At 45.8% G+C, this 230,686-nt stretch carries 182 protein-coding genes, 11 tRNA genes, 3 rRNA genes, 3 pseudogenes and 1 riboswitch (2 of these 200 only partly in view); of the genes and pseudogenes, 39 read left to right on the forward strand and 160 right to left on the reverse strand.

Features of this window, described 5'->3' with window-relative positions; all coding sequences use genetic code 11:
* On the reverse strand, positions 1-2,105 hold the 5' portion of the coding sequence (locus ACYCS5_RS04200) for a carbohydrate binding domain-containing protein (protein ID WP_459760869.1). Its footprint begins 136 nt before the window's first position; only the first 2,105 of its 2,241 coding nucleotides appear in the window; its start codon is at positions 2,103-2,105; the stop codon falls past the left edge of the window.
* Positions 2,106-2,305: 200 nt separating this feature from the next.
* On the opposite strand from ACYCS5_RS04200, the pseudogene ACYCS5_RS04205 reads away from it, so the two are divergent.
* Positions 2,306-2,557, forward strand: a pseudogene (locus tag ACYCS5_RS04205) (phenolic acid decarboxylase); the annotation flags it as partial.
* 171 nt (positions 2,558-2,728) lie between these two features.
* Here ACYCS5_RS04205 and ACYCS5_RS04210 read toward each other — a convergent pair.
* The 3 genes from ACYCS5_RS04210 to ACYCS5_RS04220 all read right to left on the reverse strand — a co-directional run bounded on the left by ACYCS5_RS04210 (position 2,729) and on the right by ACYCS5_RS04220 (position 4,185).
* Positions 2,729-2,896, reverse strand: coding sequence for a hypothetical protein (locus ACYCS5_RS04210; RefSeq protein ID WP_459760870.1), 168 nt, complete (start codon positions 2,894-2,896; stop codon positions 2,729-2,731).
* A gap of 53 nt (positions 2,897-2,949) precedes the next feature.
* The gene (locus ACYCS5_RS04215; RefSeq protein ID WP_459761366.1) at positions 2,950-3,216 is read right to left on the reverse strand and encodes a hypothetical protein; all 267 of its coding nucleotides are present in this window, start codon (positions 3,214-3,216) and stop codon (positions 2,950-2,952) included.
* A gap of 546 nt (positions 3,217-3,762) precedes the next feature.
* Entirely contained in the window at positions 3,763-4,185 is a 423-nt protein-coding gene (locus tag ACYCS5_RS04220) for a GNAT family N-acetyltransferase (RefSeq protein ID WP_459760871.1), read from the reverse strand.
* 424 nt (positions 4,186-4,609) lie between these two features.
* On the opposite strand from ACYCS5_RS04220, the pseudogene ACYCS5_RS04225 reads away from it, so the two are divergent.
* The 3 genes and pseudogenes from ACYCS5_RS04225 (at position 4,610) to ACYCS5_RS04235 (ending at position 9,259) form a co-directional block, all read left to right on the forward strand.
* Positions 4,610-7,706: pseudogene (locus tag ACYCS5_RS04225) on the forward strand (EndoU domain-containing protein).
* A 13-nt stretch (positions 7,707-7,719) separates the two neighbouring features.
* On the forward strand, positions 7,720-8,145 hold the full coding sequence (locus ACYCS5_RS04230; RefSeq protein ID WP_459760872.1) for a hypothetical protein: 426 nt from the start codon (positions 7,720-7,722) through the stop codon (positions 8,143-8,145).
* Positions 8,146-8,899: 754 nt separating this feature from the next.
* Entirely contained in the window at positions 8,900-9,259 is a 360-nt protein-coding gene (locus ACYCS5_RS04235) for a putative zinc-binding protein (RefSeq protein WP_013311396.1), read from the forward strand.
* A 636-nt stretch (positions 9,260-9,895) separates the two neighbouring features.
* On the opposite strand, the gene ACYCS5_RS04240 is transcribed toward ACYCS5_RS04235, so the two are convergent.
* The 8 genes from ACYCS5_RS04240 to ACYCS5_RS04275 all read right to left on the reverse strand — a co-directional run bounded on the left by ACYCS5_RS04240 (position 9,896) and on the right by ACYCS5_RS04275 (position 17,244).
* Entirely contained in the window at positions 9,896-10,807 is a 912-nt protein-coding gene (locus ACYCS5_RS04240) for a M23 family metallopeptidase (protein WP_230585130.1), read from the reverse strand.
* A 20-nt stretch (positions 10,808-10,827) separates the two neighbouring features.
* A complete protein-coding gene (locus tag ACYCS5_RS04245; RefSeq protein WP_069012534.1) occupies positions 10,828-11,952 on the reverse strand; it encodes a serine hydrolase in 1,125 nt (374 codons plus the stop codon).
* Between the two features lie 10 nt (positions 11,953-11,962).
* Positions 11,963-12,751: a DCC1-like thiol-disulfide oxidoreductase family protein gene (locus ACYCS5_RS04250; RefSeq protein ID WP_245231612.1), complete on the reverse strand. Its 789-nt coding sequence runs from the start codon at positions 12,749-12,751 to the stop codon at positions 11,963-11,965.
* A 544-nt stretch (positions 12,752-13,295) separates the two neighbouring features.
* On the reverse strand, positions 13,296-13,979 hold the full coding sequence (locus ACYCS5_RS04255) for a DUF5819 family protein (RefSeq protein WP_039273020.1): 684 nt from the start codon (positions 13,977-13,979) through the stop codon (positions 13,296-13,298).
* Between the two features lie 75 nt (positions 13,980-14,054).
* Positions 14,055-14,372: a hypothetical protein gene (locus ACYCS5_RS04260; protein ID WP_459760873.1), complete on the reverse strand. Its 318-nt coding sequence runs from the start codon at positions 14,370-14,372 to the stop codon at positions 14,055-14,057.
* 597 nt (positions 14,373-14,969) lie between these two features.
* Positions 14,970-15,494, reverse strand: coding sequence for a VOC family protein (locus ACYCS5_RS04265; RefSeq protein ID WP_459760874.1), 525 nt, complete (start codon positions 15,492-15,494; stop codon positions 14,970-14,972).
* 51 nt (positions 15,495-15,545) lie between these two features.
* The gene (locus tag ACYCS5_RS04270) at positions 15,546-16,172 is read right to left on the reverse strand and encodes a type 1 glutamine amidotransferase family protein (RefSeq protein ID WP_318627503.1); all 627 of its coding nucleotides are present in this window, start codon (positions 16,170-16,172) and stop codon (positions 15,546-15,548) included.
* Positions 16,173-16,281: 109 nt separating this feature from the next.
* Positions 16,282-17,244 (reverse strand): helix-turn-helix transcriptional regulator, encoded by a 963-nt coding sequence (locus ACYCS5_RS04275; RefSeq protein ID WP_459760875.1) that lies wholly within the window; start codon positions 17,242-17,244, stop codon positions 16,282-16,284.
* Positions 17,245-17,620: 376 nt separating this feature from the next.
* Here ACYCS5_RS04275 and ACYCS5_RS04280 point away from each other — a divergent pair, with 376 nt between their 5' ends.
* The 3 genes from ACYCS5_RS04280 (at position 17,621) to ACYCS5_RS04290 (ending at position 22,077) form a co-directional block, all read left to right on the forward strand.
* Positions 17,621-20,896 (forward strand): CdiA family toxin C-terminal domain-containing protein, encoded by a 3,276-nt coding sequence (locus ACYCS5_RS04280; RefSeq protein WP_459760876.1) that lies wholly within the window; start codon positions 17,621-17,623, stop codon positions 20,894-20,896.
* Between the two features lie 12 nt (positions 20,897-20,908).
* The gene (gene cdiI, locus ACYCS5_RS04285) at positions 20,909-21,292 is read left to right on the forward strand and encodes a ribonuclease toxin immunity protein CdiI (RefSeq protein WP_340886143.1); all 384 of its coding nucleotides are present in this window, start codon (positions 20,909-20,911) and stop codon (positions 21,290-21,292) included.
* 482 nt (positions 21,293-21,774) lie between these two features.
* Positions 21,775-22,077: a hypothetical protein gene (locus tag ACYCS5_RS04290; RefSeq protein WP_340886145.1), complete on the forward strand. Its 303-nt coding sequence runs from the start codon at positions 21,775-21,777 to the stop codon at positions 22,075-22,077.
* A 459-nt stretch (positions 22,078-22,536) separates the two neighbouring features.
* On the opposite strand, the gene ACYCS5_RS04295 is transcribed toward ACYCS5_RS04290, so the two are convergent.
* The 10 genes from ACYCS5_RS04295 to ACYCS5_RS04340 form a co-directional block, all read right to left on the reverse strand.
* On the reverse strand, positions 22,537-23,418 hold the full coding sequence (locus tag ACYCS5_RS04295; RefSeq protein WP_013311404.1) for a carbohydrate ABC transporter permease: 882 nt from the start codon (positions 23,416-23,418) through the stop codon (positions 22,537-22,539).
* Positions 23,419-23,473: 55 nt separating this feature from the next.
* Positions 23,474-24,355, reverse strand: a complete 882-nt coding sequence (locus ACYCS5_RS04300) for a carbohydrate ABC transporter permease (protein ID WP_039273005.1) — start codon at positions 24,353-24,355, stop codon at positions 23,474-23,476.
* Between the two features lie 26 nt (positions 24,356-24,381).
* Positions 24,382-25,725, reverse strand: a complete 1,344-nt coding sequence (locus ACYCS5_RS04305; protein WP_165149579.1) for an extracellular solute-binding protein — start codon at positions 25,723-25,725, stop codon at positions 24,382-24,384.
* A 136-nt stretch (positions 25,726-25,861) separates the two neighbouring features.
* Positions 25,862-26,662: a response regulator transcription factor gene (locus ACYCS5_RS04310; RefSeq protein WP_165149581.1), complete on the reverse strand. Its 801-nt coding sequence runs from the start codon at positions 26,660-26,662 to the stop codon at positions 25,862-25,864.
* A gap of 2 nt (positions 26,663-26,664) precedes the next feature.
* Positions 26,665-28,425, reverse strand: a complete 1,761-nt coding sequence (locus ACYCS5_RS04315) for a cache domain-containing sensor histidine kinase (protein WP_165149583.1) — start codon at positions 28,423-28,425, stop codon at positions 26,665-26,667.
* A gap of 297 nt (positions 28,426-28,722) precedes the next feature.
* Entirely contained in the window at positions 28,723-29,715 is a 993-nt protein-coding gene (locus tag ACYCS5_RS04320) for a Gfo/Idh/MocA family protein (protein ID WP_165149585.1), read from the reverse strand.
* Positions 29,716-29,883: 168 nt separating this feature from the next.
* On the reverse strand, positions 29,884-30,327 hold the full coding sequence (locus tag ACYCS5_RS04325) for a HEAT repeat domain-containing protein (RefSeq protein ID WP_029515623.1): 444 nt from the start codon (positions 30,325-30,327) through the stop codon (positions 29,884-29,886).
* Between the two features lie 118 nt (positions 30,328-30,445).
* On the reverse strand, positions 30,446-30,787 hold the full coding sequence (locus tag ACYCS5_RS04330) for a cupin domain-containing protein (RefSeq protein ID WP_165149587.1): 342 nt from the start codon (positions 30,785-30,787) through the stop codon (positions 30,446-30,448).
* Positions 30,788-30,861: 74 nt separating this feature from the next.
* Positions 30,862-32,100 carry a PTS ascorbate transporter subunit IIC gene (locus tag ACYCS5_RS04335; RefSeq protein ID WP_272638717.1) on the reverse strand — a complete coding sequence of 413 codons (1,239 nt, stop codon included), beginning with the start codon at positions 32,098-32,100 and terminating at the stop codon, positions 30,862-30,864.
* 334 nt (positions 32,101-32,434) lie between these two features.
* Entirely contained in the window at positions 32,435-33,457 is a 1,023-nt protein-coding gene (locus tag ACYCS5_RS04340) for a substrate-binding domain-containing protein (protein WP_165149589.1), read from the reverse strand.
* Positions 33,458-33,832: 375 nt separating this feature from the next.
* Between ACYCS5_RS04340 and ACYCS5_RS04345 the strand changes: the two genes are divergently transcribed.
* Both ACYCS5_RS04345 and ACYCS5_RS04350 read left to right on the forward strand, forming a co-directional pair.
* The gene (locus ACYCS5_RS04345) at positions 33,833-35,026 is read left to right on the forward strand and encodes a glycoside hydrolase family 5 protein (RefSeq protein WP_165149591.1); all 1,194 of its coding nucleotides are present in this window, start codon (positions 33,833-33,835) and stop codon (positions 35,024-35,026) included.
* A gap of 214 nt (positions 35,027-35,240) precedes the next feature.
* The gene (locus ACYCS5_RS04350; protein ID WP_029515629.1) at positions 35,241-35,570 is read left to right on the forward strand and encodes a hypothetical protein; all 330 of its coding nucleotides are present in this window, start codon (positions 35,241-35,243) and stop codon (positions 35,568-35,570) included.
* 145 nt (positions 35,571-35,715) lie between these two features.
* Here ACYCS5_RS04350 and ACYCS5_RS04355 read toward each other — a convergent pair whose 3' ends face one another.
* Positions 35,716-36,297 carry an NAD(P)H-dependent oxidoreductase gene (locus tag ACYCS5_RS04355; RefSeq protein WP_165149593.1) on the reverse strand — a complete coding sequence of 194 codons (582 nt, stop codon included), beginning with the start codon at positions 36,295-36,297 and terminating at the stop codon, positions 35,716-35,718.
* 74 nt (positions 36,298-36,371) lie between these two features.
* Positions 36,372-36,956, reverse strand: a complete 585-nt coding sequence (locus ACYCS5_RS04360) for a TetR/AcrR family transcriptional regulator (protein ID WP_165149595.1) — start codon at positions 36,954-36,956, stop codon at positions 36,372-36,374.
* 282 nt (positions 36,957-37,238) lie between these two features.
* On the opposite strand from ACYCS5_RS04360, the gene ACYCS5_RS04365 reads away from it, so the two are divergent.
* Complete coding sequence (locus tag ACYCS5_RS04365) at positions 37,239-37,418, forward strand: oxidoreductase (protein WP_238437886.1); 180 nt, start codon at positions 37,239-37,241, stop codon at positions 37,416-37,418.
* On the opposite strand, the gene ACYCS5_RS04370 is transcribed toward ACYCS5_RS04365, so the two are convergent.
* Positions 37,396-37,956: a DUF4183 domain-containing protein gene (locus ACYCS5_RS04370; protein WP_459760877.1), complete on the reverse strand. Its 561-nt coding sequence runs from the start codon at positions 37,954-37,956 to the stop codon at positions 37,396-37,398. The genes ACYCS5_RS04365 and ACYCS5_RS04370 overlap by 23 nt on opposite strands.
* A gap of 446 nt (positions 37,957-38,402) precedes the next feature.
* Here ACYCS5_RS04370 and ACYCS5_RS04375 point away from each other — a divergent pair, with 446 nt between their 5' ends.
* Positions 38,403-38,816: a DUF4183 domain-containing protein gene (locus tag ACYCS5_RS04375; RefSeq protein WP_013311418.1), complete on the forward strand. Its 414-nt coding sequence runs from the start codon at positions 38,403-38,405 to the stop codon at positions 38,814-38,816.
* A gap of 161 nt (positions 38,817-38,977) precedes the next feature.
* Here the strand turns inward: ACYCS5_RS04375 and ACYCS5_RS04380 are convergent, their stop codons facing one another.
* Positions 38,978-39,715 carry a cyclase family protein gene (locus ACYCS5_RS04380; RefSeq protein ID WP_029515633.1) on the reverse strand — a complete coding sequence of 246 codons (738 nt, stop codon included), beginning with the start codon at positions 39,713-39,715 and terminating at the stop codon, positions 38,978-38,980.
* 380 nt (positions 39,716-40,095) lie between these two features.
* On the opposite strand from ACYCS5_RS04380, the gene ACYCS5_RS04385 reads away from it, so the two are divergent.
* Positions 40,096-41,379, forward strand: coding sequence for a pectate lyase family protein (locus ACYCS5_RS04385; protein WP_459760878.1), 1,284 nt, complete (start codon positions 40,096-40,098; stop codon positions 41,377-41,379).
* Between the two features lie 147 nt (positions 41,380-41,526).
* On the opposite strand, the gene ACYCS5_RS04390 is transcribed toward ACYCS5_RS04385, so the two are convergent.
* From ACYCS5_RS04390 to ACYCS5_RS04410, 5 genes are all read right to left on the reverse strand, one after another.
* Entirely contained in the window at positions 41,527-42,594 is a 1,068-nt protein-coding gene (locus ACYCS5_RS04390; protein ID WP_029515635.1) for an ABC transporter ATP-binding protein, read from the reverse strand.
* Between the two features lie 214 nt (positions 42,595-42,808).
* A complete protein-coding gene (locus tag ACYCS5_RS04395; RefSeq protein ID WP_340932890.1) occupies positions 42,809-44,188 on the reverse strand; it encodes a HAMP domain-containing sensor histidine kinase in 1,380 nt (459 codons plus the stop codon).
* A 2-nt stretch (positions 44,189-44,190) separates the two neighbouring features.
* Positions 44,191-44,901, reverse strand: a complete 711-nt coding sequence (locus ACYCS5_RS04400; protein ID WP_209949782.1) for a response regulator transcription factor — start codon at positions 44,899-44,901, stop codon at positions 44,191-44,193.
* Positions 44,902-45,069: 168 nt separating this feature from the next.
* Positions 45,070-45,567, reverse strand: a complete 498-nt coding sequence (locus ACYCS5_RS04405) for a hypothetical protein (RefSeq protein WP_340932893.1) — start codon at positions 45,565-45,567, stop codon at positions 45,070-45,072.
* A 157-nt stretch (positions 45,568-45,724) separates the two neighbouring features.
* Positions 45,725-52,477, reverse strand: a complete 6,753-nt coding sequence (locus tag ACYCS5_RS04410; protein WP_459760879.1) for a WIAG-tail domain — start codon at positions 52,475-52,477, stop codon at positions 45,725-45,727.
* A gap of 189 nt (positions 52,478-52,666) precedes the next feature.
* Between ACYCS5_RS04410 and fabV the strand changes: the two genes are divergently transcribed.
* A complete protein-coding gene (gene fabV / locus ACYCS5_RS04415; protein WP_459760880.1) occupies positions 52,667-53,854 on the forward strand; it encodes an enoyl-ACP reductase FabV in 1,188 nt (395 codons plus the stop codon).
* A 296-nt stretch (positions 53,855-54,150) separates the two neighbouring features.
* Positions 54,151-54,303 (forward strand): DUF1540 domain-containing protein, encoded by a 153-nt coding sequence (locus tag ACYCS5_RS04420; protein WP_013311427.1) that lies wholly within the window; start codon positions 54,151-54,153, stop codon positions 54,301-54,303.
* Between the two features lie 190 nt (positions 54,304-54,493).
* Here ACYCS5_RS04420 and ACYCS5_RS04425 read toward each other — a convergent pair whose 3' ends face one another.
* Complete coding sequence (locus ACYCS5_RS04425; RefSeq protein ID WP_049816899.1) at positions 54,494-54,697, reverse strand: hypothetical protein; 204 nt, start codon at positions 54,695-54,697, stop codon at positions 54,494-54,496.
* Between the two features lie 93 nt (positions 54,698-54,790).
* A complete protein-coding gene (locus ACYCS5_RS04430) occupies positions 54,791-55,162 on the reverse strand; it encodes a DUF4190 domain-containing protein (protein WP_025720792.1) in 372 nt (123 codons plus the stop codon).
* A 223-nt stretch (positions 55,163-55,385) separates the two neighbouring features.
* Between ACYCS5_RS04430 and ACYCS5_RS04435 the strand changes: the two genes are divergently transcribed.
* The gene (locus tag ACYCS5_RS04435) at positions 55,386-55,973 is read left to right on the forward strand and encodes a hypothetical protein (protein ID WP_029515643.1); all 588 of its coding nucleotides are present in this window, start codon (positions 55,386-55,388) and stop codon (positions 55,971-55,973) included.
* Between the two features lie 11 nt (positions 55,974-55,984).
* Here ACYCS5_RS04435 and lpdD read toward each other — a convergent pair whose 3' ends face one another.
* The 5 genes from lpdD to ACYCS5_RS04460 form a co-directional block, all read right to left on the reverse strand.
* Positions 55,985-56,332 carry a prenylated flavin chaperone LpdD gene (gene lpdD / locus ACYCS5_RS04440; protein WP_165149607.1) on the reverse strand — a complete coding sequence of 116 codons (348 nt, stop codon included), beginning with the start codon at positions 56,330-56,332 and terminating at the stop codon, positions 55,985-55,987.
* A gap of 180 nt (positions 56,333-56,512) precedes the next feature.
* A complete protein-coding gene (locus ACYCS5_RS04445; RefSeq protein ID WP_459760881.1) occupies positions 56,513-62,026 on the reverse strand; it encodes a S8 family serine peptidase in 5,514 nt (1,837 codons plus the stop codon).
* A gap of 526 nt (positions 62,027-62,552) precedes the next feature.
* Positions 62,553-64,178, reverse strand: a complete 1,626-nt coding sequence (locus ACYCS5_RS04450) for a S8 family serine peptidase (protein ID WP_459760882.1) — start codon at positions 64,176-64,178, stop codon at positions 62,553-62,555.
* Positions 64,179-64,697: 519 nt separating this feature from the next.
* Positions 64,698-66,479 carry a SulP family inorganic anion transporter gene (locus ACYCS5_RS04455; protein ID WP_029515646.1) on the reverse strand — a complete coding sequence of 594 codons (1,782 nt, stop codon included), beginning with the start codon at positions 66,477-66,479 and terminating at the stop codon, positions 64,698-64,700.
* Between the two features lie 29 nt (positions 66,480-66,508).
* Positions 66,509-66,838 (reverse strand): ArsR/SmtB family transcription factor, encoded by a 330-nt coding sequence (locus tag ACYCS5_RS04460; protein ID WP_013311437.1) that lies wholly within the window; start codon positions 66,836-66,838, stop codon positions 66,509-66,511.
* Between the two features lie 548 nt (positions 66,839-67,386).
* Here ACYCS5_RS04460 and ACYCS5_RS04465 point away from each other — a divergent pair.
* From ACYCS5_RS04465 to ACYCS5_RS04475, 3 genes are all read left to right on the forward strand, one after another.
* Positions 67,387-68,844: an RtcB family protein gene (locus tag ACYCS5_RS04465; protein WP_341039815.1), complete on the forward strand. Its 1,458-nt coding sequence runs from the start codon at positions 67,387-67,389 to the stop codon at positions 68,842-68,844.
* A 1-nt stretch (position 68,845) separates the two neighbouring features.
* Positions 68,846-70,126, forward strand: coding sequence for an AAA family ATPase (locus ACYCS5_RS04470; protein ID WP_029515648.1), 1,281 nt, complete (start codon positions 68,846-68,848; stop codon positions 70,124-70,126).
* A 262-nt stretch (positions 70,127-70,388) separates the two neighbouring features.
* Entirely contained in the window at positions 70,389-71,543 is a 1,155-nt protein-coding gene (locus ACYCS5_RS04475; RefSeq protein ID WP_459760883.1) for an MFS transporter, read from the forward strand.
* 120 nt (positions 71,544-71,663) lie between these two features.
* Here ACYCS5_RS04475 and ACYCS5_RS04480 read toward each other — a convergent pair whose 3' ends face one another.
* The 3 genes from ACYCS5_RS04480 to ACYCS5_RS04490 all read right to left on the reverse strand — a co-directional run bounded on the left by ACYCS5_RS04480 (position 71,664) and on the right by ACYCS5_RS04490 (position 74,024).
* Positions 71,664-72,416, reverse strand: coding sequence for an amino acid ABC transporter ATP-binding protein (locus ACYCS5_RS04480; RefSeq protein WP_459760884.1), 753 nt, complete (start codon positions 72,414-72,416; stop codon positions 71,664-71,666).
* 14 nt (positions 72,417-72,430) lie between these two features.
* Positions 72,431-73,099, reverse strand: coding sequence for an amino acid ABC transporter permease (locus tag ACYCS5_RS04485; RefSeq protein ID WP_029515651.1), 669 nt, complete (start codon positions 73,097-73,099; stop codon positions 72,431-72,433).
* A gap of 73 nt (positions 73,100-73,172) precedes the next feature.
* A complete protein-coding gene (locus ACYCS5_RS04490; RefSeq protein ID WP_459760885.1) occupies positions 73,173-74,024 on the reverse strand; it encodes an amino acid ABC transporter substrate-binding protein in 852 nt (283 codons plus the stop codon).
* Positions 74,025-74,303: 279 nt separating this feature from the next.
* Between ACYCS5_RS04490 and ACYCS5_RS04495 the strand changes: the two genes are divergently transcribed.
* On the forward strand, positions 74,304-75,605 hold the full coding sequence (locus ACYCS5_RS04495; RefSeq protein WP_069012509.1) for an MFS transporter: 1,302 nt from the start codon (positions 74,304-74,306) through the stop codon (positions 75,603-75,605).
* Between the two features lie 118 nt (positions 75,606-75,723).
* Here ACYCS5_RS04495 and ACYCS5_RS04500 read toward each other — a convergent pair whose 3' ends face one another.
* Positions 75,724-75,981 carry a GlsB/YeaQ/YmgE family stress response membrane protein gene (locus ACYCS5_RS04500; protein WP_013311445.1) on the reverse strand — a complete coding sequence of 86 codons (258 nt, stop codon included), beginning with the start codon at positions 75,979-75,981 and terminating at the stop codon, positions 75,724-75,726.
* A gap of 297 nt (positions 75,982-76,278) precedes the next feature.
* Between ACYCS5_RS04500 and ACYCS5_RS04505 the strand changes: the two genes are divergently transcribed.
* Positions 76,279-76,542, forward strand: a complete 264-nt coding sequence (locus ACYCS5_RS04505; protein ID WP_238437904.1) for a YkgJ family cysteine cluster protein — start codon at positions 76,279-76,281, stop codon at positions 76,540-76,542.
* Positions 76,543-76,578: 36 nt separating this feature from the next.
* On the forward strand, positions 76,579-77,529 hold the full coding sequence (locus ACYCS5_RS04510; RefSeq protein ID WP_069012508.1) for an acetylxylan esterase: 951 nt from the start codon (positions 76,579-76,581) through the stop codon (positions 77,527-77,529).
* Positions 77,530-77,658: 129 nt separating this feature from the next.
* On the opposite strand, the gene ACYCS5_RS04515 is transcribed toward ACYCS5_RS04510, so the two are convergent.
* Positions 77,659-77,982, reverse strand: a complete 324-nt coding sequence (locus ACYCS5_RS04515; protein WP_029515655.1) for a DUF3817 domain-containing protein — start codon at positions 77,980-77,982, stop codon at positions 77,659-77,661.
* A 151-nt stretch (positions 77,983-78,133) separates the two neighbouring features.
* On the opposite strand from ACYCS5_RS04515, the gene ACYCS5_RS04520 reads away from it, so the two are divergent.
* Positions 78,134-79,138: an LLM class flavin-dependent oxidoreductase gene (locus ACYCS5_RS04520; RefSeq protein ID WP_341039819.1), complete on the forward strand. Its 1,005-nt coding sequence runs from the start codon at positions 78,134-78,136 to the stop codon at positions 79,136-79,138.
* A 331-nt stretch (positions 79,139-79,469) separates the two neighbouring features.
* Here the strand turns inward: ACYCS5_RS04520 and ACYCS5_RS04525 are convergent, their stop codons facing one another.
* From ACYCS5_RS04525 to ACYCS5_RS04540, 4 genes are all read right to left on the reverse strand, one after another.
* Positions 79,470-81,083, reverse strand: a complete 1,614-nt coding sequence (locus ACYCS5_RS04525; RefSeq protein ID WP_340886173.1) for a cellulase family glycosylhydrolase — start codon at positions 81,081-81,083, stop codon at positions 79,470-79,472.
* Between the two features lie 404 nt (positions 81,084-81,487).
* Positions 81,488-81,739, reverse strand: a complete 252-nt coding sequence (locus ACYCS5_RS04530; protein ID WP_039273050.1) for a hypothetical protein — start codon at positions 81,737-81,739, stop codon at positions 81,488-81,490.
* Positions 81,740-81,967: 228 nt separating this feature from the next.
* On the reverse strand, positions 81,968-83,728 hold the full coding sequence (dhaK, locus tag ACYCS5_RS04535; protein WP_459760886.1) for a dihydroxyacetone kinase subunit DhaK: 1,761 nt from the start codon (positions 83,726-83,728) through the stop codon (positions 81,968-81,970).
* 1 nt (position 83,729) lies between these two features.
* On the reverse strand, positions 83,730-84,863 hold the full coding sequence (locus tag ACYCS5_RS04540; protein WP_459760887.1) for a glycerol dehydrogenase: 1,134 nt from the start codon (positions 84,861-84,863) through the stop codon (positions 83,730-83,732).
* A gap of 188 nt (positions 84,864-85,051) precedes the next feature.
* Between ACYCS5_RS04540 and ACYCS5_RS04545 the strand changes: the two genes are divergently transcribed.
* Complete coding sequence (locus ACYCS5_RS04545) at positions 85,052-86,083, forward strand: PocR ligand-binding domain-containing protein (RefSeq protein ID WP_459760888.1); 1,032 nt, start codon at positions 85,052-85,054, stop codon at positions 86,081-86,083.
* 171 nt (positions 86,084-86,254) lie between these two features.
* Here ACYCS5_RS04545 and ACYCS5_RS04550 read toward each other — a convergent pair whose 3' ends face one another.
* From ACYCS5_RS04550 to ACYCS5_RS04650, 21 genes are all read right to left on the reverse strand, one after another.
* Positions 86,255-87,187: a DUF2167 domain-containing protein gene (locus ACYCS5_RS04550; protein ID WP_459761298.1), complete on the reverse strand. Its 933-nt coding sequence runs from the start codon at positions 87,185-87,187 to the stop codon at positions 86,255-86,257.
* Between the two features lie 768 nt (positions 87,188-87,955).
* Entirely contained in the window at positions 87,956-88,444 is a 489-nt protein-coding gene (locus ACYCS5_RS04555; RefSeq protein WP_342444562.1) for a hypothetical protein, read from the reverse strand.
* The gene (locus ACYCS5_RS04560) at positions 88,441-91,269 is read right to left on the reverse strand and encodes an AHH domain-containing protein (RefSeq protein ID WP_459760889.1); all 2,829 of its coding nucleotides are present in this window, start codon (positions 91,267-91,269) and stop codon (positions 88,441-88,443) included. The genes ACYCS5_RS04555 and ACYCS5_RS04560 overlap by 4 nt, the downstream gene beginning before the upstream one ends.
* A gap of 21 nt (positions 91,270-91,290) precedes the next feature.
* Positions 91,291-91,683, reverse strand: coding sequence for a DUF4280 domain-containing protein (locus ACYCS5_RS04565; RefSeq protein WP_029515668.1), 393 nt, complete (start codon positions 91,681-91,683; stop codon positions 91,291-91,293).
* A 15-nt stretch (positions 91,684-91,698) separates the two neighbouring features.
* Positions 91,699-92,223: a hypothetical protein gene (locus ACYCS5_RS04570; RefSeq protein WP_029515669.1), complete on the reverse strand. Its 525-nt coding sequence runs from the start codon at positions 92,221-92,223 to the stop codon at positions 91,699-91,701.
* A complete protein-coding gene (locus ACYCS5_RS04575; RefSeq protein WP_029515670.1) occupies positions 92,205-92,852 on the reverse strand; it encodes a hypothetical protein in 648 nt (215 codons plus the stop codon). The genes ACYCS5_RS04570 and ACYCS5_RS04575 overlap by 19 nt, the downstream gene beginning before the upstream one ends.
* The gene (locus tag ACYCS5_RS04580) at positions 92,849-94,261 is read right to left on the reverse strand and encodes a phage tail protein (protein WP_459760890.1); all 1,413 of its coding nucleotides are present in this window, start codon (positions 94,259-94,261) and stop codon (positions 92,849-92,851) included. Before ACYCS5_RS04580 ends, ACYCS5_RS04575 begins: the two co-directional genes overlap by 4 nt.
* Positions 94,258-94,857, reverse strand: a complete 600-nt coding sequence (locus ACYCS5_RS04585; RefSeq protein WP_013311463.1) for a hypothetical protein — start codon at positions 94,855-94,857, stop codon at positions 94,258-94,260. Before ACYCS5_RS04585 ends, ACYCS5_RS04580 begins: the two co-directional genes overlap by 4 nt.
* Positions 94,858-94,882: 25 nt before the next feature.
* Positions 94,883-95,659: a hypothetical protein gene (locus ACYCS5_RS04590; protein WP_029515673.1), complete on the reverse strand. Its 777-nt coding sequence runs from the start codon at positions 95,657-95,659 to the stop codon at positions 94,883-94,885.
* Between the two features lie 107 nt (positions 95,660-95,766).
* Entirely contained in the window at positions 95,767-96,345 is a 579-nt protein-coding gene (locus ACYCS5_RS04595; protein WP_029515674.1) for an RDD family protein, read from the reverse strand.
* A gap of 68 nt (positions 96,346-96,413) precedes the next feature.
* Complete coding sequence (locus ACYCS5_RS04600; protein WP_029515675.1) at positions 96,414-96,926, reverse strand: RDD family protein; 513 nt, start codon at positions 96,924-96,926, stop codon at positions 96,414-96,416.
* Between the two features lie 62 nt (positions 96,927-96,988).
* Entirely contained in the window at positions 96,989-99,640 is a 2,652-nt protein-coding gene (locus ACYCS5_RS04605) for an Hsp70 family protein (RefSeq protein ID WP_029515676.1), read from the reverse strand.
* 31 nt (positions 99,641-99,671) lie between these two features.
* Positions 99,672-100,361, reverse strand: a complete 690-nt coding sequence (locus ACYCS5_RS04610) for an iron-dependent peroxidase (RefSeq protein ID WP_134902813.1) — start codon at positions 100,359-100,361, stop codon at positions 99,672-99,674.
* Complete coding sequence (locus ACYCS5_RS04615) at positions 100,358-101,677, reverse strand: normocyte-binding protein (RefSeq protein WP_069012495.1); 1,320 nt, start codon at positions 101,675-101,677, stop codon at positions 100,358-100,360. Before ACYCS5_RS04615 ends, ACYCS5_RS04610 begins: the two co-directional genes overlap by 4 nt.
* Positions 101,678-101,723: 46 nt before the next feature.
* On the reverse strand, positions 101,724-103,601 hold the full coding sequence (locus ACYCS5_RS04620) for a serine/threonine protein phosphatase (RefSeq protein WP_318627528.1): 1,878 nt from the start codon (positions 103,599-103,601) through the stop codon (positions 101,724-101,726).
* Between the two features lie 22 nt (positions 103,602-103,623).
* Positions 103,624-104,454 carry a PP2C family protein-serine/threonine phosphatase gene (locus tag ACYCS5_RS04625; protein WP_069012542.1) on the reverse strand — a complete coding sequence of 277 codons (831 nt, stop codon included), beginning with the start codon at positions 104,452-104,454 and terminating at the stop codon, positions 103,624-103,626.
* Positions 104,455-104,489: 35 nt separating this feature from the next.
* Positions 104,490-105,017, reverse strand: a complete 528-nt coding sequence (locus ACYCS5_RS04630) for an FHA domain-containing protein (protein WP_028542470.1) — start codon at positions 105,015-105,017, stop codon at positions 104,490-104,492.
* A gap of 67 nt (positions 105,018-105,084) precedes the next feature.
* Entirely contained in the window at positions 105,085-105,633 is a 549-nt protein-coding gene (locus ACYCS5_RS04635; protein WP_029515681.1) for an FHA domain-containing protein, read from the reverse strand.
* A 32-nt stretch (positions 105,634-105,665) separates the two neighbouring features.
* Positions 105,666-106,115, reverse strand: a complete 450-nt coding sequence (locus tag ACYCS5_RS04640; protein ID WP_029515682.1) for a J domain-containing protein — start codon at positions 106,113-106,115, stop codon at positions 105,666-105,668.
* A 130-nt stretch (positions 106,116-106,245) separates the two neighbouring features.
* Entirely contained in the window at positions 106,246-106,671 is a 426-nt protein-coding gene (locus tag ACYCS5_RS04645) for a hypothetical protein (protein WP_013311475.1), read from the reverse strand.
* A gap of 119 nt (positions 106,672-106,790) precedes the next feature.
* On the reverse strand, positions 106,791-108,959 hold the full coding sequence (locus ACYCS5_RS04650; RefSeq protein WP_023989860.1) for a hypothetical protein: 2,169 nt from the start codon (positions 108,957-108,959) through the stop codon (positions 106,791-106,793).
* 627 nt (positions 108,960-109,586) lie between these two features.
* On the opposite strand from ACYCS5_RS04650, the gene ACYCS5_RS04655 reads away from it, so the two are divergent.
* A complete protein-coding gene (locus ACYCS5_RS04655; protein ID WP_459761299.1) occupies positions 109,587-111,686 on the forward strand; it encodes a vWA domain-containing protein in 2,100 nt (699 codons plus the stop codon).
* A 43-nt stretch (positions 111,687-111,729) separates the two neighbouring features.
* Here ACYCS5_RS04655 and ACYCS5_RS04660 read toward each other — a convergent pair whose 3' ends face one another.
* The 15 genes from ACYCS5_RS04660 to gcvH form a co-directional block, all read right to left on the reverse strand.
* On the reverse strand, positions 111,730-112,641 hold the full coding sequence (locus ACYCS5_RS04660) for a serine/threonine protein kinase (protein ID WP_029515684.1): 912 nt from the start codon (positions 112,639-112,641) through the stop codon (positions 111,730-111,732).
* 177 nt (positions 112,642-112,818) lie between these two features.
* Positions 112,819-114,072, reverse strand: coding sequence for an L-lactate MFS transporter (locus ACYCS5_RS04665; protein ID WP_069012491.1), 1,254 nt, complete (start codon positions 114,070-114,072; stop codon positions 112,819-112,821).
* A gap of 190 nt (positions 114,073-114,262) precedes the next feature.
* Positions 114,263-115,027 (reverse strand): LytR/AlgR family response regulator transcription factor, encoded by a 765-nt coding sequence (locus ACYCS5_RS04670; protein WP_029515686.1) that lies wholly within the window; start codon positions 115,025-115,027, stop codon positions 114,263-114,265.
* The gene (locus ACYCS5_RS04675) at positions 115,024-116,685 is read right to left on the reverse strand and encodes a sensor histidine kinase (RefSeq protein WP_176715758.1); all 1,662 of its coding nucleotides are present in this window, start codon (positions 116,683-116,685) and stop codon (positions 115,024-115,026) included. Before ACYCS5_RS04675 ends, ACYCS5_RS04670 begins: the two co-directional genes overlap by 4 nt.
* Positions 116,686-116,721: 36 nt before the next feature.
* The gene (locus tag ACYCS5_RS04680) at positions 116,722-116,970 is read right to left on the reverse strand and encodes a hypothetical protein (protein WP_029515688.1); all 249 of its coding nucleotides are present in this window, start codon (positions 116,968-116,970) and stop codon (positions 116,722-116,724) included.
* A 189-nt stretch (positions 116,971-117,159) separates the two neighbouring features.
* Positions 117,160-118,656, reverse strand: a complete 1,497-nt coding sequence (locus ACYCS5_RS04685; protein ID WP_459760891.1) for a methyl-accepting chemotaxis protein — start codon at positions 118,654-118,656, stop codon at positions 117,160-117,162.
* A gap of 284 nt (positions 118,657-118,940) precedes the next feature.
* On the reverse strand, positions 118,941-119,582 hold the full coding sequence (locus tag ACYCS5_RS04690) for a 50S ribosomal protein L25 (RefSeq protein WP_029515690.1): 642 nt from the start codon (positions 119,580-119,582) through the stop codon (positions 118,941-118,943).
* A 232-nt stretch (positions 119,583-119,814) separates the two neighbouring features.
* Complete coding sequence (gene pulA / locus ACYCS5_RS04695) at positions 119,815-122,349, reverse strand: type I pullulanase (RefSeq protein ID WP_459760892.1); 2,535 nt, start codon at positions 122,347-122,349, stop codon at positions 119,815-119,817.
* A 267-nt stretch (positions 122,350-122,616) separates the two neighbouring features.
* On the reverse strand, positions 122,617-124,272 hold the full coding sequence (locus tag ACYCS5_RS04700) for an amino acid ABC transporter ATP-binding/permease protein (protein ID WP_459760893.1): 1,656 nt from the start codon (positions 124,270-124,272) through the stop codon (positions 122,617-122,619).
* The gene (locus ACYCS5_RS04705) at positions 124,265-126,418 is read right to left on the reverse strand and encodes a DUF454 family protein (protein ID WP_459760894.1); all 2,154 of its coding nucleotides are present in this window, start codon (positions 126,416-126,418) and stop codon (positions 124,265-124,267) included. The genes ACYCS5_RS04700 and ACYCS5_RS04705 overlap by 8 nt, the downstream gene beginning before the upstream one ends.
* A 214-nt stretch (positions 126,419-126,632) precedes the next feature.
* Positions 126,633-127,778 (reverse strand): mannitol-1-phosphate 5-dehydrogenase, encoded by a 1,146-nt coding sequence (locus tag ACYCS5_RS04710; protein ID WP_165149649.1) that lies wholly within the window; start codon positions 127,776-127,778, stop codon positions 126,633-126,635.
* Positions 127,775-128,209 carry a PTS sugar transporter subunit IIA gene (locus ACYCS5_RS04715; protein WP_165149651.1) on the reverse strand — a complete coding sequence of 145 codons (435 nt, stop codon included), beginning with the start codon at positions 128,207-128,209 and terminating at the stop codon, positions 127,775-127,777. The genes ACYCS5_RS04710 and ACYCS5_RS04715 overlap by 4 nt, the downstream gene beginning before the upstream one ends.
* Positions 128,206-130,284: a BglG family transcription antiterminator gene (locus ACYCS5_RS04720; protein WP_459760895.1), complete on the reverse strand. Its 2,079-nt coding sequence runs from the start codon at positions 130,282-130,284 to the stop codon at positions 128,206-128,208. The genes ACYCS5_RS04715 and ACYCS5_RS04720 overlap by 4 nt, the downstream gene beginning before the upstream one ends.
* Before the next feature lie 81 nt (positions 130,285-130,365).
* Entirely contained in the window at positions 130,366-131,844 is a 1,479-nt protein-coding gene (locus ACYCS5_RS04725) for a PTS mannitol transporter subunit IICB (protein ID WP_459760896.1), read from the reverse strand.
* Between the two features lie 426 nt (positions 131,845-132,270).
* Positions 132,271-132,663 (reverse strand): glycine cleavage system protein GcvH, encoded by a 393-nt coding sequence (gene gcvH, locus ACYCS5_RS04730; RefSeq protein WP_029515698.1) that lies wholly within the window; start codon positions 132,661-132,663, stop codon positions 132,271-132,273.
* Positions 132,664-133,056: 393 nt separating this feature from the next.
* Positions 133,057-133,156, forward strand: a riboswitch (glycine riboswitch).
* Between the two features lie 176 nt (positions 133,157-133,332).
* Between gcvH and gcvT the strand changes: the two genes are divergently transcribed.
* From gcvT to gcvPB, 3 genes are all read left to right on the forward strand, one after another.
* A complete protein-coding gene (gene gcvT, locus ACYCS5_RS04735) occupies positions 133,333-134,433 on the forward strand; it encodes a glycine cleavage system aminomethyltransferase GcvT (protein ID WP_459760897.1) in 1,101 nt (366 codons plus the stop codon).
* Positions 134,434-134,558: 125 nt separating this feature from the next.
* Entirely contained in the window at positions 134,559-135,914 is a 1,356-nt protein-coding gene (gcvPA, locus tag ACYCS5_RS04740; RefSeq protein WP_459760898.1) for an aminomethyl-transferring glycine dehydrogenase subunit GcvPA, read from the forward strand.
* Positions 135,911-137,407, forward strand: a complete 1,497-nt coding sequence (gene gcvPB / locus ACYCS5_RS04745; protein WP_459760899.1) for an aminomethyl-transferring glycine dehydrogenase subunit GcvPB — start codon at positions 135,911-135,913, stop codon at positions 137,405-137,407. The genes gcvPA and gcvPB overlap by 4 nt, the downstream gene beginning before the upstream one ends.
* A 119-nt stretch (positions 137,408-137,526) precedes the next feature.
* Here gcvPB and ptsP read toward each other — a convergent pair whose 3' ends face one another.
* The 10 genes from ptsP to ACYCS5_RS04795 form a co-directional block, all read right to left on the reverse strand.
* Entirely contained in the window at positions 137,527-139,239 is a 1,713-nt protein-coding gene (gene ptsP / locus ACYCS5_RS04750; RefSeq protein WP_029515702.1) for a phosphoenolpyruvate--protein phosphotransferase, read from the reverse strand.
* On the reverse strand, positions 139,232-139,507 hold the full coding sequence (locus tag ACYCS5_RS04755; protein WP_013372579.1) for an HPr family phosphocarrier protein: 276 nt from the start codon (positions 139,505-139,507) through the stop codon (positions 139,232-139,234). Before ACYCS5_RS04755 ends, ptsP begins: the two co-directional genes overlap by 8 nt.
* A 110-nt stretch (positions 139,508-139,617) precedes the next feature.
* Complete coding sequence (gene ptsG, locus ACYCS5_RS04760) at positions 139,618-141,663, reverse strand: glucose-specific PTS transporter subunit IIBC (RefSeq protein ID WP_029515703.1); 2,046 nt, start codon at positions 141,661-141,663, stop codon at positions 139,618-139,620.
* Between the two features lie 238 nt (positions 141,664-141,901).
* Positions 141,902-142,777 carry a glucose PTS transporter transcription antiterminator GlcT gene (gene glcT, locus ACYCS5_RS04765; protein ID WP_029515704.1) on the reverse strand — a complete coding sequence of 292 codons (876 nt, stop codon included), beginning with the start codon at positions 142,775-142,777 and terminating at the stop codon, positions 141,902-141,904.
* A gap of 189 nt (positions 142,778-142,966) precedes the next feature.
* Positions 142,967-144,502 (reverse strand): flotillin family protein, encoded by a 1,536-nt coding sequence (locus tag ACYCS5_RS04770; RefSeq protein ID WP_039272892.1) that lies wholly within the window; start codon positions 144,500-144,502, stop codon positions 142,967-142,969.
* A 48-nt stretch (positions 144,503-144,550) separates the two neighbouring features.
* Complete coding sequence (locus ACYCS5_RS04775; protein ID WP_029515706.1) at positions 144,551-145,069, reverse strand: membrane protease regulatory membrane protein; 519 nt, start codon at positions 145,067-145,069, stop codon at positions 144,551-144,553.
* 174 nt (positions 145,070-145,243) lie between these two features.
* Positions 145,244-146,407, reverse strand: coding sequence for an iron-containing alcohol dehydrogenase (locus tag ACYCS5_RS04780; RefSeq protein WP_069012479.1), 1,164 nt, complete (start codon positions 146,405-146,407; stop codon positions 145,244-145,246).
* 184 nt (positions 146,408-146,591) lie between these two features.
* Positions 146,592-148,235, reverse strand: a complete 1,644-nt coding sequence (locus tag ACYCS5_RS04785) for a UDP-glucose--hexose-1-phosphate uridylyltransferase (protein WP_029515708.1) — start codon at positions 148,233-148,235, stop codon at positions 146,592-146,594.
* A gap of 17 nt (positions 148,236-148,252) precedes the next feature.
* Positions 148,253-149,242 (reverse strand): UDP-glucose 4-epimerase GalE, encoded by a 990-nt coding sequence (gene galE, locus ACYCS5_RS04790; protein WP_029515709.1) that lies wholly within the window; start codon positions 149,240-149,242, stop codon positions 148,253-148,255.
* Position 149,243: 1 nt separating this feature from the next.
* A complete protein-coding gene (locus ACYCS5_RS04795) occupies positions 149,244-150,422 on the reverse strand; it encodes a galactokinase (protein ID WP_029515710.1) in 1,179 nt (392 codons plus the stop codon).
* A 219-nt stretch (positions 150,423-150,641) separates the two neighbouring features.
* On the opposite strand from ACYCS5_RS04795, the gene ACYCS5_RS04800 reads away from it, so the two are divergent.
* Positions 150,642-151,508, forward strand: a complete 867-nt coding sequence (locus tag ACYCS5_RS04800) for an AraC family transcriptional regulator (RefSeq protein ID WP_069012478.1) — start codon at positions 150,642-150,644, stop codon at positions 151,506-151,508.
* A 126-nt stretch (positions 151,509-151,634) separates the two neighbouring features.
* On the opposite strand, the gene mgrA is transcribed toward ACYCS5_RS04800, so the two are convergent.
* From mgrA to ACYCS5_RS04820, 4 genes are all read right to left on the reverse strand, one after another.
* Positions 151,635-152,633, reverse strand: coding sequence for an L-glyceraldehyde 3-phosphate reductase (mgrA, locus tag ACYCS5_RS04805; RefSeq protein WP_459760900.1), 999 nt, complete (start codon positions 152,631-152,633; stop codon positions 151,635-151,637).
* A gap of 84 nt (positions 152,634-152,717) precedes the next feature.
* On the reverse strand, positions 152,718-153,458 hold the full coding sequence (locus ACYCS5_RS04810; protein ID WP_340886205.1) for an NAD-dependent protein deacylase: 741 nt from the start codon (positions 153,456-153,458) through the stop codon (positions 152,718-152,720).
* Complete coding sequence (locus ACYCS5_RS04815; protein WP_459760901.1) at positions 153,455-154,225, reverse strand: HAD family hydrolase; 771 nt, start codon at positions 154,223-154,225, stop codon at positions 153,455-153,457. The genes ACYCS5_RS04810 and ACYCS5_RS04815 overlap by 4 nt, the downstream gene beginning before the upstream one ends.
* Before the next feature lie 14 nt (positions 154,226-154,239).
* Entirely contained in the window at positions 154,240-155,046 is an 807-nt protein-coding gene (locus ACYCS5_RS04820) for an alpha/beta fold hydrolase (protein ID WP_342425136.1), read from the reverse strand.
* Between the two features lie 313 nt (positions 155,047-155,359).
* Here ACYCS5_RS04820 and ACYCS5_RS04825 point away from each other — a divergent pair, with 313 nt between their 5' ends.
* The 3 genes and pseudogenes from ACYCS5_RS04825 (at position 155,360) to ilvD (ending at position 158,851) form a co-directional block, all read left to right on the forward strand.
* Positions 155,360-156,394, forward strand: a complete 1,035-nt coding sequence (locus ACYCS5_RS04825) for an acyltransferase family protein (protein WP_039272871.1) — start codon at positions 155,360-155,362, stop codon at positions 156,392-156,394.
* A 176-nt stretch (positions 156,395-156,570) separates the two neighbouring features.
* Positions 156,571-156,810 (forward strand): annotated as a pseudogene (locus ACYCS5_RS04830) (KGG domain-containing protein); the annotation flags it as partial.
* Positions 156,811-157,162: 352 nt separating this feature from the next.
* Positions 157,163-158,851: a dihydroxy-acid dehydratase gene (ilvD, locus tag ACYCS5_RS04835; protein ID WP_459760902.1), complete on the forward strand. Its 1,689-nt coding sequence runs from the start codon at positions 157,163-157,165 to the stop codon at positions 158,849-158,851.
* A gap of 99 nt (positions 158,852-158,950) precedes the next feature.
* Here ilvD and ACYCS5_RS04840 read toward each other — a convergent pair whose 3' ends face one another.
* Positions 158,951-160,336 (reverse strand): polysaccharide deacetylase family protein, encoded by a 1,386-nt coding sequence (locus ACYCS5_RS04840; RefSeq protein WP_459760903.1) that lies wholly within the window; start codon positions 160,334-160,336, stop codon positions 158,951-158,953.
* 179 nt (positions 160,337-160,515) lie between these two features.
* Between ACYCS5_RS04840 and ACYCS5_RS04845 the strand changes: the two genes are divergently transcribed.
* Positions 160,516-161,670, forward strand: a complete 1,155-nt coding sequence (locus ACYCS5_RS04845) for an AI-2E family transporter (RefSeq protein WP_069012474.1) — start codon at positions 160,516-160,518, stop codon at positions 161,668-161,670.
* Here ACYCS5_RS04845 and ACYCS5_RS04850 read toward each other — a convergent pair.
* The 10 genes from ACYCS5_RS04850 to alaS form a co-directional block, all read right to left on the reverse strand.
* The gene (locus ACYCS5_RS04850; protein WP_459760904.1) at positions 161,658-163,433 is read right to left on the reverse strand and encodes a peptidoglycan D,D-transpeptidase FtsI family protein; all 1,776 of its coding nucleotides are present in this window, start codon (positions 163,431-163,433) and stop codon (positions 161,658-161,660) included. The genes ACYCS5_RS04845 and ACYCS5_RS04850 overlap by 13 nt on opposite strands.
* 126 nt (positions 163,434-163,559) lie before the next feature.
* The gene (locus ACYCS5_RS04855) at positions 163,560-165,806 is read right to left on the reverse strand and encodes a methyl-accepting chemotaxis protein (RefSeq protein ID WP_459760905.1); all 2,247 of its coding nucleotides are present in this window, start codon (positions 165,804-165,806) and stop codon (positions 163,560-163,562) included.
* Between the two features lie 223 nt (positions 165,807-166,029).
* Complete coding sequence (locus ACYCS5_RS04860; protein WP_069012471.1) at positions 166,030-167,361, reverse strand: peptidase U32 family protein; 1,332 nt, start codon at positions 167,359-167,361, stop codon at positions 166,030-166,032.
* A gap of 32 nt (positions 167,362-167,393) precedes the next feature.
* A complete protein-coding gene (locus ACYCS5_RS04865) occupies positions 167,394-168,323 on the reverse strand; it encodes a peptidase U32 family protein (protein ID WP_459760906.1) in 930 nt (309 codons plus the stop codon).
* An 11-nt stretch (positions 168,324-168,334) separates the two neighbouring features.
* Positions 168,335-169,363, reverse strand: a complete 1,029-nt coding sequence (mltG, locus tag ACYCS5_RS04870) for an endolytic transglycosylase MltG (RefSeq protein ID WP_459760907.1) — start codon at positions 169,361-169,363, stop codon at positions 168,335-168,337.
* Between the two features lie 94 nt (positions 169,364-169,457).
* On the reverse strand, positions 169,458-169,763 hold the full coding sequence (locus ACYCS5_RS04875; RefSeq protein WP_013311522.1) for a DUF1292 domain-containing protein: 306 nt from the start codon (positions 169,761-169,763) through the stop codon (positions 169,458-169,460).
* Positions 169,760-170,062 (reverse strand): DUF1292 domain-containing protein, encoded by a 303-nt coding sequence (locus ACYCS5_RS04880; protein WP_013311523.1) that lies wholly within the window; start codon positions 170,060-170,062, stop codon positions 169,760-169,762. Before ACYCS5_RS04880 ends, ACYCS5_RS04875 begins: the two co-directional genes overlap by 4 nt.
* Before the next feature lie 13 nt (positions 170,063-170,075).
* Positions 170,076-170,492, reverse strand: coding sequence for a Holliday junction resolvase RuvX (ruvX, locus tag ACYCS5_RS04885; RefSeq protein WP_014282932.1), 417 nt, complete (start codon positions 170,490-170,492; stop codon positions 170,076-170,078).
* Between the two features lie 9 nt (positions 170,493-170,501).
* Positions 170,502-170,762, reverse strand: a complete 261-nt coding sequence (locus ACYCS5_RS04890) for an IreB family regulatory phosphoprotein (RefSeq protein WP_007431624.1) — start codon at positions 170,760-170,762, stop codon at positions 170,502-170,504.
* A gap of 136 nt (positions 170,763-170,898) precedes the next feature.
* The gene (alaS, locus tag ACYCS5_RS04895; RefSeq protein WP_459760908.1) at positions 170,899-173,532 is read right to left on the reverse strand and encodes an alanine--tRNA ligase; all 2,634 of its coding nucleotides are present in this window, start codon (positions 173,530-173,532) and stop codon (positions 170,899-170,901) included.
* An 87-nt stretch (positions 173,533-173,619) separates the two neighbouring features.
* Between alaS and ACYCS5_RS04900 the strand changes: the two genes are divergently transcribed.
* Positions 173,620-173,802 (forward strand): hypothetical protein, encoded by a 183-nt coding sequence (locus ACYCS5_RS04900; RefSeq protein ID WP_142657862.1) that lies wholly within the window; start codon positions 173,620-173,622, stop codon positions 173,800-173,802.
* Between the two features lie 81 nt (positions 173,803-173,883).
* Here the strand turns inward: ACYCS5_RS04900 and ACYCS5_RS04905 are convergent, their stop codons facing one another.
* Entirely contained in the window at positions 173,884-174,951 is a 1,068-nt protein-coding gene (locus ACYCS5_RS04905; RefSeq protein WP_342425141.1) for an AI-2E family transporter, read from the reverse strand.
* 211 nt (positions 174,952-175,162) lie between these two features.
* Between ACYCS5_RS04905 and ACYCS5_RS04910 the strand changes: the two genes are divergently transcribed.
* Entirely contained in the window at positions 175,163-177,136 is a 1,974-nt protein-coding gene (locus ACYCS5_RS04910) for a methyl-accepting chemotaxis protein (RefSeq protein ID WP_029515727.1), read from the forward strand.
* A gap of 165 nt (positions 177,137-177,301) precedes the next feature.
* On the opposite strand, the gene ACYCS5_RS04915 is transcribed toward ACYCS5_RS04910, so the two are convergent.
* The 4 genes from ACYCS5_RS04915 to cymR all read right to left on the reverse strand — a co-directional run bounded on the left by ACYCS5_RS04915 (position 177,302) and on the right by cymR (position 179,764).
* Entirely contained in the window at positions 177,302-177,514 is a 213-nt protein-coding gene (locus ACYCS5_RS04915) for a hypothetical protein (RefSeq protein WP_013311529.1), read from the reverse strand.
* Positions 177,515-177,524: 10 nt separating this feature from the next.
* The gene (locus ACYCS5_RS04920; protein ID WP_029515728.1) at positions 177,525-178,046 is read right to left on the reverse strand and encodes a PRC-barrel domain-containing protein; all 522 of its coding nucleotides are present in this window, start codon (positions 178,044-178,046) and stop codon (positions 177,525-177,527) included.
* A 136-nt stretch (positions 178,047-178,182) separates the two neighbouring features.
* A complete protein-coding gene (locus tag ACYCS5_RS04925; RefSeq protein ID WP_029515729.1) occupies positions 178,183-179,334 on the reverse strand; it encodes a cysteine desulfurase family protein in 1,152 nt (383 codons plus the stop codon).
* Between the two features lie 10 nt (positions 179,335-179,344).
* Positions 179,345-179,764 carry a cysteine metabolism transcriptional regulator CymR gene (gene cymR / locus ACYCS5_RS04930; RefSeq protein WP_013311532.1) on the reverse strand — a complete coding sequence of 140 codons (420 nt, stop codon included), beginning with the start codon at positions 179,762-179,764 and terminating at the stop codon, positions 179,345-179,347.
* Positions 179,765-180,068: 304 nt separating this feature from the next.
* Between cymR and mnmA the strand changes: the two genes are divergently transcribed.
* Positions 180,069-181,190, forward strand: coding sequence for a tRNA 2-thiouridine(34) synthase MnmA (mnmA, locus tag ACYCS5_RS04935; protein ID WP_029515730.1), 1,122 nt, complete (start codon positions 180,069-180,071; stop codon positions 181,188-181,190).
* Positions 181,191-181,280: 90 nt separating this feature from the next.
* Here the strand turns inward: mnmA and ACYCS5_RS04940 are convergent, their stop codons facing one another.
* Entirely contained in the window at positions 181,281-181,745 is a 465-nt protein-coding gene (locus ACYCS5_RS04940; protein ID WP_069012468.1) for a DinB family protein, read from the reverse strand.
* A gap of 99 nt (positions 181,746-181,844) precedes the next feature.
* Between ACYCS5_RS04940 and ACYCS5_RS04945 the strand changes: the two genes are divergently transcribed.
* Positions 181,845-182,675: a PPK2 family polyphosphate kinase gene (locus tag ACYCS5_RS04945; protein WP_165149671.1), complete on the forward strand. Its 831-nt coding sequence runs from the start codon at positions 181,845-181,847 to the stop codon at positions 182,673-182,675.
* Between the two features lie 114 nt (positions 182,676-182,789).
* Here ACYCS5_RS04945 and crcB (ACYCS5_RS04950) read toward each other — a convergent pair whose 3' ends face one another.
* From crcB (ACYCS5_RS04950) to ACYCS5_RS05025, 16 genes are all read right to left on the reverse strand, one after another.
* Complete coding sequence (gene crcB, locus ACYCS5_RS04950) at positions 182,790-183,146, reverse strand: fluoride efflux transporter CrcB (protein WP_029515732.1); 357 nt, start codon at positions 183,144-183,146, stop codon at positions 182,790-182,792.
* On the reverse strand, positions 183,143-183,544 hold the full coding sequence (gene crcB / locus ACYCS5_RS04955; protein WP_459760909.1) for a fluoride efflux transporter CrcB: 402 nt from the start codon (positions 183,542-183,544) through the stop codon (positions 183,143-183,145). Before crcB (ACYCS5_RS04955) ends, crcB (ACYCS5_RS04950) begins: the two co-directional genes overlap by 4 nt.
* Before the next feature lie 85 nt (positions 183,545-183,629).
* The gene (locus ACYCS5_RS04960; protein WP_029515734.1) at positions 183,630-184,940 is read right to left on the reverse strand and encodes a replication-associated recombination protein A; all 1,311 of its coding nucleotides are present in this window, start codon (positions 184,938-184,940) and stop codon (positions 183,630-183,632) included.
* A 358-nt stretch (positions 184,941-185,298) separates the two neighbouring features.
* A complete protein-coding gene (locus ACYCS5_RS04965) occupies positions 185,299-187,440 on the reverse strand; it encodes a HelD family protein (protein ID WP_318627539.1) in 2,142 nt (713 codons plus the stop codon).
* A 179-nt stretch (positions 187,441-187,619) separates the two neighbouring features.
* Complete coding sequence (locus tag ACYCS5_RS04970; protein WP_029515736.1) at positions 187,620-189,437, reverse strand: ABC transporter ATP-binding protein; 1,818 nt, start codon at positions 189,435-189,437, stop codon at positions 187,620-187,622.
* Positions 189,438-189,534: 97 nt separating this feature from the next.
* Positions 189,535-190,833, reverse strand: a complete 1,299-nt coding sequence (locus ACYCS5_RS04975; protein ID WP_029515737.1) for an NCS2 family permease — start codon at positions 190,831-190,833, stop codon at positions 189,535-189,537.
* Positions 190,834-191,007: 174 nt separating this feature from the next.
* Positions 191,008-191,757 carry a tRNA threonylcarbamoyladenosine dehydratase gene (locus ACYCS5_RS04980; RefSeq protein ID WP_029515738.1) on the reverse strand — a complete coding sequence of 250 codons (750 nt, stop codon included), beginning with the start codon at positions 191,755-191,757 and terminating at the stop codon, positions 191,008-191,010.
* 152 nt (positions 191,758-191,909) lie between these two features.
* A complete protein-coding gene (aspS, locus tag ACYCS5_RS04985; protein WP_029515739.1) occupies positions 191,910-193,688 on the reverse strand; it encodes an aspartate--tRNA ligase in 1,779 nt (592 codons plus the stop codon).
* Positions 193,689-193,773: 85 nt separating this feature from the next.
* The gene (hisS, locus tag ACYCS5_RS04990) at positions 193,774-195,018 is read right to left on the reverse strand and encodes a histidine--tRNA ligase (RefSeq protein ID WP_307347832.1); all 1,245 of its coding nucleotides are present in this window, start codon (positions 195,016-195,018) and stop codon (positions 193,774-193,776) included.
* Positions 195,019-195,800: 782 nt separating this feature from the next.
* Positions 195,801-196,400, reverse strand: coding sequence for an acyl-CoA-like ligand-binding transcription factor (locus tag ACYCS5_RS04995; protein WP_029514826.1), 600 nt, complete (start codon positions 196,398-196,400; stop codon positions 195,801-195,803).
* Between the two features lie 294 nt (positions 196,401-196,694).
* The gene (locus ACYCS5_RS05000; RefSeq protein WP_340886217.1) at positions 196,695-199,052 is read right to left on the reverse strand and encodes a PEP/pyruvate-binding domain-containing protein; all 2,358 of its coding nucleotides are present in this window, start codon (positions 199,050-199,052) and stop codon (positions 196,695-196,697) included.
* 392 nt (positions 199,053-199,444) lie between these two features.
* Positions 199,445-199,915, reverse strand: a complete 471-nt coding sequence (locus tag ACYCS5_RS05005; protein ID WP_069012463.1) for a hypothetical protein — start codon at positions 199,913-199,915, stop codon at positions 199,445-199,447.
* A gap of 59 nt (positions 199,916-199,974) precedes the next feature.
* A complete protein-coding gene (locus ACYCS5_RS05010; protein ID WP_342434397.1) occupies positions 199,975-200,481 on the reverse strand; it encodes a type 1 glutamine amidotransferase domain-containing protein in 507 nt (168 codons plus the stop codon).
* A 231-nt stretch (positions 200,482-200,712) separates the two neighbouring features.
* Entirely contained in the window at positions 200,713-200,874 is a 162-nt protein-coding gene (locus tag ACYCS5_RS05015; RefSeq protein ID WP_165150826.1) for a hypothetical protein, read from the reverse strand.
* A gap of 118 nt (positions 200,875-200,992) precedes the next feature.
* A complete protein-coding gene (gene dtd / locus ACYCS5_RS05020) occupies positions 200,993-201,439 on the reverse strand; it encodes a D-aminoacyl-tRNA deacylase (RefSeq protein ID WP_069012461.1) in 447 nt (148 codons plus the stop codon).
* 137 nt (positions 201,440-201,576) lie between these two features.
* Positions 201,577-203,754 (reverse strand): RelA/SpoT family protein, encoded by a 2,178-nt coding sequence (locus tag ACYCS5_RS05025; RefSeq protein WP_025720225.1) that lies wholly within the window; start codon positions 203,752-203,754, stop codon positions 201,577-201,579.
* A gap of 269 nt (positions 203,755-204,023) precedes the next feature.
* On the opposite strand from ACYCS5_RS05025, the gene uraA reads away from it, so the two are divergent.
* The gene (uraA, locus tag ACYCS5_RS05030; protein WP_318627548.1) at positions 204,024-205,334 is read left to right on the forward strand and encodes a uracil permease; all 1,311 of its coding nucleotides are present in this window, start codon (positions 204,024-204,026) and stop codon (positions 205,332-205,334) included.
* Positions 205,335-205,471: 137 nt separating this feature from the next.
* On the opposite strand, the gene ACYCS5_RS05035 is transcribed toward uraA, so the two are convergent.
* From ACYCS5_RS05035 to ACYCS5_RS05065, 7 genes are all read right to left on the reverse strand, one after another.
* Positions 205,472-207,520, reverse strand: coding sequence for a methyl-accepting chemotaxis protein (locus tag ACYCS5_RS05035; RefSeq protein ID WP_459760910.1), 2,049 nt, complete (start codon positions 207,518-207,520; stop codon positions 205,472-205,474).
* A gap of 231 nt (positions 207,521-207,751) precedes the next feature.
* Positions 207,752-208,264 carry an adenine phosphoribosyltransferase gene (locus ACYCS5_RS05040; protein ID WP_029514814.1) on the reverse strand — a complete coding sequence of 171 codons (513 nt, stop codon included), beginning with the start codon at positions 208,262-208,264 and terminating at the stop codon, positions 207,752-207,754.
* A 69-nt stretch (positions 208,265-208,333) separates the two neighbouring features.
* Positions 208,334-210,730, reverse strand: a complete 2,397-nt coding sequence (gene recJ / locus ACYCS5_RS05045; protein WP_459760911.1) for a single-stranded-DNA-specific exonuclease RecJ — start codon at positions 210,728-210,730, stop codon at positions 208,334-208,336.
* 33 nt (positions 210,731-210,763) lie between these two features.
* On the reverse strand, positions 210,764-211,720 hold the full coding sequence (locus ACYCS5_RS05050) for a cation diffusion facilitator family transporter (RefSeq protein ID WP_165150829.1): 957 nt from the start codon (positions 211,718-211,720) through the stop codon (positions 210,764-210,766).
* Between the two features lie 199 nt (positions 211,721-211,919).
* Positions 211,920-212,837, reverse strand: coding sequence for a protein translocase subunit SecF (secF, locus tag ACYCS5_RS05055; protein ID WP_051718082.1), 918 nt, complete (start codon positions 212,835-212,837; stop codon positions 211,920-211,922).
* Positions 212,827-214,083 carry a protein translocase subunit SecD gene (gene secD, locus ACYCS5_RS05060; protein ID WP_039275022.1) on the reverse strand — a complete coding sequence of 419 codons (1,257 nt, stop codon included), beginning with the start codon at positions 214,081-214,083 and terminating at the stop codon, positions 212,827-212,829. The genes secF and secD overlap by 11 nt, the downstream gene beginning before the upstream one ends.
* 90 nt (positions 214,084-214,173) lie before the next feature.
* A complete protein-coding gene (locus ACYCS5_RS05065) occupies positions 214,174-214,431 on the reverse strand; it encodes a post-transcriptional regulator (RefSeq protein ID WP_013311570.1) in 258 nt (85 codons plus the stop codon).
* A 307-nt stretch (positions 214,432-214,738) separates the two neighbouring features.
* Here ACYCS5_RS05065 and spoVB point away from each other — a divergent pair, with 307 nt between their 5' ends.
* The gene (spoVB, locus tag ACYCS5_RS05070; protein WP_209949769.1) at positions 214,739-216,313 is read left to right on the forward strand and encodes a stage V sporulation protein B; all 1,575 of its coding nucleotides are present in this window, start codon (positions 214,739-214,741) and stop codon (positions 216,311-216,313) included.
* Between the two features lie 5 nt (positions 216,314-216,318).
* Here the strand turns inward: spoVB and ACYCS5_RS05075 are convergent, their stop codons facing one another.
* On the reverse strand, positions 216,319-217,095 hold the full coding sequence (locus tag ACYCS5_RS05075; RefSeq protein ID WP_039275025.1) for a YetF domain-containing protein: 777 nt from the start codon (positions 217,093-217,095) through the stop codon (positions 216,319-216,321).
* A 206-nt stretch (positions 217,096-217,301) separates the two neighbouring features.
* Between ACYCS5_RS05075 and ACYCS5_RS05080 the strand changes: the two genes are divergently transcribed.
* A complete protein-coding gene (locus ACYCS5_RS05080; RefSeq protein WP_039275026.1) occupies positions 217,302-217,691 on the forward strand; it encodes a TIGR04086 family membrane protein in 390 nt (129 codons plus the stop codon).
* An 87-nt stretch (positions 217,692-217,778) separates the two neighbouring features.
* On the opposite strand, the gene yajC is transcribed toward ACYCS5_RS05080, so the two are convergent.
* From yajC to ACYCS5_RS05190, 22 genes are all read right to left on the reverse strand, one after another.
* Positions 217,779-218,114, reverse strand: a complete 336-nt coding sequence (gene yajC / locus ACYCS5_RS05085) for a preprotein translocase subunit YajC (RefSeq protein WP_029514804.1) — start codon at positions 218,112-218,114, stop codon at positions 217,779-217,781.
* A 34-nt stretch (positions 218,115-218,148) separates the two neighbouring features.
* Positions 218,149-219,288, reverse strand: a complete 1,140-nt coding sequence (tgt, locus tag ACYCS5_RS05090; RefSeq protein ID WP_039275028.1) for a tRNA guanosine(34) transglycosylase Tgt — start codon at positions 219,286-219,288, stop codon at positions 218,149-218,151.
* 20 nt (positions 219,289-219,308) lie between these two features.
* Entirely contained in the window at positions 219,309-220,337 is a 1,029-nt protein-coding gene (gene queA, locus ACYCS5_RS05095; protein WP_029514801.1) for a tRNA preQ1(34) S-adenosylmethionine ribosyltransferase-isomerase QueA, read from the reverse strand.
* 7 nt (positions 220,338-220,344) lie between these two features.
* A complete protein-coding gene (locus ACYCS5_RS05100; protein WP_459760912.1) occupies positions 220,345-222,438 on the reverse strand; it encodes a SpoIID/LytB domain-containing protein in 2,094 nt (697 codons plus the stop codon).
* 229 nt (positions 222,439-222,667) lie between these two features.
* Entirely contained in the window at positions 222,668-223,675 is a 1,008-nt protein-coding gene (gene ruvB, locus ACYCS5_RS05105; protein WP_013372650.1) for a Holliday junction branch migration DNA helicase RuvB, read from the reverse strand.
* Positions 223,676-223,725: 50 nt separating this feature from the next.
* The gene (ruvA, locus tag ACYCS5_RS05110) at positions 223,726-224,340 is read right to left on the reverse strand and encodes a Holliday junction branch migration protein RuvA (RefSeq protein WP_459760913.1); all 615 of its coding nucleotides are present in this window, start codon (positions 224,338-224,340) and stop codon (positions 223,726-223,728) included.
* Positions 224,337-224,840, reverse strand: a complete 504-nt coding sequence (gene ruvC / locus ACYCS5_RS05115; protein WP_029514797.1) for a crossover junction endodeoxyribonuclease RuvC — start codon at positions 224,838-224,840, stop codon at positions 224,337-224,339. Before ruvC ends, ruvA begins: the two co-directional genes overlap by 4 nt.
* Positions 224,841-225,068: 228 nt before the next feature.
* Positions 225,069-225,773: a BofC C-terminal domain-containing protein gene (locus ACYCS5_RS05120; RefSeq protein WP_029514796.1), complete on the reverse strand. Its 705-nt coding sequence runs from the start codon at positions 225,771-225,773 to the stop codon at positions 225,069-225,071.
* Positions 225,774-225,888: 115 nt separating this feature from the next.
* Positions 225,889-225,962 (reverse strand) — tRNA-Pro (locus ACYCS5_RS05125).
* 7 nt (positions 225,963-225,969) lie between these two features.
* Positions 225,970-226,049: transfer RNA gene (locus ACYCS5_RS05130), tRNA-Leu, on the reverse strand.
* A 12-nt stretch (positions 226,050-226,061) separates the two neighbouring features.
* Positions 226,062-226,138 (reverse strand) — tRNA-Arg (locus tag ACYCS5_RS05135).
* 5 nt (positions 226,139-226,143) lie between these two features.
* Positions 226,144-226,218 (reverse strand) — tRNA-Gly (locus ACYCS5_RS05140).
* A 35-nt stretch (positions 226,219-226,253) separates the two neighbouring features.
* Positions 226,254-226,329: transfer RNA gene (locus ACYCS5_RS05145), tRNA-Lys, on the reverse strand.
* Between the two features lie 28 nt (positions 226,330-226,357).
* Positions 226,358-226,434 (reverse strand) — tRNA-Asp (locus ACYCS5_RS05150).
* Between the two features lie 26 nt (positions 226,435-226,460).
* A tRNA-Met gene (locus ACYCS5_RS05155) sits at positions 226,461-226,537 on the reverse strand.
* A 29-nt stretch (positions 226,538-226,566) separates the two neighbouring features.
* Positions 226,567-226,642 (reverse strand) — tRNA-Val (locus ACYCS5_RS05160).
* Between the two features lie 10 nt (positions 226,643-226,652).
* Positions 226,653-226,724, reverse strand: a tRNA-Glu gene (locus ACYCS5_RS05165).
* Between the two features lie 17 nt (positions 226,725-226,741).
* Positions 226,742-226,833, reverse strand: a tRNA-Ser gene (locus ACYCS5_RS05170).
* A gap of 3 nt (positions 226,834-226,836) precedes the next feature.
* Positions 226,837-226,912, reverse strand: a tRNA-Asn gene (locus ACYCS5_RS05175).
* A gap of 19 nt (positions 226,913-226,931) precedes the next feature.
* Positions 226,932-227,048: ribosomal RNA gene (gene rrf / locus ACYCS5_RS05180) — 5S ribosomal RNA — on the reverse strand.
* Between the two features lie 151 nt (positions 227,049-227,199).
* Positions 227,200-230,127, reverse strand: a 23S ribosomal RNA gene (locus ACYCS5_RS05185).
* Between the two features lie 353 nt (positions 230,128-230,480).
* Positions 230,481-230,686: ribosomal RNA gene (locus tag ACYCS5_RS05190) — 16S ribosomal RNA — on the reverse strand; it runs 1,350 nt beyond the window's last position.
* The 16S, 23S and 5S rRNA genes sit together here with 11 tRNA genes alongside, the layout of an rRNA operon.

Consider the following 230,686-nt stretch of genomic DNA (forward strand, 5'->3'; position numbering starts at 1 on the left):
GATGTTGCGGATGCATCCGTTCCTTCAAAGCCATTAACGCCAATCTGAATCCGCTCTCCTATGTCTGCCTTAACCCAGGCGGTACACATATAGCTGGTATTAGGATTTAGCCCCGTAAGTACCTGCTCGATACCATCTTCTCCGGGTCCCAATCTAACACTCTTAGAGCCGCTTCTGGGTACCGATACACTTGCAGCAGTATCTGAATATGTTGCTGCCCATGGTGAGATTATCCCTTTCTCGAAATCAGATTGCCTTACGTTATTAACATAAAGTAAGCTGACACTCTCAAAAACCGGATCCGGAGGTGAAGAAAAATCATGCCCGGCAGTCCAGTCGGTTCCACCGAACTCATATGCTCCAATATCCGGTGCCGCACCAACATAATCATTCGTGATTCCAGATATTACAACCCCTGCATTAATAGCTGGAGAAGTAGACTGCAACCTGAAATCATATGCTGTGGGATTCACAAATAACGGATTGGTTTCTGAGGTAATATTATTTCCCTCTATATGAGTACCAGGCAGTGTAAAGGCTGTAGTAAAGATATTGTTGAAAATTCTGTCGCCGTACATATCTGACTGAAAATTACTTCCCCAATATCCTACATTTCCGTTACTGTAGGTGGTATTGTTATAAATCAGGTTAAAATTACTGGGTGTATTCAATCTTATCCCTGTATAGTTTCCCCATACAACATTATGATGCACAGTATAGCCCTTGCTACCGTTATCCAGATAGATACCAGTGCCGGAATAATTCTTTGCCAGATTATCATGGATGTAATTATGATGAATTACCGTCTCTTGCCCATCCCAGGCAAATTCATAGAGTATTCCGCAGTCTTTTGTCAGCTTTCCTGCATTGTACAGATTATTATATTGTATCTGGCTGTTTTGGGTAGGCATAAATATCAGATGACGCCCAGCGTTATATACCGTATTATGACTGATTAGATGGTTTGCCCCCAATAGATAGATTGCCGGAATATCCGCTGCCGAATAATTTGCTTCATGAATAAGATTATTAATTACCTTATTTCCTGTTCCCTCTATACTCACCAGATTACCGGAACTGTAGGTCAAAGTACTGTCTCTAAGCTCATTATTGGTACCGGACATAAATATCCCTGTACTGTATTGTCTGGTAACATCCGAATCATGACTGACATATTCCGCAATCATATTAGAAACTTTACAGTAATTAGAATTCGACATTTTAATGCTGGAGGCAAAGATATTAATTCCGGTAATATTTATGTAAGATCGGGAACTTAAATCAAATGCATAAGTCCGCTTCTTTGCTTCTACTGTCAAAGTATTCGGATCAACTCCACCAGGTGCCCATAAATAAAGTCTGCCAGTAATGCTGTCATAATACCATTCTCCCGCACTGTCAAGATCTTTAAGATTACCAGTAATATAATAGCTGTTACCGCCTGTCGCTGCAGTATCTATTTGATCAAAGGTAATGGAGCCGTCACTTGAGCTGGTAATGGTACTTTTATAAGATTTGTAGCCTGTTCCCGGAACACTCCAAACCGTTTTGCCAACCCAGTATCCAGGTGGCTGAGTTAAGTTTCCATCCTTGATGGTTGTAGTGGAACCGGAATCAACTGTTGCATATGTTAAATTTAAGGGATCAAGTGTTGGTGAATTGGGCCATCTGGCTTCAAATTGCATTTGCTTATTAACAAATATCTGATTTTTTGTTCCAAGGGAACCCTTCATTTCCGAATAATAGATGGATCCGGAGTAATTTTTCCAGCCAGTAACCGGATCGGCACCGGATACCGTTACGTTCTCTCCTGTATAAGCCTCAAAGTTTATGGGTTTTGCAGAAGTTCCGGAAGTATGAAGTGTTACTGTTTCTCGGTATGTACCACCTCGTATGATGCAGGTATCTCCGGTTTTCATGGTATCTGCTGCCTTTTGTATGGTTTTCCATGGATTTGATAGTGTACCGGTTCCAGTGATGTCATTCCCCGTTGTAGAAACATAATATACGGAATTTGCCTTTACAGTTTCCACACCCAGATTAAAAGTAAATACATAAATCATCATAATTACAACTAAAAATCTAAAGCCTGTTCTCTTATTCATAGCTTACCTCCTGGAATGAATTCTATTTTTAGATACGGCTTCTACGCTTGGGCCTAAGTTCACTGCTAGGTATGTTCTAATATAGAAATTTGTGTATATATAAGCCCTTTATTATTTAATCGACTTATACCGACTTAAAGTTTATGATTCTTTCGGCGAAGCTTCTCCGATACTGAACCCATCCAGCCATTTCATTGACCATGCATGGTATTATTTTCTTTCCGAAATGGGTGCATGAGCATCCAGAGATTAAAGTACGCTATCAAAATGATTTCATCCCTCTGATGGAAGAATCGCGTGAAAAGTATCAGACTTATCCGAAGCATGTAGTTCCTTAATTCGCATATATTACTTTCATTGAAAATGCAGGTGTGAACAACGAGAAGTTGATTGCCCAGGCACCTTACGCGGGCATGACAGATGATATTCGTGCGGGTAAGGTGCAAGCATAGTCAATCAAGACGAATTAAATTAAAAAGCCTGAGCCTGTGTCCCATAACGTAAGACAAATTAAAACACCTACCAACCTGGTCATACCCTGTCTACTTGACAGGGGTATGACCAGGTTGGTAGGTGCCCAGCATCTTTTTTAATGTTCTCTATAACCATCTAATCTCCATTGGCTATTCTTTTTTCTCTTTTTCATCATGAAGCATCATCTCTAATACAACATATACAAACTGTGCTCCGTCCTTCATGCCCTGCCAGTACAAAGCTTCATTCTCCAATGCTTGCTTGTAATGATGCTTATCCTCCCATTCCGAGAATTCAGGTCTGTTCACAATATCCATCTCAGAAAGTCTCTTCGGTTCCTCTGGGCAGGGCATCAGGATCAATATTTACGCTAATTCCCAGTCGGGTCAACAACCAGGTTCTGAATCGCACTTTTACCGCTTCCATTATTCCCCGCAAATACATACATCATTGGTATATGTTGATGCATGAGAACATCCGTATCCGCAACAGGAACAATGTCTCCATTGTTGTATTCTTTTACAATTTGGCCATCCGGCGTTTTATATACAATATAGGTATCGTTCGCTTTCGCTTCCAACTTGGCGCGATCTCCTGTAAGCTTAATCAATTTCTCCAGATCTTTAAATTTATCCAAGGGGTTCACCTTCCCTGCATCCGTATTTATTTAAAGTAATTGCACCACAGCAAGTTGATTGCACGTCACAGAAGGGAATAACCTTATTGAATGAGGAATTCTTACAGGTAGCGTACAAAGAAAAGAACGCCAAACTAGGGACGCTCTCTTGAATACTCACATTTTCAGTTAGATACATCGGATGTGTCCAACCACTTTAAATCCAAAAAAATCGAAACATTTATTTTGTTGTGCCATACCTTATTTCTATAAACTTTTCCCCAGCTCGTAAAGGACATAGGAAGCTACAATTAAGCACCTCTATATATCGACTCGACATAGCTTTACTACGGCCTCAACGTGTGTCGAGAGGATGAAACGGATTTACTTGAAATTAACTCGTTCCATTTTAAAAATAATAGTTCAATTTCCTTCTTTTTCTTTTTCAGCTAAGCTAGCATGCTCTCTTTTTAGCAAAGAATAATGATATTGATCGCATATCGAACCATCACTAAACCAATAATGCTCTCGATAAGTTCCCTCCAGCTTAAAATGGAATTTTTCTAATCATTTTATAGAAGCTTGATTACATGCTGCAACCGTTGCATAAATTTTGTTCAACTCCAAATCCTTACGTTCAAAAATGGTATCTATAAATAGCTCTAACAATACATTCGCATATCCTTGTTTTCTATGTTTTAGAGGCAAATAGTATCCGATCTCTGCACTTTTATTTCGAGAATTATAGTCAAAAAGCTGTATCTTTCCTATCCGCTTATTGCCGTTACTTTTATCAACCAAGATATATATTAATTGCCCATTTGCAAGCCTTTTCAGTACATTCTCTTTATAATTGTTATATGGAGGAAGTTCGATTATGGGTCGGCAAGTATGTTGCTCTTTTTCGCTTTCAGTAAGACTCCAATCATATAAGTCTGGTAAGTAATCTTCAATATTCCCACCAGTTAAAAGTACAAGTCCTCTTATCATTCTATCACTCCATTATTTTTAAATTTAGATCGTTTGGATAGGGTATCATTTTGGTTTTAAGTATCTATTTGGGCAGCATGGAAAAGCATCGAAATAGCAAACCATGTGGCGTATTACCATATTCCTATATTAACTCTTGTTACACTTCCCTCTCATCCTCCTACTTCCAAAAATAAACATAGTAAATCCCCCAACCAATGGTTCATTCTGTAAACTAAATCTCTCTTTTAACCGATAAATACATATGCTGGGTTGTTTATTAAATATCGCCTCTCGTCCCTTTTTAGCGTACAAACCTTGTTATACATATTTATATTGACTCACTGTTATACTCATCTGCGGCTTCTTTAATCAAAAGCAATTTCAAGAAGACGTGCTTTACTTAGAAATACCCATCGCATCTAGAAAGGAGACATGAACTCACTTGAGCGTATTATCAGATGGGATCGGATATGAAAGCCTACGCTTTTATGGTCCCTTTCAGCCATTACACATCGAACAACTTCAAATAACACGCGCCATTAATGATCATGCCTTTTTACATATCAATGGCATGCTCTCCGAAGAACAGGGAGCAGCTTGTATCGGTCAAAATATGGAGCAAGAGCCGATTGTGATTCGTCAGTTGGATGAGCAGGGACAATCGCTGAGAAGGCTGTTCCATGGGATTGTTACACGTATGTCCGTACACTGTGTGCGAGGCGTGTATACGTTTGAACTGGAGGCCGCTTCCCATTCGCACCAGATGGATATCAAACGTAAAAGACGCTCCTACCAAGATATTCATCGTACCTATGATGATTTGGTCACTGCGCTGGTTCGAAAATATCAGTACGGAGATGCCATTGATACGGTAAGCCACTATGCCAAACTAGAGACATTTGTTTTACAATATGATGAGACGGATTGGGCGTTTTTAAAACGCCTCGCTTCTCGCTTTGGTTCCGTACTTGTGCCAGAGGTAACCGCAGCTTCGCCCAAGGTTTTCTTCGGGATGCCTGAAGGCAAGCAGCAAAAAGTGGAGCGGGATGTATTTTATCGAGTACGAAAAACGTTTCATGAGCTAGATGCGAAAAAGCCAGGCGAACGTGCTGGCTCGTATATCACCTATATGATCGAAAGCCTGCAATACTATGCGCTGGGCGACCTCATCACGTTACCCATTGGACAAGGTAAAGAACTGGTCGTGGTTCGAGCCGTGACCACACTAACGGATGGCTTACTGCGTACTCGCTATGATCTTCAAGCCGAACAGGATGTCCGCTATGCCCGGTTTCACTGACAGGAACGGTGCTGAAGGTACAGGAGGATTTTGTACAGCTTCAACTGGACATTGACCCGAAGCAAGATCCTGCTAAAGCGTGCTGGTTTCCCGTAGCCACCCGTTATGTCGCGGAAGAACATAGTGGCTGGTACGATATGCCTGAGATCGGGGAACTGGTGGAATTATATCTGCCTACCCACCGCGAACAGGATGCCTATGTCACGGACTCGCTACGACAACAACGTCACGCAAATGGACAGCCAAATGTGAAGGTATGGCAACATGTGCAAGGTAGCGGCGTAGAAATGTCTGAGCATGATCTGACCCTATCCACTTCCGGTGAATTTTCCATTACACTGCATGAAAGTAGCGGCATTACGATCGGCAGTCCGGGGAATGTGCAGATTCAGGGTGGTCACGTGAAGCTCGATGCTGGCGAGGAACTTTCACTGGAAGCTGGAACGGCGCTGTATCTAAAAGGCGGAGCCAGTAGCATGGTACTGGATGGTGAGACGGATACCAAAGCTCCAGTGATTTACCAGGAAGGTACGGTGAAGGCTCCTGTTTTCGTAGCCGACCTCCCTCCTGTGCCTGAGCCCCCATTGATGAGCATCAAAGCATACGAGGCGGCGCAAGCTCCATCAGCAGATGAGACATCACCAAGCAGCACTCCTACAGCCAAAGTAACAAGTCCGGCTGCACTTCAACAAGCGAACTCTTTGTTGGGTACGGTGTCCAAGCTATTAGGCTCCATTCCAGTGATGGGCAAAGTGGCTGGCGTTGTTGCGGGAGCTTTAGGTGGACCTGCGGCGGGTGTCATTCTGAAAGCAACCACAATGATCCCCGTTCGTAGCAAAGGAACTCCTACGATTGGAGGCGGTAAGGGGAACGGCATTCATCCGTTGAAATACTTGGCTGGTTTGGCCATGCAAGGGTGTTGATTAGCCAGTATGAGCATGAACAAGCGAGACAAGCTTACTATAGCAAGTGGATCTTAGGAAAAGCATATACAAGTGCGCGTCATATAGCTAATTCAGTTGGCCCACTGGAACTGGTTCAAAACCTATTGAAAGAGTCAAATGCTATGGTACATGCGTATCAGCAAGTTCCTAAAAGTGTTCGGGATAAATGGATCAGAGATTCTGAAGAAAAACAACGCCTATGGAGAGAAAAGGAAATTAACAAGTATACTTCTTTCTGGAATCAAGATGATTATTTTGAAGGCAACTGGTGGCAGAATGAAGCTAAAATGAAGCAAGCCCAACAAGCGTTACAGACAGAAATAGCAATGCAAGGAAAAATTCATCTGGCACAATTAACAGATCCAAATAAAATAGCAGCTATACAACGAATTGCTAATACCAAACGAACAAAGAAATTCGATATCCGAACCCTTGAGACGTTAAACACCGCTTTGAGATCCATGGGTGTAAGCCCAGCTAATGTCTCAGAGTTGAACAACGAAGAGTTGAACGCCTTAATAAAACGTTATAATCAAGGGGTAACTGGGCAGCAATTGGGGGATTTCGCCGAGAGAACAGGATTAGAAGATTTACCTGAAGAAGCATTTTATGGATTTTTAGGAGCCCGAACAGGTACAGGTAGATCTGGCGGATTTTATTCCAGAACAAGCGAGCCACCTATTGTAGAAAAGCCACCTGTAAAGCCCAACCCAAAAGGTGGTCCAGGTGTAAACAGGCCGATTGATGAGTTTAATGATTCGCCGATTTATAATGAGGCAAATTCTAGTAGACCTAAGGAAACACCTAAATCAACGAATCCGAGTAAAACTCCTGAGGGGACGGGTAAAGCTAGTGAATCTTACTTATCACCAGAGATGGAGCAAAAAATATTAGGGGGAGAGAGAATACCAGGTAAAAATGGACTTAGAGGGGGTCATTCACCTAATGTGGTAAATAACACAAATCCTAGCCATGCAGTAGAAGTTCTCAGAGAGAATCCAGATGGAACTAACTTTGTTCAATTTTATCATCAGTTTCCGGATGGAACTCTAGCAAAGCTTAAAAAAAGCACAGTATTCCCTGATTCATGGAGTGATGAGAAAATTATAGGCTCCATAAAAAAAATTAGCGATACGCGAGCAGTTGGGAGTCGTACTTCAGATGGGGTAACTATAACTTTGCATAGCGGTACTATAGATGGTGTTGAAATAGATGTTATTAAAGAAGGCAAAAACATTACTGCTGGATATCCGGTGGGAGGTAAACCAACGCCAGGATTTGAGCCAATAAATTAGTGGAGGCAAATTTATGAAATATGAAGAATTTGACAAATTGATAACTGAAATGTCTGGAGAGAATGCTTCAGATGATTATTGGTATGATGTTGGAGTAAATGATGCGATGAACTTGTTGGAGAACTTCTCCGAATTAGATTGGGAACTTCTTAAAAAAAATATAATGGATAAGTCGTTAGAGTGGCAAAAAAGAGTAGTATATTGCTTTGAAGAAGAAAATGATCCAAGAGAAATTAATATAATATTAACACTTATTGAAACAACAGACAAAGAACTATTTGAAATGTGTATCGATTCTTTAAGATTTTTAATTAATGAAAATAATAAAGATTGTATAATAAATAACAATGAACTTATGGGAAATTTAAAAAAAATGGCATCAATTGATAACATGTCAGGTAGAGTATGTAGGGAGTTTCTTAATAAATTACAACTATGAATTAGTACACACTAATCATCCGGTTAAAACTGCAGATGATACTTCAATGGAATGGTTTGAACAGATTCAAGCAGAAAAAGGTTCTTAGAGTAAATTCGAATACTTACCACCCAACAAACCAAACACTAACTAATTCAAGCACACTCGATAAACTGATTTTTTTTAAGATAGCGGATATAAAAGGTAACTTTTTTCTGTTTATTATATGATAAAAGTAAAATCAGAGTATCCTAAATAACATTTTTCAATTAAGTCGAACGAGTCGATTATGGTCAGATACTACCATGATTGACTTGTTCTTTTTACTTTCCTCTTGGCCCTAATGCCGTTTGGTAATATGAACAAGCTGGTGAGCACATTAGAGGATAGAGGCTGAAAGACGAGAGATTCCCAATGACGGCAGCTATTTAACTACAGATGGTGAATATATAAATCACCAATGCTAGATTAGTATACCTTTATAAGAAAGTGAGGTTATAGTGGATGATACTTACTCTTGATATAAGTAATGAAGAATTTGATGGAATTATAGATGGTGATGGAGAATTTACACCGACTATATTTCTAAAGATCTGAGGCTGATTTATGTACACACAGTTAGCCCCATAATAGATTTCACAAAATGTTGTCGTGATCACGATCACGGTTCAGACTGTAAATTTAAGTTAAAATACAAACAATTTTTAAATTTATTTCAGTTGAAACCAAAGGTACCGTGATCGAACACAAAGAAAAAACAAGGAAGTGTACAAAGATGAAAAGAACTGATTTACCTCTTGTCTATTCATGTTCTGGATGTTCCTCCGCAGCACAAACCGCTAACATGATCGCTATACAAATGGATCGAGAAAAAGTCGCTGAAATGTCCTGCATAGCTGGTGTCGGTGGTGATGTCAAACCCCTTGTCAGAACAGCGAAATCGGGACGTGACATCATAGCAATTGACGGCTGTCCCTTGTCCTGTTGCAAGAGTTGCTTAGCAAGGCATGAGGTTCAACCCAAACACCATTTCCTGCTGTCTGACTTTGACGTACCCAAGATCATAGGAGAAGATCCTAACCCCGATCATTATAGGAATGCTTACACACAAATCTTAGAACAAATTGGACAATAATTCTTAATCAAAATAAAAGTGTGTATCGAATTTTTACTGGTGGCTCCTAACACATCTTTAAGGGTCACCAGTATTATTTTTATACAGCAACATCTTTTTAATAAGGAGAATAATTATCGAATGTTTAAATGAATTTGTCTCACAATTTAAAATTGATAAAATTCCTATGCGTCCTTGTACAAACGAAGATTTAATTAATGTGGGAAAAATGACTAGCAATCGAGCAATTAGTTTGTTAACCATTCCAAAGCAATCAAGCTTTATGTCTTAATGTCAACATGTAATGTTCCATTGATCGTAGTATTTAATGTATCCCCCAGAACTTCTGAAACAAATCTAAGAGGAACCATAATCCGATTTGGTCAAAGTGTTGTTATTTACTGCAACTTCAACTTAATATGGTCTATTACCTCTCTCCATTTATCAACTAGACCCTCATTAAGGAGCTAAAACACCGATACATCCTGTATTCATTCTGTCCTTACTGACAGTAAACAGCGCTCAACATGTGCCGAGACGATGTAAAGGATTATACCTCTCGCTTAAGTTGAAAATACTTGCTTTGAAGAACAATATACGATACTGAAAACCTGGTAAACAAATTCTAAAACCGACTTTCTAGGAAGGTATTCATTTTTAACGAAAAATAAGCGTTTGATTAAATAGCAAATCATTTCTCTTTAAGTAATTACCATTAAAAGTAATAGGAACCGAAGTTCCACTGAAGTAATCACTCTTATTGTCATGTTTTATAGCATGAACATGAAGATGCGGCTCACTGCTGTAACCTGAGTTCCCTACTTTCGCAATTTCTTGTCCAACCTTGACAAAATCATTTTTCTTAACTAGCAGACTATTTTTCTTCAAGTGTAACAACAGAATATTATATCCTTTGTGTTTGATGATAATCATATTTGTAGTACTACGACCCAGAGAGTTTGGCACATTATCTTCTACTCCATCCACAACTTCGATAATTCTACCCTCAACTGGACTATATACTGAATCATTATAAATGGGGTAGGATTTTAAAGATTCAGGATTATCAAATTTTCCTTTTCTTGAGCCTAACGGGGTGAGCTTAGTTATATCCACCGCATATTTCAGAGTACGATGCGAAAAGTGATAGTTCATAGATGAACTCATTCCACCATTCACTACCTCGTAAGCCCCTCCTTTCAAAGGGAAGGCTAAATCGACTGCATCTTCGTGTTTAGGAGTGGATGTAATGTATGAAATACTAAATAAAATACATATAAAAACTTGATATATCGCTAATAAACCATAAAGAGAAAGGGATATTCGTGTTTTTCTACTTAAGCCATTAAATTTAAAAGAGCGTAAAGTAACCATTTGACGGAATAAGGAACATCCAAACAATGCGATGCAAACCGGACGTAAATAATAGCTAATTTCTGTCCAATCATTTATGAATAAAATTATGAACGTATATGCACTTGTAAACAAAGTGTGTATATACCACGAAATACGATTTTTAAATGGAAAGTAAGCCATGATCCAGTAAAGTATAAGCGGAATCAACAGCATTTTCACAAAATAAAAAAACATCAATTTTTTCCCTTATCATATGATAATTTGCTTCTTACCTCTTCTTGAAATGCAGTATCCGTTAATAATTTGTAAAAAAACAAATCCAGCTTCTGCTTGAGCCAAATATGATCCACCCCAGAATCATCTTGAATAAACATGGCTAGTTGAATGTCATTTCCTTCCCGATCCGTACAATATAAAGCCTCTGTTAGAACAGAAATGGTAGATCCACCTTTGTTTCCAAACTCTATTAACTTGGAGTTATCTACTTGTCGCTGAATTAGCATTTTTAAATATGGATTTATAGTAGAAGGAACCAACTCCTCCTTGTGTATGAGCTTCATGAGGTAAGCATATTCTTTAGTCGTTGAACGAGGAAGCTTGCGCGATTCCAGCACTTGAAGCTTTCGTACATAATTCTGCCTGGTGTTCCATTTCTGAATACATTCTATCCCCTGATCACGATTTAAAATCTGATGAATTTCAATAGATTTTTTCATATATTCCTCGTAGCTCATCTCACTTATCTTTTGTATCGACTCTTTAAAGCCTATGTTTTCGGTCTCTTGGATATAAGGAGACATGAATCCCGCAGATGAAAAAGGAAAGATTTTATCATGGGAAGAAAGTGAAAGCTTCATAATATTCTCATTTATCTTATCCAAACCCATTTTCGCCATCAGAAATTCTGTATTGGCATTGGAACTATATGCTAACATGCCGTGGGTAATATCCAATAACGTAATTTTCCCTTGAACCTCTTTATGGTTTGCGCGAATGGATTTGATCCAGTTATGATGAGCGTTACCATCGGAAGCAGGAATATAAAATTTATTTAATTCCTCTAAAGGAACAAGTTCCTGCTCATCTAATATTTTCGCCACAACTTGGCGAGCAAATTCAATAGCAATAATCACTTTAACTGTACTGGCAAGCGGCATTTTAACTTCTGAGTTATAGCTGATTTTCTCCATACCATTTTTGATCATAAACAAAGATGCTTTACTCGGATTTTCCTTCAAAAAGCTTAGAACATCCATTTCTGTTTTCTTATTATTTTGGCGCTTCGCAATGAATAAAAACAGGATACATATGAACACAAATATTAAAATTATAGCTACTAACAATAAAATTATTTTCATACTTTGCTCCTTAATGGACACGCTTAGGCTGAAGTTCACATAAGTCGTCACAGTTCCCCACGGGAATCACCTTTCTTTTAGAAGCTATATAATCATACAAACAACCACCTATACCCATTTTTTTGAAAATAATTATAAAGGGAACCGCCCACCAAAGATACGGTATTCTTGTACAAATTTGTGCAATAGAGTCAATTCCACGTTGTATTTTACTGGAATCATTCATTGAGAAACTATGCATTCGCCTTTCTAATTCATTAACATCTAATTTGTATGCTTGAACCAATGAAGAATTCCGAAAACTAACAAGCCGTAGCAGTCTAAAATAATCTAGCTTGTACAAATTGTCTTTTATATTTGTACAGACAGGACACCAACCATCATAGAAAACCAGAATTTGTTTGTGTTGAAAGCTTACATATCCTATTTTTCTTGTTTTTCTTCGAATTATAATTGATATTTTCCGGAAACTGATCTTTATAAAATAGTATAACTTTTTATATTCTCGATCCGTAAACAACAATAATTCCATAACAATCATAATTAGTGAAAACGTCAGTAAGCCCATGCCTATACCGATTCCTGCATGAAACAATATCATAGCAATAACTACAAACGGTTTAAGGCTTTTATTAATTACAGCAAAAGGAAAAGCTATTTTAACAATTATAGATAAATAAGTGAATAAAATGGTGAGCCCAACATAATGGTTAACCATATAATCCAAAATAGGTCTGCTAAACTCTCTTACCTGAGAGATATAATAAAGTGCCGTTCCGTTTTGCCACATTTCCCCCATAAGCTGGTACATTCCTGAGAAGAAATAAACAATACACAGTTGTATAATACAAAAAAGTACTGCAAAATTGTGGATTATCACAGATAACTTATAGAGTAAAGAGTCTTTCAAGTCTTTTCCAGATGAGTTGTTCATTTTAGAATCCAAAGATAAATAGGCAGTGTTATTGGCGAACGACAGAAAAAACATATTCACTATAAGTAAGTTGTCTCCTCCATCACTAATATGAAAAGAACGAACATACAATGAATAAAAAAATAGGTAGGCCAGAATTGAAAAAAGCCGGCCTTTATATCCTATTAAATAAAAAATAGTAACTATAATTCCTAGGTGATAGATAAAGTCAAAAAATAAAGCTGATGAATTCAAATTATATAAAGACCATGTTAATGACTTGTACCCAGCAGAATAAATATTAATTCCAGATTCGTGCCAAAAAAAGTATCTCTGTTTATAATGAATAAAATAATTGAAAAGTAATATCAACCCGATACATATCCGAAGGATACTTGTGCCAATAAGAAAGCGTTCATTCATAAAAAAATTACGGTAATTCAACAACATCCTTTACAACTCCTTTCCAACCATATACGACATTCTCTTCTTTCACTTTAAAATGAAGATCATCTCGCTTTGAATATGGAATTGCATCCGATATTGAGGTCATAAACTGGACATCGGTTATTTCATGTTTCAAAAACTCTCTTTTCGCAAACGCAGAGGCATAGCGGTATATGATTTGTTCAACTTGATCCGAATCCTTTTCTAAAGAAGCATTTATTTCTTTGGCGACATTATCTTTTTTAGATATTTTCTCCATTAATTTATATGTTAGATCATCTTTTCCTCCTATATATAATTGATGTATGTATCCACTACCAATTCTGAGCATCCTATTATAAGGTGAAAATATTGTCGTCTCATTCGTCCTGATCATAGGTTCAGTAACATCATACCAATTGCTTATAACCGTTTTGGCACTGCCCTCCCCCTTATACTTTACACGTACATATAATTTTAGATTTTGAGTCATAGGCTGGGGAGCAAATAGATGCCAGTTTTGTTGAAAAAACCGTCCGACATAGTTATCAGTTACTGATTTCAATGAAACAGAGACCGGGTTAAGCGGTCCAGCGTGAAGAAAAATAAAGAAGAAATGAACCATCAAGAACAACGATAAAGAGAATAACGTAGCATTTAAAATACACGTTTCGCTTCTTTTTTTCATTTAAGCAATCACCTCTTTTTAATAACATCAGGGAGAGAGAAATATAAAAATCTGATCCTCTCCCTGATATTTAAGCTATTTATCAAAAATTACATCTGCATTCTCTACATCACTACTAGAAACACCTGTACCTAATAGACTTCCTAAGCGGGTCGCTTCTCTCAAAGCATCCTTGTTAGCATCCCAAGCTGATTTACCAACTTGCCATGCTTTACGAGCAAGGGATGTTATTGCTTGAGGCTCAACAGCAGCACCATTTGCATGCGCGCTAATTAAAGGAGAAGAATTTCCAGAGGAAACGTCATAATCAGAAGCGTAAGAAGCGCTTAAACTTACAGTAGAGAAGGCTGCGATGGCTAGAGCCAGACTAAGTATTGTTAATTTTTTCTTCATAGATAATTCCTCCTAAGATGGTTAGTAACAAAATAATTTTTAATCTCTTAGTTTTATAACTTTTTTATATGACTATTATTGAATATAATTACTTATAATTACTTATTATATCACTCCCTTCCATATTTTATATCTTATTTTCCCTTGCCAAAAATCATAAACATAAATTTTTAGTAATTAAAATTAAAAATTATTTCGGATTATATCTTATTCCAGCAGGTGCCGCGCTTCATTTTATAAACCATCGAAAGAAGAAAACAATAACTTGCCATTCCTCCCTCTATCAGAGTTACCATGCATGCACACACTCATACCACAGGAGGAGTAATGTATCCTGCCAAATTGGCTAGATTGTTTCAAGAAGAATTACGCCAGCGATTTTGTAAACAACATGATTAAAACGTAGCAGAATGTCTACAAGCTCCATCAAACTCTATGCCTTAAATATTTCATGTCTACATTTTTCAAATGATTAAAAATAAAAACCCGCTCAATGAGCGGGTTACAGTATAGAGGCGAGGGGATATATTCAAGCTTTCCTTAACATCATTTCAGCAAACTGTCACTCTTAATACTTTTTATTAAAAGTGATTACATTTATTCTCCACTAAAGCTTTTGGCCCATTCAGCAACCCTACGACTACTTTCTTCTTCTGACAAATCCTCGATTCTGGTCATAATAGACCATCTTACTCCACAAGGATCCAGTATACTTCCGAATCGATCACCTGAAACAAAGTTTGTAACGGGTTCCCTTACTTTCGCTCCTCTTGCTACCGCATTTTCAATGACCTGATCCACATTCATTACGTAAATTCCGAAAGAATAACACGCATTGTCTCCATCTGGCGGCAAGACCAATTGATATGCCGGATTCGCTGCCCCCAGCTGCAAAAAACCATTTCCAAAATCTAATTCCGCATGAACGATTATTTTATTGCCATTCTCATCAGGAAATTCAGTAATATCCTTAACCCTTGCATTGAAAACACTTTTATAAAACTCTATTGCTTCAGAAGGATTCTTCACTGTAATAAAAGGGGTAATAGATGTAAAGCCGTTGGGCATCCCCTTCTTTGTATATTTACCTGACACTCCCATATATTCTCTGCTTTCAGTCATTTTGACTCCTCCTTTAAATGATCGTAACAGTTCAGTTTTATGCTTATTCCTTTATTGGATTGAATTCATCAACTCATAGTAATATTTGGATGCACGAGTCTTATTTAGACTATACCAGGCTTCTAATGTCTTAGAAGAAAACACACCCAGAGCTTTCAAGACGTGTACGGAAAATTCCAAAGGAGCTGTTCCAGATGCAGTGATTAGTTTTCCATCAGTTACAGCAGACTCCATTTTGTAATACTTTTCGCCCGTGTAGGTGGGACAGATCATTTTGAGGTATTCCAGATCATTGCTTGTATGCCAACGTGAATTCAGTAATCCTGCCTGGGCAAGTCCCATGGTCGCACCACAAATCGCAGCAACCCATATCCCTTCCTCTAAGCACCTCTCAGCGATTTTTAAAATCGGTTGATGAATGGTTTCTGTCCATGTATTTCCACCGGGTAAAATCAATGCATCTGTGCTTTCAATACTGCACTCATCCAGATTGATGTCAGGCAGTATTGTCAATCCGCCCATGGTAGTTACAGGAGTCTTTTCCAGTCCCACGGTAACAATTTTGGATGGGGACAGCCCCTTTTTATAATATCTCCCCGAGTTCAGTTCGGCAGTTAAGTAACCAATCTCCCAGTCTGCCATAGTGTCAAATACATACAGATATACCGTACTATTCATTCACAGGTTCTCCTTATTTTATAATTTATCAAGTGATACCAACCCTCGGTAATCCGTGATTATCCTCATTATAAAAAAGCTTCACTGACATCTGCTGTCAGTGAAGCTTTTAGCGCTGATAATATTCCATTAACTCCGACGCAACAGCGACAAGCTTTTTCTTCAAACTCTGTGGTTCGATGACTTGAATAGATTTCCCGTAGGTTAGGAGCAAATAAGGGACATATGTATGAAGTGATTTTTCCTCAAGCAAAAAGATGGCTTGATTGGATGTGCGCTCTTTCAGATGATGCCCCAAAAACCAATGCAGACATAAGTCTTCCAATGCCTCTGACCTGCCTTCGATCTTTAAAGAAATTAAACCGTCTTTGCCTACTAAATCAGGCAACAGATTTTGCATAAAAAATTCACGAGCCGAAAAAGCCTCAGGACGCTTAAATAGGATTGGAGTACGCTTGATTTGTAGAATCCGATCTGCCCGAAAGCTACGGATCTCATTCCGTAGGTGACAAAAAGCAACAGTATACCATTTACTGTTCCAGTAAACCATTCCATAGGGGTCTATCACCCTATTCTTGGGTTGTTCTTCATGGCTTGTGCGATAATCCATTTCTACAGAGAATTCGTTGGCTACAGCCTGCTCCAATTCTGCCAATATCGGCTGAAGAGAAGGTTCTCCCATGCGATTTATCACTTCAAATCCGGCTAAATGACGGCTAAGTATACTTTCCTGCTCTTGATTCGAATACATTTTCAATTTTGACGTCGCACTGCTTAATGCCTCACTCAAAGGGTATCCAGCTTCTTTTGCAAAAACAGCAGCATGAAGGAGTGCCTTTTTCTCCTCCATATCAAATAGTAAAGGTGCTCTAATAAAATTATTCAGCAAGCTATACCCGCCATTATGGCCCGTGTCGGATATTATAGGCACTCCACTGGCGCATAAAGCATCAATATACCGATAAACTGTCCTTATATTTATTTCTAACTTTTCGGATATTTGTTTTGCGGTCATTTTTACACCCGAATTCAACATCCATAGAATGGCCAGCATATTATCGTTTTTTGGCATAACATGAACCCTCCTCTCTCATTAAAACTCAATCTTTATAAATAACTCTTTGTACTCTTCTTACCACCTATTATATGCTTTTTTCCATTTTATACGTCCCTCTCATATCTTCCAATTCCAGATTTACACATAGTAAATACCATAATGAATGGGTCATTCTGTAAACTAATTCTCTCTTTTAACCGATAAATACATATGCTGGGTTGTTTATTAAATATCACCTCTCTTTTCTTAATCCAAACGACCACCGTAATACATTACATATCTATCTTGACTCACAGTTGTACTCATCTGCTGCTCGATAATCAAGGTGATTTAAGTTGATGTGCTTTACTTGGAAATACCCATCGCATCTAGAAAGGAGTCATGAACTCACTTGAGCGTATTATCAGATGGGATCGGATATGAAAGCCTACGCTTTTATGGTCCCTTTCAGCCACTACACATCAATCAGCTTCAAATAACACGTACCATTAACGATCATGCCTATTTACATATCAGTGGGTTGCTCTCCGAGGAACAGGGAGCAGCTTGTATTGATCAAAATATGGAGCAAGAGCCTATTGTGATTCGTCAGTTGAATGATCAGGTACAATCGCTGAGAAGATTGTACCATGGGATTGTTACACGTATATCCGTACATTGTGTGCGAGGCGTGTATACGTTTGAACTAGAGGCCGCTTCCCATTCGTACCAGATGGATATTAAGCGTAAAAGACGCTCTTATCAAGATATTCACCGCACCTATGATGATCTAGTCACTGCGCTGGTTCGAAAATATCAGTACGGAGATGCCATTGATACGGTAAGCGACCATGCCAAACTGGAGACGTTTGTTTTACAATATGAGGAGACCGATTGGGCGTTTTTAAAACGTCTCGCTTCTCGCTTTGGCTCCGTACTTGTGCCAGAGATAACCGCAGCTTCGCCCAAGGTTTTCTTCGGCATGCCAGAAGGCAAGCAGCATAAGGTAGAGCGGGATGTATTTTATCGAGTACGTAAAACGCTCCATGAGCTGGATGCGGAAAAGCCGGGAGAACGTGCTGGCTCGTATGTCACCTATATGATTGAAAGTCTGCAATACTATGCGCTGGGCGACCTTATCACATTACCCATTGGACAAGGCAAAGAACTGGTCGTGGTTCGAGCCGTGACCACACTAACGGATGGCTTACTGCGTACCCGTTATGATCTTCAAGCCGAACAGGATATCCGGTATGCCCGGTATGAAAACGACCCGGCCACCGGGATTTCGCTGACAGGAACGGTGCTCAAGGTACAGAAGGATTTTGTACAGCTTCAACTGGACACTGACCCGAAGCAAGATCCTGCCAAAGCCTGCTGGTTTCCCGTAGCCACCCGTTATGTCGCGGAAGAACACAGTGGCTGGTACGATATGCCTGAGAGCGGGGAACAGGTGGAACTGTATTTGCCTACCCACCGCGAACAGGATGCCTATGTCACGGATTCGCTCCGACAACAACGCCACGCGAATGGACAGCCAAATGTGAAGGTATGGCAACATGTGCAAGGTAGCGGCGTCGAAATGTCTGAGCAGGAGCTGACCCTATCCACCTCCGGTGAATTTTCCATTACACTGCATGAAGGTAGCGGAATTACCATTGACAGTCCGGGAAATGTGCAGATTCAGGGTGGTCATGTGAAGCTCGATGCTGGGAAGGAGCTTTCACTTGAAGCTGGAATGGCACTGTATTTAAAAGGCGGAGCCAGTAGCATGGTACTGGATGGTGAGACGGATACCAAGGCTCCGGTGATATATCAGGAAGGTACGGTGAAAGCTCCTGTTTTCGTGGCCGACCTCCCTCCTGTGCCTGAGCCGCCACTCATGAGCATCAAAGCCTATGAAGCAGCCCAGTCAGCAGCTAAGGATTCATCTAGCAGCCAAGCCTCTACCCCTAAAGCAAAAGTCACAAGTCCAGCAGAACTTAAACAGGCGAATGCATTGATGGGTACGGTGTCCAAGCTATTAGGCTCTATTCCAGTGATGGGAAAAGTGGCTGGCGTTGTTGCAGGAGCGCTAAGTGGACCTGCAGGAGGTGTGATTCTGAAAGCAACCGCAGCGATCCCTGTTCGGAGCAAAGGAACCCCTACCGTTGGAGGCAGTAAGGGGAACGGCATTCATCCTTTGAAACACTTGGCTGGTCTAGCATTACAAGGGTTAATTACTCAGTATGAACATGAGCAAGCGAGACATGCCTACTATAGCAAATGGATTCTGGGGAAAGTGTATACAAGCGCACGTCAAATAGTACATTCCGGCAGCCGATTAGAGCTGATCCAAAACTTGCTGACAACATCGAAAACCATGGTTCATGCCTATCAACAGGTACCTAAAAGTGTTAAAGATAGAATGCTGAGGGAATATAAAGAACAAGAAAAAGCTAGGGCTGAAGCTGCTCTTAAAGCAGAAAAAGAAGCTAGAGCTAAAGCCCTTAAAGCGAAAAAAGAAGCTGCGCCACCAGAGCTTACAGAAGAAGACTACAAAAAGATCTGGCAGGATTATCGAAGGAACATATATACCGAAGACCGTAGGCCCAAACTTAAACCGGGGAGTTATCGAGGAGAAGATGGTGTTGTACGTACTCGTGACGGTAAACCCGATGTCCAATACTATAGTGAATGGAAACATAATTATCCCGAAGATGATGATTTCTTCATGCAAACTAGGAAGCAAGGTATAACCGAAGAAGAAAAAAAGTGGATGTTCTATGCTATTTCCATAGAAAACCCTCTTATGGTTGGTGGTCGAGGGGGTATGGACAATACTAAAGAATTGAAGGGGATACTCTCAAAACTGGGTAGAGGGAAAGGGTTCTTTAATATTTCTTCTGGAGTAAGTGCAAAAGTAAGAGTCCAGGAATTATTAGCGAGACAACAAATAGAAGCTACAGAAAACGTAGCTTCCCAAAAAATTAACCAAACTCTTGAAACCAAAGGCTACAAGCCACAGCCAAATGAAAGGTTAACAACGAAAAACCAATATAAACAACAGGATCAACAGGCAAGGAAAACGCTACGAGAGACTGCCTCCAAGGCAGCTAGAGAAGAAAATAGTCAAATTCAAAAGAAGGTCATATATAATGTAACTAAGAGTACAAATGCAAGAAAAGCTTCAAATATAAAAGAATATTTAAAAAAGGAAAAAGAAATTGTTAAATCATCAATAACAGCAACTCCCGAGTTGGAGACTCATATAAAACATAGAGAGTTTGTGGATAAAAACGGAAAAGAGCACCCAAACAAAAAAGGAATCGTTGGTGCACACAATAGTGAGGAGTTTTATAAAAATGATGTAAAAGTAGTAAACGAGTATAACGTTTATGACGTGAATGGTAATGAAGTAAGGGGAGTTAAACAAGTAGAGTATAGCATGCCTGAATTAGATCCTAAAACAAGACAACCGATTGGTACTTATAACAAGAAGGTGCTAAAGAAAACTATTTATGATCCTAATGTTATATCTGATAAAAAATATATTGAGAGAGGTATCGAAGCTGCGAACAATGCTTTAACAAAGGAGACGTCAGGAACTTTACCTCGTGTTTGGATGGGAGTAGATTCAAAAGGAGTATCATGGGTCGGATATTATGAAGATGGAAGAATAACATCGTTATTCCCAACCACACCTTAGGAGGAATGAAAAATGAAAAATATTTTAAATTCTGAAGATTTGATTAGTATTGAACACTTGCCATTGGAAGGGCTGATGAATTTTTGCTACTTATCAAATTCATTTAAAGATGCAATGAAGTATTTAAGTAGGGAAGTAGGTTTTGGGACAGATTTCGGCGGTTTTACCTTTTGGAGTGATCTTGATGAAAGTGATAAAAGTTTATATCATGAAGAGTTCAATGGTATTGAAATCGAATACGGAGATGATTCGATAATTATTGCTTATGAAAATCTATATTATTATTTTAAATTAGCAGCAAAGAGATACATCGAAAAAAATCCGCAAGATGAACAAGAAATCGAAAAGTATCTTAAAGAAATGAGAAGTAATCTAAATGTAGAGCAGGAAAATTAATAAATAAATTTTACAAGAATTAACTATCAGTATTTATATTGTATAATACCATATGTATAAAGATTTCTCCATTTTGATAGTACGTACACTTTATACCCCAAATAACACAATAGCATTACATTGAACAGGTCGACTATGGTCAGATACCACCATGATTGACCTGTTTTTTTATCTTCGTTTTTCTCATAGTTTTTCAAAATCCTTCACAACTGTAGAGTACATCGCCCCAATAGGGAGAGTAGAAGGATAATACTGCAACATCCAAGCGATGTAGGCCAACCACTATAGTGCAAGGATTTGAATAGCTCTGCAACAATCAGAACAGCATCCGCATTAGACTTTACTGCTAAGTGCATATTTGCTGGAGTATAATATAAAAAACTTATTCCAATAGAGTTAGGGTTGAAGTTATCTAAACGTATAGAGAGATAGAAACTTTCCCTGATAAAATGCTACAACCATAATTTTAAGGAGGATATTTAATGTTTGAAGAAAAAGTTAGAGCAATCTTGGGGGCACGGGCATTACTTGATGATAACGATCCAAGAATAGAACAAAAATGGGATGAATTAATTAATTTACTGAGTGAAGATGAAAACACAACTTTAAATTTCTTGCAGATATGCAATAAAACAGAGATTTCATATTTAAGTGAGGTTTTTGAAGAAGTGGCGTATAATTTACAGAGTAAAAAGTATATTGATGTATTATATTCTTTAGATAAGAGATATCCAGACTTAGATTTAATAAGACATATTCACACCGCTGAGAGCTACATGGATTAACCAGCTAAAGCTCACAATACCAATTACATCAATAATTAATCCTTAACAAATTTCACTATATAATACCTACTTCAACTATCACTTCGTATTTTTACGCATACGACCGCAAAATTATTGTCACTTGAACAGTAGAAAGCTGTTACATAGAATAGGTCAATTAAGAAGAAAACCATCCATAATTGCCCTTCTTTTTCTACAGCACCTTTACTTTTAAACAGATAATCCCCGTCAGAATGAATATAGTAAAGACTAACCACCTTAAAAAATTTTATTTAGTGAACTCCTTGTTCTTCAAGCAAATAGTCTGAATTCAATTTTATACAAAAAACATTGCTTTAGACCCCTCCCTATTTAAACAAAACTCACGCAAAAAAGCCCCCCTAGCATTCATCGGACAAACTAAAAAGTTTGTTCCCATGTCTACACTAGGGGGTGCTCTTCTAACCAGGGGAATTTATTTTACCCCTTAACCGACCCGGCTGCGATCCCTTCCACAATCCGGTCACTCATAATAAGGAACACGAGCAATATGGGCAAAATGCTGATCATCAGCGTTGCTCCGATAGCTCCCCAGTCGGTCGTATATTGTCCAATAAAGTTTTGAACGCCGACGGTCAGTGTTTTGTTTTCGTCCGAACTAATAAACGTATTCACGAAAATAAACTCGTTCCAGTTGTAGATCATGTTAATAATAGACGTCGTTGCCATGACGGGGGTGGTCATGGGCAGCACAATCCGGAAGAACATTCGGTTGACGGAACATCCGTCCATAACGGCCGCTTCTTCCACTTCACGGGGCAGGGCGTAATAGAATCCCAGCAAGATCATCATCGTTGTCGGCAGATTAAAAGCAACATACGACAGGATGATAGAGAGTGAAGTGTCTGTTAAATGCAGTTTGAGAAACATACTGAACAACGGAATCAAGGTGGAATGGACTGGAATCATCAGTCCGACCATAAAGAGCCCGAGAACCAGCTGGCTTCCTTTCCACCGCATACGCGTAATGGCAAACGTTACAAAGCTGGCGAGCAGCACCGTTAACGCCACGGATATGACCGTAATCCACACACTATTGAAGAAATACCGCCCGATATTGCCGCTGGTCCACACATTCATATAGTTCTCCCAATGTGGCTGGGACGGGAGTGCAAACGGCGGAAGGTTAAACACTTCCTGATTATTTTTAAGTGAGAAAAGCATCAGCCACACCAGCGGTAAAAGCTGCGTCACCGCCAAGATGATTAAAATGATATACAAAGCGGCATAACCGACCCGAGTTAACATTTTGCCGCGGGTAGCGACTCCAAGCGGATAGTTGGCGGCTGCCTGGGTTTTCATATCCGTTCCTCCCTCTTCCTGTCCTTTGTTACCCTCATCTATTTGCATGACCGTATTATGAATACTGGATGGTGTCACTAGTAGCCGTAACCTTGCGGATCAGCCACGTAGCGATCAGACAGATGAGCAACAGGGCAAAGGCTGTAGCGCTGCCGTATCCAAAATCAAAGCTGCGGAATGCCTGGTGGTACATGTACGAAGCCATCACTTCACTGGCTCCATTCGGCCCACCATCCGTCATGACGTAGATGAGGTCAAAATATTTGAGCGAGCCGACAATCGACAATATGATCGTAACGTTAATCACCTCGCGCAACAGGGGCAATTTGATACGAGTCGCAATCTGCCAGGCACTGGCCCCGTCGATCCGGGCAGCCTCCATCAGCGTTTCGGGAATGTTTTTCAGCCCGGCATAATAGATCAGGATATAAAAGCCTGCATATTGCCAAATAATCGGGATGAACAAAGCAAACAGCACCAAGGACGGATTAGCTAACCATTCAGGCGGGTTGTGAACTCCGACCGACGCCAGTATGGAATTGAACACTCCGTTCGTTGGATGATACATTTTGAGCCACAGCTGTGCGATCGCTACAGATGACAACAGCATGGGAATCAGATAAATTTTCCGCAGCAGATTCGCTCCCTTGATTTTTCCTGACAAAATCATCGCAATGACCAGATAACCGATCAGACTGATGCCTGAAAACAAGGCCAGCAGCAGCGAATGCCAGGCACTTTGCCAGAATGCACTGTCTGTGAGCAAATGTTGATAATTGTCCAGCCCCACAAAAGTCATAGAGCCGATTCCATTCCACTGATTCAGGCCGTAATAGCCGGTCAGTACGATGGGCACATAGATCACGGCGAATAACAGCAGTAGAGAAGGCAATACATAGAGAGCAATGACAAGCTTATTGGACATGACCTTTTCCACGGTTGGACCTCCTTAGGTGGTCAATTTCAATTTCCTTTCTCGATGGCAGCCTTATGCTGGTCGGCAAATTGTTGCGGTGTCACCGCTTTACCAAACAACGCCTGAATCATATTCAAATGTACCTGTGCTGCATTCGGCTTCATCTGTACATCGGCGAACAACGTAATACTGCTGGCTTGATTCAGTCCGTTCAGCAAATCGACATACAGCTTGGGCAATTTTTCTTTGGAGGTGTCCACTTTCGTCGCCGGAATAACGCCCGCCTGTGTGACCGATTGTTCTCCCCATTTGACTACAAAGTATTCAACGAACGCTTTGGCCTCTTCTTTCACCTTGGAATTCTCAGAAACAAACAAACCTACTCCCGGACCTCCTACCCAACTGTTCTCGTTGCCCTTACCGCCTGCAACCATCGGAAATTTAAAGAAGCCAATTTGATCTTTAAATGCTTGCGGGATTGCGGGATTGGTCGTAAAATTCGGCAATTCCCAAGTAGCCATTAAATACATAGCCGCTTTGTTGTTCATAAATTCGGATTTTCCCTCATCATTGGACAAGCCGTTAAATCCTTTGTTAAAGGCATTCATATCCACAAGCGTCTGAACTTCGGAGGCCGCCTGAATTAAACCAGGGTCATCGAACGATCCTGAGCCGTCAATCGCTTTTTTCAGCGTTTCGTTACCTGCTATACGGTCCGCCAAATACATATACCAGAGCGAGCCGGTCCAGCGGTCTTTATTGCCCAATGCAATCGGTGCTACTCCATGATCCGTAAGTGTTTTCACAACCTGCTTAAATTCGTCAAATGTCGCAGGTACCTTCAAATTGTATTTTTGGAATATGGCTTTGTTGTAATAAATGGGTGTAATATTTAATTCAATCGGAAGCGCATACGTTTTGCCATTCAGCGCATAAGCTTCGGTCGTTCCCGGTACGAATTTGTCCTTCAGCTTGGAACCTTGCAGCAGGTCATCCATCGGCGTAAATAATCCACCTTTAACGTAAGGCTCCATAAAGCCTGCTGCCCAGGTGATGCCGATATCCGGCAATTCATTGGAAGCTGACAGCACTTTGAGTTTGTTTTTATATTGTTCATTTTCCAGCACTTCCTGCTGAATGACGACATTCGGATGATCCTTTTGGTATTGATCTATAATCTGAGTCACAAGCTTGCTCTGCTGTGCCGAACTTCCCTCGGGCCACAGGTGCATCATTTTGAGTGTAACCTTTCCCCCGTCTCCACTGGAACCGCCTTGACCATCTTTACCAACACCGCAACCGGATAACACCAGCATGAATGACAGCAGCAGGGTCAACCCAGCAAACCATTTTTGATGTGAGCGCTTACGTAAACCATACTCGTTGGACATCGTTAGACCTCCGTTTGTTGTATTTATATTTTTTTGTAACCGTTATCATTTGTAAGTTTAGCACTCTATTCCTGCTTTCAACAGGGTACGCTCATTGGGTATAATTCCACTTTTATTGGGTTTGATCTGCCTACTGTCAGTCGATATTCTCCGGCCCTGTACGCATCTGCTGCCTGTAGCGGCTGGGACTTATCCCCTCGGTCGCTTTGAATACTTTAATAAAATATTTATCTGTTCGGTAGCCTGATCGTTCGCCGATTTGGGCAATCGTCAATTGGGTATGCAGCAGTAGCTCCTTGGCCCGTTGCATCCGCAGCCGATGCAGATATTCGCTGAAGGACAAACCACTTTGCTCCTTGAATAAAACACTAAAATAGCTCGCATTCAGGTGTGAATGCGCGGCAGTCTGCGCCATCGTAATGGATTCGTGAAGATGCTCCGCCATAAAGGTGAAGGCACGTCGTACCGGATCACTAAGGGTAGCCGCCTGGAGATCAAGCTCTAGCAGAACAGGGTCAGCCAGCTTGTCCAGCTTCTCGTATCGCTGCCGCTCCTCTTCCAGCCGAAGCGCTTCATTGACCGCATTCAGCAGCTCTTGTTTATCAATCGGTTTGAGCAAATAATTGACGGCTCCCAGACGAAGAGCCTGCTGGACATAATCAAACTCCGCATAGCCTGAGATGACAATGGTCGCTGGTCGTCGTGAATCCCGTTCCAGAGAGCGGATTAAATCCAGCCCACTGAATTCCGGCAACCGGACATCCGTAATCAACAGATGAACCGTCTCTGCACGCAGTATATTTAGTGCTTCCAAACCATTACCGAATGTCACAATCCGGTATTTCCCGGCTGCCCATTGCTCCAGTGTCTGGTGTATCCCCTGACGTGTTCGCTGTTCATCGTCTACAATGACAATGGTTTTGGATGAAACACTCATTGCTACCGCCCTCCATATTCATCAGGAATTTCAAAAGCGACCACCGTTCCTTCCTGCTCAGCACTATGTATCAGCACACCGTCCGTTGGATAAGATGCGCTGTCATAATAGAGAGCGAGCCTGCGCTGCACATTAACCAGTCCCATACCGGTTCCCTTGCTCTCGCAGGCTGCTCCCCCCATCAACGCTGTACGCACAGCTGCAAGTTCCTCCAGTGTCATTCCAGGTCCGTTATCTATGACCGCGATCTTGGTCCACCCCTGTCTGGTCGAAGGAGTGACACTGATTTCAACGCGACCGTTGCCGATGCGATTTTCCACACCATGCAAAATGGCATTCTCTAGAATAGGCTGGATCAGCAGTTTAGGAAGCGGAATTCTGGCTGCCTCTGAAGGCATATGAATTTGCCAGCTCAGACGTTCACCCAGACGCATCTCCATCAGTTCCAGATAACGACGGATTTGCGCCATTTCTTCCCCGAGGGTCACCCAAGAGTCATGGTGAGCCGGTTCGATAACATAACGAAACAGCCGCGACATAGACACCATCAGCCCGGCAAGCTCCTCCTCTCCCTTCTCCTGTAGCGACCAGTTGAAAGCATCCAGCGTATTAAAAAGGAAATGCGGATTGATCTGCGCCTGCAGAGCTTTAAGCTCAGTCTGGCTTTGTAAAACCTCCTTTTCGTAAATGACATGGATCAATTCATTGATATCGACAATCATCGTATTGTACTCTGCGTTCAATTCTCGCAGCTCGACCGCTGCTGCCGGTTCTGGATTCAGAGCCAACGCCCCTTCCCGTGAACGACGCATCGCCTGAATCAAGTGACCTATCGGTCTTGTAATCAACGTAGACAACATAAAGGACATAAACAGGAAAAGCACGGCACCAAGAGACGCGGAAATGATAAGTGTAGTCCGTAAAACCGTAATTCCGTCTGTGACGACGCTAACCGGAATCAGGATCAGCAGCGACCAGCCCGTCCGCTCCGACTGCTGAACCGCCTTCACATATTCCCGCTCCCCAATATGAACCGTCTGTGTCTTGCTGTGCAGTACACCTGACAAATCCGTCTGGTTCATTGGTTCACCCGACAGCAGCTGGCCTTGACGATCTACAAGCAGCATGGTTTCATCCGCTTCTTCATTGACTGCTGACGCACCATTCAGTCCAAAATAACTTCGCTCCATACGGGTAATCAGGTACCCTCCGCGTGAGAACCAGCGATCCACCAAGCTGACCTGCCGAATTGCTAGCAGTGACCTGGGGTCCTCGGGATCAATGCCGATCCAGACCAGTCTTCCTTTCATCTGATTCGCCTCACGGATGTCTGCCTGTCCAATACGTTCCTCCAGACTGCCCTCTCTAATCGGAAACAACATCTTCCCTTCAGCAGTATACAGTTCCAGTGAGCCGACACTCGGCATATATGCCTGATAGCTATGCATCACTTGCAGTAGGGATTGACGCTGTCCAAAATTCACCTTGCCCCCGTTGCGCTCCTCCAGCAAAATATGCTGAACAGACGGGTGATTAGCGACCTGCTCCGTCAAACTGTCCATCTGGCCGATTAATGCATCCAGCCTACCGCTTGCTTGTACCGCAGTTTGACCAATATGTCGCTCGGCACTGTCTTTTAACAGGTGAGACACATTGAGATAAATGAACGCCCCCGCTACACTCATCATAATAAGCATCACCAGTATAAATCCGATAAAAATCTGATTACGTAATGTGTTTAATGGTTGGTACCTTAAACGCATATGCCATCTCCCCCTGAGCCATCGCAGAAAAGTAGATAATGAGAACGCTTTCTATTTTCTATTCTAGCGCATCATTCTCCTTTGTTGGCATATTTTCAGCAGAGATTATATCAAAATGGACAGCAATCTCTGGAATCATTATGTTCGACAATAACACGTAATAACGATACTTATTAAAAAAAATGACTCCCGACACATGCAGGAGCCATCTACTGACCAGTTAAACCGAAGCTTCTTTAAAATCACCCAAACTAAGGTACCGTCCAGGCTCCGAAGCTTGTATATAAAATAGGTATCCTATTGGAGGGCAGCCAAAATGCGGTCGCACAGCTCCATCGTTTTCACGTTGTCTCGTCCACTTGAATCAGGCGTCCGTCCTTCTTGGCAGCAGTTCATGAAATGAGCAATTTCACCGACAAAACCGCGCAAGTACAAATCACGGTACCCGCCCGACATCGCGGAAGCTGATGGTGTCAGAACCGTATCATTTTCCGCAAGGGATTTCCAAGGAAGCTCTGTATGACTCTCCGACTTGTGAATGATCAGTGTATTCACCTCATCCGCGTTCGCAAAACCGTGATCAAAAGTTACCGTAATCCCTTCACTCTCGCGTGTCCATGCTGTCATACCTGCGAAGTATAGACTGCCCACTACACCATTTTCAAATTTCAAGGCAATCGTATGGGAAATACACTCACCGTTATCGTTCGCAAATCCGGTAACCTGTACCACTTCCCCGAACAAATAACGTACCAGGTCGACCATATGAACCGCCGCCAGCTTCATGAAGTCTTCGCCAGTTTTACAAAACTGGGTACTGTCCACGAGAAATTTTGCCTGAAATGAGCGTGCGGCTCCAAGCGAGCCACCCTCAATCCATTCTTTTAACTTTATGTATACAGGTGCGTAGCGCTTCATGAAACCGACCATCAGCACGACGCCTGCTGCTTCTGCCGCATCTGCAATTTGGGCCGCTTCCTCGGCATTCCAACCCAGTGGCTTGTCTACAAAGACATGTTTTCCAGCCTTAATGCAGTCTAGTACGAGCGAAGGATGATCTGCCGCTTGTGCTATCACGACAACTCCATCACAGTCTTCCTGCTCCAGCATAGCCTTGTAATTGTCATAAGGTGTGCCACTACTTCCAAACCGCTGAAGTGCTTTCTTCGATCTGCTTAAATCTCTAGTCGCAATCGCCTGAATTTCAGCACCTGCCCCAATAACAGCAGGATATATATTCGTTGAAGCGTGAAAGCCAGCCCCGATAAAACACAGCTTCGCCTTGCTCATGTTAGTCCCTCCCATGTACACACTAAAATAATCCGATCCCATCGTACCCTATTGCCGAAGTATATATACAAAAAAACCTTAACAAAGATAATCCCTTATCCTTGTTAAGGCTCTGTCTGTATCACCTGCAACCATCCTTAAAATACATATAATTACAGGGTTCAGAAATTACCTTGTGGATAATGAAGCCCATTTTTGCTCCAGCCACTGGTCAAATTCAGCGCCCTTGTCGCCTTCATAGATGTCATAAATATCGACTCTCATCTTGTGCAGCTTCTCGCGAAAATCGTTGTAGGTATGGTCGGCTGGCAAGCTTTTTTTAATCCGCACCAGAATCTTCGTCAGGCCCTTAACAAGCTCACCCTCTTTGCGCACAGGCGGCTGTACATTCTCGCCCCATTCCTGAAGTCTGCGGTAAGCGGCTTCCTGAACGGCATATACCGTATCATGATTCAAACGATGTGTCAGCAAGTCAATCGTCTGCTGGTTCTTCCATGCACCCAGATCATTTACCGCAGCTAGGCGTGTTTTCCAATCGGAGGTTCGGTTTGCAGCTACTTTAAGCTGCTCATATACTTCTGCAAATTCCTGCTGAGTTTCGTTGTTTTCCAAAATTGTCTCATCCTTTTCTAAAAATCACTATATTACTGTTCATCACGATTGCCGTTTGTTAAATATAACATACTTGCCGGTCTTCTTCTAAAAAAGATAAAAATGAAATGATCGGACGTTACAGGAAATCTGCACGTGCTGGTGTAAATGCATCTAGCAGAATGCCGCCATCCTCCAGTGGGATACAGCCATGAAGAGTATCGGATGGAAAATGGATGCTGTCTCCTTCTTTGACGGTCTGCACTTCCTTGGTTTCGCCATCATCAATCATGAACTTAAAACTTCCCTTCACTACATAGGTGACTTGTTCATGGACATGCTTATGCAACAGGATTTCCCCTATTTGTGCTTTAGCAAACATCACTTTGACATACATAAGCTGGTCGCTGTGGGCTAGCACTTTCCGGGTGGTATTACTGTCAACGATATCAATTTGAATATCTTGGTCATTAAAAAACATGGATCATTCCTCCTCTTTTTAAGCACAATTGATTTAGATGAGTTATTTTGAAAAAATTCATAAATCGGTTTAGTTTAAAACCAGCGAAAAATAAGCCAAAGTACTCCAGAAAGGGTGGTAAAGTCGGGATCGGCGAACGTCACCCCTTCGGCACCCAAAAAAGAAAAGAGCGGCAAAGTGAGAGCTGGCAGTAGACAGAGTAAGAATCCATTAAGACAACTGGAAATAACAGCTCCTCTGAAACCACCGCTGGAATTGCCGAATATCGCGGCTGCACCACCAGCGAGGAAACAGGCCATGATTCCTGGCACAATGACAGGCAATCCGATAAACGGGAAAAGAAAGACGCAGGCAACGCCTGTGAAGAAGCTGACCAAGAAACCTACCAACGCGGAATTGGGTGATTTATCGAACAGTACTAGAACATCCACACCAGGGATGGCTCCAGGGGCGAACACTTGGGAGAAGCCTTTGAAAGCGGGTACAATTTCAGTTGTGAACAGCTTAACACCTGCTTTTGCGATATACAAGCCGGCTGCGAAAATAGCTGACTGTTCGAGGATGAAGACGATGTATTCTTTGCCATCCGATAATTTGCTGACATAGTCAGAACCAGCAACCAGTCCAGATACCAGTAAAAGCACAAGCATCGTCAAGGTCGTTGCAACATTGGGGTCGCGCAAAAAACTGATGCGGTCATTAATTTTTACATTTTCGGTGTCATTTTCACGGTTGCCGAACACTTTCCCTAAATAGGTGCCCAGAATGTAAGAGGTCATGGAAGCATGAGCAATCGTATAATCATCCGATTTAATAATGTTTTTGCTGGCATTTCGGAGTAGGTAAGGAAACACCGCCATATAGCTCCCAATGACCAATGAACCGACGATGATCGTAGTCAGCGAACTGAGACCTAGACCTTTCATAACGGCTGTAGCGGCAAAGCTCATAAACAAAATCAAGTGAAGAGACAAATAAATGTACTTGAACTTGGTCAGACGTGCAAGCACGATGTTAAGGATCATGGAAAAGAGCAGAATGAGCGCAGCATCCGCCCCGATCTGATCAATGGTCAGTGCCATAATGGCTTCATTGCTGGGTACGACACCTTTAAGGTTGAACGCATAAGAAAAAATTTGGCTGAAGTTAGTGAGAACGCCTCCTAAAATGCCGCCGCCGACCTTGATCATGGTGAAGCCCATGAAAGAAAGGGTAGTTCCCGTAATGATTTCTGATACTTTCTTCCTCTGGAATATAAGGCCGAGTAATGTCACAATCGCGATAATGATGGATGGCTCCCTGATAATGCTCATAAACATTTCCATAGTGATCTCCGACTTTCTTTTATTTATTTTCCATTCTTACTAAATCGATTTAGTAATACTCGAAAAAAATTTCCCTTCCGGGAATGTAAAAAGAAGAAGAATCATTTTTTTGTGAATTAAATCACAAATTACTCCATGCATTATTCGTTTGAGCTCTATTCCTCCCCTCTCTTCAATCACCATCATCACTAAATTCAGGACAACCATAAATGAAAGGGTATTCATGACTCGAATCATAAGATCATTATAACTCTTTATTTTCTTTTTACAATAGAATTCATAAAAACGTTTTCAAAAAGATGAAAAGGACTTATTCAAACATTCAGTTCAGCTTTAGGACCGATTCTCTGTGGTTGATGACCGGATTCATACGGATGATTTCTGACAGCTCCTCATGATCCTGTTCTTTTTGATCAATTTTCTCCAGCAGTAGCCTGGCACTTCTTTTCCCCATTTCAAAACTCGGCTGGGAAACGGTTGTGATCGGCGGATTATAAAAAGACGCAAAGGATACATCATCTATGCCAATCAAGGAAAAGTCATTAGGTATGGTCAGATGATTATTTTTTGCATAAATCAGCACCTGCTCCAAAATCATGTCATTCGTAGCAATAATTGCAGTGGGCGGATTCTCCATGTGAAATAGTTGTCCAATCAGATTAGGCATTTCATCCAACCTGCCGCTTTTGATATAGTTTTCATTCACGGGTATGTCATGTTTACCCAGCGTATTTCGGTAACCTGACAGTCGCTCACTTCGTGTGGTGATCGCTTTTTTGCCTAAGGGGAACGTGATAATCCCAATGTTGTTATGACCATGCTCAATGAGTGCTTCAACCGCAAGCTCGCTGGCCTTTTCATTATTCAGTAGCACCGTATCTACGCTGAGTTCATCGATTTTTCGGTCCACAAACACGAAGGGATAGCCATTCTTGGCAAGGGAAACATATAATTTCTTGTTCTCTTCCGTCGGGAAAATGATAAGTCCATCCACTTGCCGAGCAATCATCGACTGGACATACTTTTTCTCTTTGAGCGAATCATCATCGGTATTGCAGACAATGACCTGGACATTTTCCAGTTGGCATTCATCTTCAATGGCACGCACGACTTCTGTTGTAAATCTCGATAAAATGGTTGAAGAAATAACCCCCACAATGAAGGTCTTCTTCTGCTTGAGACTACGTGCCACCTCATTGGGTATATAACTGAGATCCTCAATCGCTTGCTCGATCTTCTTCTTGGTGTTTTCACTCATATAGTTGTATCTCTTTTGCAGAAACTGCGAAACTGTACTCTTCGACACCCCGGCACGTTCTGCCACTTCCTTCATCGTTGCTACCATAATTACCCTCCTTTCTTTTTTGCATGTCATGCGTGCTAATTTTCAAATATATATTCTGCAACCTGTATGTAAAGTGAATTTCACTTTATTATATACCTTCTTTTACAGCAGGAAAATATAATAAATAAAGAGTTAGAGCGTGCCTCTACCTCATATACAAGCGCGGCCAAAAATACGGGGTGGAAACTCCTTCACGAATCTTTTACAAGAGGAACTTTCCTACTTAGCTTGATAATCCGTTGTTATAAATCTATTGATTTCGAACGAAATCTTAGAAATATACGAATTTTATGAACTTGTTTGATGGAAGATTTGAACATAAAATAAAAATGTAATCGGTTACAAATTCTTTTAAATAAAGGAGGAAGCAGAATTATGAAGAAAAAAGGATTAAAAAAAACATTTTTCGTCATTGCCTCCCTCGTAATGGGCTTCACACTGTATGGCTATACACCCGTTTCTGCAGATGCAGCCAGTGTGAAAGGATATTATCACACCCAAGGAAACAAGATTGTAGACGAATCCGGGAAAGAAGCGGCATTTAACGGCCTGAACTGGTTCGGTCTGGAAACTCCTAATTACACCTTGCATGGACTGTGGAGTCGCTCAATGGACGACATGCTGGATCAGGTGAAGAAAGAAGGCTACAATCTGATTCGTCTGCCTTACAGCAATCAGTTATTCGATTCCAGTTCCCGTCCAGACAGTATTGATTATCACAAAAACCCTGATCTAGTCGGGTTAACTCCGATTCAAATTATGGACAAGCTGATCGAAAAAGCTGGACAACGCGGTATTCAGATTATCCTTGACCGTCACCGTCCAGGCTCAGGTGGGCAATCCGAGCTGTGGTACACATCCCAGTACCCTGAGTCTCGCTGGATTAGTGACTGGAAAATGTTGGCTGACCGTTATAAAAACAACCCCACCGTCATTGGTGCGGATTTGCACAACGAGCCACACGGTCAAGCAAGCTGGGGTACAGGCAATGCCTCCACAGACTGGCGTCTGGCGGCACAACGTGCAGGGAATGCGATTCTGTCCGTGAATCCGAATTGGCTGATTCTCGTAGAAGGTGTAGACCACAATGTACAAGGCAACAATAGCCAATACTGGTGGGGTGGCAACCTGACAGGTGTAGCCAACTATCCTGTCGTTCTGGACGTACCGAACCGTGTCGTATATTCTCCACACGATTACGGCCCCGGTGTGTCTTCGCAGCCATGGTTCAACGACCCGGCCTTCCCGTCCAACCTGCCAGCGATCTGGGATCAAACCTGGGGCTACATCAGCAAACAAAACATAGCTCCGGTGCTGGTTGGTGAATTCGGCGGCCGTAATGTTGATTTGTCCTCCCCTGAGGGGAAATGGCAAAATGCGCTTGTTGACTATATTGGTGCCAACAACCTGTACTTTACGTACTGGTCCCTGAATCCGAATAGCGGCGACACAGGCGGTCTGCTGCTGGATGACTGGACTACCTGGAATCGTCCGAAGCAAGATATGCTGGGTCGAATTATGAAGCCTGTTGTTTCCGTAGCCCAGCAAGCGGAAGCAGCAGCCGAATAGGCACAGGCCTTCAACTTCACTTAATTAAAAAAGCCGATTTTCCTCCTTCAGGCCAGATTATGCTGGGCTATGAAGATGTGGAGAAACGGCTTTTTTGTTCTTCCAGTTTTACACATTGTAAATTCCCCATTGAATGGGTCATTTTGTAAACTAAATCTCTCTTTCAACCGATAAATACATATGTTGGATTTTAATTTAGAAAGGAAGTATTCATGTGATTATTTGGAAGGGTTTTGGTATTTTAAATATTATTATTCCAGGGATTTTATTTGTTATTGTCGGTAGTTTAGTATCCGCTCTAGGGCTTGACTCCATAGATTCCCGGCTGCCAATGGCCTTTGTGTTCATTGTGTCGGGAGTTATTATCTGGTATTTGGGGAAAGCACTCAACTCCGACTCGGACAAAGTGCTAGTTGATATGGAAACGGGACAACGCTATCGAATGGGAACCCAGCACAGTCTGTTTTTTATCCCTATGCATTATTGGGGCCCTGCCGGTCTAGCGATCGGATTTATTTTAATCGTTGCATCGATATTTATTTAACGTTGATTGCAAACATAAGCTATTCCGAACACCGCAATGCGAGCTAGTTGCTCCCATTGCGGTCTTTTTCCTTCTCGCAGGTCGATTATGCTCAGATACCGCTATGGTTTACCTGTAGGCCAATGGGTTTGGGTCAGGGGAACACCTAGCTCATGTTTCGACCTAGCTGCTCCACCTTGCTCAGCCAATCGTTGCGCTGCTGATCCGATAACTTATTCATAAGATCAATGGTCGTAGAACGCACTGGTTTGACACCACATAGATGCAGCGTGGAATCCTTCATCATCCGATGCCCAGGCTGTCCCTGGAAAAATCGGTAGTACCAGTGCGGACCGTCCATCGTTGTAATGAGGCGAGCTGTTCTTCCTTTTAGAAGCTTGTCAGGCAAGGATTTTCCTTTTTGATACTTAAACGCAAACCCCGGCATAATGGTACGGTCAATGAAGCCTTTCATTAATGCAGGCAAGCTGCCCCACCAGATTGGAAAGACAAAAACAAGATGTTCTGCCCATTTAATCGACTCCTGTGCTTGGATCAAATCAGGTTCCAGCGGCAATTTATTACGATATCCACCTAATAGATTTGGGTTAAAATCCAACGCGGATAACTGCAACAAACGAACCTCTGCTCCTGCAGCCTTCGCTCCTTTTACATAGGATTGAGCCAACGCTTCTCCATAACTGCCAGCGACTGGATTCCCTTGAATCACCAATATTTTTTTAGACATATAAGCCACTTCCTATCTTCACATTATGATTTTAGTTAGAAAACACTAACTTTATATTTAAAAAGAAAAGGCCACTACTGACCTTTACTTAATAAAGCAGTTAAACGTTGTTTGACCTCTGCTGCAAATGGAACCAGCTGCTGTGGAAGTTCACCTTCCAGGCTGGATACGGACAAGCGTGTAATAGCTCCAATGATGAGCACACCGGATAGCTGAGCATCCTGCTTCGGCAGTTCACCTTGTTGAATCCCCTGTTCGATGAATTCAGTCAACGCCTCCAGCGGCTGACGCACATTCTGGCTCTGGCTTGCTTCAACATACAGCTCATGATGCTGTGATAGTAGAAGCAAACCATACTGGTCCTCATCATGCATATTCAGCACTTCATCCACCAGTTGATGGAAACGACTAACGAAGTTCCCACTCTGCTTGCGATAGAAGTCAATTAAGGTGGTGTAGCTATTGCAATACTGCCCAAATACTTCCAAGGCCATCGCATCTTTGCTCTTAAAATGCTTATAAATCGCGGCATCCGTCACACCGGCAGCCTCTCCAATTTCTTTGACTGAAATCCCGTCAATTCCTTTGGTTGCAAATAAGCACATCGCTGCCTGCAGAATATCTTTCTTTTTGCTGTCTATATGTGTTTTCTTGTTCATAAAATTATAGTAAGTGATAACTAACTAAAATGCAAATTATATTTTTATGCAGGCTCATTCTGTCTTCATACTTTCATTTGATATATATTGTATTAAACCTAAATACCATGTTTTTATAAGTGAATGATCATAAATACAATTAATGATACGTGTATCGCCACATTTTATTCATATAAAATAGATATGTAATCGAATAAAACGGGCGCTCGGGCAGGCGGGACTCATTATGCTTAAGGTGCATGCAGTCACCCAGCAGGGAAAAGACTCAGGCAGTCTTGGCATATGAGCGACGAGCACATTTCCCCGCTGCAAAAAGTCGTGCACGCCATCCATAACCAAAGCTCCAAGGCCGGTCTTCAGCTTTGGCATGTCGGACGCAAAGGCTCGTTGCCCCAAAAACAGCTGTATCTGCCTCTGGGTTGCCTCACCGCGAACAGTATCATCCACTGGCTCGCACACTAAATTGAACAATTTCCACAATAATAGGTGTGCCGAAGGAAATTGCCTCCCCTTCGTTAAGGCGAATCGTCAGCGATTCAGGTGTCAGTCTATACAATGTGCTTTCTTGTATCATTCCATTAATGTATAGATTGGCATAACTGTTGCTTCCGACATTAAACCGCTGAAAGGGCTCCTGTACACCATCTACAGAAAATTGATCCGCCATAATCGTGATTGAAGACTCAATTGTAGCAGGTGCAAAATAAAAATATCGCTCGGCTATGGGTATAATTTCAATATTTGAAATGTCAGCTGCCGGACCGGTTGGGCCTGTTATTCCTTGGGCTCCGGTTGGGCCCGCTATGCCCTGTGCTCCAGTAGGGCCGGGTGCACCTGTTGCACCTGAACTACCTTGGACGCCAGCCGGACCTGGCGCTCCCCGTGTTCCTGCTGGACCCTGTATTCCTGGTATTCCTTGGACTCCCGGTGTTCCCGCAGTTCCCGGTAAGCCTTGTGCTCCTGCTAAACCCGGAACACCCGGCTTTCCCGTCTTGCCCATTCTCCGCCTCCGCTTGGTAGGAGTATTTCTACATCTCCGTTGCATGATTAGCTTTGGATGCTTTTTGGTATGGAACCCCGTTTTTGTTCTACCTTTGAGTGAATAACTTGTTTTACACTTTTTACGTTTGTTGATCTTGCAATGTACGGTTCTTTTTCCTTGCCTTCTTAGTGATGAATCGCGTCTCCTCATACCAGTCGTATACACCTCCTTCTCACATGCTTATTTATGTATTGTATGCATATCCCTCTTTAGGGTTTTAGGCATTTGTAGGATGCCGATTCCAAGTATTCGCTTCCATCTGTATTTGTAGCAAAATAGGCCTTCTCCATTCACCCTATTATTAATAGAAAGGTTAATATGCCGTTTCCGAATAGGTTGAGAAATCATTTATTGATTAAGAGCCACCGAATGGCTCATACCAGTAAAGAAAGGAGATGAAAACTATGCCCATCATAAAACCTGTGTACACAGCAGTAGCTACTGCTCCCGTAGCAACTGGTGGTGCCATAAGCACGACTGTAACCCCAGCCGTGACTCGTTTTTTTGCAACAATTACAGCCGGGATGATCGGAGCAACAACAACAACTATTCCTGCTGCAAGCTTCGTAGATGACGCCGACGCTCCAGTAGTTGCTTTACCAACATTAACGGCTACTGATTCTGCTAATTATTATATTAATGGAGTTATTCAGCAGAGTTCCTTATTCACCCTGACCACGGCAAGTCTGGTCATTGCCTCTGTAGATATTACACCAGGTGTCCCCGCTGTCATAGAAATATCTGATTTTAGCGGCACAACCTCCACCATATCAACTCAGCCCACCATCTCTGCCCCTACCGTAACAATTATCACTTAAGACGTTTCATCCTTTTGATTCAAGATGGACTGAACGGTCATTCACACTGTACATTACCCCGTATAAGCTAGAAAAGACCGATTCAGATGTCGATATCTGAATCGGTCTTTTAAGCTCAAGATGAATATACAATCGTTTTCAAATGACTGGGTACTGTATGATTAAGGCAAAATAGCAAAGGAGCGCACTGGAAATCCGGGGGAATCTTGAATGCTCGGAACGATATTATATATGACCGCGCCCGTCGGGGGCAACTTGTCCAAATTTGTCAGCATCTCAACTTGATACCGATCCTGCTCCAATATGTAATATTCCCCTACCAGCTTGCCAGCTTTGCGATAAGCTACAGAAGAATCCGTATCTAGCGTTTCATGTCCAATGGCAGCCACATTCCGTTCTTCTACCAAAAAGCGTAGCGCCTCTAGCGACCAGCCCGGACAGTGTGCATCTCCGGCGTCATCCTTGTTCGAGAAGGCATCTGAATCAGGCCAACGTTTGCTCCAATCACTGCGAAAAGCGACAAAGGACTGATCAGCAATGCGTCCATGCTCTTTCTCAAAGTCCAAAATATCCGCAACCGTAAGTTCATAGTCAGAATTAGCTGCAACGGCTGCTGAACGGTCAATGACAACGAGCGGCAAAACCAGCTCCTTCAATGAAAGCTCATGCAAGTAACGTTTGCCCTTCACAAAATGAACGGGTGCGTCAATGTGAGTCCCATACTGACCTGGAAAGCAGTATTGTTTTACAAAAAAGCCATCGTCGTGGGTAAACAGGGTATCCACCTGAACATTATCGAATACTGGAAAATGAGGGATTTCAGGATAAAAAGCGTGGGACAAATCTACCCACTCTTTTTGCTTCAACAACTTCAAGATATCTGCTAAATGCTCTGCCATGATGCCCATTCCTCCTCAGCTTTATTACAAGCCATTTTACCTGAGGATTCTGCAAAAATCTATAAATCGACCTTCCAGAATGTATAGATTGAAATCGTTAACATTTTGAGAAAAAACACAAAAACAATTCCATATATTCATATATACATTTCCTATTCCGTGTGATTGTTAACGTTTTCATTATTACATATACGTCTTGATTGGAAAAAGTAGGGGTCTATTGAATTATATAAAAAATTCGACAAAAATTTTAGTATGTAACTTTTATTATATTAACAAATACTGGAACACGAAGTATGATAGAAAATGTAGAAACCACAGGAGCACCCGGGACTCCCTTCGTTTGTCTACTCTATTCATCCAATATACGGAGGTATTTTATGAAAAAGAGATTTTCACTCGGAATTGCAGCAGCTCTGCTATTCACTACCCTGTCCCCTCTTGGTTCACCTGCTCATGCAGCCAGCGATATTGGTAAAGAAACGCTTGGTAACAAAAACGGTTGGGCAGCCTTTTCTACAGGCACAACAGGCGGAGCTGCAGCCTCTTCTTCTAATATTTTCACCGTAACGAATCGCAAGCAATTAGTCGATGCTTTGGGCAAAAACAGCAATAGTACGCCTAAAATCATTTATGTCAAAGGCACGATCAACGCCAACGTCGATGACAATAACAAGCCGTTGGGATTGAACGATTACAAGGACTCTAAATATGATTTTGACGCCTACCTCAAAGCTTATGACCCATCCACTTGGGGTAAAAAGGCTCCGTCCGGCACATTGGAAAAGGCACGTGAGGCTTCACAAAAAAATCAGGCCAGTCGTGTCGTCATTGAGATTCCTTCTAATACAACGATTGTCGGTCAGGGTAGCAATGCCGTCATTAACGGCGCGAACCTTCAACTAAAAAAAGGGACAGATAATGTCATTATCCGTAATATTGAGTTCCAGGATGCCTACGATTATTTTCCTCAATGGGACCCAACGGACGGCAGCACAGGCAATTGGAATTCGGAATATGACAGCATTACAATTAACGGCGCCACACATGTATGGGTAGACCACAATACCTTCAATGATGGATCTCACCCAGATAGCCAAAACGGCTCCTTTTACGGTCAAGAATACCAGCATCATGATGGGCTTCTCGATGTGATTAACCAGGGCGATCTGGTTACGGTTTCTTACAATCATTTTTACGATCATGATAAATCATCGATTATTGGCAACAGCGACAGTAAAACAGCAGATGAAGGGACTTTACGTGTAACCCTGCATCACAATTATTATGAAAACACGGTACAACGCACACCACGCGTGCGGTATGGACAAGTCCATCTGTACAACAATTACTATACAGGTGATGTAAAACGCTCCGAATATCCTTCACTGTATATATGGGGCGCAGGTAAATCCTCCAAAATCTTCGCCGAAAACAATGTCATCGACGTTGCGGGATTATCCGCTACCAAAATTGTGACTGTTTTTGGAGGAACTGCCTTGTCAGACACCGGCACACTTCTGAATGGACAAGCTGTAAATGCAGGTTCCAGCGCGGGGCTTAGCTCCTCTGTAGGCTGGAAACCATCGCTAAACGATAAAATTTCCCCATCCGCCAGTGTGAAGGCAGAAGTCACTTCCCAAGCTGGTTCCGGTAAACTGTAAACACTGCCCATTAACACAAATAACCGCAGACGCATACAACCTGCGATTTTACACCAAAAAGGCTGTTTCCTCCGTAGAATGATTCCACACGGAGAGAACAGCCCTTTTTTTATTTTTCATTTGTTTAATTACAAATTATAGCGCACATTAACTACCGTATTGTTCTACCAAAACCGGCTTTTCAAATGCGTTATCCAGCTTGCGAAGCTTAGCCTTTACCGCATCTGGTGGCTCAACCGCTGGCGCATCTGGATGCAGCAACCATGATTTCACAAAGTGCGTATCGGATAATTGAAAGAGTGGAGGCTCTTTCTCAAAGTCAATTTTCATAGCATAAGAACTGCGGGCTGCAAAAGCATCCCCTACAGGTGGGTGAAGCAGATCCGGAGGTGTTCCCGGGATAGCTGCCAGCTTCTGACCATGGCTGTCCAAACTTGGCATAGAGGCGAGAAGGCCCCATGTATATGGATGTTTCGGGTTGTAGAAAATTTCATTAACCGTACCTGTTTCCACGATTTGTCCTGCGTACATAACAGCAACGCGATCAGCCATCTTCGCCACAACACCGAGGTCATGAGTAATAAAGATGATGGAAGTATCAATCTTTTTCTGAAGATCTTTCATCAGTTCCAAAATTTGAGCTTGAATCGTTACGTCCAACGCAGTCGTCGGCTCATCGGCAATCAGAAGTTTCGGATTAGCAGCCAATGCCATCGCAATGACGACACGTTGACGCATACCGCCACTAAATTCATGCGGATATTGGTTAAAACGCTGTTCTGGATGTGGAATACCTACTAGATTCAGCAACTCAATACCCCGCTTGCGAGCAGCATCCTTGGATATTTTTTCATGCTTGAAAAGCACTTCCGTAATCTGCTTGCCCACTTTCATCGTCGGGTTAAGCGAAGTCATTGGGTCCTGAGAAATCAGGCCAATTTCCTTACCACGAATTTTTTGCATCTGCTTTTCCGTTTTATTAATCAGCTCTTGTCCGTCAAACATAATTTGACCCTTTTGATAAATGCCCGGAGGGGTCGGAATCAACTTCATAACAGCTTGTGAGGTTACGCTTTTACCTGAGCCGGATTCGCCCACAATCGCCAGCGTCTCTCCTTTATTGACATGAAAGTTTACGCCACGAATGGCCTGCACTAGTCCCTGGCGGGTCTTGAAAGATATCGTTAAGTCCTTCACTTCCAAAAGGCGGTTCATCTCATCACTCTTTCATTTATTATTCATCACTATTATTGACCACTATCTAAAAAAACGACGTCCATGAGTCAAGGTATATACGATTAATTTTACTCAGTTTAGTACCTACCAGTCAAGCTATATCTCAAATATCACCGAAAAACTTCCATTCGATGTTAGATAAATGAAATGTTTCTCCGAAAAAACGATCATTTTTAACCATTTTTGTACTCATTTATAACATGCGCTGGATATAGCTGAAGCGTGCTCCACCCAATGGCGAACGTGTGCAGAGTAGTTCTCCATTCAACCGGGTAGCAATTTGACGACAAATAGCCAATCCAAGACCTGTGACACCATTCGAGCCCGCATAGAATCTTCCGAACACCTCGGTTGCCTCTTGTTCGGTCAGCCCTTCCCCATCATCATCCACATGCATAACCCATACAACCTCCGGTGTTGTCCCTGTCTCCAAATGAATGACAACCTCCGCAGAGGTATGCCGAACTGCATTTTGCAGCAAATTCAATATCATGCGGAACAATTGCTCGGCCGGAACGGCCACATGCAGACCCTCTCCCTCCACTCGGAGCGAGATAGAACGTTCAGCAGCCACCGGCATCAATAGATGAACAGCATCCTCCGCCATGCTTCTAAGATCAACCAGAGAGACAGGCCACTCTTCATTCAGCGCCTCCAGCCTCGATAGCTGCAGCAGCTTTTCCACCATGTCAATTAACCGCTGGGACTGCACTTTGATGATACTCAGTCCCTCGTCCTGGGATACCACTTGATCCTGTATGGCATATACATAGCCTTGAATCGACATTAACGGTGTCCTTAGCTCGTGAGATACATTTTGTAGAAATTCAATTTGACCGTGATGGTGCTGCTGAATACGGGCGGACATGGAATGAAAGGTGCCGATCAGCTCGCCAATCTCACTTTTATCCGCCTGTGGAAAATCACTATCCTGCGGCTGATTCGGCTCATAGTTGCCAACCGCCTCTTTCAATCGTTTGAGCGGACGCACCAGACGCGAGACCACCATCAGACCAATGACGAGAATCACTAAAAAACCCGCGATGATAGACAGTAATGTGGTTCTCATTAACGGTACATACAGGGCTCTCAAAGAAGATAAGGGTGAGTATACAAAAATACGAAAAGGTTGTCCGGGCAATTCCTCATTCGTAAACAGTACCTTTTTACCTTGAAGCACAGCCACCCCTTCATGTGTAGCGGTCAGATCCTGGGCAGACGGATGAACCGATGCAAAAAATCCCTGGCGGATCAAAAGCAAATGTTCGATCTTTTTGCCTTCCATTCCAGAGACGCTTGAGTCGATGATGTGGTTATCCGTGCTTAAAATAAAGTAATCGGTAGATAAAAGCACGCCCTTGATAACATAGTTAAATTCAGCATTATCCAGTCGATCAAAGCCTCCATCACTCATAATATGGACGGCTTTGCGTGCCTGCTCATGAAGTTTGGATTTGGCTTGATTCACTAGAATGTCGTCGATAAGCCTAACGAATAAAACCACCGTAATACAGACGGTAATAAGCATGGCGATGGACAGGGAAAGCAGTATTTTAGCTCTCATCGTACGCATGATTACAACTCCTGAACCGTTGCTTTATATCCGAAACCCCATACGGTGTTAATGACGAGCGTAGAGTGATATTCAGCTAACTTTTTACGAATCCGTTTGACCAGATCATCCACGACTCTCACATCACCTATAAAATCATAGCTCCACACCTGCTGAATCAGATGTTCCCTGCCAAAAGGTCTTTCCAGATGATTCGCAAGAAACAGCAACAGATCGAATTCACGTGAGGTTAAATTCAGCTCTTGTCCGTCCACTGTGACTTTACGAAAGTCAGCAAAAATACACAGATTGCCCGCATGGCATAGATCTGCGTTTTCTGCCGCTTGCCTATCGTCCGATGCAGACATTCCGGCCTTGCTCAGTCTCAGCATCGCTTTGACCCTTCCTACCAATTCCCTTGGATTAAAAGGCTTGGTCAAAAAATCGCTGCAGCCCAGCTCCAGCCCGTGAATACGGTCGTTTTCTTCTCCACGGGCAGAGATCATAATGATCGGCATTTCCGTAAACTCACGAAGCTGAGTCAGTAGAGAAAGCCCATCAATGCCAGGCATCATAATATCAAGAACGAGACAATCCGGACGGTTCGTACGGATATGCTCTACCAGTGTTTTACCGCTGGAAAAGGAAGTCACCTCGTAGGATTCTTTTTTCAAATATTCAGATATTAATTGCAGAATGAACACATCGTCATCCACTACTACTATTTTTGTCATGGCCTTAACCCCTTGCCGTTGTTCTGGATGCTTCCATCCTCTCTTTAAGCTTAACAGAAGCCTAGCAGAATAGACAAAAGACGGGTATACCGTTCCCGGTCCCGTCTTTCTTATCATGAATCGCTGCTGTATATGCCAGGTGAGCTGAGTGCTAACTACGCATCAAACTTATTTCTTGGTTGTTACTACTTTGGCTGCTGTTTTTGGAGTTGTTTTTGCTGGGACTGCTTTTTTAACTGGAGTTTTGTGGGTCACTTTTTTAGCTACGACATGATGTGTACGAGTTTTATGAGATGTTGCTTTGTGTTTAACAACATTATGTTTTTTGGCATGATGTTTAACTGTACGGTGCTGCCCCTTCACTGCTTTTGTTTTGTGGCTTGCCACTTTTTTCGCAACGGATTTTTTGGCAGGGGCTTTCTTCGCTTTGGTTGTTGTTTTATGAGCTGTTACAGCTTTTTTAACCGGTGTTTTTACCACAGGTGTTTTCGTCACAGGTGCTTTTGCCGGTGTTTTGGTAGCTGGTGTCATAACCGCAGGAGCTTTGGTTACTGGTGCAGTGCTCGCTGGAGTCGTTGTTGCTGTAGCGGCGAATGCGCTGCTTGCTCCTCCCAGTACACTTACTACGGTCAATACGGCTGCTGCATTTTTAGTCCATTTTTTCATGATTGAATCACCTCTCCTTTAAAGTATCTTTAGCTTATCAGGAGAATTCGGCATAATTGTGGAGCAAATGTGTGAAAAGTATATGAAAAAGCGTGCAGCTCTGTATTTAGAAAATACATGAGTCTGCACGCTATGAGTTTTACAATAACCGTCTTCACTAGCCAATGGCGATCCAGGAAATAATACCGTAGTTATGCGCGGTTTCGTTCCACTTGGTTACGACGATCACTGCTCCATTCGGCGTCTGAGATTTCAGCGTCGCATGAAAGAGAGGGTGGTTCGTCATCGCTACTAATGTGTAGTCCGGGTTTACAAAAGGCTCCCCGAATACAATGGTCACTTCCGTCTCTCCTTCACTGCCTTTCAAAAGAAACGGCGCTCTGCCGAACTGCTGCAATGCGGGCTGATTCGCACACGTACGAACCGGAGTGATGCTCAAATGCTCCGGCTTCACTGCGTTCAGCTCCAACTCACGTGAGCCTACAGTGCCTTCCACCAGATGATGGCCTTCAATGCTCTGCTCTGCCACATGATGGCTTTGTACCGCAGCGGCCTGCAGATGCTCTGCTCCCACAGCTCCCGGGCTCAGCACCTCGCTGTCGACGGCCTGAGCTTGCAGATGGTTTCGAGATATACTGTTTGCCTGAAGTCTGTCGCCACTGATACCTTCCTCTGGCAAAAGTCCCGAGAGATGAATATCTGTGGACAGCTGAGCCCGTGTCACTGAGCCCGCTTTTAGGTGATGCGAATCAATAACTTCCTCTCCAATGTGGTGGCTCTCAATAGCCTCCTCAGCCACATGACGGGACTGTACCGTTCCATCTGCCAGCTTGCTGGATGTTACCGCTCCTTCTTGTATAGCATCCTCAACCACCGCCTGCCAGCCTACATGCTGTGGTTGAATAGCCCCTGCTTGCAGATGCTCCGACTGGACTGAATCCAGCGCGATATGCCTGGACTGCACCACGCCTTCTGCCAGTGCGGACCCTTGGATCGCCCCCTCGGCCAAATGCTGAGCGTGTACGGCATGCTCCGTTAAATGCACGGAGTTTATGCTGGCTTCTGCCAAATTCGAAGCACGCACCGCCCGAAGTGCAAGCTTCTCAGCGTTCACGCTGCCTGCCTGGAGCGCGTGAACCGATATACTCCCCGGCGCAATATGCCGAGTCATCACTGCCGAAGCCTGCAAATGATCAGAGGTGACCGATTCAGGAGCCAGGTGGCTCGACTGGACGGCCTCTTCTGCCAAATGATTGGCTTGCACCGCTTCGTCTGTAATGTGCCACGGCTGGACCGAATGAGGAGATATTTTAGCGGCAGTTACGCCATCATCCGCTAGTTTGTCGGACGTAACGGACTCATTCTGCAAAGCATCGGTCGATATTGCTTGTGAGGCGATATGCACACCTTGAATAGTTCCAAGGTGCAGATGGTGCGGTTGAATAGACTCCGGTGCGATATGCACGGACTTCACCGCCCCCTCTGCCAGCGCTCTGTCCTGTACAACACCGGGTGCCAAATGCCGAGGGTGTACGGCATGCTCAGACAGCTGTGAAGGACCAACACTTCCTTCCGCGAGATTCGTCGCTTGCACCGAGCGTGCCGCCAGTTTTTCCGAGGTGATGCTTTCTGCTTGAAGCGCACGACCTGACACACTGTCCTGGGCCAGATGTCTCGCAAATACCGAGGAAGCCTGCAAATGATCAGAGGTGACGGATTCAGGAGCCAGATGGCTCGACTGGACGGCCTCTTCTGCCAAATGATTGGCTTGCACCGCTTCGTCTGTAATGTGCCATGGCTGGACTGAGTGAGCAGACAGCTTGGCGGCAGTCACGCCCTCATCCGCCAGTTTGTCGGACGTAACGGACTCATTCTGCAAAGCATCGGTCGGTATTGCTTGTGAGGCGATATGCACACCCTGAATGGTTCCCATTTGCAGATGATGCGACTGGACGGACTCCGGTGCGATATGCACGGATTTCACTGCCCCTTCTGCCAGCGCTCTGTCCTGTACTGCACCAGGTGCCAAATGCCGGGGGTGTACGGCATGCTCAGACAATTGTGAAGGGCCGACGCTTCCTTCCGCGAGATTCGTCGCTTGCACCGAGCGTGCCGCCAGCTTTTCCGAGGTGACGCTTTCTGCTTGTAACGCACGGCTAGACACACTATCCGGGGCCAGATGGCTCGCAAGTACCGCCGAAGACTGCAAGTGGGCTGAAGTGACAGATTCCGGTGACAGATGGCTCGACTGGATGGTCTCTTCTGCCAAATGATTGGCTTGCACTGCTTCGTCCGCAATGTGCCACGGTTGTACCGAGTGAGCCGACAGTTTGGCAGCAGTCACACCCTCATTCGCTAATTTATCAGACGTAACGGACTCATCCTGTAATACATCGGTCGATATCGACAGGGATGCTAGATGCTCGCTCTGAATAGTTCCAGGGTGCAGGTGATGCGGCTGGATGGATTCCGGGGCAATGTGTACTGACTTCACTGCCCCCTCAGCTAGCGCTGTATCCTGCACAGCGCCGACTGCCAAATGCTGAGTGTGTACCGACTGTGCAGATAAATGCGAAGGACCGACGCTGTCTTCCGCAAGATTCGTCCCTTGTACCGAGCGTGCTGCCAGCTTTTCCGAAGTGACGCTTTCCGCTTGTAGCGCAAGACCGGATACACTATCCGGCGCCATATGACTCGCAAGTATCACCGAAGACTGTAAGTGGGCTGAGGTGACAGATTCCGGCGCCAGATGACTTGATTGAACGGCCTCTTCTGCCAAATGATTAGCTTGCACTGCTTCATCTGTAATGTGCCACGGCTGTACCGAGTGAGCCGACAACTTAGTGGCAGTCACACCCTCATCGGCCAATTTATCAGATGTCACAGACTCATCCTGTAAAACATCAGTCGATATCGACTGAGATACCAGATGCTCGCCCTGAATGGTTCCAGGGTGCAAATGGTGTGATTGGATTGATTCTGGAGCGATATGCACGGATTTCACTGCTCCCTCTGCCAACGCTCTATCCTGTACCGCTCCGGCTACCAGATGCCGGCTGTGTACGGAATGTGCAGACAGATGTGACGGTCCGATGCTGCCTTCCGCAAGATTCGTCCCTTGTACCGAGCGCGCTGCCAGCTTTTCCGAGGTGACGCTTTCCGCCTGTAGTGCACGACCGGATACACTATCTGGCGCCAGATGACTCGTAAGCACTGAGGAAGCCTGCAAATGGCGAGAGGTAACGGATTCGGAAGCCAGATGGCTTGACTGGATGGATTCTGCTGCCAAATGATTTCCTTGCACTGCTTCGTCTGTAATGTGCCACGGCTGTACCGAGTTGACCGCCAGCTTGGCGGAAGTCACACCCTCATCCACCAATTTATCGGAGGTAACAGACGCATCCTGCAAAGCATCGGTCGATATGGCCTGGGATGCGATATGCTCGCCCTGAATGCTTCCTGTGTGCAGGTGATGTGGCTGGATTGACCCCGCGGTAATGTGTACCGACTTCACTGCTCCCTTTGCCAGCGTTGTATCCTGTACTGCGCCAGTTGCCAAATGCCGGGCGTGTACCGACTGTGCAGACAAATGTGACGGGCCGACGCTGTCTTCCGCAAGATTCGTTCCTTGCACCGAGTGGGCTGCCAGCTTTTCCGAGGTGACGCTTTCCGCTTGTAGCGCACGGCCGGACACACTATCCGGGGCCAGATGGCTCGTGAGCACTGACGAAGACTGCAAGTGGGCTGAAGTGACACTTTCCGGTGCCAGATGGTTCGACTGGATGGATTCTGCTGCCAAATGGTTTCCTTGCACTGCTTCGTCTGTAATGTGCCACGACTGTACGGAGTGGGCCGACAGCTTGGCGGCAGTCACGCCCTCATCTGCCAGTTTGTCAGATGTCACAGACTCATCTTGTAAAGCATCGGTCGAAATGGCCTGGGATGCAATATGCTCGCCCTGAATGCTTCCTGTGTGCAGATGGTGTGGTTGGATCGATTCCGGGGCAATGTGCACGGACTTCACCGCTCCCTCTGCCAGCACTCTATCCTGTACCGCTCCAGCTGCCAAATGCCGCGTGTGTACGGACTGCACAGATAGATGTGAAGGGCCGATACTGCCTTCTGCAAGGTTCATTCCTTGTACCGAGCGGGCTGCCAGCTTTTCCGAGGTTACACTTTCCGCTTGAAGTGCACGACCGGACACACTATCCGGAGCCAAATGTCTCGTTAGCACCGAGGAGGCCTGTAGGTGCACCGAGGTGATCGCTCCAGATGCCAGATGGGTCGAGTCCACAACCGCCACGGCCAAATGGTTGCTTTGTACAGCTTCATCCATAATATGCCCGGACTGCACTGCATGGGCTGACAACTTGGTAGAGGTTACACTTTCCTCTGATAGTTTGGCAGAGGTAACCGCTTCATCCTGTATGGCTTGAGTCGCTATAGCCTGCAATGCAATATGCTCTCCCTGAATGATCCCGCTTTGCAAATGCTCGGATTGGATGGATTCTGCTGCAAGATGCTCAGACTTCACAGCATTCTGGGCTAATATCGTGTCCTCTACTGATCCTGCGGACAAATGTCTAGTTTGTACGGCCTGTGCTGCCAAATGTCCGGGTCCCACGCTGTTTTCCGCCAGGTTGGAAGCCTGCACAGCCCTAGCCGCTAACTTCTCAGAAGTGACGCTTTCCGATTGAAGGGCATGGCCGGACACACTATCCGGGGCGAGATGTTTGGTTTGGATCGAAGCAGACTGCAAATGGTTAGAGGTGACCGATTCCGGAGCGAGATGATTCGCCTCCACTGCTTCAACAGCCAGATGGTTGCTCAGCACCGCTTTATCCGTAATATGCCATGGCTGCACAGAACGAGCAGACAGCTTGGAGGAAGTGACACTACCCTCAGCTAACTTAGGCGCAGTAATCGCCAAATCATTAATTTTATCCGTAGCCACACTTTCCGGCGATAGTTTCAGCGAAGTGACGGCATGGTCTTGCAAATGGTGGGAGTACACCGCTCCGTTTGCCAAATGCGCGGTTTGAACAGCGCCTTCACCTAGTATGTCTGCGGTAACGGACTGTTCTTGCAACGCCGCAGTTCCGACACTGTCTTCCCCAAGATGTTTGCTCTGTACAGAGCTCTGGGCCAAATGGGTCGAATCAACCGATTGAGCCTGTAACGCCTTTCCGCCCACACTGTTGTCGGCAAGGTGGTTTTCACGGATTACTCCCGTTGCAATGTGTACGTGGGTAATGACTTGCGACGCAATTTTATTTCCGGTTACCGCCCCTGTGCCAATTTTAGTTTCTATAACCGCCTCGTCAGCGATTTTGTCAGACTTAATAGCGCTCGAAGCGATGTGATTTTCCTTGATAGCCTGATTCGCCACATGGTAATCCAGAACTGCACCCTTCCCTATTTTCTCGCTTGTCACAGCCCCGGAATGCAAATGTTGCTCCGTAACCGCCTCTGGTGCAATATGATCTTTCCGAATAATTTCGGATTGAAGATGCACGGAAGAAACTGCCTCTGGAGAAATCTGAGGTCCTTGTATGGCTGCTGTTGCAATATGTCTGGTAAGTACTGCCTCATCGGCAATTTTGTGTGGGAGAATGCTCTGATCCGATATTTTGGATGAAGTGACGGATTGATCAACAATCTGCAATGAGCCTACAGACTGATCTGCCAGTTTATTGGATTGAATACTCCGATCCGCGATATGCCGGGCTGTTACTTGGCCCGTTCCAAGCTGCTCTTCCCCGATGGAGCCAGGACTGAGATGCTTTCTTTCAATCGCTCCTGCCTGAATGTGCGTACTGGTGACTGCCTCAGACTCCAGATGACGCCCGCTGACAACACCTTCCTCCAATTGTTCCCTGCCCACAATTCCGTCGGATAGCTGCTTGCGATTAATCGAACCCGGAGCTAGATGCCGGGCATGAACGGCATGCTCGGTCAGGTGTGCGCTCTCAATGCTGCCTGCCTGGATTTTAGTTCCATCCACAGCCCCATCCCGCAATTTGGAGGTGGTCACAGACTGATCGCCCAGCTTGGAGCTATCAACAGCTTCATTCGCCAAATTGTTCGATTGAATCGTACCGCTGCGAATTTTATCGGAGGTGACCGACTGATCTTGAAGCATATCTGAAGACACGATCCATTGCTTGAAATGACGGCTTTCAATCGAGCCATTGGCAATATGATCGCCGCTGATAATTTTATCCGCCAGCTTTTCTGGAGTGATGCTGCCATCACGAAGTTTTTCACCACTAATAGAGCGATCCTGCAATTTACTGCCTGCCACTGATGCGTCTGACAGATGCTCGACCGTAATGGAGTCGGGAGCAATCTTCGAAGCAGTCACAGCACCGTCAGCTATTTTAATTGTATGAACAGCATAATCTGCTAGAAATTCCGTTTGGATACTCTCTTGTTTCAGCTTGCTGGAATCTATGGAAGCGGGAGCGATCTTTTCACCTGTCACAGCGAAATCACTCAAATCGTCTGTATAGATGAAAGCATTGTTTACATGCGGAGCCTTCTTATTGTTCAAAATTTCTTCCACATCAATTGGATCAGGTTCTGGTTCCGGCTCTGGTTCTGGATCTGGATCTAGCTCTGGCTCTGGCAGTGGGGGTTCTTCCATCAAAGCTGGAGTCTCCTCTACATCTGCAACCTCAATTTCTTTCTCGTGCAGAGCCTCGACTTCAGGCTCGACAACTGTCTTTAGCTCCGACTCCTCTGTAGTTGGGGGAGGCGGAGAAGCAACTTGATGAAGTCTTGCTTCTGTCTCCCTCTCCGCAGGCAGTGGTTTTGAGCGTTGTATCATACTTAACTCATTCATATCCGGGTCAATTACACGATAGAGCGGCTTTTTGTTTCTGTTGGTTTTTCGGCTCTTGTTCTTCAAGCAGCTCTCTCCCTTCTCATGTTTATCGTTACAGCATCATATGCAGACCCTTAGGCACTTGCCACCCTGTACAGAGATTCACTTTTGGGTAAAAAGGATACCTACTGAAATCCACGTTTGAAAAAAAATTGTTAAAAGTTAAAATAGTAAGGGTGAAGATTGCTACAAGAAGAGAGGAACTACAATAACATGATTATCAAACCAAGAACACGTGGCTTTATCTGCACCACTGCTCATCCGGTGGGCTGTGCCCAACATGTTCAGGAGCAAATTGACTATGTACAGGCCCGTCCTGCTATCCTGGGACCTCGTAATGTGCTTGTGATCGGGGCATCGGCCGGATATGGGTTGGCTTCTCGAATTACGGCCGCTTTCGGTGCGCGTGCCAATACAATTGGCGTGTATCGTCCTAGCAATGCTACGGCCACACGTACAGCATCAGCAGGCTGGTACAATTCTGCTGCATTTGAAAAAGCTGCTCAGGAAGCTGGGCTTAAATCCTTAAGCGTGACAGGAGATGCCTTCTCGGATGAGGTCAAAGCCAAAACGGTGGAAGCCATTCGCGAAGAACTGGGACAAGTCGATCTGGTGGTTTACAGTGTTGCTTCAGGTCGCCGTACTAATCCCCGCACAGGCGAAACGTCTAATTCCGTGCTCAAACCTATTGGTGAGCCCTACACGAATAAGACCGTTAACTTTCACACCGGTGAAGTCAGCAGCGTGACGCTCGAACCCGCAACAGAAGAAGAGGTACAAGGAACTGTAGAGGTTATGGGCGGTGAGGACTGGAAATTGTGGATTGACGCCTTGCGTGCTGGCGGCGTACTCGCCGATACTGCAACGACCTTCTCTTTTTCGTACATCGGTTCAGATATTACACAAGCCATCTACAGAGAGGGCAGTATCGGAAGTGCAAAGGATCATCTGGAGGAGACAGCACGTCAGCTGAACGATCAGCTGAAAGTTACAGGCGGACGCGCCTTCGTCGCAGTCACCAAAGGACTCGTTACCCAATCAAGCTCCGCTATCCCTGTCGTTCCTCTGTATATTTCTGCTTTATATAAGGTAATGAAGGAAAAAGGGCTGCATGAAGGGTGCGTAGAACAGAGCTACCGCCTGTTTGCTGAGCGTCTGTACGCACCAGAAACTCCTGTAGATGAAGAAGGACGTATTCGCATTGATGATTGGGAACTGCGCGAAGACGTGCAGGCAGAGGTTGAGAAGATATGGGAGGCGCTGACGACCAACAATATCTACGAATTGTCAGATCTTGAAGGATATCGTCGCGAATTTTTCCAACTGTTCGGCTTTGAGTTCGAAGGTGTGGACTATGATGCTGATATTGATCCCATCATAAATATTCCTAACGTGCGCTAAGTCTTTTAGTGCTGCCCCTATGTTAGAAAAACAAAAAAAGCTGTTCTCCAGCAGAGAAACATTTCGTTCTGCATGGAGGACAGCTTTTGTTTTTAATTAAAAGGGACACTTATGTCCGCTTTGAACTGCAAATGATGCTAACATTGCAATTTTAAATTTCATTTGATATTGTACAGGTAGGCATAGCAAAATCCCTCTTCCTAACAAGAGGGTAAACACAGTTGGACAAGTCCTACCTTGACTGACCGTGATACTATTTGCTCAGCCCATCACATCCATATAAGGAGGTGCACAACATGGCAAAAGACGTTCTGTGTGAAGTCAACTCTTGTACGTACTGGGCCCAAGAGAATAAATGCAGCGCTAGCTCCATTTACATCGTAAGCAACAGACCAGAAGACACTCACAAGTCTGAAGAAACAGACTGCAAAACCTTCGAAGCCAAGTAAATCTTTGATTTCAAGCCTAGCTTTATAATGAAGGAGCCCATGCCCGGGTTCCTTCTTTCTTATGATATTCTAACAAGAATGATAATTATTATCAAGTCCTTTTTCGGTACAGAAAGGCGCTTTTCGCTTGTATACAATCATTTCTCTGCTACTTTATAAATCCACGCTGAAAAGGACACTGCTGTTCTCTCTAAAGACAAAAAAAAGAAGCGTCGCTCTGAACGATTCGCTTCTTGTGCTTGACCTTTTGTAATTGTTCCTGCTTGGTCGGCTTCATTCGTATGTGCTGTGAAATCTCGCCATAATGGTCATTTGTTTTGCGGCTCTGTGCCGCGCAATAGATTCCAGCGCGTTTTGCCTTGCTTAGCGCTTTTTGTGTTTGAGTACGTGCCATACGGCTTCACTCTCCTTCATTGGACTCCTTTTATCATAGCATCCAATAGTCAAATCGTGAATGGTTTGTCTGACTCAAGCATTCTTCAATTCATTAAATGTCTGAAAAAATATCCGGATCGCCACTGGAGGCCGCTACAATAAAAACAATAACTATAAAAATGATGATCAGTGTATAAATCAGTGTACCGATAATACTACATACCAGTCCAGCAATGGCCATACCTCTGCCTTGCTCGCCATGACGGTTAATTTCCTTCAGGGAAAGACTGGACAAAATAATACCCACAATTCCGATAATCAACCCGATATAGGGAATGACAACAGATAAAATCCCGAGCACCATCGAGGCAACAGCTTTACTATTGGTAGGTGGAACTACTGGGGGCGGGTTAAATGGGGCGTTATAATCGTTCGTCTCCTGAAAAGGATCGGAAGATCGAGGCTCCTTGTACAAATCACTCATCTGTTAAATTCAACTCCAATACGAAAAATAGCAATTATATAAGTTCTAGGGTACCACAATCTTACAAATCAGGACAGTACTTATTTCGAATTTTTAAATTAGAACGTTAAAAAGAAGAAACATAGCGATATTAGCACTTTTTGAGGTAACTGGGCATACAGTATTTTACCTGTTACAGATCAATTGTGCTCCATGAGAGCATCCTGCCAAGGAGGTCGGAGCTATGCTATATCGTGCAACATCCCACAGAAAGCGCTCGCCTCACAAACGTTTAAATGCAAACACACTTAGGATAATATCCACTGCCATGCTGCCATTTTACAAAGCTATAGCAACTCGCCGTGCGTTTGCAGTTCAATGGTCACGAGCTGTCGTTCAGGCGAATTTGGATCGGATGAAATCCCTTCTCTGCTCAGTAGCTCCATTTGCCGCCAAACAAGGCTTAGGCACGAATGGCATCGGCTACTTTATTTCCTTTTTAGCTCAGCCACCGATGCTCTATTATACGAATGGAACAACGATTCCACCGGGGACTGTGCAGTTTACATTTGAGCCGAGAGTTCATCGCGCCATCGCAAAAGCCGTTTTTCCGCTGTATCGCGAATTAGCACGTAATCCATGTTTTGCTTCTGCCTTAGCCAAAGCGATCAACAGACAAGACCAGCGTGCAGTTCATGTCATGATCCGTAGTTTGATTCCATCCTCTGCGCTGAAATCCGTACAAATTGAGGACGATGGCTTTGCATTGCTTTTTAAGTATTCCTTTAGTAAATACCCCTATCGCAATCTGCTCTTTCGAGAGTTCACTTAAAAAGGTTGCTACTAGCGTGCTTGCTTGAGTTCTCCAATGAGCTCTTTTCCCAGTTGTATGGCCATATCTGTCAGCACTCGGATTTCGTCCTTGGATGCATGGTCCAAATGTGTCCCGCAGCAAATGGCAAAATTGCCCGCAAACTCTTTTCGTAAGCGAACTGCAATTTCTTCGGTAATATAAAACTCCTTGTGATTTTGCAATTGCACAGTTTGAATCGGCTCGAGTCTGGCCCCTGCTGTAATCGTTCCCAAATGGGGCTGATCACCGCCAGAAATGAGTACAACGATATCTTCCCCCATAAAATAGGCATTCAGTACAAGACGGATACGGCCGCTTTCTTTTTGCAAATGAATCATATGATCCTCTCCTGCTAAAAAATATTGTTGTGAAACGATTCACTTTATGAGCATTATTCATTGTATCGCTTCCTGAACGGCTCGACAATTAAAAATGGCCCACAGCAGCCTCTGTATTCCATGGCTTGCTGTGGGCCTTCATTGATATTCTAAAACAAGCATTCCATTTCCTACTGGGTGTTAACGGATCGTGATCGTATGCACAGTCTTACCGCTTGCGCCGTCATTATCCGTCACCGTTAGCTCCACGGTATACGTTCCAGCTGTGGTGAATTTATGCTTCACCTTGGAACCAACTGCCGTATCGCCATCGCCAAAATTCCAGCTGTAGCTGACGATTTCACCGTCTACATCACGGGAAGCTTTGGCGTTAAATTGTACATTTTTGTTCTTCTTAGCGGATTCATTAGCCTGAATAATGGCTACTGGCTTTTCATTGGATGTAGGTGGATTCGGATCAGGGTTCTGTCCTCCACCATTGGTTACATACAATCTTCCCGGTGCCTCCGTCTCCACTTCATTTCCCGCTGCATCCCTTACCCGGATCACGATGACTCCGCCTTCCAGGTTCAGAGAAGATGAAGTGAAATAAGTACCTTCATAGTGGCCTGACGAAGTTTCATTTAATGGAATATCGTTGCGACCCAAAGTGGACAGGTTGAAAGGTAGCTCCACATGGAAGGACGCTTCCAAACCGGATGCACTGTCAAAGGATACTCGTACCGACTGTCCTGGAGTAATACGCACATCCTCAGCAGGACTAATGTTTTCAAGCTTCGGCAGAGCTGTATCGACATACACCGAGCGCGTAACAGTTGTTTCGTTTTCGGCAAGATCCTTGGCCGTCACTGTAATTTGATTTTCACCTTCGTTGATAAGCAACCGCTTGTTAAAGCTGCCGTCACTTCCAAATTCAGCGGGCTCACCATTAATCGTCAATTCGGTGAGGAACTCGTCATACACCGTACCGGTGACGCTCACGACACCCGCATTCGTACGGGCTCCTTCATCTGGCGAAGTCAGGATCAGACCCGGTTTAGTCTGGTCAAGTGTCACGACCACCGGTTCGGAACGATCCGTTATTTTGCCGTATACCGCTGCTTGGACACTTAGCGGATTAGCACCTGGTTGAAGATCAACCGACAAACTGAACTGGCGATCCTTCACCTTCGTTGTGCCAGCCAGCTCCTTACCGTTAAAGAGCTGAATATCGGCTCCTTCTGCCGGAGAAGTTCCTGTTACGGTAATCGTCTCTTCCTGCGTATAGGTAGCCTTCGTAGGAGTCATAATCGTTGGAGCATTCACCGGATATCTGACGATAGCCCGGATCATGTAGTTACCCTCCTCCTCAGGTGATTGGCTCCATGTGCCGCTTACACCTTGCCAACTTCGAAGCGCATTGGGACTGCTTTCATCTGTAGCAAGACCCGGCGACTGTGTGCCTACAGCAGACTGTGTATATACGATGTAGAAGTCACCTTGAACCGTCACCGGCTCTGGGAGCTGTACCGTCGTCCATTGTGTCTCATCCCGTACGGCAGTCCCGTCGAATGGACCAGCCAACAATCGTCCAGGTGCTCCTGCGGCACCGGAGGCGTCATAGACAGAATATTGGAATGCCGTTCCTCCCGGATTCGGGAAGGCAGAGTTCCAGAACAAAAGCGATGCTCCTGTCACTTGAGTCACTTCCGACTCAGGTGTCATTCTGACTGCCCATGAATTGCCTGCCGCGTTAAAGGCTCTAGCATTTTCTCCTGTCCCGTCATCGTAAGCAATGCCTCCTTGGAACCCGATAAAAGGTTTCAACATGACATTCGCTTCCACACTACCGTTCGGAGGAGCAGTAACGGATACACTGTCGCTATAATAATTTTCGGCTGCAATGGACAACGTGTATGTTCCTTCCAGCACGTCCAGCGTAAATTCTCCAGCCTCATTCGTTTCTACCGGAGCAATGCGTGCATCCTCCACCACCAACACTTTCGCTTTTTGGATCGGTTCACCGGATTGCTTGTCGGTAATGACCCCGTGAATCGTACCGTGAGGTATGGCCTGAAGACTAAAGTTTGCTCTGATGACTTTGTTATTCTCAATCGTGACTGCTTTCGTTTGAGGAACGTAACCGTAGGCTTCAGCCTTCAGCGTATAGTCGCCGGCTACATGGGTGAAGCTGTATTTGCCCGTGGTCGGATCCGTTTTTACCGAACGTCCGGTTTCCAATACCGTAACCGTAGCGCTGGCTGGAAGACTGTCGAGACCGACACGTCCACGTTCCACCGTTGTTTCTGCCGGCTTCACTTTCTCCTGGAATTCACTCTTTTCAGTACTTGTAATTTTGTACAGCGGGAACTGTTCTTCCGCTTTTTCCAGCTTGATATTCGACTCAGGTACGATGTCCTTAGTCACTGTCGTAGCTGGAATGCCAAGCACACGGAAATCGTCAATATACCAGCCGTTCTTGTTCACACTGTTATCCGATTTCAAACGGAAGCGAATTTGGATTTCATTGCCGGCGTAGCTATCCAGATTGTAATAAACTGGAGCCCACTTTTTCCCGTTCGTATTGTGAGAGAATTTGCCCAGCTCGCTCCACGTGTCACCATTGTTTTTGGACACTTCCACATAACCGTAATCATAGCCAGCCTCAATTTCAAACCAGTGATTGAAGGTCAGTGTTGCGTTGCGTACAGCTTGCAAATTAATTTTTGGTGAAACCAGCGAAAATTCAGCTCCGTTCTCATAATTGCTATCCAGATCGGTTGCCCACACATTGGGTCTGGACGCTGCGCTCTCTGGTCCTACTTCCTTGGGAATGCCGCGTTCCCACTCATCCTTAGTACCAGAATGAGTCCAGCCATTATCCGAGCTGCCGTCAAAATGATCGCTATACAGCGTATCCGGCACGTCTACTCTCAGAGAAGCCTCATTCGACTTGATTCCTTCATTACCACTATAATCCTCAGCCGCCACTGCATAATGATAGGTCGCTCCACCGACCGTGATGGTATCTGTGAGTGTCAGTGCTGAGGTTGTACCGATGGAAGTATAATTTTTGCCTGATTGGGTAGAACGATACACCTTATACTGCTTCACATCTTCATCGGAGGAAGCATTCCAGGCCAGTGTGACGTTGCCTACAGTATCTGCTTCAGCAGTCAAATTGCTCGGCGCAGCAGGTGCAACGGTGTCTGGCTCCTGAATCGACAGATCGTCAATATACCAGCCATCTTTCACAACCGTATTGTCACTAGTAAAGTTGAACAGGAGGTATACCTTTTGACCCGCGAATGCCCGCAAATCAAGATATTGTGTTTTCCAGCCGTTGCTGGCGCCGGTAAATGATAATACCTGCTCAAACGCATTCTGATTGTTTGTGGTTGCTACGTACACTTTGCCGAAATCAGAATTGTTTTCAAGATCGTACCAATGCTTGAAGCTAACCAGTGCCCCTTTTGAGCTCTCGGTCAGATCAATCGGAGGGGCCATAAAATAACTGTTGGAGTTGGTCTGATATTGGCCTTCGAGATTGGTCGCGATGACCTTTGTACCCGAATGTGCGCTTTTAGGGCCGCTTGTTGGAGTTCCCCATTTCCAAACACTGCCCTGTCCACCGATATTAATACCGGCAATGTCTTTTTCAAAGTCTTGTGTGTAGCCTGGTTTTACCCCTTTAGAGATTTTCACCTTATATACTTCAGTTTCAAATCCGTTATTACCGTAATCATTTACACGAATATAGTATTCCAGACCAGCGCTATCCACCAAAAAAGTCGGGATGGATGCTTGATATGTACCATCTTTGCTGTCGCCGGAGGTCCGTTCCAACGGAATATATACATAATTTGACGTACCCGCTGTTTTGGCAAATGCCTCAACGGCTGTCACGCCGACATCATCCGTTACATGAGCAGTCAGAGGTATATCAATACCCTCGAATGCCGCAGCGGGCGGTGTATGCTCGAGAACAGGTGCTTCCAGATCGTCGCCACCCGTTACAACTTTACCAGACACGGAGCCCAGACCCTGCATGACCGAACCGACCGCATCCAGCGCATTAATGACACCATGTCCGTAGCCATTGTTTGGCGAAGTAGGATATGTGCTGTCCGTGCGTGGTGTAGCTGTGTTCATCAAAATTTCCTCAAGCTGGTCTACGGTAAGAGAATGATTCGCCTGCAGCAACAGTGCTGCAAGACCCGCAACATGCGGACCTGCCATGGAAGTACCGTTATATCCACCTTTATAGGCGCCGCCAGCGACAGATGACCGGATATTCACACCCGGTGCGGAAACTTCTGGCTTCACTTCACCATAGGGTGAGGGTCCTAACAATGAGAAGCTGGCCAGATTATCATTGCTATCCGTGGCTCCAGTAGCGAAGGATTCCGGATAGTTCGCCGGATTGGCTACTGAGGCAGGTCCGCCCGGATTGGAAAGAGAGGTGTTACCTGCAGAGAATTCGGGGAAAATTTGAGCATCCCGCCATGCCTGAACCACAGGCCGGAACCATTCATCAAGACCCGGTCCGCCTCCCCACGAGTTGTTCACTACGTCTGGAGCAAGCTCGGGATGAAGATTTCCTTGGGCATCTTTTGGCGCAAGCAGCCATTGACCGCCATCCAGTATAATTGCATCCGTCGTTTCCGGATTAAAAATCCGAACCGCAATCCACTTCGCGCCAGGGGCAACGCCCACTCGGTTCGTTCCGTTTTCCTCAGAGCCGACCATGGTACCCATTGTATGTGTACCATGGGAATCGTCTTCCTGATCGACCGGAAGCGTTGCGTGACTATGCGGATCGTACCAGCTCAGCTCGGGATTCACGACATTGCCTGCCGCGTCCAGACCCCGCCATTTGCGATGAAGGGCCGGATGTGTATAATCTACACCTGTATCCAGATTGGCAACCACGATTCCGGTTCCGTCGATTCCTTTTTCCCACACTTGTGGTGCGTTAATATGGGATATGTTCCATTCCACCGTAGATGGGTCTACAGCGTTCTTACCTGCATTGCCAGGCTTAGCCGATGTTTTGCCATCGTCCTTCTCCAGCTCTACAGCTTTCTCTACCGATGCAGACTTCGCCGTTGCTGCTGTCGCTGTTGCAGCTGTTTCAGCCGTTTTGGCATTTGCTCCCTCTGCTTGCTTGTCAACTGTCACCTTTTGCAGATAACGCGTTTCATTCGGTAAGACTTTATCGACCTCAGGTAGTTTCGAAATATGATCCAGCACCTCCTTGGTGCTTGTTACAGCCAATGCATTGACAATAAAATAGCTTTTATATTCCTTCACTCCGCCGCTCTCTGATTGCTTGTCCAAGTAATTTTCAAGCCCATATTGGGTTCTCGAAGCGGTTTCACGCAGAGAGCTGATCACATGGCTGCGTGCAGCCATTTTGGCAGCGGAGGGTGTTATTTTCTCAAGTGAGGCCTTTTGGAGAGCATTTTTGGAAACCTTGTTGGTGTCTACCTGTTCTTTTAATTTGACCAGATAGGTAACATAGTTATTCTCCTCAAACTGTTTGGTCAGTTTCGGAGATACCTTCGCGGTCGTGACCTTGTGAGAGGCTGATTTCAGCTCCAGCTTGGAGCCATCCGGTGTGTTATTCGCCAAAGCAGGTTGAACAAAGGAAAAGGCCATTAGTAAAGATAGTCCGATAGATAGTGGTTTCTTGAATCGTTTAGGTTTAATCAATTATTTCTCCACTCCTTTTACTAGGTTTAATGTTTCTGAAATAACCTGTACAGAGTAAGACCTCATGCCTTGCACATCAAACACACGGGTTGCGCGACATGATGTGGTTGGCGACCACCTCCTTCATAGAATATAGTGAAACACAAAACTATTAGGCGATTCATAGATGGAAGTACTTCATAGGTGAGTTTAAAATCCAATAGAAAAGCGATAAAACTCTAGTAGATACCTAGGAGAAAGAGCAGGAGCAATTCGAAGAAAAAACATGTTATATCATTACATTTTATATTAAAAATTGATATAAAATCATATATTATGGATAGTATAAAGTTACCAAAACAGATATACAAGTCATTTTTTTGCATTTTTCTTGAAATTCTATGACTTTTATATTCTTTTATGTACGAAAACCCCTTTTTAGCGGCTACGTAATTAGTGCATTACACGGTTAGCAGGTGTATGCAATCTCTGTACGAGCCGCTCAAAGGGATTTTCGGAAGACTTTCTTAATCCTGTCTGATTATTTTTACTTAAGTACGGAGTTCACCGCAGCAAGCGCGTCGATCAGACCATATCCGTAACCATTGTTCGGTGAAGTCCGATACTGGCTGTCTGTCAGCGGAGTTGCTGTTTTTGAAATAACATCCTCCAGTTGGTCCACGGTCAAAGATGGTTTGGCCTGAAGCAGTAATGCTGCTAATCCGGCAGTATGCGGGCCTGCCATGGAGGTACCGTTCCATCCCCCCTCATACACTCCGCCCGGTACAGAAGAACGGATGTTTACACCAGGAGCCGAAATTTCAGGCTTCACTTCGCCATAAGGAGAAGGACCGCGCAGCGAGAAGCTGGCTAGCTTGTTGTTAACGTCCGTGGCTCCTGTCGCATAAGCCTCCGGCAGATTTGCCGGATTGGCTACAGACCCAGGTCCGCCCGGATTGGACAATGTTGTGTTGCCTGCGGAGAACTCAGGGAAAATCTGAGCCGCTCTCCACGCCTTGGTGACTGGACGATACCATTCATCCAGGCCAGGTCCGCCCCCCCAAGAGTTATTCACCACATCCGGTGCAAGCTCAGGGTGTTTTTTACCGTTTTTATCTACAGGAGCAAGAATCCATTGTCCACCGTCCAGTAAGATGGAGTCGGTGGTATCTGGATTGAATACTCGAACCGCAATCCATTTGGCGCCAGGAGCAACACCGATTTCATTCGTACCGTTGCTGTCCGAGCCAACGCTTGTACCCATCGTATGTGTACCATGTCCATTTGAATCAGTTGGCAGCGATGCTCCATCAACCGCATCATACCAGCTCAGTTCTGGATTCACGACCTGACCGGAAGCATTCAGACCACGCCATTTTCTTTTCAACGCCGGGTGAGTATATTCAACGCCTGTATCCAGATTGGCGACAACAATGCCTTTGCCGTCAATGCCTTTGGCCCAAACCTGTGGTGCTTTGATTTTAGAGATATTCCACTCGACACGGCTTGGCGTTACCGCATCCTTATATACGGATTCTTCCACCGATTTTTGCGCATTCTCTTCCGTCACAGCCGTATCTACAGCGGCCTGATCTGCAACCACTTGGTCAGCTGTAGATTCCTCAACCACAGGCTGGGCATCCTTATCTATTTCTACTTTTTGCAGTTCCCGCTTTTCATCCGGTAAAATTTTGTCGATCTCAGGAAGTGTGGCCAGATTATCCATGACCTCTTTGGTGCTGGTGACCGCAAAAGCGTTCACGATAAAGTAACTCTTGTACTTTTTGACGCTTCCGTTATTAACTTCTTTCTTTAAGTATTCTTCCACGGATTGTTGCGTTTTTTCTGCTGTATCCATGAGAGAGTTCACAACTGTTGTACGTACAGAAAGCTTAGCAGCAGCGGGTGAAATCTGCTCTGCAGAGGCCTTTTGGAAAGCATGCTTGGCAACGGACTCCGTATCCACCTGATCCTTCAATTTAACCAGATAGGTGACATACTCACTGGCACTGAATTGTTGGTTCAGCTTGGCTGAAACCTTGGCGGAAATGGTTGATCCTCCTGCTGAGGTGGTTGTGCTGGAATCCCCATATACCGGGGAAATTAGAGAAAAGGCAAGAAGAGCGGTAAAACTGACCGACAGCGTCTTTTTGATATTTTTCGACTTAATCAATACTTTCCATCTCCCTTTACTTGGTTTTTTAATTCTCAAGGACAACCTTCCGGACAGCTACGTCAAAAGCTCACAAAATAGCCTCTGGTACTCACCTCCTTTAAAAAATATAGATTCCGCCGGGGTGAAATCCATAGATCATCATTCTGAGGTGAACAACCCTTGGTGCAGACCGTAAAAAACGAGCATCGGGTAGAAACAGGTGGACAAGTTTGAAAATGATAAGTGAAAAAAATGAAGAGAAAGGTAGGATAAGAAATTTAGAAGTAATCGAGGAGGTTAATGTGCAAGTATTAAAATACAATTTAAAACAAAATAATGAAACATATGGTATCTTTTGAATCTAGTATAGTGTCATAAAATCAGATATTCAAGCATTTTTTTGAATTTTATTCCTTTTTTCCTTGAAGAAAAGAAAAATCTCTTCCATTTTCGAAGCAAATGCAAGTCTTCATTGTGCACTTGGTTTCGGAGATCAGAAGAGATTTTTCGACATTCAGCAAGAAACTTAAAAGAGTGTTATCTGCCGCTATTTACAGGTATGGGAACCGAGACGGCTCCATCTGGAAAGGATGATTTGGTTGGCTGCGGTCTGCGGCACAGACTCGTACATTCTCGGAAAGCCATTTGCCTGCATCCACAGCAATGATCCTGATTCACCAGTGCAAGAGCAGCCGTAAGGGCCTCTCCTGTGTGTTCAAAAAAATGCTTTTGTCCAATCATGTCGTAGCATCCAGTTTTCTGTAGTAATGCCAGCGGTTGAGGCTGGAGTCCGGAAACAAGCACTGTCCCGCCAGACTTCCGGTATTTCTGAATTAATGCAGTAAAGTTACCTTCTCCCGTCATATCCATAAAAGGAACCTTTCCCATACGTAACAACAAAATCCCTTGTAGGTGATCCGTCCGGCCTCCCACACCTGAGTTTTCCAATACCGAGGCTGCACCGAAAAATAGAGGGCCTTCCACATTGTAAATAGCCACTTGTGGACAATCATGCTGATCTGTAACCATATGCGCGCCTACTTTTTCATGTTTTACAGAAGGATCAGGAAGTACCTTGTCTACTGAAAGTGTACTGCTCATACGTTTAACAAACAATACAACCGCTAGAATCAGGCCTACCTCCACAGCCGTTGTCAGCGTCGTAAAAACCGTCAACAAAAAGGTGACAACCAGCACAATAGAATCCGCTGTCCGCGTTTTGAGAATGTGCGCAAAATGCTTGCGCTCACTCATATTCCACGCTACTACCATCAGCACCGGAGCCATACTGGCCAACGGAATGTTAGATGCGTAAGGTGCAAAAAGCACCAGAATGAGGAGCACCACGAACCCATGTACGATGCCTGACATAGGAGAAACAGCACCATTACGGATATTTGTGGCGGTGCGGGCAATTGCACCTGTCGCAGGAATACCGCCGAACAGCGGTGTCAGCAAATTAGCAATCCCTTGTCCAACCAGTTCACGATTGCTGCTATGCCGGGCTCCCGTCATACCGTCAGCTACCACCGCTGAAAGCAGAGATTCAATAGCTCCCAGCATTGCAATAACAAGTGCTGGCGGCAAGAGTTTCACGATCAAATCCCACGTCACCGCAGGAATATGTAGCTCAGGCAAAGATGCTGGAATTGCGCCATACGCAGAGCCAATCGTAGCCACCTGCCCTGGAAAAAGTAAAGCTGCCACCAGCGTTGACAAGAGTAGACCAACCAGTGATCCGGGTATCTTGGGCCATTTTTTAGGCACCAAAATAAGCGCGGCAAGACAGATACAAGCCGTCAGGATACTATACACATTCAGTGAAGGAAGTCGATGGATGAGCTCTGCCATGGAAGGCAGAAAAGTTTCATGCCTCTCTACCCCGCGCAAGCCGAGAAAGTTAGCAATCTGACCACTGAATATCGTCACGGCAATTCCGGCCGTAAAGCCAATCGTTACTGGCTTGGGAATAAACTTGATCAATGCCCCCAGCCTGAGTACACCCATTAAAATGAGCATAATGCCCGCCATAAAACCGGCTATGAGTAAGTTCTCATAACCGTATTGCATGACAATAGCTAGCAAAATCGGAATAAACGCGCCTGTAGGTCCTCCGATCTGGAATTTGGATCCTCCCAGCAGCGAAACCAAAATTCCCGCAACAATGGTCGTATACAGCCCATATTCCGGCTTTACTCCTGATGCAATGGCAAACGCCATACCGAGTGGAATCGCCACAATCGCTACAATACTTCCGGAAATGAGATCCTTTCGCAAAGCCCCTGCGTTATAGCCTTCGAACCTTCCTATCCACTTCATTCCTGTAACCCTTCTTTTCTGTAATAGCATTACTTCTCGTTACGTATACCTTCCAGCAACGAGATAGCTTCGACCAAATGATTGTCAAAAATCCGTCGCGCCACTGCAAGCAGCTCCGTCAAAAGCGGATCACGTAGTGAATACACAACCGATGTACCTTCCTTGAAGCTGTTCACCAAATTTTTGGCTCGTAAAACGGCCAATTGCTGCGATACGGCAGAACCTTCAGAACCGAGCGCAGTCTGCAGCTCGTTCACATTCCGTTCCCCTTCACTCAGCACCTCCAAAATGCGGATGCGCAGAGGGTGAGCCAATGCTTTGAAAAAGTCGGCCTTAAATTTCTGGAGATCTCCTTCCATGCCTGCTCCGTCCCCCTCACAGAATTGTCCTATAAACGATCAACAATATCTGAATATTTGAATATTTAGTACAATAACAGCTTCGGGCCAATTGAACTATGATGTTACTCACACTTCACCATGAGTAAAGTCACATTTTTCCACACTTCTACCTTTCAGGGGTTGACAGCTTCCACAGGTTTCCATTAACATAGCAATTAACTTTTAAGAAAAGGGGGCCGACAGACATGACTGTGCTTTACATGATAACGACAGACAGGCAGCATGATACAACCACATATTTGAGTTTTCGTCTCATCGGCCCCGTTCGGGCGACATGATGGGTGATATCACGCTGTCTGACGGCGTGATTAGCCGGGCTTTTTTATTTTTTTATGCTATTGGAAGAACAGGTTATTTTACGTATTTATGATGTGTTGATCATAAAATGTAATAACACTTTCGGTGCAAGAAGCCGTAGACGACAAGTCTGCGGCTTTTTTTTGTTTTTTAAATCTTTTTATGCAAGTATTTATGAATTTACTTGAAGAAGGGAACTACCCATTTATATGAATATACAACATACAACCGACTCGTCCTTGCATGAAGGACCATACAGCCATCTGATGAAGCTTCCGGCAGGTGATCTAACCGTCTATGCTTCTCAGCAACTTTTCTCCTCACTGGATTACAAAGTGTTCGAGATGGCTAATAACAATTTACAAATTCCAGGTATCCGCTATATGGGATACACACCAGATGTACATGTAGGCGTCGGAACCTGCATCGGTACGACTGCTGTATGGGGAATGGAGGATGGTTACGTATCTCCCTCCATCGTCGGCAGTGATATTGGCTGCGGCATGCGCGTACACCTGACCAATCTGCACAAGGATGCTTTGAAGGAAACCAAGCTGCGCCGTAAGCTGGTCAAAACCATCGACAAATATTTGCCCATGGAAGCCCACCAACGCGGGCATTATTCGGATATCCGACTGGAGCATATTGTACGCAAGGGTCTACACGGCTTACCCAACAAATATATTCCGGACAGCTACACTCCTAAGAAATCCACCTCACTCACCCATGTAGAGCACAGTAAGTTCTCCTTTGACGAGGAGGTGCTGAATCTTGTCGAAGACCGTACATGGCACCGGGCTCACCGACAGCTCGGCACACTGGGTGGAGGCAATCATTTCGTCGAAATTCAGGCGATTGAAATCGCGGAGGAAAACCGTGAAACAGCTGAAGCTTGGGGGATGTTCGACGGTCAGGTGGCTGTGATGATTCATTCTGGATCGCGGGCTTGGGGTGGAGCAGTCAGCCAGGCTAGTTCATCTGCCATTGCCAAGACGATGAGCCGTCTCGGACTCGGTACCTCTGACCCGAGACTGGTATTCGCACCGCTGGACCATCCCGAAGCTGCACATTATGTCGATATGATGTATTCGGCGCTGAATTATGCCGTGGTGAACCGACATCTCATCGCATACTCCGTGCGTGAAGCCTTTCGCGATGTCTTTGGTACAAAGTGCGAGTTGCGTACTTTGTACGATCTAATGCACAATTATGCTTGGGAGGAATCCCATCCGGATCACGGTAGTGTGTTTGTGCATCGTAAAGGTGCTACGCGTGCTCTTCCAGCAGGACACCCCGACAATCCGCGGCCTTATCAGGCGACAGGGCATCCGGCCCTGATTCCCGGCTCTATGGGAACAGCCTCTTATATTATGGTAGGCTTACCGGGCGGTCAGGATAACTTCCACTCCATTTGCCATGGAGCAGGCCGTATTCGTTCGCGTTCTGCGACCAAACGACTCGTCAGTGTGGACGATTTTGCAGGGGCCCTGGGTGTAGGGACAGACGACGAAATTGTGGTCAATCAGGCATCACTGGAAAGCATTATCGACGAATCTCCGCAAGCCTACAAAAATGTAGATGATATTATCGAAAGTGTCACCGGGGCAGGACTCGCAGTAGTTGTAGCCAAATGCAAGCCGCTAGCTGCCCTGAAAGGAGCCAAATAATTTGAGTATAGACATCCCAGCTATTTATGAATTTGATGAACGTACAGATGGACGCATTACCGGTTATGCCGCTTATGCCCGTCTGATCGACGGTATCAGTGAAGCACTCTATAACCGCTATGGCGTAAAATACGTGCTGTATGCCAGCGATGATCCCAATATTGAGTATTGGGATCTGCTGGAGGAGGATATTCGTTCAGGCAGTCCCGACCTGGAGCATGTGGCACGGGTCTTCGATCGTTTGGAGGAACGCACCATCCAGTATGACGATGACGGGCCGACTCCTGAATACGGCGTGCATCTGTCGATGCGTAATAATGTATTCGCCTATCCCAAGTGGGGCATCGCGCTGGCGCGAGTTCCCTTTTTCCGTGATAATGGCGTGTACAATGAAGATTACGTATTTGCGATAGGCGACCAGGAGCTGCAAGGCTTCCTCGCGGGAGTACGCGGTCGTGAACGTAAGCAGAATATGAAGCGTGTCACCGTGTTTACCGACACAAGCCGTGGACTTTCTCGGCAGGCAGAGCCGATAACCCGCGCAATTACGCGAGATGACGTGATTTTGAAAGCGGAAATCAAACGGGATATTTTCCGATCACTCGATCAGTTTTTTGAAGCGGATCGTACCTTCTATCAGACTTATAACATTCCTTACAAGCGCGGTATTCTACTATACGGCCATCCGGGCAACGGTAAAACAACACTTGTAAAATCAATTGCCAGCAGTGTACCGGGTCCGGCAGCCTACTGGCAAATTACGGAGTATACAACCAGTGAATCGGTCAAAGAGGTGTTCGAGGCGGCTACTCGCCTGGCTCCGATGGTGCTGGTCATTGAGGACATTGATTCCATGCCTCAGGAGGTGCGTTCTTTTTTCCTGAATACCCTCGACGGTGCTACATCCAAGGAGGGCATCTTCCTGATCGGAACGACCAATTATCCCGAAAAAATCGACCCGGGTCTGATGAACCGGGCAGGGCGTTTCGACCGGGCTTATGAAATCAGTTTGCCTGACGAAGCGCTGCGACTGGCATATCTCAAGTTGCGTAACTTCCTTGTTTTTGCAGGAGAAACGGGTACACAGAAGGCGGCAGCCATGACTGACGGGTTTTCGCTGGCACAGCTCGGAGAACTTTATGTCAGCACGGCTCTGGAGTGGCATGAGCAGGGAAAAGCCGATATTGAACTGATTATCAAAGGTATGCGAGGCGAGCTCGATAAGAGCCGTAAGCAGGACTGGCTAAAAAATGTGGCCGAAGGACGAGTCGGGTTCTTCTGATTTATCCTTTCATTGCCTTATCAAGAAATTTATGTTACGTTGATAAACAATAAAGTATCGAAAGGGTGACCTTAAGCCAATGATCTACTAATCCTATTCCACCAAAGAAAAAAATCGTAATCTTACGAATTTTCTGGATAGGATTAGTGTAGGCTTTTGGGTATTAACGATAAGAGCATTGCTTCTTTGACGGGAGCAGTGTATCTTCTTGTTCGTATGTCTGCCTCCTATCCAGAAACCAATGGATAAGGAGGTTTTTTGCATGAAAAGAATACTTGGGATTCTAATGATTAATATCTTCATTGTTATGGTGGGCGTGGGTTTAATTACCCCCATCCTGCCGGAACTGATCATTGAGTTTGGAGCCAGTGGGCGGGCAATCGGTTTATTGGTAGCAGCCTATGGCATAACGCAGTTCCTGCTCTCTCCCCTGACTGGACAGCTGTCTGATCGATATGGGAGAAAAGTTTTTATCCTCGTAGGTGTCATTGTTTTTGCTGTAGCTAAATTTATCTTTGCTATCGGAGATGAATTATGGATGCTGTATACCTCAAGACTTCTGGAAGGAATGGCAGCAGCCTTGATTGTTCCTCCTATGATGGCATATGTAGCGGATATTACAACAACCGAAGAACGCGCCAAAGGGAACAGCCTGCTCGCCGCAGCCATGTCATTCGGATTTGTTATTGGACCTGGATTGGGTGGTCTTCTTGCAGGATATGGAACGAGAGTGCCGCTTTACACAGCGACAGGTGCTGCTATAGCTGCTGTTATTTTTTCAGTGTTTTGTTTGCCTGAAAGTTTATCGAAAGAGCAAATGAAAGCAGCACGGGCAAGAACGATTCAGAAGGAATCTATTTATAAACAATACGCGAGATCATTGAAGTCAAAATATACAATGCTCTTTGTACTTGTCCTGGTGATGACCTTTGGACTCGCTAATTTTGAATCTGTTCTTGGTTTATATGTAACGAACCGCTTCCAATTCTCGCCGCAAAATATTGCTGTCATTCTGACCGCAGGTGCTGTGATCGGAGTCGGTATGCAAGCATTAGTTGTTGCTAAAATAATCAATAAGTTTGGTGAACAAAGAGTGATCAAAGGATCGCTTCTTTTCACCTCTGTTGCTTATATTTTATTTCTCTTAGCCAAAGATTTCTGGAGTATCTTCCTTGTCACTTCCCTTATTTTCTTTGCCACAGCTATGCTTCGTCCAGCTCTTAATACACAATTATCGAAGATGGCCGGGAATGAGCAAGGATATGTAGCTGGTATGAATAATGCCTATATGAGTGTTGGGAATATTTTAGGCCCTACTCTAGCGGGTTTTTTATTGGATGCAAATCTGTTCGCTCCATTTATAGCAGGCTGTTGTATTCTGTTGATTACTTTTTTGCTTACATTAAAAATGAAATAAAAGAGGACAACTGATGAGCAAAAGGCAGCTACGGGTGCAAGGCTTTATTTTTGAAATGCCCGGCTGTAGCTGCCTTTTATTCAGTCTAAACGCTTATTTTAATAAATACTGTAGTTCCCTTTATTCCACTTCCCCGCTCAGACGATTCAAAAACTGAATAGCCCGTGGACTGGTGGGCTGCTCCAGAACCTCATGCGGCGTACCCTGCTCAACGATTATGCCCTGATCCATCAAAATCACATGGTCCGCGACCTCGGCTGCAAATTTCATTTCATGGGTGACAATGACCATCGTCATTCCTTCAGCAGCCAGTTTCTTCATGACCTTGAGCACCTCGCCTACCAACTCAGGATCGAGCGCGGAGGTCGGCTCGTCGAACAATAGTACCTCAGGTTCGACCGCCATTGCCCGGGCAATACCGACACGTTGCTGCTGTCCTCCTGATAACTGATGCGGATAGGATTCGGCTTTATCAGCCAACCCCACTTTTTTAAGCAACTCCAATGCACGTTTGCGCGCTTCGTCCTTGCTCTTTTTCTGAACCGTGACTTGTCCCTCCATCACATTTTGTTCTGCTGTCATATGTGGGAAAAGGTTGTAGGATTGAAACACCATCCCTGTCCGCTTGCGCAGCGCCAAAATATTTTCTTGCCGGAGCTTCGTTCCTTTCGCAAAATTCAGTGCAATATCCCCTGCTTGAATCTCTCCTTGGTCAGGAATCTCCAGCAAATTTAAGCAGCGTAAAAACGTTGTTTTACCAGAACCGGAAGGACCGATGATAACAAGCACCTTCCCCTTACCCAACGTTACGTCAACACCCTTAAGCACTTCCAGCGAGCCGAACGATTTGTGTATATTCCGAATTTGGATCACCGGTACAATCTCCTTTATCTGACGGAAAAACGGCCTAGTCGCTTCTCCAGGTAATTTTGCAGCACAGTCAAAATAGTGCTAAACAGCAGATAAATAACCCCCGCCTCGGTATACACCAATAGCGGTTCGTATGTGGTAGCTACAATCTGGTTAGCCGTTCTGAACATTTCCACATAGGTGATGGTCGCAGCCAGTGAGGTATCCTTCACCAAGCTGATGAATGAATTAGCCAACGGAGGTACGGACACACGGGATGCTTGCGGTAGCACGATACGTCGCAATACTTGCCAGCGCGTCATCCCCAGGGAGTATCCCGCCTCCCATTGGCCTTCCTGAATAGATATGATAGCCGCACGTATAATTTCAGAGCTATAAGCCCCTACGCTGAGGGTAAAACCGATTACTGAAGCAATAAACGGGTCCAATGTAATACCCACGGAAGGTAAACCATAGAAAATAATATACAACTGCACCAGCAACGGAGTTCCTCGAATCACCCATACATAGAAGCCGAAAATCAGCTTGAGTATTCTCCATTTGGACAGACGGGCTAACGCTGTAATCAGCGCCAGCACGAGTCCCAGAGCAAAGGAGATAAGCGTGAGCGGAATCGTAAAAGAAACCCCTGCTTTTAGCAGAGGCAATAATGAATCCATAATGATTTGTATTTGGCGATCATCCATTGTACAGACATCCTTTGAAAAGATAGGTTTGAGAAGATTCAGTTCGCCTTGGCGAACGTTTGGTCTTCATTTATTATTTGGATACGTCGGCTCCAAAATATTTCTCGGAAATTTTCAGATACGTACCGTCAGCCTTCATATCAGCCAGCGCTTTGTTTACTTCCTTGATCAAATCTTCGCTGCCTTTATTGAATACAGCTGCGCTGTGTGAAGCATCTGAAGATTCGTCCACCTTTTTGATGGGTGCGTCTGGCTTTTGCTTTTTCAGATCGAGATAGGATAATCCATCATTGACGGTCGCATCCACCCGTTTGGAAGTGAGGAGGTCAATGGCTTGGTTGAATCCCTCTGTTGCCACAATTTCCGCACCGTTGCTTTTCGCGATTTGAGTCAGGTTGCTGGTCAGGGATTGCCCGGACTTTTTCCCTTTTAGATCAGCAAATTTATGGATGTCTGTATTGTCTTCGCTTACGATCAGAACTGCCTTGGAGACAATGTACGGATCGGAAAAATCATATTTTTGCTTGCGCTCGTCTGTAATGGATACTTCATTGAACACTGTGTCAAACCGCTTGGAGTTCAACCCTGCGAATATGCCGTCCCATTGCGTCTCGATAAACTCCGGTTGTACACCCAGGCGTTTGCTCACTTCAGTCGCAATATCGACATCGAAGCCCGTCAGTTTACCAGCAGCATCATGGTAGGTAAACGGAGCATAGGTGCCTTCCGTGCCAATTCTTAGCTTGCCGCTTGCTTTTACAGATTCAAGAGTAGCTGTAGCAGTGGTATCTGCTTTTCCATTATTAGATCCGTTTTCTCCAGTAGATGCATTATGGGTACTGGCGCCTTTATCGTTGTTCCCGCAGGCCGAAACCAGCAATGCCATCACGATGAGTACAATCGGCAATAAACTAAATTTTTTCATGGTATCCACACTCTTTCCCTTTTCTTGATAACCTAGCACGCGGCTGGTCATTGAATAGTACATCATTCATTTTCACGCGTCAATGCTTTTATCCAATAATCCCTATGAAAAAGGTAAGTTATATATTTTTGTGGCCTAAAGTTATTCTAGGTTGACTCTTTCATTGGCAGGTTATTCATTATAACTCCCCTCACAGCAACTTTTTCTGTACCCTCACGTTTGAGATTTCGTATAATAGGTTTTAATATGCAATTTAGAAATATGTACCGGAGTGTGATCATGGATACCCAGAATTCAACCTTATCCTCTACTTCACCTGAAGGCAGTCCCTCGGCCTGGGCTACCTTCACTTCACCCTTAAAACAATCCAAAGCGTTCACCTTGTTGTGGCTTGGACATTGGATCGCAATGTTGGGGAGCTCAGTCACCACAGTCATTTTGCCACTGGTTATCTATTCCCTAACAGGCTCGACTACTATCATGGGACTGGCGATGACGGTTTATATGCTGCCTAACGTACTTATTCTGCCTTTCGCAGGCATGATTGTGGACAGAATTGACCGAATCCGTCTCCTTCTGTTTACGAATATCGCCCGGTTTGGGCTGATGTTCATTGCGGCCGTGCTGATGTTTACGGGCGGGATGAAATTGCCGTTTCTATTCGTTGGCCTAGCGTTATACGGATTGATGGACGGTATCTTTAATCCCGCTTATTCTGCCTTACGTGCACAGGTGTTCACACCGGACATACGCAATGCAGCCAACGCGCTTAGCCAGATTAGTATACAAGCCGTCCGTCTACTTGGTCCTCCGTTAGGAGGCTTCATTGTATCTTTTTCCTCACCGGGTGTGGGCTTTGGGCTGGATTCTATCGCTTATCTGATATCTTTTGCCTGTTTTTGGATGCTGAGCGCTCATTTGGCCTCCATCATCGGCAAAGGTCAGGTAGATCCAGAACAGCAAGATCAGGGGGGACAGCATTTTCTCAAGGATTTTATCGCAGGCTTTACCATTCTCAAAAGCCATCCTTGGCTATGGATTACGATTCTTGCCTTTTCATTCATTAATATTTGTTATTCAGGCATTATCGCTGTACTCATTCCATGGCTGTTCAAGGTTCATCATGGCTACAATCCAGTCGTATATGGCATTGCGATGGCAAGTAGCGGTATTGGCGCCATGTTGGGGGCCTTTGTGTATGGATCACGCAAGCATTGGAAGCATCGTGGCCTGCTCGCTTACTTAGGAGCTTTTGTCAGCGGTCTTGCTTTACTACTGTTGTCTGTAGTCACTTGGATGCCAGGACTGATTATGAGCATGATGCTCGAAGGGTTTGGCATTATGATATTTGCGATTATCTGGGAGACGAGCCTTCAGGAATTAGTCCCAGCCGAGTCTTTTGGACGTGTAGCTAGTCTGGATCTAATGTTTTCCTTTGCCCTGCTCCCTGTCGGCTATCTGGCAGTAGGTGCTGTGGCGGATAAGCTTGGTGGTATGTTCACCATGGGTATGTTTGCAACCATCGGCATGTGTATCGTGCTAGGCGTTCTGAGTGTTCCTCATATCAGGCGTTTTCAATAGGACTTTTCCTCAAAAAAAAGCTGCTCCCACAGGTTCATTTGCGAACCTTGCGGAAGCAGCTTCTTTCCATTTTAGCCTTGTGCCCCATAGGGGCTAGTCTATTCAATGATTCGTAAAGTTAGCCTCTAGTCCGTCCAACGGAACGGAAGATCAAGCTTACAATCACGACCAGCACAATCGCACCAATTAATGCAGGAACGATGTAGAATGACCCGATTTCAGGACCCCAGTTTCCCAGAATCAAGCTACCCAACCATGCGCCGATAAAACCAGCGATGATGTTACCTATCACGCCACCCGGAACATCACGACCTGCAATAATTCCTGCCAACCAACCAATAATACCACCAACAATCAATGCCCATAACCAACTCATTTTGCGTCACCTCGTTTAAGTTTTTATCGTTGTGTTCTATTATTAACCACTCGAACTCCTTTTGAACACACAAAAGACGATTGGTTAATATTACCACAGTATGGAACACTGATTTAGGGACTTGATACCATCTTACGTGCCTCTACGACTATTTATACCCCTTGTGTGAAAAGTGTGTCTCATATGCGTTTATCCTTGTATTCCTGCTTTTTTTGTGCCATCCTCACATTATGGCTTCATCAATGTCACTTCATGCATAAGTTACAAAAATAACAGATTATTAAGGAGTGACCCCAACTGGAGTGTCGAGTAGGATGTGCCGCGTGCTGCATTGCCATTACGATTTCTTCCCCTATTCCCGGCATGCCAGATGGAAAACCAGCTGGTGTTCCTTGCCCTCAGCTAACTTCCGATTACCGTTGCCGATTGTTTGGCAAACCTGAGCGCCCAGTTGTATGCAGTGGGTTCCATGCTGATGAGGATACGTGCGGAAGCACTAATGAAAGAGCATATCAGCTACTGAGAGAGCTAGAGGAGTCAACTTTACCGGGTAAAACTTAAGGAGAAGTTCATTCTATATGAAGGAGAATTTTGATTATGAATGTTATTGAAAAAAGAATTGCCGAATTGAAGCAATATCGACCCGATCTTACCGCCCCGAAGGATATAGATTTATTCTGGGCCAAAACACTGGAAGAAGTCCACGCCAAACCTGTACATGCGTTCAAAACTCTCGTAGAAACGCCATATCCTCATATTCTTGCCTACCGGGTTACTTTTGAGGGTGTCGATGATACGCCTCTGCATGCCTGGTATGTACGCCCCCGATTTGCCGGAGATCAAAAGTTGCCATGTATCGTTCTGTTTCATGGCTATACAGGCGGAAAAGGCTATCCTGAAGATTATTCCTCCTGGCTTATGCTTGGCTTTGCTGTATTGGCAGTAGATGTACGTGGTCAAGGTGGAGAAACGGGAGACCGTCTGGGTGATGCTCATGGTACGGTTAAAGGCTGGGTAACGAAAGGAATATTGGACAAAGATACCTGCTACTACAAAACGATTACAACTGATGCCCTTAGAGCCGTAGATTGGGTAGCGGAGCAGTCGGATGTCGATTCGGCTAAAATCGCAATCAGTGGCGCCAGTCAGGGCGGCGGACTTTCATTAATGGTGGCTGCGCTCAGCGATAAAGCTGCTATTACAGTAGCGGATATCCCCAATATGTGTCATATGGATTTTGGTATGATGAATTCTACCAGTTCGCTGACGGAAGCAGCTGAATTTGCTAACCGATTTCCGGAGCATTTGGAGCAGGTGCTACATACATTAAGTTATTTTGACGTGATGAATCTTGCTCATCGTATTCGTATCCCGATCATGGTATCGGTAGGGTTCAAGGATACTGTGTGTATGCCAGAGACGATTTTCGCCGCTTATAACCGTATTGAATCACCGAAAACGATTGAAATTTATCCGTTTACCGGACATTGGGTTGAAGGCTTTCAAAGACGTAAAACAGTTGAATTTTTAGTGCAGCATTTTTCATAATTCCTCCGGTGCACAAAAAAAGAACACCACGCATCAACCTGCGTAATGTTCTTTTCTGCTGCATCGGGGCCAGTCCCGCTTACGCCAGACAAACTCCTCGACAACTCACACAAAACAAAACTTCTAAGATTACGATGCAGCTCGCTGTTCTGCTGCCGAATCCCCTGTCCATTTTCGCACCCAAACAAAATCCATAATCATCAGACCAAACGGAATGAAGGAGGCAAACATAATAAAAAGAGGCCGCCGTATAGACCAATGCAGTGCTGTTTTCCCATAGATCAAAGCAACGAGGAGCAACAAAAAGCTCACCCGGTATATGTTACCAATCACCATAACCGCCTGGGCCATGCCCGCTGCTTGCAGCGGCTGGTGGGTGAATAGTATCGCCAAATAAGCTATAGCTTGAATCCAGAGCATGAGTCGGACACGCCCTAAAGGTGTTCTTAACACAATTTCAATCCCCTCTCCATTAGCAAGGATGTACTCTCATCCTTTACACATCCTTTATTATAACGAAAAGGTCCCCAAACTCCAACCTATCCATTTTGAATTTTGACCTAGTGAGTTGTGTCTGATAGAGTTGTGTAAGAGGTGATTATAAATGCTTAAACTGGGTATACTGGACCAGTCTCATATTCCTGAAGGCGGTACTGCTCAGGATGCATTATCCAATACAACAGATTTAGCCCGCGAAGCTGACCAACTGGGGTACAGCCGTTATTGGGTATCCGAACATCATGCTTCCAAAACACTAGCGCATTCCAGCCCTGAGGTGCTGATTGCGCATTTGGCTGCTCACACATCACGCATTCGTGTGGGTTCAGGCGGTATTATGCTGCCACACTATAGCGCGTATAAAGTCGCCGAAAACTTCCGTTTGCTGGAGGCACTCCATCCAGGACGTATCGACCTGGGAATAGGGCGGGCTCCCGGCGGTTTACCGCTTGCTACTCGCGCCCTGCAGGAAGGCAAGTACCAATCTGTCGAACAATATCCACAGCAGATTCTCGATTTAATCGACTACTTCCATGATTCGGTGCCTGACAATCATCAGTTTGCCGGTCTTCATGCCTCCCCAATGATATCGACCGTTCCTGAATTATGGTTGCTCGGCTCCAGCGGAGAGAGCGCCCGATTGGCCGCGATGATGGGGGCCTCCTATGCCTTTGCCCAATTTTTCGGAACTCCAGGCGGTGTAGAAGCTACTGCACGTTACCACGAGCAATTTCAGCCTTCGATCCTGGGTGATAAGCCCCATTCCATGGCGGCAGTTACGGTGGCCTGCGCTGAAACCGAAGAAGAAGCTGAGCAGCTGGCGTCCAGTGCTAGTTTGTATTTCCTTTTGCTCATGCAAGGTAAAGAAATGAGTTCTCTTCCGTCGGTGAAAACAGCAATGGCCTATCCATACACAGAGTTGGATCGTGAGCGGCTGCGTCAGTCCGCAGCATGGCGTGTTGTTGGTACCCCTGAACAGTGTAAGGAACAGCTACTAAGACTGGCTGAGCAGTATCGTACCGATGAGTTACTGGTCGTTTCATCCATTCATGACTTTGATAAACGTGTTCAGTCCTACCGTCTGCTGGCCAAAGCTTTTGATTTGGTATAGACAGCCGTTGAACGGAGGCTGAGCTTCAGAAACATAAAAAACCCCCGCCAGCCTATAATGGCAACAGCGGGGGTTTGTCGTAGAGAAGGGTTCATTGGAACCAACCCATCTACACTATGGAAGTAATTCAAGCACTACAAAAGTCTAACACCATATGGTACTTTGGTAGTATACACATCGAAACTAAAGTTCCAGTTGTTACCTCCTAAAGTTCCAGTTCGTATATACCAAAGGCGCATATTCTATACTCCAAACCTTGGAAAAATTGCACCCAAAAGTCCCATTCTTTACTCATTCCGATAAAGTTAATAACGGTTAAATTCTAAGGTTCCTAAGGTTCTATACCCCAAACCAGCTTACCCTGCTGATATACAGTGCCATGGTCCCAGTCTGCAAATGCTTTTTGGGTAGCACCATAGGAGTAATCGTTGGTCTCATCAAAATTGCTCCAATTTGCAGCATGAATACGGGGTTGAATTTCTCCGCTTTCCCCACCGGGCTGAATCGTTCCGGCTCCATCTGTGAAAGAAATCTCCACATATTTATCAGCCTTGGCCTTTGGATTCGGCAATGTTACAAAAGTTGCTTTTACCTTCTCATTGCCAATCCTGGCCCAGTCTACAAAAAACTGCTGAGCTTGTTTGCTTTCATCTGTGTAATAGTAGCGAATTTTTAGATCGCTCAACTTCACAGCTGTTTTCCCTTTATTTTTGATATTAAATTCAGGACGGATTGCGTTATCCTTGGCATTTGTGTCACCGGTGCGATACTGTAGCACAATTCCTTGATCGTTACTGCCTGGTGTACTTCCTCCGTTGTCGTTATCGCCGCCGTTGTTGCCACCACCGTTATTACCGCCAGTGTTGCCATCTCCGCCGTTATCCCCACCGTTGTTTCCGCCTCCACCAATGTTGCTGGAGCCTTCCAGAATCGCCTGTTTTACGAATTTTCCAGAAGCGGACAATTGTGAATCAGGCCATCCGCCCTTACGGTCAGCACCAGACATCAGCGCAGCAGAGGTCTCATTTTTATCTGACAGCGACCAGTTAGTCCAACTGATTCCACGGCTAGCCAGAAAATCAGTCCATACTTTGGATTCATTCAGGAACGGACCACCGTTACCCGAAGCATCGCTTGTACCCCACTCGGTAGCAAATATGCCCACGCCTTTGTTCAGTGCATAATCGACCCGATCGCGCAAGAATTGTCCATGCGTACCCGCATAGAAATGTACGGTATACATTGTATTCTTGTCTGGAAGTGGATGGTCTGCTGCATCATGTACATCCTGACTCCATGTGCCTGTTCCTACAATAATAATATTGTCCGGGTCCTTAGCGCGAATAACCTGAGATACCTCAGACGCATAAGGTCGGATTTGATTGTTCCAGTTCACATTTCCATTCGGCTCATTGGCAAGTTCATAGATTACGTTAGGTAAATGGCCGTACTGAGTTGAAAATTCATTAAAGAAAGCTTTGGCTTCATTTTTATGAATGTTCGGATCGCCATCTGAAAGAATGTGCCAGTCGATAATGACGTACAAGCCCAGTTTCTGTGCTACCTCAATCGCTTCTTTCACTTTATTTTTCAAAGAAGGATTGGCGATATAACCACCTTCTTCAGTGTACAGTGCAACCCGAAATACGGAAATGCCCCAATCGTCCCGTAGCCATTTCATAGAGTCCTGATTTACCAGATCCCCAAACCATTGGACGCCGTGAGAGCTAATACCTTTGAGTTGCACAGGTTTACCGTTTTTATCCACCAATTTACCATTCTTTACTGAAAGTTGTCCGTAACGTTCCACAGGTGTCGTCCCAGCAGCCTCTGCTGTTTGCGTATTCCAGTTGAATCCGTTCGTTAACGTTAATAGTAATACTGCTGTTAGCATCACCGCTACTCTTTTTGCGATCCTTGACAGGATCCATTGCCCATTCATCATTTACACATTCCTTCCTTTTTATAAAGTAGATGAGACTTATCAGTACGTTGTTCTCTGCTCTTTTACCCCCTCCTTTATACAACAAGAGGATCAGGTCCAAACATCGATGTCACTTACCTGTATATGGATGATACTACTATTATAGTTAGTTCCATGTTACATTTCGACTTTATGATAGAAAATGAACAGGAAGTCACGGTTTTGGGATGTGTTCTACTTGGTTGGCTACTATGGAGTACTAAAGGGACAAAAGACTCATTTACCCATTGCAAAATTCGGAGAATTTTAGTTATTTTAATAAAAAAAGACCGCTTCCCGTGCCTTGGCTCGGTAGCAGTCTTATAGATGATCTTATATGTGATCGAATAATGTTACAAATATCGTCTTAACGTATGATCTCCCTATTACCCCTGAGCAGTTGCTTGAGGTTCTTTGGTCGTCTGATCTTTCTTCATATCGCCGCCATCCGTCGCTTGCTCTGTCAGTACAGTCTCAGATGAGTTACCTATTACCTTGTCAATAAGTTGCAGCCAAGGTTCTTCACTACCTCCACAGCTCTCAATATCACCGAGCAGGGACTCTAGCGTGGTTCCTTCTTCTGGCAAATCAATAACTAAACTGTCTTCATCAACTTGGATGGTGCAGCAGGTTTTCATTGTAAATCCCTCGCTTAATTCATATTTGAGCATGCAGTAAGCTAGCTCAGATGGGATGAACTCCCATGGATTCCGGGATAAGCCCGTTGAATCCGTCTGAAATTATAAACCTAATGCACATCAATTGCAATGAACAAACCTTGAATTTTTAAGAATTAGCGAGTGGTACGGGCAGGAATGGAAATCTAAACGAAGTGTTCGTGCCAGTAATTTTGGATTTATAGAAAATCAGTTCAAACAATCAGCAAGCTCCGTAAAAATCACGCCAAGCGCATAAGCCCCCGCGTCTGGATAACCAAGGCTTCTCTCTCCTACCGTTCCGGCACGGCCCATACGCGCCACGATGTCTTCCGTCTTTTTGGCCCCTAATACAGCGGCTTGAGCACCACTTACAAAGGCTGTCTTCACGTCAAAATCTAATTTTGCGCTCTCCAACCAGCTATCTGCACATGGCACTAATGCATCAATAAGCGTTTTATCGCCAACAACGGCTCCTCTGCCGAAAGAACGTTCGCCTGTTGATTGTATGCCTTGCACCGCAGCCTGCATCATATCTGCGAATTCGGAAACGGTGAGTTCGGTTCGTTCGCCAGCAGATCGTGCCGCTGCGCGAAATGCTGAGCCCCAGATCGGACCCGAAGCGCCACCGCAGTATTCCATGATGACGAGCGAGCATGAATGAAGAAAGGCTCCCATCGTCAAAGAGTCTTGATTCAGAATGTCTCTCCATTCCCGTTTCAGCTGACGAAATCCCTTAGCAACGCTCATGCCAAAGTCGCCGTCGCCTGCATGAGCGTCAAGATCGCAGAAAGGTACCTCATTCTTGATGATAACCTCACTCATCTTATCGACTAGGTAGGTAAGATTGTTCAACGTAACTTTGTTGTTCTCAATAACTGCGAAGGCAGGGTCCGTTTCCACCTCAAAGGATACTTGCCGCTTTTCGTCTGCTACAGTTGAAATATCCGTGAATACGACATGATCAACAGGTCCAGCCACCTTGAACGCAGGCGCGTTACTTTCATGGGAGAGGAGCGTTTTCAGTTCGTTGTCCAGCTTCATGATGGAAACCGAGATACCTGACATATCGATACTCGTCATATAATTGTTGACAAAAGTGCGATCAATCTTGATCCCCTTCGCTGCTAGTTCGCGAGTAACCGAATGGTTGAAGAGGTACAGTTCTTGCAAAGGAGTACCGCCGAAACCATTGATCAATAAGGCGATTTCTCCGCTGAAGCCAGTTTCAATCTGCATGTCTCGAAGGAGATCGGTTACCATTCTGCCTGCCAACGTATCCGCATCCGTCAGCTTCTCGCGGCTGGTCCCAGGCTCGCCGTGAATGCCGACGCCGTACTCGATTTCATCATGCCCGAGCTCTAATGTTGGCGTGCCCTTCGCCGGCACGGTACACGAAGTCAATGCGAATCCGATACTGCGTACATTCGCAGCGGCTTTCTCGGCTACTGCTTTAACTTCCGCCAGACTCCGGCCCTCTTCCGCCGCTGCACCCGCGATCTTGTGGACGAGTACCGTTCCCGCCACTCCGCGCCGTCCGACTGTATATAGGCTGTCTTCTACCGCGATGTCGTCCTCAACCTTTACATAGTCCACTTCCAGACCGTCTTCAGTGGCCAGATGGGCGCCGTTTCTAAAGTTCATAATATCGCCGCTGTAATTTTTGATAATCAGCAGCGCACCTTTTTTCCCGGTCGTCGCTCGGATGGCCTGATATACTTGAATTTGTGAGGGAGAGGCGAAGACATCACCGCAGACCGCGGCATCGAGCATCCCTTGGCCAACGAAGCCGGCGTGGGCGGGTTCATGCCCGCTGCCACCGCCGCTGATGAGCGTTACTTTCTCCGCGTTCAATTCCTTTTTCTTGAGCACTTTGTATTTTGGCAGAAATTCCAACTCAGGATGCGCGAGCGCAATACCACTGCACATCTCAAGAACCAAATTTTCCGCACGGTTGATGACCTTTTTCATGCTACTTTACCTCCGCTTTGTACTGGCTCCCGATACGGTTGGCCGCAGCGATTGCCGCTGCAACCTGCTCCACTGTGACCGGAAACGGCATGGAATGAATCGATTCCTCCAGAATGCAGGCCTTTGCAGCTACTTCCATGAGTTCTTCCTGACTGATATGATCGACGCCGATATCAGCCAAGCAGACCGGTAAACCGACGGCTAAACAGAAATCAAGTACCTGATGTAATTCTTCCGTCGGTGCGTTTTCGAGCACCAGCTGTGCGATCGTGCCGAACGCAACTTTCTCTCCATGATAATAATGATGCGTGCCTTCCAAAATCGTGAGTCCATCATGAATCGCATGGGCCGCCGCAAGTCCGCCGCTCTCGAAGCCGAGGCCTGAGAGTAAAATATTAGTTTCAATGATATTCTCGAGTGCTTGCGTAACCTGGTTTTCATCACATGCCGCTTTTGCTTTGGCACCGTCTTTCAACAGCATTTCATAGCATAGCGTTGCAAGTGCAATCGCCGCATTTGTACCTACTGCTGGCACACACTGTCCTTCGCGTACTCCATTAGGCAGTCCGGCATTGACCCTGGAGTAAGAACGGGAGGTCGCACGGGCTTCAAAGTAAGTTGACAGTGCATCACCCATACCTGACACAAGGAATCGGGTTGGTGCATTGGCAATTACGGTGGTATCGACTAATACGACACTCGGACTTTGCTTAAAATAGGCGTAATCGTCGAAAGCACCTTCCGGAGTGTACAGAACGGCCGAGTGACTTGTCGGTGCATCCGTCGCAGCAATCGTCGGACAGATGATAAGCGCTTCCCCTTGAGCTACGCATTTCGCCGCGTCGATCGCTTTCCCGCCGCCAAGACCTACGATACAATCGCATCCGTTTGCAGTAGCAATTTCCTGAAGTCTGGATACTTCCTGTCTGGAACACTCACCCATAAAACCGCTTTCAATAAAAGTCACGTTATATTTACCCAAAGTGGAATCAAGTTTATCTTTTACCCGCGCCACGTCGGCAGGATGCGCAATCAGTAAAGCGGATTTGCCGAAGGTGCTCACATAGTAACCCAAATTCAACAATTCATTTTCACCTTGTACATATTTGCTTGGGCTGATAAAAGCTTTTCTCATCTATAATTCCTCCTTATGATTGTGTTGGCTTCGTTCTGATTAAAACTATAACCGAACCATGTAAACTTTACATTGGAGGAATCAAGGAATATATTATAATCTACAATCGTATTTTTTTGCACTAAGGATCACGAATTGTACTTTTTTGTTATCGCTTACAGGATAATTTACTATTAAGGGATGAGATCTTGATACGTGAACATTTGAGCATCCAGAAAATCTTTGATTTAAAAAAGTGGGAGCAGTTGCAGGATTCATTAGCATCCGTTACCCAATTAGCTATTCTTACCGTCGATTATAAAGGGAATCCCGTAACTAGCCACAGCCAATGCCAATCGTTCTGCAAGAAGGTTCGTCAGAATGAGAATCTCCTTCCCTACTGCCAAAAATGTGACTCTCGCGGTGGACTTGAAGCGGTACGTTCCAACAAACCTTATATTTATCTCTGTCATTATGACATCGTCGACATCGCGGTACCGATCATTATTGACGATAAGTACATCGGCGCCGTCATGGCAGGTCAGGTCCGCTTAGCCGATCCTTCGAGTGCCCTACAGCTGGAGCAAATCCTCACGTCAAAAAATGAAAAACTGTACAGTTCCAAATGGGAGGAACTTAAGAACGACTACGCCGATCTGCCCTCCATGACCTATCAGGAAATTCAGACGATCTCCAACATGTTATCCTTACTGTGTAATTATATTGTTGAAGAAGCGATGAACAAAAATCTCCTCGCAGTAATGTTCGAGAAGGCGTCGGCCACACAGTCCACTCCGCAGTTGTCCGAGATCCTTCCTGGCTACTCGCTGGAGCATATCGAAAACCTTAAGAAAGAAATGAATAATTTCTTAGCAGATGCCTATCTGAATTCCTCAGAAGATGTGGATATTCCGTGCGGAAATCCCGTACTCAAACCCGCCTTCGAATATATCTTTGAGCACAAGGGTGAAACTTTTTCTTTGAAAGCCATGGCTGACTTGTGCCACATTAGCCCAAGCTATTTTAGTCGGCTGTTTGCCAAGGAAACGGGTGAGAACTTTTCCAGCTATCTTTCCCGCTTGAAGATTAGATGGGCGAAGCAGTTGCTCGAAGCTACAGATATTCCTGTATCTCAGATCAGTAGCGAGCTCGGCTTTAATGAGCCGGGGTATTTTATCAAAATATTCAAAAAGTATGAAGGCACAACGCCCGCGGTGTACCGAAAGTATTACAAGGGATAAAACAAACGAAAAACAGATGATTCACGGGTCTAACGTCACCATGATCATCTGTTCATAATTTTCTGCCCAAGCTACATGTTCGTGTGTACTTATCAGGCTGCCTGAGATTGTGTTTTGCGCTCAATCATCATCCCCTATTTATCAGCAATTTTATAGAGTGTTTTTTTATCTTTACTGTAGTGTTTCTGACTGATCCTGGGCGTTCGTTTCATTGTGCATGGATTCCGATTTTTTCTTGCGAAATAATTTGGCAAAAAACTTGCCTATCACGCCAAACACACCTGCACAAGCAGCACCAATAAGTAGGATAACCTTAATTCCCGCGCCCTTAAAAAAAGCAATGAGTAATGCCAACAAGCCTACTTTTTTAGCTACTGCCAAGCCTGCTCCTCCCAAAATCAATCCGGTCAGGCCGTATTCGGAAATTTTGTCCGTTGAAGCATTAAAATCCTCGTACCGCTCACCTGATTTGACTATCAGCTTGGGTAATATGTTCTCATTCAAAAACTTCTTATCTGCGTCCAAATGCGCAGGATCGGACACTAATATTGCAGAGATATAACCCTGACGAGTGAGCAATCGAACATTATAATTGATCAGTTTTTCCTTGTTCCCATCCTCCGCCAGCATAGACCAGGTTAGATTATGGGTCCCTTCATTATAAAAAGGCTCGACATCCCAGCCCGTAACATACAAGCGATCACTTTCCGCTTTTTCCTTGTTACTCTCTTCCGTCCCCTCTTTATAACTATCTAGAATGGCATCCGCATCGATATCTTCTTTTTCATCATCCTTGATGTGTCCAAGTTCATCGTATTCAAAAACAACTTCCCAATTTTGATTTTCATCTTTCGGAAATATACTCCCAATCTCCTTACCAGATGGCTTGTCATGATTCATCTCGCTTGCCTTTGCTGTGTTAGCTGCATCCAAGAAAAGAAGAGATGAGTCCAGTTCAACCGTAGCCATTTTTCCCAAGTCTACCTTTCGGCCGCCCTCAATCCAATTTAATTGTTCATTAGATGAGGCCCACGCGTTACCCCCACTGAGTAACACCAGACTAAGCGCCAACAGCGCTCCAAAAATCGTTTGGCCCCATTTCATTTTGTTACTACATCTGTTATCTAGTCTCTTGTTCAAAACTCATAACCCCTTTTTTAAATTCCAATATCTCCCGTGTCCCCAACCATATTAGCCACTGCTTCATATTTTGTCAATTCACAGTAGCGAAGGGAGTTTCCGAGACTTAATACTCATTTTTATACATATGTATGCAAATATTCTAATCTAATCGAACTGAATTAATAAAATGTGAATGAGCGATAAGAAAAACTCATAAAGGACAAGCACAATTGCGCAATAGCACTACTTCTCCGTTCCAGTTTCCTACTTATGAATACCTAAAAGAGGCTTATTCCTTGATACGACAACCCCGTTGACTTCTAGCTTAATTTCGAACAATCTATCCAGCATAAAAAATGTCGAATTTCATCAGATTAAGGAATGCATAATTCATCTAACAAGAGACTTTAGTCTTAGTGACTTTTCACCTGTTTTTAGACATATGTCAACTTTTTTATTTAAAAGAATGTATATGCTTTCATAGGGTTGATTGATTAGAAATAAGCTAATTATTGAAAAGCTCCCATACAAGTTTACTGCTTGTTTTGGGGGCTAGGGGCTATTGACCAATATTTGAATGAGCACACAACTGGTCATTCTCTACAAGTAAAAAACTTATTCCTCTCATTTTTCGAGTGAAATAAGTTTTTTTGTTTTTTAAGTATTTGTTTAAGTTTGGTACAACGTTCTACTTGTTGATTGTATCTACAATCCCTTAGTCAAAAAAAGTAAACAAAAACATTACTTTTTTTAAGCAAAGTAAGCAATAAGTTTTCCTTCGTCTGGGTAATCACCATCCCACCCACAAGGAAAACCACCAGCCTTATAGATTCTAAAAATTTGTTCGTAAAAATTTTCAATCTCACCATTTATTGCACGATTTATTGCGCAGTTTCTCAAATCTACTACAACACTTTCAAAAAAATCACTATAAGAGTCCGTTATTTGACTTCTAAGACCATCAGCTATTAATCCAGTTAATTCATCCAAACCACTAGGTTTTTGGGAAGAATCTAATTTATACAACTTCCCTTTAACTTTTCCCATTTCAAGTTGTCTTATATCAGACCAAGTATATTCATCTTCACCGAAAACTTCAGTAATGGCTAGCCTTTTCGCCTCTTCATATTGATTAATTGTAACAATATTTTGAGGCCTCTCTGTTTTTGGAAAATCCATCATAGAATTTGAGAATTGAATAACCTCTTCAACCAAATTACTGTGTATTCCGTACTTCATAACTTATCAAACCACCTTTCCCACAAATCTATTGTTGCGCCCCCGCCTCTGTCCCAAACAGGCTTAATTTTATCTTTGTTTTTAGCTCTGTCAAGTAAATAATCATCCATACCTTTGGATTTTATTTTTTTCAATTCTTTTTGTAGATAATCATCTGTCATATATAGTGGTAGCCCTTTTTCTTGAAGCTTTCTCAACTTTTGTTGTAAATCAAAAACTTGCTTCTCAATAGTGGCTATATCTTGGTTTATATCTATTTTATTAAGTTTACTCTCTACAAAATCGCTATAAACTGAATGATAACCTTGATGCCTCGAGGTTGAACTCGTATATTTATCTGGAACGCGAAGGAAAAAACCATTGGAGGCATGGTCCATATCCATTCCTATTTTTTCAATAACAGGATGTTCGTTAAACTCTGCTGGAATAACATGCTGTGCTTGATAAGGAGTACGCTTTGTAGACCTGCGTAACCCCATCTCTTCAAACATATTCTTACCTAACTTCGTGGAGCTTCCCCCCGTTACCTTACCAGGGGTTCCCGGAATCAATCTCTTAGATTCGACAGTCCCATCAAGCTTTTTCGCCGCGCTCTCTTCCATTTCCTTCATGACCTTGTTGTAATTCTTCTGCACATCTGTCTGTGGAAGTGGTCCGCTGTCCATCTTATTAACGTGCGGAACTGGCGCTCCGTTGGCTGTGGCCAACTTCCCGGGGCTGAGGCCGTCTGCCATTTTACTCAGCTGCTCATTGAACTTCTGCCCCAGTTTACTGCCGGCCTGCTCCAGCTTGGTTACAGCTTTGCCAAAGCCTGCCCCGACTGCATCTACACCTTTGCTAATCCATTGCGGTGTAACTTTGCTGCCTACTTTTTCAGCGAATCCGCCAATGGCCTTGCCTACTTTGGAATCCAGTACGCCCACGGTGACAAAACCCAATCCCGCGTCCTTTGCTACTGAGCCCCAGTTGATCTTTTCACCACTTAGCACCTGACTCGCTAGATTTTCCGCGGCATTTGTGACACCGCCGATCGCTGCTTTCCTCAGTAAGGTTCCCCCTACACCGAGAGGGCCAAAGATTGCTCCAGATACCGCCCCGATTCCCGCTTCTTTCAAACCGGTCAGGGCATAGTCGCTGAAGTCGCTCACTTCCCCTCGGGCGATATCTGATGCGGCCAAGCTTGCTACACCCAAGCCACCCGCCAGCAGCGCTCCTCCGGCTACCGCTGCAATGACCACCGTACCCGCTCCAAGCGTCGCTACCGTAATGGCTGCTACCACGGCTACGGCTGCCACAACCGCCAAACCGCCCAAAATATTCATCCCCAGCTTGCCCCAGTTAAACGGTTCAGGGGGTGGCGGCGGTGGAGGTGGCTCGCCTTCCTTCGGTTCATCATCAAACGGCGGGTATGCAGTTCGGTCGCTACCGTCCGCCCAGACGTTTCCTCCCAACACGTGGTATTCGTTTTCTACCGAAAGCCCCGTGCTTCCTCCCGTTTGATACGCCATGACCTGGCTGGTTCCGTCAATAATGATTTTCTTCGGCGTATTCAGAATGATTTCTTGCTCTGCTTCTAACGATAACTTCCTGGGACTAGTTAATTCAATTCCAGTAGCATCGTCCAGACTCATCTGCAATGTCCCACCCGGATCACCCATGATATGGATGCGACCCGGTGCCATTTTCAGCTCACTTCCATGCTCCGTTCCAAAATATCGATCATTAGGATTACTCGTTTTCGCGCAACCGTCTCCATTTGTACGAACCGCACCCAAAATCATTGCTCTGGAACCCGACGCATCTGGAAAGTACAGGCTTGCCTGTGTTCCCACCTTCGGCATGCTGTACATCGCACTTCCCGTTGGGGGAGCGAACGGATACCAATGCGGCTCGGATACCCCATCATCCTTATCAATCGCCAGCCGCAGCTTCACTTCCTCTCCCCGTACCGCAATGACCTCTCCTTCCAGAGAAATTCCGATTGTTTTGGGATTGGGGATGAAATCACTGCGAATGCCCTCTGCGCGGGCCAACACATAACTGAATAGCAAATGCCCCTTTTCCATGCGGCTTCGCAATTCAGTTACAATCATTATTTTCTGGCGAAATTGCACCTCGTCTCCAAGAGCATACCGTTCTCCGCTTTCAATCTCGTATTTGAAAAAGTCGGTATCATGTAGCCCGGCTGACTTTCCGCCTGCCCGCTGATAGCCCTTTAAATCCTTACTTGCCGTATATGGCGTATCCTTCCGAATTGTTCGCTGGGTGCCAGCAGGCATGCCGAAATACAGCTTCGGCGATGCGGACTCCCATATGTCGCTGACCACCACTGTATGTAAACGGCTCGCCATCCGTTTCATAAACTCCCAGTCGGTTTCATCATACTGTAAAATGGCTTCGCCTACCGACTGCTCTCCGGTCTGGTACAAGACATCACTTCGCTCATAGCCTTGAGCAAGCTTATTCACTAACTGTTTATATGTTTGTTTTTCCTCAGGAAAAGACCGCTTTCTTTTGACAATATCCAGCTCAAATGAGCCACTGATTCCTTCCAGTGTAAGTGTATACACTCCATTATGGTTCTCAACTTCTACCGTATGGACGACACCCTTAAACAAGCTGACTTCCTCTTGTCCATTCTGCGCATACACATGTAGCTGATCCTCTGAGGTCGCATTCAGCGCAGCCGTGGCATGACTCGACTCCTTACAAATGCCTGTGAGTGTAATACGCCCATGCTCACCCGGCTTCCACTCGATCTGAACATCCTTTAAGACCTGAATGGGGTAAGGGGAATCTATTCGAATCTGATCATATCCTATCATGTTTTCAAACCTCCCTTCCAGCTACTCCTCCTGCTGGCCATTCGTATGAAATTCGATAAATCCATGATATAAACAAGTCTGAAATGAAGAGGTCGTCAAGGCTGGCTGGCCTTCCACCTTTGTCGGTTCTTTTGTGTTTTTCCACTTATCCGTCAGCATTGGTAGGCATGGCTTCCCTGAGATTGTGGAGCCATCTTCGGCGATCAGATATATAGTCTCGGCACTCGGCTGTTCTGGACTGGTACAAATTCCAAAATGAGGGACATTCTCAGGAGAATAATCTCCTTCATTCATCATGGGTTTACCGTTAACATAAGCCCCGTGGCTGTTCGGCAAATTGATCTTTCGAGGATGCGTCCCGCAAGTGCAACGCATACAAGCCCCCCGTACGACATAATACTCATTGTCTGACATGTGCCCTTTCCCTCCCTATTTCACCTGAATTTGCTCCAAAGCGATCCCGGTATAATCACGCCGCAATATACTTTCCGCAATGTCCAAACGGACGATGATCATCGGGATAGCACTCTCCTGGATTCTAAATATCTTGTGGCCCCGAATAGCATCTGCACGTAATACCAGCTTTCTAAGCACACTTTGATCTAAATTCCATTCGCTTTCTGGATGTACTGCTGCAAGCCGCTCCACAAAAGGAATATAGTAATTCTTCTGTATCCTCTGTTCGATCTGAGTAAGTATCGTTAATTTCATAGGCATCTCCGGCACATAGGCCTGGACAAGGCGTTTTAAAGCATCTGAAATGAGTGGGATGGGACCTTCTAGATAATCAATAAAAATACTTTCTGCATCTGCCTTCACGTGAAACATCAATGGCTTGACAATATCCTCCGGCTGCAAATCATACAGCTTCCACGGATCAATCGTTTCCATCACCTTTTGTAGCGCAGGAACATGGGTATACCGCACATCCTGTTTTAAGAGGAAATAATCCATGAAGATTCCTCCTTTCGTGTCTCAGCTCCCTCACTACGCGTAAAACGGCACAATATTTCGCTATCATCTCGATACTCTCCAGCAAATATCGTGCATACATTTGCTTTTGGCATCCTTTCTAACGAAGGGGAAGCTATAAAAACTGGCATCTGGCTTTTCAAGAACTCTACAGTGAGCAGATGGTATTTGACCGCCTCAATTTGTTGAATTTGTTCAATATCCATCGTCGAGATCTTACGGGCATAATCTGATTTAAGCTTTTCCAGCTTAGTCATACGATTGAACAGAGGCTCGAAAACAAAGTCTGCCGACCATTCCACAGCGCATTCAGTCTCATCCAGAAACCAATTTTCATCATAGGCATCTAGACGATAAACCGCTTTATTTTTCGCAACACGAGTTCTGAGCAAGGAGATATAAATATATCGAATATCCCCCTTACGACCTTGCTCGTGCTGAAGGGTAGCGAGCTGGCATAGCGACTCTAGAGCTGCTATAAGCTCGTCTTCAATGGCTTGCTGGCGCGTCAGAAAGTTGTTTTCAATAAGAGCCAAATCATGTATCCATTCCGTAAATACGTGCTTTTCCAGCAAATCCTGCAACGCAGCATCCCGATCCATGAGCTTCATTCAATGTTCACCTTACCCCCGGTTAATCTCACATCGTCCATGATGTCGAGTTTGGCTCCGGATTGAATAAAACTTACGCCTTCTTTCCCCTCCATAATAATTTTCGCTCCCCCTGTAATTTGGATATCTTCCTGAGCAGACAGGGTTATTTTTTTGTTACTATTAATTTCGATCCCGCCTTCATCCGTGAGACGCATGAGCATTTGCCCACTGTTGATAATTTCTACTGCACCAGGCTTGAAAACGACTTGTTTGCCGTATTTGGTGCTGATACTTTTAACCGCAGGATCACTTCTTTTAACAGGATCAGAGGAGGCAAGATCGACAGAACTGGCGGCAAAAGCATGCTGCTCCCGTTCATCCGGAAAGTACAGACGAATTTGATCACCTGCTTCCGGCATAACATACCAACCGCTGCCATCAGGAGAAGAATAAACCGTAGAATAGGGAAACCACATAGCCCCGGATGCAGTCGAGCCTTGATCAATTTCCAGCTTGATTTTTACTTTTTCTTTGGAAATATCAATTACCTTGCCAAACAGAGAGGCTCCTGAAAGATCATAGGCATAGACGGTTGGGCATTTTAACCCATGTGCATCCCGTAAAATGTAACGATTAACGATCAGATTTCCTTCCGTGGTCGTCTCCGCCCTAGCTATGTAAAGCGTTCTTCTATGAAAAATGACGGAACTGCCCAGCTCTAGCACTTTGTTGCTGGTCACTTCATAACTCAAGCTGTTAGACTCACCGTATTCCGGCAGTCCGTTACGGGACATGAGCTTGTGCTCCTTCAAGTCTTTTTTTATGGAATAGTTATGTTCGTTCAGCGGTTGAGGGGCACTAGAATGGGGGATACCAATCACATATTTCAATCCTTGTTGCATCGTAATTGGAATTAAAGCAGCATGCAGCCGAGAAGCAATTCTTTTGACAAAAGCCCAGTCCGTTTCATTGTATTGCACTAACAATTCACCGATAGCTGCGCCATGAGAAGCCTCGTCAATCACTTCTGCATCAGTATATGAACTTGTAACATGCGAAAATAGATTGTTATATGATTCCGCTGTTTTTTGGAATGAACGACGTTTGGGGCGAATGTCCATTATTAAGGTTTCACTGCTAGCCTCAATCGTAAGCTCGCATACTCCGTTTACAGCTTTTACAGCAATATTCGTGACGATTCCCTGAAAAAGCCGGATCTCCTTGCCTTCACTTTTTAAGAAGACTTCGATGTGCTCATCTTCATCTGCTTTTTCTACGTATTGATCCAGCTTGTCCTCCGAAACAATTCCACGTATGCAGAAGCTCACATGTTCGTTTAACTGTTTAATGAGATGGATACTTAATACACGTTGAAACTGATAAGGGGCCACCTGAACATCTGCTGTGGTGTAAATGGGGTTACTCATTCATATCCCTCCTTTTCTGCCTCGTCAACCGTTTGAATGGTGCGTATCATCTGTAGGGCGACATCCCGCCATTCAGCATACTGCTTATACGGACAACAAAATGTTCCCATGACCGTCTTTCCTTCCAGCTCAAAGTAGAACATATTGTGGTAGATGGGCTGGTCCAGCGCAGGACTTTTAAAGTCAAAATAGCCAATCTGCTTACCATGTACCTCTTCTATTTTTTCTTCATAAAATACATGGGCAGGATTCATATTTTTCATCATTGCCTTCATGCCAGAAGTGAGCTGTTCCACCCATTCATCTTGTAGCGTCTGGTCCACCCGATTCAGGGTAACATCCACACTGCCCAAATCATTCGTCAAAATCATTTCTGGACGTTGCTCATGAGGATATTTAATCTTTTGCAAATGCTTGGGCATTGGAGTAAAGATAGAGGGGACATGCATTTTCAGCCGATCCTTAAAGAAAGACCGCTCTTCAAACACATAGGATTGACCGTCAATGATTATGGGTCCTGCTAAAATATTGTTAGGCCTCTTCAGCTTCTCCATCTCACGGAGCTGATCCAAAATCTTTTCATCCTCATATTTCATAATGCACACTCCTCTACCTGATTTTCTAATCCACAATCATCCGTCCGGCTCCGCCGCCCTGCCAACGGCCTGCTGTTCGTTTTCCACGTCCGGCGCCTTCTAGAATAAGAACTAGCTGTCTATGCAACTGAGCATGAGAATAATCTCTGTATTCCGCACCATTTCGGTTTGCGATGTAATGCTGAATGGACTCCCTGTCTACGGCTTCTGAGTTCAGGCATATGAGGGCAAACATACAATCCATCGGATCGGATGCACCACTTTTAAGCAGCTCGGATGCGAAGTAGCGCATCGTCTCCGGGCGCAATGTACTCTGCTTCAAACCCGCAAAAGGAGCATGGATATCACTCCATGTATTGAATTCCGTTGCCATGTCGGCAAAATCCTGATAATCCGAGCGAAGCACGGCTCCCTCTTTGAGCTTGAATCGGCCCAGCTCCATCTCATCCAGACCGATTTCTGCCTCATCCTCCAGCACGATATCTGCATGATGGGCTGTGAAATCCGGGCGATCTGTTTGCTCCAAAAAGAGCAGCTTCAACACCGACAGCCGCCCTGTGGCCGCATACGGCACTTCCTGCTCCTGCTCCAGCAGATACAATCTACCCTTGTGCTTCACGATGCCTCTACCAATGGTTAGCGTGTACTCCCCGACAGTTACGTTCATTCCTGTAATGATGCCATCCGAATAATCCTGATACCGGATATCGAGAAAGCTGCGGGGGTAGTCCCGCAGGTTCTCTAGCATCTCGGTTTTGAGAATACGGCCTTTCTCGAACTTCGGCACGATATGGGTTAACATGTGGTTTCCTCCTCTCCGTGCCGATTTCGGCACAAGTGTCGCCCGGCACCTCAGTAATGACATTGCGTAGCAACGTTATGCGCCAGCCGGGTCGCTCTGCGACGTCATTACTGCTCTTCTTTATTCAAGGGAACGGACAACCGATTCACACCGGGTGCAGGAGCCGGGACAGGCATCTCTGTCAGCGATGGATTTTGCTTAATATACTCAGAGTAGTCCAGCCAATTTTTGTTCACCACATAGGTACGAGCGATTTTGTCATGCAGCGCCTGCTTTTTTTCAGTGAAAGCTGCCATGATATAGCCTACAAATATAGTGACTAAGCTAATGATTTTACCCCAGTAGCGGGCGTTGGCCCGTCCGAAAGATATTTTTTCATTATTTTCATCCGCAACGACAATCCCCGCAGCCAGCTTGCCGACCGTTCCTCTGCATTTTGATGATTCCATGATGGTGTGGTAAAGCCAATCCAATAAAAGAGGGCCAAAAATAATAATAGCTCCCAAAATTCTCACCGACACATCGTCTAAGTGTGAAACAAACTCCGAAAAATTCGGCATTTTTACGAACGCAGAGACAAACCCTATCGTCACAAACGGCAACGTATCAATCAAACGAATAGTCACAAATAAAATAGTATAATCTAGCAAATGGGCTAAAAATCTTTTCCAAAAACCAGCGTACATCCTACTGCTCCTCCTGTTTAAAGCCTGCTGTTCATCAGAATCTTTGAATCTGTGTGCCAACCTAAATGTTACATTCCAGCTCCGCGCCCAGCCTGCTCACGAAGGATATAATTCAGCTCGCGTTTGTCCACAACGTAGGTACGGGCAATCAGATCGTGGAGAGCCTGTTTTCTCGCCGTAAAGGCTGCCATAATAAAGCCGGCGAACAAAATGATGACTGATAGAAGCTTACTCCAGTAGCGGGCACTAGCACGTCCAAAGCTGAGCTTGTGATTAAACTCATCTACTACAACGATGCCGAGAGCCAGCTTGCCCACCGTGGCTTTGCATTTCGATGATTCCATAAGCGCATAATATAGCCATATAGCTCCCCAATTCAGCAAGGTCTGTCCTATTACTTTCATGGTAACAATAGAAGACGATCCGTCTGAGAGCAAAGAGCTTTCTGCCGGAGACGGTACCCAATCCCCTAAGGTCCGAATTACCATCCAGATCAATCCAAATATTAAAAATACAAACCATAGAATAAGGCCATCGATGATATAAGCCAAAGTTCGTTTCCAAAAACCTGCATACAGCACGTTATCCCCTCCAAGTGTTGTGTACTTTTCTAATTTCAGCATTTTGCAAAACCCTTAATTTACTATTTCGTGCCGTCAAAGAAATCCAGCTCGGAGAGATCATTCTCGAAGGCAAAAAAGCGTTTGGGTCCCAGATGCAGCAATTCATCTCGGCGAGTAATCGGCACTACATAAAAGCCCCAGCGGCTATCTCCGACAAAAACAAAATATTTCGTTTCCCCATTACGGATGGAGTCCGTATCATCCTGCGGGATATCCCGCCCGTACAGCACTGCAATTTCCTCATACGGCATGGGTTCAAAAGCTTCTGGCCGACTACGATACACATGGCGCTGACGCAGCTTGCCGCCGTCGGCCGTCAGGAAGAACTCCACCTCAGCCGCATGAGACGGCCGGGAAATAGAACCGCGTACCCGATTGCTTTCCAAACTTGCAATCAGCTCCTTCTCGCGTCCCGTATGCGTCCATGCGCTGACCGTGTACGGAATAGCCGGAATATGATTGGTAATGACAGGCTCAATCGTGCCCATTTTTTTAGCGTTCAGGTAACGGATAGCCCCGCGCAGACAGGCCATTTTCAACTCAGGTACCCGGCTGAGGTCCTCTGCCTTTTGACGAAACTCAATACTGCGCCCCGGTACAAATTCCTTGAGTGCTTCGCGAAATACGTCAATCCGGCAGGATTGCCCGGTTAGCTTGATAATCGAATAATCCTGCAAGCGTCCCTCCAGATAAAACTCATCCAGAAACTTGCGCACAATATTGTAGATGTCCGCCTTAAGAAGTTGCTGTATTTCCCGAATGTTAAACACCACATCAGGCAAACCATATTCATCACGAAACCGTCCGTTCTCGATGACTGAAACCAGCCAACGGTCCATCACTGCAATGTTCAGGTCGCTTTCAGCAGATAATACCTGCTCGGATTCGAAGCGGCTGCGCAAGATCCCCGTACGTAGAAAAAATTCCTTTTTCATATTTTCTGCCGCGCTCCACAATAGATGAAAATTACTCAGTACCCGCTGATATTCATCCCGTGTAGCATGCTCATACTGTTTGAACGCGGTAGGCAAGATGGCCTCTGCCTCTCGGTAGCGCTCCTCCAGTCCCGCATATACAGCATCTACACCAAACTCATCCACATGACGGTACAAATCTCCCGAAGGAATGCCGATCAGGGCATCAATATCGGTGTCAGGCAAACGCGTCTCGGCAGCATAATAACCTGCAAATACAATTTTCATAAACTGCATAATCCGATACGTCAGATTATTGCCGCCAAAGTTGGTATCCCCGTTTTCATATGTTGTGTGAATATCCAGCTTGTAAGCAATACGTCCGTCCTCAATTCGGAATCGGCAGGAAGACAAATCTGTCGTGCCTCCACCACAATCAATGACAAGTGCCTGATATTCTTCACCATCCGCAAAAGTCCCTCGTTCCATCTGGTCTGCCAGCGTGTTGTACAGCACAGCCAGCCCTTCGTCCAGCGCATCCTCCGCTTCAATCTGGTAATCAGGCAAAATATCACTAAACATCTCTATAAACTGGGGCTGTAGCTTGACTGGAGCAGAAAAGTGCAGGTTGCGGAACCGACACTTAAATTGCTGCTCGGCTGTAGCAATCACATAACGGATAAAAGCAGCTAAAATATCACTGCGGGAAGCGGTTGCTGTATTCCCCTCGGAATCCATTAATTCCTCAATTCGCTTATAATCGTTGACCCACCGCTTGATCCCCCGCAATACTGTTGCACGGCTTCCTGCCACGTCAGATCCACGTAGTGCATCCTCCCCAAATACATAAAGGATATGTTCTGGATTGGAGCAATCTGCGACGCGAATAGCAGTCGGCAATACTTCGATCCAGTCGCCTTCTGCCCCTTCTGGGCCGGGGAATGACACATAATTGATGGCGTTCAGCCTTACTGTGCTGCTCATACCTGTATCAGGAGCCGTAACGTAGGAGCTATCCAAATAAGCACCTGCTGTGGTGTTCGAGGTGCCAAAATCAATCGCAAGTACCGCATCTGTAGTTTCCGTGCCCCGAATGATCAGCTCTGCCACCGGAATCCGGTGACCTTGAAGCTTCAGCGGCAGCATTGGCTTATCTCCATAGTAGAGGTTATAAAAATATTCTGATTCCTGTCTTCGCAGAAACAGCAGGCTATAACTATGATTGGACGTCTCTCGCAGTTCAGCATCACGATGACGAGAAAGATAATATACGCCTGTTCGTGTCTCATCCTTCACCAAATTCAAAACACCGCACAGTTCTCCTGTTGCATTCACCAGCAGCACATTAGATGAGCTCAGCCAAGGCAAATCGGATTCAATCCGGTAGTTGTCCATGCGACCTGTGCGTACACCCTGATACAGCGTGATTTTGGCGGGAACCCGGATGCCGCTGCTCTCCTGCCGACGGTCGTTCCAGTTTCGCTGTAGTGCCGATTCCATGCGTTCAAAGCCGCCAGGATTTGGCCTTGTGATGAGTAAATGCTCTTCCGCGCTCCGAAAACGTAAAATCACGCGAATCAACTCTTCACGTGCCAGGCGATTGGCAAAGCCCTCGACCAGTCGTTCCTTATCGCATATTCCACGTAACTGAAAGGTCGTCATTTGCTCCAATTCCGCCCGCGTGTATTTCGCCGTGAAGCGTATGCTTTTTCGATCGGTGAGCGGGTCTAGCAACCTGTATGTATAGGGTCCGTTCATCGTTCACATGTCCTTTCTTAGCCATTTAGCCTTAATAGAGGGCGATAGCGTCTATTTTCATCGTAGGATCTTCCTCCAAAATGCCGAAATGACTTGTCCAATACAATTCCGTCGTAAAACGTGCCGGAAGAAACAAATCCAGAATCAAATCCACTTTAATCCGTGACAATGGTGTCTCCTCTTGGCCGATATAGATGAGCAGTTCGTCTTTTTCCTCACAATTGGTGTAAATGATTGAGCGATGAAAGACGCGCCGCATCGTTTCTTTTAGCAAATGTACGGCTTCTCCCGTCTCATACAGGCGCAGCAATCCTTCAGCAATCGCGTCCTGATCCTCACGGTTTAATTGTCCAAAGCCTTCCTTTACCTTCGGGCCAAAAATGCCCTCTGCAATATCACGCTGAACAAACCGGATATGGTACTCCCGCCGATTCATCCCTTGATACAAGTCCATTTCCGCCAGGAAATGCATCATAATATCAAATAGCGATTCTCTCAGCTCTAGATACTCTTCAGCATCCGGTGGAAACAGATCCCGAAAAATAGAATAAAAGCGGTAGTACGGATTGATTTCCACTACCTGCTCCAAATGGGAAGTATTCAACTCTGCCAGACTAAGCTCCATATACGGAGAGTAGCTGACAGCGGGTACGAAGCGGAATTTATCTACATCCAGCCCCTGTTCCCTCGCGCGCATGAGCAAATCCCAGACGTAATTCACACCCATTCTCCTTCACACTTGTACTCCGGAAAATACATCTGCACTTCTGATACTAGAAAGCTCATTAAATCGGATAAAATATAAGCAGGCGCAGTGGGCAAAACATCGTCAGAACCACGTCTGAACCCCAAACGCATGATCTGCTTGCCTTCCTCTGTCCGTACGTTATCGCTGACAAACGGATTTAACGGATACGTCTGGGTTTTGGTTAAAAGGTTGCTTACATCATTTCTCCCTGCACCTCCCCAGATGTCTACACGTTCCAGCTCAAGCCCCTGCGCTGCTTCAAACGAGTTTACGATGCGCATGATTTCCGCTTTGGCACGGACAATCACGGCCTGTTTTCCTGCATAGCGGCCCAAAAAGCTGTCCTGTCGCCGATTGGACAATAACGGATAAGTCTGACGACTAAGTCTCGTTGTAACAGGCTTCGTAACCTTCAACACATTCCATTCGCCAGACTTATCACGTGGTGTGACAATCGTCAGTTCCTCTTCTGTACGCTTGATATACCGGATATCGCCTTCAGTCCCGTCAATCAAGTAACCATGCTCAGGACCTGTTTTTCGCAAAGGTAGCACATGCTCATAATTCACACGATCCATAGCGGGTATAGGAAAGCCGCTGTTCTTTAGAGATAGCCTTTCAATGTTCCAAAGCGGAAAAACGTCACCCTTCTTAAAACCGTCGAATTCCTCCAATGAAATTGTAATTTCATGAATTTCTTCATGGGCGGCCGGCTCGCCGTCTCCACCAATCAATACACAGTCCACAAACTTATAAGCGTACGGGTGATTAATTGTTTTCCACGGCATGCCATTTTGCATAAACGTGTGATATAACTGCTCAATCTCTAAAATATAAGAACGGTTATGCTCCAGACGAAAACGAATCGGATAATTGCCGGTTTCCGTGACCAACATTCCTGAGAAAATTCGCTTGCTGCGCACCAGTGCTGAGATTCGTTCGGTCTCCATCTCAAGGAAAAGCGTAAACAGCGGCATCGATCCGCCTTCGCGTACCACCTCTGCCACATGGCTGATGTCAATCTGCTTTTCCTCCGTATCCGACGGTAACACAGGATATAAAAATTCATGAATCGGGTCATAGTCCTCACGCGATGTCAATGACACGTACACATCAATCTTTTCTTCCGTATTCTCAATTTCCTCAAATACCCGCCGTTCTAGCTGGCGGGTCATTTCTTCCTGATATTCGACGAGGTTCATAAATACCCCCGCCATCATATTTTTCAGTAAACGTCTCTGCTCCAAATCGTCCATCTTGCTCAAACGGTCCTGTACCAGCTCTTTCACGACGTCTCACTCCTTTCCGGCTCCAGCTTCATTGAACATGAAAAACTTAACTTCCGTTCGCAGCAGCCCGATCTTGGTTCTCTGAATCAGACGCTCCTTCTGCTTTAGAAGCGGAATCAGCAGTTCCTTGTTCTTTGCTGGTGCCCGCCTTGGCCGAAGAGGCATTTCCATCGCCCGTACCGCTATTTTTTGCCGCTGAAGAGACTTCCTTCTTCGCGGGTGTAGTTCCCGCTGAAGCCGTTGGCGTAGCCTTCGTTTGCGATTCTGCAGCAGGGGTTGCAGCAACGGAAGCTGAAGCATTACTCGCTGCGTCCCCTGCGTCCGTGTCGTTCAACGCTCCGTCAGACAATCCCAATCCAACAGGAAGCTGACCGTTTTTCTGCTGCTCAGCGCCCTGCTTTTCCTCCGCCTTGGCTATGCTCCGCTCCAATGCCAGAACACTTTCGAGCTTATCGATCTCCTGATAAATTTCCTGTGCCCCGCTATAGGCATCAATGGCTCCTTCATAATCGAGATCCTTCATCATCCGATCTCCTTTAGCCTGAAGCTTGCCAGCTTGAATCTCCTTGAGCTGCTGCTGAATAGCTGTCAATTTATCGTTGGCCTCGGTAATTTTCTTCTCCAGTTCTTTTTGCGCAGACGTATAACCGGATTCCATCGCAGCCTTATTTGCTTTTTTGTACAGCTTGAGTGCATTCGTGTAATCGCCGCCCTGAAATTTCATATCTCCGTCCTTCATCCAGCTCGCCGTCTCAGCATAGCTGTCCAGTTGGTCGATTTTATGCTCAATATCCTTCACATTGAAAGGCGGGTACAGACCAGCGCTTTTCCGTGCTTTCTCGTAGCTGGCTTCAGCTTTGGTAAAGTCCGCCTTTTCCACATAGCCGTCTCCGTCCACCAGTAATTGAGATAGTTTCTGCTCGGCTGTATATAGTCGCTTATGAATCTTATCGTTAATTTTAACCGCCGCGTTTTTCGCTTCACTGTAGGACTTGAGTGCCTTCGCATAATCTCCTGCCCTGGCGTAATCATCCGCGGCCTGTGCCGATTCGACCATCGTTTCCAGCGCAGCCGCCTTGTTCGCTGCCATACGTGCCAGTGTAATCCATGCTCCCCCGCCCACGATTACAAAGGCGAGCAACGCAATCAAAATCCGTTTGATCAGCTTACGGCGGTTTTTAGGCTTTTCCTGAAAAACTTTATTTACATAAATGGCCGCAGCCGTGTAATTGTTCACCGTCCGGTGCTGTTTGCTTAGCAGAACCTCTTCCAATGTGTCCGTCAGCATGACCGGATCCTTCGCTTCCTCTAGCGCCCCCAGCATTTCCGCCAGCTCAACGTCCTCCCACATCCCGGATGTGGCGAGCAGGATTACATCTCCATCTGCAAGCTGGGTCTTTTTGGCGTAATGGGCATGAACTCCATTCGGATTTCCCAAGTATTCCAGCAGATTACCTCGTTCCTCATGTGTGCTGGTCGCTTCGTCTGGAATGCGTCCATCATCTGCCAATGACTGAGCCAGACTATGATCCTTGCTGCGAAAATTAAGCCTTCCATTGCGAAAATGATATAGCCGCACATTACCGCACGAAACGTACACCATTTTGTTGTAGTTGGTCACTACCATCAGCAGACTGGCTTTGAGCCGAACACGACGGCTTTCAAATTGCAGCCATTCCTGCGCTTCACGCAGATCTCTCATCAAGCGCCGCTTGGACATGGAAGGCTTCTCCATGAAGTTTTCAAGCACCGTTTTGACAACCATTTCTGCGCTGCGCAGCTCCTGATCCGAATCCAGACCGTCTGCGAGGACATAACAGGCCATGTCGTCCGTCTCCATGAATGCAAAATAGTCCCGGTTGTCTATGTAAGAGCCCGCTTCCGACACAAAGGCGGTACTAAAATCGCTGTTGTCCTTGCGCATCGCTACCCCCGTCTTTCTTGTTTCATCCTATCGCCAAAATAAGTACTGTTGCATTATCCTGACTTTTAAAGCCTTTATCATTAATGGCGTCGATCATGGCATCCGCTGTTTCCTGCGGTGTTCCACCCTTGCGCATAATCTCTTCCAATTCAATCTCCGTCAGCGCCTCCTGAATGCCATCGCTGCACAACAGCACATGATCGCCCGAATACAGACGAATCGGTGCACTCCCCAGTTCCATGCTCTCAAAGCCCTCATAGCCCAAGTAGTTGACCAGTTGATTGCGCACTGGACTCGTTTTGGCTTCCTCCGAGGTCATTTGTCCAGCAAGCACTCGTTCCTCCAGCAGTGTTTCTGCTGTATGCTTGGAATTGACTGTTTGGAAATGACCATTACGGTAAATCGTAATCAGGCTGTCACCCACCGCTCCGTAATGCAGCTGATATCCGCACACAATGACCGCAGCCAGCGTCGTTCCTCCACCCTGTCCATTCAAATTTTGCAAAATGCCGCGATTGCTTTGAGTTGCCGCTTCTGCAAAATAGCCGTTCAAATTCGTTGCATCTTCCAGCTTGGCAAATGCCTTTGTAAAAGTCGTCACAGCCAAGGTACTGGACATACGTCCATTGGCCAGTCCACTAATACCGTCTGCGACAACAGCCAGCGTACCGACAGGTGTCGTCATACTGGAGAAATAATCATCCTGCTCGCTCCGGCTCCCGATCGTTTGACCATTTCCGATTTCAATTCCACTTACGGTACGGCTGCCGGAACTTCGCGTCAGTCGTATACGGATCATGAGAAGAACAGCGAATAGTACCGCAGCTCCACTTACAACAAAATAAGGCTGCATATCGTTACCTCCCTGCACCATTGCCCAATTCCATCCTAGTTTTCGTTATCCCACTCAAAATGGGCGCCACACAGCGGGATAAAGATAAATTTGCTGTGTCCCAGCTGAATCACGTCATAGGCAGCCAGCTCTGCTGGTGAATATACCGCCTCGTTATTGTGGTACGCCAAACCCGATGAATCGCCTGGCAGCAAGTAAAAGTTGCGTTTCTTCGGATCATACACAATAACCGCATGATTTCTGCGAGAAATCGTGTTGTCCCCGATAATGCGGACATGCATTTCCTCTGCGCGCCCGATAAAGTTCTTCTCCGCCATAATGCGATAGTCCTGACCCACCTGTGCTCCTTCGATGCATACCAGCCATCCAGTTACCGGATGAATCCCCACCGTCTCACCCAAATACGGCATTGTTTTGTCATTATCTCCCGCGACGTTTGTTTTCGCTGCTGGCTCCGCGCTCTTGGGTGCAGCTATATTTACTACCGTGTTGCAATAAGGACACGTATTTCCGTGCTTTCGTGTACTGAACATGTGTCCGTTCGGGCATCTTGTCAAACTCATAGTCGGTTCCTTCCCCCATTGTCATGATTGTCTTTTCAGCGATCTGAGGATTTTGCAGCATCCTCATCTATTTAACGAGCACCCTTGTATTGGCAATATATAACAAGTCACCTGAGTAAATCCGGTATGGCTCACCGCTTTCCAATTTCTTGGTTACACTTTCGTTGGCAGACCGCAAACCTGTACCATTACCGGAATCCACATCTTCCACAAACCAGTCGCTGTTCACCCGGTTGAGTACCGCATGTTCCACACTTACCAGGGAGGCATAATCTGTACCTGCCAAATCAATATCCGCCTCCGAACGTGACGTCGTTTTGCCGATTAAGAGCGACGTTTCGCCTTCGATATACCATTCTTTAATGGACTCGCCCTCTTCATCAATCAACACCAGCTTGGCAATCCGCTGACGTTGTGCCCTTGACTTGGCCACAGGTACAACGGACACCAGATTGCGCAGTATGTATACAAGCACGCCGATTCCAATACCTGTCGCGACCACGGTTTTCAAACCGCTGTAGCCTGTACGATTAAACACATAAAAGGCGATCGCCAGCATCAGCCCGAACATGGCAACATCTATGATGAAAACCCATCTGTTCTGCGCCGTTTTCACTGCTTGCTTCCCCCATTTCTATCCTGAAATCATCATTTTTTACGAATACCAAAAAATTGGTTAAACATCGCTGAGGTATCCGTCGGATCACCGGATTTTTTCGTTTTTTTCCCTGGTGAGCCTTCCTTCGTTTTCGGATGAAAACCAAAAAATTGCTCAAAATCAGTTCCTATATCAGCCGGATTGAATCCTTTGGCTGCCGTACGCGCACCGCCGGAAGATGAAGCCCCTCTCCCTCTCTCTTGCTGTTTCCCGCCAGCTCCCTCGGTTTTTCGGATGAGCTCGGCATCGTATGCCTGCCGCAATGCTTCGTCACGCAATGTATTGTAAGCCTCGTGAATCAGCTTGAACTTGCGCGTTGCTTCCTCGCTTCCCTGGTTGGTATCAGGATGATACTTTTTGGCCAGTTTACGGTAAGCCTGCTTAATCTCTGCCTCCGAAGCATCCCGGCTGACACCGAGCAGCTCATAGTAGTTAGTCATTGTGTGATGTTCCCCTCTCCGAAAAAAATAAATATTAAGAGACCCGTAGGCCTCTTAATATTTATCCACCCTGCACTTGTGTGCCGGGTGAGTGTGTGTTTAAGCTGCACTTAACGTGAAGACGTTAAGCTTAAACCGGATATCCGCCGTCGATTGTAGCCAGCTCGGTTTTGTCTTTCTTTTGTTTGATGTAGAGTGTAAATGCACCTACACCTTCTGTGTCGCCGAAATGCTCGTTGTAGTCTACAACGAAAGCATTCGGGAAGTGGATTTTACGCACAACTTGATCAGCTGCGATAACTTCCAATGTTACTTTACGGTAGCTGTCTGCTTTTTCAGCAGGAACCAGAGACCACAAAGCCAGTTTCAGCGTGTCATCCGCGCTGTCACCGTCTACGGCTGTGATGATTTTGCCGCTGATGCGCAGCGTGGAGCCTACGTCAGTGGAGCGTGCATTGGAATCGTCCGGTGTATCGGTGTCATAAATAACCGTTTGGATGTTATCCAAGCCCAGCTCAATTGTTTCTTGTCCTTCTACTTTCAATCTGAATCCCATGTGTGTTGCCTCCTTGAAATTAGGTAATATGATGGCGGAAGAAGCAGAGCTTCTTCGCGATTTATGTATAAAGGCGGTTCTAGAAAGAAACGCCTCTAACATCTTTCGTAGGACTCGGATCATGATTTGACCGAGCTGGTTCCTTTAGTGATCATGACTTCCAGGTTCTTCACATTACCATTGAAGACCAGGTCGATATGGCACATATTGCTTTTCTCATCAATAATGAAGCTCATATCGTCTCCGTCCTGAATGATCGAGTTAACAGATCCTCTGCTGCTCAGCCACTTGCTCTTCTGACTGCTCGGATTGTTACTGAAGAAACGGACGATATTCTCGTGTTTGAAGTCCCCTGTCTGGTAGCGCAAAATACGTTCAATATACGTGCTGACCAGCGTCTTGTAGATGGAGTCAAAACCGTCCTCGGACATCGCCATGCTTCTCGCCTTGTAGACGGTAATCCGGCGGATATCCTTATCCTGGATCTGTGCATTCTCGGACGAGAATACAAAGCCGAAGTTTTTACGGTTGATGGCATCCTTGATCGTGTTGGTGAAACCGGTGATTTCCTTGGCCATCGTCGTCACCGTGCGCAGACTGTTGTCTCCTGCCTCGATATCGAAGCGTACGCCAGGGAAGTTCTTATTGACCGTTTTGAACGTCTCACGCAGGTATTCAGGACACTGATAGGAAGCGACCAAGCCGGCGGCAACGTAGGCTGCACCTACATAAACGCCCTCGATCCACAGCTTGAGAATATCCTCTTTCTCCTTAGAGAGCTGTACACCATCTTCGGTCTGTAGCATTTTGCTGTCGATAATGACACCCGATTTGTCCTTCGGAATAATCGTAAAGTTCGGTACACAAGGAATTGCAAATTCGCTATATTCTCTGCGAACGAGACTAGCGCATTTATCGACATATTTATCAATGCCTGCTGTTGCCATACTGTTGAAAGTCGTTTCTTCACCGGATTCAAAATTAAAGAACATTTGAATTTTGTAATCCTTCACGACTTGCAGCAGCATCGAGAGCGATTCCATAGAATTTCCGCCCTGCTTAACGACCTTCTCGTTGCCCTTGAAGCGCTCACGTGAAACCTTTACCTTACCGGCTGCTTCCAGCTCGACGGATGGAACGATACCGAACCAGATCGTGTCGCTGAATTCATTCTTAGCATTCACAGTGTTCAGGTACGTTTCTAGGCGCGGAATATTGCTACTTTTTACCAGCATGTCCAGCTTGTTGTTCGCCACCAGCATTGTCGGCAGCATGCCTTTGCTCTTCGTTGCATATTGATCGAAGAACATTTTGACACCGAGAATTTTTTCCACAAGCGGCTTAACCGCCTTTACGAAATCGTCCTTGGCATTTTTATAGAACTCCAGATACGTGTTGTAGTTCTGAACCTCAACTGCTGTATCCACCTTGGTCTGAACAGCTGGCAGTGGCACAAACGTGCGAACTACCAAATCCTTCACATAATCAGAAGGCGTATCTGTGATAGAGTTATAATCTTCTTCGAATACTTGAGAGAGATCGCCAGTGCTGTTCTCATCCAACAACATCAGCTCAGTGCTGTCGCTCTTCGGCGCTTCAATAATTTTCAGTTCGCCGCTTTCCCCAATGGAGAGCATGCCCACCTGGATCAGTTCACCGGAGTTTTCCTCTTGCGCGCCACCGAGCAGAAGGCGGGTTTTGATGTCCTCAATTGCCAGTGGAAGCATAGCCATAACGTTGTTGTAGTTTTGACTCGCTTCCTCGAACATGCCATTCAGCTTGTCCCCCATGTCGAGTTTCTTCGGGTCACCATCATCCAGCTTGTCGTATTCACCGTACATATAGTGAATTTCTTTGCGGACTTGGCGAATATCATCCATGACCTTTTTCGGTGAAATCATATCCAGCAGATTTTCAAATTTGAAATCTACATTAGTGATTCCTTGACTCCGCTTGGTATCGATGAGCGTAAACAACATTTTCAGAAAGTCATTACTTTGATTTACACGAATTTCAGAAATGCTATCCTCATCAATTCCTTCTGGCTTTTTAAGGGTGTAGACGACTTTTTGATTGGCCGCGTTAAAAAACGAATACACGGTCGGCGAAAACTTATCCAAAAATTCGTCAAAGCTGCGCACCAGAAGGTGCTGATTAATTTCCTTGATCTTCTCATCGCTCAAGCTGTCAATACCCTTCACATCACCTACAATGGTGATCAGGTCCAGCTTTTCCGGGTTAATCTCTTCAAAAAGCATTGTCCGGTTGGTTTGATAAATGATTTCCATCGCTGTCGGCAAATGAATAAAGTATGAGTTATAGGTCCATTGCTCCATATACGGACACGGGATGTCCAATTTGAAACGGACGAATACTCATTTTTAGTTCTTTTGCCTCCTCCCCCCTACTTAACATTTAAATTCGTCAAAGGATTGAGCTTATACCACATTTACGGTACAGGCATGTAACCTCGAAAATCGGTCCGAAGCGTTATTCGGCTTTTAACGGCAAAGCATGCAAATGAGATGTATTTCTAAAATCACAAAGTCAGATAACACAGAAATTTTAAATTTATGATTTCGTATTCCTAACTTCAATCCCAATTTTTGCCGTTGATACGAGAGCTATCATACAAAGCATTCTTCAGTTTTGTCAATTTCTGTAGTCTCAGATTGAAACAGGGCATTTTGACTCATTTTATGCGTGAATACGTAATTTTCATGATATGTTAGACCTGTTTCTTCAGGGAAATATTCACAAATGGAACTCAATTACCGATAGAAGTCCATTGGATATTTCTGATAAGCGTAAAAGAATCAAATTCATGGCTAATGTGAGGTTTATCAGCTGTTTTGATCCTTTATCCCTTATATCCCAAGGATTAGGAGAGTTGATCCCCCATGTTGGCCTCGGCGATGGAGGAGCTTATGTTCAGAATAAGGAAACTAGGAATTACCGTTTTCATGACTTTTGTACTATTTTTACAAATAGGCTTAAATGGGGGCATTTGCACTGTAAATCAGGCTAATGCAGCATCTTTAGGTGCTGTCCCGATCGAGGGTTATGATGCCGTTTTTGTATTGGATACCAGTTATTCCATGAGGGATACCGATCCTGAGGGCATTGCCGCGGAAGTCATCAATATGTTTATGGATTTGAGTGATGCAGACCGCACACGCGTCGGATTCGTTGCCTACAATCATCACGTGGTCGCCTCGAAACCACTCACTTCGATTGCCGTGGCAGCGCAAAAATCCCAGATCCAGCAGGAAATCAGAACACTTAACCGTTCCGGTTATACGGATTTGGGACTTGGGTTGCGCAAAGGCTCAGAGCTTCTAGCGGCAGGAGCATCCCAAGGGCGTCAGCCTTTTATGATTCTATTGTCAGATGGAGAGACTGATTTTGGTGCCTCCTCTGGTTCCCGATCCAAAGGTGACTCCAATAACGATGTATCCTCTGTCATCAAATCTGCACAGACCAAAGGATATCCGGTGTACACGATTGGTCTGAACCATGATGGCACAGTGAACCGACAAGAACTCGAACGGATCGCTTCTCAAACGGGTGGAGCTTCTTTTATTACGAGTAGTGCCGAGGATCTGCCGGAAATTCTGAACCGTATTTTCGCCAGTCAAATTCGCTCCAAGCTCGTTCCAATTGCTGCAATTACGACCACTGGCGAGATGCAGGAATTAACTGTAACTCTACCTGATTCCAGTATGGAGGAAGCCAATCTGGTGCTTTTGTCGGAGCATCCCCTTCTGGAAACACAGCTATATTCCAATTCAGAAAATGTCCGCAGGTACAAGTCGAGCCGATATGCGATTTTAAAAATCGAGCATCCACAGGCAGGCAAAGTGAAGTTGAAACTACGGGGCATACGCGGGGATTTGGTGAAAATCAATTTACTTGGCAGCTACCGACTGGAAGCCGAAGCAACCATAGGAGGAAAGCAAGCATCGGCAACTCATGGCGACAAGCCTGTGCAGTTGCTGAAAGGTCAAGCCACACCGTTTCAAGCTCAGCTCCTGTTACCCGACAGTCAAAAGCTTACGGATGAAGCCGTATATACGTCTCTCCAAGCCCATATTATTGTTACTCCAAAGGGGGGCACAGCCAAAAAGGTGCCTATGACCTATAAGTCAGGAGCCTTCCATACCGAATATGCGTTCCCTCAAACCGGGGATTATACATGGCAGCTATCTCTGGATAGTCCGCAATGGTACCGTAAGGGAACTGTACATAAAGTTCACGCGGCCAATGCAGCGCCACAGGTCTTAAAAGACCTGACGATTCACCTGGTGAAAGAAGACGGTGATTCCCGTCGAAGTGTATCGGATTTTATTGTTGACCCGAATCATGACAAGCTGAACTATAAGTTGGATTCAGAAGCCTCTGGGGATGCGATCCATGCTGAGATTAACGGTAATGATCTGCTGCTATCCGAGCTCCGCACAGGTGACTCTCAGCTAAAGATTACTGCCACCGATCCGGAAGGAGCATCCAGCAGCGCTACATTAACGCTTACCGTACAATCTCGGTATACAGCCATTAAATGGACAGTAGCCATCAGTATCGTGGTAGCCGCTCTTCTGTATTGGTTCTTGCGGCCGAAGCCGCAGTTTGCCGGAAGAATCGAAGGATATTTTCTCGCTACAGCAAGTGGGCAGGAGATTCCGGTAAAATCCTGGCCGCTCACCTCCTTTCCGGGTCGTAAGGTCAGCTTGCAGGAGTTGTTCCGTACGCTTGACGTTCACGAACCGTTGCCAGAAGCGGAACGGATCCTATTTTCCGCAGGTAAAAAAGGGAGCCTGATCGTGAAACATGATACACGCTGTGCCTTACAGCATGGAAAGATCAGATTAGCTCGCAACAAAAAAGCGGTCATGGAGTACAGTGACAAACTGTACATTACATTCGAGGATGGTGTCACTGAAATCGAGCTGCGATACAAAGCGATTAAACCAAATACTTCAGTGTACACCGACCATATCCAAGCTCCGACAGGATAATGTCGGTCACAACGTAAAAAAAGAGAAGCGCCGTCTCTTACGATTAACGAACCGTAAGAGTAGGGCGCTTCCCTTTTTTTATCCAATATTCCGCACGTAGTGCGGCTTTAAACCATCGAAGTGAGCGGCAGCGCTTGTTAGCCTGTACCTCCAGACCACGCCGAATGACATACGGCAGCAGAGAAAGTCCCGCATTTTCAATCTGAATCCGCTCAGCATGATCTGCAAATAATCGGCCTGGCACATCTGGCGGAGGTGTTCCTTTTCGGCAATAGTACAACGTGGCGGCCAAACTATAGATATCAGACACAGGCCCCTGCTGCGAACGATTAGAGTAAAATTCCAGCGGAGAATAGCCCGCTGTGGTGAAAATCGGATGCTCTTTGCCTTCAAAATGCACAGCCGAACCAAAATCAATCAGCTTGACGTTGCCATTTTCCCCAATCATAATGTTGCCCGGCTTAATATCCCGATGAATAATTCCTTTGTCATGAATGTACTCCATGGCATCAATTAAAGGTAGCAGCGTATGGTACAAAAAAGTGGGGTCATACGTTGGCGCAGCCTCTTCTTTCATCATTCGATCCAAGGTCTTGCCTGCACAGTATTCCATGACCAGATAAGCAGTTCCATTTTCCTCAAAGTGATCTATATAACCGACAATTCCCGGATGACTTAACTCCTTCAACATTTGCCCTTCACGCAAAAAATAATGCATAAACTCCACATATTTGGATTGCATCGAAGCACCGCAAGTGACCGTTTTTCGATCCATCCCCCGCAAAGCCAGTGCATTCGGAAAAAATTCCTTCACAATGACTTTTTCTCGGTTGTCCAACAGCCTTGCCGTATACACGATGGCCAGCTCACTGCGGGACAAGGCGCTTCGAATTTGATATGTATTTCGCAGCTTCGTATTGCGGGCAAGCAGATTCCCGCTTGTATCCACGATCATGACTCGTCCTCCTGTCAGGTTCTTAGCTTATGTCTTTTGTATATATCGGCTTATTACATATCTTTTTATTATACCGTAAAATAGATTATTGGAAAAACAAATAACCTGCCATAATCTCCCTTAGAGAAATGATGACAGGTCTTTTGGCATTCATCTGGTTCTTTTTTCTCAAATCATTTAACCCAGTTTCGTTCCAGGCTTCATGCTGCGCACACTGTTCGTATTTTTCTTCCGTTCACTACGCAGTTTGCCTTTACCTTGTTCTGGAGTGCGAATGGTAAGGGCAATCAGGAACGATACGACGCACAGCACAGCAATTGTGGTAAAGGTCGGGATGAATCCGCCGAGCAAGGCTGCGATAAATGACCCCGCCAGCGCACCAAGGCCAAAGCCTTGATACACAATACCATAGTTTTTACTTTGATTTTTCAGTCCAAAGAAATCAGCTACGATGGCAGGAAAGACTGTAATGTTGCCGCCGAAGCAAAAAGCAATTCCTGCTACACAGGCAAAGAACAAACCATAATTCAGCGGTACCAAACTTAACACTGTAACTGCAGCCGCCGTTGCCAGCAACGCACCCGCTACTACTTTCAAACGACCTACTTTATCCGATAGCGCACCTAAAATGATCCGACCCGCCGTGTTGAAAATGGCGACCATAGCGACCGCATTAGCGGCTGTTGCTACATCCAGACCGGCCATCCGTACGCCGATATCTTTGACGACTCCAATCAGGTAGAGACCACTCATACAAGCGGTAAAGAACATGACGAACAGCAGGTATGCCTGCTTGGTGCGCAACATTTCTTTAACGGTGTAGTCCCGCTGTACGACCCCATTTTGTACCGAAGGCTTGTTCACGACTACAGCTTCTCTTACCAGGAAAGAACCACCCACAATCATGATCAGCACGATCATTCCCCAATATAAGAACGCTTGCGATACACCAACGGACTGAATCAACGAACCATTAATATACTTGAATATAAGACTGCCTGTTCCATATGCCCCAACCGAAATACCGGAAATAAGTCCTTTTTTCTCAGGAAACCATTTAATCAGATTAGAAAGTGATGTAATATATGCCGTTCCATCCGCAAAACCTACGACAATACCCGCCAAAATGTAAAGCAGGGATAACGAAGTTACCTGTGAACTGAGCATGAGCCCTGCTCCTAACACGACACCTGCACACAAAATCAAACGACGTAGTCCCCATTTATCCTGTAGTTTGCCTGCGAATAAGGTAGCAAACGCCAGTGCAAAACTGGTAATTGAAAATGTAATGGCAACCGAACTGAGGTTCCAGCCAAAGCGGTCCACCAACGGTTGATTAAATAAACTCCATGTGTAAATGGTTCCTAATCCCATCTGGACAATGATTGTTCCAAGTACGACAAGCCAACGATTTCCGCTGTTTGTTTTCATTTCAATCTCCTCTTTTCATTCCGGCTCTACAGCGTCAATTTGTGATTATGATAACCGGGAATCCAGTATACTTTGCGCCTGAGGAGGAGCAAGTCTGTAAGGATTCTCTCTACACGGGTTATTATAACCCTGCATGTCAGCCAGAAATCGTTTGAGGAATGAAATGCACATATAGCGGAATGAAATGCCTTTAAAGTCGCATAATTTGCCGAAATTCCTTGGCCTTGCTACGGCTTACTGGAATTTCAGCCTCTAGTCCACGCAAACGCAGGAGATACGTATGATTAAACCAAGGTACAATTTCACGGATCTGCGACAGATTAACTGTGTACGATCGGTGACAGCGGAAAAAGTCCTGCTGCGGCAACCGGCTATGAAATTCTGAAATGCTCATCGGCATCGTATATTCTTCGTGCCTAGTAAAGACACGGGTCACCTTTTCCTGCGCACACGCATAGTAAATATCGTTCGCATCCGTTACGATGATTTTGTCATTTTTCAGCAGATTAATACGACCTGGCGCAGCAACGGTGCTGGCTTCAGCAGCTCGGGGTTGCGCCGTCTGGACAGGCTCCTGTATTGGAACGTTCTGCTGCTCATAAGCATTTTCCAGCTTACGCAGCATAGATGCGATCCGTTTTTCATCATAGGGTTTGAGGATGTAGTCGAACGCCTCCAGTTCAAAAGCCTGCGCCGCATGTTCTTTATAGGCGGTCGTAAAAATAATATAGGGCTTTTTGGCAAATTTGCTAATGTTCTGTGCCAGCAGCATCCCGTCCAATGAAGGAATATTAATGTCCAGAAAGATCGCATCCGTCTCCTGATCTTGCAGAAACCGAAACACATCTAGCCCATCCTCGAAACTATCGGTCACCTCAATGTTGCTATGAGTCTGAATAAGATACTCCAGCTCTTCACGCGCCGGAAGTTCGTCTTCTACAATTATGGCCTTCATGACTTCTCCTTTGGTATGTCAAAATAAACTTCGGTGCCCGGCTCATGCTTCAGAATAATAACTCCTTCGCCGTACATAAGCTTGAGTCGTCTGTGCACATTGTACAAGCCGATCTGTTTAGCCGGAACCCGATCATGATACAGGTTATCCACAACATCATCGCGTATACCCACCCCGGTATCTGCCACAGAAATACGCACCTTTTCTCCACGATCCTTTACAGAAATGGTTACTGTACCTGCCCCCTTTTTCTTGAGGATTCCATGATTAATCGCATTCTCAACCAGGGGCTGGATAATAAGGCTTGGAATACGCACAGACACCTCATCCATTACATACTCTACCTGAAGCCGGTTGCCGAAGCGTGCTTTTTCAATTTCTACGTAATCAGACACCTGCTGAAGCTCCTTATGAATTTCAATCAAATCATCATTCAGCTCCAAATTATAGCGCAGATAACCCGATAAATTAATGATCAGCTCTCGGGCCTTATCCGGCTTGGTGCGTGTCGTCGAGGCAATGGCGTTCAACGCGTTGAACAGAAAATGAGGATTGATCTTAGTCTGGAGTGCCTTTAACTCGGCCTTATTCGCCGCTTCCTTAATTTGCTCCACACGCGATACTTCCATTAACGTGGAAATGATTTGAGACAAGCCAATCGCCATCGTCTGCAACGGATACGTGATTTTATAAGCTTTGCGATAATAAATCTTCAACGTTCCGGTTACTTCTCCCCGCTCCTCTAACGGGATAATGAGCAGGGACTGGATTTGGGGTGTTTTATCGTCTGCAATATGATTGCGGATCGTGATTTTACCGCTGCGGATCGTCGATTTAGTCACATCGCTAATGATCTCATCTCCGATGTGATAACGCTCTTCGCCAAAACCGACATAGGCCAGCACATCTCTGGTATCCGTAATCGCCACCGCGTCTGCCTTGATGTCTTCTTTTATGATCGAGCAAATCGTATGCAAGGATTCGGCATTAATGGAGCGAAAATAAGGTAACGTCTTATTGGCAATATCCAGTGCCAGCTTGGCCTGTCTGGCCGCGATATTCTCCTTTTCCCCCTCCACACTCTGGATCAACAGAACGATTAAACCGATACTGACTTCTCCGATAATCATCGGTAGACCAATCTTGGAAACGATGTCCACTCCAAGGCTATGGGGTTGTGCCATCACCATAATGAGCAGCATCGTCAACGCTTCGCAGACCATACCTGCGGCGATACCGACCAGCCATCTCTTGGAACGATTGACCCGGCGGCCGATGTATCCTGACACCACACCTGCCAGAATACTCGTAATCAGACACGGAATCGAGGTCACTCCCCCGATATCAATCAGATAACGATGGATACCCGATATAATACCTGTAACGATCCCAACCCAGGGTCCAAACAAAATACCGCCTGCCATAATTGCTATGATTCGAACGTTAACAAGCGAACCTTCAACTTCAATCCCGGTGTAGGTGCCGAACAGTGCAAACATGCAAAAAATCAATGTTAGTATGGCCAGCTCTGCCGGAGAATGACTGTTCTTTTGCAAGGTTTCCTTAAATCGGGGGATACGTGTAATAAAAAATAAACAAATCAGTAACAACGCTGCGCGCTCAAATAGCTGCATCAGCATTTCCAACAAGGCGTTCACCTGCGTTCCTCCCAAATAAAAACGAATATGCTTATGTTATCGTGTACGTCGTTCATACACACCATACCCAAGTATCATCAAGCCACATACGAATAAAATAATAACAAATATATTGTCAACAAAACTCGGCATATCAGGTTCTGACATAGAAATGCCCGAACTATTCAATTTAACAGGTACGGAATTCGCAGCCCATTGAATGACTGCTATAAAGCGCTCCATCGTATATATCACTCCGCTACCCAATAGGCTCAACACGCCGAATAACAAATATTTAAGCTCCATAAGAATTTATCCCCCCTTAGTTACAAAGCATTTAAACTGCCACAAATTATACCATCAACTTCCATCTAATTATAGCTTCTAGAAATCGCCTCTTCTTCATTTCCCTTCTTCAAACGCAGAAAAAAACCGGAGAGTACCGCTTGATAGCGATACTCCCCGGCTCTCTAGTCCGATGAAGAAGCTTGTCGGTTATTTGCTTTTGCTGATTTCGGTAGGACTGTTGTACTCCTTCTGATCATGTACCAGTTCTTTTAATTGGATAATCAACGCCTCTAGCTCACTAAACCCGGTCACCATATTGGAGGTTATATTTCGTTGTTCCTCTACTCCAGCCAAAATTTGTTCTGATGCTGCACTCGCCTGTTCCGTTACACTTGAAAATTCCGTCATCTCTTGAACAACCTGAGATGAATACTGCTGCATGCTATTCGTACTGTTTTCCACATCCACGGCCTGCATCAGCACTTTATTGGCGTTTTGCAGGATGTCTTCCAGTACAATTTCGGTCGAATGTGCCGATTCCATACTTTGCTGTAGCCTGTGCTGTCCCATGTCAAATTGGCTTACGACAGAATCCATCTGAGTTCTCAATTGAGTCAAAATAGCTTCCATCGCCACCGAGGTGTTCCCTACCATTTCAGCCAAATTACGCACTTCGCCAGCTACGATGGCAAATCCTTTTCCATGCTCTCCCGCTCTGGCGGCCTCAATGGATGCATTCAAGGACAGCAAATTAGTTTGTTTCGAGATTTGAGTAATATCTTTAAGCATGGCAGACATGTTATCACTTTGTACTCTAAACTCGTCCAGTTCTTCTTTGGTACGGCTCATGACTTGACCCAAATCCTTAATTTGAGACGTCAATGCAAGCAGTTGACTGCTCCCTCTGTCCCCGGCATTTTTCGTATCTTCGGAAAGCTGCTTCAGTTCTCGGGAATGATCAGCTACCTCTCGCACGTGCTGGTCAGATTGAGCCAAGTTATCCGTAACCTCGGTGATATTCGAAGCTTGCATTTCTACCCCTTTGGCAACCTCCTGAAATCCGAAAGCGACTTCATTTGTCACGCTGCCCGTCGCATCTACTTGATTCCTGAATCGTTCTGTAAAGCTATGCAATCCAGCCACTGCTTGTCTAACTTGCTCAAACAGAAATTCAATTCGTTGCCTTGTAACATCGATATCTTTATTTTGCTCTTCACTTTTCTTAAACTGCTTTTGATTTAACACCGATACCACTAACAGTAGTAAACCAATGAGTAAAACAATAATAAACTCATGCACATAACGCAAAGAACCGGTAGCCGGGGGAATTGGGGGCGTACCGATTGTTATTTGCACAAATATATTACAGAGATTTAAGGTCATAGCTACCAGAAAATACCGGTAAGACGGATACAGCAAAAACAAAGAGCAAATTAATATGGTGGTCCCTACCTCGACGTTAGATAAGTTCAAAAATATACACATTAATACGCTAAAAAACGTAGTAATCCACGGAATAAGGCGGATTCCTTTCTTTTTCACATTCAGGATCGTTAAAACTGCCGCGACTACAAATCCTACACCATTAGATACCCACATCGAGGGATTAGATAATGCCGGGACGATGCCGCTCAAGGCCATAATCCAAAAAATAATGATCACCAATTTGTTTCTTTGCCACAACAATTCACTCGTTCTGTCCATGATTGTGTACGCGCTCCTTAGAATATATATTAGGTATTTATAAAATAAAAATGTAAATACCATACTTTATATATCGTCATATCAGAACACGTAGTGAATGAAAATCATGCAAACACTCCACATTCCCTTTAATCGTCAAATTACAACAGGACAACTCTTAAAGGGAAAGAGTAGTAATTGTAAATAAATGAATGCAAAGAATCGCCCCCCTGACAGGGAACGATTTTGAATTCATTTTTGATGATCTTTGCAATTGGAAAAGGTTCATGTATTCACTGATAATATTAGGATTCCTTGTTTTCAGAAGCCTCTTCAGCGCCTTCGGTTGCCGCTGCATCACCTTCCACAGCAGCATTCTCTACTTCAACTGCACGTGGAACGATAATAGAAGCAAGCAGTTCTTCTTCAGGGACGTGCAGTGTTACTCCTTTAGGGAGTTTCAAGTCGCTAGCGCTCAGCTTGTCGCCAACATCCAGCGCGGATACATCCACCTCAATGGTAGATGGCAAATCAGCCGGAAGACCTTCGACCTCAACTTCCGTTTCCTGAACTTGCAGAATACCGCCTGTTTTTGTACCTGCAGGTGTACCCTGATAATCAATAGAAACACGCACGCGAAGCGGTTTGTTTTTGGAGATTTTCAGAAAGTCGGCATGCAACCATTGGTTATCACGCTGTTGATAATCTTTAATAATAACTGGAATGGTTTCTCCACCCTCTACTGTGAGGTTAAACACCTCTGAACGTCCGGTTTTGACTACTTTATTAAATTCCTTGGCATCGACATGTACAGGGGTTCCTTCAAGCTCAGAGCCGTAAACCACAGCTGGAATCCGTCCTTTTAACCTCAATCCACGAATGGCCGAACCCTTCTTCTCTGTTCTCGGCTGGGCGGTCAGTTGAATACTTCCTCCATTAGAACTCATGATATACAACCTCCTTCAGGTTACCTTACAAATGATTTTCCTCCAAGAATCTTGCCTGTTTACCAGTCGTACTACAGGATGTAAGCCAGCTAGCTGGCAAAACTAAACAAGTCCATAATTCTATTTTACCCCTTTTTTCTGAAACTGACACACGTTTGCATAAAAAAATAGCATTTCTCGAAATGATCGAAAAATGCTATTTTTGTGTATATACGCAACCAAGCACGCAAGTCTAACCGGCCCGATTATCATTTACCAGTAACAAATATTCTTCTCTGCCACTATGAATCAGTACCTGCATCACAGACTGGTTCTGGTCTATATCAATATATCGATCTGCCTCAACATCCTTGGCATCCCAGTGATTAAGCCGGACAATGTAGCCAATTCGCTGTATATCAGGAGCCACCTGAATACGCGCTATTGCACGACCGTCATCCAAATCCCGAAATTCGACATGTCCGTCGCGATGCCCAGTTCCCCATACCCATACGTTCCAGCCAGTGTATTGCCGATCCGTACGCTCGTAGATCAGTTCAATCGTACGAAATGGAGCGACTTCATTATCGTTTCCAAGCTGCACATCTGTCAAAGCCATGGCTGTACCTGCAATTTCTTGATCTGTTCCCTCATCCGAGTCTTCCAATTCGTTCTCCGCCTGACGATTAGCCTGATCTTGTTCAGTCAAAAAGGAGACTCGTGCAGGTTCTTCCTGATCATATAACACCATCATTGACCAGCGCGATACAGTTACACGATGGCCTACGACTTCATACCGTGTCTCATTACCAGCCCCGTGTGCGTCCACGACCACATGCCAACGATCCGATTCCGCAGGCAATACTATCGTCTGCTCCGTATCCGAGCCGTTATAAATCACCACAATATGATTCCAGGCATCGCCGTTAGCATGGTGCCTCAAAGCAAAGGCCACCACATGCCCACTGCTTTGCAGCACTTCCATGTGCTGCTCCACCAGCTCACGTTGGTCCATTCGGAATGCTGGGTGGCTGCGTCGCAAAGCAATTAAGCCTTGGTAGTAATCAAACACGGGGCGAAACCTCGCCTTGTTATCCCAATGAATGGCATTGACCACATCTGAGCTCCGGTAACTATTGTGGTCTCCATATTTGGAGCGCAACAGTTCATCCCCTGCATGAATAAAAGGAATACCTTGAGATGTGAGTACCATGCCGTTGGCCAACAGGGACTTGCGCACGGTTTCGTCCTCTAGCAGGTTATTTTCATCCAGTTCCCCATACGGATCTGCTTCGGCAACAGCATGTTCAGGTGTCCTCCCATCCTGTGGCTTCCCCTGCTCCCATTGTGGAAAACGACAGTGCTCCCGCAAATGTCTTACCGTCAAAATTTTATCCCACAGATTGAGATTATCGTGGGCAGTTACATAATTGACGGTCTCCGATGGCTGAGCTGTGAAATCATGAATAGCCCCAAAAGCACCTTTGAGCACCTGCTCCTCCTGATGTTCTGCCCCCGTGGCAAACCCGCTTCCAGTACCGTCGCTATCCCCCTTAATAGCAGAACGGTAGTTGTCGTTAAAAACAGCAAAGCCTTTGTCCCGTTGTGTTCCTTTTAGCGTAAGCAAGGGTTGTGGAGATTCTCCTCCCGTCCAAGGCTCACCATAGATCAGCAGATCTGGACGCACTTCAGAGCGAAGTTCTTGCGTAAGCTGCACCACGGTTGGTGTATCAATCAGACCCAACAGATCAAATCGAAAGCCGTCTATATGATATTCCTCTGCCCAATAGCGTAGTGAATCCTTGATATACTTGCGCACCATCGGACGTTCGGTTGCCACCTCATTGCCTACACCTGATCCATTGGTGAGCTGCCCTTGTTCATCCGTGCGGTAATAATATCCAGGTACAACAGGCTCAAATGGCCCCTGTTCCACCGAATACGTATGGTTGTATACAACGTCCATAATGACACCGATGCCGGCAGAATGCAAAGACTGTACCAGCAGTTTCAGCTCTCGTATACGTGCCTCCGGATCAGCCGGATTGGAAGAATAAGACCCCTCCGGCACATTATAATGCTGGGGATCATAGCCCCAGTTATATTCAGTATCTAATTCCGCAAAGTCATTCACCGTATGAAAATCAGCTACTGGAAGCAAATGAACATGTGTAATGCCCAGTTCCAGCAGATGATCCAGCCCGATACTGTTCCCCTCAGGATCCTTCAATCCCGTATACGTAAAGGCCTCAAACCGTCCCTGAGCAGCAGATAAGCCTTTTTTCCCTGTATTAAAATAGGTATCCATCGAAAAATCACGCACATGAACCTCATAGAGAATGGCATCCGTCGGCCGCTTAAGGGTAGGCCCCGCATCCAATTCCCATCCATCCGGGTTGGTTTGAGCCAAATCAATGATCGCTGTACGTTGCCCGTTGGCTGATACCGCTGTGGCATATGGATCGGCAGCATAATGAACAGTGTTGTCCGCCCACTCCAGCCTGTACATGTAATAATATTTGTTCCAGTCACCTTCCAGCTCTATAGACCATACCCCTTGATCATCACGGATCATGAGAAATTCCTGACCCCCGCCGTGCTCCTGAACGTTCCCCTCCTGATCGTACGCCCCCGCATCGCTATACAACGCTATATGGACCTGCTTCGCAGTCGGGGCCCATACCTTGAACTTGCTGCCCGCAGGCGTATAAGTAAGACCCAAATCATAGCCTTCATATATGGGATATTTTGTGTGCTCAAGCTCTTTAAGCTGATTGAAATCTGACATTTCTGTTCACCACCCATTTCTGTACATCGGCTTACAGCCTCTGTTCATCCATCATTTATGATGTTTATGACTTGTCAATATACCTCAGGATTTGCAAAATCCTCACCTCATAGGCTATCAAAATAAGACAAGCTTGAAAAGCTGGATGATTTAAATAAGGATGACGCTCCCATTTCAACACGCACACTCCATTTTATGACAAAACGATGAACAGGCTACAGCTTTCGCCTTCAAAGCATCACATTTATTTCCCAGCTTTCATCACGTTCAGGAGAGTCGGCGGTTATCCATTTGAAAAATTTCGTCAGCCATTCGCATAGTAGAGCTTCGATGCGAAACAAGGATGATCGTTTTGTCTTGCTGCTGTTCTTTTAACGATTTTAAAATAATCGCTTCGTTCAAACTGTCCAAATTGCTAGTTGGTTCGTCTAGCAGTAAGAGGGGCGCATCATGAACAAAGGCTCTGGCCAGCCCCAAGCGCTGGCGTTCACCACCAGACAGCCTGTCCCCCAATTCTCCGACCCGGCTGTCATATCCTTGAGGCAATGTCATAATAAAATCGTGTACTGATGCCTTACGGGCTGCTTCCACAACCTGTTGATGTGTAGCATCCGGCTTTCCAATTTTGATATTAGCTGCAATGGAATCGTCAAACAGGAATGTATGCTGATCGACGTAGCTTTGCAAGCTTCTCAAATGTCGGGTCTCAATGTCCTTCAAATCGTGGTCAGATAGTAAAATCCCACCCTTCTGCGGGTCCCTGAATCGCATCAGCAACTTCAGCAACGTTGACTTACCGGACCCACTTTTACCCTGAATACCTATAATTAGCTTGTGTGGTATCGTGAGACTTACATCATTCAGCACCGTTTGACCATCGTATGCAAAAGTCACCTTGTCTATCTGCGCTCCAGTAAAGCCAACGGTCATTCCATTCATATTTTCTTCTACCTCCGGGCTCTCCTCCAGCAGACTTAGCACTCGCTCCCCGCTTGCCAGCGTTTGAAGCAAATTGTTGGACAAATTGCTCAGTGCGACCACCGGACCAAATGAACTAAACAGAGCAATGACTGAAATCAGCATACTTGTAAAATCCATCTGTCCTTTAGACATGCTATACAATCCAGCTAGCAGCATCAAGAATGAAAATCCGACTACAGCTGCATCTGTGACTGCTCTTGTGATGCCTTCATGATGCTTCAACTCTTTCTGCTTGGCATCCAACTGATCCGTACGACGGTTAATTTCATTTAATCGTTGTTCCCCTTGCCCATATTGCACAATTTCCTTCATCCCACGTAAGCTGTCCAAAAAATAACTGCTCAGCTGGCCGAAGCTGCTCCGGTATTCCATCCCTTGGCGCTTGCCCATACGTGTCGTAAGTAGGGGAATAAACAAACCGACGGTTATGTAAGCAAGCGCAGCAAGCCAGCCTAGCAGAGGCTCATAAGAACCGATAAAAAACACCATGAGCAGTGAGGTGATGATGCCAATCATTACAGGCGCTATCGTATGCGCATAAAATACTTCCAGCAGCTCAATATCACTCGTAATGAGTGATATCAGATTCCCCTTGTCCTTGCCTTCCAATTTGGCTGGAGCGAGTCTTCGCAGGGCTTGAAGCACCTTATCACGCAGTACAGCCAGTAGCTTGAAAGCGAGATAATGACCACTCATTTGCTCGCCATAACGGAATACGCCGCGCAGTACGGCACAAACCACAATCACCGTCAGCAAAAACGATAGGGTGTAGCCTGTCGTGATGCTCGTTGCTGTAAGCAGAGCCAGGGCTCCGAACACTATAATGCCAATAGCACAAACAAAACCAAGCACTCCTGTAACAATCGTGATGAGCAGTACAGGTAAAAGAGGACCCGCCAATACCAATAATTGGCCCATGATCCGTAATCCGTGTCTACGCATATACAGCCCCTCCTTTTACAAACTGCTCTACCTGGTGTTGACTGAGATACATCTCCGCATAATGTTCCTGCTGGCTCAACAGCTCATGATGCGTTCCCGATTCTGCCACCAAACCGTTTTGCAGCACATAGATACAGTCGGATTGAACTACATTTTCCAGTCTGTGAGAGATAAGAATCACTGTTTTTTGACCTGCCAGCGCATGTATAACCTCCATAATGCCTTCCTCACTTTCACTGTCAATGTTAGAGGTGGCCTCGTCAAAAATGTAGACACGACTATCATGTAGCAATGCTCTGGCTAGTGCTAGCCTCTGGCGCTGTCCTCCTGACAGATTGGCTCCCTGCTCTTCCAGTTCTGCTTCCAGACCTCCTTCTGAGAGGATAAAATCATACAGCTTCACTTGTCGCAAAGCTTCCAGCATGTGTTGCTCATCCGCGTGCTCATTGCCCATTTTTAAATTTGCTTCCACGGTGCCTTTAAAAATATAGCTGTTAAAACCGATCCAGGTCATATGACGCATGCGGCTTTCTTCCGAAATATCGGTAAGCTCGGTTCCTCCAATCGTCAGGCTTCCTCGATACCCCTCGTGATGCCCAACAATCAATCCGGCTACCGTACTTTTACCAGAGCCTGATTCCCCAACAATGGATACAAAGCTGCCCTGGGGAATATCCATGGATACATTTCGTAAGGTATCTCTTTCGTCGTAGGCGAAACTCACCTGTTCCAGACGAATATCTGTGGTTTCTATGCTTTTTTGTCCTTGGATAAGGTCCTCTGTGCTCAACATTTGGAATATTTTGTCACTTGCAGCCATTCCGTTCATGGCGATATGAAAGTAAGAACCCAGAAGACGCAGAGGAATAAAAAATTCTGCCGACAGCAAAACAATGATGATTGCTCCTGCCAAGCCAATTCGTCCAGAAGAATATTCGCTTACCGCGACCAGTACACCCGCAACGGCACCACCAAATGCGATAAGATCCATAATGGCCACGGAGTTAAGCTGCATAGTCAGCACTTTCATCGTCATTTTGCGAAAATCTTCAGCTGCTGTGTTCATTTCCTGATGTTTATCCTGGTCTGTTCCGTACATTTTGAGCGTAGTCAGACCTTGCACATTCTCCAAAAAGCTGTGGCCCAAATTGACGTAACTACCCCAATATTTCCGAAAAAGCTTTTTAGCCATCCTCATAATGACAATGATCGACACTGGAATTAAGGGAACGCAGATCAATAGTATAATGGCTGCTTTGAAGCTGACAAAAGAGAGGGTAATGAATAACGTTACGGGGGCAAGCAGACTGTAAAATAGCTGAGGCATATATCTACCGAAATAGGTTTCAAGCTGCTCTACCCCTTCTACAGCAACCTGAATAACCCCCGAGGTGGAGGTATGATCTGTATATGCGGGCCCTATCTTCAGCAACTTGCTGTAAATTTGCGAGCGCAGCGTTTTTTTAGCATTTACCGAAGCACGATAGGATAACATACTGGCTGCATAATTGCTCAGGCAGCGAACTGCAATAGCAGCAATAACAATGACCGTCATAGATAGAATCAGCTTGCGAGTCACTTGTCCTTCCCATGCCTGCTGCATAACAAAGGCCATAGACAACACAGCGGCTATACTCCCCAAAAGACCGATCCACTGCACAAGCACACCCCATACGATATATTTTCGAGAATGTTCCACTAGACCGAGCAGACGGCTGTCGACCATTTTAGACTTTTTTTTTGGAGTAGGTGCAGGTGAAGATGATGGTGTTATTTTTGCTGCAGCGTTTCTCACTGTTCCGATTCGGAATATAAAGTAATAATATTTAAAAAGGATGACCAAGACGATGAGCGTTTTGCCCCACACATTAGGGGTGAAAATAAAGCCTATAATCAGCATCGTTGACGCTAAGCCCAATGTCGTGATTTTCGTAGACAGCTTCAACGACCTTGTTTGAACAAAACTCTCTAGATGCTTTTGGTACAGGGAGGTATTCGAAAACCACTGGTGAATCCTTTCGGACCCCCGCATAAAGAAAAAGGTCGCGAGCAGCAGAAACGGTGTAGTCGGTAGCAATGGTAGCACTACACCAATAACTCCAAGCGCCAAAAATAAAAACCCTAAGGTAATATAGATCGGTTTCACTATAATCCTCCCTAATAGTTATAATAGTAATGATTTCATTTTATAGATAATGATAATCATTATCAATATAAACAATTTAAGCAGGTTGTTATGTGATGTAAATCACGCATATAAAAATCCTCTTGAAGCACATCTCTACAGAACACGCTAGTGTTGATGTGGATGCTTTGTCTTCAAGAGGATTATCGAAATCTAATGTTAGTAATACGTTGTTTTATGAATTTATAATATCATATTGCTCCAATATCTGCCGATGTAACGGGTGGTCTGCGGTTATGGAAGTATAACGCGTCAGCGCCACACCCAGCCCTTCGTTGCGGATCACCTGCTGAAGCTCGACTGCCTCGGGGTCTTCCGTAATATCAAATTTACAGGCAGCAGCCATTCCTAACGCCAGATGATCCGTCGGAATGCCATACTCCTGCGCTTGGAGCGCGGGACGTACAAGACGGTCATTGGGAGACAGCTTGCGTAATGGTGAACGTCCGACCCGAGTAACATCGTCTATTAGATTAGGGTTGCGGAAGCGATCCAAAATTTTAGAGATGTACTTCCTATGCTCCTCTTGATCCAAACCGAAGCGCTTCACAAGCACCGCTCCCGTTTCCTCCAGTGACCCTTGTATCGAATCCACCACCTTGCTATCCTTCATGGCCTCCTGAATGGTAGCATAACCTGCGGTATAACCAAGATAAGCTGCCACGCAATGTCCCGTATTTACCGTAAACAGCTTTCGTTCAATGTAAGGCTCTAGATCCTGCACGTACAGGATACCTTCGATTTCTTCATGCTCAGATGCCATTTGCGAACGATCCACCACCCACTCATAAAAAGGCTCTACCTGCACATGTAACGGGTCCTCGTGTTGCTGGATCGGCACAATCCGGTCTACGGCAGCATTTGGAAAATACACCGAAGCCTCAGCCTTGGCACGGGTCGCCTCATCCAATAGCGCAAAAACATGCTCTTTCAGTTGCGCACTGCCTCCGATTGCATTTTCACAGGCAATCACATGCAGCGGCCTCGCTCCTCGCTCTACCCGCCGCTTGATGCCCTCCGCAATGCCTGCTGCAATGTGCTTGAGGATGCTGACACCTACTGCGGTCGTTACCAGATCAGCGTGGTCTACCGCATCGGCTACAGCCGCTGCATCCTTGCCGTCAATCGCCGTCACATTCATGACCAGCTCCGTATCCTTTGTATCATTGGCTAACTCTACGGTGTATTGTTTACGACGGCGTAACTCGGATACAAGGGTGTCATTGACATCTGAAAAGACAACCTCATAGCCTGCACGCGACAGAATCAATCCGATAAAGCCGCGACCGATATTTCCTGCTCCAAAGTGGACGGCTCTCATAGCTCCAGCTCACTTTCGAACAGATCTATAATTTCCTGTGGGGTCACCGCGTTGCGAAGTTTCTCCATGTTTTCTTCCTCTGCACACACCACAGCAATACTCGTCAAAATCTCCATATGATCGCCGCCTTGTGCTGCAATGCCGATTACCATGTATGCTTTTTCTTCCCCAAAATCTACGCCTTGCGGAAACTGAACGATGGAGATGCCTGTGGATTGAATAAGCGTCTTGGATTCCTTGGTGCCATGTGGAATAGCCAGCCCGTTCCCGATATAGGTGGACACGATCTCCTCGCGTTCCAGCATCTTGTCAATGTACTCACTTGAAATATGTCCTGCATCCAGCAGGATTTGTCCAGCCATACGAATCGCCTCATATTTGTCTTTGGCGGTTGCATTCATTTTCACTTTGTCTATCGTCATAATACTCACGGTAGGTTCCTCCCTGTCCCTAATTTACTGTGGAAAAATCCAGCTAGCTCAATCGATATATAATTGACAATATGATCCCTGCTACCGTGTTCCAGTAGCGTAACCATGTCTTCCTGCAAGAGTAATGCACTAATCTCGCTCAATACCTCCAAGCTTTCTCTCGGCAGCTCACGAGGTCCCAACATGAGCAGCACGCATTCTACCTGTTCGCCTGTATCCGCCAACAGCGGCTCTGCCAGCTTATACAAGGTAAGCGAAGGTTTGCGAATATAGTGGCTACGCGTATGAACTAAAGCAATGGAGGTATCAGAGATCACCTGACTACCTTGGCGCTCTCTTTCCATGAGTTGTGCAGCAACCGCAGAAGGCTCTGTAACATTCCCCCGCCCCGCCTCCAACATGCATATAGCCTCTACGGTCGCCGCCATATCCATCTCCTGATTTTCCAGCGGGTACACTTGAAATTGCTGTACAATGTGTACAATTTCATCGAGACTTTTCCGCAGACCGGTAAGCCACTCCATGTCCTGACCGGGCTGAACAACCTGTTCCTGCTGATGGTCATCAGGATGATTGAGTGTAATATGCTGGATAAATTGACGCAGGCGATCACTCTCCTCCTGCGTCAGCAGCGGGCTGATCTTAAGATAGCGATCTGGTTCAAGCGGTAGCTCTACTGTCGAAATGATCAGATCATAATCCTCCTTGGGGATCCGCGCCGCCTCGTACCATGAGGCCCTATCCACAATTTTGATCTGTGGCAGCTCTTTGGCGAGCCTTGTTGCCAGAAGTCTGGATGAACCAATGCCGCTCGTGCAGACTACGATGGCCCGCACCTCCCGCCGCAATTGTCGCAGCCGCTCCAGCGAAGCGCCGAAATGCATGACGAGAAATCCGATCTCTTCATCAGGGACTTTCATTTCTGTCATGTCTGCTGCAGCCTTTTTCACTGAGTCGAATAAGCTGCTGTAATCCTTGCGGATTTGCTGAAGGAGGGGATTACGAATCGACTTGCCTTCCTTCAAACGTTTGAATACCGGAGCCATATGGGCAATCAGTCCTTCACGCAGAACACGGTCCTCTTCCAATGGCGTGCCTGTTTCTTCCTCCACACGACGAATCAACTCATGAACCGACTCCAGCAGTACAAGATCATCGAGCGGCAGCAGCCGGGTAGAATGATCCTCGGCATCACGGAACAGCAGCCTGAAATAAGATCGTTCCGGGTCCGGAAAGTTTATATCCAGCGCCGCTGACAATTCTGCGCATATGCGTTCTACCATAGCTGTACGCAGCATGATATTCTCATCCGAATCTGTTTTTAAATAGGAGAGAAGAGGATCCATAACATACCCGAGTCGTAGACGTGCCAGCGAAACGCAAATCTGAATCAGCAACTCCATATATTTGCTTTCCACCATGTTTTCCAGCCACTTTTCATGGGGCTGCCAGAGGGCCTTTTCCACGATCAGCAAGTTCCCTCTGCCAATCATCTCCAGCAATTTGTCGGAGACACGGGTCACAGAACGAACCTCTCCCTGGCTGGAAAACAGATCAGATTCATCCAAATGTTCGAGGGCCAGCTCGGAAATCGCCCGTCTTTTGTCTATCTCCCGTCCGGTAATCTCGACACCGTATCCCCGTCTGCGGACAAGCACGAGCCCTCGATCTCCGATCCAGTCTTGTAATTCGTCCAGATCATGACTGACCGTAGTTACCGTGACTTTCAGATCTGAAGCCAGCGCCAGCAGCTTGATCGGCTCCCGTGTATCCAGCAGCATGCAGAGAACCACGATCTTTCTCTCCTCAGCCGAATATTCGTCTGGATTCGTATGCAGCAATTGCTTTCGCAGGCATACAAGCTGAGCTGGGTCTGCATCTATACAGATACCAATCCCTGACTTTTTCTCCAGCTTCACCTCATGAGCTGCCAGCCAATGCTCGACTGCGCCCAGTTCCCGATGAACCGTCCTTGTGCTGACATTGATCTTCGTGGCAATTTCTCCGGCTGTAACCTCTTTGGACTGCTCCAGAAGATATTCCACGATGTCACGTTGTCGTTTCGTAATATTCATAAGCGCATACCGTTCCTTCCCAAGCTCATCCCTCCAGCAGGAGACGTACACTGCATACAGTCAGCCTGACTAAGACGGGGATTAAGAATCGGATTTCAGACGTTCAACCAGCGCTTCGTATTCAGGACTCTTCAAAAAATTGTCAATGGAAATGTGCTCAGCTTTCGGAGCTACTGTTTTAGCCCGGTCTGTCAACGTTTTTTGCGTAATGACAATATCCGCATCCTGTGGAATTTCACTGATTGCCGTATTCGTAACTGTTACGTCTACGCCCGCCTGCTTCATTTTTTTGCGTAAAATCGAGGCACCCATCGCGCTTGAACCCATACCTGCATCACAGGAAAAGACAATCTTGTTCACTTCGGATTTATCCTTGAGCGTTCGATCTGCGACAATCTCGGCAGCACGATCAGATTCGTGGTTATCTTCCATTACAGTGGCGTTAGCACTGGCACTCTTGCTTTGATTTTTCATATCTTTCAGGCGAGATGCAGCTTCCTCCAGCCCCTCTTCTTGTTGCTTACCTGTCTTGAGTAACACTGCTGCAACAGCAAAGGATACGACCGCAGCAGCGATCACCCCGCTCAGCATTGGCAAATATCCACCTTTTGGCGTCATTAGAAAATAGGCGATGATACTACCCGGTGAAGGAGCAGCAACCAGTCCGGCACCTGTCAACATGAAACAGAAGGTTCCCACAACACCGCCAGCTATAGCTGCAAGAATCAGAATCGGCTTCATCAAAATATAAGGGAAATAAATTTCATGAATCCCGCCGAAAAAATGAATGATGACTGCGCCAGGAGCTGACGACTTCGCAGAGCCTTTACCGAACAGACAGTAGGCCAGCAAAATACCAAGCCCCGGCCCAGGGTTGGATTCCAGCATGAACAGTACGGATTTGCCTGTTCTTGCAGCTTCCTCCAACGCAATCGGACTCAATACTCCGTGATTCAGCGCGTTGTTTAAAAATAATACTTTTCCGGGCTCAATAATGAGGTTGACAAGCGGCAATAGCCCCGCGTTCACGAGGAACTGTACCCCTGCCGACAACACTTGACTGATCATTTGTACAACCGGGCCGATCGCCACATGGGCAAGCAGTGCTAGAATGGCACCGATAATCCCGGCCGAAAAATTATTGACCAGCATTTCAAAGCCTGATCTGACTTTGCCTTCAATGGCCTTGTCGAACTTCTTCAATATCCACGCAGCCAGCGGACCAGCTACCATCGCGCCCAGGAACATCGGGATATCGGCTCCTACTATGACACCCATCGTCATGATGGCACCGATCACACCTCCACGCTGTCCGTGAATCATCGTGCCCCCTGTATAACCAATCAGCAGCGGCAACAAATAATTTTTCATCGGATCAACCAACTGTGCAAAACCTTCGTTCGGGAACCATCCGGTCGGAATAAAGAGTGCCGTAATCAACCCCCACGCAATAAAGGCTCCCATATTGGGCATAACCATACCGCTAAGAAAACGGCCAAAACGCTGTACGGCGACACGAGTGCCTCCTTTTGAACTTGGCTTTGCGTCCAATGTACTCATATTCAAATCCTCCTTGTAGGTAAGCATCACTACCTTTTCTTAAAATTCATACTAAATGACAGCGCTATCTTCATCAACGAAATGAAAACGTACTTTCGTCATGAACGTTGATGACAACATTTAAATTTAAATTATCCAGGAAGATATTATACCTGCATAATTCTTCTTAATATGACCTGTAGCTATAGAAATTAGTCGAAAAACCGTGCTGGATTATGTATGATTCCTATATGGGGACAACCCACTATATCAGAACAACACACGTAATTACGTTTTCAAAAAAAGACAAAAAAATAGCCGCTACGTCAAATCATAGCGACTATTTTATACAAAAATCGAGCAAACTAACGATGCTCTTATTCAATTAAAAATCAATATAAAATTCCGAATAACACGCTATTATTTCATGCTGCATTGCTCTATTTATTACTCCGAAATCAACTGCTCATACTGATCCGCCGACAGTAGTTTGCCCAATGCTTCCTCCACATCTTTATCCATCTCTACTTCTACCATCCAACCTTTGTCATAAGGAGATTCATTCACTAGCTCAGGTGTACCTTCCAGCGCTTCATTCACTTTTAATATAGTTCCCGTCACCGGAGCAAAAAGGTCGGATACCGTCTTCACCGATTCAATCGTACCGATCTCCGCTCCCTGCTCAATCGTTACTCCCGCCTCAGGTAATTCTACAAAAACAATATCACCCAGTTGGTGCTGTGCAAAGTCTGTAATACCAATCCGCACCGTTCCATTCTCTGTCCGCTGAACCCACTCATGTTCGTCTGTATACCAAAGTTGCTGCTTCACTTCACCCATTCTGTTCCCCTCACTTCCATATGAATAAAATCGCATTTGCTCACCTGTATTAGACAGGTTAAGATTATGACAATAAGAACACTCATGTCAATAATACTAACAAAAATACTTCATATCACCTCCTATAGCGCTCTATATAAAAATATAATAATTTATAACAAACGCTTACATATCCTTATTTATATATTAAATGTTTTTTCTATTGTTTTTGATGACATTTTTATTGACATTTTGAATGAATTTGCGTATTAATGGGTTATAGCAAATACTTTGGGAAACACCCCGACAACTGCAAACGCGGATGAACGCAGAGGGAGAGACTGCCAAAAAGATTCGCATAGCTGTTGCCGCTTGTGAGACAGTTGTGCACGCGAATCGGATCAAGTTGTTATCTGCAAAGCCAGGTAATATACTGCTGATCCCGAAGGTAGCGCCGAAGGAGTAAGCCTGCATTGCAGGTGAATCTCTCAGGCAAAAGGACCTCTGCCGGACGCATCTCTGGAGAGCATTCGCTATTGGAGCGGATCACCCAAGAGGAAACCCGGTACATACCGGGGTAACTTTCTGGTATCAAGGACAGAGCTGAAAAAAGAGTATAGACTGCTGTCTATACGTTTTTTTCGGCCTGTCTTTTTTGTTTTGCCGATCACACCGGATAGGAGTGGAAACATGACTAATTTGCGAAAAACACCGCTATATTCGTCCTACGGGACGCAGTCTGGGGTTCGTTGTATTGACTTTGGCGGCTGGGAGCTCCCCGTTCAGTTTAGCGGTATCCAAAAGGAGCATGAGGCCGTCCGGCAACGTGCGGGTTTATTCGATGTATCGCATATGGGTGAGTTTTTGGTTGAAGGCAAAGAGGCCGAAGCTTTTCTACAAAGGGTGACCACGAATGATGTCAGCCAGTTGGAACCAGGTCAGGCACAATATTCACTCCTGTGTTACCCCGATGGAGGTGTAGTAGACGACCTGCTTGTTTACTGCAAAGGACCGGAGCGCTACATGCTCGTTGTGAACGCCTCCAACATTGATAAGGATTGGGATTGGTTACTTCGTCATGTGCCTGCATCCGTTCACATGGAGAATGTGTCTGATGCAATAGCATTGCTGGCATTGCAGGGACCGGAAGCAGCACGTATTGCCGCAGCCGTGGCAGATACGGATATTACGAATCTGGCATCTTTCCACTTTCATGAGAACGTGCCATTGTTCGGAGCAAAAGCACTCGTCTCACGAACCGGATATACGGGCGAAGACGGTTTTGAATTTTACGTACCTGCCGCGGAAGCACCCGCCGTATGGGAGGGTTTGCTTCGTTCCGGTGAGTCGTATGGGCTGATTCCCGCTGGACTTGGTGCTCGGGATACACTACGCTTTGAGGCTCGGTTGCCGCTATACGGACAGGAGTTATCTGCCACAATTTCACCACTCGAAGCCGGTCTGGGTTTCTTCGTCAAGCTGAATAAAGGAGATTTTATCGGTAGAGAAGCACTTCAGCGTCAAAAAGAACAAGGGGTTCCTCGTAAATTGATCGGGCTGGAAATGATTGATCGCGGCATCCCACGCGCCCATTATCCGGTATTCGCAGAAGGACAACGCATCGGTGAGGTCACAACGGGGACTCAGTCGCCCACCTTGAAGCGTAATCTGGGCCTCGCCTTGGTGGACAGTCGTTTTAGCGCCCTCTCCACACCGCTGGAGGTTGAGATTCGTGGCAAACGCCTGCGTGCCGAGGTAGTGGCAGCACCCTTTTATAAACGCCCGCGCTAATCTTAAACTCTCTTCATTCCAATAAAGCAAACATGTCAGATATGAACTTCCGGGTTTTTCAGCTCACACTTTTTTATTAGCTAATTACGATTTAAAATTTTGCTTTTCGAAAGGAGCCAGAACCTATGAAGCAGCATCGTTATCTCCCTATGACTGAACAAGATCAAACCGAAATGCTGCGTGTGGTGGGTGTATCATCCATTGATGATTTATTCAGTGACATTCCAGAGGCCATTCGATATCAAGGGGAACTCCCTCTTTCTTCTCGACTCGATGAGAAAGCCTTAACCCGCCACTTGGCCGAGCTGGCTGGACACAACGCCAATACAGACACACATGCCAGCTTTCTTGGCGCAGGAATTTATGATCATCATATTCCGTCGGTCATCCAGCACATCACTTCACGCTCGGAATTCTATACAGCCTACACCCCCTATCAGCCGGAAGTAAGCCAAGGCGAGCTACAAGCCATTTTCGAATTTCAGTCGTATATTTGCGAATTGACGGGCATGGCTGTAGCTAATGCCAGCATGTACGACGGAGCGACTGCACTGGCGGAAGCGGGCTCACTGTCCGCCGCAGCTACCCGCCGTAAACAGCTTATCGTATCGAGGTCCGTCCATCCAGAGGCACGTCAGGTATTGGCAACCTATGCACGCGGATTGAATTTGGACATCGTGGAGATCGGCTGTTCGGACGGTGTAACGGATGCTGATGCGTTAGCGGCGGCCGTATCGGAACAGACCGCGGCTGTTTTGGTCCAAAGCCCCAACTTTTTCGGAGCCGTGGAAAATCTACAGCCGATGGCTGACCTCATCCATGCACACAAAGGTCTTTTGGTCGTCAGTGCCAACCCACTGGCACTTGGCTTGCTGGAGACACCCGGCAAACAGGGCGCGGATATTGTGGTAGGAGACGCGCAGCCACTTGGCATCTCCTCTTCTCTCGGCGGTCCGACTTGTGGATACTTTGCCGTTTCTCAGGCACATATGCGCCGTATCCCCGGCCGTATTGTGGGTCAGACCACTGATCGCAATGGTAAACGGGGTTTCGTGCTGACCTTGCAAGCCCGGGAACAGCATATCCGCCGCGAAAAGGCCACGTCAAACATTTGTTCCAATCAAGCATTGCTAGCTTTATCTGCATCTGTATACTTATCTGTTATGGGTAGACAGGGGATCAAGGAAGTAGCCGAGCTAAATTTGCATAAAAGCCGATATGCCTTAGAGCAATTGCTGAGCTTGAAGGGCGTAACTGCCTCGTTTAACGCACCAACCTTTAACGAGTTTGTCCTTAGACTGCCTGAGGGTACAGATATGAGCAGACTCCAGACCGAGCTGCTAGCTGCTGGATTTATCGCTGGCTACGATTTGGGCCGGGACTATGAGGAACTCGCTGGTCACATGTTGATTGCCGTGACGGAGCAAAGAACCAAAGAAGAGATTGACCAATTTGTGCACACCTTGGGGGGATTGCTATGACACATACCGGACAGGATCAGAAACAAGAGCTGTTAAAGGAACACGATCAAGCGCTCATTTTTGAATTGAGCCGTCCGGGTCGCATCGCCTATTCCCTTCCCGAGTGCGACGTTCCCCGTCGCCCGGTGGCAGCGCTTTTGCCAGACTATGCGCTGCGCAGCGAACCTGCAGCATTACCCGAGGTATACGAAGTAGACGTTATTCGGCATTATACCGCCTTGTCCCGGCGCAATTTTGGCGTGGACAATGGATTTTATCCGCTCGGCTCCTGTACGATGAAATACAATCCGAAGGTGAATGAGGATGTCGCCCGATATACAGGCTTCGCCAAAATCCATCCATGTCAGCCCGAGGAGAGCATCCAGGGTGCCATGGAGTTGCTGCATACGCTCCAAAATGATTTGGCTGCGTTAACTGGCATGGATGCCGTCACGCTTCAGCCCGCCGCGGGCGCCCATGGCGAATGGACCGGGCTGATGATGATTCGCTCATACCACGAAGCACGTAGTGAGCGACGTACCAAGGTGCTCGTGCCGGATTCGTCGCACGGAACGAACCCCGCCAGTGCAACCGTCGCAGGCTTCGAAACAGTCACCCTTCCTTCCACCCCTGAGGGGCTGGTGGATCTGGATGCGCTGCGTCAAGCCGTAGGCAACGACACCGCTGCGCTCATGCTGACCAACCCGAACACGCTTGGGCTGTTCGAGAAGCAAATCACTGACATTGCTGCCATCGTGCATGACGCGGGTGGTCTGCTCTACTATGACGGGGCGAACTCCAACGCCATCATGGGGATTACCCGTCCCGGAGATATGGGCTTCGATGTAGTGCATCTCAATTTGCACAAAACGATGAGTACCCCGCACGGTGGCGGTGGCCCCGGCGCTGGGCCTGTCGGCGTAAAGCAACGGCTCATCCCTTATTTGCCCAAGCCGCTTGTCGTACGGGATCCACAGGGGGTGTACCACTGGGACCGGGAACAGGGAGATTCTATTGGACGGGTTAAAGCCTTTTACGGGAACTTCGGTATTCTCGTCCGTGCCTATGCCTATATCCGTAGCTACGGGCCCGATGGCTTAAAACGTGTATCGGAATGTGCTGTACTCAATGCCAATTACATGATGCATCGGCTCGCTCCACATTTTGACCTGCCCTACCCTGGACATTGCAAACACGAATTCGTGATGTCGGGGCGAGGCTTGAAAAAATTTGGAGTGCGCACGCTTGATGTAGCCAAACGGCTGCTTGATTTCGGCTACCATCCACCTACAATTTACTTTCCGCTGAATGTAGAGGAGTGCATCATGATCGAGCCCACGGAAACGGAAAGTAAGGAAACACTTGATGCTTTTGTCGACACTATGATTCATATTGCGCGGGAAGCAGAAGAGAACCCTGAGCTGGTGCTCAATGCACCATATACTACTCCAGTCACACGATTGGACGAAACTACCGCAGCCCGCAAACCTGTACTGAATTGCTCATGCAGTTAAAACAAATTCTACTTTAAAGCATGCAAAAAAGCCGGTATCTAATTAGATACCGGCTGCTGTATGTACACAGCAATTTTTTGTTGGAAAAAGATATAACCTTTGAAATGTAATACCCTTCCTTAGCCTTCGATGCTTTGAACCAATTCAACAACCTGTTCTGCTGTTTGCATGTCCAGAGCTTTTGTAGCCAGTTTTTCCATGTCCGCACGGGACAACTTGGAAATTTGACTACGTGCTGGCAGAATGGAAGTGGCGCTCATACTGAACTCATCAAGTCCGAGACCCAGCAGCAACGGAATTGCTGTTGTATCTCCTGCCATTTCGCCACACATACCAACCCAACGTCCTTCACGGTGAGCGGCATCAATAACCATTTTCACCAGGCGCAGAATGGATGGATTGTAAGGTTGATACAGGTAAGAAACCCGCTCGTTCATGCGATCCGCTGCCATTGTGTATTGAATCAGATCGTTTGTACCGATACTGAAGAAATCTACTTCTTTTGCGAATTGGTCAGCCAATACCGCTGTAGAAGGAATTTCTACCATGATGCCCAGTTGAATTTCTTCGGATACGGATACACCCTCAGCTACCAATTTTTCCTTTTCTTCCAACAAAACAGCTTTAGCTTCACGGAATTCGTTCAGCGTAGCAATCATTGGGAACATGATGCGCAAGTTACCATGCACACTCGCACGCAACAAAGCACGCAATTGAGTGCGGAAAATATCCTGGCGATCCAGACACAGGCGAATAGCACGGAATCCGAGGAACGGATTCATTTCTTTCGGCAGGTCCAGATAAGGAAGTTCTTTGTCACCACCGATATCCAAAGTACGGACTACAACCGGTTTACCTTCCATTCTTTCCAGAACAGTTTTGTACGCTGTATACTGTACTTCTTCGGATGGAAGCTTATCGCGTCCCATGTACAAGAACTCCGTACGGTACAAGCCAACGCCTTCACCACCGTTGTCCAGGACACCAGCTACATCATTAGGCGTACCAATATTGGCTGCCAGTTCGACATGGACACCATCGACAGAAACCGTAGCTTCGCCGCGCAGCTTGCGCCACTCTTCGCGTTGCTTGTCGTATGCCACTTGTTTAGCACGGTATTCTGCAACAATCTCTTCGGTAGGGTTCACGAATACGTGACCATCTAAACCATCAACGATAATCAAATCGCCACTTTTTGCTTGAGACAATATATTTTTCGTTCCCACAACTGCCGGAATTTCAAGTGAGCGAGCCATAATAGCCGAATGCGAAGTACGTCCGCCGATATTCGTTGCAAAACCTTTAACAAATTCACGGTTCAGCTGAGCTGTGTCGGAAGGTGTCAAATCTTCTGCAAGCACAATCGTTTCTTCGGCAATTTCTGCAGGACTAACAAAATGAACACCAAGCAGGTGATTCAGGATCCGCTTGGTTACATCACGCATGTCCGATGCGCGTTCTTGCAAATAGGCACTTTTCATGTTTTCAAACATGGAAATGAACTGTGTAGCTACTTCATTCAAAGCATAGTCAGCATTAAGCTGCTCGTCTCTGATTTTAGCTTTAACCGGATCGATCAATTCAGGGTCATTCAAAATGAGCAGGTGAGATGCAAAAATTTCTGCTTTTTTCTCTCCCAGTTCCTTAAGCGTTTTCTCCTTAATCGATTCCAATTCGGTTTGAGATTGTGCCAAAGCCGCATCCAATCTTGCGATTTCAGCTTCAACATCACCAACCGCGCGTCTCTCTACAGCGTAATTCGGATGCTCCAAGATAAACGCCCGGGCAATGGCTATGCCTGCCGAAGCGGCAATCCCAGAAATCTTAAGCATGAACTTCGCCCAGCCCTTCGTTGACGATTACATTTTCAAGAGCTTTCAGTGCTTCGGCAGCTTCAGCGCCTTCGCAGATAATGTTAATAGTATCGCCTTGTTCCAGACCCAGAGACAATACACCCAGAATGGATTTCAAAGTTACTTTTTTACCGTTAGCTTCGGCAAAAGATTCAGCACCGCTGAATTTGTTAGCTGTATTTACCAGCGCAGTTGCAGGACGTGCATGGATACCGTCTTCATCCGTAATTCTAAAAGTTGTTTGCATAATTTGTTCCTCCCACTTTCCTAAAGATAATATTTGTTTACACGCAGTATACCGAATAATTGATCAGACGGCCTAAGCCGCCTAATCAACTAATCCGAAACACATAGAGTTTATTTTATCGTAATTATACCATCTTCGCCAGCCTTCAATACTCCAGTTTTGTTTAAAGTTACCGAAGAACCTTCAGGAAGGTTAGTAAAAATGACAGGTGAGATGATGGATTTAGCGTTTGCCTTCACGTATTCCAGGTCTACTTTCATAATAGGCTGGCCAGCTGACACAAGATCGCCTTCGTTCACCAAAACGTCAAATCCTTGACCTTTAAGCTTCACTGTATTCACCCCGATATGAACAAGCACTTCTTTACCGCCATCGGATTGGATACCAACCGCATGCTTGCTCGGGAATACATTGAATACTTTGCCGTAAACAGGGGACACAATCGTTCCATCATTTGGCACGACCGCAAAGCCGTCACCTGTCATACGTTCTGCAAATACCGGATCGGGAACCGTCGAGATATCAACCAATTCGCCGTTAACAGGCATTACAATATCTTCTACAATAATGGTTTGTTGTTCTTCTCCAGCTTCCTTCTCCTCTTGTGGAGCAGGTTGCGCCGGAGCTGGTGCAGGTGTACGTCCAGCCATGATATCAGCCATTTGAGATTTAATGGTGTCGGAACGTGTACCGAAAATTGCCTGTACGTTGTTACCGACTTCAAGGACACCCGATGCGCCAAGTTGTTTCAGACGAGCTTTGTCAACGTTCGATTTCTCATTAACCTCGATCCGAAGACGTGTGATACAAGCATCCAGATGCTTGATATTCGATGAACCGCCGAAAGCTGCCAAAATGTTGTGTGGGAGCTCATCACTACTACCAGTTGCTGCGCCATCCACATTTTCTGTGGCTTCTTCACGCCCTGGTGTTTTCAAGTTGAATTTCCGTATGATGAATCGGAATCCGAAGTAGTAAATAACTGCCAAAATCAGACCGACGATGATTACATACCACCAAGGCGTACGGGTTGGAATAATCCCGAAAATCAGGAAGTCAATAAATCCGCCTGAGAAGGTCATACCGATTTTGACATGTAAAATTTGCATGGTCATAAATGACAGACCTGCGAATATACAGTGTACTGCAAACAGCAGTGGAGCTACGAACAGGAAGGAAAATTCCAGTGGCTCCGTAATACCTGTCAAGAACGAAGTCAATGCTGCTGAACCCATAATACCTGCTACATATTTTTTGTGTTCTGGTCTTGCTTCATGGTACATCGCAAGCGCTGCTGCTGGCAAACCGAACATCATGAATGGGAATTTACCCACTTGGAACGTACTTGCTGTCAAAGCCACTCCGTCGCGAAGCTGGCTGAAGAAGATCTGCTGGTCACCGTGAACGGTTTGACCTGCTTTGTTAACATATTCACCAAACTCAAACCAGAACGGTGAATACCAAATGTGATGCAAACCAAATGGAATCAGCGCGCGTTCGATAACCCCGAACAGGAACGCCGACAAAGTCGGGTTGGAATACACCATAAAGTGAGATACTGCGTTAAGTCCTTGTTGAACTGGAGGCCAGATCAGAACCAGTGCTAGTCCGACAATAAGTGAGGATACCGCCGTTGCAATTGGAACGAAACGCTTACCCGCGAAAAAGCCCAGATACGAAGGAAGCTCAATTTTGAAAAAGCGGTTGTACATGGCTGCGGCCAGTATACCGATGATTATCCCGCCGAACACCCCGGTTTGAAGCGTTGGAATTCCCAACACGTTCGCATAACCCGGTATTTTTTGAGCAATCAGACCAGGTGTGACACCCACGGCTGTACCCAGAGTAATGTTCATAACGAGGTAACCGATGATGGCAGCCAAACCTGCTACACCTTCACCGCCCGCTAGACCGACGGCTACGCCGACTGCGAACAACAGTGCCAGATTATCAAAAACGATTTGTCCGGCATTCATCATGATCGTCGCAACCGATTGAACCCAGCCCGCATTTAATGCCGGAATGTACTGGAGAAAATCAGGATTGACCAGCATGTTACCGATACCCAATAAAAGCCCCGCAGCTGGCAAAATCGCTACAGGAAGCATTAATGCTTTACCGACACGCTGTAAAACGCCGAAAAGCTTTTTAAACATACCTTCCACATCCTTCTCTGAAATTTAGAACAGAGGCAAAACAACAAAAAAGGCATGAGCCGATTTAAGTATGTTTGAAAACAACCTTGGGATATAGCTTACCCCAGTAGGCTGTAAACAATCATAACTTAAAGCAACTCATGCCTGATCGAATCAGTAACACGTTAAATGTTCAGTTGTTGTCTTCCTCATTGCAGAATTGATTATAGCACCCCGCTAAATGCGAGGCAATACTTTTTTATTCCGGTTTTATCACTTTTTGTTGCTCCCCCTGCTCTTTGCGTTGGGACAACCGCTGCAGATGCATTGTCAAATAACTAACCTCAGCCGGATAAACAGGTTTACGTAGCCTTTTCTCCATAATCTTCGTCAGTTTCCAGGACAGCATATACATTTCTGGATATTCTTCGTTCAAAAGCTTGTCCAATCGATAAATCTCCTGCACAATCTCTCCCCGGCGCACACGTTCAATCGCAAACCTCAGATGAGTCAGCAGTCGAGAATAATCAAGGGATTGGAGAGGAATTCGATAATCCAGTGTCGTCTCGACAACCTGAACCATATCAGCAATCAGACGAGAATCCTTCCTAACCTCGGAAATATGCTGGTTTGTCATAGCGCTATAAATATGCAGGGCCACGAATCCGATTTCATCTTCTCCCAGATCTACATTCATCTTATCCCTGATTAAAGCAACAGCCTGCTCAGCCATCTTGTATTCCTGAGGATATATTTCCCTAGTCTCATACAAAAACGGATTATGAATCGTAATTCCCTGTTTATGACGGTTGATGGAAAAAGCGATATGGTCAGTTAAAGCAATCAGAATGTGCTCATTTAGAGGCTTCTTTGCTTGAAGCTGAACAAGATGAAGCACCTCACCGATGACCTCGATGAGCTTTTCATCCAGCTCAGGAAGCAACCGTTTGTATTGCTCCTGTTCTTCATGGCTTTTTAATATAAATAATTTTTCAACTGAATCCAACGGCATAAGATCGCCGGGTCTGCGATTGAAACCGATTCCTTTTCCAATCACGACAACCTCATCATGCTCGGGGTGCATTCCTATAATCACATTGTTATTCAGCGCTTTGGCCACTTTTAGGCTGCTCACATCCGCACCTCTTTTATCAGAACCTTGATCCTAAGAATTATAGCATGAAGCTCAGAGGAATCCACGTTAAAGTACCAAATATTCGGCTAAAGGTCAATAAAAAGAAAACGCTTTTCATCACATTGCCGGAAAATGCTGTGATGAAAAGCGGTCTTTTGGTTAGGGATAGAAGCTCCCAAAGACTTATCGTTATTCTTTATCTGTTAGTGCTGCCTCCACCGAGGCTGGAAGAGGCTGCTTGTTCGCTTCACCGGAGGACGGCACGGAATGAAGGCCTTTTTTCCCAGTGGTCAGCCCCTTGATTAACTGTTCCACATCAATACCGGATACACTTTTCAGCATCTCGGGCGCCGTAGCCATCAGTTCGGTGACATAATTACTGACACGCGCTGCTCCTTCTCCTTTTCCTGTATCAACTACGGTGAGTTTATCAATGGACGCAATCGGTTCGGCAATACGTCCAGCCAGCTCAGGCAACATTTTTACGATAATATCGAGCACGGCAGCCTCTCCAAACTTCTGGAACGCCTCCGCCAGTTTTTCCTTGGCCTCCGCTTCTGCAAGTCCACGCAAACGGATGACATCTGCGTCTGCCGTACCTTTGGCGCGTTCGGCATCCGCTTCTGCTTGCCCGTTTAGACGTTTTTGTTCAGCTGACGCTTTAGCCTGTGTCTCAATCGAGTACTGCAGTGATTCAGCCTCACGCATTTTACGCGATTTATCTGCTTCCGCCGCTTGTTCGACCGCATACCGATCGGCTTCTGCCTTCTTTTTCACTTCCGCATCATATTGCTTTTCACGTACCTGTATTTCCTTGGATTGAAGGTCAATTTCCCGTTCTTTGCGCACCAGCTCGACCTTCATCTGCTCCTCGACGGCAGTCTGCTTGGCACGGGCCTCCTGGATGTGATAAGCCTGATCGGCTTCTGCCTTCGCTGTATCCTGTTCTTTTTTAAACGAAGCTACTTTCAGTTCTTTCTCTTTGGCTGCCTCGGCAATGTTGGTATCTCGCAGCAGTTCGGCCTTCTGGCCTTCCTGTTCCGCACGCGCCTTCTGAATTCGGGCATCCCGCACAGCTTCGGCTTCCGCAATCTCAGCATCCCGTTTCACAGCGGCAATTCTCGGCTTACCAAGCGCATCCAGATATCCGTGCTTATCACGCACATCTTTGATGGTGAATGAAACGATTTGCAAGCCCATTTTTTTTAGATCACGAGCAGCCACGCCCTGTACTTCCTGCGCAAACCGATCCCGATTACGATAAACTTCCTCCACTGTCATCGAGCCGAGGATTGCGCGCAAATGCCCCTCCAGTACTTCCTGAGCCTCTCCCCTAAGAGCCTCCAGTGGCTTCCCGATGAACTGCTCGGCTGCTGTAGCCACATCTTCAATAGAACTGCCGACCTTGATGATCGCCACACCATCCGCAATCACGGGAACTCCTTGCTCCGTATACACTTCCGGTGTGGTTACGTCCAGTTTATGGGACAACAGAGAGATGAATTCGGACTGCTGGAAAATAGGCCAAATGAAGGCCCCCCCGCCGCGTACAATTTTAATTTTACGTCCAGAGTCATCCTCGGAAATATTTTTATTTCCCAGAAAAGAACCCGTCACAATCATTCCTTCATCCGGCCCTACCGTTTTGTAGCGGGCCCAAAAGGCGATCCCTAATATGACGATAACGATAACAACAATCCCAGGGACCAACACAATATCTTGCAAATTTGACACTCCCGATCACGCTCCCTTCAAGTTAAGCGAATGCGCCGTCTAGGTGTCCAGGTACGCTACGCGGACGACGCCCTCTGCGACCTCAACCACAACGATACGGGTTCCCGCAGCAAGCGGTTTGTGATCGAAGCTCGATGCTGTATGTATGGTGTTGCCTGCACCCAAGCGGATCATAACCTCCCCGTAACCAACCTCAGGTACAGGAATGGTAACCTCACCAATCCGGCCAGTCAGCTCACGCATGGAGAAGCCGCTGGATACCTCCGAATTCGCCATGGGTTTGATAAACGCAAAGAACACGAGTATTCCGATGACAAACGAAATCCCTAAAGCAAGCACGACGACCCATCCCGTGCTCAGCCCGGTATACTTTGTCAGCAGTACTCCAGCTCCGCCAAAAGCGGTCATGGCTCCAAGTAAAACGACAGGTCTGAACCAATCAAGGCCCGGCAGCTCCAATGCACCATCCAGCCAACTACCGAGTACATCTCCGATCAGCACACTGACCACGGTAAAGATAGCGCCCCCTGCCAATAGCCACCAAAATATGGTTTCCATGCGACTCCTCCTTCCATGTACCTTTTCAGTCTGGTTTCCAGTCTATAACTATGTTTACGTATTCAACCTAAAAAAGTTTCAAAATTTTCCTCCAATATCCCAAATCAAACCCAAAAAAGCACGTTCGTACGTCTAATGACGCACAAACGTGCTTTAAATGATACAAATGTCGTTTTACAGGGATGCTTTGTAAATTTCGACTACATCTTCGCGATTGAGCTTGTTAAAGCCACCAAAAGATCCGAATTTCACAGCTTTATCAGCCATAACATCGATTTTGGACGCATCAATCTCGTAATCAGCCAGACGGCTTGGTGCACCAATCGAGTTCCAGAAATCACGCAACGCCTGAATACCTTCCAGCGCCACTTCTTCATCACTCTTGCCTTCTGGGTTTACATGGAACACATTGACCGCCAATTGTTTGAAGCGTTCAGGCTTCACATGCAGATTGTGTTTCATCCAATTCGGGAACAGAATAGCCAGTCCTCCACCATGTGGAATATCATAAACAGCAGACACCGCATGCTCGATATTGTGAGTAGCCCAGTCACCTGTTAGCCCCATGTTCAGGAAGCCGTTCAGCGCCATCGTACCACAATACATAATTGTTTCACGCAGCTCGTAGTTTTCCAGATCGTTGACCAGACCTGGAGCCGCGTCCATTACCGTACGCAAAATCGTTTCGCACCAGCCAAGTTGGACCGGAGTATTGGATTCCAGATGGAAATAATGCTCCAGCGTGTGTGACATCATATCTACGATTCCGTAAACCGTTTGATTTTGCGGCAGTGAGTATGTGTTCACTGGATCAAGAATAGAAAACGCAGGGAACGCAAATACGCTGCCCCAGCCCAATTTTTCCTGTGTTTTTTCATTTGTAATAACAGAACCCGCATTCATTTCAGAACCAGTGGCTGCCATAGTTAAAACCGTACCTAATGGCAATGCTGCCTGTGGTGCCGCTTTACGCTCTGCAAAATCCCACATGTCGCCATCATATTTTGCACCAACAGCAATGGCTTTGGAACAATCCAGCACACTACCGCCGCCTACAGCCAGAACGAGGTCGATTTGATGTGTTTTACACAATTCCACGCCTTTATGTACTGTAGATAAGCGAGGATTCGGTTCCACACCAGCCAGTTCCGTTACCTCTGCACCGATTTCACCAAGCAAACCTATTACATTATCATACAAGCCGCTGCGCTTAATGCTGCCGCCGCCATATACAAGCAATACACGTTTACCATATTTAGGAACTTCACGCTTGAGAGCCTCCAATTGTCCTTTACCGAAGATCAATTGTGTAGGATTATAAAATTCGAATGCTTTCATCGCAAACGCTCGCCTCCAATAGTTCTAAAGTTTAATATTAAGAAACTACTCTATTATAACCTTTTCGGTTACAGGAAACAAATCTGCTTTGTTTTCAGAAAAAAACCACACTCCTTGAGGAGCATGGTTCCATGTCATATCTTGGGAGGGTTCTCGTAGTATAGTATGTGCTTCGCAAGCAATTTTATTCTCCCAAAGTATATCCCAATTGTTTCATAAAACGACCAAAGGCCTGCTGTCCGGACGGATTCCGTTTATATACTCCTGCATGCTCTAAAATTTCACTGAATTTCAGTCCAACCTCATTTTGTATGGTACGAACAGCCGTCTCCTTGTCAGGCAAACGACCGAACCGAGTGTTTAACTGGTAAATCCAGTCTGCATGCTTAAACAGCGGATGTCCTTCTTGCTGTACAGCCACAGCCAGTTTGTCATCCCCACACAAAATATCTGCAATTCCATCCAGTTCATCCTTGAGCCGCCCCGGTAATATGGCAAGTCCCATAACTTCGATCAGACCGATATTTTCCTTCTTGATGTGATGCATCTCGCGGTGAGGATGAAAAATACCTTCCGGGTACTCTTCACTCGTTCGGTTGTTGCGCAGTACGAGATCCATCTGATACCTGCCTTCGGAATCACGGCGCACAATCGGCGTCACAGTATTATGCGGAATCGTTTCCCCCTCTTGCTCTGTATGAGAGAGGACATCAGCTACAGGATCACTATAAGCTTTCCAGGCTTCAAAAGCAGCATTTCCCGCTTCCAACAGCGCCTCGGCATCTGTTGACGTAAAACGGATGACCGACATCGGCCAATTTACAATCCCTGCTGTAACCTGCGGGAACGCTTCATTATGGTATACGCCGTCCACACCCGCTTTTTCAATTGGGAATGTATGACGACCACCCTGAAAATGATCATGGGTCAGAATCGATCCGCCGACAATCGGCAGATCCGCATTGGAGCCAATAAAATAATGCGGAAACGCTTTCGTAAAGGCCAGTAATCGGCGCAGTGTATCCTTCGTGAGCTTCATCGGTACATGATTATGATGGAACACGATGCAATGCTCGTTGTAATACACATAGGGTGAATATTGAAAAAACCACGGTTCCCCATTCAATTCCACCGGAATGATACGCAAATTTTGACGGGACGGATGATTTACTCTTCCTGCATATCCAACGTTTTCACGGCATAATTGACACTTGGGATAAACAGGCGGCGGCAAAAGCTTCGCCATCGCAATTTCCTTGGGACTTTTTTCTGGCTTGGACAAATTAATCGTAATTTCCATATCTCCGTAAGATGTCGACTGATTCCAGTACACATTGCTGGCAACCCGATCCATTCGGATGTAGTTCGAATCGATAGATAATTGATAAAAAGCATCAGTCGCCGCCTCTATGCCACGTTCAGCCTCCGTTTGATGAAAGTCACGGATGACTTCAGATGGTCTCGCCATCAGTAGTCCCATAATTTTGGAATCCAGCAAATCACGATACGTATCTGTGTTTTCGGGGATAAGGCCTATGGCAAAACCATAATCTATCAATACATTAAGCACAGGCTGGAGGGCTTCAGGGGCCATAATGCCCCCTACATCCCTACCTGAATAAGGCTCGGAAAAACCAAACTGATCCAATAACAAATTACGGCTGTAATCTGTGTCTTGCGGACCGACCAAGCCCTTATTTTGTGCGAATGCAACCAGTTGCTCCACCGCATATAGAGCCGACTGCTGTACAGTTTCGTCGATGTCATGGGCCAGATGCCGGGAATGTTCCCGGCCTTGGCCTTTATCTGCAGATTGGCGCTCGCTCATATGTCATCGTCTCCCGTCTATTCGTCGCCGTAGCCGTGAGGGTGCGACTGATGCCATCCCCATGCTCCGCTAATAATATCCTCCAGTTGGGTACGCGCTGGACTCCAGCCCAACACCGAACGAGCCTTGTCAGAAGATGCAACCAATATCGCTGGATCGCCTGCGCGGCGAGGTTCTGTCACAACTGGAATCTCGAGCCCGGTGACCTTGCGTGCTGTCTCAATTACTTCTTTCACAGAGAAGCCCTGTCCGTTGCCCAGATTGAACACGTTGCTGTCATTGCCTTCGCGCAAATAATTTACTGCACGCACATGAGCATCCGCCAGATCACTTACGTGAATGTAATCCCGAACACATGTGCCGTCAGGTGTCGCATAGTCCTCACCAAACACAGCGATGTGTGGACGCTGTTTCAAGGCTGTCTGGAGCACCAATGGGATCAGATGACTTTCTGGTCGGTGATCTTCGCCGATCTTGCCGCTCTCATGCGCACCAGCCGCATTAAAATACCGTAAAGACACATATTTGATGCCTAAAACTTTATCAAACCACGACATCATGCGCTCCATCATCAGCTTTGTTTCACCATACACGTTGGTTGGCTCTGTACGGTCACCCTCTTCAATCGGCACCTTTTCCGGTTCGCCGTAGGTAGCCGCAGTAGAGGAAAATACAATTCGGCGCACTCCGGCATCTTTCATCGCCTCCAACAAGCTCAGCGTGCCAAATACATTGTTGTCGTAATATTTACCAGGATTTTGCATACTTTCTCCAACCAGCGAGTTGGCTGCAAAATGGATAACTGCATCGATACTATTTTCAGAGAACAGTTTGGACAGTAATTCTTTATCCCTCAAATCCCCTTCATACAACTTGCCCCCAAGCAACGCTGCTTTGTGCCCTGTTTGCAAATTATCCAGCACCACAACTTCTTCTCCCAGATTCAACAATTCTGCTACGGTATGTGAACCGATATATCCAGCTCCACCTGTTACTAAAATGGCCATGTTATTCGTCCTCCTTCAGTTCTTTAACTCCGTCTCCTGCCTTGCATACATAAAAGCTGGCTTCCAGCCCTGTGCGGGTCTGATAAGCTTCGCCGACTTCCTTCACAAAACGTTCAACATCGTCCTCATGAACCAACGAAACCGTACACCCTCCAAATCCAGCTCCCGTCATACGAGCACCCAACGTGCCAGGAATGCGTCGGGCTTCTTCAACCATGACGTCCAGCTCCGTGCAGCTGACCTCATACAAATCGCGTAATGAATCATGAGAAGCATTCATTAACTGACCAAAAGCTGCAAGTTCATTCGCCGCGAGAGCATCGACAGAGGCCAATACACGAGCGTTTTCCTCCACCACATGCTGTGCCCGCCGACGCACTGTTTCGTCCGTGATGTGGTGCTGAAGCTCTCCGAAACGCGTCTCATCCAGCTGAGCGAGGTATTCCAGTGACGGCTCCTGCTGCTGCAAAATGGACAGTGCTTCGGCACATTGGCTACGACGCTCGTTATAGGCCGAGTCCACCAAACCGCGACGCTTATTTGTATTGCCGATCACCAACTTATAATCTCCCGTACGGAATGGAACTTTGCGGTAATCCAACGTATCGCACATCAGTAGAATTGCATGATCAGCTGCTCCGTTCGCTACAGCGAACTGGTCCATAATGCCGCAATTGACACCAACGTAATTGTTTTCTGCTCGCTGGGACAACAAAGCGATTTCGACCGTATCTGTTTTCTGTTTTTCAATAGTGAGGAACGCGTATCCTGTAACAACCTCAATGGAGGCTGAAGAGGATAATCCAGCACCGTTCGGTATTTCTCCGTGATAGAGCAGGTCATATCCCTTAGACGGATAAACTCCCTTATCAGCTAGCTCTACCAACACGCCCACCGGATAGTCCACCCACTCATCCGTTTTGTTTTTACCTATTTCTCCGCGGGAGATAGATACTTCATACGACAGGTTTGTCGAAGCAAAATGAATCTCATCATCATTACGCGCACGAAGGATCAGCGTCGTTCCAAATTCCAGCGCAGCCGGGAGTACATAACCACCATTATAGTCGATATGCTCTCCAATCAGATTGACACGTCCAGGTGCATGAAATATCCGCAGTTCATTGCTGCTTTCACCATATTTTTTAATAAAATGTTTCTTTAATTCAGTAGAGTTCATATCCGCATCCACCTCGTATACCGTTAGTAAAGGCCACCTGATTTCCCTGTAACATCTTAATCAGGTTGACATCTCTTATGATTTCAGTATAAATGAAAGCGCCACACAATGTAATGCATCCATGTGTTTAAGCTATGGATAAATGTGACTTGGATATGTACAATGTAAGTATACCGCATACGCTAAACTATTCACAAATGCAGGAAGGATGACCCTATTTTGCAAACGCATTCATATAGTTATGCTGTCGCCTCTAATCCAGTGTTTTATGAAAATAGCCCACTGCATGTGCTTTTTGCAGGAGAGAGCCAAACCAAATCCGGTCATGCCGTAGGGCCGAAAATCTATGATTACTATCTGCTCCACTTTGTAGAATCGGGCAAAGGCATCTTCCGAACGGAACAGCACACATATCAGCTTGAAGTAAACGATTTTTTCCTTATCCATCCTGGTCAGCTGGTGAGCTATACCTCTGATGAAGAGGAACCGTGGCGTTATCGTTGGTCTGCGTTTACTGGACACCATACTGAGCAGGTGGTGCAGGAGGCAGGGTTGCGTGTTCACCAGCCTGTCTTCCATGCTTCCGATCAAAGTCCAATCCCCGGTTATTTGAAGCAAATGCAATTGGCCTTTTATAGCAGAAAATCTAGTTCTCATTTATCAGCCTTGGGCTATTTGTATCTGATTATGGGGGAAGCAGGCAATTACCTGAGCGACTGGACTGATCCGTCCGGGGCGGATTCACAAATTCAACGTACAGTCAAGCAGATGGTGCAATATATGTCCACTCAGTACGCACATCCCGTTTCCATTGAGCAAATGTCTGAAGGACTTGGTTATAACCGTGCGTATTTGTCACGGATATTCAAAAAGGAAACGGGCATCTCCCCCGTCACCTATCTGCTTAAGCTAAGAATTGACAAATCACGTCAACTGCTGCGTGAGCGTCCTGAACTATCGGTAGAGCAAGTGGCCGCTTCGGTCGGACTAACTGATGCCTTATATTTCTCACGTCAATTCAAGCGCTTCTGTGGTCAGTCTCCAACCGAGTACCGAAGCAAGGTTAAGCAGTATCCACAGTCGTAAAACAGACTTAAACAGCCCGCATCCTTTAAACGGATACGGGCTGTTAATTTATATTGTATAAGAGAACACGCAATTAGGCCGATGACTACAAATTAACTTTCGCCATTAGGCTGTGCCGCCGTCCTGTCAGTTCCCGGCATTCAGAATCGAATCAATCCGATCCAGTTCCTCCTGAGAAAAGTCCAGATTGGATAAAGTAGCAACATTTTCTTCAATTTGGCTTACACGGCTTGCCCCAATCAAGACAGAGGTCAGACGTTCGCCGCGCAGAGCCCAGGCCAGCGAGAATTGAGCCAAACTTTGTCCGCGTGCAGCAGCCATCTGATTCAGGGCGCGTACCTTGCGAAGTGTCTCTGGCGTCACATGGTTCTCATTCAGGAAAACCGATGTACTCGCTGCACGTGAATCCTCAGGAATTCCGTTCAAATATTTATTGGTCAGCAATCCCTGCGCCAGCGGGCAAAAGGCAATGCTGCCTACCCCGTTTTCGTCCAGTACATCTTGTAATCCATTTTCAATCCAGCGGTCAAGCAAGGAGTATTTCGGCTGATGAATCAGAAGCGGTGTTCCCAGTTCCTTCAGAATGCGAGCTGCTTCCGCTGTTTGCTCCGCACTATAATTGGACACACCCACATACAACGCTTTGCCAGAACGTACGATATGATCCAGTGCTCCCATCGTTTCTTCCAGCGGCGTAACAGGATCAAATCGGTGAGAGTAGAATATATCGACATAGTCCAGCCCCATCCGCTTCAGGCTCTGATCCAGACTAGATATCATATACTTGCGAGATCCCCAGTCTCCATAAGGCCCTGCCCACATATTGTAGCCCGCTTTGGTGGAGATGACCAACTCATCCCGGTACGGTTTCATATCACTGGCTAAAACTTGTCCAAAAAATTCCTCAGCTGATCCCGCAGGAGGGCCATAGTTATTAGCTAAATCAAAATGCGTAATTCCCAGATCAAAGGAGCGGGTAATCATGCTACGGCCATTCTCCGCGTTGTTAATCCCGCCAAAATTGTGCCACAAGCCCAACGAAATAGCGGGCAGTTTTAGACCTGATCTCCCTGTACGGTTATATTTCATACTTTCATAACGATCTTCGCCAGCTAAATAAACCATGCTATCCCAGCCTCTCTCGAAACATTGTAATGTCCATCACAACATCATCATAGCGCTTTTATCCAGGCGTTGACAAGAAAACGATTACAAACCTAATTGATGAGCAAGTTTTTCCATAACTTTACCGATTGGATCAGTGATTAAAAGATCCGCCTTATGATCATACGAGGTCGGATCTGTATTCAACAGCACCGTATGTTTACCACGAAAATAAGTAATCAAGCCCGCAGCGGGATGTACTGTCAGCGACGTTCCTCCAATTAACAGCAGATCAGCCTGCGAAATAGCCTGAACGGATTGAATAATGGTATCCTGATTCAGCTCCTCCTCATATAAAACGACATCCGGTTTGATAATTCCTCCATCTATCGGACATTTGGGTACAACCTCAGAGCTGTTCATCACTTCATCTAGACTGTAAAAGCGTCCACATTCCATACAGTGGTTGCGATGCACCGAGCCATGAAGTTCTAGTACATTCACACTACCTGCAGCCTGATGTAAACCGTCAATATTTTGGGTCACAACCGCTTTTAGACGGCCTTGTTTTTCCAATGACGCGAGGAAATGATGACAACCGTTCGGCTCCGCATCGGGATGCAGCATTTTGCTGCGATAGAAGTCGAAGAACACCTCAGGATGCTTCACAAAAAATGAACGGCTCAGCATAACCTCAGGGGAATAAGGCAATTTCTCCTCACTTTGATACAGGCCTGCTGCCGAACGAAAATCCGGAATACCGCTTTCCGTAGATGTGCCTGCTCCGCCGAAAAAAACAACATTCTGCGATTGCTGTATCCATTCCGCCAACGTATTAACATTCATACCCTACGCACCTCCAGTTCTTCATATCCACGAACAACCTTATCCGCATTCAGTAAATGACCAGAACGTTCTGCTTCTGGCGCAAATCCAATAGCGAGCCGCACTCCGGCACGCTTGCCCATCTGCATATCCCCATTGCTGTCTCCGATGACTACCACGTCCGCCGGCGACAGTCCTAGTAACGCGCAGGCTTTTTCAGCCATTTCCGGGTCAGGCTTACCGTATGTAACCCTATCATGTCCGATAATCTCGTCAAAATAAGATGTCAGCCCCATCCACTCCAAATGCTCCTGTGCAGCCTCGGTACTGTCAGAGGTCACAACTGCCAGCTTCAGCCCGGCATGGCGGCTTTGCTCCAGCAATGTCCGCAATCCTGGAAACACCTTCGCTGCCCGATGTCGCCGAATATCAGCCATCGCCGTTTTATTAAAGTCGCGGACAAGCCGCACAGCCTCATTCCACGGTACACCAGCAGTATAAAGCTGCCAAGCCAGTACCCCTGTACTTTCGTCCACCGTCCCCATGGCCAGCGGGCCAGAAGGATCGTAACCGATCACACGCCCCTCCTGATCGTGAACAGTACCTAGAACGGTACCTTTTTCCACCGTAAAACCGGCACCCGCCACGGCAAGATGCTGCTCCATCATATCCAGTATAGAACGAGCCCAGGGGCCCCACAACTGAATAAAATCCAGCAGCGTGCCATCTTTATCGAATAAGATGCCACGGCATGGGTATCGCTTCCCCTGCACGATCAGCTCAGACATGCATTACACCTCCTTTACGGGTTCTTAGAAGCTGAATCCACACTCTCTTTCATCCAATCCTGTAAAGCCGTTACCGTCTGGTTCCATTGCTCGACGGCGCTAATTTTCGCAGGATTATCCCCTTTCTGGGCACCGTAACTGCCAAATTGGGCATGGTTCCCCCCTTCGACTGTAAAATACAGCGTGTTGGCAGGTAAATAAGTTCTACCACTTTGGACATTTTCCATCTGGACGACTCCATCATCACTTCCCAGTAGAGAAATAACAGGCAGATTTTTATCCTTTAAATTTCCTTTGTTATCCGGGTAGGAGGCAAGGAAAAATACACCTTTGACCTGATCAGGATGCGCAGCTGCATATCGGGCCGCCATCACTCCACCTAACGAATGACCTCCAATAACAAACGCTTCTTTCGGATATGCCTTTAGCACTTCATTCGCTAGATCCGGGGAGATCAATGCAAGGTTGAGTGGCATTTTTGCAATAATCACATGATGACCCTTTTCCGCCAGACGGCGTGCCAAAGGCGCATAGCTTTCGGGCTTCACCAACGCCCCTGGATACAAAATGACTCCAGCTCCGCTTCTTTTTACAGGCTCAAAACCAACCCAATGTTCTTGTTCATTTACTTTCACAGCATCCGCTACTTCGGCTAATGCAGCCGCCGCCGTCTCGTCAGGCTGATAAGGCGTAAATACCTTCCATGCTCCCCACCCTGCTATCAGTGCAATAATAATCAGGATGCCTAAGAGAACTTTCCATATTCTCCGAGGACCACGTGTCCCATATGAATTGTATGATCTTCTTGTTCTTCTTCTCATTGTAAAAGTTCCTTTCGCCTTTCGTACCTCGTAATTCGTAATTTGAATATAAAATGTGCCGCTGTATTCTCAGCGTAACTATAGCCTTGTTAGGGTAACATCGTTGCACACACAGGGTCAAATCAGCATACATTTCCAAGTATTAGCCCGTCTTTGTCCGGTGTTCAAGCTTTCGCCACACAATAAGGTTATGATAACGCTTACTATTGTGAATAAAATCACAATGATAAAGTCCAGAGTATCGTACCTTGTTCCTTGTAAAGAATTATTTTTTAAATAGTTTATTCGGCAGAAGCCGCTCGGAGGGAAACACATGACGACAAGCCATGATGTACAAGGGGAAAGCTTCTTTCTCAATTTGCGATTTCTGTTGATCATATGCGTATTTGCAGGAAATGCTCTGGAGCCTCTAGTCGGTTCATTTCATATTGCTCAACAATGGTTCAGCTGGATATTCATGTTTCATATGCCGTTGTTTGTACTCGTTACAGGCTACTTTGCCCAAACATCTTTGACCGGATCTGCAGGCCGAAAAGTTCTGCTTCAGATCGGTATGCAATATCTTATTTTTCAATCGCTCTATTCGATCTTGGATGTTGCGCTCTTCCACGTTCCCCATATCCATCATTCGTTCTTTGCTCCTTATTTGCTACTCTGGTTCCTTGCCAGCCATATCTGTTGGAGACTGCTAATGCTGTCTTTTCAGAAAATACCACCTGTCCTCCAATTGGGTATATCCGTGCTGCTCGGTATCCTCGTCGGGTATCTCCCTGTGGATGGTATATGGCTGAGCGTATGCAGAACCTTTGTTTATTTGCCTTACTTTGTAGCAGGTTATCATTTGAATTATGCGGACGTTCGGCGGTTTTTCACAGCTCCAGTCCGCATAATCGCTGGCTTTATATCTCTTCTGCTTATGGTACTGGCGGGAACGTCGTATTTCGACATCCCGGCAGGCTGGCTGTATGGCAATATGACTTACGGTGAATTGGGCCATACCGAATGGTACGCAGGAATTTACCGCATCGGCATTTATGGAGTTCAATGGATAGCATCCATGGCGTTCCTAAGCTTTGTTCCAGCTGTCACAGGACGTATAACCGAGATGGGAAGACGGACACTATATGTCTTTTTACTGCATGGCTTGATCGTCCGTACCGTCGTTGCGAAGGGAGTCTACGAATATATAGACACTCCAGTGGAAGTCATGTTGATTGTAGTGTGTGCTGCTGGTCTGTGCTGTATGTTGACCATGCCTTGGGTTCGAACTGCAACACGACCTCTGATTGAGCCACAGGTAGAGTGGATGCTAAAGCCAGCTCCTTATCCCTTTAGACGGTCCGCGTAATTTTTTTATCCATTTTTTATTTAACATTGAACACGCCACAACCCACTTACAGACCAACATGTAAGCGAGTCTACCCCCTCTTTACTCCACTTGGAGCCTGTTTCATACAGACGTGACGTGGTAAGTAAAGGATGCGCGCAACAAAAAACAACTTTTTTATTAAGGAGTGATTTGTAATGGCACGTAATCAAAATCAGGGGAAAATGAGTCGCGAAGAGGCAGGTCGTATGGGTGGAGAAGCTACTTCCAAGAAGCACAATAAGGAATTTTATCAGGAGATTGGTAAAAAAGGCGGGGAAGCAACCGCAAACTCTCACGATAAAGAATTTTATCAGGAAATCGGCAAAAAGGGCGGCGATGCTACAGCTGAGTCGCACGACAAAAATTTCTACAGAGACATCGGTCGTAAAGGTGGCAGAAATTAAGGTGTAATGTCCTCTCCCGCCCTCCTTTAACATATAAACAAGCTGAGCCCATCTGCTTTATTGCGGTATGGGCTCTTTCATATTTTCCCTGGTACACAAACCTATCAGTATAGATATTCTAATAGATTCAAATTAAAACCTCTTCTAAATGCAATATATAGAGAAATAAAACTGCTCATGTCTATATATTGTTGATTACAGAACACTTCTTGTATTTTTTCAAAATCTTCATATATGTAGAAAAAAGCTCACATCTATGATAGACTCTTTAGAAAACATCTGCGCTATCACGGCGTCCATTGAACGCCATACTATTTTTATACTTTGGGGGGAAACCAGCATCATGACAGCTAAGACGAAAATGCGTTCCGATATGATTAAAAAAGGCTTTGATCGCGCTCCTCACCGCAGCTTGCTGCGCGCAGCGGGTGTCAAGGAAGAAGATTTTGACAAACCGTTTATTGCGGTATGTAACTCGTATATTGATATCGTACCGGGCCACGTCCATTTACAGGAGTTTGGCAAAATTGTCAAGCAAGCCATTCGTGACGCAGGCGGTGTACCTTTTGAGTTTAACACCATCGGTGTAGACGACGGCATTGCCATGGGCCACATCGGTATGCGTTATTCTCTGCCCAGTCGCGAAATTATAGCTGACTCTCTGGAAACTGTCGTGTCCGCTCACTGGTTTGACGGCATGGTTTGTATTCCTAACTGTGATAAAATTACCCCTGGCATGATGATGGGCGCATTGCGCGTTAACATTCCAACTATTTTCGTCAGCGGCGGTCCTATGAAAGCTGGTAAAGACAAGAACGGTCGCTCTATTTCCCTGACCTCCGTCTTCGAAGGCGTAGGTGCATATCAGGCTGGTAAAATCGACGATCAAAGCTTGCTTGAATTAGAACAATATGGCTGTCCGACATGTGGCTCCTGTTCAGGGATGTTCACAGCGAATTCCATGAACTGTCTCGCAGAAGCAATGGGTCTGGCTATGCCGGGTAACGGCACCATTCTCGCAGTAGCAGACGAACGTAAAGAATTCGTTAAACAATCTGCACGCCAATTGATGGAATTGATTAAGCTGGATCTTAAACCACGTGATATCGTGACTAAAGAAGCTATTGATAATGCATTTGCATTGGATATGGCAATGGGCGGTTCCACAAATACAGTATTGCATACATTGGCACTTGCCCATGAAGCAGAAGTTGACTACCCTATCGAACGTATTAATGAAGTCGCAAACCGCGTACCTCATTTGTCCAAATTGGCACCTGCTTCCGACTATCATATTGAGGATGTTCATAATGCAGGCGGCGTAAGCGCAGTACTGAATGAATTGTTGAAGAAACCAGGCGCACTGCATGGAGACTGTATTACTGTAACCGGAAAAACCATTCGTGAAAACGTAGAGGGTCAGGAAATTCTGGATACTAACGTCATCCACAAACTGGACAACCCTTATTCCGAACGTGGCGGTCTGGCTGTATTATTCGGTAATCTGGCACCGCAAGGCTCCATCATTAAAGTCGGTGCAGTTGATCCTTCGGTTGGTGGTTATCACAAAGGTCCTGCTATCTGCTTTGATTCACAGGAAGATGCACTGGCAGGTATCGCCAACGGTAAAATTAATGAAGGACACGTGGTTGTTATCCGTTATGAAGGTCCAAAAGGCGGACCTGGTATGCCTGAAATGCTCGCTCCAACTTCACAAATCGTGGGTATGGGGCTTGGTGCTAAGGTTGGCCTGATTACAGACGGACGCTTCTCAGGTGCTTCCCGTGGTATCTCCATCGGTCATATTTCCCCCGAAGCTGCAGAAGGCGGACCTATCGCTTTTGTTGAGGACGGCGATATCATCGAGCTGGACTTGAACAATCGTAAGATTGAGCTCCAGATTACGGACGAAGAATTCGAACGTCGTCGCGCCAACTGGAAAGGCTTTGAGCCGAAGGTGAAAACGGGTTACCTGGCGCGTTATTCCAAGCTGGTGACGAACGCAAGTAACGGCGGAATTATGAAAATCTAAATGCTTTGCTAAGATAGGACTACTTTATGAACGGCTAAAAATCCTCTCGATCCCTAACAAAGGATCGAGAGGATTTTTTATTTGGTCATTGGGGTTAGTCTATTCAGTCATTTCGCTGTTGAGTGTATGGACATCATATCTGTGAGCTGTTTGCTCAAGAGCTTCGTCTGAGCGGTGTGAGCCTCCCTGATGGAAACGGTCAAACAAGGTATCCATTGGCATCACAATCAGTTTCGGTACCATTACATCTTTTTTTTCACTCAATTGCTCTGAACCCGAAGGATGGATAACACGAAATAACAGCTTTAAATATACAGTGGACACATGCTTAAACAGTCCTTTGGGAAGCTCCCGAACTTGAAATCCCAACTTCTCTGGACCCCGATGAATCATACTTACTGCATAGATCGCCTTTACATCCTTCATTTCAGAATCATGTACAATGCGTTGGGTCAGATCAGGAAGTTGTTTTTTTACAATTCGAATTAATTGAATAGCTAGATGTACCATCGACTTTGCCGTCGAACCCAATTGGAACAACTTTTTATTATCAAAATGAAGCTCGATTACCGGGTCCCCTTTTTTTAGCCACCTGCTGTTCTCCATATTTACATTTGGCCCATGATAGATACGGCGACGATAATAAAAGATCGTATCCTCCTGACTTACGGGACGAAGACGAAACAAAACATGAAATAGACGCTCATACTGAAGCCATCCACATACCAGCGTTCTTTTATACCAACCCCTACTGGATATCTCGGAGGCAGTAGGTTGATTGGCAGACTGACGACAAAACAATGTATCCACCCGCACGCTACGTAATTGTCGTTCTTGGGCGACCCTCAGTAGCTTCTCCAGTGCGATTAGCATATTCTGGGGCGCTTCCACGTCTGCCCCCAAAGTCGTACCACAGTCATGGAGCAGCATCACCTCGCCACCCCTTAGCTTTTTGAGCATTCTCTCCGCCAATTGTTTCGCTCCAATGCTTGCCTTCCAGTCCCCGAACATGGAGGACCATAATACGATTCGACGACCATTGGTGTTGGAAATATCAAAAAAGTTCACTATCCCCCAAGGTGGGCGATAAAAGGTCGTTCCATCACCAGTTACTCGACGAATGACTGACTCTGTCTGGGCAATTTGTCTTCTGACAGTAACAGGCCGCATAAGCCAATTCGATTTGTGCACATAATTATGAATACCGATTAGATGACCTTCATCATGCATGCGTTTCAGAAGCTCAGGGTGTTTTTCTGCATTCATCCCAACAACAAAAAAAGTAGCTTTGGCATCAAAACGCTTCAGTAAATCAAGCAGCTGTGATGTATACACTGGATCAGGGCCATCATCAAAGGTGAGCGCATATTCATGCTCACTTTTGCCGCGCCTGAACACCCGGAAACCAAATATACGACTAACCAGCGCCGGAATAAAAGCATAAAAAGTTGAAATGTAAAACATCCATAACAGCAAAGTCTGCACGTTTTATCCCCACTTTTCTATTCTGAACTCCCCAAGCAGGCTTCCTGAGGAAAACTCACTTACTTATATGTTATCACAATGACGTAAACATGCCGAGATTTCGCTATTGCATATGGTCAGCATTGAGGTCCAATTTAGTGTACAATAAATAAAAATCTAAAAGGAGTCGTTGTATACATATGCTTCCATTGTACAAAAAATATTGGCGTACCGTTTTTGATATCGGTTTGATCGTATTAACCGTGTATTTAATTATGTTCGTATCCAGCAAACTGTATCAACTTGCCGCACCTGTGTTCCTTTCGTTCGTCGTGTTCTGGTGCATTGAACCTGCTGCCCGTTATTTTCATCGAAAAGGAATGAAAAAACCTTTTGCCTCCGCACTCTCCGTATTGCTGTTTATTATCCTTTTACTTGCTATTTTTTTCGGATTGGGTCTGATTCTGGTTACGCAATTTACGAAAGTGGCGCAAAACCTCCCACAGTATACTCAGATTATCCAAGCGGAATTCACGCGGTATCTTCATCTTTCTCAAGATAAAATCGCTGCTTTACCTCCGGGTGTTACCGAACGTGTGAATGAATATTTTGCGACTGCCACCACCATTGCTACGAAATGGGCACAGCTAGGCTTATCCTTTTTCATACAGTTCCTCAGTTCTTTCACTGTTTTTATGGGCAACTTTGCCATTGCAATCATTTTAGCGTTCTTTTTAAGTATGGAAATTAATCTTTGGAAGAGCATTGCCCGTAGTAAAACACCCAAGACACTAAAAACTGCTTATCTTTTTCTGAAAAATCACGTACTTAAAGCTATCTCCGCTTTTCTCAAGGCTCAAGCTCTACTGGTAGGGATTACCTTTGTTCTCGTATTTATAGGTTTACTCATTTTGCAAGTGGATAATGCCCTCTCATTGGCGCTCGTGGCAGCTTTGTTTGATATCCTGCCCTTGTTGGGTGTGCCTGTTATTTTTATTCCGTGGGCAGTGTATCTGTTCATCACAGGCAATACCGGCCTGGCTGTAGGCCTGCTTATTGTCATGGCTGTCACGGTGATCGTCCGCCAGCTGGCAGAGCCTAAAATCACTGGTAATTCCATCGGTGTTTCATCTGCCTATCTGATGCTTTCCTTTGCCATTATATCGTTGTCCATCTTTGGACTGGCCGGATTAATCCTATCCCCCATTCTGATCATTTTGCTCAAGGAATTGTGGCAGCAAGGCTATCTGCAGCAATGGATTCGGTTTCCGACAGAGGAATTTGACGAGCCTCCGTTTATCGTTAAAATACAGGAGGAGGATCGTGAAGCTACTCGTGGTACTCAGGAGGATTGAGCTAACAGATCCATCACTTGACCAAACAATGCTGTAGCTTGATTTGCAGAATGTGTTGAAGCATTTTGCACAAGGACGGCGACCGCATAACGAGGCCGCTCTATCGGACCATACCCTATAAACCACTGGTGATTGATGGGGTGACCGTTCTTCAAAGCTTGGGCCGTACCTGATTTGCCGGCCAGATTCCATGATTTATTACGCAACGAGGCACCAGTCCCCTGTGTCACAACCTTTTCCATTGCTTCACGAAGCGTGCGAGCCGTCGATGTATGAATCAAGCGGCTACCCTCAGGTGAAGGTGCAGCGTGAGTAGGTAGTTCCAGTAAGGTGCTACCATCTGCATAACTGATGCGTTTGACGACGCGTGGTGCATGTACTTGACCATCATGCAGCAAGGTGACGATGAGATTGGCAGCTTGGAGAGGCGTCACCAGCACATCACGTTGGCCGATAGCTGTCTGTACACGTACGCCCGGATCAGACGCGTTCGTATGGTGGCCGAATACGGCTCCCTTTTCTTCGTGATCCAGCGGTCTGAATTGAGGTAGTCCTGCAAGATTCCGCTCCTGCCAGCCCACAGTTCGGCCCAATCCCAGTGCAGAGGCTGTGGCCTGAATTTGCTCAGGATTAAGCCGTTCGCCGAGATGAGCGAACACACTATTACAGGATACGGCAAGCCCTTCCTCCAGGTTCAGGGTACCGTGTCCTTCTTTTTTCCAGCAAGCCAAACCGTACTTGCCATAAGTTCCATGACAATGGAATTGTTCCTGCGGTTGGACAACACCTGATTCAAGTGCAGCAGCAGCCGTAACCAACTTAAAAATGGAACCAGGCGTTATCGCCTTAAGTGCACGATTAGACCAGTCTGTTTTTTTCTGGGGATCAACATGACCGGGATTATAAAAAGGGCGAGACACCATCGCCAGTACATCCGCGTTGCCTGCATCGAGCACTACCACCGCCCCTTCTGCCAAATGACTAGATTCCGTCAGCTTTTCAATCTGTTCCTGTATAGGTAGATCAATTGTAGTCTGTACCTTTAATGGATAGTGACCATTGGATGGAGCACTGACACGCAGCGGTACATGAGCCAATGGACGACGCTGCGCATCTACAAATCGGGAGACGAACGTTTCACCGACGCCGCTCAGTAGCGGCTCCAGCGTTCTTTCCAGCCCGGCGGCCCCCATCGGCAGTTCACTCGCTCGGTCGGCACGTTCATACAAAAAGCCAAGCCATTGCCTGCCATTGGGCAAATCCCTGTAACGTTTCGCATAAGGTACAAGCTCAATAAGCGAAGGGGCTAACTTCAGCAGCTTGCCTGCTTCATGCGGATTGATTTGTACGGGCTCTCCGCGCCCATCTCGCCATATGAGCGGGGATTGCAGCCCTTTCCATCGTGTCAGTAGTTGCTTCTTATTCGTACGCAGTAGCTCGGCCAGTTCTTCGCCATGTAAAGCCGCTTTGCCATCTACATCGGGAAAAAGTACTGGCGTCCATACTACTCCGCCAGTCAAGGGTCGCCCATGCCGGTCCGTAAACTGTCCACGTCCAGAGTCGATAGAAATGCCCTCCTGTCGCTGACGTGCTGACATTTCCTTAAGCGAATGCCCCCCATAAACGGACATATGAATGCCCGCTGTCCCCTGAAGCCAAGCCAGTCGGAATAATAAAATCAGCAGTAGCGCCATCACCCCCAAGGCCATATATGCAATTCGACGTTTTCGTATGAAACTGCTACCACGCCTCGGCACACCCATCCTTCTTTCATCTTTTTTCCAGTAGTATGTCCTGTAGTTGAAAAAGAAAACCCACTCAACTTTTAACGTTGAATGGGTTAACCACGGAGATCAGTGACAATCCTGATTCCCATGGTTTAGTTATATCTACACCGTAAACCGCGAAAGCTGTTCCTTCAAGTTCACTGATACTCCTTCCAGCTTATCCGACAAACCTACCAGTTGATTACCAATATTGGCCTGTTCAGTGCTGAGTGAAGCGACTTCCTGTGAAGTGGCCGAGGATTGCTCAGCTACCGCGCTTACATTGGTCATTGCCTCGGACAATGTGGTCTGTGATTCACTCAGATGATGAATGGAGGCGGTGACCGTTCCCAACCGAAGCGCGAACTCTCCCATTTGCTGCTGCACCGATTGGAAAATGTCCGTTGTTTCCTGCACGGCTCCCATCTGCTCCCGGAACAGCGGGTACACCTCAGATAATGCCTGTACCGTTTCATTCATCTCATTGACGATGTTATTAGTAATACCCGTAGCTGTGCGAATAGCTTGACGTGATTGTTCAGCCAACTGCCGAACCTCATTAGCTACCACCATAAAACCACGCCCAGCCGTCCCCGCTCGTGCTGCTTCAATCGTCGCATTCAGTGATAGAATATTCGTTTGTTTAGCAATATCCTGTAATACGTCCAGCACCTTAAAGACATCGGAAGTTGTCTTCTTCAGTTCATCTACTTTGCCTACCAGAGCATGCGTAGTTTCTTCCGTAACCTTAGTCTTGCTCAATAGAGTTTTCAGTTGAACTGTCCCTTGTTCACTGGATTGTTCAACTTCTTGTGCGACCAGACTCATTTCATGATTGGAAGCCATAACCGTATCCATTTGCTGAGATATATTCCCGGTTAGTCCGCTGCCACGTTCGGCCTCTGTTGCCAAACTGGCGGCGCCATGAGCAATTTCTTCCGTTGCTGCTGCTATTTCTTTGGCTGAAATGGCTGTCTTCTTCGAGGCATCGCCTAGTTCCGTCGCTGTTTTCAGAACCTCCTGAGCTGAGGCATTCGTCTGCTCTACCAGCAATGTAATTTGCTCCATCATGATATCAAAGCTTTCTGACAACTGCCCAATTTCATCCTCAGCCTTATAGTTCGTTCGAATTTGCATGTTACCTTTGGCGCCTTCGACCATTAAATCCTTCAGGTGTGTCAATGGACGAGCCACGAGGCGCACGATCCACAGGCCAATGAACAATGCAATGAGTGCAGCCACTGCAGCAAATATCCAGGTCGTGGTTAGAATCCCCTTAGCGTCTCTCACCAGCTCAGATACAGGTACTACACCCACGAGAATCCATTTGGAAGTTCCCAGCGTATTATGAACTGTAAGCACATTTTGCTCTTTGCCATCTGCAACCTGCTCCATAATTTGATTTCCTTCAATCCCTTCAAGCTTGGAAACGTAATCCAGCTTTGTCTTTCCTCCTGCCAAGCTCTCATTGTTAGAACCTACAAACTCACCCTTGTCTGTCACAAGGCTAATCATACTGCCTGAGCCCAAATTAACACCTTTCAACTCGTCCTCCACCGCACTGGACTTTAAATCCATAACCAGAACGTAAGTCCCTCCCAACCCAGACATACTGTTCATGGAGCGTGCTAGGCGAAAGGTCTTGCTGCCATTGTCATTCACCTGTGTAGGTAACCAAACAATTCCCTTGTTTTTCAAAATATCCTTAAACCATGCTTCCTGCCGTACATCTTTTTGTGTTCCAGTGCCCATAGCAGCAAACTTGGTTTCTTCCGGGTACAAATACAATGAATCAATCGCTTTATTCGTAAAAGCAATATTCGTTAATTTCTTGTTTACTTCGCCCATAGCAACAAAAGATGCAAAGGGATTTTTATCTTGCTTTACAGCCTTTTGCAACTGATCACTTAATTCAGTATCAAAAAATACCTGTGTCGATGTGTCTTGAAAGCGCTCTAGAATAATGTCAAGCTTTTCTGAAGTTTGCTGAACGGTCTGCTGATAAGCCGTTGCTGCATTTTGCTCAATCGTACTTTTAGCCTTGTAGTATGAGAGCATCCCCAAGCTGACCACAAATAACATAATTGCCGCAAAAAAGATCAGAAACAACTTCATTCCAACCGAACGTATCGGATTATAGTTTTTGACCAAATGCATGAAATCTTTACTGTACCTTTCTGGCTTAAGTAAACGCTTTAAATTGTGTGTACCCTTACGAATCGCCTTAGCTAACCAGGGCGCAACCTTCGAAGACATCGCAACCGTTTGTTCCCCTTTATTCGTTGCTTTACTGCCTTTCAAACCCTGCATTTGATCCGTTTTCTTGGGTTGCCTTTTTACTGTATTCCCCTCTTTTTTCCGTAAACCCATTCCTCTCACCTACCACCATATAATTAGTTTCTAATTCCACGTCATCCATTATGTATCTATTATCTATATAACTTCTATCGGAACTATTCGACAAGGAATGTAGCTTTCCTTTGAGCATCGACTAAATTTTGTGAAACTTTTTTCCTAGAAAACTATTCAAAAAAAGGCCTCTCCAACTGATAGGAGAGGCTTTTGATTCTTTCACCTGTGACTTAAGGCTTATTTATTTCTTTTTACGCATCATATCAAAATACGATACGGGCTGATCTACCTTCATTCTAATTCGTTGAAGCGGGTGACGAGCAGCATCCAACTCGTTGCCTTCCTCATCCCAGATCGTTCCGACCGTTTGTTTGAAGAATGTTCCGTTCGGACCGAAAAATTCAATTTCATGACCGGGTTTAAAATGGTTCCGTTGTTGAATAGTTGCGATCCCACTCGCGGCATCGTAGTCCATGACTAGTCCAGCAAAATCATAAGGGACTGCCTTTTCTTCCGGCTCATAAATATGATCCTCATGATCCGGTGTATCGTAGAAAAACCCTGTATTCAGCGGACGATTAGCTGCCTTGTTAATTTCTTCAATCCATTCTGGTTTGAGCACATAATTTTCAGGATCAGCCATATAGGAATCAATCGCTTGACGATAGACATTCACGACCGTTGCCACATAGTGGATAGACTTCATCCGTCCCTCTACTTTAAAACTGTCTACACCTACATCAATCAGATCAGGGACATTTTCAATCATACATAGATCCTTGGAACCCATAGAAAAAGCATTATCACTCTCTTCAAACAATGGAAGCTGGTTAACACCGAGCTGGAACTGTTTCAGTGCATTGCTAACCTGTGCCTCTTCTTCAGATATCCAAACCTCACCTGGGCGGGCATCCTCAAACAGATCGTATTTCCAGCGGCAAGACTGACAACATCCCCCACGATTGGAATCACGGTCTGTAAAGTGATTGGACAACACGCAGCGGCCGGAAAATGAAGAGCACATCGCACCATGGACAAAAGCCTCGATTTCGATGTCCACATGCTTTTTAATTTCTTCGATTTCCTCCAGACTGGTCTCACGTCCAAGTACCACACGCGGTAACCCCTCGTTTTTCCAAAACTTTACCGCTTGCCAGTTCAGCGTGGACTGCTGTGTGCTCAAATGCACTTCCAATCCAGGAACAGCGCGCAATGCCACGGATACAATAGCCGGATCAGCGACGATAACGGCATGAATTCCCGCCTCGTACAGATTGCGCAAGTACTCCTCAATTCCGGCAATATCTTCATTGTGGGCATAGATATTGGTGGCCACAAGCACTTTAGCACCATACTTGTTCGCAAATTCTACACCTTCGCGCATTTCCTCAAAACTGAAATTATCGGCGTTAGAACGCAGACCATATTTTTGTCCACCAATATATACAGCATCCGCGCCATAGTGAACGGCAAACTTCAGTTTTTCCAGATTTCCGGCAGGAGCCAACAGCTCCGGCTTGTCCAAACGATTCCGTTTACCTATATATTTTCTCGCTTTGGTTATCGTCCCCATGACGTTCCCCCCTCTGTAAATTCATATTAAAATTAATAAACCTGCTCTTTATAGAAAAATCCGAAGGAAAGTTCCCGTTCAGGATCTTGAAGACGGCGAACTTCATCCAGCCAGCTTTCATCATAAGCGTAAGCATCTGGGTCGGCTGTATAACTATCTATTGCTTTACGATAAGCACGAACAACCGCCTCATTGTAAGCCGTAGGCTTCAATAAGCCCTCGATCTTAAAGCTATGCACGCCCGCCTCCATTAGAATATGCAGGTCCTCCATGATGCAAAAATCATCTGAACTCATAATATGTGTCCCATTTATATCCTCGTAAATAGGGAACTTCTCTTCTTTCCGCTCTGCTTCAATCAGAAACAAGCCGCGTCCTCTACCCAAATCCCCTTCTACATTACGTCCCTGGTGCAGCATATAACTTTGAACAAGCTTACGCTTGGAGTGATAAATATTAGTCATGCCATGTACCTGAACCTGTGCTTCTATGTTCAACTTTGGTATCATTTCGGTAATTTCATCCATACTCAGCTCACGAGCCAAAATGACCCGGGAAGCCCCCTTTTCACCCCAATAGTTGGCGGTTGCGAAGTTGGTAGAGATCATCTCACCGTTCCAGAACAGCTTCAGATGCGGGGTATACTCCTTCACGGCCATAAGCACTGCGGGATCATTAAACTCAATGGCGTCTATGCCGCATCCAGCTAGGGTCTGCACATATTCGGGAAGGAGCGGCAATAGCTCGTTCGTCATCAAATTCGTCATAGATACATATACCTGCGCCGCATGCTTGCGTGCTTCTTCTACCACTTCACGGATTTGGTCCGGTGTAAAATGTCCCGGCAGTCGCATTCCAAAGCGGTCATCTCCAATAAGTAATGCAGTAGCTCCAGCCCCCAGCATATGGCGGGCATCCTCCGGAGAGCTGGCAGTTGCCAGTAGTTCGGGTTTGTAAGCCATAGGCTCACCTCCTAATTTGTCTTACGGTTACTTACCTGAATGTTATGCAAATGTTCTTTATACGTTTTGGCAAACAAATGTTCATGTGTCCCGTCTTTTTTGGTCACATAAAATAAATAATCTGTAGCTTTCGGCTGTAAAGCCGCTATCACTGAGTTCAGACTGGGACTTGCAATCGGCCCTGGTGGAAGTCCCAGATGCAAATACGTATTATAAGGGCTTTCCACAGCCAAATCCTTGTAATACAGCCGTTCTTTTTGCTTGTCCAGCATATATTGAACCGTAGCATCAATTTCCAGCTTCTTACCCTGTTTGAGCCGGTTATAAATGACGCCAGCTACTACAGACCGCTCATCTTCCACAACCACCTCGCGCTCTACCAAAGAAGCAACCGTCAGCAGTTGATGCAGCGTTTCACCCCGCTGTTTCAGCTTGGCATCCAGATCGGAAACAGTCTCCAACCGCTTTTGTGTCTGTTCTAGCATCACCTGTATCATATCTTTGGCCGTGCTGCCCTTTTTCAGCTCATAGGTTTCCGGGAAAAGGTAGCCCTCCAGCGCATAGCGAAGCCCCGCCTGCTTTGGAATGTCCCGCACCAGCGCGACGTCAAAAGCGGACGGATCGTTGGCCAGCTGCAAAAATTGCTGCCGGTCTGCCAGTCCTTCCTTTTGCAGCTTATCAGCCATCTGTCTAATCGTAAAACCTTCCGGGATTGTAAAACGAATCATTTCCTCTTTGACAACATCTCCAGCCGATAACTTAGTAATCAACTGATCAAAGGTTGCGCCAGGCTGCGCCTCATATTTTCCGGCCTGAAATGCGCTTCCTTGCTGTTTGAATTTTACATAAGCCTTAAACACGAGCGCATTACGTATAAGTCCCTTTTGCTCCAGCGTATCTGCGATTGCCGATGTTCCTGTTCCCTGCACCACCGTAAAAGCAACGGGTTGTGTTTGGGGCTGAACAGGCTGCATGGCATTCCAAATATAGAGGGCTACCCATCCTGCTATAATGATAAGCAGTAGCAACAACGTAAACATCCTCGTCCTTCGCTTCACATCCACCCAACTCCTTCACAGCCAAAAAGGGCGGACTGGTCCGCCCTTTCAGGTTTGATCTCATCGCTATCCAGACTTACAGTTCTTCCGGCAACGTACATTCATCGTACAGTTCGGAAATATCTTCCCACTCATCATCATCTTCAATGGTGGTGATAGAGATTTCGCCGTCTGTGGATGAGCTTACATGGTAAAGTTCATGTTCGCCAACAGCAGCCCCGGGTCTACGCAATACGGCGTACCGTTGCTCCCCTACCTTGAACTCTGCTTCCAATTCCATGCGAATCGCATGGCCCTGTTCATCCTGCAACTCTACATCGCCGTCGAACGTTTCCTTCAAATCAGAGGTCCAACTCAGGTCTTCACGTGAATAGCTCGTCATTTCCCGTCTTCCTCTTCCTCTTCTTCTACGAATGTATTAAAGGTCTCTTCGACGATTTCCCATTCGGCATCGTCTTGGATCACAAACAATTTAATATCATCGCCTTCTTCCTCGTAACGGAAGGCGTACACATCGGACTCATCAGCTTCAGGGTCCACTGGCGCAACCATCATGTACTTCGCTTCGGAACCATCTACCTCAAACTTCATAATGACCTCGAACTCTTCCTCGTTGCCCTCGTCATCGGCAATATAAATAATTTCCGGCTCTTCTTCCATACCCACTTGATTTTCAGCCATTACGAAATCCCCCTCACCTTGTACTGTGTGCGTCCAAATAGTTTTGCAAGATCAGGCTTGCGGCCAGTTTATCTACCACCTGCTTGCGTTTTTTTCGGCTGACGTCGGCCTCCAGAAGCGTACGCTCCGCCGAACGCGTCGTCAGCCGTTCATCCCAAAGGTGAACGGGTAAACCCAGTAACTCCTTGAGTCGGTTCGCAAACTCGATGCAAATCTCACCGCGTGGACCCACGGTTCCGTTCATGTTTTTCGGCAAGCCAACAACAACCTCGCCGACCTCATTGTCACGAACCAAATTTGCAATTTTACCGAACTCGCTGTCGTCACCGCGTCGTTCTATGACTTCCAATCCTTGGGCGGTCCAGCCGAAGGCATCACTTACGGCGACCCCAATTCGGCGATCCCCGTAATCCAATCCCATTACTTTCATGCCTGTCTCCTAACGATGCTTGGCAAGATAGAAACGAACCAACTCTTCAATCAACTCATCGCGTTCTTTTTTACGTACCAGGCTTCTGGCATTATTATGCCGTGGCACATAAGCCGGATCACCGGATAGCAAATAGCCGACGATTTGATTGATCGGATTGTATTCTTTTTCTACCAACGCATCATATACGGTCAACAAAATCTCCTGAGCAGAAGCTTCCTTTTCATCTGCCTTGACATTAAATTTGACCGTTTTGTCCATGGAATCCATTGTTGACACCTCGCTTCCACAAAACATGTGTACATGTTTATGCCAGCTTATTCTTTTACATCATACCATAAGCAAAGCCCTACAAGGAAATATCTAAGCCCGTTTTTTCCCAAAAATCTGCAAAAAATATCGAACTTTATCCTTGTGAGGCTGCCGCCACCAGTTCATGCGCACGTTGAAGTGCTTCATCCAGCTTGCTGGCATCCTTACCACCGGCTTGCGCCATGTCAGGTCGTCCGCCACCGCCGCCACCGCATACGGCAGCAATTTCTTTCACGAGCTTGCCTGCATGAAGTCCGGCCTTGGTATGCTCTGCCGGAACTGCTACGACAAAATTAACTTTATCGTCCATTGCAGCGCCGAGCACCAGCACAGCAGCCGGAAGTTTCCCTTTCAGTTCATCAGCAATCGCACGCAACGCGTCCATGCTGGAAGCCTGCACGCGCGCAGCCAGCAGCTGCACCCCGCCTGCTTGCACGACCTGATCGGTCAGCTGGCCTGCCTCAATAACGCTCAGCTTGCTCTGCAGCGATTCATTTTCACGGCTAAGGTCTTTAATTTGTTGCTGCAATGATTCGATACGCTTTGGTACCTCAGACAGCTTGGATTTTACAAGTCCAGCCGATACCTTCAACAGCTCTAATTGACCTTCCATATATTCAAAACCAAAACGTCCGGTCACCGCTTCAATACGACGTACACCTGATCCAATGCCGCTCTCGCTGACAAGCTTGAACAAGCCAATTTGCGAAGTATTGCTGACATGACAGCCACCGCATAGTTCAATGCTGTAATCGCCTACTTTAACGACCCGCACGATATCTCCATATTTTTCACCGAACAGCGCCATTGCTCCGAGAGCCTTGGCTTCATCAATCGGTTTCAGTTCAATATTAACGTCCAGTTGGCTCCAGATGGCACGGTTTACACGCAGTTCAATATCCGCAAGTTCTTCTGGTGTAATGCTTCCAAAATGGGAGAAATCAAAACGCAGACGCCCAGGCTCTACCAAAGAACCCGCCTGATTGACATGGTCACCCAGCACTTCTTTAAGCGCTTTGTGAAGCAAATGCGTAGCCGTATGGTTTTTCTCAATTTCTCCACGTGAAGCTTGATCAACTTCAGCTTTCACCGTATCGCCAACGTTCAGCTCACCAGCTTCTACAACAACCTGATGCACATGCTGACCTTGTGGCGCCTTAAACAATCCTTCGACCTTCGCGGTTACCATACCTCCACGCAGCAAGCCTTGGTCACTGACTTGTCCTCCGCTTTCGGCATAGAAAGGAGTCACATCCAGCACGACCTGGCAAGACTGCCCTTCACTAACAGTGTCCACCAGTACATCTTCATATACAATCGCCACAATTTTAGACTCAGTTACGAGGTCATTATATCCAACAAATTCACTTTTAACCGCCAGATCGGACAAAGCTCCGCCCTGAATCTTCATGCTGGCGCTGTCCTGATGTGCATCACGGGCGCGTTTGCGTTGTTCCTGCATCGCTTCATCAAAGCCTTCACGGTCTACTTTCAAGCCCTGCTCGTCTGCATAATCCTCTGTGAGATCGAATGGGAACCCGTACGTATCATACAGTTTGAAGGCATCTGCTCCACTAATGACATTGCGACCTTCTGCCTTCGCCTGAGCACTGATATCGGACAAAATTGCCAATCCATCTGTCAGTGTTTCATGGAAGCGTTCCTCTTCCGTTTTGATCACTTTGATGATGAAATCACGCTTGTCCACTACCTCAGGGTAATACACACCCATGACATCCCCAACGGTTTCCACCAGCTCAAACATAAATGGACGGTTCATGCCCAGCATTTTGCCATAGCGCACAGCCCGGCGCAGCAAACGGCGGATCACGTAACCGCGTCCTTCATTAGAAGGCAGCACACCGTCACCAATTGCAAAAGCTACGGTGCGAACATGGTCAGCAATAACCTTAAGAGCCACATCACTGTCCACATTTTCGTTATATTTCACTCCTGCCATCGCCGCTGTTTTTTGAATTAGTGGCTGGAAGATATCCGTATCAAAGTTGGAATCCACATTTTGCAAAATGGATGCAAAACGCTCCAATCCAGCCCCTGTATCAATATTTTTGTTTGGAAGCGGCGTATAGCTACCGTCTTTGTTATGGTTGAATTGTGAGAATACGAGGTTCCACACTTCCAGATAACGCTCATTTTCTCCCCCCGGATACATTTCAGGGTCCGTCATGTCGCTACCGTAGGCTTCGCCACGATCATAAAAGATTTCCGTACAAGGTCCGCAAGGACCTTCACCGATATCCCAAAAGTTATCTTCCAGTTTGATGATACGTTCGGCAGGAAGTCCAACTTTTTCGTTCCACAGCTTGTACGCTTCCTCATCCTCAGGATACACAGTTACAGCCAGACGTTCCGGATCAAAACCAATCCATTTTGGATCCGTCAGAAACTCCCATGCCCATGTAATGACTTCTTCCTTAAAATAGTCGCCAATAGAAAAGTTGCCGAGCATTTCGAAAAAGGTGTGATGGCGGCGCGTTTTACCGACATTCTCAATATCGTTCGTCCGAATACATTTTTGCGAATTGGCGATACGTGGATTTTCTGGCTTCACACGTCCGTCAAAATAAGGCTTAAGCGGTGCCATACCCGCATTAATCCACAGCAGGGAAGGATCTTTATGTGGAACAAGCGGCGCGCTTGGTTCAATCACATGTCCCTTGCTTTCAAAAAACTCCAGCCATTTGGATCGGATTTCACTAGCTTTCATATAAGTAGCCTCCTAATTATGGTGTCACTGGTTCCTGGCACAGGCCATAAAAAAACAGAAAAACGCCCCTGAACGGATCAGGGACGATTGTATCGCGGTACCACCCTGGTTAACGCCGTCCCCTCTGTACGAAATGCCCATGCGCAAGCTGCACACCAACATTTGCTTAACGGACGATCGATCGCCTTGTTTTCACTGGTAACGGGAGCATCCCGGCGGGTTCAGCCCGCACTTCGAAATGAGCTTTCCCTACTGGATAAACACATTTAAACATACTCAATTCAGTATATCCGTGTCATTTAGCCGTGTCAACGCGATATCAGACAAGATACATACGGTGTAAGGACAAAATCAGATCGTTTTCCGCTTCACGTAATAAGCAAAAAAATGTTGAAGTCCTACCTTTAATACCGCCATCACGGGAACCGCTAAAATCAAGCCGGTAATTCCCGCAATTTCACCACCCACTAGCAGAGCGAAAATAATGGCTATCGGATGCAGATGCAGCGTTCGTCCTACCACCTGGGGAGAAATGACATTGCTTTCCAACACTTGAATACAAGTGTTAACGACCACGACAAAAAGCACCATTTTTAAGGATATTGTAGAAGCCATGATTACTGCCGGAGCGGCTCCCAAAAAGGGGCCCAAATATGGAACGATGTTAAAAACCGCCACCACTCCTGCCAGCAACAGCGCATAAGGCATGCCAATGAGCATATATCCGAGATAAGCCAGCACGCCAATAATGACGCATACCAGTAATTGTCCCCTGACATAGTTGCCAAGCGCCTGATCAATTTCCTTAAGTACCGTTACAATCGCCTTACGACGAGAACGTGGGAGGTAAGACACAATCGTCCGCTCGAACACATCAAAATCTTTCAAAATATAAAAAATGAGGAACGGTACAATGAATACATTGAACAGCATGTTGATCATCCCGCCGATGTTATCCATAAAGGTAGAAATCCCGGTTGCCATCCGATTCTCTAGTTGGAAAAACCATTGATTCATACCCGTTCGCACCCCTTGGGGCAAAATGCCGCTATCCATATTCGTCATTAATCCCTGTGCATGCATGGTCAGCTCAGGCAGATGCTCATTCAGCTCATCCAGTTGTTCAATAAACATCGGAATCAGGTTCATCAGAATCACAACGAGACTGGCCAAAAATACAGCATAGATGAGCAGCACAGCTACGCTTCGAGGCACCTTGCGACCGCCCAGCATATTGACAACAGGATTAAGTACATAGGAGATGATCATCGCTACCGCAAACGGAGCAATGATTGTTTTCAGAAATTCATACAAATGAAAAAACAAAGGTCGCAGCAGCCAGATAAAATATAGAATGACAAGTCCCAGCAGCGTCCATATTCCGTACCGGAACAGTCTACTTTTCGTTAATTGCTCCATTTCGTGCCCCCTTACCGGACTAGCCTTCTTTAAGTATATGCCTGTACCTCTACTTTAATCCTTCCCGCGAGTCTGGAATGCTCCATCGATTACCATTGTAAAAAAATGATGAAAACGGATAAAAATAATTAACAAAGTCATTCCATCTGACGATATAAGTACAAAGCACTATTTTAGGATTTCATATTTCTGAAACATCGGGGGTCATTACATGAACTTAAAAATCAAGCTTATTCTCCTTTTCACTTGCATTGTTATCGTTGCAGCCGGGCCTTTATCCGTTATTAGCATGACAAGTATCAAAAATCAGGCTAACCGTGACATACAAGAGCTTATGACTAGTAAAGCCACCGAAACCGTCAATCAGCTCGACGGATGGACCAGCGGCAATGCCAAAATTATCGAGACACTGGCTGCAGGTCTGGAATCGAGTGATATTTCATCAGATGCCAAAACCGTATCTCTGAAAGCAGCTTTTGAAAACTATAAAGATCAAAATATTTCCAACATCTACGCAGGCTTTGAAGATGGATCCTACTGGGATGGATCTGGCTGGTTTGAAGCTGGTTATGATCCTCGCGCTCGTCCGTGGTACAAGGATGCCAAAACCAAGGGAGAAATGTATTATTCCTCACCTTACACCGATGCAGGCAGCAATGACTTCACCATTTCTATTGCTAAACCTCTCAAAGATTCCAACGGCTCTATCACCGGGGTAGTCAGCGAGGATATTATGTTAAATGATATGACAAAAATCATTAAAGACATAAACCTGAACGGATTAGGCTACGCATTTCTGATTGACCAGAATGGAGTTGTGGTCGCACACCCAGACAGCAAGCTGGCCGGTAAAAACCTTAAGGATACGCCCGAGTTGGGCTCATCAACTGCGGCCCTGCTGAGCACAGCTTCGGGAAAAACAGACTATACCTATAATGGCAGTGACCGTCAGCTTTATTTTAAAAAGATGCCTAGCACTGGCTGGATTGTAGGATTGTCCATTTCAAAAGATATTGCTTTTCAGGAGTATTACTCCACTCGTAATCAGTTGATTATTACCGTTGCTATCATCTTGGTCGTTGCTATGCTGCTGGCAATCTGGGCGGCAAACAACTTTATCAAGCCAATTCGGAAGCTTCAAGTGAACGTCAAACGTATAGCTGAAGGCGATATGACAGCTCGTGTGGACATTAAGGGTAAAGATGAAATTGCCAGCCTGGGTACAGATTTTAATATCATGTCTGATAATCTCTCTCACCTGTTGCGCAAGGTATCAGATACTGCAGGCGATGTCAGCTCAGCTTCCCATGATATGCATCAGCACGCTAAGGATACTGGAACCATCGCGTCACAAATCTCCAGCGCAGTTCAGGAACTTGCCCAAGGAGCGAGCGACCAAGCTGAGGCTGTATATTCCGGCTCTGAGAAGCTGACTCACATGACAGGCTCCATCGACCAGATTGGCGAAAGTGTCAAACGGACCCAAACTGCCGTATTCGAAACAGATTCTGCCGTGCTTGCAGGGTATGAAACAGCTGAACGTCAAGCGAAACTGGCCGCCGAGTCCAGACAAACGACGACTGCGGCAGGGGAAGCCGTAGATTCACTCACGCTAAAAACTCAGGATATTGAGCGGCTGGCCGGAGCCATCCATGATATCGCCGCACAAACAAACCTGCTGGCCCTTAATGCATCCATCGAAGCAGCACGGGCCGGGGAACACGGACGAGGTTTTGCCGTCGTCGCGGGAGAAGTGAGAAAGCTGGCTGAGCAAGCGGGCAGTTCCAGTGACAGTATCATGAGTAAGCTGGAAGAAATTAAGATTGCAGGAGTACAAAGCGCGGAGGAAATGAAGAGGGCTCTTGCTGTAACTGTAGAACAGGAGCACGCTGCCATTGCAACGAGACAGGCGTTTGAGTCCATTCGTGGCGCTTCTCAGCATATGCTTGCCCAAATTGAGGACGTTACAGCTGCCGCAGATGATCTCCGTGTGAATGCCGGGCATATTTCCGACGTCATTTCCAGCGTTGTCGCTGTTTCTGAGCAAAGTGCAGCATCTACAGAGGAAGTGGCCTCCTCTGTGCAAGAACAAGGTCATGCCATGAATAATATTGCTGACCTTTCTGCCAAACTCGATTCTCATGCAGATCTTCTATTGGAAGAGGTCAAACGCTTTAAATTGTAGAACTTACAATCTTCACAATAACGGTATACAAAAGAGGGTGCCCTCAGCCATTTTGGCCGTACGGGGCACCCTCTTCGTTGTTTTTTATCAAGCGTTATACAACCTACTAAGCCGTATGTAGATCACACCTCTTAGTAAGCAGCCTGTCCACTTTTGGTGTCCAGCTTAGGAAGAAGCGTGAATTTGCGGCAAGTCCTGTTGTGCCATCTCATCTCCAAAGAATAGGTCGTCCAGCGAACTGAGCGTTCCATCCTCTTCCACTTGGTAGACAGACATTTTTTCACCATTCACCTGAAGTTCGATAAAGCATCCCCAGCAATAAAATTGATGGGAGCCAATTTTTCCGATATCTTTGGAATTACAATTCGGACATCTCAATAAACTCACCCTATCCATTAACAGAATATATGGCTTTTTCCAGACGCTGCTCGCTTAATGGGGGAACCATAACAGCATTTTCCCCGATGGACATCTCTTCGGTGCAGGGCAGCCATTTCCGCCCCTCTATAATATCCGATACAAAACCATCGCTGATTTCCAAGCCTATTATGTTATTGCCCATTTCCTGGTCAAAATAAACATCCGAGATGTGCCCGAGCATAAGCCCTTCCTCTGTTAGCACGGATAGATCCTTCAGTTTACAAGGCCCAAGCAAGTACGTATGTTGTATATCATGGGCCTCCATTTTACGCACAGCCTGCTGATTGCGAATCATGATCGCATCCTCACCGTAAGCAACGATGTCATCCCAAGCAACCATTTTTACGTGAGAAGAAAAAAGTCCCTTTCCTTCCAACTCGATCCCTGAGATTCGCCAATCCGCTGTCACCATAAAGTCATGTATTTTACCAATCTGCTTCCCGTCCTCCACATCGAAAACGGCAAGTCCGATCATATCTTGAAGCTTCATATATAGGGTACCTCCTCATTCTGCAATCTGAACGAAGGTGCGGTCCTTTTCCTACATGCCTGTCAGACCTTGCTTCCGTTCATGCAATGAAATGGAAAAACCGCCCCTCCCTTCTTATTAAAATGCGGAGAAATCCCTAGTACCTAGTACGCAGCCGCTTCCATATGGTTTCAATTTTCTTGGCCGTGTATTCCATTTCTTCCGTAGTATTACCCAAACCGAAGCTAAACCGAATCGCTGAATGTAAAACATCTTCAGGAAGATCCATCGCCTGCAATACATGCGATAGCTCTAAAGATCCGGAAGTGCAGGCTGATCCGCTTGCTGCTGCGATTCCTTCCATATCAAGGTTCATCAGCATGGTCTCTGTACCAATGGCCGGAAAGCTAACATTGAGAACATTAGGTAAAGAATGATCAGGGTCACCGTTAATCACAAAATTTTGGCTACCCAGAGTGTCTTCCAACCCTTTAAGCAACGTCTGGCGAAGAACCGTATCGTGCGCCCCACGCTCCTCAATGGAAGCATTAGCAAGAGTTGCGGCTTTAGCCAGCCCCGTAATACCGGCGATATTTTCTGTTCCGGCACGGCGTTTCTTTTCCTGAAGTCCCCCATGCATTAGCGGCTGAAGGCGTGTACCTTGGCGGATATACAATGCCCCAACCCCTTGCGGTCCGTTAATCTTATGACCAGACACACTCAGTAAGTCAATCGGGAGGTTCCGGCAGTCGATGGATATATGACCGAAAGCTTGAACCGCATCTACATGGAATACAACTCCATGTTCTCTCGCAATCTGCCCTACTTCTGAGATCGGCTGAATGACGCCCACCTCATTGTTGGCATACATCATGCTGATCAAAAAAGTATCTGGTCGAATGGCAGCCTCGATATCCGCAGGGTTCACGCGTCCAAACCCGTTGACCGGGACATAAGTTACCTCATACCCCGCTTTTTCCAGCTCATCACAAGCATGAAGCACTGCATGATGTTCAACCGCAGTTGTAATCATATGCCCTGAAGTACGGCCGTCTGCCGTAGCCGTCCCAAACAGGGCCAGATTATCACTTTCTGTTCCTCCGCTCGTAAAAATAATTTCTTCAGGCTTGCAGCCCAAAGAGGCCGCAACGGCATCCCGAGCAGCGCTGACGGTGCGCTTGGCATCGCGGCCAAAGGCATGAACGCTCGAAGCGTTGCCGAATTGGCCAGTCATGATGTCCATCATAGTCTGCGCAACCTCAGGATGCATAGGAGTCGATGCGGCATGATCCAGATAAATTCTGTTCATGTTATCCACCTCAAATGTAGAACATGTAATTATCCAATTCATCATGTTCTTGGTATGTGATCAAGTCCTTAAGTGTAGTAGAATCCAACACTTCAGCGATGCTGTCACGAATTCGCAGCCACAGCTGACGTTTTGCCGGATCGTCTTCTTCCGTGAAATCGACCGGAGAAATCGGACCTTCCAGTACACGAATGATGTCTCCCGCTGTTACTCCTGCCGGTTCATTCGCCAAAATATAACCGCCGTAAGCACCACGGATACTTTTTACCAAACCTGCATTACGCAAAGGCGCAATGAGCTGTTCCAGATAATGCTCTGACAGCTGATTTTTTTCGGCAATACTTTTCAAAGAAGTTGGACCTTCGCCAAACCTGGCTGCAAGTTCCATCATAATGGTCAGGCCGTAACGGCCTTTCGTTGATATTTTCAATTGTGCCACCTCACTTATAGTAACAATTCCGTTAAACACGCGGAATAACTGGTGCTGTAAACCTCTCTATTCCGATCCTAACCCTCAGCTTATGTTAACATATTAGGGCAGGTAAAGGGAAACATTACGGTAACAATCTTAAAAAAAGTTGCTTTCGGGCGATTTGGAACAGCTTTAGCCCGTTTTATGTAGCTTTCTTCCATCGTTCGCCGTGTCGTTTGATCGTCCAAACATCGTATCTTATTATCGTTTATGTTACAATAGGTGGGTTCTACAACTATATTGAAAGAATTGGGTGATGACCATGGCTAAAGCCAATCATGAAACCCGTGTCGTCGTCGGGATGTCCGGTGGCGTCGACTCATCCGTTACTGCGCTGCTGCTGAAGGAGCAGGGCTATGACGTAATCGGCATCTTCATGAAAAACTGGGATGACACGGATGAATTTGGCCGTTGTACGGCTGAGGAGGATGCGGAGGATGTGCGCCGTGTCTGCGAACAGATCGACATTCCTTACTATACCGTCAATTTTGAAAAAGAATACTTCGATAAAGTATTCTCTTATTTTCTTGATGAATATAAAGCTGGACGCACACCCAACCCGGATGTCATGTGTAACCGTGAAATTAAATTCGGCGAGTTTCTAAATAAAGCGCTGGATTTGGGAGCAGATTATGTTGCTACTGGACATTATGCACGGGTTGTGGAAGAAGACGGCCACTTTACTTTGCTGCGAGGCGTGGACAGCAACAAGGATCAAACTTATTTCCTGAATGCGTTAAGCCAAAAGCAGCTATCCCGAACCATGTTCCCTATCGGTCATCTGCCGAAACCAGAAGTGCGTAAAATTGCGGAAGCTGCGGGACTGTATACGGCCAAGAAGAAAGACAGCACAGGCGTATGTTTTATCGGCGAGCGTAATTTCAAGGAGTTTCTGAGTGGATATCTACCTGCAAAAGGTGGAGACATGGTGGATATCGCTACTGGTGAAGTCAAAGGACGCCACGATGGTCTGATGTACTATACACTGGGTCAACGGCAAGGCTTGGGCATTGGCGGCTCGGGTTCAGGCGAACCGTGGTTCGTAGCGGATAAGGATCTGGAGAAGAATATTCTGTATGTGGTACAGGGTGATCGTCACCACAGCCTGTATTCTACCAGCCTGATTGCAACAGATGTGAACTGGATTGAAGGCGCAGATACTCGTCCGACCGGCGAATTCCGTTGCACAGCCAAATTCCGTTATCGCCAACCTGATCAGCAAGTAACTTTACAATGGCTTGCGGATGGGACCGTGCATGTCATATTCGATGTACATCAAAAGGCCATTACGCCTGGACAAGCTGTTGTATTTTACGACGGGGAACGCTGTCTGGGTGGAGGAACCATTGATAAGGTTGAAAAACTTCAGCCTGAAACGGTTTAAATGAAAGCCATTTTGCATGGATATAGCAGGAATTAAAAAAGTCGTCTCTCCAGATTTGGAAGGGGCGACTTTTTTTTATGAAAGTTTATTTTAGTTCATGGCTTGTAAAGAATTCATAATCTGCTCTTTATGATGTCTGTCATGCTGGACAAACATTTCTTGCAAAAAATTTCCCATGGTGTATGAGCTATTAGGAAATTGACGGATAAACATTGATTCTGAAACCATCTTGAGCTTCACAATCATTCGCCTACGCTCTGCAATAGCTTCATTTAACAAATCATGTGGTTTCATATTTCTGCCGAATGCAACGGACGAATCGTTAAACGCTTGTACATCAGGATGTTCTTGGAGCGTAATTTGTTCCTCATTGATAATCTGTATGAGTGTCTTAGTGAAGCTTTTGTCCCACCCCATAATATGACTGATCATATCTTGTATTGACCATGTACCCACTATGGGTTTACGAAGTAGCTCATCTGAGTATGGAGATAAAGCTGTAAGAAATACAGTCCATTTTTCTAAATCTTCAGAAATCTCAGCTATCGTCGCCAATTGAATTCCTCCTTTAAGGTAAGTAACTTTTGATAACATCCTCATTTGGGTATATGATGTAAACAAGATCATACTTCAATTGAAAAGGAGCGTGCCTTTATGTCTGATTCATTAGGAATGCTGACACCAGGTAAAAAAGTTTCTTTGAAAGAATGGGACCCTAAGGATACAAATAATATCAAAAATAAAGAAGAAATCCGACAGGAAACAGATCAATTGAAGGAACGCTTCACGGAATTACAAAGCAAATTATTTACAGAGAAAAAACAATCCGTTTTGTTTATATTTCAGGGCATGGATTGCAGCGGCAAAGATGGCGTCATCAAACAAGTATTTTCTAATCTGAATCCGGCGGGGGTGACAGTCCACAGCTTCAAATCACCTACGGCTGAGGAATTAAGTCATGATTTCTTGTGGCGTGCTCATAGCGTTACCCCAGGACGTGGATATATTGCAGCATTTAACCGTTCTTATTATGAAGATGTGCTAATTACACGTGTTCACGGACAGATATCCGATAAGCAGGCCAAACGGAATATTAAGCATATCAAGCATTTTGAACAGTTGTTGCTGGATAATGGTGTAAAGGTGGTTAAAATCTTTTTACATATTTCAAAGCAATTTCAGTTAGAAAAGCTGATCGACCGAATTGAAAAGCCTCACAAAAACTGGAAACTCGATCCAAGTGATTTGCAGGAACGGAAATTTTGGAAGCAATATACCCAGTATTATGAGGATGTATTAGAGCTAAGCGCAACCAAACAAGCTCCTTGGTATGTCGTTCCTTCAGACAACCGTTGGTATAGGGATTATACTGTGCTGCGGATTGCCGTCCAAACGCTGGAGGAAATGAAGTTGTCTGATCCTGATCCAAGACCTGAACTCGAATCCCTTTTACCTGAATTGTACAAAGAACGAGATAAAAAATAGCTGTATAGGTACAGCACTAAGCTTCCAAAACCGTATCACGGCTGAGAATGCCTTGAGTCGGGATTGGAAGCTTTTTATTGCATTTTTACGTGTTATTTCGAAAATGTATAAAGCTTAACTGACTCTGTACCCGATAGCCGCAGCTACAACTCCTACCACGACAGAGGAAAGTACATACGTAGCCATGCGTCGGTATTCTTTGCGCTCCATCAGTTGAAGAGATTCATAGCCGAATGTGGAAAAGGTGGTGTAGCTGCCACAAAAACCTGTTCCTAACAGCATCCAGAGTGCAGGAGACAACTGGTGTTGCGTAAACTCACCATAGAGCCAGCCTAGCAGCAATGAACCGCTGACGTTAATGATCCACGTCCCCCACGGGAATACGGTACCCAACCTCTTGCCGGCCCACATACCAAGCCCGTATCTCGCCAGTGTACCCATAATCCCGCCTGCCGCCGCCCACCAGATCATAAGCGTTCCTCCTTCGGAGCAGCCTGCGTCATTTTTGTACCTAGACGGATACCTGTCCATGTCAAAAATAGCCCTCCGCCTACGCTTAGCAGGAGGTACAACACAGCCGTCAGCATACGATCGTGAACTGTGAGGCGTACAGCATCCACTGCAAAAGTGGAAAAGGTGGTAAAGCCCCCTGTAAAGCCTGTTCCGATGGCAAGTCGCAATCGCGGCTTGCTCCGCCATGATCGCAAGGTTACCGTAAAGAACCAACCAAGAAACAGGCAGCCGATCCAATTAATTAGCAGCACACCAAGTGGAAAATCCGCACCCGCCGCAGGCAGCAGCGATTGCAGGCCATAACGGGTAGAGGTTCCAAGCGCTCCGCCCGCGGCAACGAATAACATGTCTTTCATTTTTTTATCCCCTTCTTCGCACTTGCACGATCATGGCGTAACGTGACGATATCGTACACACTCTGTATATTAAGTCGCACATATATTAAGACTGTGAATCCCGCCAGCGCTGGTTTTGCCTGATTTTTGACTCATTCCCCTGCTCAGTAGCCTGATAGAAGGTTTGGTCTGCTATCGCATCGGGCAAATATTGCTGCTTCACATAATGATTCGGATAATTATGTGGATATTGGTAGCCTACATGACCGAGCTTTTCCGAGCCTTTGTAGTGTGCGTCACGCAAATGGAGTGGCACCTCAGCCGATTTGATATCGTCCATAGCCAACATGGCCCGTGAAATCGCCGTATATACAGCATTCGATTTGGGGCTTTCCACAGCGAACAAAATAGCCTGTGCAATGTTCAGCTTGGCCTCGGGCCAGCCGTTATTGCGATAGGCTTCAAGCGCACTCACCGCTTGCACCATTGCCTGCGGGTTCGCCAGACCAATGTCCTCGCTGCTTGCCGCGATGAGGCGGCGGATAAAGGTCATCGGGTCCATACCGAGTTTTTCTACGGCGTACAGGAACCAGAACAGCGCGGCATCGCTGGAGCCGCGAATGCTTTTGTGGAAGGCCGACAACACATCATACTGCGTGGATTCATCTGCTTTGACAATCGGGCGGCGAATGGATTCCTCAGCGACTTCCAGTGTCACGTGAATCGTGCCGTCTGCCAGCGGAGGCGTTGTGAGCGCCGCCAGTTCCAGCGCGTTTAAAGCGCGGCGGATATCGCCGTTCGCCATGGAAGCGATGTGAGCCAGTGCAGCTTCATCGACCTGGAGCTGCATGTAGCCAAGCCCTTTGTCCGCATCGCTTAAGGCGCGGCGCATAGCAGCCAGCGAATGTTCCTGCGTTAACGCTTCAAGCTGGAACAACGTAGAACGGCTCATCAAAGCGCCGTTGACGTAGTGAAAGGGATTTTCAGTCGTGGCGCCAATAAACACGATCGTGCCCTTTTCCACCGCGGGTAGCAGTGCATCCTGACGTGAACTGTTAAAACGATGTACCTCATCGAGAAACAGAATGGTTTTTTTGCCATACATCGATTTATTCGTCTGTGCAAGGTCAATGACTTCTCTTACGTCTTTCACAGATGCTTCTACAGCATTCAGACGTACAAAATCGCCTTGCGTGTGTTGCGAGATGATATGTGCCAGCGTTGTTTTGCCGCATCCCGGTGGTCCGTACAACAAAATTGAAGAAACCTGATCTGCCTCTATGGCTCTTCGCAGCAGCTTACCTGGACCCACAACATGCTCCTGTCCAATATATTCATCCAGTGAAGTCGGACGCAAGCGATCCGCAAGCAACCGATTGCTTGGCGTTGACTCTTGGGAATATGAAAATAAGTCCATTTCTTTCACTTCCTTATGATTTATGAACGAACACTTTTTTTTATCTTTAAAAACATACTATATTAGGTTCGCTCATACGGTTGAAAAATATGAAAATTCAAGTCATCTATAATTCTGATACGGTGTAAACCGACTCTTATTCTACCATATCCGTTAACAAGTTGCAGATAGCATGGTCATGGCACAGCTGTAGGTCTTCAAGTCAGTCGCCCATAAAAAAGAAAGAACAGCCTTAGACGAAAGATGATTTCGTGGCTGTTCTTCGACTGGCATGATTTCATAATTTCCATCACTAAGATAAACAGTAAACAAAAAGGAATACAACAACTCAGGCGGTACTTTACAACGCTTTTTCTGTTTACTTCGTCTGTGCCTGTACGTAACTAGGAAGTGAGCCATCATGCAATAGCCACAACTCATGCAGCGCACGGGTACATCCTACATACAGCAGCTTGGCATCCCATGCCCGTTCTCCATAATGCTCATGGTCGGCATCCGCCACAATAACTGCATCGAACTCCAGACCTTTGGATAGGTACACAGGCAGTACCGACAAACCGCCCTCATATTGCTTTTTACCACCGTCAATCAAATTCACATCCATCCCCGCACTTGTGAAAACCTCATGCAGTTCCACAGCCTCTTTTAAGGTACGTGTCAGCACAGAAACAGTACGATACTCCCTGGAGGACAGCTCTTTTAGAGCGGTGAGCAAACTCTGCTCACGCACCGATGAGTCGTAAGATATAGTGCGCACCGGATCGCCACTACGAAATACTGGAACTGCCGTAATACCGCCGCGAACTCCCTGCTCCAAAATCGTGTTTGCAAATTCTATAATTTCCAAGGTTGATCTATAGCTCCGCGTAAGCGCAAAATACCCGGTATGTTCCGGTGCAAAAAGAGAACTCATTTCCTCCCATGCATGTACGCCACGGTATTCATGAATGCCCTGCGATAAATCGCCCAGTATAGTAAAGGAATGTCCTTTGACGAACAAATCCAGCAATGCGATATGAAAAGGTGAAAAATCCTGCGCTTCATCAATGACCACATGGTCAAAACGTTGAGATGATTCTACCTCATGAATCAGCACGTGGAGATACACTAACGCAGTCAGATCTTCTTCACGGATAATCTGTTTTCGCAGATCCGACTGTGTAGCCTTAAAAATAGCAGTCGGCAGAGAAGCCTTCATCTCTGCAGCCGTATCTGCGGGTAACCCTTTAGCTGCTTGAAAAAGCTGCTTGTAGAGCGTCAGTGCGTCGTATTGTGGCCATTTTTTAGCATATGCCTTTTCCCGTGCCCCTGCCTTTTTTTTGCGTTCCTTGAGTGCTGCCGCCGAAGGCGACTTTTTCAGCTCCATTTCAATCCAGCGGTGCACTCTTGCCAGCACACGCTCCTTCCGCTTCGCGAGCGGATAAGGCTTATACTCCTCATTAAACCAATTCAAAATCTCAGCTCGCGGCAGCATCGCTCCATCCCATGGTGAAAAATCCTCCTCGGGAACGGAAATGGGCTCCAGTCGTTCAACAAAAGCTTGAAGTAACTCCATAAAGTGAACTGAACCCTTGAATCTTCCCGGCGCCTCATCCATGGATTCCTCTCTCAGACTGCCACTCTCAAACCAATAAGATAATGTTTCGGCAGGATCAGCCAAAGGTAAATCCAAACCCAACAAGTCCAGCGCCCAGTCTGCAAATGTACTTTGCTGAATATCTCCGACCCCCAGCTCAGGAAGTACATCTGAAATATAGTCGAGAAACATATGGTTTGGTGCGAAAATGACCATTTTGTCCGCTGATACCTGATCCTTGTATTGATACAGTAAAAATGCGAGACGATGCAGCGCTACCGTCGTCTTGCCACTACCCGCTACCCCCTGAATAACGAGGGCAGTATTTTTAGCCGCGCGGATGATCTGATCCTGCTCCGCCTGAATGGTAGATACGATATCCCGTAAACGGTTATCCTTGTTTTCACCTAAACGATAAACGAGAAACTCATCGGAAACGGCCGGCTCGTCGCTTTCACGATTATACGTATCGGCTACCCGTTCCAGAATTCTTTTCCGAATGACAACGTTGCGCTTCAGATAGACCAAACCCTCAATAGTTCCCTCAGGAGCTTCATAGGACGCGGTTTCTTCACCACCTGTAAATGAATAAAATAAGCTGGCAATCGGTGCACGCCAATCAATCACCAGCGGATACGCTGACGTTTCTTCACGCTCTACTCCAATTTTACCGATATAAAGCGGCTTCCGCTGCCCTCTGCCACGCTCGTCAAAATCCATACGCCCAAAATAAGGCTCCTGCGAGCTTTTAGCCAAAGCCTGGCGTTTTTCCTCCCGTGCAGATTCCAGCACTTGCTCTGTAAAATCATGCCCAGTGTATACTGGCGTATTGCGAAGCCGTTCCAATCTCCGATCAATTTCCTCCATAGCAAGCGACAGCCTGTGCTGTTCTTCTTGATAGGCACTTTGAAACTCATTCTCCATTTCAGTTACCTCCTAAGAATATCAAGTCTCGATTTCTGCATCATCCACTTGCTCCGACACAAAAAAAGGAAAGTAAGCGTAACACATTTAACCATAAAAATCCAACCTTATTTCTAATCCCCCTATTTCCCTACTCTTTCACAAAAGTATGGAGCTTTTCGGCACCAGCGAAGCGGCCTCTAATACTCCATACTTCTCTCCCCCATCTCCACAAACTGCTTTTGAGCCAGCTCACGGTACACCTGATGGGACTCTAATAACTCTGTATGAGTTCCTGCACCGGTCACCTTGCCCTTGTCCAACACGATAATCTGGTCGGAGTGAACCACCGTAGACAAACGATGAGCAATGACAATCGTCGTGCGTCCTTCCATCAAGTTCGCTAGGGCCTTCTGTACCTCATGCTCAGATGAGCTATCCAGACTAGATGTAGCCTCATCCAGCATGAGGATGTCAGGGCTACGAAGAAGCGCACGCGCAATAGCGATCCGTTGACGCTGGCCTCCGGACAGCTTCATTCCCCGTTCTCCCACCTCAGTGTTGTAGCCTTGAGGTAGATCCATAATAAATGTATCCGCATACGCCATCGTAGCTGCTCGTCTCACTTCTTCCAAGTCAGCTTCGCGCCCCAAGCCATATGTAATGTTATCTCTGACCGTTCCGGTCATCATTGAGCTTTCCTGCGATACATAACCAATTTTGGAGCGCCAAGAGGAAAGTGTATATGACGATATCGGTTCGTCTCCATAACGAATTTCCCCTGTATCTGGCACATAAAAGCGCTCTAGCAATGAAAATAAGGTGGATTTCCCACTCCCGCTCGGACCCACGAATGCTGTCGTCCGGTTAGCCGGAATGACCAAGTTTGCATTATGAAGAACCTCTTCACCTTCGGTATAGGAAAAGACAACATCACGAAGTATAATATCTCTGCTCTCTTTTGCCGCTTCCTGCTTCAACTCGAGCGGTTCCTCTTCATGATCTAAAATCGTCTGAATCCGTTCAGTAGCCCCAACCACCTTTTGCAGACGTGAATACAGAGTCGTGAATTGTGCCATCGGTGTGATCACCTGAAATAGCAGCAAAATAAATGCCACCAAATCCCCCGCGGTCAGCACACCCGATGCAACGCGAACACCACCAACCCCCAATATAATGACCAGTACTGCAGTCAACAAGAAGGTAGAAATTGGACCTACAAGGGCCAGGATACGTGACTCTTGCAAACCGAAGCGGAACATCCGGTAAATACGATCCTCACCAGCCTGAGCCTCTCTGCTTTCGGTTCCGTAGGCCTTCACCAGTCTGATTTCGCCGATAACCTGACTTAACACTGAGGTCAGATCTGCCATCTCATCCTGCTGTTTTTTGGAGATGCGGTACATTTTTCTGCCTACCGGAAATAAAATTAGAGCTGTTAGCGGAACAATAGCCATAATAATGAGCGTCATCACCCAATCCAGATAAAATAACAATGCAATACCACCAATAATTGCAATCACATTAGAAATCAAATTGACTAGATACTCCGTAATTAAGTTCATAATCAGGCTTGTATCATTAGTGACGCGACTCATCGTATCTCCTGACCGATTTCTATCAAAGTAAGGTATAGGTAGAGATAAGATTTTATGCCATAAGCGTTTGCGCAAATTAGCCACAATCTTATGCCCAGCATAGTTCAACATATAGATAGAAACTGCCGAAGCCACCGCTTGAATCACAAAAGCGCCAAGCAGACCAACAATGACCATACGGTTTAGTGAAGAAAAGGTCAAGCCATCAATCAACCCTTTAGTCATCATGGGTACGATTAAACCAGCCATGGTCTGAATCAGGGTCAGAATCAGGGCGATGATCAGAATGGCTTTGGGCGGATGCGCACTCGCAATCAATTTGATAAACCGCCCCATGCCAGCCTTATCCGGTCTTTTACCCGGCTTTTCCTTCATCCGGTCCTCCTGCTCTTCTTGGTGTATATGATGTTCTTTTTCCATATACCATCAACCTCGCTTCCTGTCTGACCATTCTTGTTCAAACAACAACACCCGCGCTCTGCGCGGGTATGAACAGTACAATCTATCTTCGAGTTTACTACACCAGAGAATGAAGCACAAAATTTGCCACAAACAGTACAGATATGATATATAATGCGATAGGTACTTCCTTGCCCCGTCCTGCTGCCAGCTTGGCTACGGGGTATGCAATAAAACCAAATGCCATTCCGTCTACGATACTATAAGTAAAGGGCATCATCACCATGATCAGAAATGCAGGAAACGCTTCAGTAAAATCACTGAAATCCATCTCTCGCACATTTTGCACCATTAGCCCCCCAATGATGATCAACACGGGTGCAATGGCACTATCAGGAATATAAGCCAACAGTGGAATAAAGAAAAACGTCGCCCCGAATAAAATAGCAGTTACCAGCGGTGTCATTCCCGAGCGTCCCCCTGCTGCAATACCAGCCGTCGATTCCGCAGCGGCTACCGCCGGACTGCTGCCCAAAATACCGGCAAAGATATTGGTTACAGCCAACACACGCAAGCTGTTTTTAAATAAATCCGGTCTACCAATCATGTTGGTTTGTGCAGTAATCATACCAATATTCTCGAATAGCACAATGAGTAGGAGCAAAAAGACAGCGATCCAGAAAGCTACCGAGACAATGCCTGAAAAGGAAAGCTCTCCAAACAATTGCCCATACTGTCGCACCGTTTCAGAGGTTCGTACCGTGCTTGTAGGCTCTACAGCTCCCAGTATATAAGCAAGCCCAGTTCCCGCCAAAATACTAATTAGTAAACCTCCCTGAACGTTACGCACAAACAATACAATAGCGAGCAGCAACGTTACACAAGCCGTAATTACCTTGGGATCATTAAAATGGCCAATAGCCACAAAAGTCGTCTGATGAGCAATCACGATGCCGCTTTTTTGCAATCCGATAAAGGTTAAAAACAAACCAATGCCTACCGTAATTCCGTGCTGCAAATTATGGGGAATCGCTTGGCTAATCAGCTTGTACAATGATGTAAAGGCCACAATGGCGAATATCACCCCTGTGACGGCAACTACCATCAACGCTTCCTGCCAGCTCAGCTTCATGGAATGTACCAGCGTATAAGTGAAAAAGGCATTAATTCCCATCCCTGGTACAACGACCATTGGAGATTTCCCACCAAAAGCCATCAGTAGACAGCCGATCATCGATGTCAGCAGTGTCCCGAGCATCGCCCCTTGGAGGGGAATCCCGGCATCTGACAAAATAGTCGCATTAACCATAACAATGTATACCACGGAAAAATAAGAAATGGCCCCAGCGGCTAATTCCTTTTTCCAATGATGCTCGGGCTTGTAACCGAGACTTCTGGACCATAGTCCATCCTTCATACCAAAACCCTCCAGCAAGTTGTTCAATCTGTTTACAGTAAGCTGCACTTTTTCAAAACAAAAAAGAGCTGTAGCAACTGTGACACAAAGGATGTGATGCACAGAACTACAGGTCTTAAAGTGAATACATACTGCTGTAAATCTACGAATGCACTGCCATGCTATTTTTACAACTTACACACCAGCGTGTTCTAATAAATCCTTCACGGCTACACTAACCATGATCAGTCCTGCTACCGGAGGTACAAATGCATTGCTTGCAGGCGGCTGCTTCGCTTTCCGGATTTCAGGTGCGTTGGCAGGTACAATTTTTTTTGTAATTTCTTCACGTGGCTTCTTTGGTTCCTCATCGGAGAATACAACCTTGACGCCTTTGGTAATGCCTTCCTTACGCAACTTGGTGCGGATGACACGGGCAATCGGGTCCATTCTGGTTTGGGAAATATCCGCTACTTGAAAACGACTTGGATCCATTTTATTCGCAGCGCCCATACTGGAGATCAGCGGAATCCCCCGTTTCAGGCATTCCTTAATCAAATGAATTTTGTAAATAATCGTATCTGAAGCATCCAGCACATAATCCAGTTCGTACTTAAATAACTCCTCATACGTTTCTTCCGTATAAAACATGTTCAGTGCAATCGCTTCACATTCAGGATTAATCAGCTTCACACGCTCTACCATCAGATCCGCCTTTTTTTGACCTACCGTCGTTGTCAACGCATGTATTTGGCGATTAATATTGGTGATATCTACAACATCTTTATCAATCAAAATGATACGTCCAACACCTGTGCGCGCCAGTGCTTCCACTGCAATCGAACCGACACCGCCGATACCCAGCACGGCCACCGTGCTATTTTTCATAACCTCAAGACCTTCAGTTCCGATAGCCAGTTCCGTTCGTGAAAATTGATGCAACAATATGGTATATCCTCCCTCACTGATTTAAACTCTATACTTGAACTCCAGCATACAAACCACGAACCCATTATCCATAAAAGGGTAACGGGTTCACGGCATTCTATAATCTATCCACAAGCCACTCGGTGCACTTGCAAAGACAAACGTTCATCTTAAGCTTTAGGAGTAACAGGTTTCGGGGCAAGACGGATGTGAAGCTGTTCCAATTGAGCTTGATCCACTTCGCTTGGTGCATCCATAAGCAGGTCTGTCGCGCTAGCTGTTTTCGGGAATGCAATGGTTTCACGCAGGTTTGTACGACCTGCAAGCAGCATCACAAGACGGTCAAAACCGAAGGCAATACCACCATGTGGAGGCGTACCATATTCAAATGCATCCAGCAGGTAACCGAATTTATCCTTCACTTCCTCAGGCGGCAGGTTGAGCGCTTTGAACATTTTCTCCTGAACTTCACGCTTGAAAATACGCATCGAGCCACCACCCACTTCGTAGCCGTTCAGCACGATATCGTAAGCCTGAGCACGAACTTGACCTGGATCTGTGTCCAAGAGGGCCAGGTCTTCTTCCTTCGGACGAGTGAACGGATGGTGCTCCGCTACATAACGTTTTTGTTCTTCATCATAGCCCAGAAGCGGGAAGTCTACGACCCAGGCAAATTTGAATTTGTTATCGTCGATGAGGCCCAAATGACGGCCAATTTTCAGACGAAGCGCGCCCAATACATCAGCAACTACTTTTTTATTATCCGCAGAGAACAGCAACAGGTCACCTTCTTCGGCTCCCGTACGCTCTTTCAAGGCTTCGATTTCTTCCGGTGTGAAGAATTTAACGATAGGCCCCTTGAATTCGCCTTCTTTCACTTGGATCCAAGCCAAGCCCTTTGCTCCATAACGTGCTGCAAAAGGACCCAGGTCATCAATGTCCTTACGGCTCCACGTGCCACATCCTTTGGCATTGAGAACTTTAACTTCCCCGCCCTTTTCAATTACGGAAGCAAATACTTTCACACCACTGGTTGCCACGATATCATTGACATTAATCAACTCCAGACCAAAACGTAGGTCAGGCTTGTCTGAACCGTATTTATCCATCGCTTCTGCATGTGTAATTCGTTGGAACGGTGTTTCCAGTTCTACTCCAACGGTTTCTTTGAACAATTTCACCATAAGACGCTCCATCATAGGCAGCAAATCATCCTGTTGCATGAAGGAGGTCTCAATGTCGACCTGCGTAAATTCAGGCTGACGGTCAGCACGCAAATCTTCATCACGGAAACAACGTGCAATTTGGTAGTAGCGCTCCACGCCACCAACCATCAGCAATTGCTTGTACAGTTGTGGAGATTGCGGCAAGGCGAAAAACTCACCTTCATGTACCCGGCTAGGCACCAGATAATCACGGGCGCCTTCTGGGGAACTTTTTGTCAAAATCGGTGTTTCCACCTCAATGAAATCCTCACCGTCCAGGAAATCACGGAATACTTTTGCTGCTTTGGAACGCAGCTTCAAGGTCTGATGCATTTCCGGACGACGCAAGTCCAGATAACGGTATTTCAAACGCAGTGACTCGTCTACTTCCACGCCATCTTCAATGAAGAACGGAGGTGTTTTGGATGCATTCAATACTTCGATTTCAGTGACACGCACTTCAATTTCACCTGTAGGCAGGTTCGGGTTAATCGTTTCTGCATCCCGTTTGACAATGGTACCAGTAACCTCAAGCACATACTCACTACGAACACGGTCCGCAATTTGCAGTGCGTCACCGGAATATGCCGGATTAAATACGATTTGTACAATTCCGCTACGGTCACGCAGGTCTATAAAAAGTACGCCCCCCAAATCACGACGGGTTTGTACCCAACCGTTCAATGTAACTGTTTCTCCGATATGCGCATGAGTCAATGCGCCGCATTGATGACTCCTTTTCATAATACACACTCCTGTTTATGTTTAGTAGTTAATGCTATATGACAGCCAGAGGGAGACTCCCCCTGACTGATGTTACACATCTTCTTTATCCTAGTTCTTCCACCAGCTGATCCAGCTTAACAGTGCGCTGCTCGCCCGTTTCCATGTTTTTCAGTGCAATTTCACCTTGAACCAGCTCATCTTCACCCAGAATCGCAGTATACCTTGCTTTAAAGCGATCGGCTGATTTCATCTGCGCCTTCATTTTACGACCCAGATAATCTCGTTCTGCGGAAAATCCAGCTTGACGCAATTTGAATAGTTGTTTGGTTACTTCCGTTTCTGCCGCCTCACCCAACGCCACCATATAGATATCTAACGGCTTGGATTCGTTCAGTTTGACACCCTGATGCTCCAAGATCAGCTGAATTCGCTCCAGTCCAATGCCAAAACCAATCCCCGGCTGATCCGGTCCGCCCAGATCTCCAACCAATCCGTTGTAGCGGCCGCCTCCACCGATCGTGTCTATGGCGCCAATTCCTTCAGCTTTGAATTCGAACGCTGTCAACGTATAATAATCCAGCCCCCGTACCAAACGCGGGTTAACTGTATATTCCACACCCATGGCATCCAAATTTTGCTTCACTTTCTCAAAATGTGTGCGAGATTCATCGTCCAAGCTATCCAAAATCGAAGGTGCACCTCCAAATTTGTCCTGGTCATCTTTGCTATCCAGCACTCGCAGCGGATTACGCTCAATGCGTGCTTGGCTCTCCTTGGTCAACGTATCCTTAATTGGCATCAAGAAGTCCACCAGATGCTGCCGATAAGCTGCGCGACTGGCTGCATTACCGACGGAGTTAATCTCCACCTGTACTCCTTTCAGACCCAGTTCACGGCAGAATTGATACCCGAAAGCAATAACTTCTGCATCCAGTGCCGGATCGACCGCCCCAAATGCCTCAATTCCAAATTGGTGAAACTGGCGCTGACGCCCAGCCTGTGGACGCTCATAACGGAACATCGGACCGATATAATACAGCTTAGTTACATCCGGCTCCCCGTATAGTTTGTTCTCCACATAGGAGCGGACAACCCCTGCTGTTCCTTCCGGACGCAAAGTCATGCTGCGCTTCCCTTTATCCTCAAAAGTATACATTTCCTTTTCCACTACATCCGTCGTTTCACCCACACCTCGAACGAACAAATTCGTTTGTTCGAACATTGGTGTACGAATCTCTCGATAATTAAAGCGGCGGCTAATCTCACGGGCTTTTTCCTCGACCACTTGCCATTTTTCTACACTGCCCGGCAGCAAATCCTGTGTTCCCGTCGGTTTTTGAAAGGCCATTAACGTATCCCCCCATCGTTGTATTTCATATTGTGCTCTTTCTTCTTGCTCCACTTTCAATATAAAACAAAAAATCCCTCGTCCTGTTAACATTAACAGGGACGAGGGATTGTCGTTTACAAATCACCCGTGGTACCACCCACATTCCGGAGTTTGTCCAGACAACCAGCATAAAATCACTCATTGCCCGTCAGCAATATACTGACTCCGCTCATACGTATAACGCCCGTAACGCGCAGTACGGCTATTATGCAGGACCATCCACTGTCGGCACAATTACAATGTACTTTCAGTAGGGTTTCCTCAATTGTTCGCCGCCTGTTCTCGGGGAGGTCATTCATCCGCTCATCAAGGGAATTTTTACAGCCTGGAAATTCCTCTCTGCGCTTGTGGGTTCGGAGTACTTGGTCCCGTCATCAAATCATTTTTCATTATTTTATGATTTTAATGAACCGCTTCGACAAAGTCAAGACATTCTATAGCTTCTCTGCAACTTTGTATCATTGTCACACATGGACACGAAGAGTTTCCGATGTTCGCCAGGTAGGCAGACACCTCACAAAATACAAAAAAACAGCCTGACTTAAAAAGCCTAAACTGCTTTTAGTGATGTAATGTATCCCTGGTTTTTCCTAACAGTCTGTGTTTGGGAACTATCGCATGCTTTGACGAAGGATGGGAGAATTTACGTATCTTCATATTTCAATTTTATGTTTTCCATTTATTTAATTCAGATTACAACTCGTTTCTTTAATATAATGAAATTGGATTTCAGCGATTGTTTATAGTGGAAGGCCAGTCTCCAAGAGATTTAATGCTTCAGATAATAATTCAGAAAAATTTTCAGTTGGATTTTCCGCATAATGCAACATAACAGATATGTTAACACCTATGACGGCGCCTGCAAAAGTTCGAATCTGCAAGTCTCCAGGATCTCGTCCCACCCGTTTGGAAACCATCTCAGCAATCATATGCATTGTATCAGTCAAATTATTCAAGGTTGCAGCCCGGAGTTCCGGTACTGACATCACGAGTTGGTTACGCTCACGTGTAGTAGACATTTCGTCGCCGGACATGTCAGACATGGTTGCTAACATAGCATTACGCACAGCTTGAAGTGGAGTTAAATGAGCTGGCTGTTCTTCAAATGCAGATATAAGCAGGGGATCATAGTTATCTGTAACAATCACATCCTCCTTGCTCGAAAAATAGCGAAAAAAGGTGCTTGGTGAAATCTCCGCTGCTTCTGCAATCTGTTCCACAGTAGTTTCGTTATATCCCAGTTCGCTGAATAGGCGTAACGCATGCATTTGAATCGATGCAATGGTTTTTGCTTTTTTTCGCTCCCTCAGCCCAAGATTTTGCTGGTGTTCAAGTGACATTTGTTTCACTCCTCAATAGATTGCTCATTCAAGTTTCACTCCTCATCGAGCAATTTGCTTCAGCATATATTTTTGACCACATGCACACTATTGCCCGATTTTGCGTTTACACTCAGTTTATCATGATCCTTTGTACTTCACGATACCCAGGATTGTATTATTCCTGACTGTAAAGCAATACATCAAAACTTGAAACCACTCCAATATCAGCTTTTATAGGCGAATATGCGGCGTACAGAAGCTGATAGGTTGAATCAGGTTGGTTCTATTGAGAAATTCAAAAAATTTATCTCCTCACCTCGTTAGTACAATTCCCTGCCCACCATCAACAATAACCCTGTCGCCGGTTTTCATTCTTGTAGTAGCATTTCCACATCCTACAACAGCTGGAATGCCTAGCTCTCTGGCTACAATTGCAGCATGAGAGAGTGGTGCTCCTATATCTGTTACAATCGCAGCTGCTTTTGGAAAAAGTGGAGTCCAGCCTACATTCGTTGTCGAGGTCACCAGTATTTCACCAGGAAGGAGCTGGTGTCCATCCTCAGGATTCCTCAGTACACGTACAGTCCCCTCAATTCTACCTGCCGCTCCAGCAACTCCTTCAATGATTTCAGAATGGATAGAGCTATCTAATGGTATATATGGATCATAATAATCTACTCTGCGATTGGGATCCTCCATCCATTGTAAAGGTTCAAATCGTCCACGTATAATCGAGGGGAACGCAGGCAGTTGCTTATATTTTAAATAGTTCACTTTTCTGGTCGAGATTCTCTCCTCAATAACACTTCCTCCTGCAAGCCAGCCCAATATCTCATCTACATATAAAAAAAATACATCTTCTCCTATGCCAATCAACTCGCCTGCTTTCAGCGCGAAAGAGCGATTTAATCTGAAGACACGCGTCCATTCCGAACGAACAGCTTCCCTTAAATGCGGTCCTTCAGAAATTTTTGCTATGACACGTTTCAACTTATTTATCTTGTATGGAAAACGCTGCTCCAATCTTCTCCAAACCACTTCATTTTGTTCACGTTGTTTATACAATAAATCGTCAACATTTATTCCAGATTTCTTTGTTTCTTGGATTTGCTTTTCCAGCCAACTCGGTTCTTCTCTTGGATCAGGTATCGATAGCTCAAACTCATGTGGGCCTCGATGCCCATATTCCAATAGATAATCCTCCTGACTCATTTCACCTTTCACGACTGAAGATATACCAACAACAGGTCCCAAGCTGGCCAAACCTGTACTTCCGCTCAGATTAGATAGAAGTACACTAGCATCATCACGTCCAAGCCATTTCTCCAACTTTTCCTTCAATCGAACAAAATTTTGCATCTTGCTACTAGGTCCTTCCAGTGCAATCCACATCGCTTCAATATTTTTAGGCCAAAGCTGCTCACGCCATAATGTAATCAATTCTTCCTTGGACTGGACATTGCCAATTAACTCTTCCGTTTGAGTGCACCAGGCCGCTGTTTCTTTTATGTGCTGTGGTAATAATTTCATCGCTTTTCGGGTCTGTTTAAAAGCATACAGCATCTTGGGGAGCATTATTTTAATAAGCTCTTTCCTAGAAAACGGATATATAGGAATTTGGATTTCATCTGGAATTTCCCCAAAAACATTGCTCATTTTTTTTAATATTGACTTTTTATTCCACCCAAATGCAAAAAAAACGGACAATGGTACACTCACATTGGAGTATACTCTTCCACAGATATTACCAGACATTAAATAATGGCCAGGAATCACATTATGTTCTTCGTCCAAAGCACGAATAATAGACCAGCTTAAGGGAGTAACAACATCTGAAATGGATTCACCTACATTAGTATTCGTCCAAAGAAAATCACCTGATAAAGAATCATTCCATTCAAATGTATCCATATTTCCAGGGCTTAAAGTAGTAACAGGTCGTGCTTGTAAAAAAAAGAGTTGGCTATTGGCAATGGCCCATTCAATATCCTGTGGTTCTCCCATCGCTTTTTCCAGACGGGAAGCATACCAATATAGCTTTTTGATATAAGGAAGTAATTCTTTTGGCCCTTTATATCGACCTGAGGGTTTAAATAAGGAGAAAACACGAGCATTTCCTTTACCAGATACCAGTTGCTCCCCTAACCCGAACACAAAATTTCCAGACATTACTGAACGATTGCCCGTAATAGGGTCTGCTGTAAAAAGAACACCCGAGATTTCAGAAGGAACCATGATTTGGACTACAATCGCCATTTGGTGTGCTTCTTCAAAACCCTTAACTGCACTGTATGCCCGCACCCTCTCACTGTATTGAGAATGGTGAACCACATACAAGGCTTTCAGAACGTCCTCGTTTGTTTGTACTTCTAAGACACTTTCAAACTCTCCTGCAAAAGAAGCTAAGGCTGAATCCTCGCTCAAGGCTGAAGACCTTACTGCAAATGAGACATTAGGGTAATCCTTACGAAGCTTTTCCAAATACCTGATCATTTCTTTCCATGTCTTTTCCTTAAGTTTTTCCCCTTGAAAGGCCTGTGGAAAAACAATAAAACCATTAGGAATCGGATAACCAGCTTGAAGCATCCTAGCAAGCATCCCTCCTTTGCCTCCGGTCCATTTCCGCAGCTCAGGAGTTATCTCTGCAAACCATTCTATTTCATTACCCATTTTGACACTTCCTAACTTTTTCAGTTGTAATATTTCGGTCCCGTAATTGGAAATGGGTATATTTATTGTTTATATTTTTATTATTTCGGGACTTAGTATCTTTTTACACTTTATACAAAAAGACAGTCAGTGTCAAATTAAATAGTCTTTCACTTTTTTTGTATCCTGTATCGTTAGCCTCATAGCAACTTACTGTACAAATAAGTCCTAAAAAAGAAAATAGCCTGCGGAAACGGTCCGCAGGCTCAAAAAGATATATCAAAAGGGGGTCATGCTGTTATTATAAACTGCTAATATTAAGGAATGATGTTTCGAATATTACAATTGTATTACAGTCACTCTTTTGTAGCTAAATTCTCAAGTATCGACAATCTTGTGCCGTGCTCTCAACTTTAATCCAACTGCGATACATATCCACGATTGGAACGCAGCTTATAAATGACCTCATCATAATCGGCATCATTCACCTTTGCAGATAATACATACCGTAATTCATCTTGATCACCGTTAATATACACATCTGTTGCACGGAGCAACCCTCCGTCATGATTCGTTGTTCCGCTCCGATCTTCATCCAGATCCCTTTGGGCTGAGCCAGAGTTAATCTGGCCATCCTTCACATCTGGTAAAATATTCTCGCCATAAGCACCCGCCGCAGGGATTGCCGCACCCGCTGAGCCTCCTGTGCTCACAGAGCCAGTATTGTTATAAGGGACCAACGGAATTAAAACCCTCGTCTCCCGACCGAGCGTCTCATCCAGAGCACCTACTTCCAAATGTTCAGTTCTATAAGCCTGAAGCGAAGCTCTAGCGCCCTCAGCTTCATCTTCTGTGCGAAAATAAGCCTGAATCTGTTTAGCCATATCAAATCCTCCTCGTTAGGGAATTGTACTGGCATAAATCTAGGAAGCATTCACGGAAATTACAATGCCTTTAACAACTCACGCACAAAAGCGGGCTCATCCTTAGGGGTCCGAGACGTAATAAAGTTACCGTCCACAACCGCCTCTCGATCCTCAAAATAAGCACCCGCATTAATCAAGTCATCTTTCAATGGAGGATAAGCTGTAATCGTCCGGCCTTGTAACAAATCGGCACTCGCCAAAATTTGTGGCCCGTGACAGATAGCGCCAATCGTTTTTTTGGACTCATTAATTTCAGTTACAAATTTCAGAACATTTGCATCCAAACGGAGATTTTCCGGAGATGATCCACCAGGAATAACAACTGCATCATAATCACTTGATTTCACATCTGCAATGGCTTTTTCAATAGTATAGCTTACTTTACCTTGCTTACCGCTCACTTTCTCACCTTGCTTCAGCCCAACAATATCCGCCTCATGTCCAGCCTTTTTTAATTCATCATAAGGTACCTTCATTTCGGAATCTTCAAATTGGTCAGCCAATAAAAATGCAATTTTACTCATGAATGTTCAGATCTCCTTTCCGGTTATCCCTGATACAAGTTTAAAATTAAGCTTATTTTTCTACCACGATTTGTTATTACCCGCTTGATCTGTTTTTATAACAATTCGCAGCGGCGGAAAAGAAAAAGGAGCCTTTCGGCTCCTCCACTAATTCAATGCTACATATTTTATTTTTGGCCACTTTATGCTACTTTCGGGTGGCACCTTATTAACGCTCCATTTAACCCAATGTTACCTGCGCGGCAAAGCGCCGCGTCCTGGCTTGTCTATGGCTGTTGCAACATGCTGTAATAACGTATCAGCATTACGAGTAAGGCTGATTGCCTCCTGCATACTACCGGGAAAAAGCAGCATAGTGCTTCGATGCCCGTCCATTTTTGGGGTTTGACGCATAGCTTCGTCTCTCCTGTCACCCTTAGGCTATCCGCCTGGCTAATCACCAATTGGGATGACATTATGGTCCCTCTGAACAGCTATTTTATTCTACTCAGACCTCGCCGTGAATGTATAGTTACGAACGTTCGGTATCCAAAATCAGTGTGACTGGGCCCCAGTTCGTCAATGAAACATCCATCATAGCCCCAAAAATTCCCGTTTCTACCTTCAGGCCCTTGGCTCGAAGCTGACTGTTGAAGAAATCATACAGCTTCTCCGCTTCCTCAGGTTTGGCCGCCCCCATAAAGTTAGGCCTTCTTCCTTTACGGCAGTCACCATACAACGTAAATTGAGAGACAGACAAAATGGCTCCACCGACATCCAGAACGCTGTCATTCATTTTGCCTTCAGCATCATCAAATATACGTAATCCCGCCGTTTTATCCGCCAAATAAACGGCATCGGCTGCTGTATCTCCCTGACCAATACCAACCAGCAGCATTAATCCGGTTCCAATCTTGCCAACCACCTTTTGATTCACCGTTACCTGAGCGTCTTTACAGCGCTGAATAATGATCTTCATCGACTATCCGATATCTCCTTTAACCTTCCCTTTTAAAAGGTGCTCACAGCCGTACTACGGCTCTTTTAGCAGCCTATGGGTCTTTCTACCCAAGATATGTTACAAAGGCTATAAACCTATCTGTACGCTTCATAAGGTTATTGCATAATCCGATGCACGGTGTATACATCCTTCACCCGTTTAATCCGTTCGACAACAGAATGCAAATGATCCGTGTTGCGAATGAGAATCGTGATGTGAATCATCGCCATTTTATTTTTATCTGTACGACCTGTAACGGCCGAGAAGCTGGTTTTGTTCTCAGAAATGGCCTGAAGCACTTCATTCAGCAAACCGTTGCGATCATGGCCCGTAATCTCAATATCGACACTGTAATTGACTTCCGCTGCTTCTTCCCACTCTACTTCAATCACACGCGCCTGGTCTTCGCCCGTACCCGAAGGAATATTCGGGCAATCCGTCCGGTGAACGGATACGCCGCGTCCACGTGTTACATAGCCAATGATGTCATCTCCCGGTACGGGATTACAACATCGTGCAAAACGAACGAGTAAATTATCGACGCCTCTGACGCTGACACCGTTGGTAGGTGTTTTTTTCCGTTCGCCCTGCGGCTTGTACTCCTTGACCTCGGTCGTCAATTCGATCAACCGTGCCTCTTCTTGTTCCTTACGCAGCTTCTCTGTCAAACGTGTACAGACCTGCGCTGCGGTTATACCACCAAAACCAATCGCAGACAGCATATCTTCGGAATCGTTAAAAGAGAACTTCTGTGCCACTTCCTGAAGCTTGTCGTCGCTCATCCACACCGATGGCTCGATATCGCGTTTTCTTAGCTCACGTTCCAGATTTTCACGGCCTTTTTCAACATTCTCCTCACGCTTTTCTTTCTTGAACCATTGTTTGATTTTACTGCGCGCGTGAGAGGACTGAGCAATTTTGAGCCAGTCCTGACTAGGTCCATAAGAATGTTTGGACGTCATAATTTCGACAATATCCCCAGTTTTAAGCCGATAATCCAAAGGTACGATTCTTCCATTTACCTTAGAGCCAATCGTTCGATTGCCAACTTCGGTATGAATACGGAAAGCAAAGTCCAGCGGAACGGATCCGGCTGGCAACTCAATGACCTCTCCCTTAGGAGTAAACACAAACACAAGGTCTGAGAAAAAGTCCATTTTGAGCGATTCCACAAATTCCGACGCATCCTTCGCTTCATTTTGCAGCTCCAGGATTTCTCGAAAAAAGGTGATTTTATCCTCAAAGTTAGTGTTGTTTGCTCCGTTGCCTTCTTTATAGGCCCAATGGGCCGCAATCCCGAATTCAGCGGTACGATGCATATCCACTGTGCGAATTTGCACCTCGGTAGGCTCCCCGTTAGGACCTACTACTGTCGTATGAAGGGACTGATACATATTGGCCTTAGGCATAGCGATATAATCCTTAAACCGCCCCGGCATCGGCTTCCACAACGTATGGATAATCCCCAGTGTGGCGTAACAGTCTTTAATGTTATCCACAATAATTCGAATCGCCAGCAAATCATATATTTCATTGAACTGCTTGTTCTTCGTCGTCATTTTTTTAAACACACTGTAAATATGTTTAGGGCGTCCGGACAGATCAGCCTGAATGCCCATCTCTTCCAGCTTTTCTCTGATACGCTGTATGACATTATCAATAAACTGCTCCCGCTCTGCCCGCTTCTTATGCATCAAATTAGCAATGCGATAATACTGCTGAGGATTCAGATAGCGCAGAGCAATATCTTCCATTTCCCACTTAATGGCTGAAATACCCAGTCGGTTTGCAACCGGACAGAAAATCTCTAACGTTTCATAAGCAATCCGACGCTGGCTTTCCTCTGACTGATATTTCAAGGTACGCATGTTGTGCAGACGATCTGCTAACTTAATGACAATGACACGAATGTCCTGCGCCATAGCAATAAACATTTTTCGATAATTTTCGTTCTGTTGTTCTTCCTTGGAACGGAACTGGATACGCTCCAGTTTCGTCAGACCATCGACAAGCATCGCACATGTATCGCCAAAATGCTCGCGAATCTGCGCCAAAGACACCGTCGTATCCTCCACAACGTCATGTAAAAGAGCGGCGATAATGGAGATGGTATCCATCTGCATATTAACGACGATATCAGCAACCGCAAGCGGATGCAGAATATAAGGTTCACCGGACTTACGAGTCTGGCCGGAATGGGCCTGTTCGGCAAAATCATAGGCGTCCCTGATGCGGATAAGATCTGCTTCTCTGGTATAGGCCCCGGCCTTTTTAAGTAATTGCTCTATCCCCATTCTGCTCTATTCCGTGTCCTTTCTATGCAAAATGGAACCCGCCGATCAATGTCGCGCAAAGGTTCCCTTTTAAAAGTGATTTCCTACAATTATGACGGTTAGCACGTCACACGTCAACTATTACAGGTTTGGCATTGTAGCATTATTCTGTCACACATGGATAAGTAAAATGAGGAATGTTGACGAATTGAAACGAATTATATTGAAAAAATTACGAAAAGTAATTAATGTATATAAGAATAATTGAAAGAACTAAGGAGTGAACTGCGTTGCAACGCGAAATTCAAGTTAATGAAAAGCTACCGGCAGGACCTGGGTTCCTGCTCAGCGTACAGCATTTGTTTGCCATGTTTGGCAGTACCGTGCTGGTGCCGAATATTTTCGGCGTCGATCCCGGCATGATTTTGCTAATGAACGGTATTGGCACATTGTTGTACATCTGGATCTGCCGTGGCAAAATTCCCGCCTATCTCGGCTCCAGCTTCGCTTTTATCGCTCCAGTCAGTCTTGTGCTTAAAAACAATCCCGGCGGCAACGGCTATGCTATGGCCCTCGGTGCTTTCATCATTACAGGTATTATTTTCTGCCTCGTCGCACTGGTGATCAAATATGCCGGAACCCGTTGGCTGGACGTCGTATTTCCTCCAGCTGTTATGGGCTCCATCGTAGCCTTAATCGGTCTGGAGCTGGTTCCGGTTGCAGCAGGCATGGCAGGCATTATCAATGCCGATCCTACTAAAGCTTGGACTCCAGATCCCAAAACGATTACTCTTTCGCTCGTTACACTCGGGGTTACTGTTCTGGGTGCGGTGTTGTTTCGTGGGTTTGCCAAAATCATTCATATTCTGATCGGTATCGTAGTGGGCTATGTGCTTGCTTATTTTATGGGCATGGTCAATACACAGGCCATCGCAGACGCTCCTTTTTTCGGACATCCTGCAATTACCACTCCAGTTTTTAATACCTCTGCTATGCTGACGATTCTTCCTGTTGCTCTGGTCGTCATCGTAGAGCATATTGGTCACTTACTTGTGACTAGCAACATTGTCGGGCGTGAGTTGTCCAAAGATCCTGGTCTCCACCGCTCTCTGCTGGGTAACGGTATTTCCACCGTCATTTCGGGTTTTGTCGGTTCTACGCCTAATACGACTTATGGTGAAAATATTGGTGTCATGGCATTAACTAAAGTGTACTCTGTATGGGTTATTGGCGGAGCGGCTATCATTGCCATCCTGCTGTCCTTTTCAGGCACGTTCTCAGCGATTGTTTCTAATATTCCAGCTCCAGTTATGGGTGGCGTATCCTTACTATTATTCGGTGTCATTGCTGCCTCCGGTCTAAGAATCTTCGTTGAGCAAAAGGTTGATTTCGCCAAGCCAACTAACATGCTGCTTGCGACAATCGTGCTTGTTGTCGGAATCAGTGGTACTACGCTCACTTGGGGCGCTGTAACCTTGAAAGGTATGGCATTGGCTACAATCATCGGCATCATCCTCAGCTTGTTCTTCAAGCTGATTGACGTGCTCGGCTGGTCCAACGATAAATCACAGGAACCTTTAACCGAGAAAACACCAGATTGATATCTTTTTTTCAACTTTAAAAGGCCGCTCCATGTTAGTTATGGATCAACACGCTCAGGCTGTATAGACAAGCGTGTAAAGATCCATATCTCAATGGAGCGGCGTTTTTTTATGCACGGCCTTTTTTTCTAAAGATATCACACACGAAAGCGAGATACGACCTGATTAAGCGTATCAGAGACACCTGTAAGTGTCTTGACAGAGCTGTCCATACCTTCCAGATCCTTAAGCTGCCGTTCGGATCGTTCCGAGGCTTGCTCTGTACGTTTAGCTGAAGCTTTCGCAATGTCTGCAAGATATCCAATAGAGGCTGCAACTTCCTCTGAACCTGCCGACATTTCTTCTGAGGCAGATGAAACCTCCTGCACTTCTATCGCCACCTGCTGAATATCTTGATTCATCGCAATAAAACGTTCTTCCACCTCAAGTAAAATAGATACTCCTTCATCCATCTCCAGAGCACCCTGCTGCATTCCTTCCAAAGCTAATTTGGTTTCTTCCTGCATGGATCGGATTCGACTCGTAATTTGTTCCGCAGACTCGCTCACGTTTACAGCCAGCTTGCCGATTTCTGAAGCCACCACAGCGAACCCTCGGCCATGCTCCCCTGCACGTGCGGCTTCAATGGAAGCATTCAGTGATAGCAACTTGGTCTGCCCACTAATTTCCTGAATCATTCCAATTATGCTGCCAATTTGGGCGGACCGCTCATTCAATGAGCTTACTACCCTGCCTGCCTCATCCATAGATATTTTCGCTTTATGCATTCCTTGGTTGACCACGGTCAACCGTTCATTTCCTTGTTGTGCCTTATGTTCAATCTCAGTGGTAGCCTCGGATACATGCTGGATAGATTCAGCAATACGCTGTATGCCAACAGCCATTTCTTCCATCGCAGTCGCACTCTCTGCTGCTGCGACCAATTGAAGCTCGGCTCCTTCCTTCACCTGTGCCAGTTCTCCTGCATTATGCTGCGCATCTTTAGTAGCCCCAGAAATCTCTTGGGAAATTTTTATAGATACGCCTGAGATAACATCTGACTCTTCGCTCAAACGTGATGCCATTCCTCTGGTTGCCGCAATCACCTTATTGATCCCGTCAGCCATTTGGCCAAATTCATCCTTACGTTGTTGTGTTAGTTCAACGCTGTAATCCCCATGAGCCATACGATTGGTTATCTGCATAATTTTTTTAATCTCTTTGATCATACCTGAATTGTTAATTAATAACGCTCCCATAATTAGCAAGATGCCTGTAACACTAACAATAAGAAGAAGTTTAAGCATTTCGTTCGCAGAGCGGTTCAAATCGGATTCTGGCAGTAATACGCCGATTTTCCATCCGGTTTGTGGGAGTGTTTCGTACATTATCCGGTAGTCCTCACTATCAATGGGTACGGATAGTTGTCCGGACGTACCACTTTGAATAGATTGTGCTGCTTCCGCATTCATCGTTTTTGTTAACGGCTCGCCTGCTTTTAAGGACGGAAGACCGGATGACAAAATGGCTCCATTCTTATCCATCAAGATCGCACTACCGTTAGCACCAAACTTCATTTTTTCAATAAACGTTTGAATGTTTGTCATATTCAGGTCGCCAGTAATGACACCTAACAGCTTCCCTTCCCTGTCATAAAATGCTTTCCCTGCAGTAATCATATTGATTTTCAGTCTGCTATCGTAAAAAGGCTCCGTAAAATTTATATCCTTACCACGTTCCACGGTTTCTGTATACCATGGCTGTGTTAAGTAGTCATATTGTGGATCATCATATTCAATCGTTTGCTTCACTAGCTGGCCATCTCTATGCACATATATGGAACGGTAAGTCACTCCCGGATCATACGCACCTTTAGCAAAATAAATGCCCAATCCGTATGACATATCATTTAAAGCCAGCTCTTGTTCAAAATAACGTCCATAACCCTCAATGTTCATTCCTGCTCCCAGTTGTTCCGCACTCTTAGTCAGCATCGAAACAAGTAAAGCATGACGATCTACGTTAGCTGCAATATCTGCTTTAACCCTCGATAAGGAATGAGCAGCATTTTGGCTTATTTCCGTATCCAGCTTTTGCTTGGCAAAAAAATAAGACAAAAAGCTGATTAAAATCAGCGTTATAAGTACAAGCGGAACCAAGGTAGAAAATGTCCGTGCTCGTAAACTCTTAAATCGAAATAAACCCATTATGACCACCTCTGCTCCTTTTTAATTGTTTATCGACATTTATTCTAAATTTTTTATAACCATTTCCAATAAAAACAGTGGTAATTTGCACCAATCAAACAAAGTCACACCTAAAACACTTCTAAACAAAATAGCCCGATGGAGCAACTCTTTAGATAAAGAGATGTTCCATCGGACTATTTAGGCAATCCATACATAATTATTTCCCGGGAAACCCGGGTTTCGAAATACTTAATACGTAATCAGGGTGAATACATCTACGTCAGGCAGCTTCGCCCGACCGTTTAGATCAGACAGCTCGATAAGAAAAGCAGCCCCTGCCACATTACCACCAAGCTGGCGTACCAAGTTCACGGATGTAGCAATAGTTCCACCTGTAGCAAGCAGGTCATCAGCAATCAAAACATTTTGGCCTGGCTCTATAGCATCCTTATGCATCGCCAGCGTATCTTTACCATACTCCAAACCGTATGCTTCCTCAATGGTTTCTCCAGGGAGCTTGCCACTTTTACGGATGGGAATAAAACCAACGCCAAGCGCATAAGCCAGAGGCGCACCGATAACGAATCCACGTGCTTCTGGACCTGCAATCAAATCAATTTTTAAATCCGATACCAATTCCTTCATATCGTTGATAGCCTTGCGGTACAGTTCACCATTTTTCATTAGGGTTGTAATGTCTTTAAAACTAATCCCTGGTTGTGGAAAATCGGAAATCACCCGAATATATTCTTTGTAGTCCAACTTAGTTCCTCCTACTGTAAACTTCAAATTAGTATATACATTTTACAACATAAATTACGAAATAGTATCTCAAGACGCACCCTTCATAAGCGACATAATCCAGCTCGTCATCTGGGTGGTGTCCGCATCCAGCAAATACCGCTCCATTTCAGCCATATTATATAATTCCTGATAGCGCGGAGAAGCAGTTAAATCCCGCTTGGGCGGATTGGATACAAAACGGAATTGACCATCTGTACGCGTCATAAACTCGAGCTCTTCGAAGATGTCCAATACTTTGGATAACATGCGTACTGAACAGGAACACTGTCGGCTAAGAGCAGGCAGCATTGCCTTTTCATCAATAGGCTGTGTTCCCAATCGGGAAAGCACAACGTAAATGCGCTTGAACAGCTCTCTGTCTGGGCTTACGAGACGACCGCCACGCTCACTGACCGAATGAAGGAGAAATACGTTTTCTACATTTTCAAAGGTAGACCATAATGCCTGAAACTGATCCGGTGTATCCGGTGGCTCCAGTACGAATAACGACTTCACAGAGTGCTGTGCATCTCTTTGACCATCACTGGGAATAACACTGCCGTCTTTATCGTATAACCATAAGGATTCAGTGTCCACGGAGCTCGATGGACGAAGCCTAGAAGAAGGGTGGATCAACACCGCAACGTCTTTCTTTCTTTCCTCTATGCGTGGATGAAAGATCTTCAGTCCCCGTTCTAATTCGGCAAAAGGGTCCGACACTCCACGATAATCAAAAATTTGCGGCGCCTGCACTCGAATGTCCTGCATCATGAGCTGGAGAGACCTTTTACCGTTCCATTCGTTAATTGACAATTCACCCAGCAGATCTATCTCCGTTTCTTGCTGTAAAAAATCAGCCAAATCGCCACGACGAAAGGCAATCGCGTCCAGCGATAAACCGTTCTGCTCCAGCAGGAGCTTCACATGATTTTTCTCACGTCCCATTTTACGAGCCTCGCGCAATTGCAGACCCTGTAATACGAATCGTGGAGATGGATTCCCCATACCAAAAGGCTGAAGCAACTCCAGTTCTTCAACCACTTGCAAAGATACCTCGTCCAAACGACAGACCATATCAGCCTCAGCTACAGGAATGAGATCGTCTGGTGTCAAAATGGAACCCGCATAGCGGTTCAGCTGCTCTTCAAACAATTCCAGATTATCAGAGGACAGCGTCATACCCGCTGCCGAAGGATGACCACCAAAATGCTCCATAAGCTCATGGCTGTCCGTAAGAGCACTGTAAATATCCAATGCAGGAATAGAACGGGCGGAACCTTTGCACATACCTGTCTCAGCATCTATACCCAGAATAATGGTCGGTCGATAATAGCGATCCAACAGCTTGGATGCCACAATTCCGACAACGCCGACATTCCAGCCTTCACCAGCCAACACAATAACTGACGGTAGCTTGCCTCCATTCAGTTTGGATGCCAATTGTTGCTCGGCTTGCTCCACAATACGTTCAACCACCTGTTGACGCTCACGATTGAGCAGGTCCAGCGCATGCGCAAGTTGGTCTGCTTCTTCCTCTTTTTCTGTCGTTAGCAAAGAAACGGCTCGTCCTGCATGATCCAGACGCCCGCTGGCATTAATCCGCGGAGCCAAGGCAAATGCGATGTTGACTGAAGTCACTGTAGATATATCTACGCCCGCTACATGGAGCAACGCACGAATCCCCGGAAAAGCAGAGTTTCTCATGGATTGAATCCCTCTGCGTACCATCGTCCGATTTTCACCATGTAGTGGCATCAGATCGGCTACCGTGCCAATAGCGGCGATTTCAAACCATTCCTCCGGCACTTCACCCAACAGCGCCTGAGCGAGCTTCAGGGCAACACCAACACCTGCAAGACCTTTAAATGGGTATGGGCAACCGGGGAGCTTCGGATTAATCAAAGTATATGCCTCGGGAAGTACTGCAGGCGGCTCATGATGGTCCGTCACAATAACGTCTATCCCCAAGGAAGTTGCATAAGCAATTTGCTCTACTGCACTAATTCCCGTATCTACCGTAATGACCAGTGTAACTCCCTGCTGATGTGCCCAATCAAGGGCATGGTTATGCAGACCATATCCCTCGTTAGAACGATGAGGAATATAAATATCATAGGAAGCCTTTAGAAAACGCATGAGCTGAATCATCAATGATGTACTGGATACGCCGTCCGCATCATAATCTCCATAGATTAATATATGCTCGCCACGTTCCAGAGCCTGACGAATTCTCGGCACAGCCTCTTCCATACCAAGAAGCAAAAAAGGGTCGTGTACATCGTCCACACTTCCGTACAAAAAGCGGTTTGCTTCCCCGGCGGTAGTGACGCCCCGGTTCACTAAAAGCCGGGACAACAATGGTGAAATCCCCAGTTCCTCTGTCAACAGCTGAGCCGCTTCCAGGTTAGCCTCTGGGGTCTTCCATCTGTACTGCGAATGAAGCAATCCTATTCACCTTTCTTTCATAGTCGTCCTGCCCTATTGAAGCAACGACGACACATCATTATCTGGCAGTTCATGATTGGATTTGTATGGATATCCGGCTTGATAAGAAATGAACTTCATTTGTACATGGGTCACCTGTGGAAAACGGGCTAACAGTAAATTTTTGGCTCGATCGGCGATTTCCTGCGCTTCCTGTACCGTAATCCGCGGGTTCACACTTATCGTTACATCCACTGTTATGAAATGCCCTGTTTCCTGGGCATGTAAGTGTTCAACCGTTACAATACCATACACCCGTTGAATCGTCTCCATAAAGCGTCGGGAGTCTTCCTCCTGCAAGGGCTGCGCAGGAACCTGGTAAGCGGTATTCATTACCATCAAATATCCTTTACGCAGCACCAGACAGGCTACGAGCAAAGCTGCGGTTGGATCAAGATATAATAATGCAGGCCATTCCATTGCTTCGCCAGTCATTGCGCCGATCATGCCAATCAATGCAATCAACGATGCATACAGCGAGTAACGTTCATGGTTTGCGTACCGATCTGCTTCCTCTTTATGACCATGTTTAATCGAGTAGCGATATTGAAACTGAAATAGCGCTTCTCTCAATACCAACGCAATAAATACGGTAATTAATGCATACAGACCGGGTGCCTGCGGTTCCGAACTGCTTAATGAACGAACAGCCGAGATAGCTAGCTGAAGACCGCTCATCAGCACTAAAATAGCCAGTACCACAGATATGACCGTTCGAACCTTTTCACCGTTTCGCAACCGTGCCAGCATTCCGTGCCCTGTAGCACCCTTGGAACACAGAAGCTCCTGCAAACGGGAAGCACTATCTGCAGCCGTGTGCAGTGCATCTCCCAACAACGCCTTGCTGTTTGCCGCATAACCGACGGCTCCCTTTAGAACAGCCAGCGCGAGATTACCTACAATCCCGCTCAACGCCGCAGTTTCCAATGATCGGCTGCGTTCGCTATTCACAACGTTTCCCCCTCAATCCTGAACTAACCCTTTCCCAATAAAGCTCAATCTAAAATAACCGAATTTCTCAAAATCAAAAACCATTCACATTTAAGTGCCACTACTGAGCCTTACTTAAGGTAAATCTTAAAACCTTAGAAAACCGCGCCCAAGCAGACGCGGCTTTCTCTTTAATTTATACTACTGGTATTTGCGTAACTTAAGACTTTGCAGTTTTGGCCGCGCCCCCGCCAGCTGTCGGAGATTTTTGTTTTCCTTTCAATGCCACCCACAGCGGGCTGGCAATGAAAATGGAGGAATAAGCACCAAACAACAAACCAATGACCATTGCAAGTGAGAACATACGGATCGATTCGCCGCCAAATATGAACAAACATACGGAGGCAATAAACACCGTAAACACGGTTGCAAGTGACCGAGTCATTGTCTGCGCAATACTGTGATCAACTACCTGCTCTAAGTCGTCCCTGGACTTCTTCTTCGCAAATCGTAGATTTTCCCGAATACGGTCAAAAATAACGACGGTGTCATTAATGGAGAAACCAACAATCGTCAGAATTGCCGTAATAAAGGTCAAATCCACCTCAAGCCGGAAAATCGAGAAAATACTGATGACGAGGAAGGCATCATGCAACAACGAAACAATTGCTGCAACGGCAAACCGCCATTCAAAACGGATTGAGATATAAATAGCGATAGCCACAGAAGCCAATAAAATCGCCCATAACGCATTTCGTTCTAGTTCTTGCGCCATTTCCGTATCCACTGTATTGACCTCAAAGGAAGCCTTCGGATCCAGCTGTTTATTAAAAGAAATCTTAAAATCATTCACTTGCTGATCCGTCAAAACCTGTGAGAAGCGAATGCCGAAACGCTCTTTCCCCGGTGTATAATCTACCTCTTTACCGATTTTCTGCTTGTCCAGCAAAGTTTGGATCTGTTCCTGTGTAACAACCTTAGTCAAATTGACATCCACATTGGAACCGGAACGAAAGTCTACCCCGTAATTCAAGCCGAATATTGACAAGCTTAGAATACCAAGCAGTGTGATAATAATTGAGAACGTGTAAAACCACTTGCTCATCTTAATATATTTCAAGTTCCAATTAAAGCGCACTGATATCACTCTCCTTCACACCAAAATACTTGGCCTTCTTCACAGCATCCGCTTTAACCAGCAGATTGAGTAAGAAGCGGGAGAAGAAGATATTCGTCAAAATACTGGTGACAATATCAACGATGAGCACCAAAGCGAATCCTCGAACGGAGCCTGTTCCCAGACCAAACATAACCGCTGCCGCTATAATTGTCGTAACATTGGCATCCATAACGGTACGGAACGAAGCCTTACTACCTGCAATGACAGAAGAACGAATCGTTTTGCCTGACTTGATTTCTTCTTTAATCCGTTCATACGTAATGATGTTGGCATCGACCGCCATCCCGATCCCGAGCACAAAGGCGGCGATACCTGGGAGTGTGAGTACAAATCCACCCAAGTAGAAAATCGCAAGCACTACCCAGGTATGAACGATGAGACAGAAACTGGCCACTAATCCCGGTACACGGAACATTGCAATCATAAATACCAGAATAATGATCGAGCCGATCAATCCAGCACGAATCGTCTGATCCAGTGACAATTGACCCAGCGTAGCACCTACACTCTGAGAATATTTTTCCGTCAGTTTGAGCGGAAGGGCACCCAGATTAATCGTATCCGCCAGTTTATTCGCTTCATCACGAGTGTAGCTACCTGTGATTGACGCGCTACCGTCCGTTAATTCCCCACGCACTGTGGGTGCAGACAGCAATTCCTGATCAAGGAAAATAGCTAATTCTTTATTCAGAAGCCGCTTTGTGATTTCTGCAAATTTAGCTTTGTCCTTGACTTTGATACTAATCTCAGGTTGATTCAGCTGATCATAGCCTACAACAGCGCCATTCTCCACAAAATCATTACCGCGGAGCTCAATTTTGCTGTATTGACCTGGCTTCTTAGCATCTGCTGCCGTTGCACTGCGAAACGTTAATTCTGCAGGCTTTTTCAGCATGGAGCGAACTTCTGCCTCATTAGTGACACCAGCAAGCCGCACGCGAATACGGTTGCTCCCCTCTGTTGTTACTTCCGGCTCAGTCGTACCGAGCGCATTAATCCGTCTCTCCAGACTTTGAGCTGTTTGTATAAGAGACTGTCTGGTTACACTCTGCCCGGCTTCCAAAGGCTGGGCTTCATATAAAATTTCAAAGCCTCCCTTTAAATCGAGGCCTAATTTTAAACTGTTCAGTAGGCCCGGGCTTGTCCCGATCATAACACCAGTAGTTATGAGCACGACCACGATGAAACTTAGAATTCTCTTCATTCCGTCCCATGTTCCCCTTTCATTCTCAATATTCCTATTATAGCTACCCCTCAAAAAGCAGTCAATTTGAACGCAAAAAAAGACCCCCTTCTATTCGAAAGTGGAGCCCCGTAATGCGGACATAGTCAAATAGTTCATAAAGCTCGTCGCTTTAAGGGAAAGTATATCGTTAACGAGCTTGTGCAGCGGAGGAATACCCTCCTTTTCATATTTATGGCTGACGCAATTCCACACGTCCTTACTTGTGACATGCTCATAGCCTACGAGAATCAACTCGTCCGCCTTACTTTGACAAAGCATCTCAATTGCGTCATCCCAATCCTGCTCATCCAGCTCTTCCATACCCACGATGGCCGTTCCTCCTCCCAGCGACTACCGGTTCCGCAGATCAGCAATTAGCGGGGTTATTGACTGCTTTGTAGAACATTTCTGTCCTGATCCTGGAAAACCCTTCTTCTCGTTGAAAATAGCCTTAAATCAACAATATATGCAATCATTTCGCTCGTCAATAGCAGAATTCACCACTCTCCCTCTTGTTGTCTAAATCACTTTGTTTCTGAACGGAAAAGCTTGTCATGAAGATGGACAGGTCCAGCATATCTTCTAAAGTAATGTATAGACGCAGAATTACATTTTGGGGAAGAGGGAGTTGCGATTGAAAAAGCAGACATTCATCCATGGAGCAATTATTTTATTGGCAGCAGGAATTATCAACCGGATACTAGGTTTTATTCCCCGAATCGCACTCCCACGTATCATCGGCCCCGAAGGAGTTGGCTTGTACCAACAGGGGTATCCCTTTTTTATCGTTCTGGTGACGCTTATTACAGGGGGAATCCCTCTTGCGGTAGCCAAGCTAGTAGCCGAAGCCGAAACGGCGGGACAGCCCGAAATGTCGCGGCGTATTTTGCACACCAGCCTGCGCTTCACCATTACACTCAGTCTGATCGCCATGGTGCTCTGTCTTGTGTTCGCGCCTTGGATCACAAGCCATCTTCTGACCGACAGCCGCGTGTATTATACATTCGTGAGCATGAGCCCAATGATTGTCATTGTAGCTGTTTCTTCAGCTTATAGGGGCTATTTTCAGGGAAAGCAAAATATGATTCCTTCCGCTAGTTCCTCGATTGCCGAGACCGTTATGCGCATTTTTTGTGTCATTTGGTTTGCTTACTTGTTACTTCCCCATGGGGTAGCCTACGCTGCTGCAGGTGCCATGCTCGGTGCTCTGGCGGGCGAATTCATTGGCATGATTGTGCTTCTATGGCAATACGTGTGTAACCAGCGAAAAGATCGCATCCTTCAGCCGAATTCGCCTGGCCCCTCCTCTGAGGTTTATCCCGAGCAATCATCTGTTTTGTCACGTCTTATGTCTATATCCGTTCCCGTGACTGCTGGAAGGCTTGTCGGTTCCTTATCCTATTTGCTCGAATCTATCTTGTGCATGCGCAGCCTTGCCGTAGCAGGCATTGCAACTGGCGTGGCAACCGCACAATATGGAGCCATGCAGGGCATGGTCATTCCTGTGTTATTACTACCTGGGGTTCTGACCAGTTCATTAGCTGTTTCACTCGTTCCTTCGTTATCCGAAGCAGCGGCTAAGGGGCATATTATAGCCATTCACAAACGTCTACATCAATCGCTTCGGCTCGCTTTGGTTGCAGGAGCCCCATTTGCCGTGATCATGTATGTATTGGCGGAACCTCTGTGTCTGCTACTCTACAATAATGGCGATATTGCAGGAATGCTTAAGCTCATGGCACCTTTTGCTCTTTTTATGTACATTCAGGCCCCGCTTCAGGCAGCACTTCAGGCGTTAGACCGTCCTGGAAGTGCCTTATTAAATACCTTTATCGGAGCCGTTATCAAAATTGTGCTGATCGTCTGGCTTGCATCCCAACCTCAGTACGGTATCTACGGAGCTGTCATCGCCATTTGTATTAACAGTGCCATTGTTACTCTCCTTCATGGCTTCAGTGTCAGCAGGCTACTTCGCTTCCGCGTACGTTTGCTTGATTTCTGGAAGACCGGGATAGGCATGATCATCATGGCAGCAGCAGTGTTATATACCTACAGACATTTAACGATGTTCGACCAAATGTGGCTCCAATTTATTTTTGCCGCAGGCTTGGGAATTATTCTGTACCTTTTCCTGATGACCTTGATCAAAATGATTGATTGGGACAACCTTACACGCATTCCAATCCTGAGAAGATGGTTTAAAGCATAAGAAATCTAATCCGAAGATTTTCCATAGGCCGGTGGTGTAATGTACACATCACCTCTATGGTTAACCGAGCATAAAAAAACATCCTTAAAATCTTTGTGTCCCTTCGCTTGAATTTGATTTTTAAGCCAAAACCGGTTCATATCCATCCGTTCCAAATTTCGATCCAGCACCTTACCATCCATGATTAATGGAATAGGCAGTCCCTCATATCTAAACTTTCCACCGATTTGTGGAGAAGGATGGACTTTATCCACCTGTAGCTCTTTGTTTGCCAAATCTGTTCCGTTTAATTCCTGCTTCATTTTTTCGTGTTCCACTCCATCGTTATCATCCTTACCTATAACCGTTAGCTTACCTGTCGTTTCCAAAATAACATATTCAACTTCGTCCAGACTTTCTATATTTTGTTCACGAAGTTGTAACAGCAAGTCATCCAAATTGTAACGTTGTTTCACCATTTCGTCCTTGTTTAATTGTCCATTAGAGTACAATACACTGGGCCTACCATCAAATAGTAAGCGCAGTCGCCGACTTTTCAGACTGAAATAGGAAATCCCAATTTGCAAAATTAACAGCACTCCTAAAGGAATCAATCCTTCGTAAAGTGGACGTTTTATGTCCTCCAGACTGAATACAGCAATTTCTGCAATCATAATGGATATGACGAGATCGAAAACAGACAATTTACCGATCTCCCTTTTACCCATCAAGCGCATCACCAGATATACAATAAAATACATGAGCAGCGTCCGAAAAATATGAGCAAAAATATCGTGACTCAATATGTTCGCCTCCTCCCCTGTACTTGCAATAAGACATGAGTCGTTCATTGTACACGTATTCTGACCGTTCCTCACTTGGCTCATACAAAAAACAAAAGGCTAAATTATTGAAATAAAGAGAAAGACTGCTTGCGACTTGGTACTAAGCCGTGAGGCTTGGCCATAGAATGATAATAGTTCAAACCTTGGTACAGGAGGAATTATCAATGGAGCTCATTCGCCGCTGGTGTTCGTTTCGTCTGGCCCATCCTATTTTATCCGGCTTATTCTATGCTTTTGCATGGATGCTGCTTGGCGCATTGATTCTTTCACTACTCTTGTGGCTGACACAGATGCAGGAACAGGACTTATCATTGTATACGTACATCGTCCATGCATTCGCCATGCTATCTGGTGGCTTCGTCGCCGGTAAAAGATCAGCAAACAAAGGCTGGTATCAAGGCGGTATTACAGGTATCCTGTATGGACTAATCGTTCTGCTGGTCGGTTTTCTGGCATTGGATGCGGGCATGGTCGGCAAGGACCTGTTACACTTAGGTTTCGCGTTTGTCATAGGCGCAGGTGGTGGGATGTTTGGCATTAATCTCAGCAAGTAATCAAAATGTTTGTACCCATGTAATAAAACAACACAAAAAACCGAGCCTCCTCAAAGGCTCGGTTTTTGTATAACGGTCACCAGCATTTTACGATTTGGAAACAACTTCCTCAGATGCCGTGTCTTTTGCAATCGCGTTGCTGATTGCACTGCGGTCAAAGGTCAGCTTCGTGACATCATTCACACGCAAAACTACTACATCATCCGTAATCTCCATAATTGTACCGTGAAGACCTCCGATTGTAATGACTTTATCTCCCTTTTTCAAAGCTTGAAGCATCGTTTGACGTTGCTTTTGTTTTTTCTGATTCGGGCGAATCAGCAAGAAATAGAAGATTACAAACATCAGAGCCAGTGGCCAGATCATTTGAAAAAGTCCGCCAGTTCCACCGGGTGTAGCAGCGGCTGTAGCAAAATGAAACATGTTAAATCCCCCTTTCGTATACTCTCCCTAAAACTTAAAATCCTTTATCATTATCATGAAGACCGTACTGCTCAAAAAATTCATCTCGGAAATCAAGCAGCCTGTCATCCATAATCGCTTGTCTGACATTACGCATCAATTGTATTAAGAAATGCAAGTTATGATACGTTGTCAGTCGGAGCCCGAAGGTTTCATCCGCTTTAATCAAATGTCGCAAGTAAGCACGTGAATAATTGCGACAGGTATAACAATCACAAGCAGGATCGAGCGGGCCAAAATCACTTGCATATTGGGCATTGCGAACGACAAGACGACCTTGGCTGGTCATCGTTGTCCCGTTGCGAGCAATTCGGGTTGGAAGTACACAATCGAACATATCCACACCACGGATAGAGCCTTCAATCAAAGCATCAGGCGAACCCACGCCCATCAAATAACGTGGCTTGTTGGTGGGAAGCAGAGGAACCGTATAATCGAGCACTTCATACATCAAATGTTTCGGTTCACCTACGCTCAGTCCACCAATAGCATACCCCGGGAAATCCATGGAAGTCAAATCCGCAGCGCTTTGCTTGCGCAGATCTTCATGCATGCCTCCCTGAACAATGGCAAACAGACCTTGATCATGAGGACGCGCGTGTGCCTCTAGACAACGCTCAGCCCAACGGCTGGTGCGTTCCAGTGACTTTTTCACATACTCATATTCAGCCGGAAACGGCGGACATTCATCGAAGGCCATCATAATATCTGAGCCAAGCGAGTTTTGAATTTCCATCGCCACTTCAGGCGAAAGAAACTTTTTATCTCCATTTAAATGAGAGCGAAAATGAACACCCTCCTCTGAAATCTTGCGCATTTCACTTAAAGAAAACACCTGGAATCCGCCGCTGTCCGTTAAAATAGGACGATCCCAATTCATAAACTTGTGCAGTCCACCCGCTTCACGAATAATATCGTGGCCAGGACGAAGAAACAAATGGTACGTGTTACTCAAAATAATTTGAGCATCCATCGCTTTCAGTTCCTCAGGACTCATCGTTTTAACAGTCGCCTGAGTTCCCACAGGCATAAAGGTTGGTGTCTCAATAACTCCGTGAGGAGTGTGTACACGCCCGAGACGGGCTCCCGATTGCTTGCAGGTTTTGATATGTTCGTATCTTATTGCTGGTGCCATATTTTCTCTACCATCCTTAATTAATAAATGAACATTGCATCCCCGAAGCTGAAAAACCGATATTGTCGGTCAATCGCCTCCTGGTAAGCATGCATAATATTCTCCCTGCCCGCCAGTGCGCTGACCAGCATAACCAAGGTGGATTTGGGCAAATGAAAATTCGTAATCATCGCATCCACCACACGGAATTCATAGCCTGGATAAATAAAAATCTGTGTCCAGCCACTACTGGCCTCTAATACTCCATCACCAAATTTATTACCCACCGTCTCCAGCGTCCGGCAACTGGTCGTCCCCACCGCCACGACTCTTCCACCGCGCGCCTTGGTTTCATTGAGCACATCGGCTGTTTCCTGTGACAATGAATAGTATTCTTCATGCATTACATGCTCTTCAATCGTATCCACAGACATCGGTCTGAACGTCCCTAGGCCAACATGAAGTGTGATAAAGGCAACGGTAACGCCCTTCTTTTTAATCTGGTCCAGCAATTCTTCTGTAAAGTGCAGCCCTGCCGTTGGAGCCGCAGCCGAACCTTCATGCCGAGCATAAACGGTCTGATAGCGCTCGCGGTCATCCAGTTGTTCCTTGATATACGGCGGAAGCGGCATTTGGCCCAAGCGGTCCAATATCTCCTGGAAAATACCGTCATATGAAAATGACAGTACCCTTCCGCCCATATCTCCTTCTTCCTCAATTACTGCTTTCAGCTCATCACCGAAAACGATAACAGCACCCTTTTTCAGCTTTTTACCAGGTTTCACCAATGCTTCCCATCGGTCCCCTTGCAGTTGCTTAAGTAACAAAACCTCAGCCTTAGCTCCCGTGTCTTCCTTGATGCCAAACAAGCGTGCAGGAATCACTCTCGTATCGTTTAATACCAACGTATCCCCTGGTTGGAGATACTGCACAATATCCGAAAACGTATGATGGCCCACTTCACCGTTATTTTTGTTTAATGTCAGTAATCTGGAAGCGCTCCGATCAAGCAAAGGCGTCTGTGCAATTAATGTTTCAGGCAGTTCAAAATCGTAGTCGTTTACGTTCATATATTGGTCAGTCCTTAACTATATCCACATTTTTATAATAGTGTTGCAAAATTTTCTTGTAATCATACCCCTGCTCGGCCAAACCATTGGCACCCCATTGGGATAAGCCCAAACCATGACCATTTCCTTTACCTGAAAAAATAAAGCTTTGTGTTTTGTCAATGACTCGTGCATGACGATCTTCATTCATGACGATCACCCCGTTACCACTTGAAGTACTGCTGCCAGATGCGGACAGGATTTGAGTGCCTTGTGTACCACTTACATGAGAAGTAGCCCCATCAGCGCCTAATACAGTATAACTTCCGGTACTCGCAATATCAAACAGTGTGCTCGGGAGTCCGCCCATTGCTGAGCGAAACATATCCGGATACTTCACTTTCAAAGGGGATCCGTTCGCTTCAACCTCCAACACTCGCCCTGATGGACCACGTTTGGTGACATCGAGGTGATTAATAGAGGAAGGCACTGTACCCGTTACTTTTCCTTGCAGGGATTTAGCAAGCTGAGCTGACGTAAAGGGCCCCCTCACCCATGCATAGTCTCCGGACTGAGGCACCTTTTCTAATACAATGATCTCTTCACCCGGCTGCGCCTTGGCTATTGGTGTAACCGTCGATTGAATTTGGGGAATAGGACGCACATTTGTATTTTCCGCAGTGACGGTGATTTTGTCTAACCCCGCTTCTGTGACACCCTCCAGTTCCTTAGCATTATCCTCACGAATATACCCTGTCTTGCCACTGAAGAGAAGTACATGATACCATTCCTGTGCTCCTTTTTGCGCCGAAGTATCCCCCGAGCTGTCTACGCTGGCAAAGGCTTCGCCACCACTGTTCCACACCTCAGAAGCATCTGCTGTCACACCGCCCGCATTAGATGAAAATACAGCTTCGACCACTTTGCCGCCACTTTTAATGACTTCACCAGCTGTTGCATCTACAGCCTCATTGACATTGGCATGTTCCGAGCTCTTACCGTTGTAAGCCTGGCTTAACGTGCCGTCTACCACATTGCCGATCTGAAACCGATTGCCTTGGGCAAGCGCGTAGCTACGAGCCGCTACCGCTTGAGCCTTGAGCGCTTCATCTGGCCATGAGGAATAGACCTCTGCTCCTACCACGGAATACAAATACTGCTCCAAAGGAACTTCGTTCACAAGCGCCAGCTGACCTGACGTCATGCCAATCTCCATCTCGCCGCGATATATACGCTGTGATCTTTCCATCACTTGTATTCCATCGTTACCACCGCTGACAATTACCTTGCTATTATCAGAACCACTTAGTTTGTAATGAGACATCACCTGCGAGCCAGTCGTGACTCCTGCTTCCTGTCTTATAATGAGGCCGGTTTGAGTAGCATTAACTTTAGACAGCGTGAGTCTCGGTTGCTTGCTCTCCAACTCAGTTTTCAAAGCCAACAGCTTGCTGTCATTACTTTCTTCTCCAACCCACACAGCATACTGACCTCTTGATTGAATCACAGTAAAAGCATCAAAGCCCGCCGCAGCAATTGTCGTTCGAACGAGATTAGCTTCCTGCTCGCTTCCGTAGCTTCCAGTGGACCAATGCTTGTTTCCCTTCACCTCGGCCTGCGCTCCGGTTGCCGAGGAAATCCGCTGTACAGCAGCCTGCGCAGACTGTTCACTAGCATATATTCCCGCGTACACTTGATACACAGAGCTACCATTTTTTGAACCGATAAAAACCGTAGGTTTATCATTAGTCTTTTGCAGGGCTTGTGCCGCTTTTATCGCCGCTGCTTCATTTCCTTCAAGTACCTTCACCCGATAGCTGTCTACACTAAAACGAGCTGTACTGTCTGGCAGTCCCATCCAAGTTTGAAAGCTGCCTCCACTGTTCTGTCCAACACTCAGACCTCCTGATGATTTCAAGGTTACAGCGGGGACTGTCGCTTTATATTTGCTACCTAGATCCGCAAAAATCACTACACGAATATCCTCTTGGGCGGCGGCAGCGTGAACGCCCGAAGACCAAGGTATGCACACTGTAGCTAATACCATAATCGCTGCTGCTCGTTTGGCCCGGCCCATCCATGCACCGAAAATACTTTCTCGGTTAAATGCTTTTCCACTCATTTCTGGCTCCCCCAATCTAGCTGCCTAGCACTTATATTTGCGTAATTTATCGGGCTCTCGATCCTTGTCTGTCCCTTTAAATACATCGGCGGAATAAACCAAAATATAAACCCGCCAAAATCTTACTTATACTCTCATTCCCTCAGTCATCCGTCAGCCGATATCGTATTCACCATACTGCATGTAACCATGCAATAATTTTTTTAAAAAAGTGCATCATGTTTCCTAATCACCGTGGATCCGTTGGCATGGGGATTCCAAGGTGGGCATATGCCGCCGGAGTCACTGTTCGTCCCCGAGGTGTTCTTTGTAAAAGACCAATTTGTAACAAATATGGTTCATACACGTCCTCAATAGTCTGACTCTCTTCACCAATGGTTGCAGCAATTGTGTCCAATCCTACAGGTCCGCCCCGGAATGAATGAATCATGGCCTTAAGCATTTTATGATCAATTTCATCCAGCCCGAGAGGATCTATTTGAAGTCTCTTTAGCGCCTCTGCAGCCAACTCAGAATGAATAATTCCATCTCCGGCAACCTGGGCAAAATCACGCACCCTTTTTAATAGTCGGTTGGCAATACGCGGTGTCCCCCGTGAACGCAATGCGATTTCCTCCGCCGCATCCCCGACAATTTCAATCTCCATAATATCCGCGTTCCTAGACACAATGTAAGCCAGCTCGTCTGTCGTATAAAACTCTAATCGACTAATAACACCAAACCGGTCACGCAATGGCGCAGAGAGCAGCCCAGCGCGCGTAGTGGCCCCTATAAGAGTAAAGGGTGGCAAATCCAGACGGACTGAGCGTGCACTCGGGCCTTTACCAATCATAATATCCAGCGCAAAATCCTCCATCGCCGGATACATGACTTCTTCCACCGTACGATGAAGGCGATGAATCTCATCAATGAACAAAACATCACCCTCTTGAAGATTGGTCAGCAATGCTGCCAAATCTCCCGGTCTTTCAATTGCAGGACCTGAAGTCGTACGCAGATTAACCCCCAACTCATTGGCAATAATGTTAGCAAGAGTTGTTTTACCCAACCCAGGCGGTCCGTACAACAGTACATGGTCCAACGCTTCTTTACGCATTTTGGCCGCTTCAATATATACTTTCAGATTTTCCTTAACCTGATTTTGCCCGATATATTCATTTAGATAACGGGGGCGAAGGCTTAGCTCCGCCGTCTGGTCTTCCATCATCAAATTGGCGGAAATAATCCGGTCATCCATATTCCATCGCTCCTCTTTTCACCAGACACTTGTTAACGGACATCCGCGTCCTATCCGGCAAACAACAGTTGCAAAGCCCGCTTCATCAAAATATCGGCAGATTCATCAGGTTTCGCATCTTTCTTCATTCTGCTCCATACCTTATCCAACTCAGTATCAGTATAACCGAGGGCCTTGAGCGCCTCACGGGCCTCGCCCCAATATGAACCTTCGCCTTCTTCTACGACAGGCTCAGCAAACAATCCGGTTGCCATCCCCAACGAGCCAATACCGTCCAGCTTGTCTTTCAAATCCAGAATCATACGTTGTGCCGTCTTTTTACCGATCCCCGGTAACTTGGTGAGAAATGTGATATTCTCCTGATAAATCGCCGTTACCACATGAGCCGGCGTACCGCCTCCTAAAATACCAAGCGCAACACGCGGTCCAATACCAGATACATCAATCAGTTTACGGAATAGCTGCTGCTCCTCACGGGTCGCAAAACCGAACAGTAAAATAGCATCTTCCCTTACATGATGGTGAATATAAACAACCACTGAACCTTCAGTTTTGGCGAACGCGTAAGGATTCGGACAAAATACCCGGTACCCTACACCCTGTACATCTAAAACGACATATTCATTTTCCAAATGGGCCACAGAACCACGCAAGAAATCTATCATTTTCGCAATACCTCATTTAATTTTGAATTTAGTCCATAGGAGTGCGCATGACAAATAGCCACCGCCAAAGCATCCGCTACATCGTCCGGTTTCGGCACAGTTTGAAGCTTTAGAAACATTCTAACCATTTCTTGTACCTGTTTCTTCTCAGCCTTACCATACCCTACAATAGCCTGCTTTACCTGCATCGGCGTGTATTCACCTATAGGCAAATTACGTTGTTTTGCAGCCAGCACCAGCACCCCACGTGCCTGACTTACAGACATAGCGGTTGTAACGTTGCGATTAAAAAAGAGCTTTTCCAGTGCTACCGCATCAGGCTTATATTTATCTATTAATTGCAACATGCCTTCATACACATGAAGCAGCCTTTCTTCTTCCGGTGTATGAGCCTCCGTCTGGATGCAGCCATACTGCACAGGCACCACTTTACTGCCAATCTTGTCTACAAACCCGAAGCCCACAATAGCAATACCCGGATCAATTCCTAGAAAACGCAAAAAAATCTCTCCCCTATCGCTCAATCATGGCGTAACTAATCAATAGCCAGCGTTATCCTGAATATACTCACGGTCAAATACCATATAAAGCGAACATATGTGTCGTTCTTTTCATTATAACAAAACTTTGTATCTAATAGAGGAAAAAATTTAAACATGAGTAAAAACATAAAAAGAGACGCTTCAAGCCTTACCTCATGGGCAAAGCCTAACGTCTCGCAGTTGTAATCAATAGTGCTGTTTTAATACCCTCTGTGTTCGCTCCACGGCAAAGTCACTAAAAGTGGAAATTACACTGTTATACTCATTTATATCCTGTACACGGATTCCCTGCTGAAGTTGTTTATACACCCCTTCTGGCAAGGCCGTCTCCATGGAACCCACATCCAATTGAAAAAAAGTGCGGATAACTTTTTCTCTTTTAGGCAGTCCTTCATACAATGTAAGCTGGCCGTCAGTGCTCAAACCCATGTATCCACGCTCTTTGCATGACTCTGACAAGTCTTCCACCCTGCGTTCCAGCCACACCTCTCCTTTGGTATTAAGTCGTCCCTTCCAATCGGGATGTTGCTTCAGTAAGGTCTCTAGCTGCTGTGAACTTAGCGTTCCCAAGGAAAGTGTTTCCGTACCACATACGTAGGTGGTTAACAGACGGGTCTTCCTGCTTATACCGGAAGCACGAATACTTTGTAATAGTTGCATATGTGAGGAGTGATCTTCAGTTGGACCGAGATGTGAAGCCTCCTCCATGCCCTCCTCTGCCATGACGGTAGTAGCGAGTGGCTGTGACAACATAGCCTGCATATAATTCGATAACAGAATACCCAACCCTGCCAGCAAACAAGCCGCACCCAAAATGCTACAGGCCCACACTGTTCTTCTCCACTGTTTCCAGCGCCGTTTCATCTGTTTTTTCCAACTTAATCGCTTCACAGTAATCCCTTCCGTCCCACTTTTTGTGTTAGTGTGACCTGGCGATTACTGATTTATACAAAAAGATAATTAATATAACAAAAAAGCCGCTGCTTCCAGCGACTTTCCTTTTGAATCGGGATGACACGATTTGAACATGCGACCCCCTGGTCCCAAACCAGGTGCTCTACCAAGCTGAGCTACATCCCGAAATACATGCCGGTGAGAGGACTCGAACCTCCACGGTTTCCCTCACGATTTTGAGTCGCGCGCGTCTGCCAATTCCGCCACACCGGCTTATGAAGTTAATGGCGCGCCCTGAGAGATTCGAACTCCCGGCCTTTTGATTCGTAGTCAAACGCTCTATCCAGCTGAGCTAAGGGCGCAAATATGGAGCGGACGACGGGAATCGAACCCGCGACCCTCGCCTTGGCAAGGCGATGCTCTACCGCTGAGCCACGTCCGCAATATCATTATATCCATGACATATAAGTGCATGAATGGTGAGCCATGAAGGACTCGAACCTTCGACACCCTGATTAAAAGTCAGGTGCTCTACCAACTGAGCTAATGGCTCCCAACAGGGTAACATAACTTTGTGAAAATGGCGGAACTGACGGGATTCGAACCCGCGATCTCCTGCGTGACAGGCAGGCATGTTAGGCCTCTACACCACAGTTCCATAGCAGTTTACATTCAAAAGTTAATTGGTTGCGGGGGCAGGATTTGAACCTGCGACCTTCGGGTTATGAGCCCGACGAGCTACCGAACTGCTCCACCCCGCGATAATATAAGGGACTTCTATTTAAATAAATGGTGGAGGCTGAGGGGTTCGAACCCCCGACCCTCTGCTTGTAAGGCAGATGCTCTCCCAGCTGAGCTAAGCCTCCATATTACTTATGACCCGTAGGGGATTCGAACCCCTGTTACCTCCGTGAAAGGGAGGTGTCTTAACCCCTTGACCAACGGGCCATACAATAAAATAATTATGGCGGAGAGAGAGGGATTCGAACCCTCGAGACGCTTTTGGCGCCTACACGATTTCCAATCGTGCTCCTTCGGCCAACTCGGACACCTCTCCATATGGCTCCCCGAACAGGACTCGAACCTGTGACAACTCGATTAACAGTCGAGTGCTCTACCAACTGAGCTATCAGGGAATAATAATCATAAAGCTCTGCTTGGCGACGTCCTACTCTCCCAGGACCCTGCGGTCCAAGTACCATCGGCGCTGGAGGGCTTAACGGTCGTGTTCGGGATGGGTACGTGTGGAACCCCTCCGCTATCGCCACCAAACATGAATTTGCTATGCAAATTCTTCCGTAAGGTTATTCGGTTCACCACATATCGTGTGAATGAATAGCCATGCGCTTGTCGTATGTCACTTATACATACCTTCAAGGTTACACCCTGAAAACTGGATCCGAAACTCATTTGCGTTTTATTTTAGGATAAGCCCTCGACCGATTAGTATTGGTCAGCTCCATGCATTACTGCACTTCCACCCCCAACCTATCTACCTCGTCGTCTTCAAGGGGTCTTACTAATTGGGAAATCTCATCTTGAGGGGGGCTTCACGCTTAGATGCTTTCAGCGCTTATCCCTTCCGTACATAGCTACCCAGCGGTGCTCCTGGCGGAACAACTGGTACACCAGCGGTACGTCCATCCCGGTCCTCTCGTACTAAGGACAGCTCCTCTCAAATTTCCTACGCCCACGACAGATAGGGACCGAACTGTCTCACGACGTTCTGAACCCAGCTCGCGTACCGCTTTAATGGGCGAACAGCCCAACCCTTGGGACCTACTTCAGCCCCAGGATGCGATGAGCCGACATCGAGGTGCCAAACCTCCCCGTCGATGTGGACTCTTGGGGGAGATAAGCCTGTTATCCCCAGGGTAGCTTTTATCCGTTGAGCGATGGCCCTTCCATGCGGTACCACCGGATCACTAAGCCCGACTTTCGTCCCTGCTCGACTTGTAGGTCTCGCAGTCAAGCTCCCTTCTGCCTTTGCACTCTTCGAATGATTTCCAACCATTCTGAGGGAACCTTGGGGCGCCTCCGTTACTCTTTAGGAGGCGACCGCCCCAGTCAAACTGCCCACCTGACACTGTCCTCGCACCGGTTTACGGTACCAAGTTAGAACCTAGATACGATCAGGGTGGTATCCCAAGGATGCCTCCCTTCAAGCTGGCGCTCAAAGTTCTACGGCTCCCACCTATCCTGTACAGACCGTACCCAAATTCAATATCAAGCTGCAGTAAAGCTCCATGGGGTCTTTCCGTCTTGTCGCGGGTAACCTGCATCTTCACAGGTATTAAAATTTCACCGGATCTCTCGTTGAGACAGCGCCCAAGTCGTTACGCCATTCGTGCGGGTCAGAATTTACCTGACAAGGAATTTCGCTACCTTAGGACCGTTATAGTTACGGCCGCCGTTTACTGGGGCTTCGGTTCATAGCTTCGCCCGAAGGCTTACCACTCCCCTTAACCTTCCAGCACCGGGCAGGCGTCAGCCCGTATACTTCGCCTTGCGGCTTCGCACAGACCTGTGTTTTTGCTAAACAGTCGCTTGGGCCTTTTCACTGCGGCCCCCTCGGGCTATTCACCCTACCGAGGCACCCCTTCTCCCGAAGTTACGGGGTCATTTTGCCGAGTTCCTTAACGAGAGTTCTTCCGCGCGCCTTAGAATTCTCTTCTCGCCTACCTGTGTCGGTTTGCGGTACGGGCACCTTCTCCTGGCTAGAGGCTTTTCTTGGCAGTCTGAGATCATGACCTTCGCTACTACAATTTTCGCTCCCCATCACAGCCCAGCCTTAATGATGTGCGGATTTGCCTACACATCAGCCTCACTGCTTAGACGGACATCCATCAGTCCGCGTCACTACCCTACTGCGTCACCCCATTGCTCATAACGGATTACGGTGGTACAGGAATTTCGACCTGTTGTCCTTCGACTACGCCTATCGGCCTCGCCTTAGGTCCCGACTTACCCTGAGCGGACGAACCTTCCTCAGGAACCCTTAGGCTTTCGGCGGATCTGATTCTCACAGATCTTTTCGTTACTCATACCGGCATTCTCACTTGAATGCAGTCCAGCGCTCCTTACGGTACACCTTCAACCCGCATTCAACGCTCCCCTACCCCTGATGCAAAGCATCAAGCCATAGCTTCGGTGGTGTGTTTAGCCCCGTTACATTTTCGGCGCAGAGTCACTCGACCAGTGAGCTATTACGCACTCTTTCAATGGTGGCTGCTTCTAAGCCAACATCCTGGTTGTCTGTGCAACTCCACATCCTTTCCCACTTAACACACACTTGGGGACCTTAGCTGATGGTCTGGGCTGTTTCCCTTTCGACAATGGATCTTAGCACTCACTGTCTGACTCCCGGAACTAAATCTATGGCATTCGGAGTTTGACTGAGCTTGGTAACCCTTGCGGGCCCCGCACCCAATCAGTGCTCTACCTCCACGATTCTTCTTTCCGAGGCTAGCCCTAAAGCTATTTCGGGGAGAACCAGCTATCTCCGGGTTCGATTGGAATTTCTCCGCTACCCCCACCTCATCCCCGCATTTTTCAACATGCGTGGGTTCGGGCCTCCAGTGCGTGTTACCGCACCTTCACCCTGGACAGGGGTAGATCACCCGGTTTCGGGTCTACGTCCACGTACTCAAATCGCCCTATTCAGACTCGCTTTCGCTGCGGCTTCAGCTCTTCACCTTAACCTTGCACGGGAACGTAACTCGCCGGTTCATTCTACAAAAGGCACGCCATCACCCATAAATAGGGCTCTGACTTCTTGTAAGCACACGGTTTCAGGATCTATTTCACTCCCCTTCCGGGGTGCTTTTCACCTTTCCCTCACGGTACTGCTTCACTATCGGTCGCCAGGGAGTATTTAGCCTTGGCAGATGGTCCTGCCGGATTCATACGGGGTTTCACGTGCCCCGCACTACTCGGGATCCGTCTCGGAGGGAACAAGTTTTGAACTACAGGGCTTTTACCTTCTTTGGCGGGCCTTTCCAGACCTCTTCATCTAACCGGTTCCTTTGTAACTCCATGTGAGACGTCCCACAACCCCAAGGAGCAAGCTCCTTGGTTTGGGCTAATCCGCGTTCGCTCGCCGCTACTGACGGAATCACTATTGTTTTCTCTTCCTCAGGGTACTTAGATGTTTCAGTTCCCCTGGTCTGCCTCTCACTCACCTATGAATTCAGTGAGTAGTGACTGTCGATGAAGACAGCCGGGTTTCCCCATTCGGACATCCCCGGATCAAAGCTTGCTTACAGCTCCCCGAGGCCTTATCGTTGTTCGCCACGTCCTTCGTCGGCTCCTGGCGCCTAGGCATCCTCCGTGTGCTCTTTGTAGCTTAACCTAGTATTTACATCGTAAATACGATTTGCTTTGAATTTCGGTTCAACACTTACGTGTGAATGAAATTCAAGGCAGCTACCTTTATTTCACTTGTTTACACAAGATCAGCTTAAAGGAATATTCTAAAACGCAATTTCGTTTCGGTATCCAGTTTTCAAGGTGCAATTCGCTTCATCGAAGCGAAACCCGATGAATATTTCGGTTCCACACGAATGTGTGAATGAAGTATTCGTCGAAGCTTGAGAGTTTGAGCTCTCAAAACTGAGCAACGAGTGAGTAACAGGCCTAAACCTGAGTTTTGAAGCTTACGCTTCATATTTGAATGTTTCCATCGCAGGAAACGATTCTCCATAGAAAGGAGGTGATCCAGCCGCACCTTCCGATACGGCTACCTTGTTACGACTTCACCCCAATCATCTACCCCACCTTCGGCGGCTGGCTCCCTTGCGGGTTACCCCACCGACTTCGGGTGTTGTAAACTCTCGTGGTGTGACGGGCGGTGTGTACAAGACCCGGGAACGTATTCACCGCGGCATGCTGATCCGCGATTACTAGCAATT

Source organism: Paenibacillus sp. SEL3, from assembly GCF_054602585.1.

What these genes read in the sequence shown, in the direction of transcription:
- ACYCS5_RS04210 (WP_459760870.1), bottom strand. Translation starts at nt 2,896, where the DNA reads ATGGATATTGTGAACAGACCTGAATTCTCGGAATGGGAGGATAAGCAT.
- ACYCS5_RS04220 (WP_459760871.1), bottom strand. Translation starts at nt 4,185, where the DNA reads ATGATAAGAGGACTTGTACTTTTAACTGGTGGGAATATTGAAGATTAC.
- ACYCS5_RS04230 (WP_459760872.1), top strand. Translation starts at nt 7,720, where the DNA reads ATGAAATATGAAGAATTTGACAAATTGATAACTGAAATGTCTGGAGAG.
- ACYCS5_RS04235 (WP_013311396.1), top strand. Translation starts at nt 8,900, where the DNA reads ATGAAAAGAACTGATTTACCTCTTGTCTATTCATGTTCTGGATGTTCC.
- ACYCS5_RS04240 (WP_230585130.1), bottom strand. Translation starts at nt 10,807, where the DNA reads ATGCTGTTGATTCCGCTTATACTTTACTGGATCATGGCTTACTTTCCA.
- ACYCS5_RS04245 (WP_069012534.1), bottom strand. Translation starts at nt 11,952, where the DNA reads ATGAAAATAATTTTATTGTTAGTAGCTATAATTTTAATATTTGTGTTC.
- ACYCS5_RS04250 (WP_245231612.1), bottom strand. Translation starts at nt 12,751, where the DNA reads ATGGGGGAAATGTGGCAAAACGGAACGGCACTTTATTATATCTCTCAG.
- ACYCS5_RS04255 (WP_039273020.1), bottom strand. Translation starts at nt 13,979, where the DNA reads ATGAAAAAAAGAAGCGAAACGTGTATTTTAAATGCTACGTTATTCTCT.
- ACYCS5_RS04260 (WP_459760873.1), bottom strand. Translation starts at nt 14,372, where the DNA reads ATGAAGAAAAAATTAACAATACTTAGTCTGGCTCTAGCCATCGCAGCC.
- ACYCS5_RS04265 (WP_459760874.1), bottom strand. Translation starts at nt 15,494, where the DNA reads ATGACTGAAAGCAGAGAATATATGGGAGTGTCAGGTAAATATACAAAG.
- ACYCS5_RS04270 (WP_318627503.1), bottom strand. Translation starts at nt 16,172, where the DNA reads ATGAATAGTACGGTATATCTGTATGTATTTGACACTATGGCAGACTGG.
- ACYCS5_RS04275 (WP_459760875.1), bottom strand. Translation starts at nt 17,244, where the DNA reads ATGCCAAAAAACGATAATATGCTGGCCATTCTATGGATGTTGAATTCG.
- cdiI (WP_340886143.1), top strand. Translation starts at nt 20,909, where the DNA reads ATGAAAAATATTTTAAATTCTGAAGATTTGATTAGTATTGAACACTTG.
- ACYCS5_RS04290 (WP_340886145.1), top strand. Translation starts at nt 21,775, where the DNA reads ATGTTTGAAGAAAAAGTTAGAGCAATCTTGGGGGCACGGGCATTACTT.
- ACYCS5_RS04295 (WP_013311404.1), bottom strand. Translation starts at nt 23,418, where the DNA reads ATGAAAACCCAGGCAGCCGCCAACTATCCGCTTGGAGTCGCTACCCGC.
- ACYCS5_RS04305 (WP_165149579.1), bottom strand. Translation starts at nt 25,725, where the DNA reads ATGTCCAACGAGTATGGTTTACGTAAGCGCTCACATCAAAAATGGTTT.
- ACYCS5_RS04310 (WP_165149581.1), bottom strand. Translation starts at nt 26,662, where the DNA reads ATGAGTGTTTCATCCAAAACCATTGTCATTGTAGACGATGAACAGCGA.
- ACYCS5_RS04315 (WP_165149583.1), bottom strand. Translation starts at nt 28,425, where the DNA reads ATGCGTTTAAGGTACCAACCATTAAACACATTACGTAATCAGATTTTT.
- ACYCS5_RS04320 (WP_165149585.1), bottom strand. Translation starts at nt 29,715, where the DNA reads ATGAGCAAGGCGAAGCTGTGTTTTATCGGGGCTGGCTTTCACGCTTCA.
- ACYCS5_RS04330 (WP_165149587.1), bottom strand. Translation starts at nt 30,787, where the DNA reads ATGTTTTTTAATGACCAAGATATTCAAATTGATATCGTTGACAGTAAT.
- ACYCS5_RS04335 (WP_272638717.1), bottom strand. Translation starts at nt 32,100, where the DNA reads ATGAGCATTATCAGGGAGCCATCCATCATTATCGCGATTGTGACATTA.
- ACYCS5_RS04340 (WP_165149589.1), bottom strand. Translation starts at nt 33,457, where the DNA reads ATGGTAGCAACGATGAAGGAAGTGGCAGAACGTGCCGGGGTGTCGAAG.
- ACYCS5_RS04345 (WP_165149591.1), top strand. Translation starts at nt 33,833, where the DNA reads ATGAAGAAAAAAGGATTAAAAAAAACATTTTTCGTCATTGCCTCCCTC.
- ACYCS5_RS04355 (WP_165149593.1), bottom strand. Translation starts at nt 36,297, where the DNA reads ATGTCTAAAAAAATATTGGTGATTCAAGGGAATCCAGTCGCTGGCAGT.
- ACYCS5_RS04360 (WP_165149595.1), bottom strand. Translation starts at nt 36,956, where the DNA reads ATGAACAAGAAAACACATATAGACAGCAAAAAGAAAGATATTCTGCAG.
- ACYCS5_RS04365 (WP_238437886.1), top strand. Translation starts at nt 37,239, where the DNA reads ATGAGCGACGAGCACATTTCCCCGCTGCAAAAAGTCGTGCACGCCATC.
- ACYCS5_RS04370 (WP_459760877.1), bottom strand. Translation starts at nt 37,956, where the DNA reads ATGGGCAAGACGGGAAAGCCGGGTGTTCCGGGTTTAGCAGGAGCACAA.
- ACYCS5_RS04375 (WP_013311418.1), top strand. Translation starts at nt 38,403, where the DNA reads ATGCCCATCATAAAACCTGTGTACACAGCAGTAGCTACTGCTCCCGTA.
- ACYCS5_RS04380 (WP_029515633.1), bottom strand. Translation starts at nt 39,715, where the DNA reads ATGGCAGAGCATTTAGCAGATATCTTGAAGTTGTTGAAGCAAAAAGAG.
- ACYCS5_RS04385 (WP_459760878.1), top strand. Translation starts at nt 40,096, where the DNA reads ATGAAAAAGAGATTTTCACTCGGAATTGCAGCAGCTCTGCTATTCACT.
- ACYCS5_RS04390 (WP_029515635.1), bottom strand. Translation starts at nt 42,594, where the DNA reads ATGAACCGCCTTTTGGAAGTGAAGGACTTAACGATATCTTTCAAGACC.
- ACYCS5_RS04395 (WP_340932890.1), bottom strand. Translation starts at nt 44,188, where the DNA reads ATGCGTACGATGAGAGCTAAAATACTGCTTTCCCTGTCCATCGCCATG.
- ACYCS5_RS04400 (WP_209949782.1), bottom strand. Translation starts at nt 44,901, where the DNA reads ATGACAAAAATAGTAGTAGTGGATGACGATGTGTTCATTCTGCAATTA.
- ACYCS5_RS04405 (WP_340932893.1), bottom strand. Translation starts at nt 45,567, where the DNA reads ATGAAAAAATGGACTAAAAATGCAGCAGCCGTATTGACCGTAGTAAGT.
- fabV (WP_459760880.1), top strand. Translation starts at nt 52,667, where the DNA reads ATGATTATCAAACCAAGAACACGTGGCTTTATCTGCACCACTGCTCAT.
- ACYCS5_RS04420 (WP_013311427.1), top strand. Translation starts at nt 54,151, where the DNA reads ATGGCAAAAGACGTTCTGTGTGAAGTCAACTCTTGTACGTACTGGGCC.
- ACYCS5_RS04425 (WP_049816899.1), bottom strand. Translation starts at nt 54,697, where the DNA reads ATGGCACGTACTCAAACACAAAAAGCGCTAAGCAAGGCAAAACGCGCT.
- ACYCS5_RS04430 (WP_025720792.1), bottom strand. Translation starts at nt 55,162, where the DNA reads ATGAGTGATTTGTACAAGGAGCCTCGATCTTCCGATCCTTTTCAGGAG.
- ACYCS5_RS04435 (WP_029515643.1), top strand. Translation starts at nt 55,386, where the DNA reads ATGCTATATCGTGCAACATCCCACAGAAAGCGCTCGCCTCACAAACGT.
- lpdD (WP_165149607.1), bottom strand. Translation starts at nt 56,332, where the DNA reads ATGATTCATTTGCAAAAAGAAAGCGGCCGTATCCGTCTTGTACTGAAT.
- ACYCS5_RS04455 (WP_029515646.1), bottom strand. Translation starts at nt 66,479, where the DNA reads ATGAAGTGGATAGGAAGGTTCGAAGGCTATAACGCAGGGGCTTTGCGA.
- ACYCS5_RS04460 (WP_013311437.1), bottom strand. Translation starts at nt 66,838, where the DNA reads ATGGAAGGAGATCTCCAGAAATTTAAGGCCGACTTTTTCAAAGCATTG.
- ACYCS5_RS04465 (WP_341039815.1), top strand. Translation starts at nt 67,387, where the DNA reads ATGAATATACAACATACAACCGACTCGTCCTTGCATGAAGGACCATAC.
- ACYCS5_RS04475 (WP_459760883.1), top strand. Translation starts at nt 70,389, where the DNA reads ATGAAAAGAATACTTGGGATTCTAATGATTAATATCTTCATTGTTATG.
- ACYCS5_RS04485 (WP_029515651.1), bottom strand. Translation starts at nt 73,099, where the DNA reads ATGGATGATCGCCAAATACAAATCATTATGGATTCATTATTGCCTCTG.
- ACYCS5_RS04490 (WP_459760885.1), bottom strand. Translation starts at nt 74,024, where the DNA reads ATGAAAAAATTTAGTTTATTGCCGATTGTACTCATCGTGATGGCATTG.
- ACYCS5_RS04495 (WP_069012509.1), top strand. Translation starts at nt 74,304, where the DNA reads ATGGATACCCAGAATTCAACCTTATCCTCTACTTCACCTGAAGGCAGT.
- ACYCS5_RS04500 (WP_013311445.1), bottom strand. Translation starts at nt 75,981, where the DNA reads ATGAGTTGGTTATGGGCATTGATTGTTGGTGGTATTATTGGTTGGTTG.
- ACYCS5_RS04510 (WP_069012508.1), top strand. Translation starts at nt 76,579, where the DNA reads ATGAATGTTATTGAAAAAAGAATTGCCGAATTGAAGCAATATCGACCC.
- ACYCS5_RS04520 (WP_341039819.1), top strand. Translation starts at nt 78,134, where the DNA reads ATGCTTAAACTGGGTATACTGGACCAGTCTCATATTCCTGAAGGCGGT.
- ACYCS5_RS04525 (WP_340886173.1), bottom strand. Translation starts at nt 81,083, where the DNA reads ATGATGAATGGGCAATGGATCCTGTCAAGGATCGCAAAAAGAGTAGCG.
- ACYCS5_RS04530 (WP_039273050.1), bottom strand. Translation starts at nt 81,739, where the DNA reads ATGAAAACCTGCTGCACCATCCAAGTTGATGAAGACAGTTTAGTTATT.
- dhaK (WP_459760886.1), bottom strand. Translation starts at nt 83,728, where the DNA reads ATGAAAAAGGTCATCAACCGTGCGGAAAATTTGGTTCTTGAGATGTGC.
- ACYCS5_RS04540 (WP_459760887.1), bottom strand. Translation starts at nt 84,863, where the DNA reads ATGAGAAAAGCTTTTATCAGCCCAAGCAAATATGTACAAGGTGAAAAT.
- ACYCS5_RS04550 (WP_459761298.1), bottom strand. Translation starts at nt 87,187, where the DNA reads ATGAAATGGGGCCAAACGATTTTTGGAGCGCTGTTGGCGCTTAGTCTG.
- ACYCS5_RS04555 (WP_342444562.1), bottom strand. Translation starts at nt 88,444, where the DNA reads ATGAAGTACGGAATACACAGTAATTTGGTTGAAGAGGTTATTCAATTC.
- ACYCS5_RS04560 (WP_459760889.1), bottom strand. Translation starts at nt 91,269, where the DNA reads ATGATAGGATATGATCAGATTCGAATAGATTCCCCTTACCCCATTCAG.
- ACYCS5_RS04565 (WP_029515668.1), bottom strand. Translation starts at nt 91,683, where the DNA reads ATGTCAGACAATGAGTATTATGTCGTACGGGGGGCTTGTATGCGTTGC.
- ACYCS5_RS04570 (WP_029515669.1), bottom strand. Translation starts at nt 92,223, where the DNA reads ATGGATTATTTCCTCTTAAAACAGGATGTGCGGTATACCCATGTTCCT.
- ACYCS5_RS04575 (WP_029515670.1), bottom strand. Translation starts at nt 92,852, where the DNA reads ATGAAGCTCATGGATCGGGATGCTGCGTTGCAGGATTTGCTGGAAAAG.
- ACYCS5_RS04580 (WP_459760890.1), bottom strand. Translation starts at nt 94,261, where the DNA reads ATGAGTAACCCCATTTACACCACAGCAGATGTTCAGGTGGCCCCTTAT.
- ACYCS5_RS04585 (WP_013311463.1), bottom strand. Translation starts at nt 94,857, where the DNA reads ATGAAATATGAGGATGAAAAGATTTTGGATCAGCTCCGTGAGATGGAG.
- ACYCS5_RS04590 (WP_029515673.1), bottom strand. Translation starts at nt 95,659, where the DNA reads ATGTTAACCCATATCGTGCCGAAGTTCGAGAAAGGCCGTATTCTCAAA.
- ACYCS5_RS04595 (WP_029515674.1), bottom strand. Translation starts at nt 96,345, where the DNA reads ATGTACGCTGGTTTTTGGAAAAGATTTTTAGCCCATTTGCTAGATTAT.
- ACYCS5_RS04605 (WP_029515676.1), bottom strand. Translation starts at nt 99,640, where the DNA reads ATGAACGGACCCTATACATACAGGTTGCTAGACCCGCTCACCGATCGA.
- ACYCS5_RS04620 (WP_318627528.1), bottom strand. Translation starts at nt 103,601, where the DNA reads ATGCGCAAGGACAACAGCGATTTTAGTACCGCCTTTGTGTCGGAAGCG.
- ACYCS5_RS04625 (WP_069012542.1), bottom strand. Translation starts at nt 104,454, where the DNA reads ATGCAGCCTTATTTTGTTGTAAGTGGAGCTGCGGTACTATTCGCTGTT.
- ACYCS5_RS04630 (WP_028542470.1), bottom strand. Translation starts at nt 105,017, where the DNA reads ATGAGTTTGACAAGATGCCCGAACGGACACATGTTCAGTACACGAAAG.
- ACYCS5_RS04640 (WP_029515682.1), bottom strand. Translation starts at nt 106,115, where the DNA reads ATGACTAACTACTATGAGCTGCTCGGTGTCAGCCGGGATGCTTCGGAG.
- ACYCS5_RS04645 (WP_013311475.1), bottom strand. Translation starts at nt 106,671, where the DNA reads ATGGGATTCAGATTGAAAGTAGAAGGACAAGAAACAATTGAGCTGGGC.
- ACYCS5_RS04650 (WP_023989860.1), bottom strand. Translation starts at nt 108,959, where the DNA reads ATGGAAATCATTTATCAAACCAACCGGACAATGCTTTTTGAAGAGATT.
- ACYCS5_RS04655 (WP_459761299.1), top strand. Translation starts at nt 109,587, where the DNA reads ATGGAGGAGCTTATGTTCAGAATAAGGAAACTAGGAATTACCGTTTTC.
- ACYCS5_RS04660 (WP_029515684.1), bottom strand. Translation starts at nt 112,641, where the DNA reads ATGATCGTGGATACAAGCGGGAATCTGCTTGCCCGCAATACGAAGCTG.
- ACYCS5_RS04665 (WP_069012491.1), bottom strand. Translation starts at nt 114,072, where the DNA reads ATGAAAACAAACAGCGGAAATCGTTGGCTTGTCGTACTTGGAACAATC.
- ACYCS5_RS04670 (WP_029515686.1), bottom strand. Translation starts at nt 115,027, where the DNA reads ATGAAGGCCATAATTGTAGAAGACGAACTTCCGGCGCGTGAAGAGCTG.
- ACYCS5_RS04680 (WP_029515688.1), bottom strand. Translation starts at nt 116,970, where the DNA reads ATGGAGCTTAAATATTTGTTATTCGGCGTGTTGAGCCTATTGGGTAGC.
- ACYCS5_RS04685 (WP_459760891.1), bottom strand. Translation starts at nt 118,656, where the DNA reads ATGGACAGAACGAGTGAATTGTTGTGGCAAAGAAACAAATTGGTGATC.
- ACYCS5_RS04690 (WP_029515690.1), bottom strand. Translation starts at nt 119,582, where the DNA reads ATGAGTTCTAATGGAGGAAGTATTCAACTGACCGCCCAGCCGAGAACA.
- pulA (WP_459760892.1), bottom strand. Translation starts at nt 122,349, where the DNA reads ATGTCAGATTTCAATCAGCTTAAAGAGCTTGAGCACACAAAATATCCC.
- ACYCS5_RS04700 (WP_459760893.1), bottom strand. Translation starts at nt 124,272, where the DNA reads ATGCGTAGACACGGATTACGGATCATGGGCCAATTATTGGTATTGGCG.
- ACYCS5_RS04710 (WP_165149649.1), bottom strand. Translation starts at nt 127,778, where the DNA reads ATGAGAGCCGTCCACTTTGGAGCAGGAAATATCGGTCGCGGCTTTATC.
- ACYCS5_RS04720 (WP_459760895.1), bottom strand. Translation starts at nt 130,284, where the DNA reads ATGAATATTACGAAACGACAACGTGACATCGTGGAATATCTTCTGGAG.
- ACYCS5_RS04725 (WP_459760896.1), bottom strand. Translation starts at nt 131,844, where the DNA reads ATGAGTACATTGGACGCAAAGCCAAGTTCAAAAGGAGGCACTCGTGTC.
- gcvH (WP_029515698.1), bottom strand. Translation starts at nt 132,663, where the DNA reads ATGGGTGAAGTGAAGCAGCAACTTTGGTATACAGACGAACATGAGTGG.
- gcvT (WP_459760897.1), top strand. Translation starts at nt 133,333, where the DNA reads ATGACTAATTTGCGAAAAACACCGCTATATTCGTCCTACGGGACGCAG.
- gcvPA (WP_459760898.1), top strand. Translation starts at nt 134,559, where the DNA reads ATGAAGCAGCATCGTTATCTCCCTATGACTGAACAAGATCAAACCGAA.
- gcvPB (WP_459760899.1), top strand. Translation starts at nt 135,911, where the DNA reads ATGACACATACCGGACAGGATCAGAAACAAGAGCTGTTAAAGGAACAC.
- ptsP (WP_029515702.1), bottom strand. Translation starts at nt 139,239, where the DNA reads ATGCTTAAGATTTCTGGGATTGCCGCTTCGGCAGGCATAGCCATTGCC.
- ACYCS5_RS04755 (WP_013372579.1), bottom strand. Translation starts at nt 139,507, where the DNA reads ATGCAAACAACTTTTAGAATTACGGATGAAGACGGTATCCATGCACGT.
- ptsG (WP_029515703.1), bottom strand. Translation starts at nt 141,663, where the DNA reads ATGTTTAAAAAGCTTTTCGGCGTTTTACAGCGTGTCGGTAAAGCATTA.
- ACYCS5_RS04775 (WP_029515706.1), bottom strand. Translation starts at nt 145,069, where the DNA reads ATGGAAACCATATTTTGGTGGCTATTGGCAGGGGGCGCTATCTTTACC.
- ACYCS5_RS04780 (WP_069012479.1), bottom strand. Translation starts at nt 146,407, where the DNA reads ATGAAAGCATTCGAATTTTATAATCCTACACAATTGATCTTCGGTAAA.
- ACYCS5_RS04785 (WP_029515708.1), bottom strand. Translation starts at nt 148,235, where the DNA reads ATGAGCGAGCGCCAATCTGCAGATAAAGGCCAAGGCCGGGAACATTCC.
- galE (WP_029515709.1), bottom strand. Translation starts at nt 149,242, where the DNA reads ATGGCCATTTTAGTAACAGGTGGAGCTGGATATATCGGTTCACATACC.
- ACYCS5_RS04795 (WP_029515710.1), bottom strand. Translation starts at nt 150,422, where the DNA reads ATGAACTCTACTGAATTAAAGAAACATTTTATTAAAAAATATGGTGAA.
- mgrA (WP_459760900.1), bottom strand. Translation starts at nt 152,633, where the DNA reads ATGGTTTATTTAGCTGGCGAAGATCGTTATGAAAGTATGAAATATAAC.
- ACYCS5_RS04810 (WP_340886205.1), bottom strand. Translation starts at nt 153,458, where the DNA reads ATGAATGTTAATACGTTGGCGGAATGGATACAGCAATCGCAGAATGTT.
- ACYCS5_RS04815 (WP_459760901.1), bottom strand. Translation starts at nt 154,225, where the DNA reads ATGTCTGAGCTGATCGTGCAGGGGAAGCGATACCCATGCCGTGGCATC.
- ACYCS5_RS04820 (WP_342425136.1), bottom strand. Translation starts at nt 155,046, where the DNA reads ATGAGAAGAAGAACAAGAAGATCATACAATTCATATGGGACACGTGGT.
- ACYCS5_RS04825 (WP_039272871.1), top strand. Translation starts at nt 155,360, where the DNA reads ATGACGACAAGCCATGATGTACAAGGGGAAAGCTTCTTTCTCAATTTG.
- ilvD (WP_459760902.1), top strand. Translation starts at nt 157,163, where the DNA reads ATGACAGCTAAGACGAAAATGCGTTCCGATATGATTAAAAAAGGCTTT.
- ACYCS5_RS04845 (WP_069012474.1), top strand. Translation starts at nt 160,516, where the DNA reads ATGCTTCCATTGTACAAAAAATATTGGCGTACCGTTTTTGATATCGGT.
- ACYCS5_RS04850 (WP_459760904.1), bottom strand. Translation starts at nt 163,433, where the DNA reads ATGGGTGTGCCGAGGCGTGGTAGCAGTTTCATACGAAAACGTCGAATT.
- ACYCS5_RS04855 (WP_459760905.1), bottom strand. Translation starts at nt 165,806, where the DNA reads ATGGGTTTACGGAAAAAAGAGGGGAATACAGTAAAAAGGCAACCCAAG.
- ACYCS5_RS04860 (WP_069012471.1), bottom strand. Translation starts at nt 167,361, where the DNA reads ATGGGGACGATAACCAAAGCGAGAAAATATATAGGTAAACGGAATCGT.
- ACYCS5_RS04865 (WP_459760906.1), bottom strand. Translation starts at nt 168,323, where the DNA reads ATGGCTTACAAACCCGAACTACTGGCAACTGCCAGCTCTCCGGAGGAT.
- mltG (WP_459760907.1), bottom strand. Translation starts at nt 169,363, where the DNA reads ATGTTTACGTTGTTGCTACTGCTTATCATTATAGCAGGATGGGTAGCC.
- ACYCS5_RS04875 (WP_013311522.1), bottom strand. Translation starts at nt 169,763, where the DNA reads ATGACGAGCTATTCACGTGAAGACCTGAGTTGGACCTCTGATTTGAAG.
- ACYCS5_RS04880 (WP_013311523.1), bottom strand. Translation starts at nt 170,062, where the DNA reads ATGGCTGAAAATCAAGTGGGTATGGAAGAAGAGCCGGAAATTATTTAT.
- ruvX (WP_014282932.1), bottom strand. Translation starts at nt 170,492, where the DNA reads ATGAAAGTAATGGGATTGGATTACGGGGATCGCCGAATTGGGGTCGCC.
- ACYCS5_RS04890 (WP_007431624.1), bottom strand. Translation starts at nt 170,762, where the DNA reads ATGGATTCCATGGACAAAACGGTCAAATTTAATGTCAAGGCAGATGAA.
- alaS (WP_459760908.1), bottom strand. Translation starts at nt 173,532, where the DNA reads ATGAAAGCTAGTGAAATCCGATCCAAATGGCTGGAGTTTTTTGAAAGC.
- ACYCS5_RS04905 (WP_342425141.1), bottom strand. Translation starts at nt 174,951, where the DNA reads ATGGAGCAATTAACGAAAAGTAGACTGTTCCGGTACGGAATATGGACG.
- ACYCS5_RS04910 (WP_029515727.1), top strand. Translation starts at nt 175,163, where the DNA reads ATGAACTTAAAAATCAAGCTTATTCTCCTTTTCACTTGCATTGTTATC.
- ACYCS5_RS04920 (WP_029515728.1), bottom strand. Translation starts at nt 178,046, where the DNA reads ATGAAGCTTCAAGATATGATCGGACTTGCCGTTTTCGATGTGGAGGAC.
- ACYCS5_RS04925 (WP_029515729.1), bottom strand. Translation starts at nt 179,334, where the DNA reads ATGAACAGAATTTATCTGGATCATGCCGCATCGACTCCTATGCATCCT.
- mnmA (WP_029515730.1), top strand. Translation starts at nt 180,069, where the DNA reads ATGGCTAAAGCCAATCATGAAACCCGTGTCGTCGTCGGGATGTCCGGT.
- ACYCS5_RS04945 (WP_165149671.1), top strand. Translation starts at nt 181,845, where the DNA reads ATGTCTGATTCATTAGGAATGCTGACACCAGGTAAAAAAGTTTCTTTG.
- crcB (WP_029515732.1), bottom strand. Translation starts at nt 183,146, where the DNA reads ATGATCTGGTGGGCGGCGGCAGGCGGGATTATGGGTACACTGGCGAGA.
- crcB (WP_459760909.1), bottom strand. Translation starts at nt 183,544, where the DNA reads ATGAAAGACATGTTATTCGTTGCCGCGGGCGGAGCGCTTGGAACCTCT.
- ACYCS5_RS04960 (WP_029515734.1), bottom strand. Translation starts at nt 184,940, where the DNA reads ATGGACTTATTTTCATATTCCCAAGAGTCAACGCCAAGCAATCGGTTG.
- ACYCS5_RS04965 (WP_318627539.1), bottom strand. Translation starts at nt 187,440, where the DNA reads ATGGAGAATGAGTTTCAAAGTGCCTATCAAGAAGAACAGCACAGGCTG.
- ACYCS5_RS04970 (WP_029515736.1), bottom strand. Translation starts at nt 189,437, where the DNA reads ATGGAAAAAGAACATCATATACACCAAGAAGAGCAGGAGGACCGGATG.
- ACYCS5_RS04975 (WP_029515737.1), bottom strand. Translation starts at nt 190,833, where the DNA reads ATGAAGGATGGACTATGGTCCAGAAGTCTCGGTTACAAGCCCGAGCAT.
- aspS (WP_029515739.1), bottom strand. Translation starts at nt 193,688, where the DNA reads ATGAAAAGGAGTCATCAATGCGGCGCATTGACTCATGCGCATATCGGA.
- hisS (WP_307347832.1), bottom strand. Translation starts at nt 195,018, where the DNA reads ATGGCCTTTCAAAAACCGACGGGAACACAGGATTTGCTGCCGGGCAGT.
- ACYCS5_RS04995 (WP_029514826.1), bottom strand. Translation starts at nt 196,400, where the DNA reads ATGTCACTTGAACACCAGCAAAATCTTGGGCTGAGGGAGCGAAAAAAA.
- ACYCS5_RS05000 (WP_340886217.1), bottom strand. Translation starts at nt 199,052, where the DNA reads ATGGGTAATGAAATAGAATGGTTTGCAGAGATAACTCCTGAGCTGCGG.
- ACYCS5_RS05005 (WP_069012463.1), bottom strand. Translation starts at nt 199,915, where the DNA reads ATGGCTAAACAGATTCAGGCTTATTTTCGCACAGAAGATGAAGCTGAG.
- ACYCS5_RS05010 (WP_342434397.1), bottom strand. Translation starts at nt 200,481, where the DNA reads ATGAGTAAAATTGCATTTTTATTGGCTGACCAATTTGAAGATTCCGAA.
- ACYCS5_RS05015 (WP_165150826.1), bottom strand. Translation starts at nt 200,874, where the DNA reads ATGCGTCAAACCCCAAAAATGGACGGGCATCGAAGCACTATGCTGCTT.
- dtd (WP_069012461.1), bottom strand. Translation starts at nt 201,439, where the DNA reads ATGAAGATCATTATTCAGCGCTGTAAAGACGCTCAGGTAACGGTGAAT.
- ACYCS5_RS05025 (WP_025720225.1), bottom strand. Translation starts at nt 203,754, where the DNA reads ATGGGGATAGAGCAATTACTTAAAAAGGCCGGGGCCTATACCAGAGAA.
- ACYCS5_RS05035 (WP_459760910.1), bottom strand. Translation starts at nt 207,520, where the DNA reads ATGGGTTTATTTCGATTTAAGAGTTTACGAGCACGGACATTTTCTACC.
- secD (WP_039275022.1), bottom strand. Translation starts at nt 214,083, where the DNA reads ATGAAGAGAATTCTAAGTTTCATCGTGGTCGTGCTCATAACTACTGGT.
- ACYCS5_RS05080 (WP_039275026.1), top strand. Translation starts at nt 217,302, where the DNA reads ATGGAGCTCATTCGCCGCTGGTGTTCGTTTCGTCTGGCCCATCCTATT.
- yajC (WP_029514804.1), bottom strand. Translation starts at nt 218,114, where the DNA reads ATGTTTCATTTTGCTACAGCCGCTGCTACACCCGGTGGAACTGGCGGA.
- tgt (WP_039275028.1), bottom strand. Translation starts at nt 219,288, where the DNA reads ATGGCACCAGCAATAAGATACGAACATATCAAAACCTGCAAGCAATCG.
- queA (WP_029514801.1), bottom strand. Translation starts at nt 220,337, where the DNA reads ATGAACGTAAACGACTACGATTTTGAACTGCCTGAAACATTAATTGCA.
- ACYCS5_RS05100 (WP_459760912.1), bottom strand. Translation starts at nt 222,438, where the DNA reads ATGAGTGGAAAAGCATTTAACCGAGAAAGTATTTTCGGTGCATGGATG.
- ruvB (WP_013372650.1), bottom strand. Translation starts at nt 223,675, where the DNA reads ATGGATGACCGGATTATTTCCGCCAATTTGATGATGGAAGACCAGACG.
- ruvA (WP_459760913.1), bottom strand. Translation starts at nt 224,340, where the DNA reads ATGATAGATTTCTTGCGTGGTTCTGTGGCCCATTTGGAAAATGAATAT.